This is a genomic window from Pseudomonas asgharzadehiana (assembly GCF_019139815.1).
GTDB lineage: Bacteria > Pseudomonadota > Gammaproteobacteria > Pseudomonadales > Pseudomonadaceae > Aquipseudomonas > Aquipseudomonas asgharzadehiana.
Genome location: NZ_CP077079.1, coordinates 113,325 through 344,010, shown reverse-complemented (window position 1 = coordinate 344,010; position 230,686 = coordinate 113,325). Strand labels below are relative to the sequence as shown.

At 60.5% G+C, this 230,686-nt stretch carries 207 protein-coding genes, 4 rRNA genes and 2 pseudogenes (1 of these 213 running past the window's edge); 109 read left to right on the top strand and 104 right to left on the bottom strand.

Features of this window, described 5'->3' with window-relative positions; all coding sequences use genetic code 11:
• Window positions 1-35: 35 nt before the first annotated feature.
• The 7 genes from KSS96_RS01580 to KSS96_RS01550 all read right to left on the bottom strand — a co-directional run bounded on the left by KSS96_RS01580 (window position 36) and on the right by KSS96_RS01550 (window position 7,132).
• Complete coding sequence (locus KSS96_RS01580; RefSeq protein WP_065876855.1) at window positions 36-1,478, bottom strand: efflux transporter outer membrane subunit; 1,443 nt, start codon at window positions 1,476-1,478, stop codon at window positions 36-38.
• Entirely contained in the window at window positions 1,475-2,365 is an 891-nt protein-coding gene (locus KSS96_RS01575; RefSeq protein ID WP_065876856.1) for an efflux RND transporter periplasmic adaptor subunit, read from the bottom strand. Before KSS96_RS01575 ends, KSS96_RS01580 begins: the two co-directional genes overlap by 4 nt.
• Entirely contained in the window at window positions 2,362-2,571 is a 210-nt protein-coding gene (locus KSS96_RS01570; protein WP_003187469.1) for a DUF1656 domain-containing protein, read from the bottom strand. Before KSS96_RS01570 ends, KSS96_RS01575 begins: the two co-directional genes overlap by 4 nt.
• On the bottom strand, window positions 2,568-4,646 hold the full coding sequence (locus KSS96_RS01565) for an FUSC family protein (protein WP_137220433.1): 2,079 nt from the start codon (window positions 4,644-4,646) through the stop codon (window positions 2,568-2,570). The genes KSS96_RS01570 and KSS96_RS01565 overlap by 4 nt, the downstream gene beginning before the upstream one ends.
• Entirely contained in the window at window positions 4,643-5,053 is a 411-nt protein-coding gene (locus tag KSS96_RS01560) for a MarR family winged helix-turn-helix transcriptional regulator (RefSeq protein ID WP_065876859.1), read from the bottom strand. Before KSS96_RS01560 ends, KSS96_RS01565 begins: the two co-directional genes overlap by 4 nt.
• A 199-nt stretch (window positions 5,054-5,252) precedes the next feature.
• Window positions 5,253-5,501: a DUF2789 domain-containing protein gene (locus KSS96_RS01555; protein ID WP_017528404.1), complete on the bottom strand. Its 249-nt coding sequence runs from the start codon at window positions 5,499-5,501 to the stop codon at window positions 5,253-5,255.
• A gap of 32 nt (window positions 5,502-5,533) precedes the next feature.
• A complete protein-coding gene (locus KSS96_RS01550; RefSeq protein WP_068936864.1) occupies window positions 5,534-7,132 on the bottom strand; it encodes a glycosyltransferase family 39 protein in 1,599 nt (532 codons plus the stop codon).
• Window positions 7,133-7,324: 192 nt separating this feature from the next.
• Here KSS96_RS01550 and KSS96_RS01545 point away from each other — a divergent pair, with 192 nt between their 5' ends.
• The 6 genes from KSS96_RS01545 (at window position 7,325) to KSS96_RS01530 (ending at window position 12,038) form a co-directional block, all read left to right on the top strand.
• The gene (locus KSS96_RS01545) at window positions 7,325-9,493 is read left to right on the top strand and encodes a PA5441 family protein (RefSeq protein WP_017528406.1); all 2,169 of its coding nucleotides are present in this window, start codon (window positions 7,325-7,327) and stop codon (window positions 9,491-9,493) included.
• Entirely contained in the window at window positions 9,490-10,194 is a 705-nt protein-coding gene (locus KSS96_RS01540; RefSeq protein WP_065876861.1) for a DUF3142 domain-containing protein, read from the top strand. Before KSS96_RS01545 ends, KSS96_RS01540 begins: the two co-directional genes overlap by 4 nt.
• Before the next feature lie 78 nt (window positions 10,195-10,272).
• The gene (locus KSS96_RS27900; protein ID WP_225913304.1) at window positions 10,273-10,821 is read left to right on the top strand and encodes a hypothetical protein; all 549 of its coding nucleotides are present in this window, start codon (window positions 10,273-10,275) and stop codon (window positions 10,819-10,821) included.
• Window positions 10,822-10,825: 4 nt separating this feature from the next.
• Entirely contained in the window at window positions 10,826-11,137 is a 312-nt protein-coding gene (locus tag KSS96_RS27895) for a hypothetical protein (protein ID WP_017528409.1), read from the top strand.
• Complete coding sequence (locus tag KSS96_RS27890) at window positions 11,137-11,370, top strand: hypothetical protein (RefSeq protein WP_017528410.1); 234 nt, start codon at window positions 11,137-11,139, stop codon at window positions 11,368-11,370. Before KSS96_RS27895 ends, KSS96_RS27890 begins: the two co-directional genes overlap by 1 nt.
• Window positions 11,367-12,038 (top strand): protein phosphatase 2C domain-containing protein, encoded by a 672-nt coding sequence (locus KSS96_RS01530; protein ID WP_137220432.1) that lies wholly within the window; start codon window positions 11,367-11,369, stop codon window positions 12,036-12,038. The genes KSS96_RS27890 and KSS96_RS01530 overlap by 4 nt, the downstream gene beginning before the upstream one ends.
• Before the next feature lie 156 nt (window positions 12,039-12,194).
• On the opposite strand, the gene KSS96_RS01525 is transcribed toward KSS96_RS01530, so the two are convergent.
• The 8 genes from KSS96_RS01525 to KSS96_RS01490 all read right to left on the bottom strand — a co-directional run bounded on the left by KSS96_RS01525 (window position 12,195) and on the right by KSS96_RS01490 (window position 21,039).
• Window positions 12,195-13,640: an efflux transporter outer membrane subunit gene (locus KSS96_RS01525; RefSeq protein ID WP_017528412.1), complete on the bottom strand. Its 1,446-nt coding sequence runs from the start codon at window positions 13,638-13,640 to the stop codon at window positions 12,195-12,197.
• Complete coding sequence (locus tag KSS96_RS01520) at window positions 13,637-14,695, bottom strand: HlyD family secretion protein (RefSeq protein WP_017528413.1); 1,059 nt, start codon at window positions 14,693-14,695, stop codon at window positions 13,637-13,639. Before KSS96_RS01520 ends, KSS96_RS01525 begins: the two co-directional genes overlap by 4 nt.
• A 15-nt stretch (window positions 14,696-14,710) precedes the next feature.
• Entirely contained in the window at window positions 14,711-16,246 is a 1,536-nt protein-coding gene (locus KSS96_RS01515; protein WP_017528414.1) for an MFS transporter, read from the bottom strand.
• Between the two features lie 170 nt (window positions 16,247-16,416).
• Window positions 16,417-17,337: a LysR family transcriptional regulator gene (locus KSS96_RS01510; protein WP_116079830.1), complete on the bottom strand. Its 921-nt coding sequence runs from the start codon at window positions 17,335-17,337 to the stop codon at window positions 16,417-16,419.
• A gap of 54 nt (window positions 17,338-17,391) precedes the next feature.
• Window positions 17,392-18,240 carry an ABC transporter permease gene (locus tag KSS96_RS01505; RefSeq protein WP_017528416.1) on the bottom strand — a complete coding sequence of 283 codons (849 nt, stop codon included), beginning with the start codon at window positions 18,238-18,240 and terminating at the stop codon, window positions 17,392-17,394.
• Window positions 18,241-18,252: 12 nt separating this feature from the next.
• Window positions 18,253-19,104 carry an ABC transporter ATP-binding protein gene (locus tag KSS96_RS01500; protein ID WP_017528417.1) on the bottom strand — a complete coding sequence of 284 codons (852 nt, stop codon included), beginning with the start codon at window positions 19,102-19,104 and terminating at the stop codon, window positions 18,253-18,255.
• A 1-nt stretch (window position 19,105) separates the two neighbouring features.
• Window positions 19,106-20,131, bottom strand: a complete 1,026-nt coding sequence (locus KSS96_RS01495; protein ID WP_017528418.1) for an ABC transporter substrate-binding protein — start codon at window positions 20,129-20,131, stop codon at window positions 19,106-19,108.
• Between the two features lie 14 nt (window positions 20,132-20,145).
• Window positions 20,146-21,039: a TauD/TfdA dioxygenase family protein gene (locus KSS96_RS01490; RefSeq protein WP_135196972.1), complete on the bottom strand. Its 894-nt coding sequence runs from the start codon at window positions 21,037-21,039 to the stop codon at window positions 20,146-20,148.
• Between the two features lie 265 nt (window positions 21,040-21,304).
• Between KSS96_RS01490 and KSS96_RS01485 the strand changes: the two genes are divergently transcribed.
• The 5 genes from KSS96_RS01485 to KSS96_RS01465 all read left to right on the top strand — a co-directional run bounded on the left by KSS96_RS01485 (window position 21,305) and on the right by KSS96_RS01465 (window position 27,891).
• A complete protein-coding gene (locus KSS96_RS01485) occupies window positions 21,305-22,012 on the top strand; it encodes a GntR family transcriptional regulator (RefSeq protein ID WP_017528420.1) in 708 nt (235 codons plus the stop codon).
• A gap of 330 nt (window positions 22,013-22,342) precedes the next feature.
• The gene (locus tag KSS96_RS01480; RefSeq protein ID WP_065876867.1) at window positions 22,343-23,101 is read left to right on the top strand and encodes a DUF3050 domain-containing protein; all 759 of its coding nucleotides are present in this window, start codon (window positions 22,343-22,345) and stop codon (window positions 23,099-23,101) included.
• The gene (locus KSS96_RS01475) at window positions 23,098-24,036 is read left to right on the top strand and encodes a diiron oxygenase (protein ID WP_217855593.1); all 939 of its coding nucleotides are present in this window, start codon (window positions 23,098-23,100) and stop codon (window positions 24,034-24,036) included. Before KSS96_RS01480 ends, KSS96_RS01475 begins: the two co-directional genes overlap by 4 nt.
• Window positions 24,033-27,407 carry an amino acid adenylation domain-containing protein gene (locus KSS96_RS01470; protein ID WP_217855591.1) on the top strand — a complete coding sequence of 1,125 codons (3,375 nt, stop codon included), beginning with the start codon at window positions 24,033-24,035 and terminating at the stop codon, window positions 27,405-27,407. Before KSS96_RS01475 ends, KSS96_RS01470 begins: the two co-directional genes overlap by 4 nt.
• A gap of 19 nt (window positions 27,408-27,426) precedes the next feature.
• Window positions 27,427-27,891: an SRPBCC family protein gene (locus KSS96_RS01465; RefSeq protein WP_017528424.1), complete on the top strand. Its 465-nt coding sequence runs from the start codon at window positions 27,427-27,429 to the stop codon at window positions 27,889-27,891.
• Between the two features lie 39 nt (window positions 27,892-27,930).
• On the opposite strand, the gene KSS96_RS01460 is transcribed toward KSS96_RS01465, so the two are convergent.
• From KSS96_RS01460 to KSS96_RS01430, 7 genes are all read right to left on the bottom strand, one after another.
• A complete protein-coding gene (locus tag KSS96_RS01460) occupies window positions 27,931-29,811 on the bottom strand; it encodes a methyl-accepting chemotaxis protein (RefSeq protein ID WP_017528425.1) in 1,881 nt (626 codons plus the stop codon).
• 298 nt (window positions 29,812-30,109) lie between these two features.
• A 5S ribosomal RNA gene (gene rrf / locus KSS96_RS01455) occupies window positions 30,110-30,225 on the bottom strand.
• 109 nt (window positions 30,226-30,334) lie between these two features.
• A 5S ribosomal RNA gene (gene rrf, locus KSS96_RS01450) occupies window positions 30,335-30,450 on the bottom strand.
• Between the two features lie 157 nt (window positions 30,451-30,607).
• Window positions 30,608-33,499: ribosomal RNA gene (locus KSS96_RS01445) — 23S ribosomal RNA — on the bottom strand.
• Between the two features lie 307 nt (window positions 33,500-33,806).
• A 16S ribosomal RNA gene (locus KSS96_RS01440) occupies window positions 33,807-35,343 on the bottom strand.
• The 16S, 23S and 5S rRNA genes sit together here, the layout of an rRNA operon.
• A gap of 553 nt (window positions 35,344-35,896) precedes the next feature.
• Window positions 35,897-37,117 carry a CaiB/BaiF CoA transferase family protein gene (locus KSS96_RS01435; RefSeq protein ID WP_017530610.1) on the bottom strand — a complete coding sequence of 407 codons (1,221 nt, stop codon included), beginning with the start codon at window positions 37,115-37,117 and terminating at the stop codon, window positions 35,897-35,899.
• Window positions 37,118-37,129: 12 nt separating this feature from the next.
• The gene (locus KSS96_RS01430) at window positions 37,130-38,311 is read right to left on the bottom strand and encodes an acyl-CoA dehydrogenase (protein ID WP_003170842.1); all 1,182 of its coding nucleotides are present in this window, start codon (window positions 38,309-38,311) and stop codon (window positions 37,130-37,132) included.
• Between the two features lie 157 nt (window positions 38,312-38,468).
• Here KSS96_RS01430 and KSS96_RS01425 point away from each other — a divergent pair, with 157 nt between their 5' ends.
• The 19 genes from KSS96_RS01425 to KSS96_RS01335 all read left to right on the top strand — a co-directional run bounded on the left by KSS96_RS01425 (window position 38,469) and on the right by KSS96_RS01335 (window position 58,726).
• Window positions 38,469-39,368 (top strand): LysR family transcriptional regulator, encoded by a 900-nt coding sequence (locus KSS96_RS01425; RefSeq protein ID WP_177412862.1) that lies wholly within the window; start codon window positions 38,469-38,471, stop codon window positions 39,366-39,368.
• A 452-nt stretch (window positions 39,369-39,820) separates the two neighbouring features.
• Window positions 39,821-40,942, top strand: a complete 1,122-nt coding sequence (locus tag KSS96_RS01420) for a Re/Si-specific NAD(P)(+) transhydrogenase subunit alpha (protein WP_010207879.1) — start codon at window positions 39,821-39,823, stop codon at window positions 40,940-40,942.
• Window positions 40,943-40,957: 15 nt separating this feature from the next.
• Complete coding sequence (locus tag KSS96_RS01415; RefSeq protein WP_017530608.1) at window positions 40,958-41,281, top strand: NAD(P) transhydrogenase subunit alpha part 2; 324 nt, start codon at window positions 40,958-40,960, stop codon at window positions 41,279-41,281.
• Window positions 41,278-42,714 carry an NAD(P)(+) transhydrogenase (Re/Si-specific) subunit beta gene (locus KSS96_RS01410; protein ID WP_017530607.1) on the top strand — a complete coding sequence of 479 codons (1,437 nt, stop codon included), beginning with the start codon at window positions 41,278-41,280 and terminating at the stop codon, window positions 42,712-42,714. Before KSS96_RS01415 ends, KSS96_RS01410 begins: the two co-directional genes overlap by 4 nt.
• A gap of 179 nt (window positions 42,715-42,893) precedes the next feature.
• A complete protein-coding gene (scpC, locus tag KSS96_RS01405) occupies window positions 42,894-44,387 on the top strand; it encodes a succinyl-CoA:acetate CoA-transferase ScpC (protein WP_017530606.1) in 1,494 nt (497 codons plus the stop codon).
• A gap of 318 nt (window positions 44,388-44,705) precedes the next feature.
• Window positions 44,706-44,921 (top strand): DUF1127 domain-containing protein, encoded by a 216-nt coding sequence (locus KSS96_RS01400; protein ID WP_008081135.1) that lies wholly within the window; start codon window positions 44,706-44,708, stop codon window positions 44,919-44,921.
• A 285-nt stretch (window positions 44,922-45,206) separates the two neighbouring features.
• Window positions 45,207-45,527: a DUF2388 domain-containing protein gene (locus KSS96_RS01395; protein WP_017530605.1), complete on the top strand. Its 321-nt coding sequence runs from the start codon at window positions 45,207-45,209 to the stop codon at window positions 45,525-45,527.
• 106 nt (window positions 45,528-45,633) lie between these two features.
• Window positions 45,634-45,942, top strand: a complete 309-nt coding sequence (locus KSS96_RS01390; RefSeq protein ID WP_065879174.1) for a DUF2388 domain-containing protein — start codon at window positions 45,634-45,636, stop codon at window positions 45,940-45,942.
• Window positions 45,943-45,981: 39 nt separating this feature from the next.
• Window positions 45,982-46,302 carry a DUF2388 domain-containing protein gene (locus KSS96_RS01385; RefSeq protein ID WP_065879175.1) on the top strand — a complete coding sequence of 107 codons (321 nt, stop codon included), beginning with the start codon at window positions 45,982-45,984 and terminating at the stop codon, window positions 46,300-46,302.
• A complete protein-coding gene (locus KSS96_RS01380) occupies window positions 46,299-48,260 on the top strand; it encodes a DUF7844 domain-containing protein (protein ID WP_017530602.1) in 1,962 nt (653 codons plus the stop codon). The genes KSS96_RS01385 and KSS96_RS01380 overlap by 4 nt, the downstream gene beginning before the upstream one ends.
• A gap of 314 nt (window positions 48,261-48,574) precedes the next feature.
• Entirely contained in the window at window positions 48,575-49,882 is a 1,308-nt protein-coding gene (locus KSS96_RS01375) for a CitMHS family transporter (RefSeq protein ID WP_017530601.1), read from the top strand.
• Between the two features lie 64 nt (window positions 49,883-49,946).
• The gene (locus KSS96_RS01370) at window positions 49,947-50,714 is read left to right on the top strand and encodes a TerC family protein (protein WP_017530600.1); all 768 of its coding nucleotides are present in this window, start codon (window positions 49,947-49,949) and stop codon (window positions 50,712-50,714) included.
• 256 nt (window positions 50,715-50,970) lie between these two features.
• Entirely contained in the window at window positions 50,971-52,629 is a 1,659-nt protein-coding gene (locus KSS96_RS01365; RefSeq protein ID WP_017530599.1) for a Na/Pi cotransporter family protein, read from the top strand.
• Window positions 52,630-52,686: 57 nt separating this feature from the next.
• Window positions 52,687-54,069 (top strand): M16 family metallopeptidase, encoded by a 1,383-nt coding sequence (locus KSS96_RS01360; RefSeq protein ID WP_217855590.1) that lies wholly within the window; start codon window positions 52,687-52,689, stop codon window positions 54,067-54,069.
• A gap of 73 nt (window positions 54,070-54,142) precedes the next feature.
• A complete protein-coding gene (locus KSS96_RS01355) occupies window positions 54,143-55,174 on the top strand; it encodes a DUF5924 family protein (protein WP_017530597.1) in 1,032 nt (343 codons plus the stop codon).
• Window positions 55,175-55,229: 55 nt separating this feature from the next.
• Window positions 55,230-56,378, top strand: coding sequence for an ABC transporter permease (locus KSS96_RS01350; protein WP_217855588.1), 1,149 nt, complete (start codon window positions 55,230-55,232; stop codon window positions 56,376-56,378).
• Window positions 56,375-57,178, top strand: coding sequence for an ABC transporter ATP-binding protein (locus KSS96_RS01345; protein ID WP_017530595.1), 804 nt, complete (start codon window positions 56,375-56,377; stop codon window positions 57,176-57,178). Before KSS96_RS01350 ends, KSS96_RS01345 begins: the two co-directional genes overlap by 4 nt.
• Window position 57,179: 1 nt before the next feature.
• Window positions 57,180-58,118 (top strand): MlaD family protein, encoded by a 939-nt coding sequence (locus KSS96_RS01340; RefSeq protein ID WP_017530594.1) that lies wholly within the window; start codon window positions 57,180-57,182, stop codon window positions 58,116-58,118.
• A complete protein-coding gene (locus tag KSS96_RS01335) occupies window positions 58,115-58,726 on the top strand; it encodes an ABC-type transport auxiliary lipoprotein family protein (RefSeq protein WP_217855587.1) in 612 nt (203 codons plus the stop codon). The genes KSS96_RS01340 and KSS96_RS01335 overlap by 4 nt, the downstream gene beginning before the upstream one ends.
• 94 nt (window positions 58,727-58,820) lie before the next feature.
• Here KSS96_RS01335 and KSS96_RS01330 read toward each other — a convergent pair whose 3' ends face one another.
• From KSS96_RS01330 to KSS96_RS01310, 5 genes are all read right to left on the bottom strand, one after another.
• Window positions 58,821-60,050: a nucleoside recognition domain-containing protein gene (locus KSS96_RS01330; protein WP_065879179.1), complete on the bottom strand. Its 1,230-nt coding sequence runs from the start codon at window positions 60,048-60,050 to the stop codon at window positions 58,821-58,823.
• Between the two features lie 98 nt (window positions 60,051-60,148).
• Entirely contained in the window at window positions 60,149-61,480 is a 1,332-nt protein-coding gene (gene gltP, locus KSS96_RS01325) for a glutamate/aspartate:proton symporter GltP (RefSeq protein ID WP_017530591.1), read from the bottom strand.
• Window positions 61,481-62,212: 732 nt separating this feature from the next.
• Window positions 62,213-62,680: an inhibitor of vertebrate lysozyme family protein gene (locus tag KSS96_RS01320; RefSeq protein WP_017528758.1), complete on the bottom strand. Its 468-nt coding sequence runs from the start codon at window positions 62,678-62,680 to the stop codon at window positions 62,213-62,215.
• A gap of 2 nt (window positions 62,681-62,682) precedes the next feature.
• The gene (locus tag KSS96_RS01315) at window positions 62,683-62,847 is read right to left on the bottom strand and encodes a DUF1328 domain-containing protein (protein WP_003170804.1); all 165 of its coding nucleotides are present in this window, start codon (window positions 62,845-62,847) and stop codon (window positions 62,683-62,685) included.
• A gap of 80 nt (window positions 62,848-62,927) precedes the next feature.
• Entirely contained in the window at window positions 62,928-63,227 is a 300-nt protein-coding gene (locus tag KSS96_RS01310; protein WP_065879392.1) for a hypothetical protein, read from the bottom strand.
• A 378-nt stretch (window positions 63,228-63,605) separates the two neighbouring features.
• Between KSS96_RS01310 and algB the strand changes: the two genes are divergently transcribed.
• Together algB and KSS96_RS01300 are read left to right on the top strand one after the other, a co-directional pair.
• A complete protein-coding gene (gene algB / locus KSS96_RS01305) occupies window positions 63,606-64,952 on the top strand; it encodes a sigma-54-dependent response regulator transcription factor AlgB (RefSeq protein ID WP_017528756.1) in 1,347 nt (448 codons plus the stop codon).
• Between the two features lie 10 nt (window positions 64,953-64,962).
• Window positions 64,963-66,750, top strand: a complete 1,788-nt coding sequence (locus tag KSS96_RS01300; protein WP_017528755.1) for an ATP-binding protein — start codon at window positions 64,963-64,965, stop codon at window positions 66,748-66,750.
• On the opposite strand, the gene KSS96_RS01295 is transcribed toward KSS96_RS01300, so the two are convergent.
• From KSS96_RS01295 to KSS96_RS27885, 6 genes and pseudogenes are all read right to left on the bottom strand, one after another.
• The gene (locus KSS96_RS01295) at window positions 66,747-67,523 is read right to left on the bottom strand and encodes an N-acetylmuramoyl-L-alanine amidase (RefSeq protein ID WP_217855586.1); all 777 of its coding nucleotides are present in this window, start codon (window positions 67,521-67,523) and stop codon (window positions 66,747-66,749) included. The two genes, KSS96_RS01300 and KSS96_RS01295, sit on opposite strands and share 4 nt — an antisense overlap.
• A gap of 88 nt (window positions 67,524-67,611) precedes the next feature.
• Window positions 67,612-69,687, bottom strand: coding sequence for a diguanylate cyclase (locus KSS96_RS01290; protein WP_217855585.1), 2,076 nt, complete (start codon window positions 69,685-69,687; stop codon window positions 67,612-67,614).
• Entirely contained in the window at window positions 69,684-70,562 is an 879-nt protein-coding gene (locus tag KSS96_RS01285; protein ID WP_017528752.1) for an endonuclease/exonuclease/phosphatase family protein, read from the bottom strand. Before KSS96_RS01285 ends, KSS96_RS01290 begins: the two co-directional genes overlap by 4 nt.
• A gap of 10 nt (window positions 70,563-70,572) precedes the next feature.
• On the bottom strand, window positions 70,573-71,208 hold the full coding sequence (gene dsbA / locus KSS96_RS01280) for a thiol:disulfide interchange protein DsbA (RefSeq protein WP_065879183.1): 636 nt from the start codon (window positions 71,206-71,208) through the stop codon (window positions 70,573-70,575).
• Between the two features lie 168 nt (window positions 71,209-71,376).
• Window positions 71,377-71,988: a c-type cytochrome gene (locus KSS96_RS01275; RefSeq protein WP_017528750.1), complete on the bottom strand. Its 612-nt coding sequence runs from the start codon at window positions 71,986-71,988 to the stop codon at window positions 71,377-71,379.
• Between the two features lie 33 nt (window positions 71,989-72,021).
• Window positions 72,022-72,231 (bottom strand): annotated as a pseudogene (locus KSS96_RS27885) (cytochrome).
• 204 nt (window positions 72,232-72,435) lie between these two features.
• Between KSS96_RS27885 and yihA the strand changes: the two are divergent.
• Entirely contained in the window at window positions 72,436-73,077 is a 642-nt protein-coding gene (gene yihA / locus KSS96_RS01270; protein ID WP_017528749.1) for a ribosome biogenesis GTP-binding protein YihA/YsxC, read from the top strand.
• Window positions 73,078-73,346: 269 nt separating this feature from the next.
• On the opposite strand, the gene polA is transcribed toward yihA, so the two are convergent.
• Window positions 73,347-76,142 (bottom strand): DNA polymerase I, encoded by a 2,796-nt coding sequence (polA, locus tag KSS96_RS01265; RefSeq protein WP_217855584.1) that lies wholly within the window; start codon window positions 76,140-76,142, stop codon window positions 73,347-73,349.
• A 74-nt stretch (window positions 76,143-76,216) separates the two neighbouring features.
• Between polA and KSS96_RS01260 the strand changes: the two genes are divergently transcribed.
• Both KSS96_RS01260 and KSS96_RS01255 read left to right on the top strand, forming a co-directional pair.
• Window positions 76,217-76,507, top strand: a complete 291-nt coding sequence (locus KSS96_RS01260; protein ID WP_017528747.1) for a DUF2782 domain-containing protein — start codon at window positions 76,217-76,219, stop codon at window positions 76,505-76,507.
• Between the two features lie 56 nt (window positions 76,508-76,563).
• A complete protein-coding gene (locus KSS96_RS01255) occupies window positions 76,564-77,517 on the top strand; it encodes a homoserine kinase (RefSeq protein WP_068937950.1) in 954 nt (317 codons plus the stop codon).
• A gap of 130 nt (window positions 77,518-77,647) precedes the next feature.
• Here KSS96_RS01255 and KSS96_RS01250 read toward each other — a convergent pair whose 3' ends face one another.
• Window positions 77,648-78,577 (bottom strand): zinc ABC transporter substrate-binding protein, encoded by a 930-nt coding sequence (locus tag KSS96_RS01250; protein WP_017528745.1) that lies wholly within the window; start codon window positions 78,575-78,577, stop codon window positions 77,648-77,650.
• A 58-nt stretch (window positions 78,578-78,635) separates the two neighbouring features.
• Between KSS96_RS01250 and zur the strand changes: the two genes are divergently transcribed.
• Genes zur through KSS96_RS01230 form a run of 4 tightly spaced genes read left to right on the top strand, consistent with a single transcriptional unit; the run spans window position 78,636 to window position 81,441 of the window.
• Window positions 78,636-79,118, top strand: coding sequence for a zinc uptake transcriptional repressor Zur (gene zur / locus KSS96_RS01245; RefSeq protein WP_017528744.1), 483 nt, complete (start codon window positions 78,636-78,638; stop codon window positions 79,116-79,118).
• A complete protein-coding gene (gene znuC, locus KSS96_RS01240) occupies window positions 79,118-79,903 on the top strand; it encodes a zinc ABC transporter ATP-binding protein ZnuC (protein ID WP_068937951.1) in 786 nt (261 codons plus the stop codon). The genes zur and znuC overlap by 1 nt, the downstream gene beginning before the upstream one ends.
• Complete coding sequence (gene znuB / locus KSS96_RS01235; protein WP_017528742.1) at window positions 79,896-80,684, top strand: zinc ABC transporter permease subunit ZnuB; 789 nt, start codon at window positions 79,896-79,898, stop codon at window positions 80,682-80,684. The genes znuC and znuB overlap by 8 nt, the downstream gene beginning before the upstream one ends.
• 37 nt (window positions 80,685-80,721) lie before the next feature.
• The gene (locus KSS96_RS01230; RefSeq protein WP_017528741.1) at window positions 80,722-81,441 is read left to right on the top strand and encodes a PA5502 family lipoprotein; all 720 of its coding nucleotides are present in this window, start codon (window positions 80,722-80,724) and stop codon (window positions 81,439-81,441) included.
• Between the two features lie 100 nt (window positions 81,442-81,541).
• Here KSS96_RS01230 and katE read toward each other — a convergent pair whose 3' ends face one another.
• Window positions 81,542-83,683 carry a catalase HPII gene (gene katE / locus KSS96_RS01225; RefSeq protein WP_065879188.1) on the bottom strand — a complete coding sequence of 714 codons (2,142 nt, stop codon included), beginning with the start codon at window positions 83,681-83,683 and terminating at the stop codon, window positions 81,542-81,544.
• A 264-nt stretch (window positions 83,684-83,947) separates the two neighbouring features.
• Here katE and KSS96_RS01220 point away from each other — a divergent pair, with 264 nt between their 5' ends.
• Genes KSS96_RS01220 through KSS96_RS01210 form a run of 3 tightly spaced genes read left to right on the top strand, consistent with a single transcriptional unit; the run spans window position 83,948 to window position 86,469 of the window.
• Entirely contained in the window at window positions 83,948-84,955 is a 1,008-nt protein-coding gene (locus KSS96_RS01220) for a methionine ABC transporter ATP-binding protein (protein ID WP_135196237.1), read from the top strand.
• Window positions 84,955-85,647, top strand: a complete 693-nt coding sequence (locus KSS96_RS01215) for a methionine ABC transporter permease (RefSeq protein ID WP_065879190.1) — start codon at window positions 84,955-84,957, stop codon at window positions 85,645-85,647. Before KSS96_RS01220 ends, KSS96_RS01215 begins: the two co-directional genes overlap by 1 nt.
• A 51-nt stretch (window positions 85,648-85,698) precedes the next feature.
• A complete protein-coding gene (locus KSS96_RS01210; RefSeq protein WP_068937954.1) occupies window positions 85,699-86,469 on the top strand; it encodes a MetQ/NlpA family ABC transporter substrate-binding protein in 771 nt (256 codons plus the stop codon).
• 71 nt (window positions 86,470-86,540) lie between these two features.
• Here KSS96_RS01210 and KSS96_RS01205 read toward each other — a convergent pair whose 3' ends face one another.
• The 5 genes from KSS96_RS01205 to KSS96_RS01185 are packed head-to-tail and all read right to left on the bottom strand — an operon-like array spanning window position 86,541 to window position 90,464.
• A complete protein-coding gene (locus KSS96_RS01205; protein ID WP_017528736.1) occupies window positions 86,541-87,176 on the bottom strand; it encodes an SCO family protein in 636 nt (211 codons plus the stop codon).
• The gene (cyoE, locus tag KSS96_RS01200; RefSeq protein ID WP_017528735.1) at window positions 87,173-88,072 is read right to left on the bottom strand and encodes a heme o synthase; all 900 of its coding nucleotides are present in this window, start codon (window positions 88,070-88,072) and stop codon (window positions 87,173-87,175) included. Before cyoE ends, KSS96_RS01205 begins: the two co-directional genes overlap by 4 nt.
• Window positions 88,060-89,139 carry a COX15/CtaA family protein gene (locus KSS96_RS01195; RefSeq protein WP_068937955.1) on the bottom strand — a complete coding sequence of 360 codons (1,080 nt, stop codon included), beginning with the start codon at window positions 89,137-89,139 and terminating at the stop codon, window positions 88,060-88,062. Before KSS96_RS01195 ends, cyoE begins: the two co-directional genes overlap by 13 nt.
• A gap of 10 nt (window positions 89,140-89,149) precedes the next feature.
• The gene (locus tag KSS96_RS01190) at window positions 89,150-89,734 is read right to left on the bottom strand and encodes a PA_0111/PP_0108 family redox-active disulfide protein (RefSeq protein ID WP_017528733.1); all 585 of its coding nucleotides are present in this window, start codon (window positions 89,732-89,734) and stop codon (window positions 89,150-89,152) included.
• Window positions 89,700-90,464 (bottom strand): SURF1 family protein, encoded by a 765-nt coding sequence (locus KSS96_RS01185; RefSeq protein ID WP_032883470.1) that lies wholly within the window; start codon window positions 90,462-90,464, stop codon window positions 89,700-89,702. The genes KSS96_RS01190 and KSS96_RS01185 overlap by 35 nt, the downstream gene beginning before the upstream one ends.
• A 36-nt stretch (window positions 90,465-90,500) precedes the next feature.
• Here KSS96_RS01185 and KSS96_RS01180 point away from each other — a divergent pair, with 36 nt between their 5' ends.
• Entirely contained in the window at window positions 90,501-90,704 is a 204-nt protein-coding gene (locus tag KSS96_RS01180) for a twin transmembrane helix small protein (RefSeq protein WP_017528731.1), read from the top strand.
• Window positions 90,705-90,710: 6 nt separating this feature from the next.
• Here the strand turns inward: KSS96_RS01180 and KSS96_RS01175 are convergent, their stop codons facing one another.
• From KSS96_RS01175 to coxB, 4 genes are all read right to left on the bottom strand, one after another.
• A complete protein-coding gene (locus KSS96_RS01175) occupies window positions 90,711-91,598 on the bottom strand; it encodes a cytochrome c oxidase subunit 3 (protein WP_017528730.1) in 888 nt (295 codons plus the stop codon).
• A gap of 35 nt (window positions 91,599-91,633) precedes the next feature.
• Window positions 91,634-92,185 (bottom strand): cytochrome c oxidase assembly protein, encoded by a 552-nt coding sequence (locus KSS96_RS01170; protein ID WP_026067327.1) that lies wholly within the window; start codon window positions 92,183-92,185, stop codon window positions 91,634-91,636.
• A gap of 153 nt (window positions 92,186-92,338) precedes the next feature.
• Window positions 92,339-93,928 carry a cytochrome c oxidase subunit I gene (gene ctaD, locus KSS96_RS01165; RefSeq protein ID WP_017528728.1) on the bottom strand — a complete coding sequence of 530 codons (1,590 nt, stop codon included), beginning with the start codon at window positions 93,926-93,928 and terminating at the stop codon, window positions 92,339-92,341.
• Window positions 93,929-93,986: 58 nt separating this feature from the next.
• Window positions 93,987-95,114 carry a cytochrome c oxidase subunit II gene (gene coxB, locus KSS96_RS01160; RefSeq protein ID WP_065879194.1) on the bottom strand — a complete coding sequence of 376 codons (1,128 nt, stop codon included), beginning with the start codon at window positions 95,112-95,114 and terminating at the stop codon, window positions 93,987-93,989.
• Between the two features lie 367 nt (window positions 95,115-95,481).
• Here coxB and KSS96_RS01155 point away from each other — a divergent pair, with 367 nt between their 5' ends.
• Window positions 95,482-96,129, top strand: coding sequence for a hypothetical protein (locus KSS96_RS01155; protein WP_017528726.1), 648 nt, complete (start codon window positions 95,482-95,484; stop codon window positions 96,127-96,129).
• Between the two features lie 71 nt (window positions 96,130-96,200).
• Here the strand turns inward: KSS96_RS01155 and KSS96_RS01150 are convergent, their stop codons facing one another.
• From KSS96_RS01150 to prlC, 8 genes are all read right to left on the bottom strand, one after another.
• The gene (locus KSS96_RS01150) at window positions 96,201-97,748 is read right to left on the bottom strand and encodes a SulP family inorganic anion transporter (protein ID WP_217855583.1); all 1,548 of its coding nucleotides are present in this window, start codon (window positions 97,746-97,748) and stop codon (window positions 96,201-96,203) included.
• Between the two features lie 85 nt (window positions 97,749-97,833).
• Window positions 97,834-98,565 carry a carbonic anhydrase gene (locus KSS96_RS01145; protein WP_017528724.1) on the bottom strand — a complete coding sequence of 244 codons (732 nt, stop codon included), beginning with the start codon at window positions 98,563-98,565 and terminating at the stop codon, window positions 97,834-97,836.
• A gap of 228 nt (window positions 98,566-98,793) precedes the next feature.
• Window positions 98,794-99,852, bottom strand: a complete 1,059-nt coding sequence (locus tag KSS96_RS01140; RefSeq protein ID WP_017528723.1) for a PA0069 family radical SAM protein — start codon at window positions 99,850-99,852, stop codon at window positions 98,794-98,796.
• Between the two features lie 69 nt (window positions 99,853-99,921).
• Entirely contained in the window at window positions 99,922-101,220 is a 1,299-nt protein-coding gene (locus KSS96_RS01135; RefSeq protein ID WP_026067326.1) for a cytochrome c, read from the bottom strand.
• Window positions 101,221-101,232: 12 nt separating this feature from the next.
• Entirely contained in the window at window positions 101,233-103,017 is a 1,785-nt protein-coding gene (locus KSS96_RS01130; RefSeq protein WP_217855582.1) for a GMC family oxidoreductase, read from the bottom strand.
• A gap of 2 nt (window positions 103,018-103,019) precedes the next feature.
• A complete protein-coding gene (locus KSS96_RS01125; protein WP_017528720.1) occupies window positions 103,020-103,772 on the bottom strand; it encodes a gluconate 2-dehydrogenase subunit 3 family protein in 753 nt (250 codons plus the stop codon).
• A gap of 237 nt (window positions 103,773-104,009) precedes the next feature.
• Window positions 104,010-104,285: a YheV family putative zinc ribbon protein gene (locus tag KSS96_RS01120; protein WP_017528719.1), complete on the bottom strand. Its 276-nt coding sequence runs from the start codon at window positions 104,283-104,285 to the stop codon at window positions 104,010-104,012.
• On the bottom strand, window positions 104,282-106,333 hold the full coding sequence (prlC, locus tag KSS96_RS01115; protein ID WP_217855581.1) for an oligopeptidase A: 2,052 nt from the start codon (window positions 106,331-106,333) through the stop codon (window positions 104,282-104,284). Before prlC ends, KSS96_RS01120 begins: the two co-directional genes overlap by 4 nt.
• 101 nt (window positions 106,334-106,434) lie before the next feature.
• On the opposite strand from prlC, the gene KSS96_RS01110 reads away from it, so the two are divergent.
• Together KSS96_RS01110 and KSS96_RS01105 are read left to right on the top strand one after the other, a co-directional pair.
• The gene (locus tag KSS96_RS01110; RefSeq protein ID WP_017528717.1) at window positions 106,435-106,977 is read left to right on the top strand and encodes a gamma carbonic anhydrase family protein; all 543 of its coding nucleotides are present in this window, start codon (window positions 106,435-106,437) and stop codon (window positions 106,975-106,977) included.
• Window positions 106,974-107,633, top strand: coding sequence for an HAD family hydrolase (locus tag KSS96_RS01105; RefSeq protein ID WP_068937956.1), 660 nt, complete (start codon window positions 106,974-106,976; stop codon window positions 107,631-107,633). The genes KSS96_RS01110 and KSS96_RS01105 overlap by 4 nt, the downstream gene beginning before the upstream one ends.
• 57 nt (window positions 107,634-107,690) lie before the next feature.
• On the opposite strand, the gene KSS96_RS01100 is transcribed toward KSS96_RS01105, so the two are convergent.
• The gene (locus KSS96_RS01100) at window positions 107,691-108,734 is read right to left on the bottom strand and encodes an aminopeptidase (RefSeq protein ID WP_217855580.1); all 1,044 of its coding nucleotides are present in this window, start codon (window positions 108,732-108,734) and stop codon (window positions 107,691-107,693) included.
• Between the two features lie 74 nt (window positions 108,735-108,808).
• Here KSS96_RS01100 and KSS96_RS01095 point away from each other — a divergent pair, with 74 nt between their 5' ends.
• Window positions 108,809-109,231 carry a PA0061/PA0062 family lipoprotein gene (locus KSS96_RS01095; protein WP_116078023.1) on the top strand — a complete coding sequence of 141 codons (423 nt, stop codon included), beginning with the start codon at window positions 108,809-108,811 and terminating at the stop codon, window positions 109,229-109,231.
• Here the strand turns inward: KSS96_RS01095 and KSS96_RS01090 are convergent, their stop codons facing one another.
• Both KSS96_RS01090 and KSS96_RS01085 read right to left on the bottom strand, forming a co-directional pair.
• Entirely contained in the window at window positions 109,232-109,471 is a 240-nt protein-coding gene (locus tag KSS96_RS01090) for a DUF1161 domain-containing protein (RefSeq protein ID WP_017528713.1), read from the bottom strand.
• Between the two features lie 144 nt (window positions 109,472-109,615).
• Window positions 109,616-110,047 carry an OsmC family protein gene (locus KSS96_RS01085; protein ID WP_003170750.1) on the bottom strand — a complete coding sequence of 144 codons (432 nt, stop codon included), beginning with the start codon at window positions 110,045-110,047 and terminating at the stop codon, window positions 109,616-109,618.
• 218 nt (window positions 110,048-110,265) lie between these two features.
• Here KSS96_RS01085 and KSS96_RS01080 point away from each other — a divergent pair, with 218 nt between their 5' ends.
• Window positions 110,266-111,267: an LLM class flavin-dependent oxidoreductase gene (locus KSS96_RS01080; RefSeq protein ID WP_017528712.1), complete on the top strand. Its 1,002-nt coding sequence runs from the start codon at window positions 110,266-110,268 to the stop codon at window positions 111,265-111,267.
• A 65-nt stretch (window positions 111,268-111,332) separates the two neighbouring features.
• Here KSS96_RS01080 and KSS96_RS01075 read toward each other — a convergent pair whose 3' ends face one another.
• Both KSS96_RS01075 and KSS96_RS01070 read right to left on the bottom strand, forming a co-directional pair.
• Window positions 111,333-111,557, bottom strand: coding sequence for a DUF1161 domain-containing protein (locus tag KSS96_RS01075; RefSeq protein WP_017528711.1), 225 nt, complete (start codon window positions 111,555-111,557; stop codon window positions 111,333-111,335).
• 115 nt (window positions 111,558-111,672) lie between these two features.
• Window positions 111,673-111,888, bottom strand: coding sequence for a dodecin (locus KSS96_RS01070; RefSeq protein ID WP_003170747.1), 216 nt, complete (start codon window positions 111,886-111,888; stop codon window positions 111,673-111,675).
• 155 nt (window positions 111,889-112,043) lie between these two features.
• On the opposite strand from KSS96_RS01070, the gene KSS96_RS01065 reads away from it, so the two are divergent.
• Complete coding sequence (locus KSS96_RS01065) at window positions 112,044-112,370, top strand: ElaB/YgaM/YqjD family protein (RefSeq protein ID WP_003170746.1); 327 nt, start codon at window positions 112,044-112,046, stop codon at window positions 112,368-112,370.
• On the opposite strand, the gene KSS96_RS01060 is transcribed toward KSS96_RS01065, so the two are convergent.
• Window positions 112,367-113,263 (bottom strand): LysR family transcriptional regulator, encoded by an 897-nt coding sequence (locus KSS96_RS01060; RefSeq protein WP_065879201.1) that lies wholly within the window; start codon window positions 113,261-113,263, stop codon window positions 112,367-112,369. The two genes, KSS96_RS01065 and KSS96_RS01060, sit on opposite strands and share 4 nt — an antisense overlap.
• Window positions 113,264-113,373: 110 nt before the next feature.
• Here KSS96_RS01060 and trpB point away from each other — a divergent pair, with 110 nt between their 5' ends.
• On the top strand, window positions 113,374-114,600 hold the full coding sequence (gene trpB / locus KSS96_RS01055) for a tryptophan synthase subunit beta (RefSeq protein WP_017528709.1): 1,227 nt from the start codon (window positions 113,374-113,376) through the stop codon (window positions 114,598-114,600).
• The gene (gene trpA / locus KSS96_RS01050) at window positions 114,600-115,409 is read left to right on the top strand and encodes a tryptophan synthase subunit alpha (RefSeq protein ID WP_065879202.1); all 810 of its coding nucleotides are present in this window, start codon (window positions 114,600-114,602) and stop codon (window positions 115,407-115,409) included. The genes trpB and trpA overlap by 1 nt, the downstream gene beginning before the upstream one ends.
• Before the next feature lie 39 nt (window positions 115,410-115,448).
• Here the strand turns inward: trpA and KSS96_RS01045 are convergent, their stop codons facing one another.
• The 6 genes from KSS96_RS01045 to KSS96_RS01020 form a co-directional block, all read right to left on the bottom strand.
• Complete coding sequence (locus tag KSS96_RS01045; RefSeq protein ID WP_116078025.1) at window positions 115,449-116,759, bottom strand: MFS transporter; 1,311 nt, start codon at window positions 116,757-116,759, stop codon at window positions 115,449-115,451.
• A 115-nt stretch (window positions 116,760-116,874) separates the two neighbouring features.
• Window positions 116,875-118,023, bottom strand: coding sequence for a galactonate dehydratase (dgoD, locus tag KSS96_RS01040; protein WP_003170741.1), 1,149 nt, complete (start codon window positions 118,021-118,023; stop codon window positions 116,875-116,877).
• A gap of 42 nt (window positions 118,024-118,065) precedes the next feature.
• A complete protein-coding gene (locus tag KSS96_RS01035) occupies window positions 118,066-118,692 on the bottom strand; it encodes a 2-dehydro-3-deoxy-6-phosphogalactonate aldolase (protein ID WP_017528706.1) in 627 nt (208 codons plus the stop codon).
• 1 nt (window position 118,693) lies between these two features.
• On the bottom strand, window positions 118,694-119,653 hold the full coding sequence (locus KSS96_RS01030) for a 2-dehydro-3-deoxygalactonokinase (protein WP_137220074.1): 960 nt from the start codon (window positions 119,651-119,653) through the stop codon (window positions 118,694-118,696).
• 164 nt (window positions 119,654-119,817) lie between these two features.
• Complete coding sequence (locus KSS96_RS01025) at window positions 119,818-120,144, bottom strand: DOPA 4,5-dioxygenase family protein (RefSeq protein WP_017528704.1); 327 nt, start codon at window positions 120,142-120,144, stop codon at window positions 119,818-119,820.
• 31 nt (window positions 120,145-120,175) lie between these two features.
• Complete coding sequence (locus KSS96_RS01020; RefSeq protein ID WP_217855579.1) at window positions 120,176-121,126, bottom strand: choline sulfate utilization transcriptional regulator; 951 nt, start codon at window positions 121,124-121,126, stop codon at window positions 120,176-120,178.
• A 103-nt stretch (window positions 121,127-121,229) separates the two neighbouring features.
• Here KSS96_RS01020 and betC point away from each other — a divergent pair, with 103 nt between their 5' ends.
• The 3 genes from betC (at window position 121,230) to KSS96_RS01005 (ending at window position 125,343) form a co-directional block, all read left to right on the top strand.
• Window positions 121,230-122,744 (top strand): choline-sulfatase, encoded by a 1,515-nt coding sequence (gene betC / locus KSS96_RS01015; RefSeq protein ID WP_068937958.1) that lies wholly within the window; start codon window positions 121,230-121,232, stop codon window positions 122,742-122,744.
• Window positions 122,745-122,760: 16 nt separating this feature from the next.
• Window positions 122,761-123,675 carry a choline ABC transporter substrate-binding protein gene (gene choX / locus KSS96_RS01010; protein ID WP_065879207.1) on the top strand — a complete coding sequence of 305 codons (915 nt, stop codon included), beginning with the start codon at window positions 122,761-122,763 and terminating at the stop codon, window positions 123,673-123,675.
• A gap of 99 nt (window positions 123,676-123,774) precedes the next feature.
• The gene (locus KSS96_RS01005) at window positions 123,775-125,343 is read left to right on the top strand and encodes a SulP family inorganic anion transporter (RefSeq protein WP_017528700.1); all 1,569 of its coding nucleotides are present in this window, start codon (window positions 123,775-123,777) and stop codon (window positions 125,341-125,343) included.
• Between the two features lie 108 nt (window positions 125,344-125,451).
• Here the strand turns inward: KSS96_RS01005 and aroE are convergent, their stop codons facing one another.
• Window positions 125,452-126,270: a shikimate dehydrogenase gene (gene aroE / locus KSS96_RS01000; protein WP_065879209.1), complete on the bottom strand. Its 819-nt coding sequence runs from the start codon at window positions 126,268-126,270 to the stop codon at window positions 125,452-125,454.
• Window positions 126,270-127,202, bottom strand: coding sequence for an oxygen-dependent coproporphyrinogen oxidase (hemF, locus tag KSS96_RS00995; RefSeq protein WP_017528698.1), 933 nt, complete (start codon window positions 127,200-127,202; stop codon window positions 126,270-126,272). The genes aroE and hemF overlap by 1 nt, the downstream gene beginning before the upstream one ends.
• A gap of 158 nt (window positions 127,203-127,360) precedes the next feature.
• Here hemF and KSS96_RS00990 point away from each other — a divergent pair, with 158 nt between their 5' ends.
• Window positions 127,361-128,338 (top strand): quinone oxidoreductase family protein, encoded by a 978-nt coding sequence (locus KSS96_RS00990; protein WP_065879210.1) that lies wholly within the window; start codon window positions 127,361-127,363, stop codon window positions 128,336-128,338.
• A gap of 44 nt (window positions 128,339-128,382) precedes the next feature.
• Here the strand turns inward: KSS96_RS00990 and tsaC are convergent, their stop codons facing one another.
• The 3 genes from tsaC to KSS96_RS00975 all read right to left on the bottom strand — a co-directional run bounded on the left by tsaC (window position 128,383) and on the right by KSS96_RS00975 (window position 130,960).
• Window positions 128,383-128,940, bottom strand: coding sequence for an L-threonylcarbamoyladenylate synthase type 1 TsaC (gene tsaC / locus KSS96_RS00985; RefSeq protein WP_017528696.1), 558 nt, complete (start codon window positions 128,938-128,940; stop codon window positions 128,383-128,385).
• 76 nt (window positions 128,941-129,016) lie between these two features.
• The gene (dprA, locus tag KSS96_RS00980) at window positions 129,017-130,120 is read right to left on the bottom strand and encodes a DNA-processing protein DprA (RefSeq protein WP_017528695.1); all 1,104 of its coding nucleotides are present in this window, start codon (window positions 130,118-130,120) and stop codon (window positions 129,017-129,019) included.
• Between the two features lie 63 nt (window positions 130,121-130,183).
• Window positions 130,184-130,960, bottom strand: coding sequence for a hypothetical protein (locus tag KSS96_RS00975; RefSeq protein WP_017528694.1), 777 nt, complete (start codon window positions 130,958-130,960; stop codon window positions 130,184-130,186).
• A 135-nt stretch (window positions 130,961-131,095) separates the two neighbouring features.
• Here KSS96_RS00975 and def point away from each other — a divergent pair, with 135 nt between their 5' ends.
• The 5 genes from def (at window position 131,096) to KSS96_RS00950 (ending at window position 135,658) form a co-directional block, all read left to right on the top strand.
• Entirely contained in the window at window positions 131,096-131,602 is a 507-nt protein-coding gene (gene def, locus KSS96_RS00970; RefSeq protein WP_003187273.1) for a peptide deformylase, read from the top strand.
• A 69-nt stretch (window positions 131,603-131,671) separates the two neighbouring features.
• Window positions 131,672-132,625 carry a methionyl-tRNA formyltransferase gene (gene fmt / locus KSS96_RS00965; RefSeq protein ID WP_065879212.1) on the top strand — a complete coding sequence of 318 codons (954 nt, stop codon included), beginning with the start codon at window positions 131,672-131,674 and terminating at the stop codon, window positions 132,623-132,625.
• A complete protein-coding gene (gene rsmB, locus KSS96_RS00960) occupies window positions 132,622-133,932 on the top strand; it encodes a 16S rRNA (cytosine(967)-C(5))-methyltransferase RsmB (protein WP_065879213.1) in 1,311 nt (436 codons plus the stop codon). Before fmt ends, rsmB begins: the two co-directional genes overlap by 4 nt.
• A 22-nt stretch (window positions 133,933-133,954) precedes the next feature.
• Window positions 133,955-135,328, top strand: coding sequence for a Trk system potassium transporter TrkA (trkA, locus tag KSS96_RS00955; protein ID WP_017528691.1), 1,374 nt, complete (start codon window positions 133,955-133,957; stop codon window positions 135,326-135,328).
• An 18-nt stretch (window positions 135,329-135,346) separates the two neighbouring features.
• Window positions 135,347-135,658, top strand: coding sequence for a tetratricopeptide repeat protein (locus tag KSS96_RS00950; RefSeq protein WP_017528690.1), 312 nt, complete (start codon window positions 135,347-135,349; stop codon window positions 135,656-135,658).
• 75 nt (window positions 135,659-135,733) lie between these two features.
• On the opposite strand, the gene KSS96_RS00945 is transcribed toward KSS96_RS00950, so the two are convergent.
• A complete protein-coding gene (locus KSS96_RS00945) occupies window positions 135,734-136,621 on the bottom strand; it encodes a lysophospholipid acyltransferase (protein WP_017528689.1) in 888 nt (295 codons plus the stop codon).
• A gap of 40 nt (window positions 136,622-136,661) precedes the next feature.
• Window positions 136,662-137,219: a DNA-3-methyladenine glycosylase I gene (locus KSS96_RS00940; protein WP_017528688.1), complete on the bottom strand. Its 558-nt coding sequence runs from the start codon at window positions 137,217-137,219 to the stop codon at window positions 136,662-136,664.
• 81 nt (window positions 137,220-137,300) lie between these two features.
• Here KSS96_RS00940 and glyQ point away from each other — a divergent pair, with 81 nt between their 5' ends.
• The 4 genes from glyQ (at window position 137,301) to KSS96_RS00920 (ending at window position 141,699) form a co-directional block, all read left to right on the top strand.
• Window positions 137,301-138,254, top strand: a complete 954-nt coding sequence (gene glyQ / locus KSS96_RS00935) for a glycine--tRNA ligase subunit alpha (RefSeq protein ID WP_217855578.1) — start codon at window positions 137,301-137,303, stop codon at window positions 138,252-138,254.
• Complete coding sequence (gene glyS / locus KSS96_RS00930; protein ID WP_217855576.1) at window positions 138,251-140,305, top strand: glycine--tRNA ligase subunit beta; 2,055 nt, start codon at window positions 138,251-138,253, stop codon at window positions 140,303-140,305. Before glyQ ends, glyS begins: the two co-directional genes overlap by 4 nt.
• A 3-nt stretch (window positions 140,306-140,308) precedes the next feature.
• The gene (gene gmhB / locus KSS96_RS00925) at window positions 140,309-140,845 is read left to right on the top strand and encodes a D-glycero-beta-D-manno-heptose 1,7-bisphosphate 7-phosphatase (protein ID WP_017528686.1); all 537 of its coding nucleotides are present in this window, start codon (window positions 140,309-140,311) and stop codon (window positions 140,843-140,845) included.
• Between the two features lie 83 nt (window positions 140,846-140,928).
• Window positions 140,929-141,699 carry a lysophospholipid acyltransferase family protein gene (locus KSS96_RS00920; RefSeq protein ID WP_065879214.1) on the top strand — a complete coding sequence of 257 codons (771 nt, stop codon included), beginning with the start codon at window positions 140,929-140,931 and terminating at the stop codon, window positions 141,697-141,699.
• A 179-nt stretch (window positions 141,700-141,878) separates the two neighbouring features.
• Here KSS96_RS00920 and KSS96_RS00915 read toward each other — a convergent pair whose 3' ends face one another.
• Window positions 141,879-144,161, bottom strand: a complete 2,283-nt coding sequence (locus KSS96_RS00915) for a CHASE2 domain-containing protein (RefSeq protein ID WP_017528684.1) — start codon at window positions 144,159-144,161, stop codon at window positions 141,879-141,881.
• A gap of 455 nt (window positions 144,162-144,616) precedes the next feature.
• On the opposite strand from KSS96_RS00915, the gene KSS96_RS00910 reads away from it, so the two are divergent.
• Window positions 144,617-145,339, top strand: coding sequence for a response regulator transcription factor (locus tag KSS96_RS00910; protein WP_017528683.1), 723 nt, complete (start codon window positions 144,617-144,619; stop codon window positions 145,337-145,339).
• Window positions 145,340-145,447: 108 nt separating this feature from the next.
• Here KSS96_RS00910 and gyrB read toward each other — a convergent pair whose 3' ends face one another.
• From gyrB to dnaA, 4 genes are read right to left on the bottom strand one after another with little or no spacing between them, the layout of a single operon-like run.
• Window positions 145,448-147,865 carry a DNA topoisomerase (ATP-hydrolyzing) subunit B gene (gene gyrB, locus KSS96_RS00905; protein ID WP_017528682.1) on the bottom strand — a complete coding sequence of 806 codons (2,418 nt, stop codon included), beginning with the start codon at window positions 147,863-147,865 and terminating at the stop codon, window positions 145,448-145,450.
• 4 nt (window positions 147,866-147,869) lie between these two features.
• Window positions 147,870-148,973 (bottom strand): DNA replication/repair protein RecF, encoded by a 1,104-nt coding sequence (gene recF, locus KSS96_RS00900; RefSeq protein ID WP_017528681.1) that lies wholly within the window; start codon window positions 148,971-148,973, stop codon window positions 147,870-147,872.
• 20 nt (window positions 148,974-148,993) lie between these two features.
• A complete protein-coding gene (gene dnaN, locus KSS96_RS00895) occupies window positions 148,994-150,097 on the bottom strand; it encodes a DNA polymerase III subunit beta (RefSeq protein WP_034139939.1) in 1,104 nt (367 codons plus the stop codon).
• A 38-nt stretch (window positions 150,098-150,135) separates the two neighbouring features.
• Window positions 150,136-151,653, bottom strand: a complete 1,518-nt coding sequence (dnaA, locus tag KSS96_RS00890; protein WP_217855574.1) for a chromosomal replication initiator protein DnaA — start codon at window positions 151,651-151,653, stop codon at window positions 150,136-150,138.
• A gap of 586 nt (window positions 151,654-152,239) precedes the next feature.
• Between dnaA and rpmH the strand changes: the two genes are divergently transcribed.
• The 22 genes from rpmH (at window position 152,240) to KSS96_RS00780 (ending at window position 172,959) form a co-directional block, all read left to right on the top strand.
• Entirely contained in the window at window positions 152,240-152,374 is a 135-nt protein-coding gene (rpmH, locus tag KSS96_RS00885; RefSeq protein ID WP_003213577.1) for a 50S ribosomal protein L34, read from the top strand.
• Window positions 152,375-152,387: 13 nt separating this feature from the next.
• A complete protein-coding gene (gene rnpA / locus KSS96_RS00880) occupies window positions 152,388-152,795 on the top strand; it encodes a ribonuclease P protein component (RefSeq protein ID WP_020302575.1) in 408 nt (135 codons plus the stop codon).
• Complete coding sequence (gene yidD / locus KSS96_RS00875) at window positions 152,788-153,033, top strand: membrane protein insertion efficiency factor YidD (protein ID WP_019816912.1); 246 nt, start codon at window positions 152,788-152,790, stop codon at window positions 153,031-153,033. Before rnpA ends, yidD begins: the two co-directional genes overlap by 8 nt.
• 2 nt (window positions 153,034-153,035) lie before the next feature.
• Window positions 153,036-154,718, top strand: coding sequence for a membrane protein insertase YidC (gene yidC / locus KSS96_RS00870; RefSeq protein WP_017528677.1), 1,683 nt, complete (start codon window positions 153,036-153,038; stop codon window positions 154,716-154,718).
• A gap of 79 nt (window positions 154,719-154,797) precedes the next feature.
• The gene (mnmE, locus tag KSS96_RS00865; RefSeq protein WP_017528676.1) at window positions 154,798-156,168 is read left to right on the top strand and encodes a tRNA uridine-5-carboxymethylaminomethyl(34) synthesis GTPase MnmE; all 1,371 of its coding nucleotides are present in this window, start codon (window positions 154,798-154,800) and stop codon (window positions 156,166-156,168) included.
• A 552-nt stretch (window positions 156,169-156,720) separates the two neighbouring features.
• Window positions 156,721-158,613 carry a tRNA uridine-5-carboxymethylaminomethyl(34) synthesis enzyme MnmG gene (gene mnmG, locus KSS96_RS00860; protein ID WP_026067322.1) on the top strand — a complete coding sequence of 631 codons (1,893 nt, stop codon included), beginning with the start codon at window positions 156,721-156,723 and terminating at the stop codon, window positions 158,611-158,613.
• The gene (gene rsmG / locus KSS96_RS00855; RefSeq protein WP_217855572.1) at window positions 158,610-159,254 is read left to right on the top strand and encodes a 16S rRNA (guanine(527)-N(7))-methyltransferase RsmG; all 645 of its coding nucleotides are present in this window, start codon (window positions 158,610-158,612) and stop codon (window positions 159,252-159,254) included. The genes mnmG and rsmG overlap by 4 nt, the downstream gene beginning before the upstream one ends.
• Window positions 159,255-159,272: 18 nt before the next feature.
• Window positions 159,273-160,070, top strand: coding sequence for a ParA family protein (locus KSS96_RS00850; protein ID WP_017528673.1), 798 nt, complete (start codon window positions 159,273-159,275; stop codon window positions 160,068-160,070).
• Between the two features lie 9 nt (window positions 160,071-160,079).
• Complete coding sequence (locus KSS96_RS00845; RefSeq protein WP_217855571.1) at window positions 160,080-160,952, top strand: ParB/RepB/Spo0J family partition protein; 873 nt, start codon at window positions 160,080-160,082, stop codon at window positions 160,950-160,952.
• 148 nt (window positions 160,953-161,100) lie between these two features.
• Window positions 161,101-161,508 (top strand): F0F1 ATP synthase subunit I, encoded by a 408-nt coding sequence (locus KSS96_RS00840; protein WP_010565865.1) that lies wholly within the window; start codon window positions 161,101-161,103, stop codon window positions 161,506-161,508.
• 16 nt (window positions 161,509-161,524) lie between these two features.
• Window positions 161,525-162,394, top strand: a complete 870-nt coding sequence (gene atpB, locus KSS96_RS00835; RefSeq protein ID WP_065879216.1) for a F0F1 ATP synthase subunit A — start codon at window positions 161,525-161,527, stop codon at window positions 162,392-162,394.
• Window positions 162,395-162,527: 133 nt separating this feature from the next.
• On the top strand, window positions 162,528-162,785 hold the full coding sequence (gene atpE, locus KSS96_RS00830) for a F0F1 ATP synthase subunit C (protein WP_002555987.1): 258 nt from the start codon (window positions 162,528-162,530) through the stop codon (window positions 162,783-162,785).
• A 56-nt stretch (window positions 162,786-162,841) separates the two neighbouring features.
• A complete protein-coding gene (locus KSS96_RS00825) occupies window positions 162,842-163,312 on the top strand; it encodes a F0F1 ATP synthase subunit B (protein ID WP_008439543.1) in 471 nt (156 codons plus the stop codon).
• 12 nt (window positions 163,313-163,324) lie between these two features.
• Window positions 163,325-163,861, top strand: coding sequence for a F0F1 ATP synthase subunit delta (locus KSS96_RS00820; protein ID WP_017528669.1), 537 nt, complete (start codon window positions 163,325-163,327; stop codon window positions 163,859-163,861).
• A gap of 21 nt (window positions 163,862-163,882) precedes the next feature.
• Window positions 163,883-165,427 (top strand): F0F1 ATP synthase subunit alpha, encoded by a 1,545-nt coding sequence (gene atpA, locus KSS96_RS00815; protein ID WP_003177064.1) that lies wholly within the window; start codon window positions 163,883-163,885, stop codon window positions 165,425-165,427.
• 50 nt (window positions 165,428-165,477) lie between these two features.
• On the top strand, window positions 165,478-166,338 hold the full coding sequence (gene atpG / locus KSS96_RS00810) for a F0F1 ATP synthase subunit gamma (RefSeq protein ID WP_017528668.1): 861 nt from the start codon (window positions 165,478-165,480) through the stop codon (window positions 166,336-166,338).
• A gap of 27 nt (window positions 166,339-166,365) precedes the next feature.
• Complete coding sequence (atpD, locus tag KSS96_RS00805) at window positions 166,366-167,742, top strand: F0F1 ATP synthase subunit beta (RefSeq protein ID WP_003177062.1); 1,377 nt, start codon at window positions 166,366-166,368, stop codon at window positions 167,740-167,742.
• Between the two features lie 44 nt (window positions 167,743-167,786).
• Window positions 167,787-168,203: a F0F1 ATP synthase subunit epsilon gene (locus KSS96_RS00800; protein ID WP_005792601.1), complete on the top strand. Its 417-nt coding sequence runs from the start codon at window positions 167,787-167,789 to the stop codon at window positions 168,201-168,203.
• Between the two features lie 123 nt (window positions 168,204-168,326).
• On the top strand, window positions 168,327-169,694 hold the full coding sequence (gene glmU, locus KSS96_RS00795; RefSeq protein WP_065879217.1) for a bifunctional UDP-N-acetylglucosamine diphosphorylase/glucosamine-1-phosphate N-acetyltransferase GlmU: 1,368 nt from the start codon (window positions 168,327-168,329) through the stop codon (window positions 169,692-169,694).
• A gap of 227 nt (window positions 169,695-169,921) precedes the next feature.
• Window positions 169,922-170,689: a DeoR/GlpR family DNA-binding transcription regulator gene (locus KSS96_RS00790; RefSeq protein ID WP_017528666.1), complete on the top strand. Its 768-nt coding sequence runs from the start codon at window positions 169,922-169,924 to the stop codon at window positions 170,687-170,689.
• 10 nt (window positions 170,690-170,699) lie between these two features.
• Window positions 170,700-172,532, top strand: a complete 1,833-nt coding sequence (glmS, locus tag KSS96_RS00785; RefSeq protein WP_065879218.1) for a glutamine--fructose-6-phosphate transaminase (isomerizing) — start codon at window positions 170,700-170,702, stop codon at window positions 172,530-172,532.
• A 61-nt stretch (window positions 172,533-172,593) separates the two neighbouring features.
• Complete coding sequence (locus tag KSS96_RS00780; protein WP_017528664.1) at window positions 172,594-172,959, top strand: avidin-fold protein; 366 nt, start codon at window positions 172,594-172,596, stop codon at window positions 172,957-172,959.
• Window positions 172,960-172,998: 39 nt separating this feature from the next.
• Here the strand turns inward: KSS96_RS00780 and pbpC are convergent, their stop codons facing one another.
• Window positions 172,999-175,296, bottom strand: coding sequence for a penicillin-binding protein 1C (gene pbpC / locus KSS96_RS00775; RefSeq protein ID WP_217855570.1), 2,298 nt, complete (start codon window positions 175,294-175,296; stop codon window positions 172,999-173,001).
• Window positions 175,277-181,087: an alpha-2-macroglobulin gene (locus KSS96_RS00770; protein WP_217855569.1), complete on the bottom strand. Its 5,811-nt coding sequence runs from the start codon at window positions 181,085-181,087 to the stop codon at window positions 175,277-175,279. The genes pbpC and KSS96_RS00770 overlap by 20 nt, the downstream gene beginning before the upstream one ends.
• A 71-nt stretch (window positions 181,088-181,158) precedes the next feature.
• On the opposite strand from KSS96_RS00770, the pseudogene KSS96_RS00765 reads away from it, so the two are divergent.
• A pseudogene (locus KSS96_RS00765) lies at window positions 181,159-181,349 on the top strand (Lrp/AsnC ligand binding domain-containing protein); the annotation flags it as partial.
• A 68-nt stretch (window positions 181,350-181,417) separates the two neighbouring features.
• Here KSS96_RS00765 and KSS96_RS00760 read toward each other — a convergent pair.
• The 6 genes from KSS96_RS00760 to KSS96_RS00735 are packed head-to-tail and all read right to left on the bottom strand — an operon-like array spanning window position 181,418 to window position 187,105.
• A complete protein-coding gene (locus KSS96_RS00760) occupies window positions 181,418-182,350 on the bottom strand; it encodes a phosphatidate cytidylyltransferase (protein ID WP_017528659.1) in 933 nt (310 codons plus the stop codon).
• Between the two features lies 1 nt (window position 182,351).
• Complete coding sequence (locus tag KSS96_RS00755; protein ID WP_017528658.1) at window positions 182,352-182,972, bottom strand: lysophospholipid acyltransferase family protein; 621 nt, start codon at window positions 182,970-182,972, stop codon at window positions 182,352-182,354.
• A 10-nt stretch (window positions 182,973-182,982) separates the two neighbouring features.
• Window positions 182,983-183,426: a hypothetical protein gene (locus tag KSS96_RS00750; RefSeq protein ID WP_065879221.1), complete on the bottom strand. Its 444-nt coding sequence runs from the start codon at window positions 183,424-183,426 to the stop codon at window positions 182,983-182,985.
• Window positions 183,416-184,714 carry a phosphatase PAP2/dual specificity phosphatase family protein gene (locus tag KSS96_RS00745; RefSeq protein ID WP_065879222.1) on the bottom strand — a complete coding sequence of 433 codons (1,299 nt, stop codon included), beginning with the start codon at window positions 184,712-184,714 and terminating at the stop codon, window positions 183,416-183,418. The genes KSS96_RS00750 and KSS96_RS00745 overlap by 11 nt, the downstream gene beginning before the upstream one ends.
• A gap of 2 nt (window positions 184,715-184,716) precedes the next feature.
• Complete coding sequence (locus tag KSS96_RS00740) at window positions 184,717-186,471, bottom strand: bifunctional alpha/beta hydrolase/class I SAM-dependent methyltransferase (protein ID WP_017528655.1); 1,755 nt, start codon at window positions 186,469-186,471, stop codon at window positions 184,717-184,719.
• Window positions 186,472-186,481: 10 nt separating this feature from the next.
• A complete protein-coding gene (locus KSS96_RS00735; RefSeq protein ID WP_017528654.1) occupies window positions 186,482-187,105 on the bottom strand; it encodes a CDP-alcohol phosphatidyltransferase family protein in 624 nt (207 codons plus the stop codon).
• A gap of 308 nt (window positions 187,106-187,413) precedes the next feature.
• Between KSS96_RS00735 and hflK (KSS96_RS00730) the strand changes: the two genes are divergently transcribed.
• The 8 genes from hflK (KSS96_RS00730) to cfaB all read left to right on the top strand — a co-directional run bounded on the left by hflK (KSS96_RS00730) (window position 187,414) and on the right by cfaB (window position 196,588).
• The gene (gene hflK, locus KSS96_RS00730; protein WP_065879223.1) at window positions 187,414-189,339 is read left to right on the top strand and encodes a protease modulator HflK; all 1,926 of its coding nucleotides are present in this window, start codon (window positions 187,414-187,416) and stop codon (window positions 189,337-189,339) included.
• A gap of 9 nt (window positions 189,340-189,348) precedes the next feature.
• Window positions 189,349-190,344, top strand: a complete 996-nt coding sequence (gene hflC, locus KSS96_RS00725) for a protease modulator HflC (RefSeq protein ID WP_370737716.1) — start codon at window positions 189,349-189,351, stop codon at window positions 190,342-190,344.
• Window positions 190,341-191,375 carry a protease modulator HflK gene (gene hflK, locus KSS96_RS00720; RefSeq protein WP_017528651.1) on the top strand — a complete coding sequence of 345 codons (1,035 nt, stop codon included), beginning with the start codon at window positions 190,341-190,343 and terminating at the stop codon, window positions 191,373-191,375. The genes hflC and hflK (KSS96_RS00720) overlap by 4 nt, the downstream gene beginning before the upstream one ends.
• Window positions 191,372-193,258: a cation-translocating P-type ATPase gene (locus KSS96_RS00715; protein ID WP_065879224.1), complete on the top strand. Its 1,887-nt coding sequence runs from the start codon at window positions 191,372-191,374 to the stop codon at window positions 193,256-193,258. The genes hflK (KSS96_RS00720) and KSS96_RS00715 overlap by 4 nt, the downstream gene beginning before the upstream one ends.
• Window positions 193,259-193,375: 117 nt before the next feature.
• Complete coding sequence (gene bufA2 / locus KSS96_RS00710; protein ID WP_017528649.1) at window positions 193,376-193,627, top strand: BufA2 family periplasmic bufferin-type metallophore; 252 nt, start codon at window positions 193,376-193,378, stop codon at window positions 193,625-193,627.
• Between the two features lie 64 nt (window positions 193,628-193,691).
• Window positions 193,692-194,537, top strand: coding sequence for an MNIO family bufferin maturase (gene bufB, locus KSS96_RS00705; protein WP_017528648.1), 846 nt, complete (start codon window positions 193,692-193,694; stop codon window positions 194,535-194,537).
• Entirely contained in the window at window positions 194,528-195,316 is a 789-nt protein-coding gene (locus KSS96_RS00700; RefSeq protein WP_017528647.1) for an HvfC/BufC N-terminal domain-containing protein, read from the top strand. Before bufB ends, KSS96_RS00700 begins: the two co-directional genes overlap by 10 nt.
• An 87-nt stretch (window positions 195,317-195,403) precedes the next feature.
• Window positions 195,404-196,588 (top strand): C17 cyclopropane fatty acid synthase CfaB, encoded by a 1,185-nt coding sequence (cfaB, locus tag KSS96_RS00695; RefSeq protein ID WP_017528646.1) that lies wholly within the window; start codon window positions 195,404-195,406, stop codon window positions 196,586-196,588.
• Between the two features lie 131 nt (window positions 196,589-196,719).
• On the opposite strand, the gene cls is transcribed toward cfaB, so the two are convergent.
• Window positions 196,720-198,159, bottom strand: coding sequence for a cardiolipin synthase (cls, locus tag KSS96_RS00690; RefSeq protein WP_026067318.1), 1,440 nt, complete (start codon window positions 198,157-198,159; stop codon window positions 196,720-196,722).
• A gap of 130 nt (window positions 198,160-198,289) precedes the next feature.
• Here cls and KSS96_RS00685 point away from each other — a divergent pair, with 130 nt between their 5' ends.
• The gene (locus KSS96_RS00685) at window positions 198,290-198,811 is read left to right on the top strand and encodes a DUF3617 domain-containing protein (protein WP_065879225.1); all 522 of its coding nucleotides are present in this window, start codon (window positions 198,290-198,292) and stop codon (window positions 198,809-198,811) included.
• On the opposite strand, the gene KSS96_RS00680 is transcribed toward KSS96_RS00685, so the two are convergent.
• Genes KSS96_RS00680 through folE2 form a run of 7 tightly spaced genes read right to left on the bottom strand, consistent with a single transcriptional unit; the run spans window position 198,808 to window position 204,427 of the window.
• Window positions 198,808-200,145: a dihydroorotase gene (locus KSS96_RS00680; RefSeq protein WP_217855568.1), complete on the bottom strand. Its 1,338-nt coding sequence runs from the start codon at window positions 200,143-200,145 to the stop codon at window positions 198,808-198,810. The genes KSS96_RS00685 and KSS96_RS00680 overlap by 4 nt on opposite strands.
• A gap of 3 nt (window positions 200,146-200,148) precedes the next feature.
• Window positions 200,149-200,709 (bottom strand): gamma carbonic anhydrase family protein, encoded by a 561-nt coding sequence (locus tag KSS96_RS00675; protein ID WP_003231797.1) that lies wholly within the window; start codon window positions 200,707-200,709, stop codon window positions 200,149-200,151.
• Window positions 200,706-201,119, bottom strand: a complete 414-nt coding sequence (gene hisI / locus KSS96_RS00670) for a phosphoribosyl-AMP cyclohydrolase (RefSeq protein ID WP_017528642.1) — start codon at window positions 201,117-201,119, stop codon at window positions 200,706-200,708. Before hisI ends, KSS96_RS00675 begins: the two co-directional genes overlap by 4 nt.
• A complete protein-coding gene (locus tag KSS96_RS00665; RefSeq protein WP_217855567.1) occupies window positions 201,116-201,994 on the bottom strand; it encodes a metal ABC transporter substrate-binding protein in 879 nt (292 codons plus the stop codon). Before KSS96_RS00665 ends, hisI begins: the two co-directional genes overlap by 4 nt.
• An 11-nt stretch (window positions 201,995-202,005) precedes the next feature.
• A complete protein-coding gene (locus tag KSS96_RS00660) occupies window positions 202,006-202,872 on the bottom strand; it encodes a metal ABC transporter permease (RefSeq protein ID WP_017528640.1) in 867 nt (288 codons plus the stop codon).
• A complete protein-coding gene (locus tag KSS96_RS00655; RefSeq protein WP_065879227.1) occupies window positions 202,872-203,540 on the bottom strand; it encodes a metal ABC transporter ATP-binding protein in 669 nt (222 codons plus the stop codon). The genes KSS96_RS00660 and KSS96_RS00655 overlap by 1 nt, the downstream gene beginning before the upstream one ends.
• The gene (folE2, locus tag KSS96_RS00650; protein WP_017528638.1) at window positions 203,537-204,427 is read right to left on the bottom strand and encodes a GTP cyclohydrolase FolE2; all 891 of its coding nucleotides are present in this window, start codon (window positions 204,425-204,427) and stop codon (window positions 203,537-203,539) included. Before folE2 ends, KSS96_RS00655 begins: the two co-directional genes overlap by 4 nt.
• Before the next feature lie 129 nt (window positions 204,428-204,556).
• Here folE2 and KSS96_RS00645 point away from each other — a divergent pair, with 129 nt between their 5' ends.
• A complete protein-coding gene (locus KSS96_RS00645) occupies window positions 204,557-205,759 on the top strand; it encodes an N-acetylmuramoyl-L-alanine amidase (protein WP_017528637.1) in 1,203 nt (400 codons plus the stop codon).
• Here KSS96_RS00645 and KSS96_RS00640 read toward each other — a convergent pair.
• A complete protein-coding gene (locus tag KSS96_RS00640; protein WP_017528636.1) occupies window positions 205,756-206,124 on the bottom strand; it encodes a hypothetical protein in 369 nt (122 codons plus the stop codon). The two genes, KSS96_RS00645 and KSS96_RS00640, sit on opposite strands and share 4 nt — an antisense overlap.
• A 203-nt stretch (window positions 206,125-206,327) precedes the next feature.
• Between KSS96_RS00640 and zigA the strand changes: the two genes are divergently transcribed.
• Genes zigA through KSS96_RS00625 form a run of 3 tightly spaced genes read left to right on the top strand, consistent with a single transcriptional unit; the run spans window position 206,328 to window position 209,184 of the window.
• A complete protein-coding gene (zigA, locus tag KSS96_RS00635; RefSeq protein ID WP_017528635.1) occupies window positions 206,328-207,533 on the top strand; it encodes a zinc metallochaperone GTPase ZigA in 1,206 nt (401 codons plus the stop codon).
• Window positions 207,533-208,177: a DUF1826 domain-containing protein gene (locus tag KSS96_RS00630; RefSeq protein ID WP_135196228.1), complete on the top strand. Its 645-nt coding sequence runs from the start codon at window positions 207,533-207,535 to the stop codon at window positions 208,175-208,177. Before zigA ends, KSS96_RS00630 begins: the two co-directional genes overlap by 1 nt.
• Window positions 208,178-208,221: 44 nt before the next feature.
• A complete protein-coding gene (locus tag KSS96_RS00625) occupies window positions 208,222-209,184 on the top strand; it encodes a CobW family GTP-binding protein (RefSeq protein ID WP_017528633.1) in 963 nt (320 codons plus the stop codon).
• Here KSS96_RS00625 and KSS96_RS00620 read toward each other — a convergent pair.
• Window positions 209,178-209,573, bottom strand: a complete 396-nt coding sequence (locus tag KSS96_RS00620) for a DUF3301 domain-containing protein (RefSeq protein ID WP_017528632.1) — start codon at window positions 209,571-209,573, stop codon at window positions 209,178-209,180. The two genes, KSS96_RS00625 and KSS96_RS00620, sit on opposite strands and share 7 nt — an antisense overlap.
• Before the next feature lie 116 nt (window positions 209,574-209,689).
• Between KSS96_RS00620 and pdxY the strand changes: the two genes are divergently transcribed.
• Entirely contained in the window at window positions 209,690-210,562 is an 873-nt protein-coding gene (gene pdxY / locus KSS96_RS00615) for a pyridoxal kinase PdxY (protein WP_065879229.1), read from the top strand.
• A gap of 131 nt (window positions 210,563-210,693) precedes the next feature.
• Here the strand turns inward: pdxY and KSS96_RS00610 are convergent, their stop codons facing one another.
• The gene (locus KSS96_RS00610) at window positions 210,694-211,179 is read right to left on the bottom strand and encodes an acyl-CoA thioesterase (protein WP_017528630.1); all 486 of its coding nucleotides are present in this window, start codon (window positions 211,177-211,179) and stop codon (window positions 210,694-210,696) included.
• A 289-nt stretch (window positions 211,180-211,468) separates the two neighbouring features.
• Between KSS96_RS00610 and KSS96_RS00605 the strand changes: the two genes are divergently transcribed.
• Window positions 211,469-213,232, top strand: a complete 1,764-nt coding sequence (locus KSS96_RS00605) for a cation:proton antiporter (RefSeq protein ID WP_017528629.1) — start codon at window positions 211,469-211,471, stop codon at window positions 213,230-213,232.
• Window positions 213,233-213,254: 22 nt separating this feature from the next.
• Here the strand turns inward: KSS96_RS00605 and KSS96_RS00600 are convergent, their stop codons facing one another.
• The 3 genes from KSS96_RS00600 to uvrD form a co-directional block, all read right to left on the bottom strand.
• Window positions 213,255-213,662 carry an SMI1/KNR4 family protein gene (locus tag KSS96_RS00600; RefSeq protein ID WP_017528628.1) on the bottom strand — a complete coding sequence of 136 codons (408 nt, stop codon included), beginning with the start codon at window positions 213,660-213,662 and terminating at the stop codon, window positions 213,255-213,257.
• Between the two features lie 132 nt (window positions 213,663-213,794).
• Complete coding sequence (locus KSS96_RS00595; protein WP_017528627.1) at window positions 213,795-214,664, bottom strand: Tim44 domain-containing protein; 870 nt, start codon at window positions 214,662-214,664, stop codon at window positions 213,795-213,797.
• Window positions 214,665-214,889: 225 nt separating this feature from the next.
• Window positions 214,890-217,073, bottom strand: a complete 2,184-nt coding sequence (gene uvrD / locus KSS96_RS00590; RefSeq protein ID WP_017528626.1) for a DNA helicase II — start codon at window positions 217,071-217,073, stop codon at window positions 214,890-214,892.
• Between the two features lie 277 nt (window positions 217,074-217,350).
• Between uvrD and KSS96_RS00585 the strand changes: the two genes are divergently transcribed.
• From KSS96_RS00585 to KSS96_RS27880, 3 genes are all read left to right on the top strand, one after another.
• Window positions 217,351-220,224, top strand: a complete 2,874-nt coding sequence (locus KSS96_RS00585) for an EAL domain-containing protein (RefSeq protein WP_017528625.1) — start codon at window positions 217,351-217,353, stop codon at window positions 220,222-220,224.
• Window positions 220,225-220,386: 162 nt separating this feature from the next.
• A complete protein-coding gene (gene hexR / locus KSS96_RS00580) occupies window positions 220,387-221,253 on the top strand; it encodes a transcriptional regulator HexR (RefSeq protein WP_003177007.1) in 867 nt (288 codons plus the stop codon).
• Window positions 221,254-221,448: 195 nt separating this feature from the next.
• Window positions 221,449-221,646: a PA3496 family putative envelope integrity protein gene (locus KSS96_RS27880; RefSeq protein ID WP_080598153.1), complete on the top strand. Its 198-nt coding sequence runs from the start codon at window positions 221,449-221,451 to the stop codon at window positions 221,644-221,646.
• Here KSS96_RS27880 and KSS96_RS00575 read toward each other — a convergent pair.
• A complete protein-coding gene (locus KSS96_RS00575) occupies window positions 221,576-222,550 on the bottom strand; it encodes a LysR family transcriptional regulator (protein WP_017528623.1) in 975 nt (324 codons plus the stop codon). The genes KSS96_RS27880 and KSS96_RS00575 overlap by 71 nt on opposite strands.
• A gap of 195 nt (window positions 222,551-222,745) precedes the next feature.
• Between KSS96_RS00575 and KSS96_RS00570 the strand changes: the two genes are divergently transcribed.
• Window positions 222,746-224,161, top strand: coding sequence for an acetyl-CoA carboxylase biotin carboxylase subunit (locus KSS96_RS00570; RefSeq protein ID WP_010565910.1), 1,416 nt, complete (start codon window positions 222,746-222,748; stop codon window positions 224,159-224,161).
• 11 nt (window positions 224,162-224,172) lie between these two features.
• Window positions 224,173-225,981: a sodium-extruding oxaloacetate decarboxylase subunit alpha gene (oadA, locus tag KSS96_RS00565; RefSeq protein ID WP_017528621.1), complete on the top strand. Its 1,809-nt coding sequence runs from the start codon at window positions 224,173-224,175 to the stop codon at window positions 225,979-225,981.
• Window positions 225,982-226,062: 81 nt separating this feature from the next.
• On the opposite strand, the gene KSS96_RS00560 is transcribed toward oadA, so the two are convergent.
• The 3 genes from KSS96_RS00560 to KSS96_RS00550 all read right to left on the bottom strand — a co-directional run bounded on the left by KSS96_RS00560 (window position 226,063) and on the right by KSS96_RS00550 (window position 229,121).
• Entirely contained in the window at window positions 226,063-227,373 is a 1,311-nt protein-coding gene (locus KSS96_RS00560) for an autotransporter outer membrane beta-barrel domain-containing protein (protein ID WP_068936554.1), read from the bottom strand.
• A gap of 159 nt (window positions 227,374-227,532) precedes the next feature.
• The gene (locus KSS96_RS00555) at window positions 227,533-228,303 is read right to left on the bottom strand and encodes an amino acid ABC transporter permease (protein ID WP_017528619.1); all 771 of its coding nucleotides are present in this window, start codon (window positions 228,301-228,303) and stop codon (window positions 227,533-227,535) included.
• Window positions 228,300-229,121 carry an ABC transporter substrate-binding protein gene (locus tag KSS96_RS00550; protein ID WP_017528618.1) on the bottom strand — a complete coding sequence of 274 codons (822 nt, stop codon included), beginning with the start codon at window positions 229,119-229,121 and terminating at the stop codon, window positions 228,300-228,302. The genes KSS96_RS00555 and KSS96_RS00550 overlap by 4 nt, the downstream gene beginning before the upstream one ends.
• A 111-nt stretch (window positions 229,122-229,232) precedes the next feature.
• Here KSS96_RS00550 and KSS96_RS00545 point away from each other — a divergent pair, with 111 nt between their 5' ends.
• Complete coding sequence (locus tag KSS96_RS00545) at window positions 229,233-230,132, top strand: homocysteine S-methyltransferase family protein (RefSeq protein ID WP_017528617.1); 900 nt, start codon at window positions 229,233-229,235, stop codon at window positions 230,130-230,132.
• 58 nt (window positions 230,133-230,190) lie between these two features.
• Here the strand turns inward: KSS96_RS00545 and KSS96_RS00540 are convergent, their stop codons facing one another.
• A protein-coding gene (locus KSS96_RS00540; protein ID WP_017528616.1) for a GNAT family N-acetyltransferase crosses the window boundary here: on the bottom strand, window positions 230,191-230,686 show its 3' portion. The gene runs 182 nt beyond the window's last position; 496 of the gene's 678 nt are visible here — the last part of the coding sequence; its start codon lies off the right edge, out of view; it ends in the stop codon at window positions 230,191-230,193.

The following is a 230,686-nucleotide window of genomic DNA, read 5'->3' as shown; positions in this document are numbered from 1 at the left end:
TCACGGGGCCTGCCTGTCAAAGCATAGCTATTGGCTCAGGGTTTGCTGGCTGGCGAAGCGTGCGTTCGTCCGCTTTCCCAACCGCCGCCCAGGGCCAGGAACAGATCGATCTGGCTCATGGCGACCTGAGTATTGGCCGCCGCCAATTGCGCGCGCATCGCGGTGTAGGTGCGGGTGGCTTGCAGGTCGGCGAGGAACGACTCGCGCCCGGCCTGGAAGAACCGGTGGGTCTGGTCCGCGGCTTGGCGGGCTGATTGCTCGGCATCGGCGAGCGCGTCGCGGCGCTGCAACACGGCGGTGTATTGCGCAAGGCCGGTCTGGGTTTCGCGGATGGCGTTGAGCACCACCCCATCGAAATGCGCCAGGGCGCCCTGGGTGGCGGCTTCGGCTTCATGGATGCGCGCGCGCGCGCCGTTGGTCGGCACGGTCCAACTGATCATCGGGCCGAAGCCCCAGCGGTTGGTGGCCGGCTGGCCGAGGTTGTCGAGCAGGCCAACGGTACCGACGGTGGCACCAATGGCGATGTCCGGGTACAGCGCGCCGGTGGCTACGCCGATACGCGCCGTGGCAGCCGCCAATTGGCGTTCGGCCTGGCGCACGTCGGGGCGACGCTTGAGCAGCGCGGCACCGTCGCCCACCGGCAACAGCTGGGCGATGTGCGGCAGCTCGGCGCAACCGCCGGTGCCCGCCGGCAACTGGTCGACCGGCTTGGCCAGCAGCATCGACAGGCGGAACAGCCCGGCCTGGCGCGCCGCTTCGTAGCGCGGCATGTCGGCGCGCAGCGATTTGTACTGGGTTTGCGAGCGCGTGACTTGGGTCTCGTCGCCCCGGCCGGCGTCGCGCAGCCGTTGGGTCAGGCGGGTGCTCTGGGCTTGCAGGGCCAGGGATTGGTTGGCAATCGCCAACTCTTCGTTGGCCGCGCAGACCTGGGTGTAGGAGCGCACCACATCGGCGACCAGCGTGATGCGCGCAATATCGGCGGCGGCCTGGGCCGCGTCGGCACTGGCCTGGGCGCTTTCGATGCCGCGCTGCAAGGTGCCGAACAGGTCAAATTGATAAGAGGTGGTGATGCCCACGCTGCCGATGTTGTCCACCGGGACCTTGTCCGCCAGCAAAAACGCCTCGCCGGATTCCTGCAGGCGCTGCGCTTCAGCCTTGGCCCCGGCGCTCCAGCCACCGGCGGATTGCGCCTGTTGCGTCTGAAAACGCGCGCGCTGCAAGTTGGCGGCGGCCACACGCAGGTCGGTGTTGGAGGCCATGGCCTGGCGCACCAGCTCATCCAGGCGCGGGTCTTTGTACAGTTTCCACCAGTCGTCGGGGACCGGCGCCGACACCACGTGTTTACCGTCCAATGGCAGTTGCCCTTGCAGGTCGGCACGGTTGACGGCGGCCTTGTCCGGTAGCTGGTAATCCGGCCCTACCACCTGGCAGGCCGACAACAGCAAACCCAGCGCGGCGGCGGCCAACAGCTGCTTCATGGCTGGGCTCCGGCAGGGGGTTTGTCGCCGATGATCGATACGGTGGCTGTACGCCCGGCGATCATGCGAAAGTCCGCCGGCACTTCGTCAAAGGCGATGCGCACCGGAATCCGCTGGGCCAGGCGCACCCAACTGAACGCCGGGTTGACGTTGGGCAGCAGGTTGGAGCCACTGCTGCGGTCGCGGTCTTCGATACCGGCGACGATGCTCTGCACGTGGCCGCGCAGGCGCGCGTTATCGCCGATCACGCGGATATCCACGCCCATGCCGACCTGGATGCCGTCGAGCTTGGTCTCTTCGAAATAGCCGTCAATGTGGAACGAGTTGCTGTCCACCACCGACAGCACCGGGCGCCCGGCGGTGACGAACTCCTGGGTGCGCGGCGCGCGGTCGTTGACGTAGCCGTCCACCGGGCTGCGGATCACCGAGCGGTCGAGGTTCAGTTGGGCGGAGTCCACCGTCACCTGCGCTTCGGCCAGGGCCGATTGGGCACGGGCCACGCGGGACTGGCTTTCTTCCAGTTGCTCGCTGGGCACCAGGTTGCCCAGGCCACGGTTACGCTTGTACTCGCGCTGGGCCTGGGCCAGGGTTTCCTGGCGGTCGGCCACGGCGGCCTGGGCCTGGCGCAGGGCCAGCTTGAAGCGGTCCTGGTCGACGGCAAACAGCACCTGGCCCTTGCTCACCAATTGGTTGTCATGCACGTCCACGCGCTGGATCAACCCGGACACGTCGGGGGCGATCTGCACGATGTCGGCACGGATGTGCCCGTCGCGGGTCCAGGGCGCAAACATGTAGTACATGACCATGCGCCACACCACGACGACCGCGAAGCTCACGATCAACAGCGTCAGGACTACACGGCCGATGGTCAAAAAAGGTTTTTTCATGTCATCAGGTATCGACTGAGTGAGTCCACCGCGCCCAGTAACAGCGCGTAGAGCCCCACATTGAACAATGCCCGGTGCCAGACCAGGCGATAGAAGTGCATGCGCGTCAACAACCCGTGCACCACCAGAAACAACACATACGTAATGCCCATGAGCACCAGCAACGTGGGCAGGAACACCCCGCTTATATCCAGATCACCGATCATAAAGGCGCTCCATCGGGCAGCGGCGCTTGCATCTGTGTGCCATCAATGAATTCGACGCCAGGCAACAGCGCCAGGCGCAGGCCGGCCAACGCGTGCAGCAGGTGCAGGCGGGTGTCGTCTTCGTCTTGCAGGCCCTGGCCGTTGAGCGCGCGGCGCGTGCGGTCGAGTGTCATCAGCAGACCGCTGGGCGCGGGCAGGCGTTCACCCGCCTTGAGGCACGCCTTGAAGTAAGCGCCAACCCCCTCGACCACTTGGTTGAGCAGCACCCGTGGCACGCCGAGGATGCGCGGCGAGTACGCCAGCAGGTCGAGCAGGTTCAGCGCCACCCGCAAATCGCGCAGGGCAATGCCGGTGTCCTGGCCGGTAAGGGCCAGGCGCGGCAGGTGCTGCATCAACCGGTCGAGCATTTGCACGGCCATATGCCGGTGTTCGGCCAGGGTCGCGGGTTCGGTGAGGCCAACGATGTCGCGCCAGCTGAAACGGGTCAGGCGCTTGGCCGCCAGTTCGGCGCCGAAGGGCCGCGCGACCAGGGTCCACACAAACGCAAACAGCAGGCCTACCGGGCCAGCCAGGTTGACGTTGGCAAAGTTGAGGAAGTCGGCGTCATAGGCGCCCTGGATGCTGATAAATGAGGAGGTGTTCACCAGCGTCAACAACATGCCCAGGTAAAAGCGCGGCTGCACGGTCAGTGTGCCGATGCAAATGAACGGCACCGCGAACGCCAGCACCAGCATCGGGAAGTCATGCAGATTGGGCAGTACCAGAAACAGGTAGAGGCTGGCGAACAACACCGACATCGCGGTCCAGAAAAAGAACCGATAGATCTGCGGCGCCGGGTCGTCCATCGAGGCGAAGAAGCTGCACGCCACCGCCGCCAGGATCACGGCGCTGCCGCCGTCGGTCCAGCCCAACAAAATCCACAGTACCGAGGCGACGATGATCGCGCTGACGGTGGAAAACGCCGAATAGAACATCAGGCCACGGTCGAGGAACGGCGTGAGCCGGCCCAGCCGCCAGTGACGGTAAACGGCGCGCCAGGTGTCCTGGCTCTCGCATCGGATGGCGGCTTGCAGGCTGCGGCAGTCTTGCCACAGGTCGATCCACTCGCCCAGGCGGTACAGCGCATTGGAGAACAACAAGGTGTGGCGGTCGTCCAGCGCATCGCCTTGGGGCTGTTGGGCGTCGACCTGGTCGCGCAGGGCGCGCCAGCGGTCCAGGGGCGCGCTTTGCTGGGAGTCTTCCAACCATTGGCGGGTGGCGTCCAGGAGCGGCGTGAGGCGCTCAAGAAACTGCGGCGCGCGGTGTTCGATGGCGTACAGCGCATCGTCGAGGGCATCCACCACCGGCAGCAGATGGATCATGCGCCCGCGCAGTTCCTTGGTGTTACGCACCGTCTGCGGCCGCGCGCCTTCGTGCGGCAACTGGCCGATCATCAATTCGAGGGTGTTGAAGGTGGCGACCATGCCGCTGCGTAAAGCGCTGACTTCTTCAGGCTCCACGTTGCGCGTCAGAAAACGTTGGCTGTAGACCTGCGCATCGGCAAACCACTTGGCCACCGAGCCATCGAACACCGGCATCAGGCGCCGTGGCCAGAACATCGCGCCCACCACGGCGGCGACGGCGATGCCGAGGAAGATTTCTTCGGTGCGCGCTTCGGCCACGTCCCACACCGCCAGGGGGTTATCCACCACCGGCAGGGCGATCAGCGGCAAGGTGTAGCCGGCCAGCATCAACGCGTAGTTATTCGCAGTGCGCAGGTGCATGGACAGAAACAGCAACGTGCCCGTCCACAACGCAATCACCACCACCAGAATGTATGGCGATTGCACGAACATCGGCACAAAAAATACCGCCGCCGCCGCGCCCATCAAGGTGCCGATGGCGCGGTACAACGCCTTGGAACTGGTCGGCCCCACAAACGGGCTGGAGACGATATACACGGTGGCCATCGCCCAATACGGACGCGGCATTTGCATGAGCATGGCGATGTACAACGCAATCATCGACGCGGCGAAGGTCCGCACCCCATAGAACCAGTCGCGGGCCGGCGGAAAACCACTGAAGAATCCGCTCACAGCGTCGCCGCCTCAAAAGCACGCAGCACACGCAGCGCGGCTTCCATATCGGCGAGCGCAATGTCCGCCAGCACTTCACGGCGCAGGCGCACCAATTGCGCTTCCACCGCTTGCACCAGCTCACGGCCGCGCTCGGTGAGGCTCAAGGCCTTGGCGCGACGGTCGTGGATGTCTTCGGTGCGGCACACGTAACCGCCACTGCACAACTGGTCGAGCAGGCGCACCAGCGACGGGCTTTCCAGGCCGGAGGCCTGGGCCACTTTCACCTGGTGCACACCGTCGCCCAAGCGGCCGATCATCAACAGCGGCACGGCGCAGGCTTCGGAGATGCCATAGCTGACCAGCGTGGTCTGGCAGATTTTGCGCCAGTGACGGGCGCCCACCACCATGCTGCTGCTGAGGTGCATCTGAAGCTGTTCGAGGGATTGAGGCATTGGATAGCTTGCATACAGTTAGTTTGCTAACTATCAATATGGCGAAGGGATCCAAATACGTCAAGTTTTGAAACAATTTAGCGATGGGTGGAGCGGTTCGGTGGCAACAGCGCTGGGCTGCGAAGCAGCCCTAAAATCTGCACTTCGGTGCTCCCCTGACACGGCGGTGACCTTATTGGGCCCCCCGCCCACCGCGCAACATCAAATTCAACTCATCCACCACCACCGCCCAATCCGCATCCTCCAAGATCTCATCACGCAAAAACGCCTGCTGGGCCTGGGTCCAAAAAAACGCATCCGCCAGTTTCAATTCCGGCTTGAGCGGCGAATGAGAAGCGACAAATTGCTCGATACTGACCGGATCATCCGGCAAGCCAAGCTGTTTGAACAACGCCGGCAAGCTGTGCAGTGGCGATTCCATAGCGGGTTCCTCGTGAGGACGTTCAAGAGAGTCTAGCGGCAGCCTTCGGGCTGCGGCGCCGGTGCGTTGCACAACACAAACAACCGCGCCCTGGCACCGCCGCCGTCCTGGCGGCTGAGTTCGCGCCAGCCCTGGGGCAAGGGCGCGAAATCGTCAGGCGCTTCGTTGCTGCTGATCAACCACACGCGGCGGGTGTCGACGGGCAATGCAGAAAGGCGGTCGAGGTAGATGCGCCCACCATCCTGGTCGACCAGGGTGCCGAAGCCGTAAGCGTTCGGCCGGGTGGGCGTGCCGTCAGGTTTGGGTGGGGTGTAGAGCTGCAGTTGCGCATCGGTCTGGTCGTAATACACGTAGCTGAGGTACCACATCATGTCGCTGAGCACGATGCGGTCATCTTCTTGGTAGTTGCGATTGACGAACTCCACCGGCACGTTGAATTGATCGTGTTCGTCCACCGCGAAGTTGTTCTTCAACCCCACCAGTTCAACGCCGACAAACAACACAAACAAAGCCGCCCCCAGCCATGAAGCACGGTCGATGACCAGCGCCAGGAGGATCGGCAGCGCCAAGGCGTACACCGTGAGATAGCGTTCGATAAACACCGGCGAAATAAACGATACCGCGTACACCAGCAACAACGGCAGCAGGAAAAACAGCGCCAGCAGGCTGGCAGGGCGCAAACGCTCGCGGTCACGCCAGCCAGCAAAAAAGACTACAGCGACCAGCAACAGCGCAAAACCCCAGAACAGCGGCGGCCAGAAGCCCACCCCTTCGTCCTGTAAGACGAACTGCCAGATCATCGATGGCAGGGACAACAGGTTGACCGGTTCTTCCCAGCCAATATCCCCGCCCACTTTGAGCTGTTCGACGTGTTGCACCAGGTCCAGCAGGTTCGGCAACCATGGCAGGTACAGCAACACAATCACCCCGTTGGCCACCCACCACGCCGGGCGCGCGATCAAACGCAGGCCAGGCGCGCGCGACGTACTCAACAGCCCTATGTACGCCCAATGCACCAGCACACACAACGCCGTGAAGTAGTGGGTATAAAACCCGGCGCTCATCAGCAGTACATACGCCGCCAGATACCGTGTGCGCTCGGGCTGGCGCGCCCAGTACACCAGCGCCAGCGTGGCGCCCAGCAACCAGACGCCGAGCAGCGAATACATGCGCACTTCCTGGCTGTAGCGCACCGCCGTCGGCAACAGCGCCAGCATGACACCCGCCAACACGGCGGCGCGTCGGGTGGACAGCTGCCGCGCGAGCCAGGCGCCCAAGCCCACCACCACCACACCAGGGAGCGCACTCATGCTGCGTATCGACCAGATGCTGTCACCAAAGCATTCGATCCAACTGCGCAACATGAAGAAGTACAGCGGCGGATGCACGTCATGGGCCGCGTGAAACCACAGGTCGTCCAAGGCGTACTCGCTAAGCAGCAGGCTTGAACCTTCGTCGCCCCAGATCGCCGCTGACGTGAGGTGGTAAAGACGCAGGGCCATGGCCAGCGCCAGGATGGGCACCCACCACAAACGACCGAGCACGGCTACGCCCTGCCAGCTGCACATTTGCTGAGCGAACGAGGCCAATGCGCTTGTTTTTTCGTGTTGCCGTAACACCGACCGACGCATACCAACTCCGCTATTACCACCCCTGTGTTGGCAAACACTGCGCATGCACAACCAACCGCCACTCTAGGACAAACGCGTCTGTATCGCCTCACTAATCAGACAAATCGCCAATTTGTGTAGGCCTTCACCGAAGCACTCATCAGTTCAGGCTATGATTGCCGCCCTCCATGGACTCAGGATCAAGGACACGTCATGCGCATCGGTTTTCTGTCACCCCTGGCACTGGCATTGCTGGCCGCTATCTCATTACCGGCCCAGGCCAGTTCCGACGATACCTGCTACCCCGACTGGCGGGTTTCGCGCGACCGCCTCGATACCTGCAGCAACCAGCCGTTCCTCAGTCCAGGCAACGACAGCCGGGTGAACCTGCGCCTGTTGCTGGCCGACAAACAAGTCGCGCCACTGGCCCCCGACGCTTTGAACGACGATGACCTGTCCCAGGGTTTTGGCCCGGTGCCGTTTCCGGTGTATCGCCTCAACCGCGCCGCCAACGGAGAGACCGAACCCGACTCGGACGGCGCCGACGACTCCTCAACCGCAGAACTCGATACCCTGCTGACCCCCCTGGGCATCAAGCGCACGGAGTACACAACCGCTGGTCAGGCCTACCTTGATGGCGAAGGCAGCCGCTGCCGCAGTAACGACGATGACAGCGCCACCGCCTTCATCCGCCAGGTGGTGAAGGCAGACATGCCCACCGCAGAGCGCCAGTTGCTGGCAAAGGCGCGCCTGCAACTGCTGGTCACCTGCACCTGGGACGGCCCAGTGGTCGCCGAGCCTATCGAGTCGTCCAATGGCCGCATGCTGCGGACCTACCTGCAAGCCGCGGCCGACTTTTACAGCGGACGTTTCAGCGAGGCCGAGCGCGGTTTTGCCGCCGCCAGCGGCAGCGAGTTGTCCTGGTTGAAGGAAACCGCGCAGTACATGAGCGCGCGTACCTTGCTGAACCAGGCGCAGGCCGAAGCGTTCGACCAATACGACATGCCGCAACTCGAGCATGTGGATAAGCCCGCCCTGAGCGCTGCCGAAAAAGGCTTCATGGGCTACCTGGAAACTTATCCACAGGGCGACTATGCAATGTCTGCCCGTGGCCTGCTGCGCCGCGTGCATTGGCTGGCGGACGATTTCGACAAGCTCTCCGAAGACTTCGCCTGGCAAATGACCGAAGCCACCGACGCCCAGCGCAACGTGTCGCTGGACGCACTGGTGGAAGAAGCCGACCTCAAGTTGCTGATGGTCTGGGGCGGCAGCATCAAGGACCCGATGATGCAAGTGGTGACCGACCTGCGCTCGATGCGCGCCAGCACCCCACCGCGCCTGACCCGCGAAGACCTCGACGCGCAAAAAGCCACGTTTGCCGACAGGCCCGAGGTGTTCGAGTACCTGCAGGCCGCCTTCGCCCTGTACGTCGAGCATCAACCGGACAACGCCTTGAAACACCTGCCCCAGGAGGTGCCGTCGAGCCTGGACTATTTCGCCTTCAGCCAACAAACCCTGCGCGCCTTGGCGATGGAGGCCAAAAACGACTGGAAAAACGCCGAAGCTCTGTGGCTGCAGCTGTTGCCCCTGGCCAAGCTGCCCCTGCAACGCGATCAGCTGGAACTGGCCCTGGCCATGAACTACGAGCGCAGCGGCCAGGTGGCCAAGGTCTTCGCCAGCGACTCGCCGATCAGCGCCAAGCAAGTGCGTTACATCCTGCTGCGCAACATCGCCGGGCCTGAACTGCTGCGCCAGCAGATCGCCCAGGCCGGCGACCCGCTGGAGCGCCAGACCGCGCAGTTCGTGCTGCTCTACAAAGACCTGCTGCACAGCCAGTTCGCCACCTTCGCCGACGATTTCAAACACCTGCCGGCCCAGGTCTCTGAAGACAAACTGGGCACCAGCCTGGGCTACGTCTACAGCAGCGGCCAGGCCTTGACGTTGTTCCAGTGGAACGGCGACAAAGCCGAATCCGGCTATGCCTGCCCCACCATCGCGCAAACCGCCGCCACGTTGCAAAACGATGCGAAGAACCCTCAGGGCCTTAACTGCCTGGGCGAATTCATCCTGCGCAACAGCCTGGACGGCATGCCGTTGGAACAGGCTCGCGCCGCCGGCAGCCTGGGCAGCACCGCGTCACAGTTCCAGGGCGAAACCTTCTCGCGCCTCGACGGTTACAAACAGGTGATCGGCGACGCCAAGGCGCCGAAGAACGACAAGGCCTATGCACTGTTCCGCGCCATCAACTGCTACGCACCGGCAGGCTACAACAGCTGCGGTGGCAAGGACGTCGAGCCCGCCGTGCGCAAGGCCTGGTTCCGCCAGCTCAAGACCGGCTTCGCCGACACCGAGTGGGGCAAGTCGCTGCAGTACTACTGGTGAAACACCTGTGGCTAGGCTTGCTGTTGCTGGCAAGCCCGGCCTTCGCCGCCGTCGATGCCCGTGACTACGACGCTTTCTGGTTGTGGAGCGGCGTCACGCCCCAGCCGGTACTCAAACAGGCCAAGACCCTGTACATCCTCCAGGGCCAGATCAACTCCACCCGCCGCGCACCGCAACGTGGCGTGCGGATGATCGCCCAGGGCATCAGCGTGCCGCGCCTCACCGAAGGCGAAGTCTGGGTGGTGTACCGCGCCCATACCCTGCACTGGCCGGAAGCGGTCTACACCCAACTGCTCGGCCAGGTACAACGCTGGCGCGACGCGGGCAACCCGGTGGTCGGCATCCAGATCGACTTCGACGCCCGCACCCAATACCTGCACGACTACGCCGACTTCCTGCGCGACCTGCGCCAACGCCTGCCCTTTGAGCTGCGCCTGAGCATCACCGGCCTGATGGACTGGAGCAGCAACGCCGACCCCGCCGCCATTGCCCAGCTCAAGGGTGTGGTGGATGAAGTGGTGGTGCAGACGTATCAAGGGCGCCACAGCATCCCGGACTACGCCGCGTATCTGCCGCGGATGAACCGGCTGGGGCTGCCGTTCAAGATCGGTTTGATTCAGGGCGGGGAATGGCAGGAGCCGGGGTATTTGAAGGGGAGTGAGTGGTTTAGGGGGTATGTGGTGTTTTTGCAGAATCCTTGAGGTTCTTGACATTGGTGTTGAACCTACGCAAAACGCGTCCTCTGTCCGCGGACAGAGGACACTCAGGTTTGGAGACTCATGAAAAGTCAAGACGTGCTGATCTTGTTCAAACTCATAAGCCTGGAGCTGCAGGCCAGGGGAAAGCGCGTGAAAAAGCGCGAGTTCGCAGTGATGCAAGATTCGGAAGGTTCGGTCATTTCGACCGTCAATCAATGGCTAAACAGTGACGGTGATACCCAGGCCGTAAGGCTTGCTGATCTAGAAGACTGGCGCGGCTGGCACGATAACGAGCCGGTCGAGCAGGACAACCAGCAAAGCTACTCTGTAAGAGCCCTGGCATCGGCGCTGGGTCTGAGCAAAACAGAGGTTTCTTCATCTCTAAGCCGTTGCCGCGAGATCGGCCTGGTCTTTACGGACAATACCGACGGTTCGCCCCTCGTCAGAAAAAAAGCACTGCTTGATCTCGACACTTACAGCATTCGTTATATTTTCCCGGCAAAGCCAGGCCCCATCGTGCGCGGAGGCGCTGGGAGCCGAGCTGCGCCAGCAAGTAGCCTTTGTGGGCGGATGCACAACCGTCCTGCTGATCACCGACGAATACACTCAGGAGTCCATTCGCGGCACTGATGACGTGGACTTGGTCATCCACTTAACCAGTACCGCGGCCTGGTATCGACTGGAAGAGACCCTCAAGACCAAGGGGTTCAAAAACACCGGTCAAGACACGGTGACTTGTCGCCTGCGTTTGGGGACATTGAAAGTTGATTTCATGCCCACCGATGAGAAGGTGCCGGGGTTTTCCAATACCTGGTTTATCGGAGGATTGGAAAATGCTGTTGATTACACATTGCCCAACGGCACTGGCATCAAAGTCTTTGCAGCGCCGTGGTTTCTTGCTGCGAAACTGCAGGCCTATCAAGGAAGGGGCATGGCGACGTACTGATGTCCAACGATATTGAAGACATCATTGCTCTGTTGGACGGTCGAGAAGAGCTGATCGCGGAAGTGAAACGAGCACCTGAAGCGCTACGTCGTTTCGTGAGCGATCAACTGTCCGCGCTGCTCAAGCTGACCGCGTTTCAAGACGTGATCCAAAGCACCGCCCAAGACCCTGATCGCGAGGCCTTCATTCACAAGCGCCTCACCGCGCTGATTGATTTCGGAGCCCCCGTTTGATCCTGCACCTGAGCCTGAGCCGGCAAGGAACCCATCGTGCAGAAAACCGCGATTTCAGCGGTTCGGCGCACAATTCAGGCGCCCAGCTTTATGTCATCACCGACGGAGCGTCTAAATCCGGAAGTGGTGAACTGGCAAAAGCCATGACTCAGTATTTGCTCGAGTCCTTCACCCAAGCAGCTGCGACTGAAGTGTCTTGCCTTGAGAAGGCGCTGCGGCTGACGCTTACGCTGCTCAACCGGGTGCATTCGACTCTGTGCCCCGATTTTCCAGTCGCCGCCACCAGCTACCTGGTCCTGCTGGTTTTCGACCAGACGGCCGTCACCCTTCACGCCGGTGATTGCTGCCTGGGGTATCTGGAATCAAATCAACCGGTGAACTGGCTTAGCTCGCCACACTGCGGGCCCAATTGGAAAGGCAACCTGAGCCACGCGCTTATCGCGAGCAGCCCCGCCCGTAAAAAGCTGCTCAACTGCATGAGTTACCGTCGCTCCCACGAGCCAGCGTTTCAAGTCATACAAGTACTGCCAGACACCACATGGATTTTGGCGACCGATGGATTCTGGGCAGAACTCCCGGCAGAACATCAACTCGACGCCATCACACAGCGGAGTTTTGAAGGCTATTCGACCGAAGACGATGCCACCTTTATGCTTTTAAAGACGTAAGTCCCAGCGCTCACCACAGGGAGTTTTTCAACTTTTAAAAACTGTGGAGCCCCCTATGCCGTGACGGCAAATTGTCAGTCAGCCCATTCGGTACTGACCCACCGCTTTCGCGAGCAAGCCCGCTCCCACAGTTCGATCGTGTTCTGCTTCAGGACCTCAGCGCCTGGCCGCCTGCAATGGATACACCGATTCCCACCCTCCCCCCAATGCCTTGTACAACCCCACCATTGCCAACGACACACCGGTGGAACTCTCCACCCACTGTTCCTGCGTCGCCAGCAACGCGCTTTGCACGGTGAGCACATTGACGAAATCCGCCACGCCTTCGACGTACTGGTGTTGTGCGGTGGTCAGGGCGATCTGGTTCTGGCGCACGGCTTCGGCCAGGCTGTCGCGGCGCAGTTGGCTGGCGTTGTAGCGGGTCAGTTGGTCGTCGATCTCATGCCAGGCGCGCAGCACCGTGTGTTGGTAGGCCAGGGCCGCTTCCTGTTGCTGGGCTTGGCGCAGATGCACCATGCCTTGCAGGCGCCCGCCGTTGAACAGCGGCAGGCTCACTTGCGGGCCGATGGCGAACGCGCGCGAGCCCCACGAGCCGAAATCGGACAATTGCATCGCCTGCGAACCCAGGTTGCCGGACAGGGTGATGCGCGGGTAGAAATCGCCCTTGGCCACGCCGATGCTGGCGGTCGCCGCGTGCAGGCGGGCTTCGGCCTGGCGGATATCCGGGCGGCGTTCGGCAAGCTGCGACGGCAGGCCGATGGCGACCTGGCGCTGGGCTTGCGGCACGGCGGCGTCTTTGGACAGTTGCGCGTGCAGCGCTTGTGGCGGCTCGCCCATCAGCAGGCTCAGGGCGTTGATCAATTGATCCTGGCGCTGCTGCAGGTCCGGCAGGCGCGCTTCAATGGCTGCGACTTGGGCGGCGGCTTCGGCCACGTCCAGATCCGTTGCCACGCCGTCGGCCAGGCGCAGTTGCGAGAGCTTGAGGCTGTGGCGCGCGACGTCAAGGTTTTGCTCGGTAACGGCGCGGGTGTTCTGCACGCCGCGCAGTTGGATGTAGTCCTGGGCGGTTTCGGCCAGCACCGATAACAGCACGGCGCGGCGGTCATTTTCGGCGACTTGCAGGGTGGCGTTGGCGGCTTCGGTTTCGCGTTTTACACGGCCCCAGAAGTCCAGCTCCCAGGCGGCCGAGAAGCCCATGTCCCATTGGTTGAAGGCGGCGTGGCCGTTTTCACCGGAGGGGTCGCTCAAGCCTTTGCCGCTGTTGCGTTTGCGCTGGTAAGCGCCTGTGGCATCGACGTTGGGGTAACGCTCGGCGGTGGTCACCTGGCGCACGGCACGGCTTTGCGCCAGGCGACTGCCGGCCAGTTTCAGGTCGAGGTTGTCGGTAAGGGCACGGCGTGTGAGGGCCGAGAGTTGTTCGTCGTGGAACACATCCCACCAGCGCTCCTGCAACGGGTCGCTGACGGCGCGGCTGTCGGCCCGGCGACCCTGGGGCTCGCTCCATTGCGTGACCTGTGGGGTTTGCGGGCGTTGAAAGTCCGGCCCGACGGTGCAGGCGTTCAGGCTGATCAGGCTTAAGGTGAGCCAGGCAACTCGTTTCATTGCTGGGCCACCTCACGCTGACGTGCAACCGGTTGGGTATCGACGCTGGCCTCCACCGACATGCCCACGCGCAGGCGCTCGGTCAGCGGTTGGTTGGGCTCCAGCACGATTTTCACCGGAATACGCTGCACCACCTTGGTGAAATTACCCGTGGCGTTGTCGGGCTTGACGGCGGCGAACGTTACGCCGGTCGCGGGGGCCAGACTTTCCAGGTGACCGTTGAGCAACTCGCCGTCAAGGCTGTCGACACGCACCTGCACGGCTTGCCCGGCGTGCATATGGGAAAGCTGGGTTTCCTGGAAGTTGGCCACCACGTAGGCCTCAGCCAACGGCACCACGGCAAGGAGCTTGCTGCCGGGCGTGACGTAGGCGCCCACGCGCACCGCACGTTCGCCAACCATGCCGTCCACCGGCGCGACAATGCGCGTGTAGGAGAGCTGATAGCTGGCCATTTCCAGTGCGGCCTGGGCACGCTTGAGCCCACCGTCGGCCGCGTCGCGCTGGGCGGTGAGGATTTCTACCTGTTTGCGCTCGGCCGCCAGCACCGCCGTGGACTTGGCCAGGCGTGCGGTGGCCTGGTCGATACGGGTCTTGGCTTGCTGCGCATTCTGCACCGTGCCCGCGCCCACCCCGGCGAGGTGGTTGTAGCGGTTCAGTTCATGTTCGGCGAAGGCCACTTCGGCGCGGTCGGCGGCGACGGTGGCTTGCGCCTGGGCGATGACCGAGCTTTGGCGCTCCAGGGTGGCGGTGGCATTTTTCAGTTGGGCGTGGGCGACCAGCGTGTCGGCATCGGCGGCCTGGGCTGCGGCGCGAAAATCACGGTCGTCGATCAGCGCCAGCAGTTGCCCGGCCTTGACCTGCTGGTTGTCTTCTACCAGCACTTGCTTGATAAACCCGGCCACGCGCGGGGCGACCAGGGTGAAGTCGGCGGCGACGAAGGCATCGTTGGTGCTCTGGCGCGGGTTGCCCAGCAAGCCCGGCGCAGCCAGGTAAACCAGCACACCGACGGTAAATACTGCGATGACGCAGACGGCAATTTTATCTTTGCGTTTCATGAGAGGTCCTTGGGGCTAGGTCGGTGCGCGAGGCGGAAAGATCCGCGTGGGCATCCAGAAAATCAGCAGGATCAGCACCACGGCGACACCGCCCATGACGTAATAGAGATCGGAAGAGGTGAGCACCACGGCCTGTTCGTGCAGCCGATGGGCCAGGCCCACCGCGTCGCCGTCGGCCAGAGGCGAATTGCCCAGGCGGTCCACCAGCAGGGTCGAATGGAAGTGCAGGCGCTGGGTGGTCAGCGTATCCAGCACGCCGGTGGCGATCACGGCAGCCAGGCCTTTGACGGTATTGAACCAGGCCGAGGCGAATGGCCCATCGGAGGGTTGGATGCTGCCGGTGGAGAGCATCAACAGCGGCAGCACGGCCATGGGTTGCCCGAAGATTTGCAGCAGATATAGGCCGTAAAAGTCGTTGCGAACCCACGCCGAGGTCAGGTGCGCACTGCCGACGCAGCACAGCACCAGCATGCCCAGGCCGATGCCCAGCACCCAGCGGCAATCGACCCAGCGCAGGTTGCACAGCGCCGCCACCAGCGGCAGCGCAATCAACTGCGGCAGCGCCATCAGCAGCATCACCGGTGCGGTCTGCAGCGGCCGGTAGCCCTGGACCTGCGCAAGGAAACTCGACGGGATGATGATCACCGAGGTCAGCACCATCAGCACGCCCGCCAGCACGATCAACGCAAACGACAGGTTGCGCAGGCCGAGCATCTGCAACTTGAAGAACGGTATCGGGTGCGACCACTCATTGAGCATGAACAACACCAGCAGCACGCTGCCGCCAGTGAGCAAAAAGGTGATCAGGCCGGATTCGAACCAGTCCAGCCGATTGCCTTGCAGCAGGCCGATCACCAGCATGCAGATCGCCGGGAAACCCAGCAGCAGGCCGCGCCAGTTGAACTGCTTGAAGCGCTCCAGGCGCAGCGGGTCTTGCGGCAAGCCGTAGGCCACGGCGGCCATCGCTAGCAGACACGGCGCGACGATCTGCCAGAACGCCCATTGCCAGCCGACGTATTCGGTCCACAGCGCCGCCAACGGGGTGCCGAGGCTCGGGCCGAAGGTGGCGGTAAGTGCGTAGCCGGCCAGGCCGTACAGCTTGACGTTGGCCGGCAGGAAACGCAGGGCTACGGTCATCAACATCGGCGGCAACGCACCACCGGCCAAGCCTTGCACGGTGCGCAGCAGCAACAGGCTTTCGTAGTTCGGCGCGAACGGGCACAGGATGCCCAGCACGGTGAACAGGCCAATGGCGTACAGGGTGAAGCGGCGCAGGGAAAACGTCACCGAACACCAGGGCGCAAACGCCATGGCCGCGACCGACGTGGCGGTATAGGCCGCGACCAGCCAGGTGCCTTCGTCAAAGCCGATGTACAGCGCACCACGAATGTCGGCGAGGGCCACCTTGGTGACCATCTCGTTGAGGCCCGATACCAGCACCGCCAGCAACACACCGACCAGGCCGATGATGATGCGCGGGCCGAACACGGGCGGGGCCAGGGTGGCGGGCTTGGCTGCGGCCGCAAGGGTGGGGGCAGCGAGAGACGTCATGAACAGGTAACTCGGAATGGGAAATACCCGAGCAGTTTATTCAGGCATACGCATGACAAAAAGTTACTTATCGACAGCTTATAAGTGCGCCAGACGCAATCCTGGGTTGCCTGATACACCGCCATCGGGGGCAAGCCCCCTCCTACATTTGCCCTGTGTACGCTTGAAATTCAGTTCGGTTGGGCTTCCAGCCAGGTGGCGTGGCAACTTTCGCGCATCGTCTCGCGCAGCCATTTGTGAGCCGGGTCTTTGTCGAAGCGCGGGTGCCAGGACTGGGCGAGTACCAGGGTCGGCAAGGAGATCGGCAGCGAGAAGGCACGCAGCGGCAGCTTCAGGCGATTGGCGCTGTAGAGCGCTTCCTTGGGCACCGGCAGGATCAGGTCGGAGTCGGGCAGCATGAACATCGCGCCATGAAAACCCGGAGCGATCATCGCCACGCGCCGCTCCAGGCCCTGGGCGTTCAGCGCGGTGTCGATCGGCCCGCGGGCGAGGCCGCGCCGCGAGATGCTGATATGGGAATAGCTGGCGAAACGTGCGGCGGTGATTTCTTCGTCGAATAAGGGGTGATCCTGCCGCGCCAGGCCAACAAAGGTGGTGGAGAACAGGTTCTGCACCTTGACCTCGGGGCTCGCCGGCAGGGTGTTGCTCACGCGTAGATCCAGCCGCCCTTCGCGCAGGGCTTCGTCATCGGTATCGCCTTCGGGCACGAAACACAGCTCGCACAGGGGGGCCATGCGCTCCATGGTGTCGAACAGTCGGCCACCATACACGCCGATAAAAAAGTCATTGGCGCGCACGCTGAAGCGGCGGCGCAGGGTGCTCAGGTCCACTTGCTCGGACGAGCGAAACAGTAACGCCGCCTGTTCCACCACGGTGCGTACCTGGCCTTGCAACTCCAGGGCCTTGGGCGTGGGCACCAGCCCTCGACCGGCACGCACCAGGATCGGGTCGCCCACCGCTTCGCGAATACGCGTGAGCGTGCGGCTCATGGCCGCCGGGCTGAGGTTCATCCGCCGCGCGGCGCCGACCACACTGCCCTCGTCGAGCAAGGCGTCGAGGGCGACCAGCAGGTTCATGTCCGGTAGTTGCATGCCAAGCACTCGTGAGCGTAAGGGAGTGAACGGGATGCAATCGTAGCAGGTGTATCAGCGCTGCATGCCCCAACGCTTTACGGTGAGCCGCTCGAAGGTGTCAAACACCAGGTTTTCCACCAACAGGCCGATCAGGATCACCACCGCCAGCCCGGCAAATACCTTGTCGGTGTACAGCTCGTTGCGGTTCTGGAAGATGTACCAGCCCAAACCGCCCTTGCCACTGGTGGCGCCGAACACCAGTTCGGCGGCGATCAGCGTGCGCCAGGCAAACGCCCAGCCGATCTTGAGGCCGGCAAGAATCGACGGCAGCGCCGCCGGGATCAGGATGAACAGCACAAAGCGCATCCCCTTGAGACCATAGTTGCGGCCCGCCATGCGCAGGGTTTCGGACACGCCTAAAAACCCCGAGTAAGTATTGAGCGCCAGCGCCCACAGCACCGAATGCACCAGCACGAAAATCAGGCTGTTCTGGCCCAGGCCGAACCACAGCAGCGCCAGCGGCAGCAATGCGATGGCCGGCAGCGGGTTGAACATCGAGGTCAGGGTACTGAGCAGGTCGCGGCCCAATTGGGTCGACACGGCCAAGGTGGTGAGGGCGAACGCCAGCACAATGCCGATCAGGTAACCCTTGAGCAATACCACCAGCGAGATGCTCACCTTGCTCAGCAGTTCGCCGCTGAGCAGCCCGTCGTATAGCGCGTTGAAGGTTTGCAGAAAGCTCGGCAGCAGCAGGTCGTTGTTCTGGTAGCGCGCGACGGCTTCCCAGAGGATCGCCAGCACGATCAGGATCAGGCCCTTGCGCAGCCAGCCTTGTTGCCACAAGCGCTGGCGCAGTGGCAGTTCGCGTTCCACCGGGACGCTGAGCAAAGGTTCGAGGGTGATTTCGTATTCCTGGCGCATGGGTCGCCCTCCTTAGTAAGCGATGCGGATATCGGCAAAACCCAACTCGGGTTCGGCAGCCGTGGTTTCATCGAACAACAAGCGATGAATGCGCCGCGCCGACGCCTGGAAGTCCACACCGCCAAGGCTGTGCAGGTTGTATTGATGGCTGTGGATTTCCGCGCGCACGCGCCCAGGGTGCGGCGACAGCAGCAGGATGCGATTGCCCACCACCAGCGCTTCTTCGATGGAGTGCGTGACAAACAACAGGGTGAAGCGCACCTCTTCCCAGAGCAGCAGCAACTCCTCTTGCATCTTGCGCCGGGTCAGGGCGTCGAGGGCGGCGAAGGGTTCGTCCATCAGCAGGATTTTCGGCTGCATGGCCAAGGCACGGGCGATGGCTACGCGGGCTTTCATGCCGCCGGAGAGCGTATGCGGGTACGCCTCGGCAAAGGCACTGAGGCCCACTTTATCGAGGTAGTGCAGCGCGCGCTCTTCGGCTTCGCGACGCTTGAGGGTGTTGGATGCCAGCAGTGGAAACATCACGTTCTGCTTGACGGTTTTCCACGGTGGCAACTGGTCGAATTCCTGGAACACCACGATGCGGTCCGGGCCCGGTTGCTCGACCTTTTGGCCCAACAGGCGAATCTGGCCTTCGCAGGGCTTGATAAACCCGGCGATGGATTTGAGCAAGGTGGACTTGCCGCAGCCCGAAGGGCCAAGCAACACGTAGCGGTCGGCCGGGTCGATTTCGAAACTGACCTGGTGGGTGGCCCGCACCACGCGCTCGGGGGTGCGGTATTCAAGGCTGACGTTATCCACCGCCAGCAGCGGCTCGGCGGTGTGCAGGTTGCTGGCCGCGTGGCCTTGCAAGGGCGCGTTCATTTCAACTTCCTTGCAGGGGCTTGGCGTCCTGGAAGAAGTAGTCCTTCCACGATTCAGGCTTGTTTTTGATGGCGCCGACACGGTAGAGGAACTCCGCCAGCGGGTAGGTGTTTTTTGGGGTGACGCTGAATTCGAACTGCGGGTTGTCGATGATTTTGAGCAACTCGGCGCGGTCGATCTTGGCGTTGGTCACACGGATATAAGTATCGGCGGCGGCGCCTTTGTCGTTCTGGGCGAACTGCGCGGCTTCGGTCAGTGCCTCGACGAACGCTTTATAGGTCTTGGGGTTGTCGTTGCGGAATTTTTCAGTGGCAAACAGCACGGTTGGCGAGTTGGGGCCGAGCAGGTCGTAGGTGTTCAACACTACGTGCACGTTAGGGTTGGCCAGGGCCTGGTCCTGGAACGGCGGGTTGGAAAAATGCCCGGTCAACTCGGTACCGCCGGCGATCAGTGCGGCGGTGGCGTCGGGGTGCGGAACGGCGACGGTGTATTTGTCGAGGCGATTGAATTCCTGGTCGCCCCACTGCTTGGCGGCGGCGTATTGCAGGAAGCGCGACTGCACGGACACGCCCACTGCGGGGACGGCGATGCGGTCCTTGTCGGTGAAGTCGGCGATGGTCTTGACCTTGGGGTTGTTGCTGACCAGGTAGTACGGGAAATTGCCCAGGGACGCCACGGCCTTGACGTTCTGTTTGCCGTGGGTGCGGTCCCAGATGGTCAGCAGCGGGCCGACGCCGGCCCCGGCTATATCGATGGAGCCGGAGAGCAGCGCATCATTGACCGCCGCGCCACCGGAGAGCTGGGTCCAGTCGACCTTGATGTCGATGCCTTCCTGCTTGCCGTACTTCTCGATCAAGTGCTGATCGCGCACCACGTTGAGCAACAGGTAAACGATGCCGAATTGTTCGGCGATGCGGATCTCACCTTCGGCCTGGGCCGCCGCAGGCGCCACCAGGCTACCGGCCAGCAGGCTCACGCCCAGCCCGAGGGTGGCGGCCAAGCGCGCAAATGGAATGTTCCTGGACATGGTCATGCTCCGAATCAGAAAGGCGCGTCGCCCTGGATGGTGGTGCGAAACAGCTTGCGGCGCAGGTGGCTCGGGCAACCGGCGGCCAGGTGGATCAGCGAGCGGTTATCCCAGAACACCAGGTCGTGAGGCTGCCATTGATGGCGATAGATGTTGTGCGCCAGCACGCTGTGGGCATAAAGCTGGGCCAGCAGGTCACGGCTCTCATCCTCGGGCAGGCCGACGATGCGGGTGGTGAAGCCTTCACTGACGAACAGCGCCTTGCGGCCGTTTTCCGGATGCGTGCGCACGATGGGGTGCACCACTTCGGCCACTTGCGCCAACTGTTCCGGGGTGAGCGTTGGGCGCCAGTTGCCTTCGAATTTGGTTTCGCTGTAACGCGCCGTGTAGGAATGCGCGGCGCTGCGGCCCTCGACGGCTTTGCGCAAGTGCTCGGGCAACTGATCCCAGGCCTTGTGCATGTCGGCGAACAAGGTGTCGCCGCCTTCGCTAGGCAGCTCTTGTGCGTGCAGCATCGAACCAAGGCTGGGCAGTTCTTTATAGGACAGGTCTGAATGCCAGAACTTGCCGGCATCGCCCAGGCCGATGGATTGGCCGTTTTCAATAATGTTGGAGACGATCAGGATTTCGGGATGGTTGGCCAGCAGGAACTGTTTGAGCACATGAATCTGCAGCACGCCAAAACGGCGGCTGAAGGCGATGTGCTGTTCGGGGGTGATGCGCTGGTCGCGAAACACCACCACGTGATGGTCCAGGTGCGCGCGGTGGATGCGCGCAAAATCCTGCTGATTGATTGGCCGGGACAGGTCCAGGCCAATGATCTCGGCCCCCACGCTGCCGGGCAGTGGGCGCACCTCGAAGGCTTGGGCGGCAGGGATCGCTGTTGGAACAGTAGAGGCGGCGGACATGAGTTCACTCCCGGTCGGTCAGGAGATTGACTTTATAGGCATAAGAACTTGATTTTAAATACCGATAATGAATAACGATATGCGGGAAGGGAGCAAGGTGATCGGGCCGTGTAAGATCTGCGAAAAGCCTGGCGTGGGCCGTCGGAATCGCGTGTTGAAACGCTTACAAGCCGAAACCGTGCCTGTTTGACAAGCTTAAGGGCACTCTCTAGTGTGCATTGGATCCAATTAGCCATCACTTTTAGAAAAAGAGCACAACGTAGCCGTGACGCAGAAGCCGACCCCTTTGAACAGCATCAAGATCAGCGGTCCTATTCCCGCCCACCTTGCTCGCTCCGTGATTGAAGAAACCTTGCGCAATGCCATCCTCGACGGCCGGTTGCCCTGTGGTACCGCCATGCGTCAGCAGGAGTTGGCCAGCCTGTTCGGGGTCAGCCGCATGCCGGTGCGTGAAGCCTTGCGCCAGCTGGAGGCCCAGTCGCTGCTGCATGTGGTGACCCACAAAGGCGCCGTGGTGGCCCCCGTGATTGAAGACAATTCGGCGGAGACCTATCAATTGCGGATGTTGCTGGAGTCTGAAGCCTTGCGCTTGTCGATTCCGTTGCTGACCGACGCCGATATCGCCGAAGCGGACGCGTTTATCCGCGCTCTGGAGCAGGAAGAAAATTACGCCGAGATGGGTCGTCTCAATCGCCTGTTTCACATGGCGCTCTACGGCAAGGCGCCTAACCAGCGACTGCTCAAATTGGTGGAACACGGGCTGAATGAGGAAGAACGCTTCCTGCGCTTCAACCTTCAGGCCATGGGGCTGGGCCAGATAACCCAGGACGACCACCGTGAACTGTTGAACCTGGTGGCGCAGAAGAAAGTCGAGGAAAGCGTCCTGACCCTGCGCAATCACCTGATGCGTGGGATGGAAGTTATTACCACCTATCTCAATGGCGTGGACACCACCGGCAAGAAAACCCCGTAACCGGGTTTTCGCCCGCCCTTCTTTACGCTTAACGTTGGGGTACTGTGTCTGCCGGGTAGTGCCCCTGCGCCAAAGAAGCTTCTTATTTAATAAAGCCGCTGCCCACGGCCAATATCATTTAGAAAAACATCCACTACATTCCTATACTCGTTACGTTTTTCAGCCCGCCTATTATCGCTTATCACTAAACCAGACACTTGCGTCGACGGCGCAGCCCATCCGCATGAACAGCGTGCGCGTCGCGCTTGGTTTAGACCTGTTTATCTCTTTGCCGCGTATAAAAGCCCGCTGCTGTTTCACGGCAAAAGCAACAACTTATAGGCCTACACCATGTATCAATCATTACTTGAAAAAAGAAAACTACAGTTATGTAGCCACCCGCTATTAACGGAAATAACCTCGCAAAAAAAGTTACAACTTTTCATGGAGAGCCATGTATTCGCCGTTTGGGATTTCATGACACTTACCAAACGCCTGCAACAGGACCTGAGCTGCACTCGCTTGCCCTGGCTGCCACCGGCCGACCCACTCGCCGCGCGCCTGATCAATGAGATTGTGCTGGGCGAAGAATCAGACGAACACCCCCGGCAAGGCTATTGCAGTCACTTCGAGTGGTACCGGGAGGCCATGCTCGAAGTCGGCGCCAGCCCTTGCGCGATCGACCGCTTCGTCGCACTGCAACGCGAAGGCGTCGAAGCGGGCAGCGCCTTGCATATGATCGATGCACCCGCCGGCGTACGCCGGTTTGTCAGCGACACATTGCACATTGCGCTGCAAGCTCCCATCCACTGTGTGGCAGCCGCTTTTTTTCACGCTCGCGAGCAGGTTATTCCGAACATGTTCGAGCGTTTCCTGCGGTCTGATACGCTCCTGCGTTGCCAGGCGCCTACCTTGCGGGGCTACCTTGAACGCCACATCGAACTGGATGCCGGCCATCACGGGCCGGCGGCTGAGCAGTTGCTCGAACGTCTGGTGCGCGTAGCCCCGGCGTACCGCCAACAAGCCAACGACGCAGCCCTTGCCGCAGTGCAAAGCCGTATCGCGCTCTGGGACGAGATGCGGGCGGCGCTGCAAGAAGTGCAGCCATGAACATCGCCAACTACACCTCGACTGTCGACGACTGGGAGCGCCGCGCGACCATCCGCACACGCCCCCGCCGCCTGCTGGAAAACGATGACAAGTTGATCTATCCGCTATGCCGCCAACCCTTGGTACTCACTGCCACTTTTGTGGAGCAGTGCCCCCAATGGCGCGACTTCGTGCTGGTGCAGAGCTTCTACAAATTTATCAACGATGTGGTGATCTTCGAGACTGAGATCGTCGACAAGACCGCGCGTAACATCGCCAAGAACCGCTTCTCGGTGCCCTTCCCATTCGCCTGCCGCGTGGATGCCATGACGGTAGTGGTGGATGAGGATTACCACGCCCTCGTCGCGTTGGACTTCTTGCAACAAACCCTGGACATGACAGGCGTACAACCGCTGGATCTACCCGCACACATCGAACTGAGCCGCGCTCTGCCGGCGGCACAGGCTCAGGCGCCGGCCCACCTGCGCGACGCTGTGGAGCTGATTGGCGTGGCCATCGCCGAAAATAGCGTCACCCACGATGTGGCGGCGTTTTCCAAGGACAACAGTGTCAAAGCGTCCATTCGTGGCTTGATGGCCGACCACCTGTTTGACGAAGGTCGCCACGCGCAATTCTGGACTCGCCTGGTGCAACACTATTGGCAAACCGCGAGCCCGGCTGACCGTGACAGCATCGCGCACGTGTTGCCGATATTCCTGAGCCATTACCTGACCAATGACCTGCAGAAGAACTTCGACCTGCAGTTGATCGAGCACCTGGATATAAGCAGCAGTGTGCGCGGTGCGCTGCGTGATGAAGTGATCACGCTGGCGTTTCCCATCACCGGCCAGCACCCCTTGATGGGCAATATCATCAACTTCCTGCAACACAGCGGCTTACTGCACACACCCAGTGTGACGCAGGCGCTGAACGACTATCTGCCGGTGCCCGCATGAGGCGCCTGACCATCGGATGGCGCGGCACCAGCAAGGCACTGGGTGCCATCAGGCCGGTACTGGAGCAGTACGGGCATGTGTCTGCTGACGAGGCCATCGACCTGTGGCTTGAAGACGGTAGCCTGCCGTTGCCGGACGAGGTGGGCGAAGCGGCCTGTATAAGGCTGCGCCTGGGGGTTGGCCCGGAAAGTGGCTGTGGGTTGCCCGCGCTACAATTACGCGCCTATGACCGTGGCCAACGACTGTGTGCCGTGCTGAACATCGCCGAAGAGCCCAGTGGCAATGGCCAGCGACTGCGCCAGCAGGTGACAGGCGCACTGGTGGACTGGGTTGCGCTGCACGTCAGTGGCTTTTCACGGGACCCGGGATATCGGCCTCTGAGTACGGTCGCCACGGACTGGCCCGAGCAGGGTTTGCAAGGACTTGAAGCGTTGGCCTTTATGCATCGGTTCAATCGTACACACGACCGCGCATTGAGGCAGGAAGCCCACGTGCCGGTGATCGAACGAATACAGGCCAGCCTTTTCGCTTTCGCCAATCGGCCGGCACTGTGCATCGCCGGGAGTGAGGTGACCTATCGCCAGCTGCACGTGCAGGCCATGGCAATCCAGCAACGCTTGCGCCCGTTACTGGAGGCGCTCGAGGCGCCGCCAGTGATCGGTGTATGCCTGGCAAAATCCGTCGAGCTGTACGCCAGCATTCTCGCGGTACTTGGCTGTGGCGCGGTGTACTTGCCGCTCGCCCCTGACCAGCCTCCTCAACGTCATCAGATGATGCTCGCCGGGGCTCAGGTGCTGCTGGACACCGGCAAGCATCCGTTGCGGGGACGTTTCCTGGCGTTGGATGTCAGTGCCGTCGACCCTGGCGACACCACCGAAACCCTCTGTGCGCCGACATCCAATCACGCCTGCCCGGACGCGCCGTGCATGCTGCTCTACACATCGGGAACCACGGGCCAGCCCAAGGGTGTGCAACTGAGCCAAGGCAACCTGGCGCATTTCACGGCCTGGTTCAGGACCTGTATGGCACTGGATGAACACAGTCGGGTGTTGCAGTTTTCGCCCTTGAGTTTCGACTCATCGCTCATCGATATCTTTCCCACCTTAATCGCCGGCGCCGCGTTGATCATCCCCAGCGAACAGCAACGGCACGACCCCCGGTTACTGGTGGAATTGCTTCGCCGGCAGCGCGTCAGCCATGCGTTTCTGCCGCCCGCGCTGCTCAACCTCCTACCGCTGGACCGTCCTCTGGGTGTGACGCATCTGCTCACTGGCGGCGATGCCTGCGAACCCCATGTGATCGAGCGCCTGGCGGGGCAGTGTCAGCTCCACAACCTCTATGGCCCCACCGAAACCACGGTGCTGATCACGCACCGGACATTGGCCACCCACGACAACAATCGCAACATTGGCACCCCCATCGCCAACAGCCGGGTGCTGATTCTGGATGACCAGTTGCAACCCGTAGATGAAGCGGTAACCGGCGAGCTTTATATCGTTGGGCCTGGGGTAAGCCTGGGGTATGTGAATGCGCCGCAGGAGACCGCCAGCCGGTTTGTCGAGCTGCTGCTGCCGGGGGGCCAGGCCGTGCAGGCCTTTCGCAGTGGCGACCTTGCGCAGTGGACCGCCGAGGGTATCGTGTTGGGCGGGCGGCGCGATGATCAGGTAAAAATCCGTGGGTTTCGGGTCGAACCCCAGGAAATTGAACAATGCCTGCGCAACAGCCGGTTGTATCGCGGGCTGGCGGTGGTGATCGACCCTGACCGCAGGATCCACGCCTTTTTCGCCCAGCCCGAACCAGGTGCTACGGTCGCCGCGTTGCGCACGCATGCACAGCAGTGGCTACCGGACTACATGCAACCTGGCTTCTGGGTTGAACTGCCAGACATACCGCACACTCACCACGGCAAGGTTGATCGCAGGGCGCTGTTGACGCTACCACCACAGCCCATTTTGCAGGCGACCCCCTGCCTTGCGCGCACCGCGCTGCAAGCACAGCTGAGCGGCCTGTGGGGCGAGCTGTTGGGGTTGCCCGCCGAAAACGTGGGTATTGATGACAGCTTCTTCGACCTCGGCGGCCATTCGATTTTGCTGTCGATGTTGTTGTTGCGTGTTCGCGAGCAATTTGGCCGTGGTTTTGCGCTGAGCCAGTTCATTGAAGTCCCGACGGTTCGTACGCTGGCAGCGCTGATGCAAGACGGGGAGCGCCCCGACGCCTCTTCCGGCCAGGCGATCCGGGATGCCCAACGGCCGTGGATGATCAACTCGTTGCCCGAGGGTGCCTGGGGCGATCCGCGCAAAGTTATAGTCACAGGCGCCAACAGTTTCGTCGGTATACACATCGTCGAAGCCCTGTTGGCCGGTGGCGCCATTGAGGTGGCGTGCTTGGTGCGTGAACGACCGGGGCAGTGCGCGATGATGAGGTTTACCCAGGCGCTGCGCGATTACCGCTTGGACCATATGGACCTGAGCCGAGTACAGGTATTCGCCGCCGACATCAGCCAGCCTCGACTGGGTTTGGCCCGCGACGTCTATGACTCTCTCGTCGAAGGCTTCGGTGTGCTGGTGCATAACGCGGCGCAGGTCAACCACGTCATGGACTACGCCTCGCTAGCCAGGAACAACGTCGAGCCCGTATTCGAATGCTTGCGTCTATGCGAGACGCGCTGCAAGAAAGTATTCAATTTTGTCTCGACGCTGTCCGCCTCCAGCAGTATCGACACGGTGGGACGTATCCTTGAAGCCCCTGCGGCGGCCACATTGCCGCTGTATATCAAGAATGGCTACAACCTCTCCAAATGGGTGGCGGAGCGACTGCTGGGGCGCGCGGTTGAAAACGGGGCCTGGGTCAATATCCATCGCCTCGGAAACATCAGCTTCAACAGCCGCAATGGGGTTTGCCGGCCGCAAAAAAATCGCCTGATGCTGATGCTCAAGGGCTCGCTGCAACTAGGCCTGCTTCCGCGGCTGGATTTGAATTTCGACCTGATGCCAGTGGACTTTCTGGCGCGCTTCATTGCGTTCCACGGCAGTCGTTTTCAAGCCGATAGAAGCGTGTTCAACCTGCATAACCCGCAGCCGTTGAGCTGGGAGAATTATCTGGATGCGTTCAGCCGAGCCGGTCATATGTTTGAGCGGGTAAGCATCACGCAATGGCAGAAGGCGCTACAGACGGTGGACCAGGACAACGCGCTGTTTGGCGTACTCGGTTTTTATCTTGATCGCTTGGATGAAGACATCGGCGATACCGGGATGATCCTTCACGAGAACGCACAGCGTGGCGTTGAGCAAATGGGTGAGCAGTATCCCGATAAAACCCCCGCGCTATTGAGCAGAGGTTGCAATTACCTCAAGGCCATCGGTTTTCTATGAATTGCGTCAGGACAACATTATGAAACGGCTGCAACCGGATACGTTAATCCGCAATCCAACGGGACGGCCGATAGTGGCCTCGCGGGTGATCGACTGCCAGGCCAGGCGTGTGTGGAACATGGTGGGGACGTTTTCAGGTTTTGATGTATTCATCCCCGCTCTGTCACACATCGAAATGACCGGTACCGGTGTGGGTGCTTTACGCACGAAGTTTTTCCGAGATGGCAACCAGGTGGTGGAACAGCTCAATAGCCGGGATGAGCACGCCATGTATATGACTTGGACCACCCTCTACAACACTCTGGGCGTGGCTAGATTGTGGGCAGCAATCAACGTGGACGCACTGGAGACACAGTGCTCCAGGGTAACGTGGACCCTCATTGCCGAACCGGAGGACGCTGCACAGGTGGGATTTGAACAATTTGTACAGGCTTTCGCTGAAAGCGCACTGGACAACGTCAGCCGCTTGTTGGGCCCGCAGTAGGAGCGAACACTGCACGCTCCTACTCACACGCTCAACGGCTCAGATTTTGAAGCTGTCGACCAGTTGCTTCAGCCGATTAGCCTGTTGCGACAGCGCATCGCAATCCTTCAAGGTTTCGTTGAGGTTGGCCACGCCCTGCTGGTTAAGCAGGTTGATCTGGTTGATATCCACATTGAGGGTTTCCACCACGGCCGTCTGCTCCTCGGTGGCCGCTGCGACGGATTGGTTCATACCGTCGATCTCAACGATCCGCTGCGTGACGCTGACCAGGCGTTCGCCGGCCTGGTTGGCCACCCCGACGCTTTGCTCACTGGACGTTTGGCTGGCGTTCATGGTGGTCACCGCCTCGCGCGAACCCACTTGCAGCGAAGTGATCATTTTATGAATCTCTTCAGCCGATTCCTGAGTACGGTGAGCCAAGTTGCGCACTTCATCGGCCACCACCGCAAACCCACGTCCCGCCTCGCCGGCACGCGCAGCTTCAATCGCGGCATTCAGTGCCAACAAGTTGGTTTGCTGGGAGATGCCTTTGATCACATCAAGGATGTGGCCGATATTATCGGTGCTGGCGTTCAGTGTTTCGATCTGAGTGCAGGACAAACTGATTTTTTGCGACAGTTCAGACATCGCCAGGATGGTTTGCTCCACCACTTTGCGACCGTCGTCGGCTTGCTCGCTGGCACCGCTGGCGTGCTGTGACGCATCAGCCGCGTTGCGCGCGATTTCCTGAGTGGCGGCACCCAGTTCGTTGATTGCTGCGGCCACACTGTTGGTACGCGCACTTTGCTCATCGGAACCGATGATTGACGCGTTGGAGGATGCCATCACTCGCTGGGACAGGTCGTGCACCTGGCGTGTTGCCGAAGACACTTCGGAAATCGAAGCGTGGATACGTTCCACAAACCGGTTAAACGCACTGCCGACTTCGCCAAACTCATCTTTGCTGGTAACAGCGAGGCGGCGGGTCAGATCACCTTCACCTTGAGCGATGTCTTGCATCGCAACCCCCATAGTGGTCAAGGGCCGCAACAAGACCTGAATCAGCAGGCTCAAGAGCACAGCAATCGCGACCACGGCGATGAGCATAGCGATCAATGCCGACGTGCGGAATTTACCCAACGGTGCGTAGGCTTTGTCTTTATCGATCGACAGACCGATATACCAATCTGCCCCTGGCAAGCCGCTGATCGGAGTGAAGGACAAAATACGATCCTGGCCCTTGAGCACAACCTCCTGATTGACCTTCTCGATGCGTAAGCGGGTGCCGGGATAGATGTCCTTGAGGTTTTTCATCACTTGGTCCTCGTCCGGGCTGACGATGACTTGGCCGTCGCCGCTGACCAGGAACGCATGCCCGATGCCGCCGAAATCCACCGAGTTGATGATTTTCACCAGGGTTTGCAAGCTGAGGTCTCCGCCCACTACACCCAGCAGCTCGCCGTTCTTTTTCACCGGCATGGCGATGGTGACGATCTGCCCGCCTACTGCAGCCATATAAGGCGGCGTGAGCATAGGTTTATCAGCCGCCACGGCTTGTTTGTACCAGGGGCGCTGACGGGGGTCGTAGCCGTCGGGCATTTTTGCATCCGGGCGCTGGGTAAACACACCATTGGTTTGACCCACATAGGTGAACTGGAAGTTCGAGGTGAACGCTGGTTGGTCGACTAGCCCAGGCAAGTCCGCTGCACTGCCTTGGTGAGCTACGTTTTGCGTCAGGCTTTCGAGTACCAGTATTCGACCACTGAGCCAGTTCTGCACACTGCTGGCGGTGAGCTCCCCGGATTGTTCGATGGACGATTCCAGGTTCTGCTTGATGGTGCTGCGCTGCAGGTAGTCGTTGTAAAGGGTGAACAACGCGAAGGCTAAAACCACTACGCCTGACGCGGCCAACAAGATTTTATGACTGAACTTAAGATTCATTTCATCGACTTCTTTTGCCAAAGGGGGATAAGCGTGCCGAGTGGAAATTCCATAAAACGGTAAGCGGAGTGTTCACCCGCTCCATTTCGGTGCACGCATGGCTCATCAAGCTTTCGGCCAAGTCGGAGCAAAACTTAGGGACTTATGGGAGAAATCTGATTTTTAACCCAGGAAAGAGATAGGCGGTAGGCGTTAGCGCTGTTGTGTGTTTTTCACTTGAGGACAACGTGGCGGGATTGCATCCCTCTAAACGACAAAACCCCTGTCTGCGTTAGCAGACAGGGGTTTCGGAATTTAATCTTGACGATGACCTACTCTCACATGGGGAAACCCCACACTACCATCGGCGATGCATCGTTTCACTACTGAGTTCGGGATGGGATCAGGTGGTTCCAATGCTCTATGGTCGTCAAGAAATTCTGTGTACCGGCCCGTCGCAGTATCAACGTGCCGATGAAATTCATGGACTTCTACATAAACAAAACCCCTGTCTGCGTTAGCAAACAGGGGTTTTGGAATTTAATCTTGACGATGACCTACTCTCACATGGGGAAACCCCACACTACCATCGGCGATGCATCGTTTCACTACTGAGTTCGGGATGGGATCAGGTGGTTCCAATGCTCTATGGTCGTCAAGAAATTCGGGTACTGACTCGTGACCAGATGGCCTCGCTTCAGCAAATCGGGTATGTGACAGCAGTCGGTGTTTTGTGAGTTACAAACTTTCGGTTCGTTTCGTCTTCACACACCGCAATCTGATGCTCTTTCGAGTAGTCAAATTGCTTGGGTGTTATATGGTCAAGCCTCACGGGCAATTAGTATTGGTTAGCTCAACGCCTCACAGCGCTTACACACCCAACCTATCAACGTCGTAGTCTTCGACGGCCCTTCAGGGAACTCAAGGTTCCAGTGAGATCTCATCTTGAGGCTAGTTTCCCGCTTAGATGCTTTCAGCGGTTATCTATTCCGAACATAGCTACCCGGCAATGCCACTGGCGTGACAACCGGAACACCAGAGGTTCGTCCACTCCGGTCCTCTCGTACTAGGAGCAGCCCCTCTCAAATCTCAAACGTCCACGGCAGATAGGGACCGAACTGTCTCACGACGTTCTAAACCCAGCTCGCGTACCACTTTAAATGGCGAACAGCCATACCCTTGGGACCGGCTTCAGCCCCAGGATGTGATGAGCCGACATCGAGGTGCCAAACACCGCCGTCGATATGAACTCTTGGGCGGTATCAGCCTGTTATCCCCGGAGTACCTTTTATCCGTTGAGCGATGGCCCTTCCATACAGAACCACCGGATCACTAAGACCTACTTTCGTACCTGCTCGACGTGTCTGTCTCGCAGTCAAGCGCGCTTTTGCCTTTATACTCTACGACCGATTTCCGACCGGTCTGAGCGCACCTTCGTACTCCTCCGTTACTCTTTAGGAGGAGACCGCCCCAGTCAAACTACCCACCATACACTGTCCTCGATCCGGATAACGGACCTGAGTTAGAACCTCAAAGTTGCCAGGGTGGTATTTCAAGGTTGGCTCCACGCAGACTGGCGTCCACGCTTCAAAGCCTCCCACCTATCCTACACAAGCAAATTCAAAGTCCAGTGCAAAGCTATAGTAAAGGTTCACGGGGTCTTTCCGTCTAGCCGCGGATACACTGCATCTTCACAGCGATTTCAATTTCACTGAGTCTCGGGTGGAGACAGCGCCGCCATCGTTACGCCATTCGTGCAGGTCGGAACTTACCCGACAAGGAATTTCGCTACCTTAGGACCGTTATAGTTACGGCCGCCGTTTACCGGGGCTTCGATCAAGAGCTTCGCGTTAGCTAACCCCATCAATTAACCTTCCGGCACCGGGCAGGCGTCACACCCTATACGTCCACTTTCGTGTTTGCAGAGTGCTGTGTTTTTAATAAACAGTCGCAGCGGCCTGGTATCTTCGACCGGCATGGGCTTACGGAGCAAGTCCTTCACCCTCACCGGCGCACCTTCTCCCGAAGTTACGGTGCCATTTTGCCTAGTTCCTTCACCCGAGTTCTCTCAAGCGCCTTGGTATTCTCTACCCAACCACCTGTGTCGGTTTGGGGTACGGTTCCTGGTTACCTGAAGCTTAGAAGCTTTTCTTGGAAGCATGGCATCAACCACTTCGCTAACTAAAAGTTAGCTCGTCATCAGCTCTCGGCCTTAGAATCCCGGATTTACCTAAGATTCCAGCCTACCACCTTAAACTTGGACAACCAACGCCAAGCTGGCCTAGCCTTCTCCGTCCCTCCATCGCAATAACCAGAAGTACAGGAATATTAACCTGTTTTCCATCGACTACGCTTTTCAGCCTCGCCTTAGGGACCGACTAACCCTGCGTCGATTAACGTTGCGCAGGAAACCTTGGTCTTTCGGCGTGGGTGTTTTTCACACCCATTGTCGTTACTCATGTCAGCATTCGCACTTCTGATACCTCCAGCAAGCTTCTCAACTCACCTTCACAGGCTTACAGAACGCTCCTCTACCGCATCACTTACGTGATACCCGTAGCTTCGGTGTATGGTTTGAGCCCCGTTACATCTTCCGCGCAGGCCGACTCGACTAGTGAGCTATTACGCTTTCTTTAAAGGGTGGCTGCTTCTAAGCCAACCTCCTAGCTGTCTAAGCCTTCCCACATCGTTTCCCACTTAACCATAACTTTGGGACCTTAGCTGACGGTCTGGGTTGTTTCCCTTTTCACGACGGACGTTAGCACCCGCCGTGTGTCTCCCATGCTCGGCACTTGTAGGTATTCGGAGTTTGCATCGGTTTGGTAAGTCGGGATGACCCCCTAGCCGAAACAGTGCTCTACCCCCTACAGTGATACATGAGGCGCTACCTAAATAGCTTTCGAGGAGAACCAGCTATCTCCGAGCTTGATTAGCCTTTCACTCCGATCCACAGGTCATCCGCTAACTTTTCAACGGTAGTCGGTTCGGTCCTCCAGTTAGTGTTACCCAACCTTCAACCTGCCCATGGATAGATCGCCCGGTTTCGGGTCTATTCCCAGCGACTAGACGCCCTATTAAGACTCGCTTTCGCTACGCCTCCCCTATTCGGTTAAGCTCGCCACTGAAAATAAGTCGCTGACCCATTATACAAAAGGTACGCAGTCACCCAACAAAGTGGGCTCCCACTGCTTGTACGCATACGGTTTCAGGATCTATTTCACTCCCCTCTCCGGGGTTCTTTTCGCCTTTCCCTCACGGTACTAGTTCACTATCGGTCAGTCAGTAGTATTTAGCCTTGGAGGATGGTCCCCCCATATTCAGACAAAGTTTCTCGTGCTCCGTCCTACTCGATTTCATGACTAAGAGATTTTCGCGTACAGGGCTATCACCCACTATGGCCGCACTTTCCAGAGCGTTCCGCTAATCTCAAAGCCACTTAAGGGCTAGTCCCCGTTCGCTCGCCACTACTAAGGGAATCTCGGTTGATTTCTTTTCCTCAGGGTACTTAGATGTTTCAGTTCCCCTGGTTCGCCTCTTGCACCTATGTATTCAGTACAAGATAACCATCTTATGATGGCTGGGTTCCCCCATTCAGACATCTCCGGATCAAAGTCTGTTTGCCGACTCCCCGAAGCTTTTCGCAGGCTACCACGTCTTTCATCGCCTCTGACTGCCAAGGCATCCACCGTATGCGCTTCTTCACTTGACCATATAACCCCAAGCAATCTGGTTATACTGTGAAGACGACATTCGCCGAAAATCTGTAATCACTCACAAATTTTACCTTAGCCTGATCCGTTACCAGTGAAAGTAACGTTCAGCCTATCTTTCTATCACATACCCAAATTTTTAAAGAACGATCTAATCAAAGACTAGAAATCAACATTCACCATCGCTAGGATGGAATGCTCATTTCTAAGCTCTATATAGAATAATGCATTAATCTAGCATTACCGTCTTCTTCAATGAATCAAGCAATTCGTGTGGGAACTTATGGAGCAGCTGATGTCGTCGATTAAGGAGGTGATCCAGCTGCAGGTTCCCCTACGGCTACCTTGTTACGACTTCACCCCAGTCATGAATCACACCGTGGTAACCGTCCTCCCGAAGGTTAGACTAGCTACTTCTGGTGCAACCCACTCCCATGGTGTGACGGGCGGTGTGTACAAGGCCCGGGAACGTATTCACCGCGACATTCTGATTCGCGATTACTAGCGATTCCGACTTCACGCAGTCGAGTTGCAGACTGCGATCCGGACTACGATCGGTTTTATGGGATTAGCTCCACCTCGCGGCTTGGCAACCCTCTGTACCGACCATTGTAGCACGTGTGTAGCCCAGGCCGTAAGGGCCATGATGACTTGACGTCATCCCCACCTTCCTCCGGTTTGTCACCGGCAGTCTCCTTAGAGTGCCCACCATGACGTGCTGGTAACTAAGGACAAGGGTTGCGCTCGTTACGGGACTTAACCCAACATCTCACGACACGAGCTGACGACAGCCATGCAGCACCTGTCTCAATGTTCCCGAAGGCACCAATCTATCTCTAGAAAGTTCATTGGATGTCAAGGCCTGGTAAGGTTCTTCGCGTTGCTTCGAATTAAACCACATGCTCCACCGCTTGTGCGGGCCCCCGTCAATTCATTTGAGTTTTAACCTTGCGGCCGTACTCCCCAGGCGGTCAACTTAATGCGTTAGCTGCGCCACTAAGAGCTCAAGGCTCCCAACGGCTAGTTGACATCGTTTACGGCGTGGACTACCAGGGTATCTAATCCTGTTTGCTCCCCACGCTTTCGCACCTCAGTGTCAGTATCAGTCCAGGTGGTCGCCTTCGCCACTGGTGTTCCTTCCTATATCTACGCATTTCACCGCTACACAGGAAATTCCACCACCCTCTACCATACTCTAGTCAGTCAGTTTTGAATGCAGTTCCCAGGTTGAGCCCGGGGATTTCACATCCAACTTAACAAACCACCTACGCGCGCTTTACGCCCAGTAATTCCGATTAACGCTTGCACCCTCTGTATTACCGCGGCTGCTGGCACAGAGTTAGCCGGTGCTTATTCTGTCGGTAACGTCAAAACAATCACGTATTAGGTAACTGCCCTTCCTCCCAACTTAAAGTGCTTTACAATCCGAAGACCTTCTTCACACACGCGGCATGGCTGGATCAGGCTTTCGCCCATTGTCCAATATTCCCCACTGCTGCCTCCCGTAGGAGTCTGGACCGTGTCTCAGTTCCAGTGTGACTGATCATCCTCTCAGACCAGTTACGGATCGTCGCCTTGGTGAGCCATTACCTCACCAACTAGCTAATCCGACCTAGGCTCATCTGATAGCGCAAGGCCCGAAGGTCCCCTGCTTTCTCCCGTAGGACGTATGCGGTATTAGCGTCCGTTTCCGAACGTTATCCCCCACTACCAGGCAGATTCCTAGGCATTACTCACCCGTCCGCCGCTCTCAAGAGAAGCAAGCTTCTCTCTACCGCTCGACTTGCATGTGTTAGGCCTGCCGCCAGCGTTCAATCTGAGCCATGATCAAACTCTTCAGTTCAAACATCTTTGGGTTTTTAAGAAACCCTAAACTTGGCTCAGCAATCGTTGGTTACATCTTTGATTTCTCGCGGAGTAACTTGTGATGCTGATAATCTTGTTGACTATCAGTCTGACTCCACAAGCACCCACACGAATTGCTTGATTCAGTTGTTAAAGAGCGGTTGGTTAAGAGCTTTCGTCTCAACCGAGGCGCGCATTCTACAGCAGCCTCACTTGCTGTCAAGCGGTTATTTTCAGAAGCTTTCGAAGATTTCTTCAACAACTTCAACCACTTGCGCTTCCGATCTCTCGTCAGCGGGAGGCGAATTCTACAGCGTTACACGCTGCTGTCAACACCTCTTTTTCAACTTCCTTTTAGCTTCGATGAACTGAAGCAACTTGCTGCCGAAAACTGCGTAACTCATTGTTTACCAAGGAGTTTTCCGTTTCGACTGCGCCGGAAGTGGGGCGAATTATAGGCTTCCAGAATCTGGCGTCAACAATTAATTTTGCTTTTCCTATCAATCAAGAGAGATTGATTAAAAACCACCCAAATGCGCCCGAAGAAACCGCTAGATGACTCCCGCCTCTTTTAACGCCGCAATATTCAACGGCGCCAGCCCCAACACTCTCTTCAACACCAGCTCCGTATGCTCACCCAATAGAGGAGGTGCGCTGCGATACTCCACAGGTGTCTTGGATAACCGAATCGGACTGGCAACTTGCGGCACCAACCCCGCCAACGCATGAGGCAACTGCATCGCCAGCCCACGCGCCTTCACCTGAGGATCGGCAAACACCTGCGAAAGGTCATTGATCGGACCACAAGGCACCCCAACTTGCTCAAGCTGGGCCACCCACTCCGCCGTCGTCTTGAAGACCGTCGCCTGGCGAATCAACGGAATCAGCACCGCACGGTTAACCACCCGCACTTTATTAGTGGAGAAACGTGGGTCATCCGCCCACTGCGGCTGACCCGCCACTTGCGCAAACTTGCGAAACTGCCCGTCATTACCCACAGTCAGGATGAAATCACCATCGGCCGTGGGGAAATCCTGATAAGGGACAATATTCGGATGAGCGTTACCCAGGCGCTTCGGAGGCACCCCCGTCGTCAGATAATTCATCGCCTGATTAGCCAAGCAGGCCACCTGAACATCGAGCAACGCCATATCGACGTGTTGCCCGCCACCGTCATGATCTCGATGCGCCAGCGCAGCAAGAATGGCCACCGTCGAATAGAGGCCCGTGAGAATGTCAGTCAACGCCACTCCCACCTTTACCGGCCCCGCCCCCTCATCACCTTCCGGCCGACCAGTCAGACTCATCAGCCCGCCCAGCCCCTGGATCATGAAGTCATAACCCGCACGCGCGGCATAAGGTCCGGTTTGGCCGAAGCCCGTGATAGAGCAATAGATCAACTCAGGATTAATCTCCTTGAGCGACTCATAATCCAGCCCATAGGCCGCTAAACCATCCACCTTAAAATTCTCGATGAGGATGTCGGACTTAGCCGCCAGATCCCGTACCAGCTTCTGCCCCTCAGGCCGGGTGAAGTCGATAGTCACCGATTCTTTATTACGATTGGCAGACAAGTAATACGCCGCCTCACTGGTGTTCTCGCCATAAGCATCTTTAAGGAAGGGGGGCCCCCAGGCCCGCGTGTCGTCACCACTACCGGGGCGTTCAACCTTTATTACCTCTGCCCCGAGGTCCGCAAGAATCTGCCCGGCCCAAGGGCCCGCCAACACTCGCGATAAGTCCAATACCCGCAGATGCGATAGCGCGCCCATACCGTTCTCCTATTAATAGAACGCCTGAAGACCGGTTTGCGCACGCCCCAGAATCAAGGCGTGCACGTCGTGGGTACCTTCATAGGTGTTAACCACCTCCAGATTCACCAGATGACGCGCCACCCCGAATTCGTCGGAAATGCCGTTGCCGCCCAACATGTCCCGTGCCATACGCGCGATATCCAGAGACTTGCCGCACGAGTTGCGCTTCATGATCGAAGTAATCTCTACCGCAGCCGTGCCTTCATCCTTCATGCGCCCCAGGCGCAGGCAGCCTTGCAGGGCCAGAGTGATCTCAGTCTGCATATCGGCCAGCTTCTTCTGGATCAACTGAGTCGCCGCCAAAGGCCGACCGAACTGGTGACGGTCCAAGGTGTATTGGCGAGCGGTGTGCCAGCAGAACTCGGCGGCGCCCAACGCCCCCCAGGAAATGCCATAGCGCGCCGAGTTCAGACAGGTGAAAGGCCCCTTCAAGCCTCGCACATCAGGGAAGATGTTCTCTTCCGGGACGAATACGTTATCCATCACGATCTCACCGGTGATGGAGGCCCGCAGCCCGACCTTGCCGTGAATCGCCGGCGCACTCAGCCCCTTCCAGCCTTTTTCCAGAACAAACCCGCGGATATCACCCGCGTCGTCCTTGCCCCACACCACGAACACATCCGCGATCGGACTGTTGGTGATCCACATCTTCGCGCCTGTCAGGCTGTATCCGCCCTCCACTTTGCGCGCACGCGTGATCATCGCGCCCGGATCAGAGCCATGGTTTGGCTCGGTCAGGCCGAAACAGCCAATCCACTCTCCAGAGGCCAATTTCGGCAAGTACTTCTGTTTTTGCGCCTCGGTGCCAAATTCATTGATAGGCACCATGACCAATGACGACTGCACGCTCATCATCGAACGGTAACCAGAGTCGACACGCTCAACCTCACGCGCAATCAGCCCGTAGCTGACGTAGTTCAAGCCACTGCCACCGTACTGTTCGGGAATCATCGCGCCCAACAACCCGGTTTCACCCATTTCTCGAAAGATTGCAGGGTCGGTCTTCTCATGACGGAAAGCTTCGAGCACACGCGGCGCTAGTTTGTCCTGGGCGAATTGCTCAGCACTGTCGCGCACCATGCGCTCTTCTTCGGTGAGCTGTTGATCCAGCAGCAGTGGATCGATCCAGTTGAAGCTTGCCTTGCCAGCCATGAATAAGTCCTCGCAAAGAAAATCAGAAGTCGTGGAAGGAGCCTAGGCCGGGCAAGCAAAGAGAGCAAACGAGGTTTCTGCATAGGCTTGTGCTAATTTCTCACTTCGAAACACTAAAAATGGCGTATTGACGCCTTATCAAGTGAGAACAAGGTACATGCGTAGGAAAATTCCCAGCACTACCGCCCTTGTCAGCTTTGAGGCGGCGGCCCGCCACGAGAGCTTTACCAAGGCGGCGCACGAGCTCTCCATCACACAAGGCGCGATCTGCCGACAGATCGCCAGCCTGGAGGAATTTTTAAGTGTCGAGCTGTTTCGGCGTTCGCGGCGCGGGGTAAAGCTGACGGAGGCGGGGCTGTCCTACAGCCGCAGAGTCGCAACGCAACTGGATGCCGTGGAGCGCGACACCCTGTCAGTGATGGGTCAGCAGGGCGCAAATACGATTGAGCTAGCGGTGGTACCCACGTTTGGTACGCAATGGTTAATTCCTCGTCTCAAGGATTTTCAACGCCAGCACCCAGAGGTAACGGTGAACCTCACCAACCGCACCCGCCCCTTCCTGTTTGCAGATACCGAGTTCGATGCCGCGATTTACTTCGGTGATGCCGACTGGCCCGGCACCGAGTCCCACCGACTGATGGGAGAAAATCCTGTTCCCGTTTGCAGCCCCCGGCTGCTGGGCAAGCGCAAGCGCTTCACCTCCTCAGAGATCGCGCAACTGCCACTGCTGCAACAGACCACCCGCCCCTATGCCTGGCGCCAATGGTTCAACGCCCAACAGCTGAATATCCCACGCGACATGACAGGCCCACGTTACGAGCTATTCTCGATGCTGTCCCAGGCCGCCATGCATGACATGGGCATTGCGCTGATCCCGCCCTTCCTCATCCAGCGAGAACTGGACGAGCACCGACTGGTATTCGCAAGTCCCGAGGCACTGACCAGTTCGAAAGCTTATTACCTGATGATTCCTGACAGAAAAGTGGAATCAGCTTCGCTGCATGCGTTCAGGGACTGGCTTATCGATCAATCGAAGCGGTACAGCCCCTGCAATTAAAGGGCAAAGCCTTAATGCTGACCTTGTAGTCAATAAAATCTTGGCGCTACAGATATACGTATATGTCGCATTTAAGCAGACTGTACTTGTCTATCTAAAATACGGCTTAAAGCCATGAATCGCGTGGCTTGTAGCGACGCTCAATGGCCAATGCGCGACCATTCACATCAACAATGTAAAAAGTCGCTCTAAACCTTTGCGCGCCTTTAAAGGCCTGTATTTGAAGAGATTATTCCAAGGCGTTGCGACAATCGGTCACAGGGTGACTTGTAGTTAATTTTTCGTCACCCGTCATAATCCCTTGAAGGCCGTAAAGTTCGCCTGCAAAATGCCGCGCCCCGCTGTCATTTCAGCGGGATCGTGCTGATCGGCCGCCCCAGTTGTGCCACTCGCGGCGCACTGGCCTTTTTACAAAAAGATCAAAAGCAAAAAGATCATGCAGGAGATTTGACGTGCACATTGGTGTTCCTCTCGAAACCCAGACCGGTGAAACGCGGGTGGCTGCCACCCCGGAAACCATCAAGAAGCTGATCGGCCAGGGCCATAAGGTCACTGTACAAAGCGGAGCAGGCATTAAGGCCAGCGTCGTCGACAGTGCCTATGAAACAGCAGGCGCAACCATTGGCAGCGCCAACGATGCATTTGGCGCCGAGCTGATTCTCAAAGTGGTTGCTCCCAGCGACAGCGAATTGGCGCTGATCAAAAGCGGCACCGTGTTGGTGGGCATGCTCAATCCGTTCAGCAACGAAACCATTGCCAAGCTGGCCGAGCGCGGCATTACCGCCTTCGCTCTTGAAGCAGCCCCACGCACCTCGCGTGCCCAGAGCCTCGACGTGCTGTCCTCGCAAGCCAACATCGCCGGCTATAAAGCCGTGTTGCTCGCCGCTCATCACTATCCGCGCTTCATGCCGATGCTGATGACCGCCGCAGGTACCGTCAAAGCCGCTCGGGTGCTGATTCTAGGTGCGGGCGTCGCAGGCTTGCAGGCCATTGCCACGGCCAAACGCCTCGGTGCAGTGATCGAAGCGTCTGACGTACGCCCGGCGGTAAAAGAGCAGATCGAATCCCTCGGCGCCAAGTTTGTCGACGTACCTTACGAAACCGACGAAGAGCGCGAATGCGCCGTCGGCGTCGGCGGTTATGCACGCCCGATGCCCACAAGCTGGATGCAACGCCAGGCCCTTGCCGTGCACGAGCGCGCCAAGCAAGCCGATATCGTCATTACCACCGCCCTGATCCCAGGCCGCAAGGCACCCACCTTGCTCAGCGCCGAGACAGTTGCGCAGATGAAACCCGGCTCGGTGGTCATTGACCTCGCGGCAGCCCAGGGCGGCAACTGCCCGCTGACCGTTGCCGACCAGGTGGTGGTGGAAAACGGCGTGATCATTTGTGGCCCGACCAACCTCGCCGGCGCTGTTGCCGCCGATGCGTCGGCCTTGTATGCGCGCAACCTGCTGGACTTCCTGAAGCTGGTCTTCACCAAGGAAGGGCAGTTTGAAATCAACCTCGAAGACGACATCGTCGCTGCGTGCCTGATGTGCCGCGACGGCCAAGTCATCCGCAAAAACGCCTAAGCAAGGATTCAGACGATGGAAGAGCTTATCTCCCCCGGTATCTACAACCTGATCATCTTTGTGCTGGCGATCTATGTCGGTTACCACGTGGTCTGGAACGTTACCCCCGCGCTGCACACGCCGCTGATGGCGGTAACCAACGCCATTTCGGCGATCGTAATCGTCGGCGCCATGCTCGCGGCCGCGCTTACAGTCACACCACTGGGCAAGACCATGGGCACCCTCGCCGTGGCACTGGCGGCGGTCAACGTGTTCGGCGGCTTCCTGGTCACGCGCCGCATGCTTGAGATGTTCAAGAAGAAAGCCCCGAAAGTAAAAGAAGAGGCGCCATCGGCATGAGCATGAATCTGGTAACGACGCTCTACCTGATCGCGTCGATCTGTTTCATTCAGGCCCTTAAAGGCCTGTCGCACCCGACCACCTCGCGACGCGGCAACCTGTTCGGCATGCTCGGCATGGCGCTGGCAGTGCTCACCACCGTGGGCCTCATCTATAAGCTGGGCGCCGAGCTTGCGACGGCCGGCATCGGCTATGTGATCGTCGGCCTGCTGGTCGGCGGCACCGCTGGTTCGATCATGGCCAAGCGCGTTGAGATGACCAAGATGCCGGAGCTGGTGGCGTTCATGCACAGCATGATCGGCCTGGCCGCGGTGTTCATTGCAATTGCCGCCGTGGTTGAGCCGCAATCGCTGGGCATCGTCAAGCACCTGGGCGATGCGATTCCGGCGGGCAACCGTCTGGAGCTGTTCCTCGGTGCCGCCATCGGCGCCATAACCTTCTCCGGCTCGGTGATCGCCTTCGGCAAGCTGTCGGGCAAGTACAAATTCCGCCTGTTCCAGGGCGCACCGGTACAGTTCGGCGGCCAGCACAAGCTGAACCTGGTATTGGGCCTCGCTACGCTGGGCCTGGGTTTGGCGTTCATGTTCACCGGCAACCTCACCGCCTTCGCGCTGATGCTGGCCCTGGCCTTCGTGCTGGGCGTACTCATCATCATCCCCATTGGCGGCGCCGATATGCCCGTGGTGGTGTCGATGCTTAACAGCTACTCCGGCTGGGCGGCGGCGGGTATCGGCTTCTCGCTGAACAACTCGATGCTAATCATCGCCGGTTCGCTCGTCGGCTCAAGCGGCGCGATCCTGTCGTACATCATGTGTAAGGCGATGAATCGTTCCTTCTTTAATGTACTGCTCGGCGGCTTCGGCAACGCGCCGGATACCAGTGCCGCTGCGGGTTCTAAAGAAGCGCGCCCGGTGAAGTCCGGCTCGGCCGACGACGCGACCTTTCTGCTGACCAACGCCGACACCGTGATCATCGTGCCAGGCTACGGCTTGGCGGTGGCGCGGGCGCAACACGCGCTGAAGGAATTGACCGAGAAACTGACCCACCACGGCGTCACCGTGAAATATGCGATCCACCCGGTGGCGGGCCGTATGCCTGGGCATATGAACGTGCTGCTCGCCGAGGCTGAAGTGCCTTACGACCAAGTGTTCGAGATGGAAGACATCAACTCTGAGTTCGGCCAGGCCGACGTGGTGCTGGTGCTGGGCGCGAACGACGTGGTCAACCCGGCCGCGAAGAACGATCCGAACTCACCGATCGCCGGTATGCCGATCCTGGAAGCGTTCAAAGCCAAGACCATCATCGTCAACAAGCGCTCAATGGCCAGTGGTTACGCCGGCTTGGATAACGAGTTGTTCTACCTGGACAAGACCATGATGGTTTTCGGCGACGCCAAGAAGGTCATTGAAGACATGGTTAAAGCCGTCGACTAACACTGCTTCAGCGCAATACTCCAAACCCCGGCCTCACGTAGGCTGGGGTTTTTTATTGCTGCATGAAACCCGACCAAAGGCTCTAAATCGCTGCCTTGCATTCGACCATGGTAGCGGGCCGAATTTTTTTGAAATCACTACACTGCCCACCTTGCTTCCGTAGCCTGAGATAACCATTCATGTACCGTGATCGTATCCGCTTGCCTTCGCTGTTGAACAAGGTCATGAGCGCGGCAGACGCCGCCGCACTGATCGAGGACGGCATGACCGTCGGCATGAGCGGCTTCACCCGTGCCGGTGAAGCCAAGGCCGTTCCCCATGCCCTCGCCGAGCGCGCCAAGACCTCGCCACTGAAAATCACCTTGATGACCGGCGCCAGCCTGGGCAATGACCTGGATAAGCAACTGACCGAAGCCGGCGTGCTGTCCCGACGCATGCCGTTCCAGGTCGACAGCACATTGCGCAAGGCTATCAACGCCGGCGAGGTGATGTTTATCGACCAGCATTTGTCGGAAACCGTCGAACAACTGCGCAACAACCAGCTCAAGCTACCGGATATTGCCGTGATCGAAGCCGTGGCGATCACCGAGCAAGGGCATATCGTGCCAACCACCTCCGTCGGTAACTCGGCCAGCTTCGCGATCTTTGCCAAACAGGTGATCGTCGAGATCAACCTGGCGCACAACCCGAACCTGGAAGGGCTGCACGACATTTATATCCCGACCTATCGCCCAACCCGTACGCCGATCCCGCTGGTAAAGGTCGACGACCGCATCGGCAGCACCGCAATCCCAATCCCGCCGGAAAAGATCGTCGCCATCGTCATCACCAACCAGGCGGACTCCGCCTCGACCGTGACGCCCCCCGACAGTGACACCCAAGGAATCGCCAATCACCTGATCAACTTCCTCAAGCAGGAAGTCGACGCCGGGCGCATGACCAACAAGCTCGGGCCGCTGCAGGCCGGTATCGGCAACATTGCCAACGCGGTGATGTGCGGCTTGATCGACTCCCCCTTCCAAGACCTGACCATGTACTCGGAAGTACTGCAGGACTCCACGTTCGACCTGATCGACGCCGGCAAGCTGAGCTTCGCCTCGGGCAGTTCGATCACACTGTCGGAGCGGCGCAATGCCGACGTGTTCGGCAACCTGGAGCATTACAAGGACAAACTGGTACTGCGCCCGCAGGAGATCTCCAACCACCCTGAAGTGGTGCGTCGCTTGGGCATTATCGGCATCAATACCGCGTTGGAGTTCGACATCTACGGCAACGTCAATTCCACCCATGTCTGCGGCACGCGGATGATGAACGGCATTGGCGGCTCCGGTGACTTCGCGCGTAACGCGCACTTGGCGATTTTCGTCACCAAGTCGATTGCCAAGAGCGGCGCGATTTCCAGCGTGGTGCCGATGGTCAGTCATGTGGACCACACCGAACACGATGTAGACATCCTCGTCACCGAAGTAGGCCTGGCAGACTTGCGCGGCCTGGCGCCAAGGGAAAGGGCTCGGGTAATCATCGACAACTGCGTGCATCCCGCATACCGCGATGCGCTGAACAATTACTTCGAGGGCGCCTGCGCATTAGGCGGGCATACGCCGCACATCCTGCGCGAAGCGCTGAGTTGGCACATTAACCTGGAAGAAACCGGGCATATGCTCAAGGCTTGATTGATACAGAGCCGAGCTGATGCAAATACATTTTCATCAGCTCGGCTGCAACAGCCCCAACTCCTGAAAAAACTGTACTGCTGTACCGGTCATTTCCTACCGAATTATCCTACTCGCCTCGTTAAAAATGCCTATTTCGCACTATTTCAGTGCGGACAGGTACAGTTGCCCCATTTTCGTACAGTACAGCCCCTATAAACAGTTAACTGGCCCCTCACAATACAGGTGAACTGTATCTAGAGAGTCTTGCGCCGGAAGAGGATCATTGGCATCAGTTAAACCACTACCTAATCCCGCCACAAGCGGAAGGATGTCATCATGGAACGTACACTCAGTTCCGAACTGTTCTTCGAAGATAAAGCTGTAAACACCCAGGCTTCCCTGCCTCTGCGCGTTCTTGCCAACCTGATGCTGTGGCAGCGCCGCATCTCCAGCCGCCATCAGTTGGCTCGCCTGGATTCGCGTCTGCTGGCTGACGCCGGTATCAGCGAAGCTCAACGCTACGAAGAGCTGAGCAAGCCGTTCTGGCGCTAATTGGCGCCCGCTGGCCCTGACCCACCGGGTCCACTGCCAGCACTGATTTGTCAAAACAAAGCCCGCCCCGGGTAACCGGAGGCGGGCTTTGTTGTTCTCGGCGCGTGCAATTTCGAGCCAATAAATCAGCGCAACAGGTACAGTTATATGCCTATTAAATACCATAGGTACAGTTATTAAGGCTGCATAACAACCTATCCGAACCGATAAACCACAGCCTAATATCCAACCAGCACGTGGCGAGCCTTTGCGCCACCTTCACTGCTCATCTATAGGAGTCACCCCATGCCCGTTCTTCGCCTGCTCAGCGCTGCTGCCTTGTTGGCCCTGGCTTTCAATGCCAACGCGACCAGCTTCATCGTGACCACCGATTCCATCGTCGGCGCACTGAAGGCTACGTCCGACGCCACTTCCGATGCGACTTCCTCCCTGCGTGACAACAAAGTCGTGCGCGCCGCGCGTGACGACGCGGCCAGCTTTGTCGCCAGTGAAGGCGCCATTCGTGGCGTGAAGCTGGAAAGCGCCCTTGCGCAAATCCGTCAACAAGCGCCACAACTGAACACCGCGACCGACGCACAATTGGCCCAGGCCATTCTGGCCATCTGAGCCCCAGCGCGTAAAAGGGAGCGCCAACGGCTCCCGAATGCCTTGGCGCTGGCTCTCGCCCGGGCATTGCGCTAGCCTTGGCGCTCGTTTTCAGTTGTCGAGTCCCATGGCTTTTTCATACCGACTGTTCATTGTTCCTGTGTTGTTTTCTGCCTGCTGGTCACCTTGGGTTTCGGCCTTTGACGTGACCCTCCAGAGCACCGTCGCGAGCGCGTATGCCACCAGCAAGGTGACCTCCGCGCCCTTCGACAAAAAAGTAATCGTTGCCGCAAGGGATGACGCTGCCGCATTCATTGCTACCGACGGCCAATGGCGAGGAGCACGGCTGGAGTCGGCGCTGGATTACCTGCGCCGAACCCAACCAAAACTTCATGTCAGCGACCTTGAACTGGCGCAGGCAATTCTCGTCCAATAACCATCTCTGTATTTCCCTCTTTGTAACTGGAGTAATTCCATGCGTAGCCCGCTGATCGCCGCCGCCCTCGGCCTGCTGTTGTTGGCCGACGTTGCCCAGGCACAGACCCTGGTGGCCACCAGTAACATCATTGTTCGCGCGTCTGGCCGCACCATTGATTTCACCTCGGACACCACCACGTCCATCCGCGATTCCAAAGTCGTGCGTGAAGCTCACGATGATGCGGCCAGCTTCGTCGCCAGCAATGGTGAAATCCGTGGCGCTCAGTTGGAAGCCGCCTTTGACACCTTGCGCACCCGCCTGCCGGAAGCCCGTGACGCCAGTGACCAGACCCTCGCCGAAGCTATTCTCGCTCTGTGAGGCGCCTTGTCGCCTGGCTCCTGGCCGGGATTGTGCTGCTGTGTGCCGGCGCAGCCCAGGCCAGCCTGCAACTGCGGCTCAAGACAGAAGGCTTGAGCCCGGCCCAACAACAGGCCAGCCAGGCATTGCTCGATGAAGCGATGCGCTCATTGCCGCCGCGCTTTGTCGAGCAGTTGGACCGCCGTATCGATGTCGGCTGGACCGACAAAATGCCCGAAAACGCCTACGGCCAGGCTTCGCTGGTGTCCGAACTGGACCTGAACCGCAACCTGCTCGACAGCTTGACCGATGGCAGCGCCGCCACCCAGAAGACCAATCGCCCCCACGGCACCGTGCGCCGGGAAATGCTCGCCACCGTGCTGCATGAACTGACCCACATCTATGACCGTGCGCGCCTGTGGTCTCCCGACGAACGCAGACTGATCCAGCGTTGCGCTCGACAAAACAACATCACCGGCCTGATTGGCCTGCCCGATCAATGCCGTGGCCAGAACGACCGCCGCTTTACCCTCAGCGATGACCCGCGCCTGCTGGACCTCGCGGGCTGGCCACAATATGTCGGCCGTCGCGGCGAGCGCGAGCAGCACAACCGCCAGGTCGTGCGCAGCCCGGATATCTACGAAACCACCAGCCCGCTGGAGTTCGTCGCGGTCAACATGGAGTACTTCCTCCTCGACGCGAGCTACGCCTGTCGGCGTCCGGCGCTGTTCCGCTATTACCAGCAGCACTTCGGCTGGGCCCCGCCGACGCAGGACGCCTGCGCCAAGGCCTACCCATTCCTCAATGCCGGCAACGATTTCGCCAAGACACCGCTGGGCCACGTGGACCCGGAGCGGGTCTACGAGATCGACTACCTGCTGGCCGAAGCCAACCAGAATCTGGTCAGCCGCTGGGGCCACAGCATGTTGCGCCTGGTGATCTGCGCCCCAGGCCGCCCGCGCGGGCCGGATTGCCGGCTCGACCTGGACCAGCATTTGGTATTGTCCTACCGCGCATTTGTCGGTGACGTACAACTGTCGAGTTGGGACGGCCTGGTGGGCAAGTACCCGTCACGCCTGTTCGTGTTGCCGTTGGCCCAGGTGATCGACGAATACACCAAGACTGAACTGCGCGGCCTGGCCTCCGTACCGCTGAAACTGTCGCGCCAGGAAATCACCGACACCGTCGAGCACGCCGCCGAAATGCACTGGAGCTACGACGGTAATTACTACTTCCTGTCCAACAACTGCGCGGTCGAAAGCCTGAAACTGTTACGCAGCGGCAGCGCCAATCCGCAACTGACCGGCTTGGACAACATCACCCCCAACGGCCTGCTCGAAGTCCTGCAAGCCCGTGGCCTGGCCGATACCAGCGTGCTGAATGACAAACGTGAAGCGCTGCGCCTGGGTTATCACTTCGACTCCTTCCGCGAGCGCTACCAGGCGATGTTCGAAGTACTGCGCAAGCATTTGCCGATCGAACAGGCCCAGGTTGAAGACTGGTTAGCCTTGAGCGCGGCGCAACGCCGCCAATGGTTCGACCAGGCAGACCTGCGCACCAGCGCCGCGTTGCTGCTGCTGGAACAAGCCAGCTTTCGTAAACAGTTGATGCTGGCCCAGGACGAAGTCAAACAACGCTACCTCGGCGCCCGCGAGCTGAAAAACGGCGGCATGGAGAAGGCCAATGCCACCCTGCAACAGATCCTCGCCAACAGCGGCTTTCTCAGCCGCCCAGCGGAATTGCTGGGCAGCGGCGGCTATGGCCTGCCGCAGCCATCGGAAGCCAAGCGCCTGGAATCGGAAAGCGCCGAACGCCAGAAGCAGCTGCAATCGCTGACCGGCGAGCTGGATAAAGAGGTGAGGGCGCTGCTGGACCCTTCCCGCGCCGCCGAGATTGCCGCGTGCGAGGCCAACCTCAGGCAGCTCGGTGAACACCTGCGGTCGCTGCACAAAGCGGCCGGCGGCCTCGAACTGCCCTGAAATACCCGAGATAGATACACTCCAAATGTGGGAGGGTGCTTGCCCCCACATTTGACCGATGTATTCCTGTAGACCGTGCATCCGCCTCCCCTCACCTGTTTGGCCAGCGAAAGCTGGCTGAAAGCTTTCGCGTCTAGGATCACCCCCACTGTCGGCAACAAGACCGGCTGTTAACAACAACAATGGTGATTCCCGATGTCCGCCCGTAACCGCCTGCTCGCCCCGACTCCACCCGTACGTCTAGAGCCTTTCGTTCTGCGCTGAACCTGAACCGGTTCGCCATTCCCTAGCCGCACTACGCCTGGAGTACTCCTATGCTGACTTTCCTTGGCTTCGCCATGGTCATCACGTTCATGTTCCTGATCATGACCAAGCGCCTGTCCGCGCTGATCGCCCTGATCATCGTGCCGATCCTGTTCGCGCTGTTCGGTGGTTTCGCGCCGAAGATCGGCCCGATGATGCTCGAAGGCATCACCAAGCTCGCGCCAACCGGCGTGATGCTGATGTTCGCCATCCTCTACTTTGCCCTGATGATCGACTCCGGCCTGTTCGACCCGGCCGTGCGCAAGATCCTCAAGATGGTCAAGGGCGACCCGCTGAAGGTATCGGTCGGTACCGCCGTACTGGCCCTGGTGGTGTCCCTCGACGGTGACGGCGCCACCACCTACATGATCTGCGTAGCCGCCATGTTGCCGCTGTATCAGCGCATCGGCATGAGCCCGCGAATCATGGCCGGCCTGATCATTCTCGCCGGTGGCGTGATGAACATGACCCCCTGGGGCGGCCCGACCGCCCGTGCCGCCAGTGCGCTGCATGTGGACCCTTCGGATATTTTCGTACCGATGATCCCGGCCATGGCCGCGGGCGTCGTGGCAATCCTGGTGATCGCCTATATGTACGGCAAACGTGAACGGGCGCGTCTGGGTGAGTTGCACCTGCAGGGCGACGAGATCGATCACAGCGAAATCAGCGTGTCGCAATTCCCTGACGCGCGCCGTCCGAAGCTGATCTGGTTCAACGGCGCCCTGACCCTCGCCCTGATGTGCACCCTGATCGCCGGCCTGTTGCCGCTGCCGGTGCTGTTCATGGTGGCGTTCAGTATCGCGATGATCGTCAACTACCCATGCCTGCAACAGCAGAAAGACCGCGTCGCCGCCCATGCCGGCAGCGTTTTGGCGGTGGTGGGGCTGATCTTCGCCGCCGGTATCTTCACCGGCATTTTGTCGGGCACCGGCATGGTCGATGCCATGTCCAAGAGCCTGCTGGCGGTCATCCCTGAAGCCCTGGGCCCGTACCTCGCGGTGATCACAGCGCTGGTGAGCATGCCGTTCACCTTCTTCATGTCCAACGACGCGTTCTACTACGGTGTGTTGCCGGTGCTCGCCGAGGCCGCCAGCCACTACGGTATCACCGCTGTAGAAATGGCCCGCGCCTCCATCGTTGGCCAGCCTGTGCACTTGCTCAGCCCGCTGGTACCGTCGACCTACCTGCTGGTGGCCCTGGCCGGTATCGAATTTGGCGATCACCAGCGCTTCACCTTGAAGTGGGCAGTACTGGTATGCCTGTGCATAATGTTCGCCGCATTGCTGATGGGGATTTTTCCGCTGTTCAGCACTCTATAATCGTACAACCCAACTGCGCCGGCCCTACGCCGGTGCGGTCTAACACACGCTCAAAGGAATACACATGGAATGGCTGACCAATCCGGAAATCTGGATTGCCTTCTTCACCCTGACGGCTCTCGAGATCGTCCTGGGCATCGATAACATCATCATGATTTCGATCCTGGTCAGCCGCATGCCCAAGCATATGCAGGCGCGCACCCGGATCTTCGGCCTGGCACTGGCCATGGTCACGCGCATTCTGTTGCTGCTGTCGATCACCTGGGTCATGCGACTGACCGCCGACCTGTTTGTGGTGTTTGGCCAAGGCATTTCCGGGCGCGACCTGATCCTGTTCTTCGGTGGTCTGTTCCTGCTGTGGAAGAGCTCACAAGAGATGTACCACGCGCTGGAAGGTGAAGATGAAACCCACGACGAGCCTAAAGGCGCCGGTGGCAAGTTCATCTACACCATCATCCAGATCGCGATCATTGACATCGTGTTCTCCCTGGACTCGGTGATTACTGCCGTGGGTATGGTTTCCCACGTACCGGTCATGGTTGCCGCGATCGTCGTCGCCGTACTGGTGATGATGCTGGCCGCCGGCACCATCAGCGAATTCATCGATAAACACCCGTCGTTGAAGATGCTGGCGCTGTCGTTCCTGCTGGTGGTGGGTACCGTGCTGATCGCTGAATCGTTCGATGTGCACGTGCCAAAAGGCTACGTCTACTTCGCCATGGCGTTCTCGCTGGCGGTCGAAGCGGTGAACATCAAAATGCGTACCGCCATCGCGAAAAAGAAGAAGCAGCAGGATCCAGTGAAACTGCGCAAGGACATTCCGGGTCAATAAATTTGACCCGCTGTTGAAAAAGGGGCTTAAAAGCCCCTTTTTTTCTGCGCATTCGGGACACGAAGCATCCCTGGCGGCATCCCCAGGCAGAGCGTGAGGCATCGGCCTTCATGACAGTTTTGTTTCAATCCCCACTTTAGCTATGCGATGCTGGCGCAGCGCCCATTCGCCAACTACAGCTTAAGTACAAGACGTAGAGCGGCACGCGGCAATTCTCATTTGCTCCTTTGGAGCACACCCACACGGGGGGCCGAGCATGCTGACCTTGCTCAATCTGCTTTCCGCCGTGACCCTGCTGATCTGGGGCACGCATATCGTCCGCACCGGCATCCTGCGGGTCTACGGCTCCAACTTGCGCCAAGTCATCGGGCAGAACATGTCCAAGCGCTGGCTGGCGTTTATCGCCGGCATCCTCGTCACGGCCATGGTGCAGAGCAGCAACGCCACGGCAATGCTGGTGACGTCTTTTGTCGGCCAGGGCCTCATGGGCCTGATGCCTGCCCTGGCGACCATGCTTGGCGCCGACGTCGGTACCGCGTTGATGGCGCGAGTGTTGACCTTTGACTTGTCGTGGTTGTCACCACTGCTGATTTTTCTCGGGGTGATTTTCTTCCTGTCGCGCAAACAGACGCGGGCCGGGCAGCTCGGGCGGGTGGGCATCGGCCTCGGGTTGATCATCCTCGCGTTGCAATTGATCGTTGAAGCCGCCGGGCCGATTACCCATGCCCAGGGGGTCAAGGTGATTTTCGCCTCGCTGACCGGCGACATCCTGCTCGACGCCCTGGTCGGCGCCTTGTTCGCGATGATTTCCTACTCCAGCCTGGCCGCCGTGCTGCTGACCGCTACCCTGGCCGGCGCCGGTGTGATCGGTTTGCACGTAGCCATCGGCCTGGTGATCGGCGCCAACATCGGCAGCGGCGTACTGGCATTTCTCAGCACCAGCATGCAGAACTCCGCCGGTCGCCAAGTGGCCTTGGGCAGCCTGTTATACAAACTGATCGGCTTGCTCTTGATCATCCCGGTACTCGACCCCCTCGTACGCTGGATGGATGATTTGGACTACAGCGCCCAAGGCATGGTCATCACCTTCCATCTGCTCTACAACGTCAGCCGCTGCCTGATCCTGTTGCCGACAATTGGCCCGATGGCCCGCCTGTGCGCGTGGTTGCTGCCCGAGCGTGAAGAGGTCAACGGCAAGGCCAAGCCCCGGCATCTTGACCCCACCGCCCTCACCACGCCCAGCCTGGCGCTGGCCAACGCCGCCCGCGAGACCCTGCGCCTGGGCGATCTGATCGACAACATGCTCAGCGCGATGCAGGAAGTGCTGCTCGGCAAGCAAACCGCCATCACTCAGGAAATGCGCAGCCTCAGTGATGACGTCGAAGCGCTCTACAGCGCAATCAAACTCTACCTGGCGCAAATGCCCCGCGAAGACCTCAGCGAACACGACAGTCGGCGCTGGGCCGAGATCATCGAACTGTCGATCAACCTAAAGCTGGCCGGTGACCTGATCGAACGCATGCTGCGTAAAGTCCAGCAGCAAAAGACCTCACAGCGCCGCCAGTTCTCCGAAGTGGGGCTGGAAGAACTCACCGACCTGCACAGCCAGTTGATCGCCAACCTGCGCCTGGGCCTGTCGGTGTTCCTCAGCGCCGATCCGGAAAGCGCCCGTCAGTTGCTGCGGGAGAAACGCCGCTTCCGCGCCCAGGAACGCCGCCTGGCCCATGCCCACGTCAGCCGCCTGCAACGCAAGATCGTGCAAAGCCTGGAAACCAGTTCCCTGCATCTTGAACTGATTGCCGACATGAAACGCCTGAACTCGTTGTTTTGCAGCAGTGCGTATGTAGTGTTGGAAACCTCCGACACCGGCGCGCTCTCGGCTGAAGATATTGCCGACATCACGCATTCGCCCTGAACGTACGATGGCCCGTGAAGTCAGTTAGAGCTGACCTCACTCGCCAGGAAGCCAGTTATGCGTCGCCTGTTATTCGCCTGCCTGCTCATGGGTTCTGCCCACGCCTTTGCCTTTGATCGCTTGCAAGTCGAGGGCTACACCCTGCCCAACGGTTTGCAACTGCTGCTCAAACCGGGCACCGAACGCGGGCATGTCGCCATCCGCCTGGTGGTGGGCGTCGGCCTGGATGACTTCAGTTGCGAGGAAAAGGAACTGCCGCACCTGCTCGAGCATGTGTTGTTCAGCGGCATTGACGGCGCGGACGAAGGCGACCTCGAAGAGCGCATGCAAGCCCTGGGCGGCGAGTGGAACGCCTACACCAGCAATGCCGACACCACCTTCGTGATCGAAGCCCCCGCGCACAACCAACGCAAAGTGCTCGACTTATTGCTGGCGATCATCACCCGCACCGAACTGACCGACGCCAACATTGACGCCGCCAAAAAAGTGGTTGAGCGCGAAGACGGCGGCCATTACTCGCACCTGCAACGCCTCCTGGACCGTCAAGACCTCGGCCACACCGCCAGCAATCAGTTGGCGGTCGAGTTGGGCCTCAAATGCGCCGAGCGCGCCGAAGTCGGTCACCTGACCCGCGAGCAGTTGCAGGCGCTGCGCACGCATTGGTACGCCCCCAATAACATGACGCTAATCGTCGTCGGCGATCTCGACAAACTGCTGCCGGCCTATCTGGAGCGCACCTACGGCGAACTTGACCCGGTCGACCCCACCGAACACCGGCCCTTGCCCGAGATCCGGCACACCGCGCTCGGCCACCGCGAGCTAATCCACGGTTGGGTCGGCGACAGCGCAAAACTGCACTGGCTGTTCCCCGAACCCGTGCTGGACGACCAGCATGATGAGACCTACGACCTGCTCAAGGACTACCTCGACTGGGCGCTGTACCGCCAACTGCGCCTCCAGCACGGTTTGTCCTACGGCCCCCGAAGCGAACGCGAAGTGCTCGGCGGCGTCGGTTTCCTAAGCCTGAATGCCGACCTTGAACGGGACAAGCTCCCCGCAGCCGAACATGGCATGCAGGACCTCACCGCCCAACTGCTCAAGGACGGCCTTGATCCGGCCGTCTTCGCGCGCCTGCAGCAGGCCGCCATCGCGCGGCAAGCCTGGGCCGTGCAGGGCAACAGCGCATTGGCGGACTACTACTGGGCTGCGGCAGCCGACTACGACAACGGCCGCTTCAGCGACCCGGCCAAACGCATCAAGGCCGTCCATCTGGACCAGGCCAACCAGGCCATGCGCCAATTGCTCAAGCAGCCAGGTTACTGGCGTGTGGAAAAACCCCTGCTCAGTTACGACATGCTGAGTTGGATCGGCGCCGGTGCACTCGGCCTGATCGCCATTGTGTTGATCGGCATACGGGTTTATCGCAAACGGATCGCGTAATGAGGCACCGAACACCAGGTTAAGACGTTATTCTGTTTGGGTTTTTCTCCTACAAAAGACTGCGAACCGCCGAATGCCGAACCTGACCCACTACATCCAGCGCATCCTCGAACTGATGAAGCGCTACCCAGGGGTGATTGCCCTGGGCGGTTTCATTTCGGGTGTGAGCAGCTTCATCCTGGTAGACCGCCAGCAGGGCATGGCCAGCTGGATCGCGGTGATCATGCTGGTGAGCTGGCTGTGGCTGATGCTGGAGAACAGCTTTACCCAACTGTTTACCAAAGTCTTCAAGCGGGAAATCCCCGAGCCCCTGCTGCGCTACGCCACCCAGATGATCCACCAGGAAAGTCTGTTTTTTGTGCTGCCGTTCTTTTTCATCACCACCGCCTGGAACAGCGGCCAATCGATTTTCACCGGCCTGCTCGGCGCGGCGGCGCTGGTATCAATCATCGACCCGCTGTACTACAAGTGGCTGGCCCCCAAACGCTCTCTGTTCCTGGCGCTGCACACCCTGACCCTGTTCGCCGCGTTGCTCACGGCGCTGCCGATTATCCTGCACCTGACCACCGCCGAGAGTTACAAACTCGCCCTCGGGGTGGCCATGGCCTTGTCGATCCCAAGCCTGGCGGTGAGCCTGCCACTGCGCAGCTTCAAAGGCTGGGCGATGTTGCTGGGGGTGACGGCCGTCATCGGTTGCGCGGGTTGGTTCCTGCGCAGCTGGGTTCCCCCGGCCACGCTGTGGTTGACCGAAGTGGCCATCAGCACCCAACTGCAAGACCGCACGCCGGGCGATGACCTCAAGGAAGTCAGCGCCGCACAATTGCGCAGCGCCGGGCTGTACGCCTATACCGCGATCAACGCACCGCGCGGGCTGGATGAGCGGATCTACCACGTGTGGAAATTCAACGGCAAAGAAGTCGACCGCATTGCCCTGGATATTCACGGTGGGCGCAAAGAGGGCTACCGCGCCTGGACCCACAAGCAGAATTTCCCGGGCGACGCAGCGGGCCGCTGGCAGGTTCAGGTGCTGACCGAAGACGGGCAAGTGATCGGCGTACTGCGTTTTAAAGTCACCGACGCAGCACAAACGGACAACCCAAAGTAGGCTGTATCGTGCTATTACGTAGCAATTGTGGATAGCCAATACAAGCTCGGAGCTTATGACCAGTAGCACCACGGCCGGCGCAGCCCAACTCGATACGTCCTCCGTTCCTCCTTTACTGCGGATTACCGGAGACTGGACGCTTGCCCACTACGCAAACCTGAAGAAGCTGTCGGACAAACTCGACGGCCAATACGACGCCGGCGCGCGCATCGACCTCAATGGCCTCGGCGCGCTGGACACCGCCGGCGCCTCGCTGCTGGTGGAGCTGCTGGGGCCAACCCGCATCGAACAATCGGCCGAGCAGACCGATTGCAGCCTGTCTGCCGCCGACCGCGCACTGCTCAAGACCGTCTACCGCTCCCTGAACGACTTCTGCGTTCCCGAAAAAGCCCCCGAAGAAGCCACCGGCATCCAGCTGCTGGCGCGTATCGGCCGGGCGGTGGACACGGTGTGGCAGGACAGCAAGCAGTTGCTGGGCTTCATCGGCCTGATCCTCGAGACTTTCGCGCGTGGCATTTTCCGGCCCAAGCGCTGGCGTATCACGCCGATGGTTGCGCACTTGGAACAAGTCGGCCTCGACGCCGCGCCCATCGTGGCCTTGCTGACCTTTCTGGTAGGCGCCGTAGTGGCATTTCTCGGTGCGACAGTGCTCAAGAGCTTCGGCGCGACGATTTTTACCGTGGACTTGGTGGCCTTCTCCTTCCTGCGCGAATTCGGCGTGCTGCTTACAGCCATCCTGATTGCCGGTCGCACAGCCAGTGCGTTTACCGCACAAATCGGCTCGATGAAGGCCAACGAAGAAATCGACGCTATCCGCACCTTGGGTCTGGATCCGATGGAGCTGCTGGTATTGCCCCGCGTGCTGGCCTTGCTCGTGGCGCTGCCGATGCTGACCTTCCTGGCGATGCTCTCGGGCATCATCGGCGGGGGCGTCGTATGCGCAGTGGCCTTGGATATTTCGCCGGCGATGTTTCTCTCGTTGCTGCAATCGGACATTGGCGTTCAGCATTTCCTGGTGGGCATGGCGAAAGCGCCGATCTTTGCCTTCCTGATCGCGGCCATCGGCTGCCTGGAAGGCTTTAAGGTCAGCGGCAGTGCCGAATCGGTCGGCGCGCACACCACCTCCAGCGTGGTGCAGTCGATCTTTGTGGTGATCGTGCTGGATGCCGTCGCGGCGCTGTTTTTCATGGAGATGAGTTGGTGAGTCGTTTACACCGGGCGCCGACCGAGGCGGTGATCCAGGTACGCGGCCTGTGCAATCGCTTTGGCAGCCAGAGCGTGCACGAAAACCTCGATCTGGATTTGTATAAGGGCGAGATCCTCGCGGTAGTCGGCGGTTCCGGCAGCGGTAAATCGGTGTTACTGCGCAGCATCGTCGGCCTGCGCCGGCCCAGTGAAGGCGAAGTGCGAGTGTTCGGCAAGAACCTGCCAAGCCTGCCGGAACATGAGCGCTCCCTGGTGGAACGGCGCTTTGGCGTGTTGTTCCAGAAGGGCGCGCTGTTTTCCTCGCTGACCGTGACTGAAAACGTCGCGCTGCCGCTGATCGAACATGCCGGCCTCAGCCGTGCCGACGCGGAGCACTTGGCCGCGGTCAAACTGGCGCTGGCCGGGTTGCCGCTGTCGGCCGCCGACAAGTACCCGGCGTCGTTGTCCGGCGGCATGATCAAGCGTGCGGCACTGGCCCGGGCGCTGGCGCTGGACCCGGACATCCTGTTCCTTGACGAACCCACCGCCGGCCTCGACCCGATTGGCGCGGCGCAATTCGACCAACTGATCCTGACCTTGCGTGATGCGCTGGGCCTGAGCGTGTTCCTGGTCACCCATGACCTCGACACGCTGTACACCATCACCGACCGCGTTGCCGTGCTGGCACAGAAAAAAGTGCTGGTGGCCGACGCCATCGATGTCGTCTCGGAAACCGACGACGCCTGGATTCACGAATATTTCCACGGCCCCCGGGGCCGCGCGGCATTGGATGCCGCTCAACCGCTCAACGAGGTATGACATGGAAACCCGAGCCCATCATGTGATGATCGGTCTGTTCAGCGTGATCGTGGTCGTCGGCGCGATGCTGTTTGGCCTGTGGCTGGCCAAGTCCAGCGTCGACAGCGCCTTTCAGGATTACGAAGTGATTTTCAACGAGGCGGTCAGCGGCCTGTCCCAGGGCAGTTCGGTGCAATACAGCGGGATCAAGGTGGGCGACGTGATCAGCCTGAGCCTGGACCCCAAGGACCCACGCCGCGTACTGGCGCGTATTCGCCTGGCCGGGCAGACGCCGGTCAAGGAAGACACCCAGGCTAAGCTCGCGCTGACCGGCATTACCGGCACTTCGATTATCCAGCTCAGCGGCGGCACCCCGCAAAGCCCGGAACTCAAGGGCAAGGACGGCAACCTGCCGCAGATCATCGCTTCGCCGTCGCCTATCGCGCGGCTGCTGAACAACAGCAACGACCTGATGACCAGCATCAACCTGCTGCTGCACAACGCCAACCGTATGCTGTCGTCGGAGAACGTCGACCGCATCAGTAGAACGCTGGACAACTTGCAACAAACCACCGGCGCCATTGCCGAGCAGCGCGGTGATATCAAGGTGGTGATGCAGCAACTGATGCAAGTGAGCAAGCAGGCCAGCGCTACCCTGGAGCAGACCACGGTGCTGATGCGTAACGCCAACGGCTTGCTCAACGATCAGGGCAAGCAAGCCTTCAGCAGCGCCGAACAGGCAATGAAATCCCTTGAGCAAAGCACCGCGACCATCAATACCCTGCTCAGCGACAACAAAAGCTCGGTGAACAGTGGCATGCAGGGCCTCAACGAACTGGCGCCGGCCGTGCGCGAACTGCGCGAAACCCTCGGGTCGTTGCGGGCCATCTCCCGCCGCCTGGAAGCCAACCCCAGCGGGTACCTGCTGGGCAGCGACAAGAACAAGGAGTTCACGCCATGAAGCGTGCTTACCAACTGATCGCCCCCGTGGCCCTGGTGCTGATAGGCGCGTGCTCGATCCTGCCCAAGGCCGACCCTTCGGACGTGTACCGCCTGGCCGCCGCACAAAGCGCCACACAAGGCGCGCCGGTAAGCTGGTCGCTGCGCGTGACCAAGCCGCAGACCAGCGAGTTTCTCGACAGCCCGCGCATTGCCGTGGTGCCCAATGGCGATTTGATCAGCAGTTATGCGAACTCACGCTGGAGCGATCCAGCGCCGGTGCTGTTACGTAACCGCTTGCTGGATGGGTTCCAGCGTGATGGGCGGGTGACGCTGCTGAGTACGGATGACACCAATCTGCAAGCCGATTACGAGCTGGGCGGGCAATTGCAGGCTTTCCAAAGTGAATACCGCAGCAGTGCGGTAGAGGTGGTGATTCGACTCGACGCACGCTTGGTGCGTGGAAGTGACCAACGGATTATTGCCAGTCGGCGGTTTGAAGTGCGACAGCCGGTGGGAGATACCAAGGTGCCGGCGGTGGTGGCGGCTTTTGGGCAAGCGGGGGATCAACTGAATAAGCAGGTAGTGGAGTGGGTCGTGGGGCAGGGCAACGGTGCGGTGAAACGCTGAGGGCCTCATCGGGAGCAAGCCCCCTCCCACGGGTTGATCTGTGAACACATTCAACCTGTGGGAGGGGGCTTGCTCCCGATAGCAATCTCCAGCCTTAAGCAAAAAACCAATAGCACACCGCAATCGCTGCCACGACGCCGGCAAACTCCGCCAGCAACGCACACCCTACCGCGTGCCGCGCCCGCTGGATCCCCACCGAACCGAAGTACACCGCCAACACATAAAAAGTGGTCTCGGTACTGCCTTGGATCGTCGCCGCCACCAGCGCCGGGAAGCTGTCAACGCCTTGGGTCTGCATGGTTTCGATCAACATCGCCCGCGCCGCACTGCCAGAGAACGGCTTGACCATGGCGGTCGGCAACGCATCGACGAAACGCGTGTCCATCCCTGTCCAGGCCACCACATGGCGAATGCCTTCCAGGCCGAAATCCAGCGCGCCGGATGCGCGCAGCACGCCCACCGCGCACAGCATCGCCACCAAGTACGGCAGCAGATTCCTGGCGACGTCAAAGCCCTCCTTGGCCCCTTCGACAAACGCCTCGTAGACCTTCACCTTGCGCAAGGCACCGATCAGCAGGAACAGCATGATCAAGCCAAACAGCGTCAAGTTGCCGAGGATCGACGACAAACCGGCCAGCGCCGTGGCGGACAAGGTTGCCAGCAGTGCCATGAAGCCACCCAACATCAACGCGCCGGGAATCAGGTAGGCCAGCACGACCGGGTCCCACAGTCGCAGGCGCTGCATCACCGCCACCGAGAACAGGCCCACCAGGGTCGAGGCGCTGGTGGCCAGCAGGATCGGCAGGAATACCAGCGTCGGGTCGGCGGCGCCTTGCTGGGCGCGGTACATGAAGATGGTCACCGGCAGCAGCGTCAATGAGGACGCGTTAAGCACCAGGAACAGGATTTGCGCGTTACTGGCGGTGTTGGGAATGGGGTTGAGTTCCTGCAACGCCTTCATGGCCTTGAGGCCGATGGGCGTGGCGGCGTTGTCCAGGCCCAGGCCGTTGGCGGCGAAGTTGAGGGTGATCAAGCCGATGGCAGGGTGGCCGGCGGGCACTTCCGGCATCAAGCGGCGGAACAGCGGGCCGAGGGCCTTGGCCAGCCAATCGACGATGCCGGCTTTTTCGGCGATGCGCAAAAAGCCCAGCCACAACGTCAGCGTGCCAAACAGCAGCACCATCACTTCCACCGACAATTTGGCCATGGCGAAAATGCTTTCCACCATCGCGGCAAAAATTCCGGCGTTACCGCCTACCAGCCATTGCGCCAGCGCTGACACCATTGCCACGACGAAGAAGCCAAGCCATAGGCCATTGAGCATCAGTTAAATCCCCCGAAAGATGGGGCGAATGATAGCGGGGCTGGCAGAAACGACAAACCCCGGAATGCTCCGGGGTTTGTGTCAGCGCCAGCGTGCTGTCAGCTGCGGGTGGCTTGGGCCGTTGGCAAGGCTTGCTTGCTGCGCCAGTGCGGCAGTGAATTCCAGTAGCGCTCGCCCTTGGCGTCGTCGTACATACCTTCCCAACGGGAGATCACCAGCACCGCCAACGCGTTGCCGATCACGTTGAGGGCGGTACGCGCCATGTCCATGATGCGATCGACACCGGCGATGAACGCCAGGCCTTCCAGCGGGATGCCCACGCTGCCCAGGGTGGCCAGCAGCACCACGAAGGACACGCCCGGCACGCCGGCGATACCTTTGGAGGTGACCATCAGCGTCAGCACCAGCATCAATTGCTGGCCGATCGACAGGTCGATGCCGTACAGCTGGGCGATAAAGATCGCCGCGATGCTCTGGTACAGGGTCGAACCATCGAGGTTGAACGAGTAACCGGTCGGTACCACAAAGCTGCAGATCGCCTTCGGCGCGCCGTAGCTTTCCATCTTCTCGATCACGCGCGGCAGCACGGTTTCAGAACTGGCGGTGGAGTAGGCCAGTACCAACTCATCCTTGAAGATGCGCATCAGCTTGAGGATCGAGAAGCCAAACAGGCGTGCGATCAGGCCCAGTACGGCAAAGGCGAAGAACAGGATGGCGACGTAAACCAGAATCACCAGCTTGGCCAACGGCAGCAGCGAGGCGAAGCCGAAGTTGGCCACGGTCACCGCGATCAGTGCGAAGACGCCGATCGGGGCGTACTTCATGATCATGTGGGTGACTTTGAACATGCTCTCGGACACGCCCTGGAACAGGGTGACCAGCGGCTCGCGCAGTTCAGGCTTGAGGCTCGACAGGCCCAGGCCGAACAGTACGGAGAAGAAGATGATCGGCAACATTTCGCCACGGGCAACAGCGGCAAAAATGTTCGATGGGATCAGGTTGAGGATGGTCTGGATGAACGCATGCTCATGCTGCACCTCGGCGGCGGTCGCCTGGTACTTGGAGATATCCACCGTCCCCAGGGTACTCATGTCGATGCCCGCGCCAGGGTGGAACAGGTTGGCCAGCAACAGGCCGACCACGATGGCGATGGTGGTGACGATTTCGAAGTAAAGGATGGTTTTGACGCCGATGCGACCCAGTTTTTTCGCATCACCCACACCGGCAATGCCGACGATCAGCGAGGAAATCACAATCGGGATCACGATCATCTTGATCAGGCGGATAAAGATATCGCCCGCCGGCTGCAGCACGTTGCTGATCCACCAGGCCTTTTCAGCACTGAAATGGTTGAGCACTGCACCGATTGCAATCCCCAGCACCAAACCGATGAGGATCTGCCAGGCGAGGCTTAGCTTTGCCTTCTTCATGTCATTACCCTTACTTCAAGTGAACTTAAGGCAAATGCGCCAGCTGCAACGCTCGAAAGCGAAAAAGTGTGTGCATCTGCCTCCCTGGAAGGTCACCGCAGCGTGGCCGAAATGGCTTACTGGCAGGCGAAAAAAGGCGCAACTATTCCCATGCAAGGGAGCGCCGTCTAATGCCGTAAACGCCTACCCTATGCCGAATCGGCATGACTTTTTTCGATAATAGCTGTCTGATCGGTCAGTTCAAATGCGACATTTTGTCCGCTGAATATGCCGTGAACCGGCCAATACTGGCTCGCTCAGAGTTTCTGCACAGCTTTGGGGCACTGGCTGAGACGCCAGTGAATTCGGCGGGCTCACGTCAAGAATGCCTTGCGCCTTGCACAAAACTTTCTCGATAGATGGTCATCCCGACATACCAAGTAATGGTTGGGATTGAGCAAAAAGGAATTTTGCGGCTAAAGGCGGCATAAGCGGAGAACGACACAAACGGCAGAGGAGAATCACAAGCCCGCCGCAAGTTCAGCAAGCCATCGGCTTGTGAACCTGCGTCGCAGCTTTCGCCTGACCCGGCCCTTGCGCAGGCACTCCCTGTACCCGTAGGTCACGCCGATCCCGTTTGATCAGAGCAACCCAGCCCCTTGGTCATGCACCGCACCTGTCGCGCGGTGCAAATAGAAGGAAGCAAAGGTGCTTCTTTCTATGGATGCGAGCCCCGTAAACCACAGACGGAACTCAGTACCAATTCGGATCTTTCTTCAACTGCTCCATCAGCAGCTTCCGCATGCCCTCGTCCGGCTTACCGATAAAGCGGTAATCGGCGTGCCGCGTTGGGGATTTGTCCGCCGGAAGACCGGCCGGGACTTCCACCAACATGGCGTAGGCGTCTTCCTTGTCGAGGCTGAAGGCGACGATCAGGCGCTTGTTCAGGCAGGTGTCTGCGGTTTCGCAGAGCGGCCCGACCAAGTACTTGTCGCCATCCTCTTCCACGGCATTCATTTGCTCGGCCGTGCCCGACAGGTTCATCACCCATTCCGGCAGCCGCTCTTCTTTCTTCACCACGCCTTGCCATGTCTCGCGGTACTGAGGGTCCGCGCTGAGCAATTCATTGGCTCGGGATTGGCCGTCGTTGGCAGCCATCACCAGCCCGCTGCCGCCCAAGAGCAGGGCGGCAGCCATGGTTTTAAAAGACAAAGGGGTCATATTCAGCCTCGGCCGCGACGACCAAAGAAGAACGATGCGATGAACATCACCAGGAAGACCACAAACAGGATCTTGGCGATACCCGTGGCGGTGCCCGCGATACCACCGAAGCCCAGGACTGCAGCCACAATGGCGATGATCAGAAATGTGATTGCCCAACTCAACATGGTGATTCTCCTTACGCTTCTTCTATAGAGGTAACAGCGGTAATGCCTGCGGCCGCTGGATCAGCGTCCGCGTTTTTTGCCTAGAACACCCAACGCTCTTGGGTAGGTAACTGGCCCAGGGTGGAATCCTGGTCGGCCACTCGCAATTGCGGGGCGGTTACATCAGCAGACGCGCTACCGACGGAGCGGCTGCCAATGGAACTGAAATGGGTCTGGGTTATCGCCGGACGTTCAAATGAGGGGGCTTGCTGCTGGCTCTGCTGCCAGTGCTGGAACTGCTGGCCTGCAATCAGCGTGACCATCACCGCCAAGCTCGCAAACAGACCTTGTTGCAAGCGCAGTGGCGATACACGCAATGGGCTGAGGCTTTGGCGAGTCATGCTGCTGTTCTCCCGCATTCTGGTTATTCGTTGGGAGAGATATTGCAGAGCGCATGCCAGCTTTTTTATAAAATAAAAACCTACAAAATCAAGGAGTTATATATTCGTTATTCAACACTCGGGCAGCATCCTGCACGATCCCTCCCAGGCGGCCGTGCGAAATGCACGATGGCTGGCAATCGGATCGGGGTCATGAAAACGTTAATAGCGTCGCGGAAGTGGCAAGACGGCGTGAAAAGGCCATCAGGCATGACTTTGTAGGAAGGCGTGCAGATAGCTGCACGAGGTTGCCTTTAATCAATCAGAATAAACCATGCAACTTGCCCGATTATTCCGGGACTAAACACCATCATTCATAGTTAAAGGAGCGCGGGACAGATGGAATCAGCCAAGGAACTTCAAGGCCGCATTCTTTTAGTGGATGACGAATCCGCGATCCTCCGCACCTTCCGTTATTGCCTGGAAGATGAGGGCTACACCGTCGCCACCGCCAACAGCGCGGCCCAGGCGGATGCCTTGATGCAACGCCAGGTGTTCGACCTGTGCTTTTTGGACCTGCGCCTGGGCGAAGACAACGGCCTGGACGTGCTGGCCCAGATGCGCATTCAGGCGCCGTGGATGCGTGTGGTGATCGTGACTGCTCACTCCGCCGTCGATACGGCGGTGGACGCGATCCAGGCTGGCGCCGCCGACTACCTGGTCAAACCGTGCAGCCCTGATCAACTGCGCCTGGCCACCGCCAAGCAACTGGAAGTGCGCCAACTCTCGGCTCGCCTGGAGGCATTGGAAGGTGCAGTGCGCCAACCCAAGGACGGTCTGGACTCCCACAGCCCATCGATGATGGTGGTGCTGGAAACCGCGCGCCAGGTGGCCGGGACCGACGCTAACATCCTGATCCTTGGCGAGTCCGGCACGGGTAAAGGCGAACTGGCGCGGGCGATTCACGGTTGGAGCAAGCGCGCCAAGAAGTCCTGCGTGACGATCAACTGCCCTTCGTTAACGGCCGAACTGATGGAAAGCGAGCTGTTCGGTCATAGCCGTGGCGCCTTTACCGGTGCCAGCGAGAGCACCTTGGGCCGGGTGAACCAGGCCGACGGCGGCACGCTGTTTCTCGATGAAATCGGCGATTTTCCGCTCACGTTGCAGCCTAAGTTGCTCCGGTTTATCCAGGACAAGGAATACGAGCGTGTCGGCGACCCGGTCACCCGTCGCGCCGATGTGCGCATCCTCGCCGCCACCAACCTCAACCTGGAAGACATGGTGCGCGACGGCCGCTTCCGCGAAGACTTGCTGTACCGCCTCAACGTCATCACCTTGCACCTGCCGCCACTGCGCGAGCGCAGTGAAGACATCCTGACACTGGCCGATCGCTTCCTGGCGCGCTTCGTCAAGGAATACGCGCGCCCGGCACGGGGCTTCAGCGACCAGGCGCGCGAGGCACTGCTCAACTATCGCTGGCCGGGCAATATCCGTGAGCTGCGCAACGTGGTTGAGCGCGCGAGCATTATCTGCCCGCAGGAAAAGGTCGAAATCAGCCACCTGGGCATGGCCGAGCAACCGACCAACAACGCTCCGCGTATCGGCGCCGCGCTCAGCCTGGACGAGTTGGAAAAAGCCCACATCGGCGCCGTACTGGCCACCAGCGACACCCTCGACCAGGCCGCACGCACGCTCGGCATTGACGCGTCGACCCTGTACCGCAAACGCAAGCAGTACAACTTATGAGCTGTACCCTATGAAGTTAGCGATGAAACTGCGCACTCGGTTGTTCCTGAGTATCTCAGCGCTGATTACCGTCGCCCTGCTGGGGTTGATCCTGGGCCTGGTCAGTGTCATGCAAATGGCCAAGACCCAGGAATCGCTGATCCGCAGCAACTTTGTCACCTTGGACCTGGGGCTCAAACTGCGTCAGAGCCTGGGCGACCAGTGGATCATGATGTTGCAGCGACGCCCTGACGCCAAGGCGCTGCAAACCTCCAAGCTGCATTACCTGGACTTGCTCGACCAAGGCGTCGCCCATGAACAACGCGATGGCAGTGGCACCGGCTTCGCCCAGGCACGCAGCCAATACCAGAACCTGCTCGAGGCGTTCGACCAATCCCAGCAAGCGTCGCCACCACCGGGCAGCAAGGAAAACCTCACCGAAACCTTCAACGTGTTGCGCAATGGGCTGATTGCCGAACACAAGCAAGCCTTGGAAAACATCAGCGCCAGCGAACATAAGTCCCGCGCGCGCGCGTTGCTGATCGCCGGCCTGCTGGGGTTGGTGGGGCTTGCGGTGCTGATCATCGGGTTCGTCACGGCCCATGGTATTGCCAGGCGGTTTGGCGGCCCGATCGAAGCCTTGGCCAAGGCGGCCGACAAGATCGGCCAAGGCGACTTTGAAGTGACGCTGCCGATCTCCGCGGCGGCGGAGATGAACCAGCTGACCCGCCGCTTCGGCATCATGGCCGAAGCGCTGCGTCAGCATCAGGCGACCAATATCGACGAGCTTCTGGCCGGCCAGCAACGCCTGCAAGCGGTACTCGACAGCATCGACGATGGTCTGCTGATGATTGACCGCCAAGGCCGCCTGGAGCATCTCAACCCCGTCGCGCAGCGCCAGTTGGGCTGGGACGAAGAACGCCTCGGCCAGGGCCTGGGCGAGGCGCTGGTGCGTCCGGAGCTGGATGAACAACTGCAACTGGTGCTGCGCGGCGGCAACCTGGAGCGGGCACCGGAGGATCTGGAAGTAGAAGTCGAAGGCGAACTGCGCCTGCTGACCTACAGCCTCACGCCCGTCAGCCATACCCAAGGGCACATTCTCGGCGCCGTGATGGTGCTGCACGACGTGACCGAACAACGGGCTTTCGAACGGGTACGCAGTGAGTTTGTATTGCGCGCGTCCCATGAGTTGCGCACCCCCGTGACCGGCATGCATATGGCGTTCGGGCTGTTTCGCGAGCGTGCGAAGTTCCCGGCCGAATCACGTGAAGCGGACCTGCTGGATACGGTCAACGAAGAGATGCAGCGCCTGATGCAGTTGATCAATGACCTGCTCAACTTCTCGCGCTACCAGAACGGCCTGCAGAAACTCACCCTCGGGCCCTGCGACGTCATTGATCTACTGGAACACGCCCGCGCGCGGTTCGTGGAAACGTCGAATGCACAGCACATAGAACTGTTGGTGGAAGCTCAATCCGACCTGCCCAGGCTGTATGCCGACCAGGCACAGTTGGAGCGGGTCCTCGACAACCTGTTGGGTAATGCCCTGCGCCATACCGCAGACGGCGGGCAGATTCGCCTGCAGGCGCGACGCCACGGCGAGCGGGTGATTATCAGTGTCGAGGACAACGGCGAAGGCATCGCCTACGGGCAGCAAGGGCGTATCTTCGAACCTTTCGTGCAGGTGGGTCGCAAGAAAGGCGGCGCCGGCCTGGGCTTGGCGCTGTGCAAGGAGATCGTGCAACTGCACGGTGGCCGCATGGGGGTATATTCGCGGCCAGGGCAGGGCACTCAGTTCTATATGGCGCTACCGCTTTAACGCCGGTTTAGCGCGCGCAGGATGGCCGCACTTTCGGCATCCGGTGTGCCGTCAAACAGCGACGGCCGGAAACGCATCTGGAACGCCGCGATCACGTGGCGCGTGGCGACATCCAATTCGCCGGTCTGGGGCGTCGAGTAACCCAGAAGAGCCAACTCTTCCTGAAACCAGCTGATGCTCGGCAGCTCGGTGGTGTACTGCACCTGGAACCGCGCCACAGCCTGTGCATCCGGCCACACCCCCAACCCTTCATCAGCCAGGCGCTTCCAGGGAAACAGCGGCCCCGGGTCCAGCTTGCGCAGCGGGGCGATATCGCTGTGACCAATGATGTTCTTGGGGTCGATACCGTTGCGCTTGCTGATGTCCTTGAGCAAGACCACCAGCGACTTCACCTGCGCCTCGGAGTAGGGGTACCAGAGCCGCCCGGTCGGCGTATCGCGGTAGCCAGGGTTTACGATCTCGATGCCGATTGAGCTGGAATTGAGCCAGGTGCGTCCCATCCACTCGCTTTCCCCTGCATGCCAGGCGCGCTGGCTTTCATCCACCAGCTTGTAGATGGTGGCAGAGGCGTCGTCGCCGATCAGGTAATGCGCGCTGACCTGGCCGTGGGTCAGCAGCGCCAGTGAACGCTCAAGGTCGGTTGAGGTGTAGTGGACAACCACGAACTGCACGCGGTTGTCGTGGTTCGCCGAAGGGTGGCTGGTGTCCAGGCGCGGACCACTGGCGCAGCCGGACAGTAAGAGAAACACACAAGCGAAATAAAAGGATTTCATGGCGGAGGACGGTACGCTGAAGACGATAATGCAACAGTGTAACGTACGGTTTGCGGCCAGACGGTCAAATTACAAAATGGAACATCTTTTACGCCGCCTGCACCTGGTTACGCCCCGCGGCCTTGGCCCGATACAACGCCTCGTCGGCCCGCTTGAGCGCCAGCTCACTGCGCTCACCCGGCTGGAACTGGGCCACACCCATGGAGACTGTGATCGTCACCGGCTCACCTTTGAAGTGGAACGGGCAGGCCTCAATCGCATTGCGCAGCACCTCGCCGACCGTCAGAGCATCCGTCAGAGGCGAGTCGGGCATCAGCAGCACAAACTCTTCGCCGCCAAAACGCGCGATAAAGTCGCCTGGGCGCAGACGCTTGCGCAGCACGTTAGCGATGATCTTCAGTACCTTGTCACCGGCCAGGTGGCCGTAGCCATCGTTGATGCGCTTGAAGTGGTCCAGGTCGAGCATCGCTAGCGACAGACTGTTGCCGCGCTGGTGCCAGGCGTTGACCTCATAATCCAGGCGCTCGCTCCAGGCTGCGCGATTGGGCAGCCCAGTGAGCGGATCGATCAGGGCCTTCTGGCGTTGCACTTCCAGGTGCTCACGATAGCCCTGGGCTTCCTGTTCCATGCTGGCGACCCGTTCTGCCAGCCCTTTCAGGCGTGCCGCCACTTCCTGTTCACGCTGGTCACGCTGTTGCTGGTGTTCATCCATGGTGCCCAGCAAACCCTCAAGATGGCTTTCCAGGACATGCTTGAGGCTATCCAGGTCCGCTGCGTCCTGCACGCTGCTTTGCAGACCGTCGACCTGTTCGCGGATCTGCGAGTCCAACGCCTGCGCAGCGGTGCGGCTGTCGGCATGGCCATCACTGGCCACCTGCAGGTGACCCTGGAAGGCTTCGAGACGTTCGTTGAGCTGCTTGAGGTAAGCCTCGAATTCGTGCTGGCCGCTGTCAGTGATCGCCAGCATCAGCACCTTCAGATCATCAAGGATTGGCAGCAGCTCGTACCAGTTCAAACCGTGGGCCAGGCGCTCGCGCATGGCTTCGGCCTGGGGGCGATGACGCTCGGGCAAGGCCATTTCTTCCAGCAGCCCCAGCAGGGTTTCTTCGATATGTTTTGCCACCGAGCTGTAGGAAGGCTCGGGTGAGTCCGGCAGGGAATAGAAACCGTCCGATTGCAATTCGTCGGGGTCGGGCTCTTCGGTCTCCAGCACAGGCGGGAGAGAAAGACTGCCGATGAGCGTCTCGTCCGGCGCCGCGGTCTCAACCACGGGCGCTTCGACGAAGGCGGCAAGGGCGCTTTCGGGAGCAGGTTCTTCAGCTTTCGGCGCAGGCACCTTGGGTTCAACAGGCTCTGCGGCTTTTTTCACCGAGGCCACGACTGCGTCTTCTTGAGCTGGCGCTTCGTACACAAAGGTTTCGCCAATAACCTCGTCGATCTTGCCGGATGCTATGGGTTCAGGCTGGGGAGCCGCCGGTTTCTCGGCCTGTGGCGCAAAGGCCCGCAGGGCTTGTGTGAGTTCCTCGGACTGCTCAGCCTGCTGAGGCTGCTCCGGCTCAGCGGCGGGCTTGGCCGCTACGGGTTGCGGCGTCGGGCCGGGCACCGGCTCACTGGCCGCCGCCTCGTTGACGACCTCCTTGGCCCCAAACAGACGCTGCAACAACCGCGGCCCAGGGCGCGTGGTTTCGCCGTCCGGCTCCAGGTTATTCAATGCTTGCCCTTGCAAGCCGCTCAACTCGCTGAGCAACAGGGGAATTTCGCGGGCCTGGCCGACGCGGCCATCCAGTTGCTTGGCGAAGGTTTTCAGCGGGCGCGCTACCTCGCGGGGCAGCGGCAGCTTTTGCAGCTGCGTGACCAGAGAGGTCAGCGCGGTGCTGATCTGGTCGACCCGGGTTTCGCGACGCTGTTCAGAGTCCAACACGGCCTTTTCCAAGCGCGGCAGCAAGGCGGCGAGGGCGGCGTCCATGTCGTCGGTGCGCACGACGTCGCGCATTTCCTTCATGCATTGGTCCACCGCCCGGTCGGTGCCTTCCGCCGCCAGAGTACTGCGCACCAGCCCCCGGCGCAGCAGGTCGAGGCGGGCGGCCCAGCGGCGCTCGAGCTTTTCTTGTTGCTCGATACTTAACAGGTATTTTTCTTTCCAGCGCTGGGCGTCATCGCTCATGCAAAGGGTCCGCTGGTGCCTGGGCTCAACGCGGGCAATGCGTCGGCCGTGAGCGAACCCGGCAGACGAATCTCTACCGCGACCGGCAGGTGATCGGAGATGGGCTGCGCAAGCACCTGCACACTTTCGAGGGTGAGGGTGGGACTGAGCAGGATATGGTCAAGACAACGTTGCGGGCGCCAGCTGGGGAATGTGGCTTCAACCTGCGGGGCCAGTAGCCCGAGGTCACGCAATGGGGAATTCTGTAGCAGATCGGTGGCGTGGGTGTTCATGTCGCCCATCAACACCTGATGCTTGTAGTTGCCGATCAGATCACGCACATAGGCCAATTGCAGGTTGCGAGTACGCCCACCAAGCGCCAGATGCATCATCACCACCACCAACGCTTCAGGCCCTTCGCCAAAACGTACGAGGATCGCCCCGCGACCCTTGGGGCCCGGCAGTGGGTGATCTTCGATGACCGTTGGCTTCAAGCGACTGAGCACCCCATTACTGTGCTGCGCCAAGCGCCCCAGGTTGCGATTGAGTTGCTGATACCAATAAGGGAAGGCGCCGAGGTGAGCCAGGTGCTCCACTTGATTGATATAACCGGACCGTATGCTGCCGCCGTCGGCTTCCTGCAGGGCGACCAGGTCGAAATCACTCAACAGGTCGCCGATTTTCTGCAGGTTGCCGGCCCGCCCGTTATGGGGCAGCAAATGCTGCCAGCCACGGGTGAGGTAGTGTCGGTACTTCTCGGTACTGTTGCCTACCTGGATATTGAAGCTGAGCAGGCGCAGGCGACTGTCTGCCGCCAAGCCTGTGGACTCCAGGTGATGCTCATTAACCTGCGGGTCGTGCAGGCCTACGACACGTTCGGTACCCCAGCGGCGCATGACGGGCCCCTTACTTGGCTTTGCGCTCTTTGGCAATCAACTGGTCGGCAACGTTGAGGGTCGCTTCAGGACCACCGGTGCTGCCCAGGTCAAAACGGTATTTGCCGTTGACGATCAGGGTGGGTACGCCTTGCACGCCGTATTTCTGCGCCAGTTCCTTGGCCTGCTTGATCTGACCCTGGATGGCGAAGGAGTTGAAGGTGGCCAGGAACTTGTCTTTGTCGACGCCTTGGGTGGCAACAAAGTCCGCCATGTCGTCAGGCTTGGTCAGGCGCTTGCCCTGTTTCTGGATGGCTTCGAATACCGCGTTGTGAACCTTGTGTTCCACACCCATGGCTTCCAGGGTCAGGAACAACTGGCCGTGGGCATCCCATGGGCCGCCGAACATGGCGGGGATGCGCTTGAAGTTCACGTCCTTGGGCAGCTTCTCGACCCATGGGTTGATGGTTGGCTCAAACGCGTAGCAATGCGGGCAGCCGTACCAGAACAGCTCCACCACTTCGATCTTGCCCGGCACCGACACAGGCACTGGGTTAGCCAATTCAACGTAGGTTTTACCGGCTTCAAGCGGCACATCGGCAGCTTGCGCGGTCATGCCGAAGAGGCTGGCAGTGACGAGAGCGGCGCTGAGGATCAGATTACGCATGCTTTACTCCTGGACAAATAAAGTCGCCTCACGCGACCTTTAGTTGTGACAGGTCTACGCGGACATGAGTTCGTTAGTGTAACGGCAGCGGCCACAAAAAAGGGCGGCCTTAGCCACCCTTTTTATGCTTGCATCGCGGGATTAATCGAGCGTTAACGTAGCGAGCCCTCAGTGCAGGCCCTGAATGTAACTGGAGACGGCTGCGATGTCCTCGTCGCTCAGCTTGCGGGCGATGGTGCGCATGGTCATCGCATCCCCATCGTTAGCGCGGCCGGCCTCTTCCTTGCGGAAGTCGGTCAATTGCTTGGCGATGTACTGAGCGTGCTGGCCACCCAGGTGAGGGAAGCCTGCGGCCGCATTGCCTGTGCCATTGGGCGAGTGGCAGCCGGTGCAGGCAGGCAGACCTTTTTCCAGATCACCGCCACGAAACAGCTTCTCTCCACGGGCAACAACTTTAGGATCAGCTGCGCCCACGCTGCCCTTCTGGCTGGCAAAATACGCCGCGATATCCGCCAGGTCCTGATCGTTGAGGTTGGTCAGCAGGCCGGTCATTTCCAGCACCGTGCGCTTGCCGCTCTTGATATCCTGCATCTGCTTGGTCAGGTAACGCTCGCCCTGGCCGGCCAGTTTGGGAAAGTTCGGCGCCGGGCTGTTGCCATCCGGTCCGTGGCAAGCACCACACACGGCGGCTTTCGCCTGGCCCGCTGTAGCGTCGCCTGCAGCATGGGCAACACCGGTGATGCCCAAGGTCAACAGCAGACTCACGATCAGTTTGTTCATCAGCTAATCCAACTACGGCTAAGGGTTTAAGAGTTATCTACCGGGTTTACTCACCATCAACTCAATGATGGCCTGGTAATCCTCAGTACTGCAGTCCATGCACAAACCACGCGGCGGCATTGCCTTGAAACCCCGGGTCACGCGCAGTAGCAGCGCGACCTAAGCAAACTCGGTTGTACACAGCTTCCGGTTCCTGTGTAGCCTGAGCGCCAAAAATGGGTTCAGGAGACCAAAAGCGAGCAACCATCAGGTCATACATCGACCTTTGCAGGGTTTGAGAGCGTTTTGCGTTCTAATGCGCAATAAAGGTCTATCGCTCCCGTGAACCTCATCCTTCGCTGGGACAAAGCACACACAAAATCTGCGGCATTATATACTGGCGCTACTGAAACGGAAACGACACCGCTTGCCGCACCCTTTCTCGGCACCGCCCACATCGGAAATCTCATGCAACTCAAGAATCCCATTCTCGGCCTGTGCCAACAGTCCACCTTCATGCTCAGCGCCGCCAAAGTTGACCAATGCCCCGACGACGAAGGCTTTGAAGTCGCCTTTGCCGGTCGTTCCAACGCCGGCAAGTCCAGCGCGCTGAACACGTTGACCCACGCCAGCCTGGCGCGCACCTCGAAAACTCCGGGCCGCACGCAACTGCTCAATTTCTTCAAGCTAGACGATGATCGGCGTCTGGTCGACCTGCCGGGCTATGGATATGCAAAAGTCCCTATCCCGCTGAAGCTGCACTGGCAGCGTCACCTTGAGGCTTATCTGGGCGGCCGGGAGAGTTTGAAGGGTTTGATTCTGATGATGGACATCCGTCATCCAATGACCGACTTCGACCTGCTGATGCTCGATTGGGCGGTCGCCAGCGGCATGCCGATGCATATCCTGCTGACCAAGGCCGACAAACTGACCTACGGCGCGGCCAAGAACACCTTGCTCAAGGTGCAGTCCGACATCCGTAAAGGTTGGGGTGACGCGATTACCATCCAGTTGTTCTCGGCCCCCAAGCGCATGGGCCTGGAAGACGCTTACACCGTGCTGGCCGGCTGGATGGAATTGGCGGACAAGGGCGCGGAAATCGCGCAATAACTTTTCTACAGGCAAAAAAAACCCCGGACTTCGTATGGGGAGGGGAAGTTCGGGGTTCAAGTTCCGGACCGCTAGGGCGGGGTCCAGATATCTGCCAACACTTAACACAACATAGGAGCATTGAAGGGCTTCACCACCCATTCAGTAACTCTGAGTGGCAGTTCACAGGTTAAGTTCCGGCGAGCTGGAAAAACTATTGGTAATAACTGTCGGCGCTTTCCGACATAAAGCGCTTTGCCACCACGCCAGGTGGTGGCAAACCACCGGAATCAGTGCGCTTCGTCCCAGTTATCACCCACGCCCACTTCCACCAGCAGCGGCACGTCCAACTGCGCCGCAGCGCTCATGTGCTCGCGAATCTTCTCACTGACCTCTACAACCAGATCCTCACGCACCTCAAGCACCAGTTCATCGTGCACCTGCAGGATTACCTTGGCATCCAGGCCCGAATCGGTCAGCCAGTTGTCCACCAGCACCATGGCTTTCTTGATGATGTCGGCCGCTGTGCCCTGCATGGGCGCGTTGATCGCGATACGTTCCGCTGCCGCGCGCTCTTGAGGCTTGTTGGAGTGGATGTCCGGCAGGTACAACCGACGACCGAAGAACGTCTCCACATAACCCTGGTCGGACGCCTGGGCACGGGTACGCTCCATGTACTCGCGAACCCCGGGGTAGCGAGCGAAGTAGACATCGATATACGCCTTGGCGGTCTTGGTATCGACACCAATGTCCTTGCCCAGCTTTTGCGCGCCCATGCCGTAGATCAGGCCGAAGTTGATCGCCTTGGCGCTGCGCCGCTGATCGGACGTGACCTCGTTCAACTCAACCTTGAACACCTCGGCAGCTGTGGCTGTGTGCACATCCAGGTTGTGGCGGAAGGCGTTCATCAAGCCTTCGTCCCTGGACAGGTGCGCCATGATGCGCAACTCGATCTGCGAATAGTCCGCCGCCAGCAGCTTGTAGCCTTTGGGCGCGACAAACGCCTGGCGTATGCGCCGCCCTTCTGCTGTGCGCACCGGGATGTTCTGCAGGTTCGGGTCGCTGGAGGACAGGCGTCCGGTCGCCGCCACGGCTTGATGATAAGACGTATGGATACGCCCGGTACGCGGGTTGATCTGCTCAGGCAGACGGTCGGTGTAGGTGCTCTTCAGCTTGCTCATGCTGCGGTACTGCATCAACACCTTGGGCAACGGGTAGTCATCTTCAGCGAGCTTGGCCAACACTTCTTCCGCGGTAGAAGCCTGCCCCTTGCCAGTCTTCTTGAGCACTGGCATCCCCAGCTTTTCGTAGAGAATTGCCCCCAATTGCTTGGGTGAACCCAGGTTGAACGCTTCACCGGCGATTTCGAACGCCTGACGTTCCAACTCGGCCATCTTGTTCCCCAGCTCGATGCTTTGGATGCCCAACAATTGCGCGTCCACCAGCGCGCCTTGACGCTCGATGCGCGCCAGCACGGGCACCAACGGCATCTCGATGTCGGTGAGCACGCTGGCCAGGCTCGGGATAGCGGCCAGTTGCGCATGCAGTGCCTGATGCAAACGCAAGGTCACATCGGCGTCTTCGGCGGCATACGGGCCCGCTTGTTCAAGCGCAATCTGGTCGAATGTCAGTTGCTTGGCGCCTTTGCCGGCGATGTCCTGGAAACTCACCGTGTCGTAGTCCAGGTACTTCTTGGCCAGGCTGTCCATGTCGTGACGGGTCGCGGTGGCATTGAGCACATAGGATTCGAGCATGGTATCGAACGCGATGCCTTGCACATTGATGCCCTGGGTGGGGTCGCCATCGATGGCGCAGTTGGCCAGGATGTTCATGTCGAACTTGGCGTGCTGGCCGATCTTGAGTTTGGTCGGGTCTTCAAGCAATGGCTTCAACGCCCGCAGCACCGTGTCGCGATCCAACTGGTCCGGCACGCCGATGTAGGCATGGGTCAGCGGAATGTAGGCCGCTTCATGGGGCTGGACGGCAAAGGAAACCCCGACCAATTGCGCCTGATGGGCATCGATTCCGGTGGTTTCGGTGTCGAAGGCGAACAGCTTCGCGTCGTTGAGTTTCTTCAGCCAAAGGTCGAAGGTGGCCTGATCGAGGATGGTCGTATAGATCGCCTCCACCGGCACGGATATCACCGCCTCAACCGACACGTCGGCGACAGGCGCGACCTCGTTTGCCGTCTTGAGCTCAACCCGCTTGGTATCGCGCTGGATCTCGTCGTACCAGCTCTTGAACTCAAGCAGGGTGTACAACTCAAGCAGCTTTTCACGATCAGGCTCGATCAGGTGCAAATCATCCAGGCCCACGTCCAGCGGCACGTCGATCTTGATCGTCGCCAACTGGTACGACAGGAAGGCCATCTCCCTGTGTTCCTCCAGCTTGGCAGGCAGCGTCTTGGCGCCGCGAATCGGCAGGGTCGGCACGATGTCGAGCTGCTCATAAAGCTCTTTGAGCCCGCCATTCACCCCCACCAGCAAGCCGGATGCCGTCTTCGGCCCAATACCCGGAACGCCTGGAATGTTGTCGGACGAATCGCCCATCAACGCCAGATAGTCGATGATCTGCTCCGGAGCGACGCCAAATTTCTCCTTTACGCCGTCCACGTCCATGGCGCTACCGGTCATGGTGTTGACCAAGGTAATGTGCCCATCGACCAGTTGCGCCATGTCCTTGTCACCGGTGGAAATCACCACCGGACGGTCGGCGGCCGCGCTGCTGCGGGCCAGGGTGCCGATCACGTCATCGGCCTCGACGCCTTCGACGCACAGCAGTGGGAAGCCCAGCGCGATCACGCTCTGGTGCAGCGGCTCGATCTGCAGGCGCATGTCATCGGGCATGCTTGGGCGATTGGCTTTGTACTCGGCGTACATATCGTCGCGAAAAGTCCCACCCTTGGCGTCGAACACCACCGCGAAGGGGCTGTCCGGGTACTGCTTGCGCAGGCTCTTGAGCATGTTCAACACGCCCTTGACCGCACCGGTCGGCAGGCCTTTGGAGGTGGTCAACGGTGGCAGCGCGTGGAAGGCGCGGTACAGGTAAGAAGAACCGTCCACCAGGACGAGGGGCGCTTGGCTCATGAGCAGGATCAACCTTTTCGGCGGGTCAGGCGCTAGAATAGCCGGACCAATGAAAACAAAGGGACAAGGTTATCATGCGTACATTCAATCGCCTGCTGTTGACTGGCTTGATTGCACTCGCTCCGATGGCTGCCATGGCGGCAGATGATGCCCCTTCGGGCGATCCGGAAGTTACCATTCGCACGGAAGGCGACAAGACCATCCAGGAATACCGCCAAAACGGCTTCTTGTATGCCATCAAGGTCACTCCGAAGGGGGCTCCACCGTACTTTCTGGTACGCGCGGACGGCACCGATGCAAACTTCATCCGCTCTGACCAGCCGGATATGCTGATCCCGTCATGGAAGATTTTCGAATGGAAATGATTTCTTAACTTCAATTGGCGCCGTGCAGTGCGGCGCCCGTACTGGCAGTTTTAACCATGTCTGTGTTCACCCCCCTGGCTCGGCCCGAGCTGGAAACCTTTCTCGCCCCTTACGGGCTCGGCCGTCTGCTCGACTTCCAGGGGATTGCCGCCGGTAGTGAAAACACCAATTTCTTTATCAGCCTGGAACAGGGCGAATTCGTCCTGACCCTGGTTGAGCGCGGCCCCGTGGCAGAAATGCCGTTCTTCATCGAACTGCTTGACGTGCTTCACGACGCCGACCTGCCAGTGCCTTACGCGCTTCGTACCACCGACGGCATCGCTTTGCGCGAACTCAAGGGCAAACCCGCCTTGCTGCAACCACGCCTGGCCGGCAAGCACATCAAGGACGCCAACGCCCAACATTGCGCCCAGGTCGGCGACCTGCTCGGCCACCTGCACCTGGCGACTCAAGGCGAGAAGGTACTGGAACGCAAGACCGACCGCGGGCTGGATTGGATGCTCAGCGAAGGTGCGCAGCTTATTTCGCACCTGAGCGATGCACAGCAGCGCCTGTTGCGAGGCGCGCTGGAAGAGATCGAGGCGCACAAAATGCAGATCCTCGCCCTGCCACGCGCCAACGTGCATGCCGACCTGTTTCGTGACAACGCGATGTTCGAAGGCACGCACCTGACGGGCTTGATCGATTTCTACAACGCCTGCTCGGGCCCGATGCTATACGACGTGGCCATCGCCTTGAATGACTGGTGTTCGGACGCCGAAGGCTTGATCGACAGTCAGCGCGCCCGTGCCTTGCTGGGGGCTTATGCCGGGCTGCGGCCGTTTACGGCGAAAGAAGCGCAGTTGTGGCCGACTATGCTGCGCGTTGCGTGCGTGCGCTTCTGGCTGTCCCGCCTGATCGCAGCCCAAGCGTTTGCCGGGCAGGATGTGTTGATTCACGACCCGGCGGAGTTCGAACACCGCTTGGCGCAACGCCAGCAGGTCACGCTCCAGCTGCCGTTCGCGCTCTAACTGCCTCACCAGAGCAAAAACTGTGGGAGGGGGCTTGCTCCCGATAGCGGTGGTGCAGCTACTTATTCACTGGCTGACACACCGTTATCGGGAGCAAGCCCCCTCCCACAGTTTTGATTTTCGCTGAGTCTTACAACGCCTCCAGGCACCCAGCCAGGTCGCTCCCCAACTTATCCAGAACCTGCTCATAGCCCTGAGCAGTGGCCGGCGTATAACCGCCCAGCGCATCCAGCTCCGCCAATTTCACCGGCAACCCCGCCACCAGCGTCTCGGCCAGACGCGGGCGCAGCGGCGGCTCACTGAACACACAAGTCTTGCCCACTTCCTGCAACCGCGTACGCATCGCCGCCACATGCTGGGCGCCCGGTTGTACTTCGGCGGCGACACTGAAGACACCGGCGTGCTTCAAGCCGTAAGCGTCTTCGAAATAGTCAAAGGCTTCGTGGAATACAAAGTAGGGTTTGCCATCAACGCTAGCCAGACGCTTCTTCAGCCGCGCATCCAACGCATCCAGGCGCCCGGCAAAGGCCTTCGCATTGCTCTGATAGCGCTCGGCATTCGCCGGGTCAGCCGCGCTGAGGTCCGCCGCCATGCGCGCCGCGATCACCCGCGCATTCACCGTGGACAACCACAAATGGGCATCGACGCTGCCTGGACGGTGATCATGGTCATGTTCGTCGGCTTCGTCAGCGTGAGAATGGCTATCTTCGCCGAAACGGCGCAGTTTCATACCCGGCAGGTCCTGCACCGCAACCGTCGGTGCTGTACGACCTTTCAGTACGCGAGGCAGGAAAGTCTCCATGTCCGGCCCGATCCAGTACAACAGCTCCACCGACTGCACGCGCCGTACGTCGGATGGGCGCAAGGCGAAGTTATGCGGCGACGCACCCGGTGGCAACAACACCTCCGGCACCGACACACCGTCCTGCACCGCGGCGGCAATCAGTTGCAGTGGCTTGATGCTGGTGAGCACCTTGACCTCGGCCTGCGCCAGGCCTGCGAAGAACAAACTGGTGACAAAAACGACAAAAACGGGAAAAAGTCGGGACACGATGACCACTCAATGGCGTAGGAACGGGTAACATAATAACGTCTCTATCAAATATCTGTCGCCGCTCATGCCTAAAACACCGCTTGCCAGCCGTCCCCATGACCACTCTCACTGCGTGCATACCGCGCTGTCGGAAGCCGACACCCTGTGCGCACAGAAAGGTCTGCGCCTGACCGCTTTGCGTCGCCGCGTGCTGGAACTGGTGTGGCAGAGCCACAAGCCGCTGGGCGCCTACGACATTCTAGGTGTCCTCAGCGAGCAGGACGGTCGCCGCGCCGCGCCACCCACCGTGTACCGAGCGCTGGATTTCCTGCTCGAAAACGGCCTGGTGCACCGCATCGCCTCGCTCAACGCCTTTGTTGGCTGCAACCACCCGGAACATGCGCACCAGGGCCAGTTCCTGATCTGCCGCGAGTGCCATGCGGCCATCGAACTTGAACAAAAAAGCATCAGCGACGCCATTATCAAGAGCTCTGCCGACGTGGGCTTCAAGGTCGAAGGGCAGACCGTCGAGGTGGTCGGCCTGTGCTCGGGTTGCCAGGGGGCTTGATGAGCAATGCGTTAATCCGCCTGGAGCAGGTTGGCGTCACGTTCGCCGGGCAAAACGTGCTGGATAACATCGCGCTCAGCGTCGAGCCGGGGCAGATCGTGACCTTGATCGGCCCCAATGGCGCCGGCAAGACCACCCTGGTGCGTGCCGTGCTCGGCCTGCTCAAGCCCGACACCGGCAGCGTGTGGCGCAAGCCCAGGCTGCGCGTCGGTTATATGCCGCAAAAGCTGCACGTCGACCCGACCCTGCCGCTGTCCGTGCTGCGCTTCCTGCGGCTGGTGCCGGGCGTGGACCGCGCCCGTGCGCAGGCGGCGCTCAAGGAAGTCGGCGCCGAGCAGGTGATCGACAGCCCGGTGCAAAGCATCTCCGGCGGTGAAATGCAGCGCGTGCTGCTGGCCCGCGCCTTGTTGCGCGAGCCGCAACTGCTGGTGCTCGATGAGCCCGTGCAAGGCGTCGATGTCGCCGGCCAGGCCGAGCTGTACAGCCTGATCACCCGCCTGCGCGACCGTCATGGCTGCGGCGTGCTGATGGTCTCCCACGATTTGCACCTGGTCATGAGCACCACCGATCAGGTGGTGTGCCTTAATCGCCATGTGTGCTGTTCCGGTCACCCGGAACAGGTCAGCGGCGACCCGGCATTCGTCGAGCTGTTCGGCAAGAACGCCCAGAGCCTGGCGATTTATCACCACCATCACGACCACGCTCACGACCTGCATGGCGCCGTGGTTGACGATCCGACCGCACCTCACACCCACGTTCATGGAGATGGCTGCAAGCATGGCTGATTTTCTGCTCTACGCCCTGCTGGCAGGCTTGGCTTTGGCACTGGTCGCGGGCCCGCTGGGCTCGTTCGTGGTCTGGCGGCGCATGGCGTACTTTGGCGATACGTTATCCCATGCGGCGCTGCTCGGCGTGGCCATGGGCTTTTTGCTGGACGTGAGCCCAACCATCGCCGTGACCGTGGGCTGCCTGCTGCTGGCGGTGCTGCTGGTGACCCTGCAACAACGCCAGCCGCTGGCCTCGGACACACTGCTGGGCATTCTGGCGCCGAGCACCTTGTCCCTGGGCCTGGTGGTGCTGAGCTTTATGCATGAAGTGCGCATCGACCTGATGGCCTACCTGTTCGGCGACCTGCTGGCGATCAGCCCCACCGACCTTGCATGGATCCTCGGCGGCAGCGCCGCTGTACTGGTGCTGCTGGTCGCCTTGTGGCGGCCACTGCTGGCGATCACCGTGCATGAAGAGCTGGCCAAGGTGGAAGGTTTGCCGGTATCGGCCCTGCGCATGGCCCTGATGTTGTTGATCGCCGTGGTGATCGCTGTCGCGATGAAGATTGTCGGCGTATTGTTGATCACATCGCTGTTGATCATTCCCGCCGCCGCCGCCCAGCGTCACGCCCGCTCACCGGAGCAGATGGCAATCGGCGCCAGCCTGCTGGGAATGCTGGCGGTATGTGGGGGCCTGGCGTTGTCGTGGTTCAAGGACACGCCGGCCGGGCCATCGATTGTGGTCACGGCCGCCGCCCTGTTTCTGCTGAGTTTTGTCCTGCCCCGTCGAGGGGTGTAGACTTGCTCGCTTTTTGCGCAAATAGAGAGTCGCAGGAATGAAGCTGTTCACCTCCCGTTATCTGCTCCTTGCCGCATTTTCCCTGCTGCTGGGCGCCTGTCAAAGCACACCGCCCGTCGCCCCCGAGGCCACGGACCCGCGTGCTGCGGCCATCGCACAGCTGGAGCAAAACCTGGCCAGCAGCGAGCTGGCCACCGCCGAAGACCAGCTTGCGGCACTGCAGGCCCAGTCGCCTAACGACCCCACGCTGGAGCCTTACCAACGTCAATTGGCCGAAGCCTACCTGCAGCGCAGTCAGATCGTGCTGCAAAAGGGCGACGTCAACGCCGCCGCCACCGCCCTGAGCCGCGCCCGCGCGCTGATGCCCAAGGCTCCGGCGCTGACCGGCGGCGTCAACAGCGCCATCACGCACGCCCGCAAGGTCGAGCTGGACAAAGCCGAGGAGGCCCTCAAAGCCGCCGAAGCCAAGCCGGCCGCCAAAGTCATCGACCCGGCGGCGCCCAGCACCACTGTGGCGTTGAACCTCACCGATATTGAAGAACTTCGCCATCAACTGGATGCAATCGCCACCGATGTGGTGAATTACCAGTGCGACGTGAGCATCCAGGCGCCACGCACCGAGGATTACCCCTGGCTGGCCACGCTGCTGACCAAGCGGGTGAAGAAGATTGATTCAGGGTACGACCTGAAGATTCACCGGCAGATCCTCAAGAAGATCCCGGCGCAGATCGTGCTGATCCCGCGCAAGGCGGACTAAAAGCATCGGGAGCAAGCCCCTCTCACATTTTGAACGGTGAACATATTCAAATGTGGGAGGGGGCTTGCTCCCGATGGCGATCTAACAAACAACCAATAGCTTACGCCGGAATCGCTTTAGCCTTCGGCTCACGATCCCAAACCCGATGCTGTGCAATCGCGGCAAAAAATGCCTTGATTGCTTTCGCATCCGAGCCAACGATCAGCCCCGCATCCGCCTCCAGTTTCAGCAGATCCAGCAATGGCTTCACGTCACTGGCCACGGCAATCGCCTTCAGGTGCTTGTACGCTTCCAGCACATAGTGCAGCGCCACACCATCACCGCTCAACGCTTGCACCGACGCCTTACCGCCCGGGATAAACACCGCGTCAAACGCAATGGACGGCATGCCTTCCATCGACGCATCCACCGGCAGCGTCTTGCCTTGCGCCGTGGTCACGGGTGCCGAGGTCGGCCCCAGCAACTTGGCATGCGCCCCCTCGACCTCCAGCGCCTTTTTCAGCGCATCAATCGCCACGCCGTCCACGCCATTGGCAGCCAGAATCGCCACTTTGCGTGTCTTGATATCGCCCGACAGCAGGTTGACCTGGCTCAAGGCTGGTGATTTTTTCACCGATGACTCACGCGCTGGCACCGTGCCCTTGGTCGGTGTCGGCAGGCCCAGGTTCTGCGCCACGCGCTTGGCCAGCTCCAAGTCAATATTGGCCAGGATCTCATTCACCTGACGGGCACGGATATGCTCGCGCTCCACCTTGCCAAGCTCGAAGCTGTAGGCGGCAATGATGTGCTCTTTCTCATGCTGGCTCATGCTGTTGAAAAACAAGGTGGCCTGAGAGAAGTGATCACCGAACGACTCACTGCGCTCACGCACCTTGTTGGCGTCGACGCGCTCGTAATAGCTTTCGAAGCCGCCATCCGTCGGCCCTGCCGGCGTTTCCTTGGGCCAGCCGCCGTCGATGGAGTTGGGCTCGTAAGCCGCACGGCCCTTGTCGATCACCGTACGGTGCTGCGCATCACGCTGGCCATTATGGAACGGCGCGACCGGGCGGTTGATCGGGATCTCATGGAAGTTCGGCCCACCGAGTCGGCTGATCTGCGTATCGGTGTAGGAAAACAGACGGCCCTGCAGCAAAGGGTCATTGGTGAAGTCGATACCGGGCACGATATGCCCGGGGCAGAACGCAACCTGCTCGACTTCGGCGAAAAAGTTGTCCGGGTTGCGGTTGAGCACCATCTTGCCCAGCGGGGTAATGGGCACCAGTTCTTCAGGAATGATCTTGGTGGGGTCCAGCAAGTCGAAGTCGAACTTATGCTCATCTTCTTCTGCAACGACCTGAACACCCAATTCCCACTCGGGGTAATCGCCCATTTCAATCGATTCCCACAGATCCCGGCGATGGTAGTCGGTGTCTTTACCCGCGAGCTTTTGCGCTTCGTCCCACACCAGAGAGCAGGTGCCTACCTTGGGTCGCCAGTGAAATTTCACGAAGCTGGATTTGCCTTCGGTGTTGATCAGGCGAAAGGTATGCACGCCAAAACCCTGCATGGCGCGCAGGCTTTTTGGAATCGCCCGGTCAGACATCGCCCAGATCACCATGTGCGCCGATTCCGGCTGCAGCGAGACGAAATCCCAGAACGTGTCATGGGCCGAGCCGCCGGTAGGAATCTCGTTGTGTGGTTCAGGTTTTACCGCGTGCACAAAGTCAGGAAACTTGATCGCGTCCTGTATGAAAAACACCGGCATATTGTTGCCCACCAAGTCGAAGTTGCCTTCGTCAGTGAAGAACTTCACCGCAAAACCGCGCACGTCACGCACCGTGTCACCGGAGCCGCGCGGCCCCTGCACGGTAGAGAAGCGCACGAATACGGGCGTCTTATGTTCAGGCGTGCGCAGGAACCCGGCCTTGGTCAGTGCCGAATGGTCCTCATAGCTCTGGAAATAGCCGTGGGCCCCGGTGCCGCGGGCATGCACGATGCGCTCCGGGATACGCTCATGGTCAAAGTGCGTGATCTTTTCACGCATGATGAAATCTTCGAGCAGCGACGGGCCGCGGGCGCCCACCTTCAAGCTGTTCTGGTTATCGGAGATTTTCACGCCTTGGTTAGTGCGCAGGGCTTGGCCGGTCGCATCGGAACGGAACTCATCCAGGGCCTGCAGCTTGGCGTTGGTGTTGCCACGGTCCAGGGTGTCGGTACCGGCGAGTTCACTCTTCGGCGGGGCGACTGGCTTCTTGGTACTCATCAGACAAAACTCCTTAATCAAGTGGCCAGAGCGGTCCCCGGCTCGTTTGAGCAAAACCCCAGGCACGGCACCCGGGGAATCGCATTGCCTATGTAGTGACTGATGAGGTTTTTGGCCGTTCCTTTTTTATGACCTTTGATCGCGTTATCGCCAAATCGCTGGATGAATGCGAAATAAATGCTAAGAAACGCTATACGGACAGGCTAAAATGCGCGCCCGGCTAACCGCTGATCCCTTTTCCATGCGCCCCACAAGGTTCGCTACGTGATCGAGTTTCAAAACGTCCATAAAACCTACCGCGTCGCCGGTAAGGATATTCCCGCCCTGCACCCCACCAGCCTGCGCGTCGAGAACGGCCAGGTGTTTGGCCTGATTGGCCATTCGGGCGCGGGTAAAAGTACCCTGCTGCGCCTGATCAACCGCCTCGAAGAACCGACCGGCGGCCAGATCACGGTCGACGGCGAAGAAGTCACCGCCCTGGACGCCAACGGCCTGCGCCGTTTCCGCCAACAGGTCGGCATGATCTTCCAGCACTTCAACCTGCTGGCATCCAAGACCGTCGCCGACAATGTGGCGTTGCCGCTGACCCTGGCCGGCGAATTGTCGCGCAAGGACATCAACCTGCGCGTGGCTGAACTGCTGGCCCGCGTCGGCCTGTCGGACCACGCCAAAAAGTACCCGGCGCAATTATCCGGCGGCCAGAAGCAGCGCGTCGGCATCGCCCGCGCCCTGGCGACCAAGCCGAAGATTTTGCTGTGCGACGAAGCCACCAGCGCCCTCGACCCGCAGACCACCGCCTCGGTGCTGCAACTGCTGGCCGAGATCAACCGTGAGCTGAAACTGACCATCGTGCTGATCACCCATGAAATGGACGTGATCCGCCGCGTATGCGACCAGGTGGCCGTGATGGACGCCGGCGTGATCGTCGAGCAAGGCTCGGTGGCCGACGTGTTCCTGCACCCGCAGCACCCGACCACCAAACGTTTCGTACAAGAAGCCGAGCAGGTCGACGAAGGCGAACAGCGCGATGACTTCGCCCACGTACCCGGCCGTATCGTGCGCCTGACGTTCCAAGGCGACGCAACCTACGCGCCATTGCTGGGTACCGTCGCCCGCGAAACGGGGGTGGACTACAGCATCCTCGCCGGTCGCATCGACCGCATCAAAGACATCCCCTACGGGCAACTGACCCTGGCCGTCACCGGCGGTGACATGGAAGCGGCGTTTGCCCGCTTCACCGCCGCAGACGTTCACATGGAGGTGCTGCGCTAATGGACCTGTTCCTGAATTTTTTCGCCGATATCGACTGGTCCGAAATCTGGCTCGCCACCGGCGATACCATGACCATGCTGTTCGGCTCGCTGTTCTTCACGGTCGTGCTGGGCCTGCCCCTGGGCGTGCTGCTGTTCTTGACCAGCCCTCGTCAGCTGTTCGAGCAGAAAGGCTTGTACGCCTTTCTGTCGCTGGTCGTGAACATGCTGCGTTCGCTGCCGTTCATCATCCTGCTGATCGTGATGCTCCCATTAACCAAACTGATCACTGGCATATACATGGACGAGGCCACCACGCTGGGCGTTGCGGGCGCGATTCCGCCGCTCGTTATCGGCGCCACACCATTCTTTGCGCGCCTGGTGGAAACCGCCCTGCGTGAAGTGGACCGCGGCATCATCGAGGCCACTCAGTCGATGGGTGCCAGCACGCGCCAGATCATCACCAGCGCCTTGCTGCCCGAAGCACGCCCCGGCATTTTCGCGGCAATTACCGTGACCGCGATTACACTGGTTTCCTACACGGCGATGGCCGGCGTGGTCGGTGCCGGTGGGCTGGGCGACTTGGCGATCCGTTTCGGTTACCAGCGTTTCCAGGACAATGTAATGGTGGTTACCGTGGTGATGCTGATGATCCTGGTACAAATTCTGCAAACCGTCGGCGACAAGCTGGTGGTGCACTTTTCTCGAAAATAACGGCCATTGCCGGCCCAACGCCGGCACATGCCCGAACAAGGAGCTTGTTGGATGAAAAAACTACTGGTTGCTTTCGCCGCCGTTGCCGCGTTTTCCGCCCACGCCGAGACCCTCAAGGTCGCTGCTTCGCCAGTACCGCATGCGCAAATCCTGGAGTTCGTGAAACCTGCCCTGGCCAAGGAAGGCGTGGACCTGCAGATCAAAGTCTTCACCGATTACGTACAGCCCAACGTCCAAGTGGCCGAAAAACGCCTGGACGCCAACTTCTTCCAGCACCAGCCATACCTGGATGAATTCAACAAAGCGAAGGGCACTCACCTGGTGAGCGTCGGCGCTGTGCATCTGGAACCCCTGGGCGCCTACTCCAGCAAGTACAAAAAACTGGACGAGCTGCCAAGCGGCGCCAACGTGGTGATCCCGAACGACGCCACCAACGGCGGCCGCGCCCTGCTGCTTCTGGCCAACAACGGTCTGATCACCCTGAAGGACCCGACCAACATCCTGTCGACCATCAAGGACATCACCGGTAACAGCAAAAACCTGAAGTTCCGTGAACTGGAAGCCGCCACCCTGCCGCGCGTGCTCACACAGGTCGACCTGGCACTGATCAACACCAACTACGCCCTGGAAGCCAAGCTGGACCCGTCCAAGGACGCCCTGGTGATCGAAGGCAGCGACTCGCCTTACGTGAATATCCTGGTCACCCGCGAAGACAACAAGGATTCGGACGCGGTGAAGAAGCTGGTTGCAGCGCTGCACACACCAGAAGTGAAGGCATTTATCGAAGAGAAGTACAAAGGCGCGATCAAGCCGGCGTTCTGATCCCAAACACACCAAAGATCAAAAAATGTGGGAGGGGGCTTGCTCCCTCCCACATTTGCTTTGTGTTGTCTTTACTTGCGCTGTAGCAACCCTGGCAACTGCGCCACCAGCTTCTGGTTGTTCAACGGCGCCCGAATAAACCCACGCTGCGTCCCATCCGGCCCGATCAGCGCGAGGTTGCCGCTGTGGTCGACGGTGTAGTTCGGCTTGCTGGTATCGGCCGGGATGAACGGGATGCTCACCGCATTCGAGACCTTCTGTACGTCGCCTACATTCGCGCCGGTGAGGCCTGCAAATTGCGGGTCGAAGTAGCCCAGGTACTGCTTGAGCTGGGCAGGGGTGTCGCGGTTCGGGTCGACGCTGACCAGGATCACTTGCAAGTTATCCACCGCCTCTTTGGGCAGTTCGCTCTTGATCTGGCGCAGTTGCGCAAGGGTGGTGGGGCAGATGTCCGGGCAGAAGGTGTAGCCGAAGAACAGCAGGCTCCACTTGCCTTTCAATTCGTTGACCACCACCGGCTGGCCGTCCTGGTTGGCCATGGTCACCGGCGGCAACTGACGGCTTTGCGGCAGCAGGATAATGCCGGCGTCGATTAGCGCAGTGGGGTCGCCCTGGCCTTTGCCCGACAGCACTTTGTTAACGGTCAGGCCCATGATCAAGGCCACCAGGGCCACCAGGATGAAGACAGTTTTTTGAGTTCGAGTCATAGGTTCAACAATAGGTAGTGGTCTACGAGCAGGGCGATAAACAGTAAGAACAGGTACCAGATAGAGTACTTGAACGTGTTGATCGCCGCGTGCGGCCGACCGCCACGGTACAACACCCAGGCCCATTGCAGAAAGCGCCCGCCCAATACCAATGCGCACACCAGATACAGCGCGCCGCTCATATGGATGACATAGGGCATCAGGCTCACCGCCAGCAGGGCAAAGGTGTACAGCAGGATATGCACCTTGGTGTAGTGCTCGCCATGGGTGACCGGCAGCATCGGGATATCGGCCTTGGCGTATTCCTCCTTGCGGTGGATGGCCAGGGCCCAGAAGTGCGGCGGGGTCCAGGCAAAGATGATCAGCACCAGCAACAGCGGTTCGGCGCTGATGTGTCCGGTGACCGCGACCCAGCCCAGCAGCGGTGGCGCAGCGCCGGCCAACCCGCCGATGACGATATTCTGCGGCGTCGCGCGCTTGAGAAAACCGGTGTAGATCACTGCATAGCCGAGCAGCGAAGCCAGCGTCAGCCAGGCCGCCAGCGGGTTGGTGAATGCCAGCAGCAACGCCAGCCCCGCAATAGCCAGAAACAACGCAAATGCCAGCGCCGCGACCGGCGATACGCGGCCTTCCGCCAGCGGCCGCTTGTGGGTGCGCGCCATCACGGCATCGATCCGGCGGTCCACCACGTGGTTGACCGCCGCCGCGCCGCCCGCGCACAGGGCGATCCCCATGTTGCCGAACACCAGCACCGTCCACGGCACCCCGGCACGGGTGGCGAGGAACATGCCCACCAGCGAGGTGATGAGCATCAGCACTACCACTTTTGGCTTGGTCAGCTCCAAATAGTCGCGCCAGATTGCCTGGCCGTGACGCGTGCCGATCAAGGTCGCCATGGCATCTCTCCTTTAAGGGTGACAAGGCCCGCTACGTGTTTGCGCGGGCTGAAACGCCAGCCGAACGGCAACTGATGACGCACCCGAACCAGGCTGGTGCGGGCGTGGTAATTGACCAGCACCAGCGTCAGCAATAAGGCTGCACCGCCAGCGTTATGCCCGACCGCCACCGGCAACGGCAGACCGAACGCCACATTGCTCAGGCCCAGGCCGATTTGCGCGGCCAGGGCGATCAGCAGCAGCCCCGCGAGCCGGGTCATGCCCACCGCGCGCAATTGCCAGGCCAGGCCCAGCAGCACCAGGGTGACCAGCACCGCGCCGATGCGATGGGTCAGGTGGATGGCCGTGCGCGCCTCGCTGTCGAGTTGGCCGCCCAGGTAGTTGGGGCCAATGTGTTGGGTCAGGTGAAAGCCATTGGCAAAGTCCGCCGTAGGCCACCATTGACCATGGCAGGTGGGCAAGTCCACACACGCCACGGCCGCGTAATTGGAGCTGACCCAACCGCCAAGCGCGATCTGACCGATCACCAGCGCCAGCCCGGCGGTGGCCCAATATTGCAGGCGCTTGGGCACGATCAGTGCGGGCAGTACGCCGGACAATCGCAACGTCAGCAAAAACAACAGGCTCAAGGTCGCAAAGCCGCCCAACAGATGGCCGGTCACCACCTGTGGCCAGAGTTTCAAGGTCACCGTCCACATGCCGAACGCCGCTTGGGCGAACACCACCGCCAACACAAACAGCGGCAACTTCACCGGCTGGCCAGGGTCACGCCGGTGACTCCACGAACGCGCCGCCAACAGCGCAATCAGCAAACCCAGGCTGCCGGCGAAGTAGCGATGGGTCATCTCGGCCCAGCCCTTGTCGGCCTCCACCGGCGTGTCGGGAAAATGCAATTGGGCATGGGCCAATTGGGCTTCGCTTTGCGGCACGCCGATAAAACCATAGCAGCCGGGCCAGTCCGGGCAGCCAAGGCCTGCGTGACTCAGGCGGGTATAGGCGCCCAGCAGCACGACGATCAATGCGAGCAAGGTGGCAAACAACGCGAGGCGAAATCCAGGTTTGGCCATGACGATGCCCTTATCCGATGTTCGATAGTTTCAGCAGGTGGCGCAGGTCGTTAAGCAAGTCCTTGCCCTTGACCTTGGCGTCGTAGCGCAGCACCAGGTTGCCGTGAGGGTCGACAATCCACAGCTGCGCCTCACCCGGCGCGGCGGCGTTCTTGGTGAAGGTCGAGAGGTCCAGCGCGTAACGCTGCAATTGCGGGTACTCGGCCTTGAGCTTGGCGTCGTAGTCGGCGCCCACCGGTTGCGCACTGGCCAGGGCATGGCTGGCACGAGAGGCATCGCGGCCCAGGCCGATCTGCAACTGCCGTGCGAGGTACACCAGTTGCTGGCAGTCCGCGGCGCAGGCCGCGGGCGCGGTGACCAACAGTTGCCAGCGCGTTTCCTCGGCCTGCACGCCGATGTCGGCGCGGGTCTGGCCGTTGCCGATCATTTCGCCGTGATAGCTGCGGCTGTCCGGCACCCAAAACTGCAGCTTGTACATAAAGGTGGCGAGCACCATCGGGCCGATCACCATCAGCAGGATCAGCAACAGTTGCCAGCGGCCTTTGCGTCGATCAGGCAGCTCAGACATGTTGAGTCGATTCGTGGCCGCTCTCATGGGGCTTCTCCTTTGTGTTGTGCCGTCCGAGATAGACATAAAGCGCCAGCAACGCCAGCGCCATGGCAAACCATTGCACGGCATAGGCCTGGTGTTTTTCCGGACCCATGGCGACCACCGGCCAGGTGGTTTCGTACGTACCAGGCCCAGCTTCGGCGCGCAGCTCGTAAGCGAAGCCGCTGCGGCCCAGCTCGGCCCATAACGCGGCGGGGTGCAGCGCGGTCAGCAGGCGCGGCCATGGCGCACCGGCGGGGTCGGCATGCAGTTGGAAGGTTTCGCCGGGGGCGACGTACACCCAGGCATCGAGGTTCACCGGTTGTTCAGGGGTGGTGAAGGCGGGCGCGGCGCGGCGGTCCGGCCACGGCAACCAGCCGCGATTGAGCCACAGCCACAGGCCGCTGGCCTGGTCATGAAAGGGCTGTAGCAACTCGACGCCGGCCTTGCCGTCGCGCATGCGGTTGTCGAGCAATACGCTGTGCTCGGCATCGAATTGACCACGCAGACGTACACGGCGAAAGGCCGGGTCCATGGAACCATTGAGTTGCTCGCTGCTCATTGGCGCCGACGCACGGCGCTCGGCATAGGTGTCGAGCAATACCTGTTTTTCATGCCCCCGCGACAACTGCCAGAACCCCAACCCCACCATCAACGGCAGCAGTATCAACACCACCAGGGTCGGCGCGATGCCGGGACGAAACTGTTTCATGGCGCTGGCTATACTTGTTTTCATTGCCCGCCCCCTCCGTAAAAGCCCAGGAGCCAGACCATGCTCAAAGCAGCCATTGCCCTGATGCTGATCGCGACTGTCGTGAGCCTGTTCAGTGGCCTGTTCTTTCTGGTCAAGGACGAAGGCCACTCCAATCGCCTCGTCACAGCCTTGACCGTGCGTGTCGTGCTGGCCGTGATCACCCTGGCGTTGATCACCTGGGGGTTCTTCAGCGGCCAGCTGGTATCGCATGCACCTTGGTGAGGCGCATCACAGTACGTAGACGAAGAAAAACAAGCCGATCCACACCACATCCACAAAGTGCCAATACCAACTGGCCGCCTCGAAGCCGAATTGGTGCTCGGCATTGAAATGCCCACGCAGGATGCGCATCAACATCACAAACAAGATGATCGTGCCGATGGTCACGTGGGCGCCGTGGAAACCCGTGAGCATAAAGAACGTCGCACCGTACACGCCCGAGCCCAAGGTCAGGCCCAGCTCTTTATAGGCGTGGATGTATTCCTCGGCCTGGAAGCCGAGGAACGCCAGGCCCAGCAACACGGTGATCGCCAGCCAGATTTTCAGCGCGCCGCGATGGCCTTTGCGCAAGGCATGGTGGGCAATGGTGATGGTCACGCTGGAACTCACCAGCAGGATGGTGTTGACCAACGGCAAGCCCCACGGGCTGATGGTGCCCTTGGGTGCGGGGTAGAGCTTGGGGTCCGGGTTGTTGAGCAAGGGCCAGGCAAACTCGAAATTGGGCCACAGCATATGTGCGATGCCCTTGGGCCCTTCGCCCGCCAACCAGGGGCCAGACCACGTCCGCACATAAAACAGCGCACCGAAGAACGCGATAAAGAACATCACTTCGGAAAAAATGAACCACGTCATGCCCCAACGAAACGAGCGGTCCATCTGCGAGCTGTACAAACCGGCACGGCTTTCTTTGATCACGGCACCGAACCAGCCAAACATCATGTAGGCCAGCAACAGCCCGCCGACGAAAAAGATCCACGGGCCGTGGGATTCCGGGCGTGCGGCCTTGAGATCGTTGAACCACACACCCAGGCCATACACAGTGATCAGCAGGCCAAACGTGGCAATTATTGGCCATTTGCTTTGCGCTGGTACGTAGTACGTATCATGAGTCGACATGTATTCGCTCTCCTGATTGAGCGGGCAAACAGTAGCTAGCCGCCGGTATGGGCAGCCACGGGCGGTTGGCGCGCAGTGATGTCAAACAGCGTGTACGCCAGGGTCAAATGCTTCACATCCCTGGGCATGTCGCGGTCGACGATAAAGCGCACCGGCATCTCGATACGCTCGCCTGGCTGCAGTACTTGCTGGGTGAAGCAGAAGCACTCGGTTTTGTGGAAGTACATGGCCGCTTCCGCCGGGGAGATGCTGGGCACTGCCTGGGCAGTCATCGGCTTGTCGGTAGGGTTGTGCGCCACAAACAGCATCTCGGTCACCGCGCCGGGGTTGACCACCACCTCGTCAGCCTTGGCGTAAAAGTCCCAGACCATGTCGATGGCATTGGTAGACAGGAACTGCACCCGCACCTGACGCGACGGGTCGACCACTTGCGAGCCTTCGTACTGCCCGGCGGTCTTGCCGTTGATGCCGAACGCCTTGCACATCACGTCGTAGATCGGCACCAGGGCAAAGCCAAAGGCGAACATCGCCAGCACCAGAATCAACAGCCGGGTGACCAGGCGCTTGAGGGGCACGGATTCAGCCATGGCGATCACCCAAGACGAGCACAATCAGCGTGGGAGGGGCGGTGCGACGATTCGACTTGCTCCCGATCGCGGTGTGCCAGTCCGCATCATCATTGCCTGTGAGATAGCTATCGGGAGCAAGCCCCCTCCCACGGGAGGTCAGCGCGGGCCTGTTCATTTGACCTCCGGCGGCGTAGTGAACGTGTGATACGGCGCTGGCGACGGGATGCTCCACTCCAACCCTTCGGCGCCGTCCCACGGTTTGGCCGGCGCCGGCGTGCCGCCCCGGATGCACTTGATCACGATGAACAGGAAGAAGATCTGCGTGGCGCCAAACATGAATGCGCCAATCGACGACACCATGTTGAAATCGGCGAACTGCAGGTTGTAGTCCGGCACCCGCCGCGGCATACCGGCCAACCCAACGAAGTGCATGGGGAAAAACGCCATGTTCATGCCCACGAAAGACAGCCAGAAGTGCAGCTTGCCCAGGGTTTCGTCGTACATGTGGCCGGTCCATTTCGGCAGCCAGTAGTAGGCCGAGGCGAAGATCCCGAAAATCGCGCCGGGCACCAGTACGTAATGGAAGTGCGCCACCACGAAGTAGGTGTCGTGGTACTGGAAGTCCGCCGGCGCGATCGCCAGCATCAGCCCGGAGAACCCGCCGATGGTGAACAGGATCACGAACGCCACCGCGAACAGCATCGGCGTCTCGAACGTCAGCGAGCCTTGCCACATGGTGCTGACCCAATTGAATACCTTCACCCCGGTGGGCACGGCGATCAGCAGCGTGGCGTACATGAAGAACAACTCGCCCACCAGCGGGATGCCGACCACGAACATGTGGTGCGCCCACACGATAAACGACAGGAACGCGATGCTCGCCGTGGCGTACACCATCGACGTGTAGCCAAACAGCGGCTTGCGCGAGAAGGTCGGAATGATCGAGCTGACGGCACCGAAGGCCGGCAGGATCATGATGTACACCTCGGGGTGGCCGAAGAACCAGAACACGTGCTGGAACAGTACCGGGTCACCGCCGCCGGCCGCACTGAAGAAGCTGGTGCCGAAGTGGATGTCCATCAGCATCATGGTCACGCAACCGGCCAGCACCGGCATCACCGCGATCAGCAGGAAGGCGGTGATCAGCCACGTCCACACAAACAGCGGCATCTTCATCAAGGTCATGCCGGGGGCACGCAGGTTGAGGATGGTGGCGACCACATTGATCGCCCCCATGATCGAACTGATGCCCATCAAGTGAATGGCGAAGATGAAGAACGTCACGCTTTCCGGCGCATAGGTGGTGGAAAGCGGGGCGTAGAAGGTCCAGCCGAAGTTCGGCCCGCCGCCGGGGGTGAACAGCGTTGAAACCAATAACAGGAATGCCGCCGGCAGCAGCCAGAAGCTGAAGTTGTTCATGCGCGGCAGGGCCATGTCGGGCGCGCCGATCATCAACGGGATCATCCAGTTGGCCAGGCCGACGAATGCCGGCATCACCGCGCCGAACACCATGATCAGGCCATGCATGGTGGTCATCTGGTTGAAGAACGCCGGCTCGACGATCTGCAGGCCGGGCTGGAACAGCTCGGCGCGGATCACCATCGCAAACGAGCCGCCGAGCAGGAACATGGCGAAGGCGAACCACAGGTACATCGTGCCGATGTCTTTATGGTTGGTGGTCAGCACCCAGCGCATCAAACCCTTGGCGGGGCCGTGGGCATGGTCACTGGCGTGGCCATGGTCATCGATCACAGCGCTCATGGCCGTTCTCCTGCAAACAAATGGGCGGGGCGGGTCAGCGCAATCGCAATGAAGTACGTCATTTGCTTTCCGCCTGCTTGATGGCCAACACGTCTTTAGGCGTGACCATGTCGCCTTTGTTGTTGCCCCAGGCGTTGCGCTCGTAGGTCACCACGGCGGCGATATCCACTTCCGAGAGCTGCTTGCCGAATGCCGCCATCGCGGTGCCAGGCTTGCCGTGATAGACAATGCTCAGGTGGTCGGCGGCGGGCCCGGTGGCGATTTTCGAGCCCTTGAGCGCCGGGAACATCGGCGGCAAGCCCTGGCCCTCGGCCTGGTGACAGGCCACGCAAGTGGTGTGATAGACCTTGTCACCACGCGCCACCAACTCTTGGAGCGTCCACTCTTTGGAGGTCAGCTCCTTGAGCTTGGCCGCTTCTTCCTTGCGCTGGCCAAGCCAGGTTTCGTAGTCGGCCTTGGACTTGACCTCGACCACGATCGGCATGAAGCCGTGGTCCTTGCCGCACAGCTCCGCACACTGGCCACGGTAAATGCCGGGCTTTTCGACACGGGTCCAGGCTTCGTTGACGAACCCAGGGATAGCGTCGCGCTTGACCGCAAACGCCGGCACCCACCAGGAGTGGATCACGTCGGCGGCGGTGACCAGGAACCGCACCTTGGCACCCACCGGCAGCACCAGCGGCTGGTCGACTTCCAGCAGGTAGTGCTCACCTTTGGTGGCCTGGTTATGGATCTGCTCGGCGGGCGTGGCCAGGTTGCTGAAGAACTCAACGTCCTGGCCCAGGTATTTGTAATGCCACTTCCACTGGTAGCCGGTGACCTGGATATCGATATCCGACTCACTGCTGTCGTAGATGTTGATCAGGGTCCTGGTCGCCGGAATAGCCATCGCGATCAGGATCAGCAAGGGCACGACGGTCCAAAGAATTTCCACGGTAGTGCTCTCGTGGAACTTGGCGGCCACCTGGCCCGTGGAGCGCCGGTGCACCATCATCGACCAGAACATAGCGCCAAACACGATGATGCCGATCACCACACAGATCCAGAAAATGGTCATGTGCAGATCGAACACAGCGTGACTGACTTCTGTCGCCCCTGGCGCCATATTCGTTGTCCAGGCGGCATGTGCCTGGCCGAATACTGACCACAACAGGAGGCCCATCCAAACGTGTGGATGTCGCATCATTGCGGGTTCCCCTTATCGTTCTTGTTATCCCGCCGGTTTGCACCTGCGTCGAAGGGAGCGGCTTCCATACTGCTTACAACCGCTTAGCCTCACCTGCTTATGCAGTCTGGCGTCATCAGCGAATCGCGTACAAACCCGAGTATAGACACGCTCTGCAACCCCGCAATGTGTAGGGGCAAATGAGCGAAAATGATCGGTAAAACTCAATAAAACCGGGTGCGGAATCGATTTTCCGACGAACGATGGCAATTCGATATAACGGCTGCGCATAACCATGAAATAATTATGACAAATGCGTCTTAGGCGCTCGTATAAACGAGCTACCTTGTCTTCTCCCTATTCCTACAGCTGCAACACTGGAGCCTCCATGAACACCGCCGCATTGCGCGAGCAGATTTCCCGTGCCCATCAACACGAAGCCACAACGGGCCAGCTTGCCCTGCAACTGAAAGAACAATTGCCGCACCTGCATGCAGCCATTTCCCTGGCTGAGGGTGATCGCAACGTGGTCATGACTCGCTTTGTCACTGCCTACATCGACCTCGTCCCCGAGTTGCTCGATGCCGCCAATGACGTGGCTCGCGAGGCCGGGATCGAAAGCCAGATCAAGCCGGTGCTGAAAATTGCCGAGCATTTCTTCCTGCAGCCACCAGCGATTCTGGCAGGTCATGAAGGGTTGGACGGCCTGCTGGACGAGGCCTACCTGGCCCATCGCCTGGTGGAGGAAGTCAACGATGTGTATATCAAGCATTTCGGCCAGCCGCTGATTCCGGCGGATACCACCGTGGCCAACGTGATAGCCCATCAGTTGATCGGTGAAGCCTTCGCCAACCAATTGGACGAAGCTGTGCATCTGGCGGTGGATGAGATGCTTAACGACGAGAGTTTTGCGCTGGAGTCGGTGGAAGCGTATCGCGAGCAATTGAAAAGCCCGAACACCGAGGCCGCCTGGAAGCGCTGGCCGTGCCTGTCGCGGCAGTTGGGGGTTGAGTTGACGCTGGATCAACCGGCTTAAATCTTCCGCCGTACACAGGTCAAATGTGGGAGGGGTGTAGCCCCCTCCCACATTTTTTTGTGCCGGTTTTGTCAGGTGACGGACGGTGCCGAGCCGATCCCCGTCGTCGTGCGAATCCGCCCTTCGAGCCTGCGCTTCAACCCCCGCGCCTCAATCACCAACTTCGAGCCTTTCGCCGCATTGGCCCGCCCCCATTCCTCCAGCAATTCCAGGCAGGAATGGTCGATGTAGCTCAGGTTGTTGAGTGGTACATGCACGGTGGCACCCGCAGGCACTGTCGACAGCACCTGGGTCAACGCCGGCACTTTGAGGAAGGTCGCGGCACCGGTCAGGCGCAGCTCCATCTCACCGCCCTGGGGCAAGTCGATGAGGCTGATTTTCAGGCGTGAAGCCTTGAACGCCAACTTGACCAACGTAAGACCAAAGCCCACCAGCACGCCCGTCAGCAGGTCGGTAAAGATGATTGCCAGCGCCGTGGCCGCATAGGTGAACATCGGCATCCGCCCGTAGCGTCCCAAGGCTTTGAACGCCTTGATATCGACCAGCTTGATCCCGGTGTACACCAGCACGCCGGCCAGGCTCGCCACCGGAATGCTTTGCAGCACGCTGGACAGCAACAACACAAAGCCCAACAACCACACGCCGTGGAACATCGCCGACAAACGCGTCGTGGCGCCCGCCTGGACGTTGGCCGAGCTGCGCACGATCACGCCGGTCATCGGCAGGGCGCCGACCAGGCCACAGAGCATATTGCCGACACCTTGCGCGGACAATTCCTTATCGAAATCGGAACGCTGGCCGCTGTGCATGCGGTCAACAGCGGCGGCGGAGAGCAGGGTTTCGGCGCTGGCGATAAACGCCACGGCGAACGCGGCGATCAACAGCTGCGGGTCGGCCAGGTTCAACAAGTCGCTGGGACGTAGCCAGTCGATGGCATCCGCGAGGTTTTCCGGCACGTCCACACGCTTGACCTGCAACGCCAGCACCAGGCTGGTGACGGTTGCAAGGCCAACGCCCAGCAGGGCACCCGGTACGAAGCGCAACCGCGGTGGGCGCAATTTATCCCACAGGTACATCACCAGCATCGTCGACAAACCCAACAAGCCCGCCTGCCAGCCGAGCCCGCCGCCAAGGGTGGGAACGGCCTCGGCCAATGCCGCCGGGAAGCCCGTCAGGTTATCCAGCCCGGACGGCTTGGGCGCGCCGTCGAGCATCACATGCACCTGCGAGAGCACAATCAGTACGCCGATCCCCGCCAGCATGCCGTACACCACCGCCGGCGCCGTTACGCGGAACCAGCAACCCAGGCGCAGACGCCCTGCCACCAATTGCAGGAAACCCGCCAGCAGCAGGATCGGCCCGAGCATCGACATGCCGTGCTGGCGCACCAACTCGAACACCAACACCGCAAGGCCAGCCGCCGGCCCACTGACCTGCAAAGGCGAACCCGCCAGCCAGCCCACCACCAGGCCACCGATAATCCCGGTTATCAAGCCTTTGGCAGGCGGCATGCCGGATGCGATGGCGATTCCCATGCACAGCGGCAGGGCGACCAGAAACACAACCACCGAGGCGAGCAGCTCCCGTGGCAGTACAGCTTTCAATTGAGCAGCACGCATGATGACTCTCCCGAGGCATTCGCCGGGCGCGGTAAAGCCTGGCTGCATCCATGGCAGCCACCGCATTACCCGGCAGGGAAGTGTTTTAGAAGCGCGCTTTAGGCGTCGCTGAAGGAATCGGCTCGGTGCCGTTCAGCGGTCGGAACGCCGCCTTGTCAGCATCGTAGGCCCGGATTTCACTGGTCTCGATGTTGTAGATCCAGCCATGGATAAACAAATGACCATTGGCCATGCGTGACGCCACGGAAGGGTGGGTGCGCAAGTGTTGCAGCTGGGCGATGACGTTTTCTTCGGTCAGCACCTTCATGCTCTCGCCTTCGTTGGCGCAGTCACAGTTGTCATGAACCATGGCCTTGGCGACCTCGGCATGACGCAACCAGGCTTTGACCGTCGGCATCTTTTCCAGGCTGTCGGGGTTGAGTACCGCGCGCATGGCGCCGCAATCGGAGTGCCCGCAGACGATGATGTGCTGCACACCCAGGGCGAGTACCGCGTACTCGATGGCGGTGGAAACACCCCCGTTCATCTGGCCGTAGGGCGGCACCACATTGCCGACGTTACGGGTCACGAACAGGTCGCCAGGGGAGCTTTGGGTGATCAGCTCGGGCACGATGCGCGAGTCGGCGCAGGTGATGAACATCGCCCGCGGGCTCTGCGCCGTGGCGAGTTTCTTGAAGAGTTCTTCCTGCTGAGGGAAGACGTCGTGATGGAAATGCAAAAAGCCGTCAACAATGTGTTGCAGCGCTGCATCGGCAGTTTCCGCCACCTGAGGGGCTGAAGCCGACGCAGCCAACGGCTGTTTATCCTGGTCACTCATGATTCATCCTCTTGATTAATGCAGGGGGAGTGTTCAGGACAGTTCGACGCTCAGCCAGTGGAATAGTTGTAAAACTCCAAAGACCCGAATGCCGACTCATCAGTCACTCGCGGAACAAGGTAACCGTCGAAACTTAACTCAAACTGAATGAACCGCTCTAGATCGAGGGTTTCAGTGATATCAAAACGCGACCATCGCGACAGGAACGGTGCGTTCCCGCGCAGCAGTCTACAACAATGCCATCTGCCTGCCCGGCGGGCAGAACGCCGTACAGTCCAGGTTGAAACCCTCCCGACGATTGAGCCCCAGGCGCTTGATCGCCTTGCTGAAGCGCTGCGCCAACAGATCGGCAAAGGGCCCTTCGCCACGCATGCGCACGCCGAAGCGGCTGTCGTATACCTCGCCACCGCGTACCTGCCGCACCAGGCTCATCACATGGGCCGCACGCTGCGGATAATGCGCCGCCAGCCACTCCTCGAACAGCGGCGCCACCTCCAGCGGCAGGCGCAGCATCATGTAGGCCGCGCTTTGCGCACCGGCGGCATGGGCTTCAGTCAGCAGGCTTTCCAGCTCGCTGTCGTTGATCATCGGAATCATCGGAGAGCACAGCACACCCACCGGGATACCCGCCTCGCGCATTACCCGGATCGCGCGCAACCTTGCCTTTGGCGCCGCCGTACGCGGCTCCAGGATGCGCTTGAGCTCATCATCCAGGCTGGTAAGGCTGATCATCACCGCCACCAGCCGTTGCCGCGCCAGCTCAGTGAGCAGGTCGAGGTCGCGCAGGATCAGCGAGCCCTTGGTGATGATGGTCACCGGGTGCCGGTAACGCAGCAGCACTTCGAGGGTTTGCCGGGTGATCCTGTATTCACGCTCGATAGGCTGGTACGGATCGGTGTTGGAACCCAGGTTGATCGGCGCGCATACGTAGCCCGGCTTGGACAGCTGCTGTTCCAGCACATCGGCGGCGTTGCTCTTGGCGATCAGTTTGGTTTCGAAATCCAGCCCTGGCGACATGTCCCAATAGGCATGGCTGGGCCGTGCATAACAGTAGATACAGCCATGCTCGCAACCGCGATAAGGGTTGATCGAACGGTCGAACGGCAAATCCGGCGAGTTGTTGCGGGTGATGATGGTCTTGGCCGTTTCGATGCGCACTTCGGTGCCCTGGGTGGGTGGCACTTCCTGGTACCAGCCGTCGTCCTCGGCCACGCTGACCGTGGGCGCAAAGCGATTGTGCAGGTTAGTGGCGGTGCCCCGGCCACGGGGCGGCAGCGGAGTAGACATAAAGCGCCTCGATACTGTTTTTATATACAGTATCGAGGCGCACGATTTCTGACCAGTGCCGTTTGGCGGTCAGTGCTTTTGTGTGACCTGGCCCAGGTCATCGCCCGAGGTAGTCTGCATGTCGTGCTTGCGCAGGTCGGCCACCTCGCTTGCGCTGACCGGCGCGCCTTTATTGCCCCAACTGCCACGGATAAAACTGACTACATCCGCTACTTCCTGGTCCGACAGACGCCAGGCGAACGCCGGCATGGTGAACGTGGACGGCGCCGTGTGGGTGGCAGGCAAGGTGCCGCCGTTCAACACGATGTTGATCAACGAGGTCGCATCCGCCGTCTGCAACACCGGGTTGCCCGCCAGCGCCGGGAATACGCGGGTGTAGCCATGGCCATCGGTGCGATGGCAAGCCGCGCAGTTGTCGATATACACCGACGCGCCCGGCTTGCTGTCGTCGCCCTTCCACAGGGCCTCGGCCACCTGTTTGTCGTACTGATGCGGTTGATCGTCGGGATCCACTGCCGGCAGGCTCTTGAGGTAACGGGCGACAGCGGTCAGGTCTTCTTCCGACATGTATTGCAAGCTGTGGACAACCACGTCACTCATGCCGCCAAACACCGCGCTGCGATCACTGCGACCGGTCTTGAGAAATTGCACCAACTGGTCTTCGTTCCAGCTGCCGAGGCCGTCCTTATGGTCGCCACGCAGGTTTTTGGCGATCCAGCCTTCCAGCGGCGCGCTGCCGGACAAGAATGCACTGCCGTCCGTGGCGCTCAGAGCTTTTTCCTGCATGGTCAGGGCGCGCGGTGTGTGGCACGCGCCGCAATGGCCCAGGCCTTCCACGAGGTAAGCGCCACGACTGATCACCGGGTCGACGTCCGCCGCCGCCGGTTTTTCCGCTACCTCAGGCGCAAACATCCAGCGCCACGCCGCCAATGGCCAACGCATGCTCAGGGGCCAAGGGATGTCACTGCTCTTGTTCTCCTGCGCAACCGGTTCCACGCCCTTCATGAAGTACGCATACAACGCCTGCATATCGCTGTCGCTGACACGCGCGTAAGACGGGTAGGGCATCGCCGGGTAAAGCGTACTACCGCTCTTGGCGACGCCATGGCGCACGGCCTTATCGAAGTCTTCGAAGCTGTAGTCGCCCAGGCCGCTCTTGTCCGGGGTGATGTTGGTGGAATAGATCACGCCGATCGGGGTTTCCATCGGCAGGCCACCGGCAAAGGGCTTGCCGCCCTTGGCGGTGTGGCAAGCCACGCAGTCACCCGCGCGGGCCAGGTATTCGCCCTGCTTGATCAGGTCGGCCTCGGCCGCGCTTACCGAACAGCTGCTGAACAGTGCCAAAGAGGCGATAACGAATGCTTTCATGGTCATCGCTCCTTATGCCTGAACCAGTGGGCCGGGGTTCTTCAGGTACTGCTCGCGAATCGCCCGCGCCGACCAGTAGGTCAGCGCCGCCACCAGGCCAGTAGGGTTATAGCCAAGGCCCTGTGGGAAAGCGGACGCACCTGGGACAAACACGTTGTGTACATCCCAGCTCTGCAGGTAGCGGTTCAACGCGCTGGTCTTCGGGTCGGTGCCCATGATCGCGCCGCCGTTGAGGTGGGTGGTCTGGTACGACGCGGTGTTGAAGTGCTCACCGACCTTTTTGCCGATCACGGCGATGGCCTTGGGGTTCATCGCTTGCGCAACCTTGCCCATCTTCTCGACCATGAAGCGGTTCATCTTGATGTCGTTTTCTTGCCAGTCGAACGTCATCCGCAACAACGGCAGGCCGTAGGCATCGCGGTAGACCGGGTCCAGATCCAGGTAATTACCCCGGTAGGATTGATGCGCACCGTGGGCATCCATCGACACCTGATGGGTGTAGTAATCGGCGGTGGCGCGCTTCCACGCACTGCCCCAGGCTGGGGTGCCCGGCGGGTTTGACGTACCGGCGATCGGTCGGCTGCCGGCCTGGTTGACCCACATCGGCGAGCCGCCCACGAAGCCATGGGGCCCGTGGTCGAAGTTATCCGCGTTGAAGTCATCGATGGCCACGCCATTGCCGCCGGCACCGATGAAATTGTTGGTGTGGGTGTCCTTGTCGAAGAACGCCTTGATGGTCGCCATATTCTGGTAAGCGAAGTTCCTACCCACCACGCCCTCATTGGTGATCGGGTCGTACGGCTTGCCGATGCCCGACAGCAGCATGAGGCGCACATTGTGGAACTGGAACGCGCCGAGGATCACCAAGTCAGCCGGTTGCTCGACTTCACGGCCCTGGGCGTCTACATAGGTCACGCCGGTGGCTTTTTTGCCGGTGCTGTCGAGGTTGACCTTGAGCACGTGGCTATTGGGCCGCAGTTCAAAATTGGGCACCTGGCGCAACGCCGGCAAAATGTTCACGTTCGGCGACGCCTTGGAATACATGTAGCACACGTAGCCACTGCAAAAACCGCAGAAGTTGCACGGCCCCATCTGCGCGCCGTAGGGGTTGGTGTACGGCCTTGAAGTATTGGCGGACGGCAGGTTGTAGGGTTTGTAGCCAACCTCGGCCGCCGCTTTCTGAAACAGCTGCGCGGAGACGGTGTTTTTCTGCGATGCCAGTGGAAACGGGTTGGAACGGTCCGGCGCGTAGGGGTTGCCGCCACGGCCTTCACCCACCAGTTGCCCTTTCACCGTCCAGGCCTGGCCGGAGGTGCCGAAGACCTTTTCTGCATAGTCGAAGAACGGCTCCAGCTCCTCATAACTGACACCGAAATCCTGGATGGTCATGTCCTTGGGAATAAAATTTTTCCCGTAGCGCTCTTCGTAATGGCTGCGCATGCGCAGCTCCATCGGATCGACACGAAAATGCACCCCGGACCAATGCAGGCCCGCGCCACCGACGCCATTGCCCGGTAAAAACGCGCCAAGCTGACGATTGGGCAGGGCAACGTCATTCACGCTATGGCGAATAGTCACGGTCTCTTTGGAAATGTCCTGGAAGAGTTTCTTGCGCACGCTGTAGGTCAATTCGTCGATGACCTGCGGGTAGTTGCCGTCAGGGTAGGTGTCCTGCATCGGCCCGCGCTCCAGCGCCAGCACGTTGAGGCCTGCTTCTGTCAGTTCCTTGGCCATGATCGCGCCGGTCCAGCCAAAACCGACGATCACCGCGTCTACTTTTTTCATGATGGTCGCCACGTTTATGCCCTCTCGCCGCGCATGGAAACGGCCGGGAAAGGGTATTGCTCGTTGCGCTCTACCCAATCCATAAAGTCGGCGCGGGCGCCGGGGAAGCCGATCATGGTCCAGCCGACCATGCCCTTGTTGCCACCGTGGATCGGGTCGCAAAAGAACCCTTCCTTGGTGTTTTGCAGCAACAGGTTGAAGAACATTTTCGGCGGCACCGCGTCAAAATGCGCGGTCAGTTCGTTGCCGCCCGCCTCCAGGCGACGCAACATATCGTCTCGGGTAGCGCTGTCTTGCTCAGCGAAAGCTTTACCGTTGAACGCTTTGGACCAAGCATCCGTAGCGGCAATGCCCAGGCGGTAGATCTCTTTGGGTACCAATTTGCTCTGCCAGCCCATCTCCGGCGCCGCGTCGGCGTTGAACGGGCCTTGCATGAACCACAACGCACCACTGGCATACGGCGTGTTCATCTGGCGGTCGATGTACTCCGGCGCGCCCGCTTCCAGCGCACCAGGGCCTTGGGCATCGGCCGGGATCAGGCGCTCGACGGCGGCGTTGATAAACGCCCATTCCTCGGCCGTGAAATAGGTCGGTTCGTAGGCCTTGTCACTCGCAGCAGGCTGGGCTGGCGCGGCCTGCGCAGGTTCAGGTGCCGCCATCAGCATGGAGCCGCCAAGGCCAGTGCTGGCAACCGTGACCACCGGGATCAAGGTCAAGGATTTGCGCAAAAAGTCACGCCGGGGGTTGTCTTGATCTTGATCAGACATGGGGGCACCTCATCATGGGGTCACGGGTTTATTCGGCCGTTTCTGGAGAACGGCTCGTCTATTTTTGGCAATCAATGGTTACAAAGGATAGCAGGCTAAGCATTGGGAAATGGTTTCAACGCGCAAAAAAGTGGGAGGGGGCTTGCTCCCGATGGCGGTGGGTCAGCCTATACCGAGGCTGGCTGACCTTGCGCCATCGGGGGCAAGCCCCCTCCCACATTGGCCTGCGTAAGGCCTTTAGTCTTTTTTAAGCTTCGGGTTCGGGAAGAATTGCACCGCCTGAACCTTAGGGTCGGCCGGCGCTTTCAGTGCCGAGGTATTGACCCGCGTACCCAGCTCCTTGGGCACCGACAACCCTTGGTCATTCAAGGTATCGGTATACCCGCAGGCCACACACTCGCGGTGCGGCACGCTGTCTTCGGTCCACATCTTCAGCTTGTCCGGTTCGCTGCACGCCGGGCATACCGCCCCGGCGATAAATTGCTTCTTGGTGATCACAGGCCCTTCGCTCATGCTGCCGCGTCCTCACTCAGGCCGCTATGGCGCAAGAGTGCGTCAATCGACGGCTCGCGTCCGCGGAAGTCGACGAACAGCACCATCGGCGCCTGGGAACCGCCGCGCGCCAGGATCGCTTCGCGAAAGGCGCGACCGGTGTCTGCATTGAGCACGCCGTCTTCCTCGAATTTGGAAAAGGCATCCGCCGAGAGTACTTCGGCCCACTTGTAGCTGTAGTACCCCGCCGCGTAACCACCGGCAAAGATGTGCGCAAAGCTGTTGGGGAAACGGTTGTAGGCCGGCGGACGCATCACCGACACCTCGTCACGCACGCCTTCGAGCACCTGCGCCACACTGCGGCCATCGCCATGGGTGGCGTGCATTTCAAAGTCGAACAGCGAAAACTCCAGCTGGCGCACCATCATCAGGCCGGACTGGAAATTCTTCGCCGCGAGCATTTTTTGCAGCAGGTCCTGAGGCAGAGGCTCACCGGTTTCATAGTGGCCGGAGATCAACGCCAGACCTTCCGGCTCCCAGCACCAGTTCTCCATGAACTGGCTCGGCAACTCCACCGCATCCCACGCCACGCCGTTGATGCCGGACACGCCGGCGTGTTCGACGCGGGTCAGCAGGTGATGCAGGCCGTGGCCGAATTCGTGGAACAGGGTGGTGACTTCGTCGTGGGTCAGCAGGGCAGGTTTGCCGCTGTCGGCCGGCGTGAAGTTGGACACCAGGTTGGCCACCGGGCTTTGCAGCACGCCGTCGACGGTGCGGCGACGGTCACGGGCGCCGTCCATCCAGGCGCCACCGCGCTTGTTGGCGCGGGCGTACAGATCGAAGAAGAAGCGCCCGACGTGCTCGCCGTTTTCCTTGATTTCAAACAGACGAACATCCGGGTGCCAGGTGTCGAAGCCTTTTTGCTCGGCGATCTCGATGCCGTACAGGCGCTGCACAACGGCAAACAGGCCGCCCAGCACCTTGTCGATCGGGAAGTAGGCGCGCAACGCTTCCTGGGACACGCTGTAGCGCTGCTCACGCAGTTTTTCACCGTAAAAACCGCTATCCCAGCTTTGCAGGTCGGCACAGCCTTGTTCAGCGGCGTAAGCCTTGAGCTGTTGCAGATCCTGAGCGGCAAACGGCTTGCTGCGCTTGGCCAGGTCACGTAGGAAACTCAGCACCTGATCGCTGGATTCGGCCATCTTGGTGGCCAGGCTCAGCTCGGCGAAGGAAGCGAAACCGAGCAGTTGGGCCAACTCCTGACGCAGGTCGAGGATCTGCTCCATCACAGGGCCGTTATCGTTCTGACCGGCATTCGGGCCTTGGTCCGACGCTCGAGTGCAGTAGGCGGCGTAGATTTCTTCACGCAGGGCGCGGTCCTGGGCGTAGGTCATCACCGCGTAGTAGCTGGGGAATTCCAGGGTGATCAGCCAGCCATCGAGGCCCTTGGCCTGTGCAGCGGCGGCCATTTGCGCCTTGGCCGAGTCGGTCAGGCCGGCGAGGGTGGCTTCATCGGTGACGTGCTTGGTCCAGGCTTGGGTGGCGTCCAACAGTTGGTTGGAAAACTTGCTGCCCAGCTCGGAGAGTTTGCTCTGCACTTCGGCGTAGCGCTTCTGTTGCTCCGGCGGCAGGTCGATACCCGACAGGCGGAAATCACGCAGGGAGTGCTCAAGGATGGTTTTTTGCGCCACATCGAAACCGGCGGCTTCCGGGCTGTTGGCCAGGGCTTCGAAGGCCTGGAACAACTGGCGGTTCTGGCCCATCTCGGTGGAGTAGGCGCTCAATGCAGGCAGACACGCCTCGTAGGCTTCACGCAGTTCGGCACTGTTACACACGGCGTTGAGGTGGCTGACCGGGCTCCAGGCGGCGCCCAGGCGGTCATTGAGTTCGTCCATGGCCAGCACCAGGCCGGCCCAGGTAGGATTTTTACCCTGGCGTTGCAGGATGCCTTCGATGGCCACGCGGTTTTCGGCGAGGATCTGTTCGATGGCCGGTTGGACGTGCTCGGCACGGATCGCCGAGAACGGCGGCAGGTCGTAGGACTGCAGAAGAGGGTTGTTCGCGCTCACGGTTGGCACCTTGGCTGAAGAAACAGGTAAGACAAAGATGGGGCCATCTTAATTACAATCAACGCCCACCGCAGCTATCAGCAGAAGAGAGAGAGCCTATCGTGACCCTTCGCACCTATCAGAACCACACGCCAACCCTGGGCGCCGGGGCGTTTGTCGATGCTTCGGCGGTGGTGATCGGCGATGTCGAAATCGGCACCGACAGCTCCGTTTGGCCATTGACCGTGATTCGCGGCGACATGCACCGCATCCGCATCGGTGAGCGCACCAGCGTCCAGGACGGCTGCGTGCTGCACATTACTCACGCCGGGCCGTTCAATCCTGATGGTTTCCCCCTGCTGATCGGCGACGACGTGACCATCGCCCACAAGGTCATGCTGCATGGCTGCACCGTGGGCAACCGCATCCTGATCGGCATGGGCAGCATCGTGATGGACGGCGCGGTGGTGCAAGACGACGTGATCATTGGCGCCGGCAGCCTGGTGCCACCGGGCAAGAAACTCGACAGCGGCTTTTTGTATGTGGGCAGCCCGGTTAAACAAGTCCGCGCGCTGACTGACAAAGAGCGCGCCTTTTTCACCTACAGCGCCGCGAACTACGTGAAGCTCAAAGACCTGCACCTGGCCCAAGGGTTCGACCAATGAGCCTGCCTTACCAAACCGTCCTGTTCGACCTGGACGGCACCCTCACCGATCCTCGCGAGGGCATCACCCGCTCGATCCAGTACGCCCTCGGCAAACTGGGCATCGATGAACCGGACCTGGGCAAGCTCGAACACTTCATCGGCCCGCCGTTGCTGCAGGCCTTCATGCAGTTCTACGGCTTCGATGAAACCAAGGCCTGGGAAGCGGTGAATTTCTACCGCGAGCGCTTCAAGGTCACCGGGCTGTATGAAAACCGCGTGTTCGATGGCGTGCTGCCGCTGCTGGAAGAACTCAACGGCCAGGGCCGCCACTTGTACGTGGCGACCTCCAAGCCGTGGGAGTTTGCCCGCGAGATCGCCAGGCATTTCGACTTTGCCAGGCACTTCAAGCTGATTTACGGCAGCGAGTTGGATGGCACGCGCACCAACAAGGTCGAGCTGATTGCGCATTTGATCAGCGAAGAAGGCCTGGACCCCACCACCACCTTGATGATCGGTGATCGCAAGCATGACCTGATCGGTGCGCGCAGCAATGGGCTCGATTGCGCGGCGGTGGGGTATGGGTTTGGCAGCTATGAGGAATTGAATGCTGAGGCGCCGACGTGGCATTTTGAGACGTTGGCTGAGATGCATCAGGCTTTTTTGCGGCGGCCTTGAGGTCGTCATCGGGGGCAAGCCCCCTCCCACTGTGGGAGGCTTGCCCCCGATGAGGCCCTATAAATCAATACCTTCCAACTGTTTCAACGCCGCTTTGCGCTGCGCGATCGGCAATCCGCCCAGCTTCTCAACCGCGGCATAGAACTTCACCCAATCCCCTCCTTCGCGCCTGAACAACGCCGCAAACGCCGGCACCCACTGGTCATAGAGCCCGAACGGCAACAACCGCGCGTTGTTCATCGGCTGGTTGATCCAGGCGTCATAACGTTTATCGCCACCCCATTGGCTATCGCGCACTTGGCGATAGTCACTGCGCAACCGCTCAAATTCGGCGGCCTTGGCCTGGCGCATCACACCCGCTGCCAAGGGCTGGGCGTAGAGTTTTTCCAGGCGTTTGCGAGTGTCGAGGATCAGCTGGATAAACTGGTCGCGCTGTTTCAACATCGTGTCGCTTTGAGGCGCCAAACCACGGGCGGCGCGCCATTGGCGAGTGCCTTCCTGCTCGACGAAAGTGGCGAATGACTCGTTGAACTCCGTGTCGTCCTTCACGTAGAAGCGCTGGTGGGCCAACTCATGAAAGATCAGTGTGGCCAGGCGTTCATCGCCCCAATTCATCATCGAGCTCATGATCGGGTCGTTGAACCAACCTAACGTGGAATAGGCCTCGACACCGCCAATTGATACATCCATGCCCTGCTGGCGCAATAACGCCGCCTCGCCCCGTGCCGCGCCCTGGTTGTAGTAGCCGCGATAGGCCACGCATCCGGCGATGGGGAAGCAATGGTTCTCGGCAGACAGGGAAAATTCCTGCGTGGCGAAGACATTCCACACCACGTAGGGCCGACCAATATCGGCATACAGCCGGTAACTCTGGTTGTCGGGCAGGTGCAGATGTTCGCTGGCGAAGGTACGTGCTTTCTGGGATTGAGCGAGATGATCACGCAACGGCTGCGCGCGCGAGGGGTCGGCGATCACCTTCGTAACCGGCTCCCGCGCCCGCAAAAGCTGCCATTGGCCGCCCGCCAGTTGGCCGTAGTAACTGACGCTGGAGCAACCGCTGAGCAGCACAACCATCGACCCTGCAAGAAAACGCCTGACCATGCCCTGACGGCTCCTAGGTAATAGGTTCGTGGTTATACTCACAAAAATACTCTTCCTATCGCCGAGTGCCTGTCATGCGCCAGCTCTTGCTTTGCCTCGCCGCCCTGCTCATCAGCGCCTGTACGTCCACCTCTGTGCCGCCCGCTGACCCGCAACAGGCCTGGGTCGATTTCATCACGCCGACACCGGGCGCCAAGATGGTGATGGCGCAGCGTCTGGATGGCAAAAATCTCGATGATGGGCGTTATTTCCAAATGCCGCCCGGGGCCCACGAACTGATGGTGCGCTTTGACTTTGAGGTGCCCACTGGCGGAGGCCTTGGCGGTCTTAGCTCGCTCCAATACCGTACCTGCTTCATGACCTTGCAATACGACCACTTCCAGGCCGGCCGGCGCTATGTGCTGGAGGGCCGCTCGCTGGCGTTCACGCCCAATATCCGGCTGTATGGCTCAGCCCGTCAGTTGTTGGCCGAAGAACGCAGCGTGAACTGCCTCTGATCAGTCGTTGTTTTTTTGGTAGATGATGCGCTTGGTGCCGTTTTCACACGAGCCGACGATCATGGCGCTGTCGTGGTTCTTGGCTTCTTCGGCGGTGATGATTTCCAGGGTGTAGGACGGAATCGCCTTGGCCTGGATCTTCACTTCAATCTCTTTCCTGAGTTCTTCACAGTCTTTTGGAGCGGCCACGGCCGAAGTGGCCAACACAGCGCAGATGATAGCCAAGGTAAAACGTTTCATGTGTGAAGCTCCCTGAATGCACTGCGCACGGGTGTGCGCCTAGGCTGCATATGGCTATTCGACCACAGTTTGGAAACGCGAGTTCTGATTTAACGCAGCATTAAAATGCGGGAGGGGGCTTGCTCCCTCCCACATTAAAGCGTGTCAGTTAACCAGCGTGCCATCCAGGGTGATGGTCGCATTCAGCACCTTGGATACCGGGCACCCTTCCTTGGCCTTTTTGCTCAGTTCATCGAACTGCGCCTGGCTGGCGCCGGGGATCTTGGCCTTGAGAATCAAATGCACGGCGGTAATCGCGAAGCCGCCATCCACTTGGTCCAGCGTTACTTCAGCCTGGGTGTCGATGCTGTCAGCTTTAAGCCCTGCATCACCCAGAATCATGGAAAAAGCCATGGAGAAGCAGCCCGCGTGGGCCGCACCGATCAATTCTTCAGGGTTGGTGCCCTTGCCACCTTCAAAACGCGCCTTGAACCCGTAAGGCGCTTCGCGCAGTACGCCGGTTTCGGTGGAGATGGAACCCAGGCCAGTCTTCAGGTCGCCTTCCCAGTGCGCAGATGCTTTTTTAACGATGCTCATAGCGGTCTCCTCGAACGGTGGTTTTGCGTCAGTAGAGTTCTGAGGATAGAAGCGCTGGCAAAGTTCACCCTGTAGGAGAGACCTAGCAATTCAGTAGGAAATTTTCCTGCCGGCTCTTGAATCTCGGGTATATGCCCTCATTGCATAGAACATGCACATGCAGCGGCAGGTCTTGGTTCGTCTTAAAAGCCTGCGCGCCCCCTTGGAGAAGCAGGCTTATGAAATCGCTGTCCGACGTGAAGTTCTCGACCCTCGACCTGGTGCCCGTGCGGGCCAACGGCAGTCCGGCGCAATCGTTGCGCAATTCTCTGGACCTGGCCCAGCATGTGGAAAAGTTCGGCTACAACCGTTTCTGGGTAGCCGAGCACCACAACATGGATGGCATCGCCAGCTCGGCCACCTCGGTGTTGCTGGGCTATCTGGCCGGCGGCACATCCACGATTCGCGTCGGCTCGGGCGGTGTGATGTTGCCCAACCATGCGCCGTTGGTCATCGCCGAGCAGTTTGGCACCCTGGAAAGCCTGTACCCCGGACGCATCGACCTGGGCCTGGGCCGCGCCCCCGGTTCCGACCAGATGACCGCGCGCGCGCTGCGCCGCGAGCGCTCCGGCAGCGCCGATGATTTCCCCGAAGATGTCGCCGAGCTAATGGCTTACCTGGGCCCGCGCACACCGGACCAACGCGTGATCGCCGTGCCCGGCACCGGCACCAATGTGCCGGTGTGGCTGCTGGGCTCCAGCCTGTTCAGTGCGCAACTGGCCGGCGAGCGCGGTTTGCCCTACGCCTTTGCCTCGCATTTCGCACCGCGCTTGATGCACGAGGCGATTCGCGTGTATCGCAACCACTTCAAGCCTTCGGCTGTGTTGGATAAACCCTACGTGATGCTCGGTATTCCGCTGGTGGCCGCCGACACCGACGAGCAGGCCGACTACCTGGCTACATCGGTGTACCAGCGCATCCTCGCGCTGATGCGCGGCCAAAGCCTGGTGCAGCGCCCGCCGGTCAACACCATGGACGGCTTATGGTTGCCTCATGAAAAGGACGCGGTCGGTAGCTTCCTCGGCCTGGCGATGGTCGGCAGCCCGGCAAAGATCCGCGCCAAACTGGAGGTGCTGATCGAACAAACCGGCGCCGATGAGCTGATTTTTACCTGCGACCTGTATGAACACGCCGACCGGATTCATTCCTACGAACTGCTGGCGCAGTTGATGAAGGGCTGAACCCCAGGCGAAAAAAATCGACGCACCTGTGGGCAAGTGCGTCGATTTTATGTCTGCATCACGGATCAACCGCGCTTGTAGACGATTTCCTTGGTGCCGCCTTCGCAGGTACCGACCACTTTTGCGTCGGCAGCAGCGCCTTTGTCCACGGCTTCCAGCGAATACCCCGAAACGCCCTTGGCGTCGAGTTTCGCTGCAATCTCGCTTTTCAGCTCTTCACAAGGCTTGCCCGCCGCCAGGGCCGTGCCCGCAACGCTCAACAAACCTACCGCTAGCAGAAACTTTTTCATCCGTTACTTTCCTTGCGCTGATAGAAAACAACATGCCGACACACTGAGTGTCGGCGCCCCATCGTTGTAGCGCAGGTTATGGCAATCGGCCAGCCAGCAAGTTCAACTCAGCGGATCAACTGCTGGCAATTCGGAATCCCACCTTGAGCGTGACTTGGTAGTGGGCGACCTTGCCGTTTTCGATATGGCCACGGGTTTCGGTCACTTCGAACCATTCCAGATGCTTGAGGCTCTTGTTGGCCTCGGCAATCGCATTGTTGATCGCATCTTCGATGCTGGTGGTCGAGGAACCGACCAATTCGACTTTCTTGTAGGTGTGATGATCAGACATAGCGTTTCTCCTGAGGGTCGTCAATAAAGCCTAGCAGTCAAAGCTCATACTGCCTCTGGCGACCGTTCCTACGTGAAAGTTCAGATTTACTGCACTTTCTGAGACCGCTGGAGTCGGTATCTACACACGCCACTCAATCACTTCAGGAGATCCACATGGCCAATACTTCTTTACGCAAAGCATCGCTGGAAAGCATGGAAGCCGAGATTTCGAGCCTGCTCAAGTCCCTTGAGAGCCTCAAGGACGATGCGTCCGATGAGTCGCGCAAGACCCTGAAGGCCTTGAAAAGCAACGCCGAGAATGCCCTCAAGCACTCGCGCCACCTGATCAGCGACGCCTACGAAGAAAGCAAAGTCAAAATCCGCGAAACCGGCGTTGCCACTCGCGACTACGCCCAGGAGCACCCATGGACTACAGCCGGTGTCGCTGTTGGCGCGCTGGGCCTGCTGGCGGCTTACCTGCTGTGCAAACGCGGTGACTAAGTCGGTTGGCGCATCAACTCAGCCTTGAGCCACTGCGCCAACTGCCGAGCGCGCCCGTCCGCGGCGCGCTTGGGCAGCCACAGCGCCAGGTGCGCCGGGGTTTCACTGAAACCCCACGGCGCCACCAGGCGACCCGCACGCAGGTCCTCTGCCACCAGCGGCTGCGGTGCAATTGCTACGCCCAAGCCCGCGACAGCTGCCTCCAGCAAATAATACAAATGCTCAAAACCCTGGCCGTGTTTCAACGCATCGGGCGCCATATCGTGTTGCCGCGCCCAAATAGGCCAGGCCTGCGGGCGCGAGGTGGTGTGCAACAACGCTTCGCCGCACAAGGCTGATGCCGGCGCCCGGCGCAGGCGCTCATAACCGGCAAAACGCGGGCTCATCACCGGGCCGATACGCTCGCTGGCCAGTTCATACACGTGCATATCCGTCGGCCAGGGCGGCTCGGCGAAGACCAGCAAAGCGTCCAGCCCAGGGCGGCGCGGGTCCAGGTCGCCATCGCCCGCCGACAGGTGCAGGCGCAAGTCAGGCAGGTCGGCGTTCAAGCGGCCCAAGCGCGGGATCAGCCAGCGCGCCAGCAAACTGCCCGAGCAACCCAGCACAAACGGCGCATCCGCGCTGCGTTGGGTGAGTTCAACGCACACGTCCCTTAAACGCTCAAACGCTTCGAAGCTGGCATCACGCAGCCGAGCGCCGGCATCTGTGAGTTTAATGCCTCGCCCATCCTTGCTGAACAGACTGACACCCAGGTGTTCTTCCAGCACTTTAAGCTGGCGGCTCACTGCCCCGTGGGTCACGTGCAGTTGCTCGGCAGCCTGGCTGACGCTGTTGAGCCGCGCGGTGGCTTCAAACGCACGCAGGGCATTAAGGGGGGGAAGGTCGCGGCTCATCTGTGAGTTTTCCTGACGGGTTGCGGCGATCTTATCGGTTTTCACCCTTGCGCGTCAGGGGTAGAGTGGCCCTCATTGTTTCCTACACCCCTTCTTCCCTGGAGCGTCCCATGACTCAGTCCCAGACCGATCTACGCAACGGCCCCGACGCCAACGGCCTGTTTGGCGCGTTTGGCGGCCGTTATGTCGCTGAAACCCTGATGCCGTTGATCCTCGACCTGGCCCGCGAATACGAAGCGGCCAAGATCGATCCGGCGTTCAACGAGGAGCTGGCCTACTTCCAGCGCGACTACGTAGGTCGCCCGAGCCCGCTGTACTTCGCCGAGCGCCTGACCGAGTTCTGTGGTGGCGCCAAAATCTACCTCAAGCGCGAAGAGCTCAACCACACCGGCGCGCACAAGATCAACAACTGCATCGGCCAGATCCTGCTGGCGCGGCGCATGGGCAAAAAACGCATCATCGCCGAGACCGGCGCCGGCATGCACGGCGTAGCCACCGCCACCGTGGCGGCGCGCTTTGGCCTGCAATGCGTGATCTACATGGGCACCACCGACATTGAGCGCCAACAGGCCAACGTATTCCGCATGAAGCTGCTGGGCGCCGAAGTGATCCCCGTGGTCGCCGGCACCGGCACCCTCAAGGACGCAATGAACGAAGCCCTGCGTGACTGGGTGACCAACGTCGACAGCACGTTCTACCTGATCGGCACCGTGGCCGGCCCGCACCCGTACCCGGCGATGGTGCGCGACTTCCAGGCGGTGATCGGCAAAGAAACCCGTACTCAGTTGCAAGCCCAGGAAGGCCGCCTGCCGGACAGCCTGGTGGCGTGCATCGGTGGCGGTTCCAACGCAATGGGCCTGTTCCACCCGTTCCTGGACGACACCAGCGTAGAGATCATCGGCGTTGAAGCCGCCGGCCACGGCATCGAAACCGGCAAGCACGCCGCCAGCCTCAACGGCGGCGTACCGGGCGTGCTGCACGGCAACCGCACCTTCCTGCTGCAAGACGACGATGGCCAGATCATCGACGCCCACTCGATTTCCGCCGGCCTCGATTACCCAGGTATCGGCCCGGAACACGCCTGGTTGCATGATATCGGCCGCGTCCAATACACCTCGGTGACCGATGACGAAGCCCTGGAAGCCTTCCATAAATGCTGCCGCCTGGAAGGGATTATTCCTGCACTGGAAAGCGCCCATGCCCTGGCCGAAGTGTTCAAACGCGCACCCAACCTGCCCAAGGATCACCTGATGGTGGTCAACCTGTCCGGCCGTGGCGACAAAGATATGCAGACCGTGATGCACCACATGGAACAGTCCAAGCAGGAGAAACACTGATGAGCCGCCTGCAAACGCGCTTTGCCCAGCTTAAAGAACAAAACCGCGCCGCCCTGGTGACCTTCGTTACCGCCGGCGACCCGGGGTACGACGCCTCCCTGGCGATCCTCAAGGGTTTGCCGGCCGCCGGCGCCGACGTGATCGAGTTGGGCATGCCCTTCACCGACCCGATGGCCGACGGCCCAGCCATCCAGCTCGCCAACATCCGCGCGCTGGAAGCCAAGCAAAACCTGGCGAAAACCCTGCAGATGGTCCGCGAGTTCCGCAAAGACAACAACGACACCCCGCTGGTGTTGATGGGCTACTTCAACCCGATCCACAAATACGGCGTACCGGCGTTTATCGCTGACGCCAAAGCGGCCGGCGTCGACGGCCTGATCGTGGTCGACATGCCGCCCGAGCACAACGGCGAGCTGTGCGACCCGGCCCAGGCCGCCGGCATCGACTTTATCCGCCTGACCACCCCGACCACCGACGACGTGCGTCTGCCGACCGTCCTCAACGGCAGCTCCGGCTTTGTGTACTACGTGTCGGTCGCCGGTGTGACCGGCGCCGGTGCCGCCACCCTGGAACACGTCGAAGAAGCCGTGACCCGCCTGCGCCGCCATACCGACCTGCCGATCAGCATCGGCTTTGGTATCCGCACGCCGGAACAAGCGGCGGCCATCGCGCGCCTGGCCGACGGCGTGGTGGTGGGCTCGGCGCTGATCGATCACATCGCCAACGCCGGCAACGAACAGCAGGCGATTGATGGCGTGTTGAGCCATTGCGCGGCGCTGGCCGAAGGCGTGCGCAACGCACGCAAGTAAGGCTTGCCGTGGCGAGGGAGCCTGCTCCCTCGCCGCCGTTTATTGGTCCAGCTTGATCCGCTCGACCTTGCCCACCAGCAATATGTAGGACAGCGCCCCCAACAACGCCAGCACGGCGATGTAGGTGATCGCCGGCGCAAACGAATCGCCGCTGGCCAGAAAGCCGATCACGATCGGCGTGGCAATCGCCGACAGGTTACCGATGAAGTTGAACACGCCGCCGGTCAGGCCCAGCAACCGTGCCGGTGCCAGGGTCGATACCAGCGACCAGGTAATCGACGCCAGCCCGTTCCCGAAGAACGCCACCGCCAGGAACGCAATCACCCACGCCGTCGAGTCCACGTAGTTGGCGCCGATGATCGCCGTGGAAATCAACAGCCCGCCAATGATCGGCAACTTGCGCGCAAAGCCCACCGAGGCGCCCCGGCGAATCAGCCAGTCGGAAAAAACCCCGGAACACAGCACACCGACAAACGCCGCCAGGAACGGCAACGACGCCAGCAGGCCGGACTTGATGAAGTCCATGCCGCGATACTTCACCAGGTAGGTCGGAAACCACGTCAGGAAAAACCACAGCGTGGAGTTCAGGCAGAACTGCCCAAGGTAGATACCCCAGAGTTTGCGCTTGCTCAGCACGATACCCAGGTCCACCCAACTGAACGGCGCCTTGGCGGTTTGCGCCTGCATGTCCACCAGGCCGCCGCCGTCGCGGATCAACTGGATTTCAGCCTGGTTGGCGCCTTTAAAGTCCTTCGGCTCGCGGTACACCGCGTACCAGATCACCGCCCACAGGATGCCGACGCCGCCGGTGGTGACAAACACCATGTGCCAACCGAACTCATGTTGCAGCCACGCCAGCACCGGCGTGAGAAACGCCAGCCCGACGAATTGCCCGGAGGTATAAAAGCCAATCGCCGTTGCGCGCTCGCGCTCGGGAAACCAGGTGGTGACCACACGGCTGTTGATCGGGTAAGCCGGCGCTTCCAACGCACCGACGGCCATGCGCAGCACGAACAGCGCGATGAAACTGGCGGCAAAGCCCAGCATCACGGTGGCGATGGACCACAGCAGCAGGGCGGCGGTGTAGAGAATACGCGGCGGCACCCGGTCGACCAGCCAGCCGCCGGGGATCTGCATGGCAGCGTAGGTCCAGCCGAATGCCGAGAAAATCAGGCCGACATGCACCGGGTCGATGCCCAACTCGCTGGTGAGCGCCGGGGCGGCAATCGACAGGTTGCTGCGGTCGAGGTAGTTGATGACCACGGTGATGAACAGCAGCACCATGATGAAAAAGCGCTTTCGGCTAGGCGTGACTAAAGAAGCCTGTCCGGTGAGGGATTCAGGGTGCATGGGAAGTGCCTCTTTTTATGTTTATTGAGGACGGACTTACTGATGAAACCGAATCAAAATGTGGAAGAGAGCAAGCCCCCTGCCACATGTTTAACCGTGTTCCTTCAGGAGGGAATCACCACTCGGCAAAGCTGCCGTCGGCATGGCGCCAGATCGGGTTGCGCCAGCGGTGGCCGATGGCGGCGCGCTCGATCACGTATTCCTCGTTGATCTCGATGCCCAGGCCCGGCCCGTTGGGGATCTTCACAAAGCCCTGGTCGTAGTCGAACACACCGGGGTCACGTACGTAGTCGAGCAGGTCGTTGCTCTCGTTGTAGTGAATGCCCAGGCTTTGCTCCTGGATAAACGCGTTGTAGCAAACCGCATCCAGTTGCAGGCAAGCGGCCAAGGCAATCGGGCCCAGTGGGCAGTGCAGGGCCAGGGCCACATCGTAGGCTTCGGCCATGTTGGCGATCTTGCGGGTTTCGGTGATGCCGCCGGCGTGGGAAGCATCCGGCTGGATGATGTCAACATAGCCTTCGCTGAGCACACGCTTGAAGTCCCAACGCGAGAACAGGCGCTCGCCCAGGGCGATCGGAGTACTGGTCAGCGGCGCCAGTTCCTTGAGGGCTTCGTAGTTTTCGCTGAGCACGGGCTCTTCGATAAACATCAGCTTGTACGGGTCCAGCTCCTTCATCAGCACCTTGGCCATGGGCTTGTGCACGCGGCCATGGAAGTCGACGCCGATGCCGACGTTAGGGCCGACCGCATCACGCACGGCCGCCACGTTGGCCAGGGCCAGGTCGACTTTTTCGAAGCTGTCGACGAACTGCAATTCTTCGGTGCCGTTCATTTTCACGGCGGTAAAGCCACGGGCCACCGCCTCTTTGGCCGCGCGGGCGGTGTCGGCCGGGCGGTCGCCACCGATCCACGAATACACGCGGATCTTGTCGCGTACCTGGCCACCGAGCAGGTCGCTGACGGAAACGCCGAGGGCCTTGCCCTTGATGTCCCACAGCGCCTGGTCGATACCGGCCAGCGCGCTCATGTGCACGGCGCCGCCGCGGTAGAAACCGCCCCGGTAGAGCACGGTCCAGATGTCTTCGATATTGCGTGGGTCTTTGCCGATCAGGTAGTCGGACAGTTCCTCAACAGCAGCGGCCACGGTGTGAGCGCGGCCTTCGACCACGGGCTCACCCCAACCGGTCACGCCCTGGTCGGTTTCGACCTTGAGGAAGCACCAGCGCGGCGGGACGATAAAGGTCGTCAGTTTGGTGATTTTCATCTGTTATCTCTCTTATCGATGCGGCGCCTGTGGGCGCGGAATTTAATCTCGGCTCAGGGCTTTCCAGGCGGCGACGTACGCCTGGGCGCGGCTCGCGACCTGATCCACGGTCATGCCCGGCTTGAACAACCCGGACCCCAGTCCGAACCCTTTGGCGCCGGCGTCGGTGAACACCTGCATGTTGTCCGGGTTAATGCCGCCCACCGGGAGCAGCAACGTGCCCTGCGGCAGTACCGCCAGCCACGCCTTGATCACCGCCGGCCCCATTTGCTCGGCCGGGAACAGCTTCAACACATCGGCCCCTTCGGCCAATGCGGCGAAGGCTTCGGTGGGCGTGGCCACACCCGGCGACAGGTACAGGCCCGCCGCCTTGGCCGCGCGCAGTACCTTGGCATCGCTGTGGGGCATGACGATCACCTGGCCGCCAGCGGCTTTCACCTGCTCAACCTGTTCAGGCGTCAACACCGTACCGGCCCCGATCAGGCAATCGGCGGGCAGGCTGTCACGCAGGGTGCGGATGCTGGTGTAAGGGTCCGGCGAATTGAGCGGGACTTCGATCACGCGAAAACCGGCGTCGTACAGCACCTGGCCGACAGCCTTGGCTTCGTCCGGGCGTACACCGCGCAGGATCGCGATCAAACCGTTTTGTGCGAGTGCTTGCTTGAGCATGTCAGGCCTCCGATACAGGTTGAATGAGCCCGGCCGCCACGGCCAGTTGCCACAGGCCGCGCTCGGTGGCTTCCTGCGCCAGGCTGACAGGGGCGAAGCCGCACAGGGCGAGGGCGCGTTGATAGCGGGCGCAGAGGGGGGCGGCGCCGACCAGGATGATCGGCATGTGTTTTGCGCGGCCCGGCAGGCCCGCGAGTTCGTGGCCGATCAACAGGCCGGACAGGTAATCGGGCTGCTGTTCCGGCGAGAGGGCGGCGGTCAGGCCGAGGGTGCGCGCACTGAACAGCGTCGACAGCACACCCCGCGCGCCCTCGTCGGACAGCGCCACCTGCACGCCCCGGTCAAAGGCCGCGGCCTGGAATGTCTCGGAAGGCTTTTGGGTACGGCCCAGCAGGCTGTGCTTGCTCAACACCGCGAACACTTCGCCGGTCATAAAGGTGTCGAAGTGGGTGATGCGGCCGCCCACCACCTCGACCCACTTGGAATGGCTGCCCGGCAGGCCAATCAACACTTCGGCCCCCAGCCCCTGCAACACACCCAACACCTGGGTTTCTTCGCCGCGCATCACATTGGGCAAGCCGACCTGCTCGATCACACCGGGCACAATATGCACCTCGACACCGCGCAGGCTGCGCACGTTGTGCAGTGCCTGGCCCAGGCTTGCGACATCGACTGGGGTAGTGCGATACGCCGCCTCGCTCCAGCCCTGGGCACTGCCAACCATGCCGCAGGCGATCACCGGCAAGCCAGGTTCAGCGTCGAGCCAATCCCCGCAGGCCGCATCAAAGGCCAATTCGAAGCCATCGCTGCACAGCACGCCGGCGATCTCCCGGGCTTCTGTGGGCAGATGCATGATGCCTGACGCCAGTGAGCGTTGTTCCAGCACCACGCCTGCGGGGCCGAGTTTGTAAGCACGAAGGGAGCTGGTTCCCCAATCGAGCGCGATCAATTGCGCCTGCATCGCTTCACCTGAAATGAGTGGGTGCTGAAAAAGCAGATGGGCGAATATAAACCTAAGCCTGGCGACATCTCAATATATAAATATCAATCTCATATAGTGGGATACGACCGCAAAAATCCCGCTCTCCTTCACAGAAGTTGAGGGGTTGCACATCGAGAAGAGGGTTAAAAAACAGACAGATCCAGCGTACGCATCGCGCCCAGCCAGATGGCGTGATCGGTGTGGTCCTTGAGCTCATCGCCGGTTTCGGGGTGCAGGAACACCACCAGCCCATCGCGATGCAGCGCCAGCCACGGCAGCACCACGCCGATGTATTCGGCGTCGAACGCCAGCTGGCAGCTCCAGTCCGGGTGCGGGCCGACGGGGCGCTCATGCACGCGCCCCATGCGCAACGGGAACAGTGTTGCGGCGTCTTCACACAGGCTGCGCGCCTGATCGATCGTATTGGCATCGAAGTAGATGTGGGCGTGATAGCCCTTGATACGTTGCATGAGGAACTCCGGATCCACTGTGCGCCAGATGCTAGACCGCAATCGACGGCAGGGCCAGCCCGGTCAATGACTGCGCGCTGCTGGCCTGCTCCGCCACCAGCCAATCGACAAAACGCTCAACCAACTGCCCGCGACGTTTGCGCTGGGGCTGCACCACGTAATAGCCGAAACGCGAGATGACCGTGTTGCTGATCGGTCGGCAGAGCCAGTTCTGCTCCAGCAGGTTATCCACCAAATGCCGCCAGCCGATGGCCACGCCCTGGCCGGCAATCGCCGCCTGGATCAGCAAGGTGTAGTTATCGAAGCGCAGTTGGCCAGGCGTGGGGGCGGCGGTGATACCCAGTTCGCGGAATACGCCGCTCCAATCGAACCATTGGCTGTTGTTTTCCTGGCGCAGGTGCAGCAAAGGAACATCGTGCAAATTGTGCAAGGTCAGCGGTGTGGCCTGGTCCTTGAGCCACTGCGGGCTGCACACCGGGAATACTTCTTCGTTGAACAGCCACAGGCTGTCGCCCTGTTTGAAACGGCCATCGCCAAACAGCACCGCTACGTCGATATCGCTGCGCAAGGTGGCATGGTTGCGCTCGCTGGTGACCAGGCTCACATCCACGTGCGGGTTGGCCTGGTGGAAGCGATGCAGGCGCGGCATCAGCCAATAGGCGGCGAAGGCAAAGTCGGTGGCCACTTGCAGCACTTCGTGCTGGTCCTGCTGAATGATCGCGCTGAGACCTTGGTTGATGGTTTGCAAACCGCCTTGCACATGCTCGAACAGCAAGGCGCCGGCGTCGGTCAGCTCAATGCCGCGGTAGATGCGATCAAACAGGCGAATCGCCAGTTGTTCCTCGAGGCGCTTGATCTGTTGGCTGATCGCCGGCTGGGTGGTGCCCAGCTCCATGGCCGCCGCTGTAAAGCTGCGATGACGGGCTGCGGCTTCAAACGCGCGCAGCAGGTCGAGGGACACATCGCCAAGGGCTTCATACATAAGCTGTGCTTATCCTAGACATTGCTTTTCATGGGCTTTACCCCATTTTCCATGGGCTGCATGCTCACTGGCATAAACACCGCCTATGGAATGCCAAGCCCCCATGAAGCGCAAGAACATTCTTTTCATCATGGCCGATCAAATGGCCGCGCCGCTGCTTCCGTTCTACGGTTCTTCGCCCATCAAGCTGCCGAATCTGAGCCGCCTCGCCGAGCAGGGCGTTGTGTTCGACGCCGCCTATTGCAACAGCCCGTTGTGCGCGCCGTCGCGCTTCACGCTGGTCAGCGGGCAATTACCGAGCAAGATCGGCGCCTATGACAACGCGGCGGATTTTCCCGCCGATGTGCCCACCTATGCGCACTACCTGCGACGCCTCGGCTACCGCACCGCGCTGTCGGGCAAGATGCATTTTTGCGGCCCCGACCAGTTGCACGGTTATGAGGAGCGCCTGACCAGTGACATCTACCCCGCCGACTATGGTTGGGCGGTGAATTGGGATGAGCCGCACGTACGCCCCAGTTGGTACCACAACATGTCCTCGGTGCTGCAAGCCGGGCCATGCCTGCGCACCAACCAGCTGGACTTCGACGAAGAGGTGGTGTTCAAGGCGCAGCAGTATCTGTTCGACCATATTCGCGAGGACGGCGACCAACCGTTCTGCCTGACCGTGTCGATGACCCATCCCCACGACCCGTACACCATTCCCAAGCCGTTCTGGGACCTGTACGACGAGAGCGACATCCCTTTGCCCGCAACCCCGGCACAGTGTGATCTCGACCCCCATTCCCAGCGCCTGCTCAAGGTCTACGACCTGTGGGACAAGCCGCTGCCTGTGGATAAGATCCGCGATGCACGCCGCGCCTACTTCGGTGCCTGCAGCTACATCGACAGCAACGTCGGCAGGCTGTTGCAGACCCTGGAAGACACCGGCCTTGCCGACGACACCATCATTGTGTTCTCCGGCGACCATGGCGACATGCTCGGCGAGCGTGGCCTCTGGTACAAAATGCACTGGTTTGAAATGGCCGCCCGCGTGCCGCTGCTGGTCAGTGCGCCGGGGCAGTTTGCGGCGGGGCGCGTATCAAAAGCCGTGTCCACCGCCGACCTGTTGCCCACGCTGGTGGAGCTGGCCGGCGGCGAGTTGGACCCACGCCTGCCGCTGGACGGGCGCTCGCTGGTGGCGCATTTGCAAGGGCAGGGCGGGCACGACGAAGTGTTCGGCGAATACATGGCCGAAGGCACTATCAGCCCGCTGATGATGATTCGCCGGGGCGCCTACAAATTCATCTACAGCGAAGACGACCCGTGTCTACTGTTCGACGTACACAACGACCCAGGGGAGCAGGAAGAGCTCAGCCAGTCGCCACAGCATCGGGCGCTGTTTGCAGCCTTCCTGAACGAGGCGCGGGCCAAATGGGACATCCCGGCGATCCATCAGCAGGTACTCGCCAGCCAACGCCGCCGTCGCCTGGTATTCGAGGCGCTGACCCTGGGCAAGCTGAAGAGCTGGGACCACCAGCCGCTGGTGGACGCCAGTCAGCAATACATGCGCAACCATATCGACCTCGACGACCTGGAGCGCAAGGCACGTTATCCACAACCCTGCCAAAACCAATAAATACAGAGGGAAGGCCATGCAAAAGTTAACGGTAGTGCTGGGCATTCTGGCGTTAAGCAGCGCCAACGTGTACGCGGACGCCAGCTGCGAAACAGTGAAAATGGCCGATCCCGGCTGGAGCGACATCGCCGCGACCAACGCCATCACCGGTTTTCTGCTGACGGGCATGGGCTACAAGGCCAAGGTCGACACCCTGGCGGTGCCGATTACCTTCGGCGGGCTCAAGGACGGCCAGGTGGATGTGTTCCTCGGCAATTGGATGCCGGCGCAGCAGGGGTTCTACGACAAGTTCGTGGCCAATGGCGATGTCGTGCAATTGGCCAAGAACCTCGACGGCACCGAGTTCACCCTCGCCGTGCCGGACTACGTGTGGGACGCCGGTGTGCATGAGTTTGCCGACCTGAACAAATTCGCCGACAAGTTCGACAAGAGGATCTACGGCATTGGCTCCGGCGCGCCGGCGAACATCTCGTTGCAGGAGATCATCAAGAAGAACGACTTTGACCTGGGCCAGTGGAAGCTGATCGAGTCCAGCGAACAGGCGATGCTCGCCGAAGTGTCCCGGGCAGTGAAGAAACAGCGCTTTGTCACCTTCCTCGGCTGGACGCCGCACCCGATGAACGTGCAGTTGAAAATGCACTACCTCAAGGGCGGCGAGAAATATTTTGGCGCTACCGGTAGCGTGTACACCCTGACCCGCAAAGGGTACGCCCAGGCCTGCCCGAACGTAGGAAAACTGCTGACCAACCTGAGTTTCACCCAGGAGATGGAGAACAGCATCATGGCGCAGGTGGCCAACAATAAGCTCAGCAATGCCGAGGCGGCGAAGGCGTGGATCAAGGCCAACCCGGCGGTGCTGGACAAATGGCTGGAGGGCGTAAAAACCGTGGATGGCCAGGATGCGCTGGCGGCGGTCAAAGCCAAGCTCTAAGGCCTGACACTGTCCCAATGTGGGAGGGAGCAAGCCCCCTCCCACAGGGATTGGCGTGTACTGATACCCTTGAGTCAAACCTTTTCAGCCGAGTTATAAATGCCCCGGCCCAACCGCCACACACTCTTTCCTTTCCTGAGTTGGCTGCCGCGCCAAACCCGCGCCAGCGTCGGCCGGGACGCGATGGTCGGCCTCAGCGGCGCCGTGCTCGCGTTGCCGCAGTCGATTGCCTACGCATTGATCGCCGGCCTCCCACCGGAATATGGCCTGTACGCCGCCATCATCCCGGTGCTGATCGCGTGTCTGTGGGGTTCGTCCTGGCACCTGATCTGCGGCCCCACGGCGGCGATTTCCATCGTGCTCTACGCCAGCGTCAGCCCGCTGGCCGTCCCTGGGTCACAGGACTACATCACGCTCATCCTGTTGCTTACCTTCCTCGCAGGCGTTTTCCAGTGGTTGCTGGGCATGCTGCGCTTCGGTGCGCTGGTGAACTTCGTCTCCCATTCGGTGGTGTTGGGGTTCACCCTCGGCGCCGCCGTGGTGATCGCCCTTGGGCAGTTGCCCAACCTGCTGGGCCTGGTTTTGCCGAGCCAGGCCACGGCGATCAACAGCCTGCTGGCGCTGATCGACCATAGCGGCGAGTGGGACCACGCCTCACTGGCCCTGGGCCTGGGCACGTTGCTGGTGGGTGCATTGCTTAAGTCTCTGGTGCCACGCTGGCCGACGTTATTGATTGCCCTGGCATTGAGCAGCCTGGCCGCATGGCTGTGGCCGGCGGTATTCGGGCACGTGGCGCGGGTCAGTTCGTTTATCGGCAAACTGCCGCCGTTCAGCCCGTTGCCAATGGACCTGGACATGATCCTGCGCCTGCTACCCAGTGCCGTGGCGGTGGGCATGCTGGGGCTGGTGACCAGCCTGTCGATTGCGCGCTCGCTGTCGGCCCGTTCACAGCAATTGCTCGACGCCAATCAAGAAGTACGTGCGCAGGGTTTATCCAACATCGTCGGCGGATTTTTCTCCGGTTACGTGTCGGCTGGTTCCTTTACCCGCTCAGGCCTGAGCTATGAAGCCGGGGCCTGTTCGCCGTTGGCCGGGGTGTTTTCGGCGTTGTGGGTGGCGCTGTTTGCAGTGTTTGGCGCGGCGTTGATCGCGCATATCCCGATTCCGAGCATGGCGGCGAGCATCCTGTTGATTTGCTGGGGCCTGGTGGACCATCGCGGCATCCGCGCGCTGTTCCGGGTCAGCCGCGCCGAGTTTGTGGTGATGAGCCTCACCTGTGTCGCCACCTTGCTGCTGGAACTGCAAACAGCGATCTATGCCGGCGTGTTGGCCTCGCTGTTTTTTTACCTCAAGCGCACCTCGCAGCCGCGGGTTCAACAATGGCGAGATGGAGAAGAAGACGTGCTGCGGGTCGGCGGTTCGATCTTTTTTGGTGCCAGCCACTATCTGCAGGTGCGCCTGCAAAGCCTGCAGGGCGAAAGGGTGGTGATCGAGGCGCAGCAGATCAACTTTATCGACTATTCCGGGGTGGAAATGCTGCACCAGGAGGCACGGCGGTTGCGCGGTCTTGGACGCAGTTTGACATTGCGCCGAGCCAGGCCGCAGGTGGTGGATGAGTTGAAGAAGCTGGAGGGGGCCGATAAGTGCCCCATCCATTTTGAAGACTGAACGCGGTTAAAAAATGTGGGGCTTGCTCCCGATATAGGTGGACCAGTCTAAATCTCTTTGACTGACACACCGCTCCCACATGATGACTGTGCCCACTCTGGATAGGCGTTAGGCCAACTGGCGGCGCATCTGCGCCAATACAGGCGCCGAATCCGGGCGCACACCGCGCCACAGGAAGAAAGCTTCAGCCGCCTGTTCCACCAGCATGCCCAGGCCGTCCATCGCCACCGCTGCCCCCTGCTTGCTGGCCCAGCGGCAAAACGCAGTCGGCTCCTTGGCGTACATCATGTCGTAGCAGAACGTCTTGCCCGGTTCGATCAGGCTGCCGGCAATCGGCGGTACATCGCCTGACAGGCTGGCGGACGTGGCGTTGATGATCACGTCCACCGGCTCACGCAGCCAGTCGAAACCGCTGGCGGACACAGGGCCAAGGTCATCGAACAATTCGGCGAGTCTCTCGGCCTTTTCCACGGTGCGGTTGGCGATGATCAACGAAGAAGGCCGCTCGGCCAGCAACGGCTCCAGCGCCCCGCGTACCGCGCCACCGGCGCCCAGCAACAGGATGCGTTTGCCTTGCAGACTCAACCCGGCGTTTACCGTCAGGTCACGCACCAGGCCCGCGCCGTCGGTGTTATCGCCCAACAAGGTGCCGTCGGCCAACTTGCTCAAGGTATTTACCGCGCCAGCGCGTTGAGCGCGTTCGGTGAGGCTGTCGGCCAGCCGGTAGGCGTCTTCCTTGAACGGTACGGTGACGTTGGCGCCACGGCCTTGCACAAAGAACTCACGAGCGCAGCCGGTGAAATCCTCCAGCGGCGCGAGCAAGGTGCTGTAGTCCAGTTGTTCGCCGGTCTGCTCGGCGAACAGGCGGTGTATCAGCGGCGACTTGCTGTGACCGATGGGGTTGCCGAAGACGACATATTTATCCATCAGACGGCCGCCTTGGGCGCGGCAAGGCCGAGCCAGTCGCGGTCTTGCAGGAAGTAATCGGTGAGGCGTGCTTCTTCGCTGCCGGCTTCGGCCTTCCAGTCGTAGCTCCAGCGCACTTGCGGCGGCAGCGACATAAGGATCGACTCGGTACGCCCGCCCGATTGCAGGCCGAACAGGGTGCCCCGGTCGTAGACCAGGTTGAATTCAACATAGCGGCCACGGCGAAATTCCTGGAATTCGCGTTGCTGCGCGGTATAGGCCATGGCTTTGCGGCGCTGCACGATCGGCAGGTAAGCGTCGATGTAAGCGTCGCCGATGGCGCGGATGAAGGCGAAGCAGGTGTCGAACCCCCACTCGTTCAAATCATCGAAGAACAGGCCGCCGATGCCACGTGGCTCGTTGCGGTGCTTGATATGGAAATACGTGTCGCACCACGCCTTGTAGCGCGCGTACACGTCCGGGCCGAACGGCGCACAGGCCTGCTCGGCTACGCGGTGCCAGTGGATGCAATCTTCTTCGTTGCCGTAGTAGGGCGTGAGGTCGAAGCCGCCACCGAACCACCATACCGGCTCTTCGCCTTCTTTTTCGGCGATGAAAAAGCGTACGTTGGCGTGGGAAGTCGGTACATGGGGGTTGTGCGGGTGGATCACCAGGGACACGCCAAGGGCTTCAAAGCCGCGACCCGCCAGTTCAGGACGATGCGCGCTGGCGGAGGGTGGGAGGCCGCTACCAAAGACGTGGGAAAAGTTAACTCCGCCTTTTTCGATCACCGTGCCGTCTGCGATCACACGGGTGCGACCGCCGCCGCCGGCAGGCCGGGTCCAGGCGTCTTCGATAAAGCGAGTATCCGTCTCGAAGGTTTCCAGGGCGCTGCAAATGCGGTCTTGCAGGTCGAGCAGGTAGGCTTTGACAGCCTCGGTGCGAGTAGTCATGACATCACCTTGAATCGGGCAGCGCTACGCGAGGCCAGGGGCCTCGGCGGCAAATGGGCGCACAGGATAGCACTGCACCCAGGTTCACCGCAGTTGACGAGGATCAAGCTTAGGAGTCCGATAGGGGGCTACGCGAATTCGACCCAAGGAGAAGGAAGATGGCCAAACGTATCCAGTTCAGTGCCCATGGTGGCCCCGACGTACTTGAATATGTGGACTACACGCCGGCAGAGCCTGGCCCGCAACAGGTTCGAGTGCGTAACGAGGCGATTGGCCTGAACTTCATCGACACCTATTTTCGCAGTGGGCTGTACGCACCGCCGGCCTTGCCATCGGGCCTGGGGGCGGAAGGCGCCGGCGTGGTGGATGCCATCGGCAGCGAAGTCAGCCAATTCAAGGTCGGCGACCGCGTGGCCTACGGCAGCGGCCCACTGGGTGCCTACAGCCAATTCCACGTGCTGCCCGCCGCCAACCTGGTGCACCTGCCGGACGACATCAGCTTCGAACAAGCCGCCGGTGCCATGCTCAAGGGCCTCACCGTGCAATACCTGCTGCGCCAGACGTATGAACTGAAGGGTGGCGAAACCATCCTGTTCCATGCCGCAGCGGGTGGCGTGGGTTCCCTGGCCTGCCAATGGGCCAAGGCCCTGGGCGTGAAGTTGATCGGCACCGTCAGCTCGGCGGAAAAAGCCGCCGTGGCCAAATCCCTCGGCGCATGGGAAACCATCGACTACAGCAAGGAAAACGTCGCACAGCGCGTGCTGGAATTGACTGACGGCAAAAAGGTACCGGTGGTGTACGACGGCGTCGGCAAGGACACCTGGCTGACCTCCCTCGACAGCGTCGCGCCACGTGGGCTGGTAGTGAGCTTCGGCAATGCGTCAGGCGCCGTAGATGGGGTGAACCTGGGAATTCTGTCGGCAAAAGGCTCGCTGTACGTCACCCGGCCCACGCTGGCGACGTACGCCAACAATGCGGAAAACCTGCAGATGATGGCGGACGATCTGTTTTCAATGATCAAAAGCGGCAAGGTGCGCATTGATATCAACCAGCGGTATCCGCTGGCAGACGCGGCGAAGGCGCAGACGGAGCTGTCGGCGCGCCGTACCACGGGCTCGACGATTTTGCTGCCTTGACTGCCCGTTGTGGCGAGGGGGCAAGCGCCCTCGCCACAAAAGCACTACGACGGACGCACCACATCGCCCGTCACCAGGTCACGGATCAGGCTGGGGTTCTTGCGCCCGCCCAAGGCGCCACCCAAGACCACGTCCACCTGGCCGCGGAAATACTGCTCCACGCGAATCCGCGTGCGGGCAGCCGGGCGGCCCTGAGGGTTGGCCGAGGTGGAAATCAACGGCCCCACCAGTGAACACAAATCCCGCACCAATGGGTGATCGCTGACCCGCAGCGCCACCGTGTCATGCACGCCGGTCACCCATTCCGGCAACAAATCCTGATGAGGCACCAGCCAGGTATTCGGCCCCGGCCAGGTGCTCGCCATGCGTTCGATCCACGCATCGGGGAAGTCTTCAAACAGAAAATCGAACTGGCGAATATTGTCGGCAACCAGGATCAGGCCCTTGTCCACCGAGCGATTTTTGATCGCCAGCAGCCGGTCCACCGCTTCTTCGTTCCAAGGGTCGCAGCCCAGGCCCCAGACCGCCTCGGTTGGATAGGCAATCACCGCGCCTGCGCGAATTTCTCGTGCGGCTTCTTGCACACGCCACCTGTTGACCATGGTTTAACTCTCCAGACTAAGCTCTGGGCAGTTTACCGATCTTCATTACAAAACCCAGTTCCAATAAAACGAGTCGCTACAAAAGCTGACAGCGCGCAACCCAGCGCCCGCTTTCGCAGATCACCTGGCCTTCCAGCTCCAACTCCGTGAGGTTCGCCAACACCTGAGACAACGGCCGCCCGCTGGCAATCGCCAAGGCTTCACTGGTGTGGGGGGCGGCGTGCAGCAGCGCCACCAGCGGGTGCGTCACCGGCAACGGGGCCGGACGCGACAAGGCCTGCCAGCCGCGTAAACCTTCGAGAATGTGCTCGATGGTCTCCACCAGCGTCGCGCCCTCGCGGATCAACTGGTGACAGCCCTTGGCACCGGGATGATGAATCGAACCTGGGATCGCATACACCTCACGCCCCTGCTCGGCGGCCAGTTTTGCGGTGATCAACGAGCCGCTGGCCATGCTGGCTTCCACCACCAATACGCCCAGGGACAGGCCACTGATGATCCGATTACGCCGGGGAAAGTTACTGGCCTGGGGCGGGGCGTCCAACGGGAACTCGGAAACCACCGCGCTGCCTTGGGCAATCATCGCGGCAGCAAGCCGTCGGTGGCGCTGTGGATAAAAATTTTCCAGCCCCGTGCCCAGTACGCCGATTGTGTGGCCTCCCACATCCAACGCCGCTTGATGCGCCGCGCCATCAATGCCCAGGGCCAAGCCGCTGGTGATGACAAAACCGGCACTCGCCAGGCTGCGGGAAAACGCCGCGGCGGTGTCCATGCCGGGGCGCGAGGCACGGCGACTGCCGACCATCGCCAGTTGCGGTTTTTCCAGGATTGCGGGGTCGCCGGCGACGAACAACAGCGGCGGTGCATCGTCGATCTGCGCCAGCAGCGCGGGGTACTCAGGTTGGTCCCACATCAACAAATGCTGGGCCGGGCGCGCCAGCCAAGCCAATGCCTCGCTGGCACCGTCGCGTATTTCAGGGCTGCGCCGAGCTTCGGCGCTGAGGGTTGGCAAGCCCAGCGCACGCCAGGCACTGGCGGGGGCACTGATGGCTTTTGAAGCGCTGCCGAACGCTTCGATCAATAAGCGAAAACGCTTGGGCCCCAGTTCCGGGAGCCTGTGCAGGCGTAGCCGTGCTTCCAGTTCTGACGGGGAAATTGGGTGGCTGTTTGTCGGATACATCGGATCATCCTTGACCGGAACAAGCTGTGGATAACTCTGTTGGTAACTTATTTAGCAGGCTATTTATTGCGATTGACGAACCGTCTCGAAACGGTCCAACACCGCCAGCGGATGCGATGCGCTGAGCACCAGGCCGTAGCTGAGCTTTTCAAACGTGCGGAACACCAGCAGAGTGCCGGCGCGCTCGTCGGGCAGTGTTACGGGCGCATTCGTGAGCGTGTCGCGCACGGTGGCGCCGGTCTTGATAACGGTCAGCAGCTGGCCTTCGACCAGACCGTCGCGCCGGCCTTTGTTCAGGGTGATGGCGTCGAGCACGCCGATTTGGGTAACGCCTTTGGGAATGTCGATAATCTGCCCCTGGACGAAGGGCGCAGGCTTGAGCGCTTGCACATGTGCCAACTCAATGGGCGCCAGGGCATGGAGCAGACGGTCGCCGGGGCGTATCTCCCGGGTGGCCCGCTGCACGGCCAGGGTGCTCAGATCGCCGGCATTCACAAAGCGTGCGCTGCCGATATCGTCGACGTTGAGGCCCAGCAGCTCCTGGGTCTCCGGGTCGGTATAAACCCTGCCTCGGCGAAAGATCCCATAGCTGGGCTGAGTCGGGTCCAGGTTGCCCCTGGCGTACACACGCTCATCATTGGCGCCCAACACATGACCGGCGCCCGCCGCGACGATGTAGGGCGCGCGGTCCAGGTCCTGCGGTGTATCGAGAATGCGGTTATGCAGTAAAAAGCGCTGGATGGCCTGTTGCGTCGGTTGATCCAGACGCTGGCCGGGCGGCGGCAGCAGGGCCATTGCGAACGGCGCCCACAGCAGCAAGACGAGTAGCGATTTCCTCATGGGGTGAATCTCCTTTATTATGTGCGTTCGCGTGAAATGCCAGAGCCTTCGCGGCTTTGGGGCGTTTCACACCGGCCATGTGGGTCCATCCCACCGCCGATTTGCCTCTACCTCACATGTGCAGCAATTACGCTTATGGCTATTTTGAACATCCTCGAATTCCCCGACTCGCGCCTGCGCACGATCGCCAAACCGGTGGCCGTAGTGGACGACAAGGTTCGTCAGTTGGTCGATGACATGTTTGAAACAATGTATGAAGCGCCGGGCATCGGCCTCGCCGCCACCCAGGTCAACGTGCATTTGCGCGTCGTGGTCATGGACCTGTCCGAGGATCGCAGCGAACCGAGGGTATACATCAACCCCGAGTTCGAACCACTGACCGAAGAGATGGGCGAGTACCAGGAAGGTTGCCTTTCGGTGCCGGAGTTCTACGAGAATGTGGAGCGCCCGTTGCGCGTGAAGATCAAGGCGCTGGACCGCGACGGCAAGCCGTTCGAGCTGATTGCCGAAGGCCTGCTGGCGGTGTGCATCCAGCACGAATGCGACCACCTCAACGGCAAGCTGTTTGTGGATTACCTGTCCACACTCAAGCGCGACCGGATCAAGAAGAAGCTGGAAAAAAAGCATCGCCAGCAAGCTTGATGCCCTCCTTCCAAAGGCTTGCTGCGGCAAGCCTTTTTCTTTTGTGACTGCTTTTAACCGAGACCTCCCATGACCGAGCCACTGCGCATTGTTTTTGCCGGTACACCCGAATTTGCCGCCGAACACCTCAAGGCGCTGCTTGCCAGCCCTTATGACATCGTCGCGGTGTACACCCAGCCGGATCGCCCGGCCGGTCGCGGGCAAAAACTGATGCCGAGCCCGGTCAAGCAACTGGCGCTTGAACACAACATTGCTGTGCTGCAGCCACCGACCTTACGCAACGCCGAGGCCCAGGCCGAGCTGGCCGCGCTCAAGCCCGACCTGCTGGTGGTGGTGGCCTACGGTTTGATCCTGCCGCAGGTGGTGCTGGACATCCCGCGCCTGGGTTGCATCAACAGCCATGCCTCGCTGCTGCCACGCTGGCGCGGTGCGGCGCCGATCCAGCGCGCGGTGGAGGCGGGTGACAGCGAAAGCGGTGTGACCGTGATGCGCATGGAGGCGGGCTTGGACACTGGCCCGATGCTACTCAAAGTCGCCACGGCGATCACCGCCGAAGACACCGGCGGCAGCCTGCATGACCGCCTGGCTGAAATGGGCCCACCTGCCGTGATCCAGGCCATCGCCGGTCTCGCTGCCGGCACCCTGGAAGGCGAAGTGCAGGATGACAGCCTGGCCACCTACGCCCACAAATTGAACAAAGACGAAGCACGCCTCGACTGGAGCCGCCCGGCGGTGGAGCTGGAGCGTTTGGTGCGCGCGTTCAACCCGTGGCCGATCTGCCATAGCACCCTGAACGGCGAAGCCCTGAAAGTACTGACCGCGACCCTGGCCGACGGCAAAGGCGCCCCCGGCGAGATCATTGGCGCCAGCAAGGACGGCCTGTTGGTCGCCTGCGGTGAACAGGCACTGTGCCTGACGCGCCTGCAATTGCCCGGTGGCAAGGCGCTGAATTTCAGCGATTTGTTCAACAGCCGTCGTGAGAAATTTGCCCTTGGCACCGTACTCGGGGTGGCTGCGCAATGAACCCACGTCTGGCTGCCGCCAAGGCTCTCGCCGCTGTACTCAATGGCAAAGCTTCGCTGAACAGTTCGCTGCCCACGCAGTTGGACAAGGTTGAAGACCGTGATCGCGGCTTCACCCAGGACCTGGCCTTTGGTACCGCCCGTTGGCAGCCGCGCTTGTCGGCGCTGGCGGCCAAGCTGCTGCAAAAGCCGTTCAAGGCGGCGGACGCCGATGTGGAAGCGTTGCTGCTGGTGGGTCTGTATCAGTTGCTCTACACCCGCGTGCCGGCTCACGCCGCCATCGGCGAAACCGTCGGTTGCGCCGACAAGCTGAAAAAGCCCTGGGCCAAGGCCCTGCTCAACGCCGTGCTGCGCCGCGCCCAGCGCGAAAGCGAAGCACTGCTGGCCGAGCTGGAGCATGACCCGGTGGTGCGCACCGCCCACCCGCGCTGGCTGCAAAAATCTCTCAAGGCATTCTGGCCTGAGCAGTGGGAAGCGATTTGTGCGGCCAACAATGCGCACCCGCCAATGATTCTGCGGGTCAACCGTCGCCATCACAGCCGCGATGCGTACCTGCAATTGCTGACCGCGGCCGGTATCAACGCCACGCCTTGCGTGTTCAGCACCGACGGCATCGTGCTCGAAGCCGCCGCTGATGTACGCAGCCTGCCGGGCTTTGCCGAAGGCTGGATCAGTGTGCAGGACGAAGCCGCGCAGCTCGCCGCCGACCTGCTCGATCTCGCCCCAGGTCAGCGGGTACTCGATGCCTGCTGCGCCCCGGGCGGTAAGACGTGTCACATCCTGGAGCTCGAAAAAGGCCTGGCCGGCGTAGTCGCCGTCGATCTGGAAGCCAAACGCCTGGTGCGTGTGCGAGAAAACCTCGCACGCCTGGGCCTGGATGCCGAACTAATTGCCGCCGATGGCCGCGACACGGCCACCTGGTGGGACGGCAAACCCTTCCAGCGCATCCTGCTCGACGCACCGTGCTCCGCCACCGGTGTGATCCGCCGCCACCCGGACATCAAACTCACGCGCCAGCCCGACGACATCGCCGCCCTGGCCGTGCTGCAAGGTGAACTGCTCGACGCGCTGTGGCCGACCCTGGAAGTCGGCGGCATTCTGCTTTACGCCACCTGCTCGACCTTGCCCACCGAAAACACCGAGGTGATCGAAGCCTTCCTCGCCCGCACCAGCGGCGCGCGGGAACTGGACCTCGCCACGGCCGCCGGCATCAAGCAGCCCCACGGCCGCCAGTTGCTGGCGCAGGAAGGCGGGCATGATGGCTTCTACTACGCCAAACTGATCAAGATCGCCGCCGCGCGCGGCTGAATGGTTTTAAGGGAGTGACCGGATGAAAATCATCATCCTTGGAGCAGGGCAGGTTGGCGGCACACTGGCTGAACATTTGGCCAGCGAGGCCAATGACATTACCGTGGTCGACACCGACAGCGAGCGCCTGCGAGACCTCGGTGACCGCCTGGATATCCGCACCGTGCAGGGCCGCGCATCGTTCCCGACGGTGCTGCGCCAGGCTGGTGCCGACGACGCCGACATGCTGGTCGCCGTGACCAACAGCGACGAAACCAATATGGTCGCCTGCCAGGTCGCCCACACCCTGTTCCACACCCCCACCAAGATTGCCCGGGTACGCGAAGCGGCCTACCTGACCCGCGCCGGCCTGTTCGACAACGACGCGATTCCGGTGGACGTGCTGATCAGCCCGGAACAAGTGGTGACTCACTACATCAAGCGCCTGATCGAAATCCCCGGCGCCTTGCAGGTGATCGACTTCGCCGGCGGCAAGGCGCAACTGGTGGCGGTGAAGGCCTATTACGGCGGCCCATTGGTGGGCCAGCAACTGCGCCAGCTGCGCGAACACATGCCAAATGTGGAAACCCGCGTCGCGGCAATTTTCCGACGTGACCGGCCGATCCTGCCCCAGGGCGATACCGTGATCGAGGCTGACGACGAAGTATTTTTCATCGCCGCCAAGGCGAATATTCGTGCGGTGATGAGCGAAATGCGCCGCCTCGACGAGAACTACAAACGCATCGTTATCGCCGGTGGCGGGCAGATCGGCGAGCGCCTGGCCGAGGCGATCGAAAGCCGCTACCAGGTGAAGATCATCGAGATGAGCCCTGCGCGCTGCCGGCATTTGTCCGACACCCTCGACAGCACCGTCGTATTGCAGGGCAGTGCCTCGGACCGCGACCTGCTGATGGAAGAAAACATCGCCGACGCCGATATCTTCCTGGCCCTGACCAACGATGACGAAGCCAACATCATGTCGTCATTGCTGGCCAAGCGGATGGGGGCGAAGAAGGTGATGACCATCATCAACAACCCGGCGTACGTCGACTTGATCCAGGGTGGCGACATCGACATCGCCATCAGCCCCCAACTGGCGACTATCGGCACCTTGCTCGCCCACGTACGCCGTGGCGATATCGTCAGCGTGCACTCCCTGCGCCGGGGCGCGGCGGAAGCCATCGAGGCGATCGCCCATGGTGATTCAAAGTCGAGCAAGGTGATCGGCAAGGCCATCCGTGACATTGGCCTGCCACCGGGCACGACCATCGGCGCGATCATTCGTGATGAAGAAGTGATCATTGCCCACGACGATACCGTGATCGCTACCGGTGACCACGTGATCCTTTTCCTTGTGGATAAGAAACATATCCGCGATGTGGAGAAACTGTTCCACGTGGGGTTGAGCTTTTTCTGATCAAACGGAGTGACCGACATGCTCGAATCCCTGGAAAAAATGCTCGCCAAGGGTGTGGATAACTCGCTGCTGCGCTTTGGGCTGGGCAAGGGTTATCTGGACCTGAAGGACAACGCCAAGGCGGCGGCGCATCTAAGCAAATGCGTCGAGTTTGATCCGAAGTATTCGGCGGCGTGGAAGTTGTTGGGCAAGGCGCAGTTGGGGCAGGGTGATAACGCCGCAGCGCGACAGGCGTGGGAGAAGGGTATCGAAGCGGCCCAGGCCCATGGCGACAAACAAGCCGAAAAAGAAATGACGGTGTTCCTGAAGAAACTCGACCGCCAGGCCTAAGCAGATCGAAAAATGTGGGAGGGGGCTTGCCCCCTCCCACATTTGGTTTTGTATTGGCTTTGGGTCAGCAGTGGGTCAGTACCACCGCGCTTCACCCGGCGGGCGTTTCTTGAAGCGTTTCATGCTCCACATGTACTGGCTCGGGTAGGCGCCGACATAACGCTCCACCACCTTGCTCATCGCCGCGCAGGACGTGGCGGTGTCGGTGCTGTACATGTCTTGCGGTGCCGCCTCCAGGATCACTTTGTAGCCGGAACCGTCGGGCAGGCGCAGCGCGTGCAGGAATACGCCTACGGCCTTGTGGCCAGCGAGCATGTTCGGCACGAACTTGCTGGTGAGCGCCTGGGTGGCAAAGAACGGCACGAAGATCCCGGCGGATTCGGCCGGTTCAGGATCCGCTGGAATGCCCACCTGGCCGCCTTTGCGCACTTCCTTGATGACACTGAGGATGCCTTCCTTGGTCGACGCGGCCACGCGGTTACCCAGTTGCACGCGTTGCTTGCGCAGCAATTCATCCACCGCCTTGAGCTTGGGCGGGCGGTAGAAAATGATCGGTTTGCACTGGCTGCAATAGAAGTGGTTCAACACCTCCCAGTTGCCCAGGTGGCTGGTGATGCCGACCACGCCCTTGCCCGAGGCCAGGGCTTCGTGCAGCACCTCCAGGCCTTCAACTTCGCGCACCAGGTCGATGGAACGCTGGGCCGGCCAGATCCAGGCGCAGGCGCTTTCGGTCAGGGACTTGCCGATGTCCATCAGGCTGCGGCCCACCAGACGTTCGCGCTCGGCCGAGTCCATGTTCGGGAAGCATTTGGAAAGGTTGATCCGCACGGTGTCGCGGGAGCGGTTGGGGGTTTTCCACATGACCCAGCCGATGGCCGTGCCGACGGCTTGGACGGCCCGCCAGGGCAGCAGCGCAAACAACCGCAGAGCGCCTACCAGCAAGGCGCCTTTTAACTTTTCCACAGGTCACTCCTGATCGTGTGTGGTGCGCAAAACGCGCATTCTAACCGGCGTTGGCCAAGTCCGCGTAACGGTCGCAGTCCTGAGTGTGGTCCATGACCATGCCCGAAGCCTGCATGAACGCGTAGCAGATGGTGGGCCCAACGAAGGTGAAGCCGGCTTTTTTCAGCGCTTTGCTCATCGCTTCAGCCTCTGGCGTAATCGCCGGGACTTCGCTGCGGTCCTTGAAGTGGTTGACCTTGGGCACCCCGCCGACGAACGACCAGAGCAAGCCCACCGGATCTTCCAACGCCAGCCAGGCGGCGGCGTTGCGCCGGGTGGCGTTGAGCTTGAGACGGTTACGCACGATGCCCGGATCGAGCATCAGAGCTTCGATCTCGGCATCGCTCAAGCGCGCCAGGCGGTGCGCATCGAACCCGAACAAGACCTTTCGATAATGCTCGCGTTTGCGTAAAACGGTGATCCAGGACAGGCCCGCCTGGAACCCTTCGAGTAAAAGCAACTCGAACAAACCCTGCGCATCGCGCAGCGGCGTTCCCCACTCTTGATCGTGATAAGCCATGTACAGCGGATCTTCAGAACACCAAAAGCAGCGTGGCATAAGGCTCCAGGGAGTGGTGGCGGGGCCGAATCGGGTATACTCCCGCTCTTTAAATCGCAGCCCAAGTAACAGGTGAATTTCGTGAGCCAGCCTACGCCAGCCGTGCGTACCTTCCAAGACTTGATCCTCGCCCTCCAGCAATACTGGGCCGAGCAAGGTTGTGTGGTACTTCAGCCCTACGATATGGAAGTAGGCGCCGGCACTTTCCACACCGCTACCTTCCTGCGGGCCATCGGCCCGGAAACCTGGAACGCCGCTTATGTGCAACCCAGTCGCCGCCCGACTGACGGCCGCTACGGCGAAAACCCGAACCGTCTGCAGCACTACTACCAGTTCCAGGTAGTACTGAAGCCGAACCCGGACAACTTCCAGGAACTGTACCTGGGCTCGTTGAAACATGTCGGCCTGGACCCACTGGTCCACGACATCCGTTTCGTCGAAGACAACTGGGAATCGCCAACCCTGGGCGCCTGGGGCCTGGGCTGGGAGGTCTGGCTCAATGGCATGGAAGTGACGCAATTCACTTACTTCCAGCAAGCGGGCGGCATCGAGTGCTACCCGGTGACCGGCGAAATCACCTACGGCCTGGAGCGCCTGGCCATGTACCTGCAAGGCGTGGACTCGGTCTACGACCTGGTGTGGGCTGACGGCCCGTTCGGCAAAGTGACCTACGGCGACGTGTTCCACCAGAACGAAGTGGAGCAATCGACCTATAACTTCGAACACACCAACGTCGACAAGCTGTTCGAACTGTTCGATTTCTATGAAAGCGAAGCCAAGCGCCTGATCGAACTCGACCAGCCGCTGCCGTTGCCGAGCTATGAAATGGTGTTGAAGGCGTCCCATACCTTCAACCTGCTGGATGCTCGCCGTGCCATCTCGGTGACCGCGCGCCAGCAATACATCCTGCGTGTACGCACCCTGGCACGTTCCGTCGCCCAAGCCTACCTGCTGGCTCGCGCCAAGCTGGGCTTCCCGATGGCCACCCCGGACCTGCGTGATGAAGTGTTGGCTAAGCTGGAGGCTGCACAATGAGTGCTCAAGATTTCCTGGTTGAACTGGGCACTGAAGAGCTGCCACCCAAGGCGCTCAATACCTTGGCCGAGGCATTCCTGGCCGGTATCGAAAAAGGCCTGCACACCGCCGGCCTGAAATTTGAAGCCAAGAAGGTCTACGCCGCGCCGCGCCGCCTGGCGGTATTGCTGACCGCGCTGGAAACCCAGCAGCCGGACCGCAGCATCAACCTCGACGGCCCACCGCGCCAGGCCGCGTTCGACGCCGATGGCAACCCAACCCAGGCCGCCCTTGGTTTTGCCAAGAAGTGTGGCGTGGAGCTGAGCGAGATCGACCAAAGCGGTCCGAAACTGCGCTTCAGCCAGGTCATCACCGGCAAGCCCACCGCCAGCCTGTTGCCGACTATCGTCGAAGATTCCCTGAATGACCTGCCTATCCCCAAGCGCATGCGCTGGGGTGCCCGCAAGGAAGAGTTCGTACGCCCAACCCAGTGGCTGGTGATGCTGCTCGGTGACCAGGTCATCGATTGCACCATCCTCGCCCAGAAGGCTGGCCGTGACTCCCGTGGTCACCGCTTCCATCATCCGCAAAGCGTGCGTATTACCTCGCCGGCCAACTACCTCAGCGATTTGCGTGCAGCCTATGTGCTGGCGGACGCCAACGAGCGTCGCGAGCTGATCAGCAAGCGCACCGAAGAGCTGGCCCGTCTGCAGGAAGGCACCGCCATCGTGCCGCCAAGCCTGCTTGACGAAGTGACCGCGCTGGTCGAGTGGCCGGTGCCACTGGTGTGCTCGTTCGAAGAGCGTTTCCTCGACGTGCCGCAGGAAGCCCTGATCACCACCATGCAGGACAACCAGAAGTACTTCTGCCTGTTGGACGTGGACGGCAAGTTGCTGCCGCGCTTTATCACCGTGGCCAACATCGAGAGCAAGGACCCGCAGCAGATCATCGCCGGTAACGAGAAAGTCGTTCGCCCGCGCCTGACCGACGCCGAGTTTTTCTTCAAGCAAGACAAGAAGCAGAAGCTCGAAGACTTCAACCTGCGCCTGCAAAACGTGGTGTTCCAGGAAAAACTCGGCAGCGTCTACGACAAGGCCGTACGTGTTTCCAAGCTGGCGGCCTACATTGCCCCGCGCATTGGTGGTGACGCAGCCTGGGCCGCGCGTGCGGGCTTGCTGTCCAAGTGCGACCTGGCCACCGAGATGGTTGGCGAATTCCCTGAGATGCAAGGGGTTGCCGGCTACTACTACGCCCTCAACGACGGCGAGGCGGAGGATGTCGCCCTGGCGCTTAACGAGCAGTACATGCCGCGCGGTGCCGGCGCCGAACTGCCGACCACCCTCACCGGTGCGGCCGTGGCCATCGCCGACAAACTGGACACCCTGGTCGGCATCTTCGGTATCGGCATGCTGCCTACCGGCAGCAAAGACCCCTATGCCCTGCGTCGCGCGGCCTTGGGCGTGCTGCGTATCCTGATCGACAAAAAACTCGACCTCGACCTGACCCAGGCCGTGGTGTTCGCCGTCGGCCAGTTCGGCGCCAAGGTCAAGCAAGCCGGCCTGGCTGAGCAAGTGCTGGAGTTTGTGTTCGACCGCCTGCGTGCGCGTTATGAAGACGAAGGCGTGGACGTTTCCGTCTACCTGTCGGTACGTGCCCTGCAACCGGCTTCGGCGCTGGATTTCGATCAGCGTGTGCAAGCCGTGCAAGCGTTCCGCAAACTGCCGGAAGCCGATGCGCTGGCCGCCGTGAACAAACGTGTGTCGAACCTGCTGAGCAAGGCCGAAGGCCTGGGCAATGCCGACGTAGACCCAGGCCTGTTTGCCGATGCCAAGGAGTTCTCGCTGAACTCGGCCATCGCCAAGGCAGAAAACGCAGTGAAGCCGCTGATTGCCGAACGCAACTACGCCGAAGCCCTGGCGCGCCTGGCCACCTTGCGTGAGCCGGTGGATGCGTTCTTTGAAGCGGTGATGATCAATGCCGAAGATGCCGGCGTGCGGAAAAACCGCTACGCCATGCTGGCGCGTCTGCGTGGCTTGTTCGTCAACATCGCTGACATCTCGACGCTGAGCTGACCCATGTTGAAACTGCTGATTCTCGATCGGGACGGGGTGATCAATTACGACTCCGACGCTTACATCAAGTCGGTGGCGGAGTGGATTCCACTGCCCGGCTCGATCGAGGCCATCGCGCAGTTGAGCAAGGCCGGCTGGACCGTGGCCATCGCCACCAACCAGTCCGGCATTGCCCGTGGCTACTACGACATTGCCACCCTGGACGCCATGCACGCGCGCTTGCGCACGTTAGTGGCGGAGCAGGGCGGCGAGGTGGGGCTGGTGGTTTACTGCCCCCACGGGCCGGATGAGGGCTGCGATTGCCGCAAGCCCAAACCGGGCATGTTGAAAACCATTGCAGAACATTACAACGTGCCGCTAGCTGGGATATGGTTCGTCGGGGACAGCCTCGGTGACCTGGAGGCGGCCAACGCCGTCGACTCTCAACCCGTTTTGGTAAAAACCGGAAAAGGCGAGAAGACCCAGGCGAAAAACCTGCCGGTAGGCACATTGATTTTTGACGATCTTGCGGCAGTTGCCGCAGAACTTATCAACAACTAGCTGCCCTCGACTTCCTGATCAAGGATTGTTCGGGAGTGCGCTTTTCAACAGGCGGGCCGTGTCCCGCAACGGTAAATGCCGCCATGTCGATCTTGCAGGCCATCAGAACCTTTTTCTTTTACCTGCTGCTGGGCACCAGTTCGCTTCTCTGGTGCACCCTGAGCTTTTTTATTGCGCCGTTTTTGCCGTTCAAGGCGCGCTATCGCTTTATCAACGTTTATTGGTGCCGCTGCGCGTTGTGGCTGACCAAGGTGTTCCTGAACATTCGTTTCGAGATCAAGGGCGCTGAAAACGTCCCGGACCAGCCCTGCGTGATTCTGTCGAACCACCAGAGCACCTGGGAAACATTCTTTCTCTCGGCGTACTTCTCGCCCCTGAGCCAGGTGCTCAAGCGCGAGCTGCTGTATGTGCCGTTCTTCGGCTGGGCCATGGCCATGTTGCGTCCTATCGCCATCGACCGGGACAACCCCAAGGCGGCGCTCAAGCATGTGGCCAAGAAGGGTGACGAGCTGCTCAAGGATGGCGTGTGGGTACTGATCTTCCCGGAAGGTACACGGGTGCCCTTTGGTACCGTGGGCAAATTCTCCCGCGGCGGTACGGCGTTGGCGGTTAACGCTCACCTGCCGGTGTTACCGATTGCGCATAACGCCGGTAAATTCTGGCCGAAAACCGGCTGGGCAAAACGCGAAGGCACCATCACCGTGGTGATTGGCGAACCCATGTACGCAGAAGGCGAGGGCCCACGCGCCATTGCCACGCTGAATGAGCGTGCCCAGGCCTGGAATGAAGCGCAGCAACGGGCCATGGGTTCCCTCCCGCCGGAACCGGTGGTGGTGGATACACCGGTGGTATGAGCAACTGTGGATAACCTGTGTACGCTTTGTTGGCAAATTGGCTTTTTTTGTTCATAACGCGCTGATTTACATACATATTTCTCAAGGTCATAAAATTCCGGAAAACGTGCATAAGTTTTTTCCTCATAAAAAAACCGGTCCTTGTGACCGGTTTTTTATACACAGCCGAACAGCACGTTTCAGCAGTCATCCAGCAACGGCAACTGCAGACTGAACGTGGTGCCTTTGCCCACTGCGCTTTCACACTCCACACGCCCTCCGTGACGTTCCACGACCGCCTTGACCATGGTCAGCCCCAACCCCAGCCCTTCACTGCCCTGGGCCGAATCGAAGCGCTTGTACTGGCTGAACAACTCCGGTAAATCCTTGGCTGCTATCCCTGGCCCCTGATCGCTGATGCGACATTCCAACCAGCCTTGCGCGCTGCCGTGCCGCAACCTCACGGTAGTACCGGATGGGGAATATTTGATGGCATTTTCCAGCACGTTGAACAACGCGCGCGTGAGTAGCGATTGGTCAGCACAGACCATCCCTTCATCAGCCTCATCCAGATCATGAACCAGATGAATGCCCTTGAGCTGGGCGATCAGCGCCACTTGGTCAAAGGCATCCATCACCAGCATGGCGAACAGCGTCGGTTGAAACTGGTAGCCATCGGCTTCGGCTTTAGCCAGTTGGACGAACGACTCAGTCAGGCTCAAGGCACGACGTACCTGCTGCTCGATCAGGGCAAATACCGGCGACTCAGCGTTGTGCACATCCAGCAGCGCAAGGATCGCCGAATGCGGCGCACGCAGGTCGTGGGAAAGAAAGCGCAACATGGTTTCGCGGTGTTGCTGCGCCTCGCGTTCCTTACTCAAGTCAGTGAGGCTCAACAGCCATCCCAGCGCTACATCACCTTCGGCAGGCAATAACGGAGCCAGCTCCATGCGCAGGCTGCGCTGGTGGATATCGCGAAACTCGACGAGCGCCAACGCCGACAGGGCAGGGCGCACGCCGTTGTGCAAGGGTGGATAACCGAGGTCAACCAACTGCTCCAGGAGGTTTTGACTGACCAGCTCATTGCCGAACACGTCGCGCGCAATACGGTTAGCCAGCAGGATATTGCCTTGGGTGTCCGCGATCAGCGTCGCGACAGGCAGGCATTCCAGCCCATCGGCCATAAAGCGTCGGGTGTCTCGCGTACGACTGACCGCTTGCTCAAGGGCAAAGATACGGTCCTGCAATACATCCCCGTTGCTCGCAGGTGCGCGGCGGCGTTCAGGCAAGACCTTGGGCTCGTCATCCAGACGCGCCAATTCCCAGCCGAAGTAGGCGAGGATTACGCTGAGACGGCGCCAATTCCAGATCAAGTAGCTGAGCAGCAAGCCGATCAAGCAGGCCGCGGGCGGCCACCAGTGGCCCAACCGCAACAGCAGGGCGGACACGACCAACGCCGCAATCATGCATCCCATGGTCATCCACAGCGCATAGCGTGCACGGTACAGCAGCAGACCCAGCAACAACGCCACCCATGACGTTGCCATCACGGCCGAGAGCCACCTAGGCAGATCCACGATGCTGCGCCCCTGCAGCAAACCATTGAGTACGTTGGCCTGGATTTCCACCCCCGCCGTAGTACCCGCCAAAGGCGAAAGCGGTGTGACAAAGCGCTCGCCCATCCCCGACGCTGTTGCACCCACCAGAATCAGGCGGTTGCGCAGTTGTTCTGGAGGGATCTCCCCGCTTAATACGCTGACATACGACACACTCGAAAAATGAGTGTCAGGGTCGATAAACGGGATTCGAACGGCATGATCGCGGTGCCAGTCCTGGCCGTTCGGCTGCTCGGACTGCCCCGGCATCTGCGACGGTTGGCCGCTCATGGCAAAGGCCAGCCACGCCAATTGAGGGGCCATGGCGTCCGGTGGACCTTCGCGCAGGTACAGGCTGCGCACCACTCCATCGCTGTCCGCCTCCACATTGATATGCCCGACCCCTTTGGCACATTTGAGCAGCGGCAGCATCTGTGCGTCGGATTGGCCGTAGCTGATGGAATCATCACGGGCCAGAGGCAACAGCACATTACCTGCGTTGCATACCGCGTCGGCCAGGCGTTTGTCACGAGTAGGGTCGCCGGGTTCGCTGAAAATCACATCGAACAAAATTGCAGCTGGCTGCGCGGCGCTCAGGCGGTCAATCAGGTCGGCATGCAGGCTACGGGGCCAGGGCCATTGGCCGAGCTTTTTCAAGCTGGAGTCGTCGATGGTCACCAGCAAGATGCGCGGGTCCATCGGCAGTGGGGCCACACGGCGAAGACTGTTGTATAGCGGGTTGTTCAGGGCAAGGCCGGGGCTCATCGAGAGATAGGCAGTGATCGGCAGCAGCAGCAAACCTATCCACAACCACTCACGTACCAGGCCCCGGAACAAACGCTGGGCGTGGGTAGGTTGACGTTTTTCGGCTTTGCCCCAAAGCATCATCGGTCAGTGCGCCTGTGCTGTTGGCGAATGGTAGTAAATGGCATAGACCCGTTTCCCCCTCAAGGCGGTGACCGCCGTCAGCCGACACCCCATGTCATAGAACGACGCTTTGTGCCCAAGTGAAGCTCATTTTTCAAACGATGGAAAACTATCCGGCTCGATGTTCAGAACAGCGGGAATTCCGATAGACATCCACTCACAGGGCACAGGAGTTTACGACAGCGCACGCGTCGGCTGATCCTTTTCCTTACGGTCCGGAGCCGGTATCTTTCCTTGCGAGGTATCAAGGACTTTTAATGGGTTAATCGCGTATTGATCCAGCGTACCGAGAGATCCGAGGGGTCGACGAATCCGAACACAATTCTTCAGATTCACCGACCGGCATCTATGCAGTAAGCGCCTTCAATCGAAATAGGCCAATGACTGCCGACTCTTCAAAAAGAAAGGACCCTCCCATGCGTGTCGCAATACTGGATGACGAACCCGCGGAATTGCGCCGGGTGGAACAGACACTGCGACAAATCCCCAGCACCGCCGAACAGCCTTGGTCCCTGCATTGCTTCGAACGCGGTGAAGACCTGTTGCGCCAATTACGTCGTGAAACCTTCGACCTGCTGATACTCGATTGGCAACTACCTGATATCACCGGCATTGCACTACTGCGCTGGACCCGTGAACACATGGAATCGCCACCGGCGGTGATCATGCTGACCAGCCGCGATGCCGAGAGCGATATCGTCACCGCACTGAACAGCGGCGCCGACGATTACGTCAGCAAGCCTTTTCGCCCGAATGAACTGAAGGCCCGGGTCACCGCTGTTCTGCGTCGGCACGGCCTGCAGAAATCAGCAACCCATGAGGTGCAGAGCTTCAACGACTTGACCTTCGACGACGCGGAATTGACCGTCACACGTGCTGGTAAACCCATCAACCTTACTGAGCGCGAGTACCGCCTTGCCAGCTGCCTGTTTGCCAACCTGGCTCGGCCGCTGTCCCGCGAATATCTGTACGAGCGGTTCTGGACGCACGAAGAAATGGTGTCGTCCAGGCCGTTGGACACCCACATCTATCGCTTGCGCAACAAGCTTGGCCTCACCGCAGATAGAGGTTGGCAGTTGTTGACGATCTATGGGTACGGGTACCGATTGGAGAGCGTCGCGACGGGAACCAATGGCTAAAAACGGGCAGATGTTCCACGTGGAGCATTCTAATAACCCGCGTTTTTTATGTAATAAAAAAGGCCAACGCTAAGCGTTGGCCTTTTTGTTGTGGCAGGTTGCGACTGATCAGAAGTCCAGGTTAGAAACCGCCAGGGCATTGCTTTCAATGAAGTCACGGCGAGGCTCGACCGCATCACCCATCAGGGTGTTGAAGATCTGGTCTGCGCCAATGGCATCCTCGATAGTCACGCGAAGCATGCGACGCTGCGCGGGATCCATGGTGGTTTCCCACAATTGATCCGGGTTCATTTCACCCAGCCCTTTGTATCGTTGAATGGTATGGCGCTTGGTGCTTTCAGCCATCAGCCAGTCGAGGGCTTCCTTGAATTCCTTGACCTGCTTCTTGCGCTCGCCCCGTTGAATATAAGCGCCGTCGTCCAGCAAGGTGCTCAGTTGGGCGCCCAGGGTTACGACGGTCTTGTAGTCATTACTGCCGAAGAAGTCGCGGTTGAAGGTGACGTAGTTCGACAGGCCGTGGGAGATCAGTTCGACCTCTGGCAGCCACACGTTACGTTCACGGTCTTCACGCAAGCTGGCTTTGTAAACCAGGCCGGATTTTTCGACGGTGCGCAGGCGTACTTCGTACTGGGCCAGCCAATCCTGCATCGCAGCGTGATCGCCCAGTTGCTCCAGGCTTACGGCCGGCAGGTAGATGAAGTGCTCGGTCAGCTCCTGAGGGTATAGACGCGACAGACGCTTGAGGGTCTTCATCACCATGCGGAAATCGTTGACCAGACGCTCCAGCGACTCACCGGAAATGCCGGGGGCTTCATCGTTCAAGTGCAGGCTGGCATCTTCCAGGGCCGACTGCGTCATGTACTCTTCCATGGCGTCGTCGTCTTTGATGTATTGCTCTTGCTTGCCCTTTTTCACTTTGTACAACGGCGGCTGAGCGATGTAGATGTAGCCACGCTCGATCAGCTCCGGCAACTGACGGAAGAAAAAGGTCAGCAGCAGGGTACGGATGTGCGAACCGTCGACGTCAGCATCGGTCATGATGATGATGTTGTGATAGCGCAGCTTATCGATGTTGTACTCGTCACGGCCGATACCGCAGCCCAACGCCGTGATCAAGGTGCCGACTTCCTGGGACGAAATCATCTTGTCGAAGCGTGCCTTCTCGACGTTGAGAATCTTACCCTTCAACGGCAGGATAGCCTGGGTGCGACGGTTACGACCTTGCTTGGCGGAACCGCCTGCAGAGTCACCTTCCACCAGGTACAGTTCGGAGAGGGCAGGGTCCTTCTCCTGGCAGTCGGCCAGTTTGCCCGGCAGGCCAGCGATATCCAAAGCGCCTTTACGTCGGGTCATTTCACGGGCTTTACGCGCTGCTTCACGGGCGCGCGCCGCGTCGATCATCTTGCCGACAACCAGCTTGGCTTCGTTCGGGTTCTCCAGCAGGAAGTCGGAGAAGTACTTGCCCATCTCCTGTTCCACTGCGGTCTTCACTTCGGAGGACACCAGCTTGTCTTTGGTCTGGGAACTGAACTTAGGATCCGGCACTTTCACCGAGATAATCGCGGTGAGGCCTTCGCGTGCATCGTCACCGGTGGTCGCGACTTTGTGCTTCTTGGCCAAGCCTTCAGCTTCGATATAGGTGTTCAGGTTACGCGTCAGTGCGGAACGGAAACCCACTAGGTGAGTACCGCCGTCACGCTGAGGAATGTTGTTGGTGAAGCACAACAGGTTCTCGTTGAAGCTGTCGTTCCACTGCAGGGCGATTTCGACGCCGATGCCGTCTTCACGCTGGATGTTGAAGTGGAACACCTGGTTGACCGCTGTCTTGTTGGTGTTCAGGTATTCAACGAACGCACGCAGGCCACCTTCGTACTTGAACAGTTCCTCCTTGCCGCTGCGCTCGTCCTTGAGGACGATACCCACACCGGAGTTGAGGAACGACAGTTCACGAATGCGCTTGGCCAGGATGTCCCAGCTGAAGTGAATATTCTTGAAGGTTTCAGCCGAGGGCTTGAAGTGGATCTGGGTACCGGTGGTTTCACTGTCACCGACGATCTTCATCGGTTCTTGTGGAACACCGTGAACATAGGTCTGTTCCCAGATTTTGCCGCTACGGCGCACGGTCAGGATCAGCTCTTCCGACAGTGCGTTCACCACCGACACACCCACGCCGTGCAAACCGCCGGAGACTTTATAGGAGTTGTCGTCGAACTTACCGCCGGCGTGGAGCACGGTCATGATGACCTCTGCCGCCGAAACGCCTTCCTCTTTATGCACATCTACCGGGATGCCGCGACCGTTGTCACGAACAGTAATGGATTCGTCCGGGTGGATGATGATGCTGATGTCGTCGCAGTGACCGGCCAGAGCTTCGTCGATGGAGTTGTCGACCACCTCGAACACCATGTGGTGCAGACCGCTACCGTCATCAGTGTCGCCAATGTACATACCGGGACGTTTGCGTACGGCATCCAAACCTTTCAGCACTTTAATGCTGGTCGAGTCGTACGTGTTTTCTTCGCTCATGCCTTCACTCCCGATGGTCGTGGGTCTGGGTGATACGGCCTTGTTCCACGTGGAACAAAGCGACTGGCGTTTCCGTCTGCCAGCCTTCCCTCAATAATTCGTGGTCTACACAGGTGATAAACACCTGGCAGCGTAAGTCTTCCAACAAGCGGCATAACGCGCGGCGGTGTTGCTCGTCGAGTTCGGACGGCAAGTCATCCACCAGATAAATACACTGACCGCGTCGGGCCAGACTCACCAAGTGGCCCTGGGCAATACGCAATGCGCACACCACCAACTTTTGCTGGCCACGGGACAAGATATCCGCGGCGTTATGAGCGCCTAACCTAAGACGCAAATCGGCACGTTGGGGGCCGGCCTGGGTATGCCCAATTTGCTGATCCCGTTGCAAGGAAGTGGCGAGCACTGCACTCAGTTCACGCTCTTTGTCCCAACCACGGTAGTAGCTCAGCGTAAGGCCCTCGAGATCCAGCAACTCACTCAAGGTCTGTTCAAAGACTGGTTTCAAGGCTTTGATGTAGGCGCGGCGGTATTCATCTATTTCGTCGCTGGCCAGGCACAGCTCTCGGTCCCAGGCCGCCTGCGAAGCGGCGTCAAGTGTACCATGCCGCAGCCACGAGTTCCGCTGCCGAAGGGCCTTCTGCAGGCGCTGCCAGGTAGCCATGAAACGTGGTTCCACGTGGAACACACCCCAATCGAGGAATTGCCTGCGGATTTTCGGCGCACCTTCCAACAGACGAAAGCTGTCAGGGTTGATCAGTTGCAGCGGCAGGATTTCTGCCAGTTGCGCAGCACTACGAGCATTTTGCCCATCGATGCGAATTTGGAACTCTCCGCCACGGTCACGGGATATCCCCAAGCTGCTGTGCCCACCCTCAGCCAGCTCAACTTGACCAAATACCGTGCACGCCAATTGCTCGTACTGGATAACCGGTAACAGCCGTGCACTGCGAAAGGAACGAGCGAGCCCCAGCAAATGGATGGCTTCCAGCACGCTGGTTTTGCCACTGCCATTGGCGCCGTGGAGGATATTGATGCGGGGGGAGGGGGAGAAGGTCACCGGGTGCAGATTGCGCACCGCGGTGACCGAGACGCGACTGAGGGACATCTAGCTTCTGCTGAGCATGATTACAGGCGCATCGGCATAACAACGTAAGCCGAGTCGTCGTTATCGGATTCCTGTACCAAGGCACTGCTGTTGGAGTCCGACAGAATCAGGCGAACCTGCTCGGTGGTCATGACTCCCAGTACGTCCAGCAAGTAGCTCACATTGAAGCCGATTTCCAGCGAGCCGCCGTTGTAGTCGACGCCCACTTCTTCTTCCGCCTCTTCCTGCTCCGGGTTATTGGCCTGGATTTTAAGCTGACCGTTGGCCAGTTGCAGACGAATGCCACGGTACTTTTCGTTGGAAAGGATCGCCGTACGGCTGAACGCTTCGCGCAAGGCTTGACGATCACCGATCACCAGTTTGTCACCGCCTTTAGGCAACACGCGTTCGTAATCCGGGAACTTGCCGTCAACCAGCTTGGACGTAAAGGTGAACTCGCCAGTGGTGGCGCGAATGTGATGCTGACCCAGCACGATGCTGACGTTGCCGTCGGGCTCGGTCAGCAGGCGCGCCAATTCGAGGATACCCTTGCGCGGCACGATCACCTGGTGGCGATCCGGCTGGCCAATATCGGCACGCATCGAGCACATCGCCAGACGGTGACCGTCGGTTGCAACGGCGCGGATAACGCCTTCGGAGACTTCCAGCAGCATACCGTTGAGGTAGTAACGTACGTCCTGTTGAGCCATGGCGAAACTGGTGCGCTCGATCAAACGGCGCAGCTTGCTTTGCTCCAGGCTGCAGGTCAGCGATCCCGGGCCTTCTTCGACGGTTGGGAAATCATTGGCCGGCAAAGTCGACAGGGTGAACCGACTGCGCCCGGCCTTGACCACCAACTTCTGCTCATCAACCTTGATGTCGATCAGCGCATCGTTCGGCAGGCTTTTGCAGATATCCATCAGCTTGCGCGCCGGCACGGTGATCTCGCCAGGTTCGGCGGGCTCTTCCAGCTGCACACGGCCAACCAGCTCGACTTCAAGGTCGGTACCGGTCAAGGACAATTGCTGGCCTTCTACAACCAGCAATACGTTGGAAAGCACCGGCAAGGTCTGTCGGCGCTCGACGACGCCTGCGACCAGTTGCAGGGGTTTCAACAGGGCTTCGCGTTGAATGGTGAAATGCATGGTCTAGTCCCTTGCCTTAATAAGCTGCGCTGGTGTCATCACGTAGTCAGTGTACGCAGCAGGTTCTTGTAGTCCTCGCGAATATCCGCGTCGGATTCCTTAAGTTCGTTGATCTTGCGGCAGGCGTGCAAGACCGTGGTGTGGTCGCGACCGCCAAACACATCACCGATTTCCGGCAGGCTGTGGTTGGTCAGCTCCTTGGAAAGGGCCATGGCCACCTGCCGTGGACGTGCTACCGAGCGCGAACGGCGCTTGGACAACAGGTCGGAAATCTTGATCTTGTAGTACTCGGCCACGGTGCGCTGGATGTTATCCACACTCACCAGCTTGTCTTGCAGTGCCAGCAGGTCCTTGAGGGACTCACGAATCAACTCGATGGTGATGTCGCGGCCCATGAAGTGCGAGTGTGCGATGACCCGCTTGAGCGCGCCCTCCAGCTCACGCACGTTGGAACGAATGCGTTGGGCGATGAAGAAGGCGGCGTCGTGCGGCAGATCGACCTTGGCCTGGTCGGCCTTTTTCATCAGGATCGCAACTCGGGTTTCCAACTCCGGCGGCTCTACGGCAACGGTGAGTCCCCAGCCGAAACGAGATTTCAAGCGTTCTTCCAGGCCTTCGATTTCCTTCGGATAACGGTCGCTCGTCAAGATGACCTGCTGGCCACCTTCGAGCAGGGCGTTGAAGGTGTGGAAAAACTCTTCCTGGGAACGTTCCTTGCGGGCGAAGAATTGAATGTCATCGATGAGCAAGGCATCCACGGAGCGGTAGAACCGCTTGAACTCGTTGATTGCATTGAGCTGCAAGGCTTTGACCATGTCAGCCACGAAGCGCTCCGAGTGCAGGTACACGACCTTGGCATTCGGGTTCTTCTTTAACAGATGGTTACCCACAGCGTGCATCAAGTGGGTCTTACCCAAACCGACCCCCCCGTAAAGGAAGAGCGGGTTGTAACCATGTTTGGGGTTATCCGCGACTTGCCAGGCAGCGGCGCGAGCCAACTGGTTGGACTTACCTTCGACAAAGTTCTCGAAGGTAAAGGTGCGGTTCAGGTAGCTGGTGTGCTTAAGCGCGCCTTCTACCTGCACGGTGCGCTGTTCGGCGCGTACCGGGGCTTGCTGAGAGCTGGCACCGGCCATCGGATCAAAGCTGTCGCGGGACGGCTCTTCGTGCTCAGGCGCGTTCTTTTGTGTCGACGATGTAGCAGCTGTGGGCGCGGTAACCGGCGTGTTGCTGACCGGTGCCGAAACCGCCTGGGCCTGAGACGCGGCGGCAGCCAACGGAGCATTCGGCGCAGCACGCGGTGCCGAGCTACGTTTGCTGCCTATTAATAAGGAGAGCACGGGCGCGAGGCCGTTGCCGTGTTCATCGAGCAATTCGAGAACGCGGCTCAGGTACTTCTCGTTGACCCAGTCGAGAACAAAACGATTGGGTGCGTAGACACGCAACTCGTCGCCTTCGGCTTCGACCTGTAGCGGACGGATCCAGGTGTTGAATTGCTGGGCAGGCAGTTCATCGCGCAAAAGCTCCACGCACTGCTGCCAAAGTTCCACTGACACGGATATCCCCTAAGTTGAAAGCCGGTGAGGCAAAAACAGCCGCCATTGTAGCGGCCAGCCGTCCACTTATCCACATGTAGGTTGCTCACAGACCGGCCAAAATCAACGCCTTATGCCTAAAAAAGGCGACCAATGGTCTGTGCATAAGCTCTGTGGATAAGCGCCCCTGAGCTCGTTGTACAAGTGGGGTCGAAAGTCTGTGGGTAACTGGCCTGTGGATAAAACCCTATTCCACACACAGCTTATCCGACAGCGCAGCACAGGCAGAGCACCGTTTCTCCCCCGTGTTGTCATTCTCTGTACAGCAGGTGGAATAAGGCCTAAAGGCAGTTATCCACAGGCGATGGCCTCTCTAGCTTTTATAAGCTTTACAAAAAAGCTTTAAATACCTTCCTTCTTTATTTTTATATCTATGGCTCTGCACTCCAAAGGCGAGCGCATGGAAAAGGCCGCTTTGGCCCTTAGCGATCTAATTGAAGGAAAAGCTGGTTGGAAATTGACCTAGAGGCTTGCTTTCTCTAGAATCGCCGGTCTCTTAAAACGGGGGCCATTCCGGCCCGTTGTGGACGAACCAGGTAACAACGCCATGAAACGTACTTTCCAACCAAGCACCATCAAACGCGCCCGTACTCACGGCTTCCGTGCTCGCATGGCTACCAAGAACGGCCGTGCTGTCCTGTCGCGTCGCCGCGCCAAAGGTCGTGCGCGTCTGGCAGTTTGATAATCCGGTACTGGTGGTGAGTCAGGACTTCAGTCGGGAAAAGCGTCTGCTAACCCCCCGGCATTTCAAGGCAGTCTTTGACTCCCCCACCGGCAAGGTTCCGGGGAAAAATCTCCTGCTCCTTGCGCGTAACAACGATCTTGATCACCCCCGTCTCGGGTTAGTGATCGGCAAGAAGAGCGTAAAGCTCTCCGTTGAGCGCAATCGCCTCAAGCGTCTGATGCGCGAATCGTTTCGCCTCCACCAGGACACTCTGGTTGGTTGGGATATTGTTATCGTCGCGCGCAAAGGCTTGGGTGATGTAGAAAACCCCGAATTGATTCAGCATTTCGGCAAGCTCTGGAAACGTTTGGCGCGTACCCACAAGCCAGCACCAGCAGTCAGCACCGAAACTGTAGGGGTAGACAGCCTTGATGCGTAAACTGGCAATCGTTCCGATCCAGTTTTATCGCTATGCCATTAGTCCCCTGATGGCCAGCCACTGTCGTTTCTACCCCAGTTGTTCCTGCTACGCGTTAGAGGCCATAGAAAATCATGGTCTTCTGCGCGGTGGCTGGCTGACCTTTCGTCGTTTAGGTCGCTGTCATCCGTGGAATCCCGGTGGTTATGACCCGGTTCCACCTATCCCTACCTCCCGTTCTTCTTCGATGGCCGAGTAATCATGGATATTAAACGCACAATCCTGATCGTCGCCCTGGCAATCGTGTCCTATGTCATGGTCCTTAAATGGAACCAGGACTACGGTCAGGCTGCCCTGCCGACTCAGAATGTTGCTACCAATCAGGCTGCGCCGGCAATTGCGGACACCCCGCTGGGTAACAATGCGTCCGCGAGTGCCGATGTTCCCAGCGCGAATGGCGAGACAAGTGCCCCGTTAGAAACGCCAGTGGTCACCAACAAAGACCTCATCCACGTGAAAACGGATGTGCTCGACCTGGCTATCGACCCACAGGGTGGTGATATCGCACAGCTGAAGCTGCCGCTTTATCCACGTCGCCAAGACCATCCGGATGTGCCGTTCCAACTGTTCGATAACGGCGGTGAACGTACTTATCTGGCGCAAAGCGGCCTGACCGGCACCAATGGTCCGGATGCACGTGCTACCGGTCGTCCGGTTTATTCGACCGAACAGAAGACTTATCAACTGGCAGACGGCCAGAACCAGTTGAACGTCGACCTGAAATTCAGCCTCGACGGCGTCAACTACATCAAGCGTTTCAGCTTTACCCGCGGTTTGTACGATTTGAAGGTCACTTACCTGATCGACAACACCAGCGACAAAGCCTGGAGCGGCAACCTGTTTGCCCAGCTCAAGCGTGACGCCAGCTCCGATCCGTCTTCCAGCACCGCCACCGGCACCGCGACTTACCTGGGCGCCGCCCTGTGGACAAGTAACGAGCCGTACAAAAAAGTGTCGATGAAAGATATCGACAAGGGCACGCTGAAAGAAACCGTCCAAGGTGGCTGGGTAGCGTGGCTGCAGCACTATTTCGTGACCGCCTGGATCCCGAACAAGGGTGACGCGAACCTGGTTCAAACCCGCAAGGACAGCCAGGGCAACTACATCATTGGCTTCACTGGCCCGGCGTTGACCGTCGCTCCAGGCGCCAAGGCTGAAACCAGCGCTACCCTGTACGCCGGCCCTAAAAGCCAGGCCGTATTGAAAGAGTTGTCCCCAGGTCTGGAACTGACTGTGGATTATGGCTTCCTGTGGTTCATTGCCCAGCCGATCTTCTGGCTGTTGCAACATATCCACAGCATCGTCGGTAACTGGGGCTGGTCGATCATCTTCCTGACCATGCTGATCAAAGGGCTTTTCTTCCCTCTGTCGGCAGCCAGCTACAAGTCGATGGCGCGTATGCGTGCAGTGGCGCCAAAGTTGGCTGCACTGAAAGAACAGCATGGCGATGATCGGCAGAAAATGTCGCAAGCCATGATGGAGCTGTACAAGAAAGAGAAGATCAACCCGCTGGGTGGATGCTTGCCGATTCTGGTGCAGATGCCGGTGTTCCTGTCGCTGTACTGGGTACTCCTGGAAAGCGTAGAAATGCGTCAGGCTCCGTTCATGCTGTGGATAACCGACCTGTCGATCAAAGACCCGTTCTTTATCCTGCCGATCATCATGGGCGCGACCATGTTTATCCAGCAACGCTTGAACCCGACTCCGCCGGACCCGATGCAGGCCAAAGTGATGAAAATGATGCCGATCATCTTCACCTTCTTCTTCTTGTGGTTCCCAGCTGGTCTGGTGCTGTACTGGGTGGTCAACAACGTATTGTCGATCTCTCAACAGTGGTACATCACACGTAAAATCGAAGCGGCTACCAAAAAAGCCGAGGCGTAATTTACTCTGTGGATAACCACTCAAGACGCCCCCTAGTGGGGCGTTTTGCTTTCCGTCACTTTTGTCCTGGAACCTGCCGATGAGCGCTCCTCGTGAAACCATCGCTGCTGTTGCAACCGCTCAAGGTCGCGGCGGCGTCGGTATTGTGCGTATTTCCGGACCGCTCGCAGGTCCTGCCGCCAAGGCGATCAGCGGTCGGGAGTTGAAGCCGCGTTACGCCCATTACGGCCAATTTCTGGCCGCCGACGAAAGCGTGTTGGACGAAGGCCTGGCGCTCTATTTCCCAGGCCCCAACTCCTTCACCGGTGAAGATGTCCTGGAGCTACAGGGCCACGGCGGCCCCGTGGTCCTGGATATGCTGTTGCAACGCTGTCTGCAATTGGGTTGCCGTCTGGCCCGTCCAGGTGAGTTCAGTGAGCGGGCATTCCTTAACGATAAGCTCGACCTGGCACAGGCCGAAGCCATCGCCGACTTGATTGAGGCCAGTTCTGCACAGGCGGCGCGCAACGCGTTGCGTTCTTTGCAGGGGGCATTTTCGGTGCGTGTGCATAACTTGACCGAGCAATTGATTAGCCTGCGTATCTACGTTGAGGCGGCGATTGATTTTCCTGAGGAAGAAATCGACTTCCTCGCCGATGGCCACGTCTTGGCGATGCTGGATAAAGTCCGTGAGGAGTTATCCACCGTTCTGCACGAAGCCGGGCAGGGCGCTTTACTGCGCGATGGGATGACCGTGGTGATTGCGGGTCGACCCAATGCCGGTAAATCCAGCCTCCTCAACGCATTAGCCGGCCGTGAAGCGGCTATCGTCACCGAAATTGCCGGCACCACCCGGGACATCCTGCGCGAACATATCCACATCGACGGCATGCCACTGCACGTGGTCGACACCGCAGGCTTGCGCGATACCGACGACCAAGTGGAAAAGATCGGCGTGGAGCGCGCCCTCAAGGCCATCAGCGAAGCGGATCGCGTGTTGCTGGTGGTCGATGCCACTGCGCCGGAGGCTGCGGATCCCTTTGCCTTGTGGCCGGAATTTCTAGAGCAGCGACCTGACCCGGCCAACGTTACCCTGATCCGCAACAAGGCCGACCTGACAGGCGAAGCCATCGTTCTGGAAACCAGCGAGGATGGCCATGTCACTATCAGCTTGAGCGCCAAGTCGGCGGGTGATGGGCTTGAATTGCTGCGAGACCATCTCAAAGCCTGCATGGGCTATAAGCAGACGTCCGAAAGCAGTTTCAGTGCGCGTCGCAGGCACCTGGAGGCGCTGCGTCATGCCAGCGCGGCCCTCGAGCATGGACGGGCTCAGCTGACCCTGGCGGGTGCTGGGGAGCTGTTGGCTGAGGACTTGCGTCAGGCACAGCAACTCCTGGGCGAGATCACTGGCGCATTCAGCTCGGATGATTTGCTGGGTCGGATTTTTTCCAGCTTCTGCATCGGTAAATAACCCTTCGTTGTTCACAGGCAGGCCATTCGTGCGTGCCTGTTTTGCCCGTTTCAGGGCAGCTCTTTTGATTTTCTGATTAATCCCTCGCATCGAGGCGGCCTTGCCGTGGGCGAAATGTGCCGCCAACTACGCTTTTGTGTGGATTAAGCCCTGTGAATAACCGCGCCTGTGCCCAGTTGATAACAGGGCGTAAAACCTGAGTAAAAACCCCTCTGTGGATAACCAATACTTTAATCCACAGGCTTAAAGCACTTATCCAAGGGCCTCATTGGCACATGACCACAGACTTTTGAATCTCTGTACACACCGTAAATAAAGGCTTGTAGAGATCTATCCACAGAAAAGGTGCTCAGTAGAAATAAACATAAAAACAAAGATCTTATAAATTTCTTTCTTTTTAATTTCTATTGTCTGTGATTCATCCACAGCTGGTTAAATTTTGTGCAAAGGGTTCTTTAGGAAGGGCTAAGTCCCTATACTTGCCGCCAAAGCTCTAAAACCCTTTCAACAAACAATTCCTGATTACCTACATAAGCAGGCACGAGGTGCGTGGTGGATTTCCCTTCCCGTTTTGAAGTGATCGTCATCGGCGGCGGTCATGCCGGTACCGAGGCAGCACTGGCGTCAGCACGCATGGGCGTAAAAACCCTGCTGCTCACGCATAACGTGGAGACCCTCGGTGCAATGAGTTGCAACCCTGCCATTGGCGGAATTGGCAAAAGCCATCTGGTCAAGGAAATCGACGCCCTTGGCGGCGTCATGGCCATGGCTACCGATAAGGGTGGCATTCAATTTCGCGTGCTCAACAGCCGCAAAGGCCCGGCCGTGCGTGCTACTCGGGCACAAGCTGACCGTATTCTGTACAAGGCGGCAGTACGCGAAACCCTGGAAAACCAGCCGAACCTGTGGATATTTCAACAGGCGGCGGATGACTTGATCGTCGAACAGGACGTGGTGAAGGGCGTTGTCACCCAAATGGGTCTGCGTTTCTTCGCGCAATCCGTGGTGTTGACCACCGGTACCTTCCTCGGCGGACTTATCCACATTGGCATGCAGAACTATTCCGGTGGCCGTGCTGGTGATCCGCCGTCGATTGCCCTGGCAAAGCGCCTGCGTGAGTTGCCCCTGCGTGTCGGCCGTCTGAAAACCGGTACCCCACCACGTATCGACGGGCGTTCGGTGGATTTTTCGGTGATGACCGAACAAGCCGGTGATACCCCGATTCCGGTCATGTCGTTCATGGGTTCCAAAGAACAGCACCCAACACAGGTGAGCTGCTGGATTACCCACACCAATGCGCGTACCCACGAGATCATTGCCGCGAACCTCGACCGTTCGCCGATGTATTCCGGGGTTATCGAAGGCATTGGCCCGCGTTATTGCCCCTCGATCGAAGACAAGATCCACCGCTTTGCCGACAAGGAAAGCCACCAGGTCTTCATCGAGCCCGAAGGCCTGACGACGCACGAGTTGTACCCGAACGGGATTTCCACTTCGCTGCCGTTCGATGTGCAAATCCAGATCGTGCAGTCGATTCGCGGCATGGAAAACGCACACATCGTGCGTCCAGGCTATGCCATCGAGTACGACTACTTCGACCCGCGCGACCTGAAGTACAGCCTCGAAACCAAAGTGATCGGCGGCCTGTTCTTTGCCGGGCAAATCAACGGCACCACCGGTTACGAAGAAGCCGGAGCCCAAGGTTTGTTGGCCGGGACCAACGCGGCGCTGCGTGCACAGGGCAAAGACAGTTGGTGCCCGCGTCGTGATGAAGCGTACATCGGCGTGTTGGTTGACGACCTGATTACCCTGGGTACCCAGGAACCGTACCGGATGTTTACATCCCGGGCCGAATATCGCCTGATCCTGCGCGAAGACAACGCCGACTTGCGCCTGACCGAAAAAGGTCGCGAACTGGGCCTGGTCGATGACGCGCGTTGGGCCGCGTTCTGCAAAAAACGCGAGAGCATTGCACTCGAAGAACAGCGTCTGAAAAGCACGTGGGTTCGTCCGGGTACCGAACAGGGCGACGCGCTCGCCGAAAAATTCGGGACGCCGCTGACCCACGAATACAACCTGCTGAACTTGCTGTCCCGTCCTGAAATCGACTACGCGGGCCTGGTCGAAGTAACGGGCGGTGGCGCAGAAGATCCACAGGTCGCCGAACAGGTTGAAATCAAAACCAAATACGCCGGTTACATTGACCGCCAGCAGGACGAAATCGCCCGTCTGCGTGCCAGTGAAAACACCAAGCTGCCTGTGGATATCGACTACACCGGTATCTCCGGGCTGTCGAAAGAGATTCAAAGCAAGCTGGGGATAACTCGGCCGGAAACCCTGGGCCAGGCGTCACGCATCCCCGGCGTCACCCCGGCAGCCATTTCGCTGTTGATGATTCATTTGAAAAAACGCGGCGCGGGCCGTCAGTTGGAGCAAAGCGCTTGAGTTCGTTGGTTACCTCGCAACACGCCGAAGAGTTATCCACAGGTGCCCGCCAGTTGGGCGTTGACCTGAGCCCCGTCCAGCAGCAATTGCTGCTCGGCTACCTGGCCCTGTTGATCAAATGGAACAAGGCTTACAACCTCACGGCGGTGCGTAATCCCGACGAGATGGTGTCCCGGCATTTGCTCGACAGTCTGAGCGTTATGCCGTTCATCGAAAACGGTCGCTGGCTGGATGTGGGCAGTGGCGGCGGCATGCCGGGCATTCCCTTGGCCATCCTGTTTCCCGAGTCGCAAGTGACCTGCCTGGACAGCAACGGCAAGAAAACCCGCTTCCTGACCCAGGTCAAACTCGAACTCAAGCTGGATAACCTGCAAGTTATCCACAGTCGCGTCGAAGAGCTCATCCCTGAACAGCCTTTCAACGGGATTGTGTCCCGAGCGTTCAGCAGCATGGAGAACTTCAGCAACTGGACCCGTCACTTGGGCGACCTCGATACTCGCTGGCTGGCAATGAAGGGCGTCCATCCAAGCGATGAGCTGTTAGCATTGCCGGCAGACTTCCACCTCGATAGCGAACACGCCCTGGCCGTACCCGGTTGCCAAGGCCAACGCCATCTGCTGATACTGCGCCGCACGGCATGATTGGGAACACAAGCAAGAATGGCTAAGGTATTCGCGATAGCGAACCAAAAAGGTGGCGTGGGTAAAACCACCACCTGCATCAACCTCGCAGCATCCCTGGTCGCGACCAAGCGCCGGGTGCTGTTGATCGATCTCGATCCACAGGGCAACGCCACCATGGGTAGCGGTGTGGATAAACACGGCCTGGAAAACTCGGTCTACGATTTGCTGATCGGCGAGTGCGACCTCGCACAGGCCATGCACTATTCCGAGCACGGTGGTTATCAACTGCTGCCGGCCAACCGCGATTTGACCGCGGCGGAAGTGGTGCTGCTGGAAATGCAGATGAAAGAAAGCCGTCTGCGCAGCGCCCTGGCGCCGATCCGTGATAACTACGACTACATTCTGATCGACTGTCCACCCTCGCTGTCGATGCTCACGCTCAACGCGTTGGTCGCCGCCGATGGGGTGATTATCCCCATGCAGTGCGAGTACTACGCGCTGGAAGGGCTCAGTGACCTTGTGGATAACATCAAGCGCATCGCCGAGTTGCTCAACCCGAACCTGCAGATCGAAGGCCTGTTGCGCACCATGTTCGACCCGCGCCTGAGCCTGATGAACGATGTGTCGGCCCAGCTCAAGGAACACTTTGGCGAGCAGCTATACGACACCGTAATCCCACGTAACATCCGCTTGGCCGAAGCGCCGAGCTATGGCATGCCGGCGTTGGCGTATGACAAGACTTCGCGTGGCGCCATTGCCTACCTGGCTTTGGCTGGCGAGATGGTTCGCCGTCAACGCCGCAACTCCCGCACCGCTGCAGCCCAGCCAACTTAAGGAATCCCCATGGCCGTCAAGAAACGAGGTCTCGGACGTGGACTGGATGCACTGTTGAGTGGTCCGACCGTCACATCGCTTGAAGAACAAGCGGTGCAGGCTGACGAACGTGAGCTGCAGCACCTGCCTCTGGACCTTATCCAGCGCGGCAAGTACCAGCCACGCCGGGACATGGACCCGCAGGCGCTGGAAGAACTGGCCAACTCGATCAAGGCCCAGGGCGTGATGCAGCCGATCGTGGTTCGCCCGATCGGCGCCGGGCGCTTTGAAATCATTGCGGGCGAACGCCGCTGGCGCGCCAGTCAGCAGGCCGGCAAAGAGACCATTCCGGCGATGGTGCGCGATGTGCCGGATGAAACGGCCATTGCCATGGCGTTGATCGAGAACATTCAGCGTGAAGACCTCAACCCGATCGAAGAAGCGATCGCCTTGCAGCGTTTGCAACAGGAATTCCAGCTGACCCAGCAACAAGTGGCCGAGGCGGTGGGTAAATCCCGCGTAACCGTGTCCAACCTGCTGCGCCTGATCGCGTTGCCGGAAGTCATCAAGACCATGTTGTCCCATGGTGACCTGGAAATGGGCCACGCCCGTGCATTGCTCGGATTGCCTGAAAATCAACAGGTTGAGGGGGCGCGACACGTTGTCGCACGGGGGCTCACCGTTCGTCAGACCGAAGCCCTGGTTCGCCAGTGGCTCAGCGGCAAACCTGCACCGGTCGAAACCGCCAAACCTGATCCGGATATCGCGCGTCTTGAGCAGCGCCTGGCCGAGCGCCTGGGCGCTGCGGTGCAAATTCGCCATGGCAAGAAAGGCAAAGGCCAATTGGTCATCGGATATAACTCCCTTGATGAGCTGCAGGGCGTCCTTGCCCACATCCGCTGAAACATTTGCTTATGTAGCGCGTGATCGGAAATCACTACCCGGCAGTTGAATAGGGGCAGAACCGCCCCTATACTCTGCGCGCATTTTGTCGGCACAAATTATGCCAAGTTATTGATTTCCGGCAGCCGACCATTGAGGAGCAAGAGTGATGGAAACCCGCACGCCAAACACGTTGCCGTTCCATCGCTTGGCCGTTTTCCCGGTCCTATTGGCTCAATTTGTCATTTTGCTGATCGCCGCATTGGCGCTTTGGTACTGGCACGGAGTCGTAGCCGGATATTCAGGACTCTGCGGAGGCCTGATAGCCTTGCTGCCCAATATGTATTTTGCTCATAGGGCCTTTCGGTTTTCCGGCGCCCGAGCAGCCCAGGCTATCGTCCGGTCTTTTTATGCCGGCGAGGCAGGGAAACTGATTTTGACGGCAGTGCTGTTTGCACTGACCTTTGCAGGTGTGAAGCCATTGGCGCCGCTGGCTGTATTCGGCGTCTTCGTGTTGACCCAACTGGTCAGCTGGTTCGCTCCCCTGCTAATGAAAACAAGACTTTCGAAACCTTAGGGCGTTTGAGGCAACCATGGCAGAAACAACCGCTTCGGGCTATATCCAGCACCACTTGCAGAACCTGACCTTCGGTCAGCTTCCCAACGGCGGCTGGGGCTTTGCCCACTCCGCAGCAGAAGCCAAAGAAATGGGCTTCTGGGCTTTCCACCTGGACACTCTGGGTTGGTCGGTCGCACTGGGTCTGATCTTCGTCCTGATTTTCCGCATGGCGGCAAAAAAGGCGACTTCCGGTCAACCGGGTGCCCTGCAGAACTTCGTCGAAGTACTGGTCGAATTCGTCGATGGCAGCGTGAGAGACAGCTTCCATGGCCGCAGCGCCGTGATTGCACCGCTGGCACTGACCATCTTCGTCTGGGTGTTCCTGATGAACGCCGTCGACCTGATTCCGGTTGACTGGATTCCTCAACTGGCCATCCTCATCTCCGGCGACCCGCACATTCCATTCCGCGCGGTATCGACCACTGACCCGAACGCTACCCTGGGCATGGCCCTGTCGGTGTTCGCGTTGATCATTTTCTACAGCATCAAGATCAAGGGCATCGGCGGCTTCATCGGCGAACTGACCCTGCACCCGTTCGGCAGCAAGAACGTTTTCGTTCAAGCCCTGCTGATCCCGGTGAACTTCCTGCTGGAATTCGTCACCCTGGTCGCCAAGCCGATTTCCCTGGCGCTGCGACTGTTCGGCAACATGTATGCCGGCGAGCTGGTGTTCATTCTGATCGCTGTGATGTTCGGTAGCGGTCTGCTCTGGCTTAGCGGCCTGGGCATTGTTCTGCAGTGGGCGTGGGCCGTGTTCCACATCCTGATCATCACCCTGCAGGCCTTCATCTTCATGATGCTGACCATCGTCTACCTGTCGATGGCGCACGAAGAGAACCATTAAGGCCAGTCTCGACTAGTCTGATGTCCTTCCCGGTGAAACGGGAAGGTGGCCCACCAGGGCTATGAAACGATTTGTTTTACCGCTTTAAAATCTAAAAAACCTAAACCATACGACGTAAAAGTCGGGAGGAAAGATGGAAACTGTAGTTGGTCTAACCGCTATCGCTGTTGCACTGTTGATCGGCCTGGGCGCTCTGGGTACTGCCATTGGTTTCGGCCTGCTGGGCGGCAAATTCCTGGAAGGCGCAGCGCGTCAGCCAGAAATGGTTCCAATGCTGCAAGTTAAAATGTTCATCGTCGCCGGCCTGCTCGACGCCGTGACCATGATCGGTGTTGGTATCGCTCTGTTCTTCACCTTCGCGAACCCCTTCGTTGGTCAACTCGCCGGTTAATCACTCATTTTTTTGAGTGATTGGTGTGTTGTGCAACGAACGAGCGAGGTATTGGCGTGAACATTAATGCAACCATTATTGGTCAGTCCTTAGCGTTCTTGATTTTTGTAGTTTTCTGCATGAAGTTCGTATGGCCTCCGGTCATCGCGGCTTTGCACGAACGTCAGAAGAAGATCGCGGATGGACTGGACGCTGCCGCCCGAGCAGCTCGCGACCTGGAGTTGGCCCAAGATAAAGCGGGTCAGCAACTGCGCGAAGCGAAAGCCCAGGCAGCCGAAATCATTGAGCAAGCCAAGAAACGCGGTAACCAGATTGTTGAAGAGGCTGTTGAAAAAGCCCGTATCGACGCTGACCGTGTGAAGGTTCAGGCTCAGGCCGAGATCGAGCAGGAACTCAATGGTGTCAAAGATGCGCTGCGTGCCCAACTGGGTGCTCTGGCCGTCGGCGGTGCTGAGAAGATCCTGGGTGCCACAATCGATCAAAACGCGCACGCGGAGCTGGTTAACAAACTGGCTGCTGAAATTTAAGCGAGGGCGATCATGGCAGAATTGACCACGTTGGCCCGACCTTACGCTAAGGCAGCCTTCGAGCACGCCCAGGCCCACCAGCAGCTGGCCTCTTGGTCAGCCATGCTCGGCCTGGCTGCAGCAGTGTCGCAAGACGACACCATGCAGCGCGTGCTCAAGGCCCCGCGACTGACGAGCGCAGACAAGGCCGCCACTTTTATTGAAGTGTGCGGCGACAAGTTTGATGTGAAGGCACAGAACTTCATCAACGTCATTGCCGAAAACGACCGTCTCCTGCTTCTGCCGGAGATTGCCGCTCTGTTCGACCTGTACAAGGCTGAGCAAGAGAAGTCGGTAGACGTTGAAGTCACCAGTGCTTTTGCATTGAACCAAGAACAGCAAGACAAACTCGCCAAGGTTCTCAGTGCACGACTCGACCGGGAAGTGCGCCTGCAAGTTGCGGAAGACCCATCCCTCATTGGGGGTGTTGTCATTCGCGCCGGCGACCTGGTTATCGATGGCTCGATTCGCGGCAAACTCGCGAATCTTGCCGAAGCATTGAAATCTTGAGTTTGAAGGGGCAGCAGAGCAATGCAGCAACTCAATCCTTCCGAAATAAGTGAAATTATCAAGGGCCGCATCGACAAGCTCGATGTGACCTCCCAAGCCCGTAACGAAGGCACTGTCGTCAGCGTATCTGACGGCATCGTGCGGATTCACGGTCTGGCCGACGTTATGTACGGCGAGATGATCGAGTTTCCGGGCGGCGTCTACGGTATGGCCCTCAACCTGGAGCAAGACTCCGTAGGTGCCGTTGTATTGGGCGCATACACCAGTCTGGCTGAAGGCATGAGCGCCAAGTGCACAGGCCGCATCCTCGAAGTTCCGGTTGGTAAGGAACTGCTGGGTCGCGTAGTCGACGCACTGGGTAACCCTGTTGACGGTAAAGGTCCACTGGGCAACACCGAGACCGACGCGGTCGAGAAAGTTGCTCCAGGCGTGATCTGGCGTAAGTCGGTAGACCAGCCTGTACAGACTGGCTACAAGGCTGTCGATGCCATGATTCCTGTCGGCCGTGGCCAGCGTGAGCTGATCATCGGTGACCGTCAGATCGGTAAAACCGCTCTGGCCATCGACGCGATCATCAACCAGAAGAACAGCGGCATTTTCTGCGTCTACGTCGCTATTGGTCAGAAGCAATCGACCATCGCCAACGTGGTTCGCAAGCTGGAAGAAAACGGCGCCCTGGCCAACACGATCATCGTGGCTGCCAGTGCTTCGGAATCTCCTGCGCTGCAATTCCTGGCACCGTACTCCGGTTGCACCATGGGTGAATTCTTCCGCGACCGCGGTGAAGACGCGCTGATCGTTTATGACGATCTGTCCAAGCAGGCAGTGGCTTATCGCCAGATCTCCCTGCTGTTGCGCCGTCCACCAGGCCGTGAAGCTTACCCAGGCGACGTGTTCTATCTCCACTCCCGTCTGCTGGAGCGCGCATCCCGCGTTTCGGAAGAGTATGTAGAGAAGTTCACCAACGGCGCAGTGACCGGAAAAACCGGTTCCCTGACCGCACTGCCGATCATCGAAACCCAGGCTGGCGACGTTTCCGCGTTCGTTCCGACCAACGTGATTTCCATCACCGACGGTCAGATCTTCCTGGAATCGGCCATGTTCAACTCAGGCATCCGTCCTGCAGTGAACGCCGGTGTTTCGGTATCCCGTGTGGGTGGTGCCGCTCAGACCAAGATCATCAAGAAGCTCTCCGGTGGTATCCGTACCGCTCTGGCTCAGTACCGTGAACTGGCGGCATTCGCCCAGTTCGCATCTGACCTGGACGAAGCGACCCGTAAGCAACTTGAGCATGGTCAGCGCGTTACCGAGCTGATGAAGCAGAAGCAATACGCCCCAATGTCGATCGCTGACATGGCGTTGTCGCTGTATGCCGCTGAGCGTGGGTTCCTGACCGACGTTGAAATCGCCAAGGTCGGCAGCTTTGAACAAGCGCTGATTGCTTACTTCAACCGCGATCACGCCGAATTGATGGCGAAGATCAACGTGAAGGGTGACTTCAATGACGATATCGACGCTGGCATGAAAGCCGGTATCGAGAAGTTCAAGGCCACCCAAACCTGGTAAGCCGCAGCGGGAGCCGCAAGGCTCCCGCTTGCTAACCTGATAGGTGTTACATGGCAGGCGCAAAAGAGATTCGCAGTAAGATTGCGAGCATCAAAAGCACGCAAAAAATTACCAGCGCCATGGAAAAAGTGGCGGTCAGCAAAATGCGCAAGGCACAAATGCGCATGGCTGCTAGCCGTCCTTATGCGGAGCGTATCCGCCAGGTAATTGGGCATCTGGCCAACGCCAACCCGGAATACCGCCACCCGTTCATGATCGGCCGCGAAGTTAAGCGTGCGGGTTATGTGGTAGTGAGCAGTGACCGTGGTTTGTGCGGTGGTTTGAATACCAACCTGTTCAAGGCCCTGGTCAAGGACATGGCGGTAAACCGCGAAAACGGCGTCGAGATCGATCTGTGTGTTGTTGGTAGCAAGGGTGCGGCCTTTTTCCGCAACTTCGGCGGTAACGTCGTTGCAGCTATCAGCCACCTGGGTGAAGAGCCGTCGATCAATGATTTGATCGGCAGTGTGAAGGTGATGCTGGATGCGTACCTGGAAGGCCGGATTGACCGCCTGTCCGTGGTATCCAACAAGTTCATCAACACCATGACCCAGCAGCCAACCGTGGAGCAGTTGATTCCACTGGTGGCGACCCCGGATCAGGAACTCAAGCACCACTGGGACTACCTCTACGAACCAGACGCCAAAGAGCTGCTTGACGGCTTGATGGTGCGCTACGTGGAGTCGCAGGTGTACCAGGCGGTGGTCGAGAACAACGCAGCTGAACAAGCGGCGCGGATGATCGCGATGAAAAACGCTACCGATAACGCCGGTGATCTGATCAGCGATTTGCAGCTGATCTACAACAAGGCGCGTCAGGCTGCGATCACCCAAGAGATCTCGGAAATCGTCGGCGGCGCTGCCGCGGTTTAACGGTTCAAATATTCAGAGGATCCAGCTATGAGTAGCGGACGTATCGTTCAAATCATCGGCGCCGTTATCGACGTGGAATTCCCACGCGACAGCGTACCGAGCATCTACAACGCGCTGAAAGTACAAGGCGCGGAAACTACTCTGGAAGTTCAGCAGCAGCTGGGCGACGGCGTAGTTCGTACCATTGCGATGGGTTCCACCGAAGGCTTGAAGCGCGGTCTGGACGTTATCGACTCTGGCGCAGCCATCTCCGTACCGGTCGGTAAAGCGACCCTGGGCCGGATCATGGACGTACTGGGCAACCCGATTGACGAAGCTGGTCCGATCGACACCGAAGAGCGCTGGGGCATTCACCGTCCAGCACCTTCGTTCGCCGAGCAAGCGGGCGGCAACGACCTGCTGGAAACCGGCATCAAGGTTATCGACCTGGTTTGCCCGTTCGCCAAGGGCGGTAAAGTCGGTCTGTTCGGTGGTGCCGGTGTAGGCAAAACCGTAAACATGATGGAACTGATCCGTAACATCGCCATCGAGCACAGCGGTTATTCCGTGTTCGCCGGTGTGGGTGAGCGTACTCGTGAGGGTAACGACTTCTACCACGAGATGAAGGACTCCAACGTTCTGGACAAAGTGGCACTGGTTTACGGTCAGATGAACGAGCCGCCGGGAAACCGTCTGCGCGTAGCACTGACCGGCCTGACCATGGCCGAGAAGTTCCGTGACGAAGGTAACGACGTTCTGCTGTTCGTCGACAACATCTACCGTTACACCCTGGCCGGTACTGAAGTATCCGCACTGCTGGGCCGTATGCCTTCTGCAGTAGGTTACCAGCCGACCCTGGCTGAAGAGATGGGCGTTCTGCAAGAACGTATCACTTCGACCAAGGAAGGTTCGATCACTTCGATCCAAGCGGTATACGTACCTGCGGATGACTTGACCGACCCATCGCCAGCCACCACCTTCGCCCACTTGGACGCCACTGTCGTTCTGTCCCGTGACATCGCTTCCCTGGGTATCTACCCAGCGGTCGATCCACTCGACTCGACTTCGCGCCAGCTGGACCCGAACGTGATCGGCCAGGAGCACTACGACACCGCTCGCGGCGTTCAGTACGTGCTGCAGCGTTACAAAGAACTGAAGGACATCATTGCGATCCTGGGTATGGACGAGCTGTCGGAAGCCGACAAGCAGTTGGTAAACCGTGCTCGTAAGATCCAGCGCTTCTTGTCGCAGCCGTTCTTCGTGGCTGAAGTCTTCACCGGTGCTTCGGGTAAATACGTTTCCCTGAAAGACACCATTGCTGGCTTCAAAGGCATCCTCAACGGTGACTACGACCACCTGCCAGAACAAGCGTTCTACATGGTCGGCGGCATCGAAGAAGCGATCGAGAAAGCCAAGAAACTGTAATCCAAGCGCCCGGAAACGGGCGCTCATCAGGTTGAGGCAATCAGATGGCTATGACAGTCCATTGCGATATCGTCAGCGCGGAAGGAGAAATTTTCTCCGGTCTGGTCGAGTTTGTAACAGCGCACGGCGACCTGGGTGATCTTGGTATCGCCATGGGTCACGCCCCGTTGATTACCAGCTTGAAGCCAGGTCCGATCACGTTGACCAAGCAAGGCGGGGAAAAGGAGGTGTTTTACATCTCCGGTGGTTTCCTCGAAGTTCAGCCGAACATGGTCAAGGTACTTGCCGACACCGTGCAACGTGCTGGCGACCTGGATGAAGCCTCCGCTCAGGAAGCCGTCAAGGCTGCCGAGAAGGCGCTGAACGAAAAAGGCGCAGACTTCGACTACAGCGCTGCTGCAGTCCGTCTGGCCGAGGCCGCAGCCCAGCTGCGTACTCTCCAGCAGATCCGCAAGAAGTAAGCGGCCACGCCGTCATGCTTCATGCGCGATTGATTAAAAAGGGTAGCCTCGGCTACCCTTTTTCTTTTTTTGCAAAACACTTCTCTGGTCTGAAGCCGGACCGCCCAGGATTGGTAGCCATTCATGTCTCTTGAAATCGTCATTCTCGCCGCAGGCCAGGGCACCCGTATGCGTTCGGCCCTGCCCAAGGTGCTGCACCCGGTGGCCGGTAATTCCATGCTTGGCCATGTTATCCACAGCGCCCGGCAGCTGAGTCCGCAACGTATCCACGTGGTCATCGGCCACGGTGCCGATGTGGTACGTGAACGTCTGGCCGCCGATGACCTGAATTTCGTACTGCAAGACAAGCAACTGGGCACCGGCCACGCCACCGCGCAAGCCGTGCCGTTCATCAGCGCCGACACGGTGCTGATCCTCTATGGCGACGTGCCGCTGATTGAAGTGGAAACCTTGCAACGTCTGCTCAAGCACGTAGTGCCTGGTCAGATGGGCCTGCTCACCGTCGAACTGGAAGACCCCACCGGTTACGGACGCATCGTGCGTAATGCCGACGGCAAGGTCGCCGCCATCGTGGAACACAAGGACGCCAGCGAAGCCCAACGCGCCATCACCGAAGGCAATACCGGCATCCTCGCCGTCCCGGCCAACAAGCTCGCCGACTGGATGAGCCGCCTGTCGAACAACAACGCCCAAGGCGAGTACTACCTCACCGACGTCATCGAGATGGCGGTGAGTGACGGCCTGGTGGTCGCCACCGAGCAGCCCCACGACCCGATGGAAGTGCAGGGCGCCAACGACCGCAAGCAGCTTGCAGAGCTGGAGCGCCACTACCAACTGCGCGAAGGCCGCCGCCTGATGGCCCAGGGCGTCACCCTGCGCGACCCGGCTCGCTTCGATGTACGCGGTGAGGTCACGGTAGGCCGCGACGTATTGATCGATATCAACGTGGTCCTCGAAGGCCGCGTGATCATCGAAGACGACGTGGTGATTGGCCCGAACTGCGTGATCAAGGACAGCACCCTGCGCAAGGGCGTGGTGGTGAAAGCCAACAGCCATATCGACGGTGCCGTGATGGGCGAGGGCAGCGATGCCGGCCCGTTCGCACGTTTGCGTCCCGGTAGCATGCTGGGAGCCAAGGCACATGTGGGTAACTTTGTTGAAATGAAAAATGCCCAATTGGGTGACGAGGCTAAAGTCGGCCATTTGACCTATTTGGGTGATGCCACGGTGGGGGCGCGTACCAACATTGGCGCTGGCACTATCACGTGCAATTACGATGGCGCCAATAAGCACCAGACCACCATCGGTGCAGACGTCTTTATTGGCTCCAACAATTCGTTGGTCGCCCCCGTTACTCTCGACGATGGCGCCAGCACCGCAGCAGGCTCAACCATCAACCAGAATGTGGATAAGTCCCAGTTGGCCGTCGCCCGCGCCCGCCAACGCAACATCGACGGTTGGAAACGCCCGGTCAAAATCAAAAAGACCTGAGTTATCCACAGCCTCACCGGCCACATAACTCCAATGTGGGAGGGGGTTTGCTCCCGATAGCAGTGTGTCAGGCACTTATATGCCACTGATACACCGCTATCGGGAGCAAGCCCCCTCCCACATCTGCTCTGCGTCGTTAACAAAAAATGCGGTCCGGCGCTTGACGATCTTTCGCTAATAGGTTTTGATTGCCTTCGTTATCTTTCGAAACGAAACTTATCACTGCCATGTCGAAACGAAATACACCCCAACGACGCCACAACATCCTGACCTTGCTCAACGAACAAGGCGAAGTCAGCGTGGACGAATTGGCCAAGCGTTTCGAAACGTCAGAAGTCACCATCCGCAAGGATTTAGCCGCGCTGGAAAGCAATGGCTTGCTGTTGCGCCGCTACGGTGGCGCGATCACCATGCCCCAGGAACTGGTCGGCGACCCTGCCCAACCCATCTCAACCTACAAACGTGCCATCGCCCGTGCTGCCGTGAAGCGCTTGCGCGAACACGCCCGCATCATCATCGACAGCGGCAGCACCACCGCCGCCATGATCCCCGAACTCGGGCACCAACCCGGCCTGGTGGTGATGACCAATTCCTTGCACGTGGCCAGCGCGTTGAGCGAACTGGAACACGAGCCGGTATTGCTGATGACCGGCGGCACCTGGGACCCGCATTCGGATTCATTCCAGGGTCAGGTCGCCGAGCAGGTACTGCGCTCCTACGACTTTGATCAACTGTTCATTGGCGCCGATGGCATCGATCTGGAGCGCGGTACTACCACCTTCAACGAACTGCTGGGCCTGAGCCGTGTGATGGCCGAGGTCGCCCGTGAAGTGGTGGTGATGGTCGAGTCCGACAAGATCGGCCGCAAGATTCCCAACCTGGAGCTGCCCTGGAGCAGCGTCCATACCCTCATTACCGATGATCGCCTGCCGCTTGAGGCCCGCGACCAGATCCAAGCCCGCGGCATTACGCTGATATGCGCGGCAATCATCTAGGAGAAGCACCATGTGTGGAATTGTTGGCGCAGTTGCCGAACGTAACGTTACCGCCATCCTGATCGAAGGCCTCAAGCGCCTGGAATACCGCGGCTACGACAGCGCGGGCGTGGCGGTTTTCACCAACGCCGGCAAGCTTGAGCGTGTGCGTCGCCCGGGCAAGGTCAGTGAGTTGGACCAGGCCCTGGCCGGCGAGCCGCTGGTTGGCCGCCTGGGCATTGCCCACACCCGCTGGGCAACCCACGGTGCGCCGTGTGAACGTAACGCCCACCCCCACTTCTCCGGCGACCTGGCGGTGGTGCACAACGGCATCATCGAAAACCACGAAGCGCTGCGCGAACAACTCAAAAGCCTGGGCTACGTGTTCACCTCCGACACCGACACCGAAGTCATCGCCCACCTGCTCAACCACAAACTCAAGGACCACAGCGACCTGACCACCGCGCTCAAGGCTACGGTCAAGGAACTGCATGGCGCCTACGGCCTGGCGGTAATCAGCGCCAGCCAGCCTGACCGTGTGGTCGCCGCCCGCAGTGGCAGCCCGCTGGTGATCGGCCTGGGCCTGGGGGAAAACTTCCTTGCCTCCGACCAACTGGCCCTGCGCCAGGTTACTGACCGCTTCATGTACCTGGAAGAAGGCGATATCGCCGACATTCGCCGCGAAAGCGTGCAGATCTGGGACGTGAACGGCAACTCCGTCGAGCGCGAAGCCGTGCAATACCGCGACGGCGCCGAAGCGGCCGACAAAGGCGAATACCGCCACTTCATGCTCAAGGAAATCCACGAGCAACCGGCCGTGGTGCAACGCACCCTGGAAGGTCGTCTGGGTGACAAGCAAGTGCTGGTCAACGCGTTCGGCCCACAAGCCGCCGAGTTGTTCGCCAAAGTGCGCAATGTGCAGATCGTCGCTTGTGGCACCAGCTACCACGCCGGCATGGTTGCCCGTTACTGGCTGGAAGAACTGGCCGGCATCCCGTGCCAGGTCGAAGTGGCCAGCGAGTTCCGCTACCGCAAAGTGGTGGTGCAGCCCGATACCCTGTTCGTGACCATCTCCCAGTCCGGCGAAACCGCCGACACCCTGGCCGCCCTGCGTAATGCCAAAGAGCTGGGCTTCCTCGCCAGCCTGGCGATCTGCAACGTCAGCATCAGCTCATTGGTGCGTGAGTCAGACCTGACCCTGCTGACCCAGGCCGGTCGCGAAATCGGCGTGGCCTCTACCAAAGCCTTCACTACCCAACTGGTGGGCCTGCTGCTGTTGACCCTGTCCCTGGGCCAAGTGCGCGGTACCCTGGCCGACGGCGTCGAAGCCACCCTGGTGGAAGAACTGCGCCGCCTGCCGACCCGCCTGGGCGAAGCCCTGGCCATGGACAGCGTTGTGGAAAAAGTCGCCGAGTTGTTCGCCGACAAAAACCACACCCTGTTCCTCGGCCGTGGCGCGCAATACCCGGTGGCGATGGAAGGTTCCCTCAAGCTCAAGGAAATCTCTTACATTCACGCCGAAGCCTACCCGGCCGGTGAGCTCAAACACGGCCCATTGGCCCTGGTGGATGACGACATGCCGGTGGTCACCGTCGCGCCGAACAACGAACTGCTGGAAAAGCTCAAATCCAACCTGCAGGAAGTGCGCGCACGTGGCGGCCAACTGGTGGTCTTCGCTGACGAGAAGGCCGGCATGACTAATGGCGAAGGTACCCACGTCATCAACATGCCGCATATCAACGACACCCTGTCGCCGATCCTCTACACCATCCCGCTGCAGTTGTTGTCGTACTACGTGGCGGTGTTGAAGGGCACCGACGTCGACCAGCCGCGCAACCTGGCCAAGTCGGTGACCGTGGAATAACCCGCCCTGCGCCTGGAGGCCCCGTTGGATCTCCAGGCGCCCACGCAAGGATGCGACAGTGATGACACCTGTCTTTTCCCAACTCGGCGAGCGTTTGCACAATCGCCGATTTGCGGTCAGCCACAATACCCACGGGCTATCCGGCGCCGGCACGGTGTTTCACTACCGGGTCGAGGGTGACGCTATTTCCAGTACCTACCAGGGCGGTCGAATTCGCTTGGGCACGCAAGTCGGACGCGTAACTGGCGCCGATACCATCGAGCTGCTTTTCCAGTGCCTGACGCTGGACGGTGAACTGCTGTCCGGTTGGTCGCGCGGCACGGTGGCTGTGGATAAGTCTGGGCGCACTACCCTGAGTTTTGTTTGGGGGTGGTTGTCGGGTGCGGTGGGGGGAGGGGAGTCCGATTATCGTGAACTGGTTGAGTAGCCTCCTCGGCTCACCAGCCTTCCAAAGGTATTGAGGCACTCAAGGCACAAACTCCACCCTCAACCCGCGACTCGCAGTGCGCCCCTGATCATCGCTCACCCGCAACCGATACTCCCCGGACTTGCCCGGCCGCCAGTTCAGTGTTGTTTGCGGCGGGCCCTGGCCGATCAAGGTTTGATCAGCAAACCAATACAGCGTCGCCGCATCGCTGGCCGCATTCGCGTTCAACGGGATGCTTTCCTGGGGCTGGGACAGGCGCAACTGATAACTTACTTGAGTCAGCGGTGAGCGGATCTGCGGCGCCTCGCTCTGGTCGCTGATGCGGTTGGGCCGGCAATTTTTCATCACGTTCGGCGGCGTGCGGCGAGGCAGGCCTGCGGCGCGGTACAGGCGTTGCACGTCGCTGGGCCAGAATTCGAAGATTTCTTCGCGGGTGTACTGCGGGTCGAACGGCGGGCAGGCGGCCTTGCCGGTGCGGGTGTCGATTAGCACCGGGCGATGCAGGTTGGACACGCGAATCGGTGAGACGCCAGGGATATACCAGGTCTTGCGGGTTTGCGGGCACCAGCGATTGGGCAGCTCGCCCGACGCCGCGCAGACGTCGATGCGCACCAGACCGGCGGGTGGTTTATCGGCTTTGATCGCCACCGTCGGCAAGGCCAGCGGCAGGGCGTCAGCGATGCGAAAGAACAGCGGCGCGGCGGTCTTGGCGCCGATAAACGCCGGGTTCGGCCGGCCATCGAAGTTGCCCACCCACACCACCAGCACGTAGGGGCCGACCAGGCCGGCGCTCCACGCATCGTGAAAGCCCCACGAGGTGCCGGTTTTCCATGCGGTGCGCCACTGTCGGGCGGGCAGGCCATCCGGGCGCGGGTTGCGGCGCAGCATGTCGCGCACCATAAAGGCTGCCTGGGGCGTGAGCAGTTGCGCACCAGTGGCCTGCGGTTGCTCCTGCAAGTAGCGCAACGGCCGCAGGTGCCCGTCGCCAGCCAGCATCACATACAGCCGCGCCAGCTCCTCGGGGGTCATCTCGCCGCCGCCAAGCGCCAAGGCCAGGCCGTAATGGCTTTCGTCGCGCAGGCCCTTGATACCGGCGCGTTGCAGCAACCCATACAGCGAAGGCGATTTAACCTGGCTGGCCAGCCACACCGCCGGGATATTGCGACTACGGATCAAGGCATCTCGCGCGGTCAGCGGCCCGACAAAACTGCCGTCGAAGTTTTCCGGTTGGAAGTAGCCGAAGTTACTCGGCAAGTCCTTAAGGATACTCATGGGGTGAATCACCCCCTGGTCCAGCGCCAGCCCATAGAGAAACGGCTTGAGCGTCGACCCTGGCGAGCGGCGCGACAGCACGCCATTCACTTGCCCGTGGATGCCTGTGGATAAGTAATCCGCCGAACCCACCAGGGCCTTGACGCTCTGGTCGCGGCTGTCGATCAGGATCGCCGTGGCGTTTTCCACGCCGGTGCTGCGCCGCTCGGCAATAAAGCCGGTGATCAGGCGTTCGAGCAACTGCTGCAAGGGCAGGTTAAGGGTGCTATTCAATTCATTGCCGGCCTGGGACGCCAACAGTTGTTCGCTCAGGTGCGGCGCCAGAAACGGGATCTGCTGGCGGTTGCGCGCCTCCAGCGGCAAGTCCAGCAAACTGTCATTGCGCGGGTCGTGTGGATAAGTTTCGCGCCAGTCATTCATCAGGCGCAGCCGCGCGGTTTGCAGCGAGGGGCCGAAGCGCGCGCGCCGCCCCGGCTGTTGTGGGATAACCGCCAATGCCAAGGCTTCGGACAACGACAACTGCGCCGACGATTTGCCAAAGTAGATGCGGCTCGCCGCCTCGGCGCCTTCGATATTGCCGCCCATGGGGGCCAGGTTCAGGTAGGCCTCAAGAATGTCGTGCTTGCTGTAGCGCGCCTCCAGCCACAGCGCCAACGCCATCTGCTGCACTTTGCCGGGGATCTGGCGGGTGTTCAGGTCCCACAGGCGTCGTGCCAGTTGCATGCTCAAGGTCGAGCCGCCCTGGCGTTGGCCGCCGCTGTAAGTGGCCATGGCCGCACGCAGCAACGCCGCAGGATTGACCCCTGGGTGCCAGTAGAAATTGCGGTCTTCCTTGAGGAGCAACGCCTCGACCAATGTCGGCGAAATCCGCTCCAGCGGTAGCCACAGGCGGTATTGGCCGTCATCCGCGAGGGTCATGCGCAACAGCGAGCCATCGTCAGCCAGCACCACCCTGGAGGAGGTGACGGCTTGTTCCAGCGGCGCATGGGGCCACCACCGCAACCCCGCCAGCACCGCCGCTGCTGCCAGCAGCGGTGTCAGACGTTTAAGGCTTGGTAATTTCAAGCTGGCCTACTTTGCCGCGCCCTTGCAGGGTGGTTTCGTACATGCCTTCGGCGTAGGCCGGTGGCGTATTGAACGTGCCGGCGTTGGTAGCACGTACGCGGTAAACGAAAGTACCTACATCGCGCAGCGCGGTGCCGTACAGCACCACCCGATCATCACGTACATCCACGTAGTCCGGCTGCCAGTTGCTCAGCTCGGTTTCACCGATTGGCGCTTGCCAGGTGTCGGCTTCTTCTTCGCTGGCTTGCACGTACTCGGATTCCTCGCCTTCGCTTTCCTCGCTGCTGTCGGCTTGCGGGTCCGGCTCCGGCGGCAAGTTATACACAGGCTCGACGCCACCGGGCAGCAGGTCGACGACCGCCACTTGCTGCACCTGGTCACGGTCGGTAGCGCGCAGGCGCAGACGTACCAGGAACTCATCGCCCACCGCGACTTTGCTTACCGGCTCGCCTTTGAGGTCGAGGTATTCGTGGATGATTTCCAGGCCGTTGTTGATGGCCTTGAGCTTGGCGCCTTTATCAAAACCGGCTTCGCTGAGCATGTAGAACGCCGCCGGGCCGTCGGATTTTTCCATCACCAGCTTTTGCGTGGTGCCCGGTACGGCGGCTCGCGGCGGCTGGCCGGCCATTTCCAGCAGTTGTTGCTGCTTGTCGCCCAACCAGGCGGTGGCCTTGAGGGTCATGTCGCTTTGCGCGCGCTGGCCGTAGTTGTCCAGGGCACGCAGCAGCAGGGCCGCCGACAGCGAGTTGTAGCGTTGCTCGTTGAGACGTTTGCCAAGCTTGTCCAGCAGCGCCGTGGGCACATCGTCCAGCAACTCAGGGAAGTGGCGCGCCAACAGGTGCAAGTGTTCGGCATCGTGCACCAGCGGGTCGTAGTACAGGCCGTCGCTGTCCCACTTATCCACAAGCGAACGCCACGGGATTTTGCGGAACAAGGAGTCGGCCTGGCGATCCTGCTTGAGCAGCTTGTAGCTGGCGGCCAGGTAAGCGGCGCCCAGGTCGTTCTGCCAGCTGTCTTTGAAGTAGCTTTCGTAGCGTTCGCGGATATCGCTCAAGGCGCCGCTTACCAGAATCCCCTGACGGCTCAGCAGGTAACTGGCGTAGGCACGGTTACGCAATTCCGACAGGCCTTCGCTGGGGCCATTGGCCAGGTCCGTCAGATAGGTATTGGCGCGTACCAACACATCTTCCGGTACCGGCAGCCCGCGTTCCCTGGCTTCGATCAGGAAGTCGGTGGCGTACAGGCTGGCGTAGGGCGCCACGTCCGGGTTGGCGGCCCACAAACCGAAACCGCCGGCCTGGTTCTGGCGTTGGCGCAGCATGCGCACCGCGCCGGCGAAGGCCTGTTCGGCCTCGGGTGCGGTGCCGCCCCAGATCAACGCCGGCATGGCCTTGGACACCAATTGTTCGGTGCACGCGTAGCCATAGTCATCCAGGTAATGCTTGAGGCCGTTGGCCCATACCAGCGGCGAAGCGGCCACGCCCAACTGCACGTCGCGCAGTTGGCTGAACAGCTCACGCGTCGGTTTAAGCTCTTTGCTGGCGCTATCGAAACGGCCCAGGCTCAGGGCCACGCGGTGTTCGCTCAAGGGGCGGATCGAGGTGGTTTCCGCCACCTGGATGCGCTTGCCGCCCGGCAATACCGCGATAAATCGCAGGTCTGCCGAGCCGAGGGTGTCGCCGACCTTGATCTTGAACTCGGCAGTGCCTTCCTTGCGCGGTTGCAGCGACAGGGTGCTGCCCTTGTCGCCCTGCACCACCAGGCCGGCGCTGGTCTGCACTTCGAACTTCACATCCGCCGCCGCGTCGAGGTTACTGAACACCCCGGCGCTGACGTTGAACACGTCCCCCGGCGCGACGAAGGCCGGTACGTTTGGCGTGATCACGATGGGCCCGCGCACGTCGGTCGTGGCATCGCTGACGCCCACGCTGTCGGTATCCACCGCCACCGCAAACAGGCGCAACTTGCCGTTGAAGCTGTCCGGCACCTCGTAATGCAGAGTGGTTTCGCCGGCCGGTAAGTCCACCAGCCCGGACCACCACGCCACTGGCGGCTTATGTTTGCGTTTGAACGGGTTGAGATGATTGGCCAGTGCGCCGTCGGTATCGCCGCCGGGCGCTGCCCCACTGAGCAGGCGGGAAAATTCCGGCAGGATCAGGTCAAGAATCTGGCTGGTGCCTACTTCCAGCGCACGTTTCTGGAAGAAGAAGCCCAACGGGTCCGGCGTCTGGTAGCGCGCCACCTGCAAAATGCCCTCGTCCACGGCATACACCACCGCACGGCCCGGACGGTCGGCATTGACCTTGATATCCAGGGTCTGCCCCGGCTCGACCTTCGCCGGGCCTTCGACCTTCAGCGCCATGCGCCGCGCATCCAGGTTGATGCTGAAGGGCACCACGCCGTAGGACAGCGGGCTCATGTAAACCTCGGACGAGCCGATGTCGCGCACGAATTGCACGTTGACGTAGGCATTGCCCTCAAGCCCTGCCGGCACGCGGATATGCTGCACGCTGTTGGTGCTGTCGGCCTTGAACCACTGCTGGGTGTAGACCTTGTCCCGCTCGATGGTGATCAAGCCCGCGCCGGTGTACGGCGCGCGAATGCTGATGGCGATCTCGTCACCGCTGGCGTAGCTGCGTTTATCCAGGCGCAATTGCAGCTCGGCGTTGCGCTCCAGCGAACGCGAGGTGTTGCCGCGCCCGGCCACGCTGTAATCGATCTGGTTGAGCAGGTTGCCGTTGGCATCCTTCAGTTGCAGGGTGAAATCCCCCGGCGTGCCGGTGTTCAGGCTCTGCCTGGCGCCGTCTTTGGTCATCACCAGCGGCGTAGCCGGTTGGCTGATGTTCTTGATGCGCGACTCGTACTTGTAGGTGCCATTGGACTGTTTCACCAGTACCGACACATAACGGTGCTCGACCACTTCGCTGGTCAGGCCTTCCACCGCCAGCGGTGTCAGGTCCGGCGCTACAGCCAGCCAGTGCACTTGGCGCGGGGCGTCCTTGGCGACGTACGACAGTGAATCCTGACTTTTCACACCCACCAGGTAGGGCGCGGACGACATCAGTAACGCACTTTGCGCGGCCACGTTACGCCCACCTTCGGCCTCGAACACCTGAGTCATCACTTGCAGGCGATAAGTGCTGTTGGCGAAGCGTTGCAGGTTGAGGTCGAGCACGGCCTGGCCGTTATCGTCGACAGTGGTTTCAGCCAAGTCTTCAGTGCTGGCGTCTTCCAGGGAGTCGTTGAGGCGGAAGCGGTAATCGGGGTAGCGCTCGAAGGCCGCGAGGGTCGGGCTCAGGGCCATCTTCGCTGTGACGCGGCGGCCTGTCGCCGGGGCGCCGAACAGGTGCATCGCAGTGACTTTGGCCACCACCTGGTCCGGCGGGATCCAGCCTTGCACCGGTGTGTCGTGCAGGCTCAGGCTGACCTTCATGCGGTCCGGCTCGAAATCGCGGACCTTGAAGCTGACACTGCCCAGGTCGGTACGGGTCTGCTTCTGGCCAATCAACTGCAAGGTCGCGGTGTATTCCCCGGCGGGGCTGACTTCGCTGCTCGGGAAATCAAAGGTCTCAAAACCGCTGGCCGACAATTTCAGCGGTTGGCGAATGACCTCCAGGCCGCGCGGATCAGTGATTTGCAGCTCCACCGGCAGGCCTTGCAAGGCGCCTTTCCAGTTGCCGCTGCGCACGATCATGCCCAAATGCGCGGTTTCGCCGGGCCGGTACAGGCCACGGTCGCTGAACAGGTAGGCACTGAGACGATCAATCGCGCCGTCTTCTTCCAAACCGCCTACATCGAAGCGCGACAAATCCAGCTGTTGGGACTGACGGGCAATCGGCAGGAACGACTGGTCATTACCGCGACTGACCACATACATCAGCGGCGTTTTCTCACGGCGCAGTTCATCCAGTTTGGCGAAATGCACATGGCCTTCGCCGTCAGTGTGCCCACTGCTCACCGGCAAACCGTTACGACCAATGATGTCGACCTGTGCGTCGGCCACCGGCGAACCGTTGCCGATGGACTGCACATACACGTCGTGGCTGCCGTCACTGGAGCGTTTGGCGATGATGCCCAGGTCAGTCACCACGATAAACCGCAGGTCGCTGGTGCTGCTGCGGTTGTAGTCGAATGTGCGTTCGGCCGGTTCATCCTGGGGGCTGAGCTTAAGCACGAAAATACCGCGCCGGCCGCCGTTGGCGGTGAGGTAGTGGCTCAGGTCCACGTTGTCGTAGACAGTTTTGGCTGGGTCGTTGGACGACAGCGGGATGTCCAACGTCTGACGCTCGACCATGCGATCGAAGTATTCGTTACCGAAGTTGGGCCGGGCAAAGCTGCCGCTGCTCTGGTCCACCAGGTGTTGTAACTGGTTGGGCAACAGGCGGGCGATTTCCACATGGGCACCCGGTACGCCACGGGCCATGAAACCCAGGCGTTTTTCGCCATTGAGGCTGAGCAACGCGCCGTCAGACAAGAACTGCAATGTGCGCGGATACGCCGGCATGCTCACCAGCGACGCCGTAGGATTCTTCGCCAGATAGCCACCGATAGCTTCCAGGTTGGCGGGCACACGTACATACAGCGCACGACCGGCCGGAGCCTTGAACTTGAAGGCGTGCAGGGTGTTCAGCGGTTCGACGCTGGGCACGTGGGTCAGCGTGACCTTGGTGCTGCGGGCCAGCAGCGCGTCGTCGATCTCGTTGGTGTTATAGGGGCGGGTGTCGTCCTGGGCTTTTTCCGGCAACAGCCAGGCTTGCACCTTACCGGCGATGGTCTCATCGGCCACGGCGCTGGAGCTGCTGAACATCAGCACCGGCTCGGGCTCGCCGCGCTCGTTGTCCACGAAGCTGACTTCGGCGCCAGTAAAGGTCAGGCGATAGCGGCCGGGCACGGTAACTTCCGCTACCAACGGTGCGGTGCTGGCATTGCCACCGTCACGCGCCTTGATGCCCTCATCGAGCCTGGCGCTGACCGGGGTGCTTTCCAGCGGCGTGGCCAGGGCGGCGGAGCGTACGTAGGCGTTGAGTTTTTTCTCGTCGAAGGTGATTTCCGCACGGTTGGGCAACTGGGCGTCGCGGTAGGCCAAGCCTTTGCCGAGGCTGACCGTTACGCGTTTGCGTAGGTTGTCTTCATCTACCGGGTGGGAAAAATGGAAGGTCGCCACCAGCTGTTTCAGCGTTGGATTGGACGGGTCCTGGTACAGCTCGTTTTGCGCCAGGGTGGCGCGGAACGGCTGGGTGGAAAATTGCGCACTGTATTGGTCGAGCAAGACGCCGTCGGCGAGCAGGTTTTTCTTTGCCAGGTCCAGGGTGTAATGCGCGTCGACAGGCCAGTCTTTGTCCGGCACGAACAACAGGCTGCGGTCATCCGCCCAGCGCCAGGTGCCGGCAACCTCGGGTTTGAGGGTAATGCCCTCGGTCACCGGTTTGCCGATGGCCGCCAGTGGCGCCACGGACTCGCCGAAACGCACCTGCAAGTTATCCACAACCGGCGTTGGCTGGGTGTAGTCGGTCAGGTTCGGTTTGTGCAGCGAATAACTCGCGGTGTGCGGTTGCGGCAGGTTGGAATACCAGTGCCAGCCGTAGAAACCCGCAGCGGCGAGCAGCACCAGGCCGAGCACTCCGGCACCGGTCTGGCGCGGATAAGCGCGGGCTTTGCCCCCCAGGGTCGCCATGCCACGGCCGACGGCGCGCAGCCACTTTGGCGGCTGCCACTGTCCGAAAACGGCCCTCCCCACGGTCAAAAACACACCGACAACACGACGGCTGATGGCTTTGAGCGAATCGAACATGGCGAGCATCCCTGGCTAAGTGCGGCGTATCTTACACGCGTCTTTGCTACAAAAGATGTCGCCGATACTTCCTGGTGTCGGGGGAGTCGGATTTTCTGTTGCAGGTGGTGGTGCCGGATCTGCGCGGGTATGAGCGGTTTGTGACCGGCAGTTTGTTGAAGCTGCCGGGGGGCGCGACATTCGCAGCAATTTTGCGATTCAGACGGTGAAAACCCCAGGTCCGATGCCGCTGGGGCATCTACCGGGACAAATGCTCTTGTAGTGAGCGGGCTTGCCCAGGGCAAGCCCCTCCCACATTTTGATCTTCATTGGGTTTTGGGGCGGTGTGGGTCAGGTCCACCAGTACCGCACCAGATGAAAGAAAATCGGCGCCGCAAAACACACCGAATCCAGGCGATCCAGCATGCCGCCGTGCCCTTCGATCATATGGCCCCAGTCCTTCACGCCCCGGTCGCGCTTGATCGCCGACATCACAATGCCACCGGCAAACCCCAGCAGGTTGATCAACAGCGCAATCAAAAACGACTGCCATGGGTTGAACGGCGTGGTCCACCACAGCGCGGCGCCGATGAGGGATGACAGCAAAATCCCGCCGACAAAGCCTTCCACGGTTTTAGAGGGCGACAGGTTGGGCGCGATCTTGTGTTTGCCGAACAGCTTGCCGCACACGTATTGCAGCACGTCCGACAGCTGCACCACGATCACCAGATAGGCGATCAGCAGCAGGTTGCGCCCTTCGTAGCCGGGAATGTCCAGTGTCAGCAGCGCCGGCACGAACGACACGCAGAACACCGCGATCATCAGGCCCCATTGCACCTTGGAGGCGCGCTCCAGGAAGTGCGTGCTGTCGCCGCCCAGCGAGGCGAGGATGGGCAGCAGCAAAAACACGTACACCGGGATGAAGATCGAGAACAGCCCGTACCAATCGGAATAGATCAGCAAGTATTGCAGCGGCAGGGCCAGATAGAACGCGGCCACCAGTGCCGGGTAGTCGCTGCGGCGCGTGGGGGTGAGGGTGAGAAATTCGCGCAGGGCGTAGAACGACACCGCGTAGAACAACAGGATCACCGCGCCGGTGCCGAGCCAGAAGGCGATGCCGATCACCACCACCATGACCCACCAGGCGTTGATGCGCGCGTTGAGGTTGTCGATCACCGCGTTCGGCGTGCCACGGGTGCGCAGTTTGAGGATCAGGCCGATCAGCGAGGCCAGCACCAGGATCGCGCCGATCCCGCCGAACAACATCAGGGTTTGGCTATCCATGTCAGGAATGCTCCGGGGCAAGGGCGAGCAGGGCGTCGCGGGTGCGGGCGAGAAACAGCGCCTTGTCTTCACCGTCTGTCAGTTGCAGCGGCGCGCCGAAGCTGGTGGTGCATAACAACGGCAGCGGCAGTACGCGGCCCTTGGGCATGACGCGGTTGAGGTTGGCGATCCACACCGGGATCAGCTCCGCCTGTGGGTAACTTTTGGCCAAGTGATACAAACCGCTTTTGAACGGCAGCAAGCCGTCTTCCAGATTGCGCGTGCCTTCGGGAAAGATGATCAGCGAATCGCCCCCTTCCAACGCGGCGAGCATCGGTTGCAGTGGGTTATCCACAGGCTCTTTGCGCTCGCGATCGATCAGCACGCCATTGAACACGCGGTTGATGATGTAGCGGCGCAGCGCGCTTTTGTTCCAGTAATCGCTGCCGGCCACCGGGCGTGTGAATTTGCGCAGGTTTTGCGGCAGCGAGGCCCACAGCAGTACGAAGTCGCCGTGGCTACTGTGGTTGGCGAAGTAGATGCGTTGCACCGGCACTGGCGCGCAACCCAGCCACAGGCTGCGAGCACCCGTGACAGTGCGGGCCATGGAGGTAATGAGCGTGGCAACCACAGGTTCGAACATGGGGGGTTCCTTATCCGGCGAAAGGCAGCCAAGGGCTGGCGAGGATCATGCCCAGGGTCAGCAGCGCTTGTGCACCGAGCAGCCAGGCTTGTTTGCGCAGCAGTTTGAGGGCGCCGCGACGACGCTCGGCCCAAGGCCGGCCGGCACGTTTGGGCGATTGCAGGCCGAGGGTCTGCAGGGCTTGGTCGAGGTCGGCGGTACGCCCGGTGTCACGCGCCAGCAGGGCGAACAGGTCGGCATCGAAAGCCACCCGCAGCGCCCAGTATTTTTGCAGCAGCCCGAGGATGATCATCCACAGGCTGAGCAGCAGGCAAATAGGCGTAATACTCGGCATCAGCAATTGCGCCAGGCCGAATAACACGCCGGCGACGGTGAGGCCTGTGGATAACTGATCCAGCGCGCGACCACGGCGCAGCAGGCTGGCAACCACTTGCAGTTCCATATCAGCGGGCATGGGGCAAACCCTCCAGTGCTTCACGGTGAGCGGGATGCAAGACCACGTTGGCCCGCGCTGTACGAATGATAGCCAGCGCCTGTTCCACCGTCGGGGCACGCCCGCTGTGTAGCAGCCAGGCGGCGACGGCGGTGGCGCTGCGCGAGTAGCCGAGGGCGCAGCACACCAGCAACGGGCCGCTTGCGCGCAAGCGTTCGATGGCCTCGGCCGCGTGCCGGCATTCGGCTGAAGTCGGTGCGATCAAGTCCAGCACGGGAATACATTGATACGCTCGGGCCTGTGGATTAATCGGCAGTTCGGCGCAGAGGTCGACGATAGCGCTGAATGAACCCTGCTCTTTAGAGGTAGGAATTCGCCCAAGCCAAACGTTATCCACAATCAGATCGGGCTGTGGATGCCTGTGCGTCCACAGCCGTGAATTGATCCACGCGGCCGCCAGGTAAGGTGCATATAGCCAGCGCGCGGCGGGCGTGAGCCGGCCATCGGCACGCTTTTGGAAGCCTGCCGCGCCGAGCACACAGTAATTGGCCATGACCAGGCCGAGTGACGTCGCCAGCCACAGTAACCACAACCACCCCCCACGCAGGCTGAGCGCCAGAAGGGCCAACGCCAGCGCGCCTATCCCGTAGCGCATACCCAGCCGCCAGCGCTTCGGGTCGCGGCTGAGTCGCGCATTCAGCAGCGGGCTCGGGTGTTCCACCGGCCACAACCACACGCACAGCCAACCGGCGAGGGCACCTGTGGGCAAGTCGATAAAGTGGTGTTGATAAGTGGTCAGTACCGAAATACCGATCAGCGCGAACCAGCCGTGCACCAGCCAACGCCAGACCCCTTGGCTGTGGCGTTGGAACATGACCCATAGAATCACCAGCAACGCGATATGCAGCGACGGCGCCTGGTTGAACGGCTTATCGAAGCCCGCCAGCACCGCAAACAGCCAGCCAAACACGCCATCGAGCTCCGGCCGTTCGAACGTGAAACGCAGCGGCCAGATCAGGAAGCAGCTCACCGCAATCACCTGCGCGCTGAGCAGGCGCAATGCATGTTGCTTGAGTTCGTGGCGAGTGTTGGGCAGCAGCAGGGAGAAACCGTAGAGCAGGTCAATGGACCAATAGGGCACGATGGTCCACGCCCAGAATGGCATATAGGTTTCCCAGCCGAACACCAGCGTGCCCACGTCGCTGCGCTGGCTGGTAACCCAGGTGGCAAAGCCGTAGGTGCTGAAGAACAGCGGCGCCAACAGCAGCAGCCACAAGACTGCTGGTTTTAATAGACCGGCTTCGCGCATGCTCAGATCTTCTGTGCCAGGGACACGGTAAAGATGCCCCACTCATCCACGCGCTGGGTGATTTTGCGGAAACCGGCGGCTTCTACCAGTTGATCCATTTCCGCCTGGCTGCGTCGGCGCATTACCCAGGCCTGGCCCTGGCGATGGCTGGTAAGGGCGCGCGCGATCAGCTCCAGCTGCGGATGCCACGGTTGGCCGGTGTACACCAGATAGCCACCCGGTTCGACGGCTTCGGCCAGGCCGGCCAGCGAACCGCCAACCATGCCGTTGTCGGCAAACAGTTCATACAGCCCGGACACCACGGCCAGCGTCGGCTTGGGGTCCAGGGCGGCCAAGTCCAGGCGGTCGAACGCATCGCCTTTGACGAACTGCGCGATGTCCCCCAGGCCCTTCTCACGAATCAACGCGCCACCGTCGCGCACGTTGATGTCGCTGTAGTCACGCAACAGAATCGACTCCGGCAGCGGCGACACGCCCTGCAAGGCTTCCAGGATGTAACGCCCGTGGCCGGCGGCGATGTCGACGATACGCACTTCACGCTCATCCGCGCGCAGCTTGGCCATGGCCAGGCGCAGCAGTTCTTCGACGTTCAGCTTGCGCTGGCGAATGCCGCGCCAGCCGATGGAGTTGAGGTAGTTGGTGTCGATCATCCGCCCCAGCCTGCCCTTGCCGGTGGGCGTGTTGCGGTAGACGTAGTCCAGGGTACTGCCGGAGTCGAAGCCGGTGTCGAAGCCCAGTTTCACGCCGTCCGACAGGTTCTTGCCCAGGCCCATGCTGGCGCGGGTCATGCGCCAGTACAGGTCGCGCAGGGAATTGCGCGGCAGCGGCGCGGCGAGGGATTCGGATTCGGCGCAGGTGGCGCCGAGTTTGTCGGCGTCCAGCAGCGAGGCGCGGTCCAGCGGGTGCTCGAAATTCTGCAGGATAAAGCGTCGGGCGCTGCTCACGGCCACCGCACGGTCGCGTTCGCCGAGGGTGTCGTGGAAGAAGCCGGGGAGGACGTGCAGTTCTTTTTTCAGGCTGCCGAGGCGATCGAAAAATTGCTGCTGGGGTTTGCGGTGCACCACAAAATCCGAACCGGAGACGAGCAATTGGGTCGGCACCTGGATCGCCTGGGCATCGGCCACCACTCGGTCGGCGGCTTCGTACAGGCCCAGCAGCACATTTACCGAAATCGCCTTGGTGATCAGCGGGTCGCTGTCGTAGGACGCCACGCGCTCGGGGTCATGGCTGAGGAACTTGGCCTTGACGTAGCTGTTGACGAAAAAATTGCCGCGAAACTTGCGCATCAGCGCCAGGCCCGGGCGAGCGAAGGGCACGTACAGCTTGACCTTGAACGCCGGGGAGGCAAGCACCAGCGCGCGGATCCTGGGGGCATAATCGTGCACCCAGGTGGCCGCGATGACCGCGCCCACGCTTTGCGCGATCACTGCGAAGTTTTCTTCCTCGATGCCATACGTGGCGCCGATATGGTCGCAGAAGGTCTGCACGTCGCGGGCGCTGGTGGCGAAGCTGGGGCTGTCACCGCGCTCGCCGGGGGACTGGCCATGGCCGCGCGCGTCCCAGGCGAAGAAGTCGAATTGCGGCAGGTTCAGTTCATCGACCAGGTGGGCGATACGCCCCGAGTGCTCATGGCCGCGATGGAACAGCACAATGGCTTGGCGTGGCGCGCCGTCCGCTGAGGCGGTGGCTGGCCAGTGCCGATAGAAAAGCTCGACGCCATCATGGGTACTGAAGGTGTGCTGCTGCTGTTCGCGCATCGCAAAATCCTTATGCAGAAGGGGAAATGGAGTGTTCTTCTTTGAGACCCTGACGCACCCGGTTGACCAGGGTGTAGGCGAGCAGGGCCGCGACCAGCCACATCACCGTGTCGACCCAGCCGGCGCCGAGCCAGCCCAGCGCGACGCCGGTGGCCAGCACGCCGAGTACAAAGGCCCGATCACTCTTGCCCATCGGCCCGTCGTAGCGTCGCGAAGCGCCGACCATGGGCCCGAGCACGCCGGCGTATTCGCTGAATACCGCGAGCAGCGCCACCAGCAGCACCGGCGCCAGGCTTACCCCGGGGATCAGCGCAAACGGCAGGATCAGCGCGCTGTCGGCGATCACGTCACACAGTTCATTGAGGTAGGCGCCCAGGCGTGACTGCTGGCCGAACTCCCGGGCGAGCATACCGTCGATGGCGTTGAGGGCCATGCGCAGGATCATCCACAGCGGGATCAGCGCAAACAGCCACACATGCTGGGCGAAGCTGGCGATCAGCAGGCCCACCAGCAGCGAAACCACGCCGGCCAGCACCGTGATCTGGTTGGCGGTGGTGCCGTTGTCATACAGACGCTGCACGAGGGGCCGCAGCAGGTTTTGAAAACGCGGTTTGAGCTGATAGATCGAAATCATGGGGAGGTGACGCTTCCTTGTCCGTGGGCCCGCGAAAAACTGGTTGGGAGTGTGCCGATTAAACGCAGCATGCACCAGTGATGGCTCGTGTTTATGGGGGGTTAATCACGATTTCGAACGCGCACGGGAGCAAATGTGGGAGGGGGCTTGCTCCCGCTCGCGGTGGGTCAGTCACTACAGGCCTGGCCGACATACCGCCATCGGGAGCAAGCCCCCTCCCACAGGGGGTCTGTGGTGTATTCAACGAACAAAAATTTCACGCCCCGTGTTATATCGTAACGAACTGTGTGTGAGCGGGCGTTAAGTCGATGCAAGTGGATTTAGAAGCTGACGGCGCTTCGGTGGAAGGCCTTCCGCGTTTTCAGCAGGGGTTGTTCCATGCCCGTCGATTGCGCCAGGCCGGTGCCAGCCTGACGGTGCTGGCCGTCGGCGGTTGGGTGTTGGCGTTGTTTGTCGCGTTGTTTGCCCCGTTGTCGATCTGGCCGGTGGTGTTGATCAACTGTGCGTCGGCATTGCTGGTGCTGGTGGCGGGGTTGCAGTCGGCCTGGTGGGTGGCGGACTGGCGCGCCCAGGCGTTGGAAGAACCGACGGTTGAGCTGATCCCTGCGCCGGCTGAAGACCCTGGCGTCTATGCACGCCTGGTCGGTCGTCTGGGCAGTGGCTTGCTGGCGCAGATCGGCACGCCGGTGTTGTGGCTCGCGGGTTGGTCGCTGCTGGCGCTGATCAGCATTATCGAATTCTGGAACCTGGCGCTGCCGGCCGCGGTGGTCGGCCAGTCCGCCAGCGTTGGCGCTGCGCTGGCGTTGGCATTGGCGTTTGGCTTGCTGGTATTTGAGCGGCGCCTGGCCCAGGAAACCGCCGCGCAATGGCCGGAAGCTTCGCAACTGGCCCAGTTGAGCCGCGTGGCGATTACCTGTCTGCTGGTCAGCGCGGTTTGCCTGCTGTTTGCCGGTGCCGAATCGGTGTGGCCGTTGCGCCTGGTGGTGCTGATCGGCCTGCTGCCGGCGCTGGTGGCGGTGGAGTTTCTGCTGAGGGGCGCGTTGTCGCTGTTCAGCCCGCGCCAACCGCGCCTCGAACCGCGTCTGATGGCGCAGAGTTTTATCGCCGGGCTGCTGCGCTGGCCGCCACAGCCGCTGCTGGCGTTGCAGCATGAATTGCACAATCGCTTCGGCATCGACCTGCGTCAGATCTGGGCCTTTACCTACATGCGCCGCGCATTTTTGCCGGTGCTGCTGGTAGTGCTCACGGTGGGATGGGCGCTGACCGGCGTGCATGAAGTGCCGCTGCAAGGCCGTGGGATCTATGAGCGCTTTGGCAAACCCGTGCAGGTGTTCGGCCCGGGCTTGCATGCCGGTTTGCCGTGGCCGCTGGGCCGCGTGATCAGCGTGGAAAACGGCGTGGTGCATGAACTGGCTACCAGCGCCAGCGAAGCCGCCGCGCCTGAGCTGGCCCCGGCCGAAGGCCCGCCGCCCGCCATCGCCAACCGCTTGTGGGACGCCAGCCATGTGAATGACAAGTCCCAGGTGATCGCCAGCAGCCGTGGCGACAAGCAGGGCTTCCAGATCGTCAATATGGACGTGCGTTTCGTCTACCGCATCGGCCTGACCGACCAGGCCGCGCTGGCCGCGACCTATCACAGCGCGAATGTGCCGAGCCTGATTCGCAGCACCGCCAGCCGCATCCTGGTGCATGACTTCGCCTCGCGCACCCTCGACGAATTGCTCGGTGAGCAGCGCACCCTCTTGGCTGACGAAATCGGCCGCGCCGTGCAGGCCGACCTGCAAAAGCTCGACAGCGGCGTGGAAATTCTCGCCACCGTGGTGGAGGCCATCCACCCTCCGGCCGGTGCCGCGAATGCCTACCACGGCGTGCAAGCCGCGCAGATCGGCGCCCAGGCGCTGATCGCCCGCGAGCGCGGCGCCGCCAGTGAGCACACCAACCAGGCGCTGCTGCAAGCCAGTACCGCCCGCGACCGGGCCCTGGCCACCGCGCGTGAAGTGAATGCCGGCGCCCAGGCGGCGAATCTGCGCTTTGCCGCCGAACAAAAAGCCTACGCCAGCGCGGGCCAAGCCTTCGTGCTGGAGCAATACCTTGGCCAACTGAGCCAAGGCCTGGCCAATGCCAAGCTGCTGATTCTGGATCACCGCCTGGGCGCCGACGGCGCACCGACGATCGATCTGCGTTCTTTTACCTTGCCGGCCGACCCTTCGGTGCCGCGTAAAGCCGTTCAATAAGGAGTCTGTCTGTTGAGCGCTCATTCTCACGATCACGGTCATCACCATCATCACGGCCACCACCATCACCACCACGGCGATGAACACGCGGCCGGCCCCTTTCCTTGGCGGCGCATGGCCTGGGCCGTGTTGCTGGTGCTGTTTGCGGTCGCGGCGGCCAGCCTGGTGCAGGTGCGCTCCGGCGAAGCCACGGTCATCACGCGCTTCGGCAACCCCTCGCGAGTACTGCTTGAGCCGGGCCTGGGCTGGCGTTGGCCGGCTCCGTTCGAAGCGGCGATCCCGGTGGACCTGCGCCTGCGCACCACCTCCAGCGGCTTGCAGGACGTGGGCACCCGCGATGGCCTGCGTATCATCGTGCAGGCCTATGTGGCGTGGCAGGTGCAGGGCGACGCCGACAACGTGCAGCGCTTTATGCGCGCCGTGCAGAACCAGCCGGATGAAGCGGCGCGGCAGATTCGCACGTTTGTCGGTTCGGCGCTGGAAACCACGGCGGCCAGCTTCGACCTGTCCAGCCTGATCAATACCGACGCCAGCCAAGTACGCATTGCTGATTTTGAAGCGCAGTTGCGCCAGCAGATCGACCAACAATTGCTCACCACCTACGGCGTGCGCGTGGCCCAAGTGGGCGTCGAGCGTCTGACGCTGCCCTCGGTGACTCTCACCGCCACCGTGGATCGCATGCGTGCCGAGCGCGAAACCATCGCCACCGAGCGCACCGCCGTAGGCAAGCGTGAAGCGGCGCAGATCCGTTCCGCCGCCGAGCGCGATGCGCGCATCGTGCAGGCCGACGCCACGGTGAAAGCCGCCGATATCGAAGCGCAATCGCGGGTCGAGGCGGCGCAGATCTATGGGCGCGCCTACGCCGGCAACCCGCAGTTGTATAACCTGCTGCGTTCGCTGGATACCCTGGGCACGGTGGTCACGCCGGGTACCAAAATAATCCTGCGCACCGATGCCGCGCCGTTCCGTGCGCTGGTGGATGGGCCCAAGGACATTCAGCCATGACCGAGCGTGACAGCCCGGACAGCCCCTGGATCCAGGCCGGACGCCTGACGTTCATGGCGCTCTACGCGGTGACGGTGTTGGCGGCGTTGGCCTGGGCGTTTTCCAATGTGCGCCAGATCGACCCGCAAAACCGTGCGGTGGTGTTGCACTTCGGCGCCTTGGACCGCATCCAGAACGCCGGGCTTTTATTGGCTTGGCCGCAACCGTTCGAGCAGGTGGTGCTGTTGCCGGCGGCCGACCGTGTGATCGAGCGGCGAGTGGAGAACCTGCTGCGTTCCGATGCCGCGATCCAGGCCGACCGCGTGGCCAGTTTCGCCACACCCCTGAGCGATGCCCTGGCCGGTTCCGGTTACCTGCTGACCGGCGATGCCGGGGTGGTGCAACTGGATGTGCGGGTGTTCTACAAGGTCACCGAGCCGTATTTCTTTGTATTGCAGGGCGACCACGTTTTGCCGGCCCTGGACCGCTTGGTGACGCGCAGTGCCGTGGCCCTCACGGCGGCGCGGGACCTGGACACCATCCTGGTGGCGCGACCCGAACTGATCGGCAGCGACAACGGCGCCGCCGAACGTCGCGAGCGCTTGCGCGGTGACTTGGTACAAGGCATCAACAAACGCTTGGGGGAGCTGACCTCCAGCGGCCTGGGCCTGGGCATCGAAGTGACGCGTGTGGACGTGCAGTCGAGCTTGCCAAGCCCGGCGGTGAATGCGTTCAACGCGGTGCTCACTGCCAGCCAGCAGGCTGACAAAGCGGTGGCCAACGCCCGCACCGACGCAGAAAAACTCACCCAGACCGCGACCCAGGCGGCCGACCGCCTGGTGCAGGTGGCCCACGCCCAGGCCAGCGAGCGTCTGGCCAATGCTCAGGCGCAAACCGCCACCGTCACCAGCCTCGCCCAGGTCAAAGACCCAGGCCTGCTGTTGCGGTTGTACCGCGAGCGCCTGCCGAAGATTCTCGGCCAGGCCGGCTCTGTGACCACGGTCGACCCTAAAGACGACTCCCGCTTGATCATCCAGGGAGCCGAGCAATGAGCGCACCCATGCTGACCTCCGTCGAGCAGCGCAGCGCCGCCCGGCAATTGACCCTGGCGATGTTGGCGCTGGGCTTGCTGATGCTGGGCCTGGTGTGGCGCTGGCTGGCGCCGGATCAGAGCGGTGTGAGCCAATTGCTGCTGGGCGTCGCCTCGTTGCTGGTGGCCGTGCCGGTGATGCGCTCGGCCTGGTTCAGCCTGCGCTTCCCCAGCCTGCATGGCATTACCGACCAACTGATCGCCCTGGCCATGCTCGGTGCCTGGGCCACGGGCGATCTGCTGACCGCTGCGTTGTTGCCGATCATCATGATCTTCGGCCATGTGCTGGAGGAGCGCAGCGTGATCGGCTCCCAGGAGGCGATCCATGCCCTGGGCAAGCTGACCCGCAGCCACGCACGCTTGGTGCAGGCCGACGGCAGCATTGTCGAAGTGGACAACGGCACGTTGAACACCGGCGATATCGTCGAAGTGCGCGCCGGTGACCGCGTGCCGGCCGATGGCGTGGTGCTGTCCGGCCAGGCGAGCCTGGACACGGCGCCGATCACCGGGGAATCGGTACCGTTGGAAGCCAGCGCCGGTATGCAGGTATTTGGCGGGGCGATCAACCTCGACGGGCTGTTGCGCCTGCAAGTGACGCGCACCGGCGATGAGTCGACCCTGGGCAAAGTCATCGCATTGATGCAGAACGCTGAACGTTCCAAGCCGCCGATCACGCGGCTGTTGGAGCGCTATGCGGGCAGTTACATGGTGTTGGTGTTGTTGCTGGCGGCGGTGACCTGGTTTGTGACTAACGATGCCCAGGCAATGCTCGCCGTGCTGGTAGCGGCGTGCCCCTGTGCGTTGGTGTTGTCGGCGCCGGCCACGGCAATTGCCGGGATCGCCGTAGCGGCGCGCCACGGGATCCTGATCCGCAGCTCGGCGTTCCTTGAAGAGCTGGCGGACTTGACCTCGTTGGTGGTCGACAAGACCGGCACCCTCACCTTCGGCACCCTGCGTTTACAGTCCATTCAAACCTCGTTTCCGGATCGCCAGGCGCTGCTCAACCTGGCGGCCAGCCTGGGTTCGGCCAGCAGCCACCCCGTCAGCCGCGCGTTGGCCGGGTTGGCGGTTCAGGAACACCTGCTGGCGTTGACCGACATTCGCGAACGCCAGGGTCTGGGCGTGGTGGCGCAGACCGGGCAGGGCGAAGCGGCGCTCGGACGGCCGGAATTGTTCGACCAGTTGGGCATTGTCACCACCACGGTCCCCACCCATGACGGCCCGATTGCCGGGCTGGCGCTCGACGGGCAATTCCTTGCCTGGCTGCTGCTGGCCGACAGCGTCAAGCCGGAAGCGCGTCAGGCCTTGCAGGAACTGCGCGACCTGGGCCTGGGCCGCCAACTGTTGCTGACCGGCGACCGTCAAAGCGTGGCCGACAGCCTGGCGCTGGACGTGGGCATCAGCGATGTCGAAGCCCAGGCGTTGCCCGAGGACAAACTCAATCGTGTGCTGGGGGAAATCGGCAGCGGTTTCCGGCCGATGGTGGTGGGGGATGGGATCAACGATTCCCTGGCGCTCAAGGCCGGTGTGGTCGGCATCGCCATGGGCGCGGGCGGTGCGGATATCGCGCTGGCATCGGCGGATGTGGTGTTGATCGGCAGCGACCTGCGCCGATTGGGCACGTGTGTGCGCTTGAGTCGTCAGTGTCGGCATACCTTGCAGGTCAATGTGATCATTGGCCTGGGTTGGACGTTGGCGATCGTGGTGTTTGCCGCATTCGGGTGGTTGGGGGCGGCGGGGGCGATGATCGCGGCGGTGTTGCACAACCTCAGTACGTTGCTGGTACTGGGCAACGCCGGGCGTTTGCTGCGGTTTCAAGAGCCGCTGTTGAAGCTCGACGAATAAATTCCAGAAATTTTTGCCCAGGGCTGTAACGCCGGTGAGGCGCCTCACTCTAGGGGTGTGTCGAGACTGAACAATCCGTTCAGTCCGACACCCCTACCGATCATGAGGAAGACAACCATGAAGATTAAATCCGCTGCTGCTGGTGCCGCGCTCGCGATGGCCGCCGCTACCCTGTTTGCCGGTGTTGCCACTCAGGTACAAGCGGCAGATGCGCCAGTGCATTGCTACGGCGTGACTTCGTGCAAAGGCATGAACGATTGCAAGACCGCTGAAAACGCCTGCAAAGGCCAGGCAGTCTGCAAAGGCCACGGCTTCAAGGCCATGACCAAGGCTGAGTGCGCCAAGGCGGGCGGCAAAGTCGGCGAGTAATCGGCCAACGCGTGTAACCGCAGCGCAGCCCCAGCGCTGCGGGCACGTTTCAAAGGAGCGAGTCATGTCCGCTTGCCTTCCAAGCCTGGGTTACGGCCTGGGCTTACGCAGTGAGTATTACCAGCAGATCCTTGAACAGTCGCCGGCCGTGGATTGGTTCGAAGTGATCTCCGAGAATTACCTGGTGCAGGGCGGTAAGGCCTTGTACTTCCTGGATGCCATCGCCGAGCGCTACCCGCTGGTGATGCACGGGGTGTCCTTGTCCATCGGCGGGCCCCATGCCCTCGATACCGACTACCTGAAACAGATCAAACAGCTCGCCGAGCGTATCCAGCCGGCGTGGGTTTCCGATCACCTGTGCTGGAGCCGTGGCAGCGCGCACCAGTTGCATGACCTGCTGCCGCTGCCGTACACCGAAGAAAGCCTGTACCACGTGGCCGGCCGCGTTCGCCAAGTGCAGGATGTGTTGCAGCGCCCGCTGGTGCTGGAAAACGTCTCCAGTTATGTGCGCGCCAGGGCGGATGAGTTCACCGAGTGGGAGTTCCTCAACGCCCTGACCCACCTCACGGGGTGCCAGTTGTTGCTGGACGTGAACAACGTATATGTCAGCTCGCGCAACCACGGGTTCGACGCCTGGACCTTCATTCGCAATGTGCCGCCCCAGAGCATTCGTCAATTGCACCTGGCAGGGCATATGGACTACGGCGACTACGTGGTCGATACCCATGACCATCCGGTGTGCGATCCGGTGTGGGCTCTGTATCAACAGACCCTGGAGTATGTGGGGCCGGTCTCGACGCTGCTGGAGCGCGATGACCATTTTCCGCCGTTCCAGGAGTTGCTCGGTGAACTGAGCAAGGCCCGCGAATTGGGCGCCGGCGCCCTGGCCAGGAGGGCTTTATGCGCCTGATCGATTGGCAGTTGGCTTTCGAACAGCATCTATTAACGCAAGCGCCTGAGGCCAACAGTGGCTTTGCCGCCACCTTGCTCGGTGGGCCGACGCTGGATGTGGACACGGGCCTGGCGATCTACCACAACGCTTACATGGCGCGGTTGCAGGAAGTGTTGCGCCATGACTTCGGCGCCGTGCTGTATTGGCTGGGTGATGAGGAATTTGCCGCGCTGGCCGAAGCCTATGTGCGTCGCTACCCGTCGGCCCATTACAGCCTGCGCTGGCTGGGTGAGCGGTTGCCGGCGTTTATCCTCGAGCATTTTGTGGCCGAGCACAGCGCGCCGCTGGCGGAGCTGGCGCGGTTGGAATGGGCCTTTACCCTGGCATTCGATGCGCCGCAGGGCTTGCCACTGGCCCTGGACGATATGGCGCTGCTGCCACCTGAGGATTGGCCGGGTTTGCAGGTTGAGCTGACGCCGTCGGTGCAGACGCTGCTGTGCCGTTTCAACTCGCTGGCGATCTGGCGCGCGAGTAAAGATCAAGCGGATTTCCCTGGCAGCCACGCCCTGGACCCCGCGCAGATCTGCCTGGTGTGGCGCCATCAGCATGTGTGCAACTACCGCAGCCTTGAGCCCGCCGAGGCATGCGCCATCGCGGGCATGGTGACGACTGGTTGGACCTTCGCAGAACTGTGCGAGCAACTGGCAGTCACTTATTCAGAGGGTGCGCCATTGCAGGCGGTTACGTGGCTCAAGCAATGGATCCAGGAGGGCTTGCTGCAGCGGCGAGTCTTATAGAAGAGCGCTATCAAATCGATAGCCTCCTACTTTTTCTGGGGATGGTCTACCCTCTCAGCAGACGTCTGAAACAAGGGGGGACTACTCATGCTCGCGCAACTTCCACCGGCCTTACAGAATCTACAGCTACCGCTGCGTCTTCGACTCTGGGATGGCCATGAATTCAACTTGGGCCCCGAGCCCAGTGTGACCATCGTGGTGAAGGACCCCACGGTTGTGACGCAACTGACCCATCCGACGCTCGATACATTGGGCGAGGCTTTCGTCGAGGGCAAACTGGAGCTGGAAGGCTCCATCAGCGAAGTGATCCGGGTGTGTGACGAGCTGAGTCACGCCCTGGTCGAGGACGACGAGGGCAGTCGACCGGTGCGCTCGATCCACGACAAGGCAACTGACGCAGCGGCGATTTCCTACCATTACGACCTGTCCAACGAGTTCTACCAGCTGTGGCTGGACCAGGACATGGCGTACTCCTGCGGTTATTTCGAAACCGGCAGCGAGTCCATCGACCAAGCCCAACAAGACAAATTTCGCCACCTGTGCCGCAAGCTGCGCTTGCAGCCGGGGGAGTATTTGCTTGATGTGGGCTGCGGCTGGGGCGGGCTGGCGCGTTACGCGGCGCGGGAGTTTGGGGTGAAAGTATTTGGCATCACCCTAAGTAAAGAACAGCTGGCACTGGCTCGGGAGCGGGTGAAAGCCGAGGGCCTGGACGGCCAGGTCGACCTGCAATTGCTCGACTACCGCGACCTGCCCCAGGACGGCCGCTTCGACAAAGTGGTGAGCGTGGGCATGTTCGAACACGTCGGCCACGCCAACCTGGCGCAGTACTGCCAGACGTTATTCGGCGCGGTGCGCGAGGGCGGCCTGGTGATGAACCATGGCATTACCGCCAAGCATACCGACGGCCGCCCGGTGGGCCGTGGCGCCGGCGAGTTTATCGAACGTTATGTCTTTCCCAACGGCGAGTTGCCGCACCTGGCAATGATGACCGCCGAAATCAGCGAAGTAGGGCTTGAAGTGGTCGATGTCGAAAGCCTGCGCCTGCATTACGCGCGCACACTGGACCACTGGAGCGAGCGCCTGGAAGACAACCTGGAAGCGGCGGCGAACATGGTGCCGGAGCAGGCGCTGCGTATCTGGCGGCTGTACCTGGCCGGCTGCGCTTACGCGTTTGCGCGGGGTTGGATCAACCTGCACCAGATCCTGGCGGTGAAGCCGCATGCCGATGGCAGCCATGAACTGCCGTGGACACGGGAAGACATCTACCGATAACCGAAGAACGGTGGTGTTTCAAATGTGGGAGGGGGCTTGCTCCCGATAGCAGGGTGTCAGGCACTGCATCTGTGACTGAGCCACTGCTATCGGGAGCAAGCCCCCTTCCACATGTTGTCCCGTGTTGTTTGTTAGAGAATCGGTGAGATCAAGCGCGCCACGCGCATGCCCAGTTGTTGCAAACGCCGCGTCTCACGGCTTTCTTCCTGGCTGACTTCATGGGCGTGGGCGAAGTCATCCAGCAGCATGTGCTCGACCTCTTTGGCGAAGGCTTCATCGACGGTCAGCAGCATCACTTCGAAATTCAATCGGAACGAACGGTTGTCCATGTTCGCACTGCCGATGGCGCTGATTTCGCTGTCCACCAGCACCACCTTCTGATGCAGGAACCCTGGCATGTAGCGGAACACCCGCACCCCGGCGCGCACGGCTTCGATCGCATACAGACTGGAGGCGGCATACACGATGCGGTGGTCGGGCCGCGACGGCAGTAGCAGGCGCACATCGACACCGCGCAGCACCGCCAGGCGCAGGGCGGCAAACACCGCCTCATCGGGGACGAAATACGGGCTGGTGATCCACACGCGCTCGGTCGCCGCGTGGATGGCCTCGACAAAAAACAGCGAGCAGGTTTCATAGGAGTCCGCCGGGCCGCTGGCGAGCAATTGGCAGAGCACGCCGTCTTCGGGGTAGGCGTCGGGCAGGATCAGCGGCGGCAGTTCCCGGGCCGCCCAGAACCAGTCTTCGGCAAATGACTCCTGCAGGCACGCCACCACCGGGCCGGTGACTTGCACATGCGTATCGCGCCAGGGCGCCAGCGGCGGTTTTTTGCCCAGGTATTCATCGCCCACGTTATGCCCGCCGACAAAACCGGTGATGCCATCCACTACCACGATTTTTCGGTGGTTGCGGAAGTTGACCTGGAAGCGGTTCAGCCAGCCGCTGCGGGTGGCGAATGCCTTGACGCGGACCCCGGCGTCGCGCAGCGACTGCACATAGCGATGGGGCAGGGCGTGGCTGCCGATACGGTCATACAGCACGTAGATGCTGACGCCTTGCTCGGCTTTTTCCTTGAGCAGGGCATGCAAACGGCGGCCGAGGTCATCGTCATGAATGATGAAAAACTGAAACAGCACTGCCGTTTTGGCAGTGCGGATGGCTTCGAAAATCGCGCTGAAGGTGGCATCGCCATTCACCAGCAGGCGTACTTGATTGTTTGCCAGGCACGGCATGCGCCCCAATTTTGGCATGGCGCGCAGCGAGGCGTAGGCGCTGGAGTTGCGTGCGGCCAGGGCTTCTTCGACCCAGGGGCGCCAGTTCAGCTCGGTGATAGCGGTGTGCATTTCCTGGTTGGCCTGACGGCGGGCCTGGATATACGCGTCGAACGTGCTGCGGCCGAAAATCAGATAGGGGATCAGCGTGAGATAGGGCATGAACATCAGTGACAAGGCCCAGGCGATCGAGCCTTGAGCGGTCCTGACGGTCAGCACCGCATGGATCGCGGCAAGGGTCCCGAAAAAGTGCAGCGTGGCGATGAAGTAGGCGAGCAGGTGCGGGCCGAAGAAATCCATGAACAACATCACTCCAGGCAGTCCATTGCCTAACAGACCATGTTCGGCCTTGAATGTCGCTATTTTATTTGCCATGCAACGCTGGCCCGTTTGCAGCGTCTAACGCCCACAATTACCCAGGAGTTACCCGATGAATGCTCGTCTGCTTGGTTTAGCCATGGTTGTTGGTTTGTCGCTGCCGGTGGCAGCACAGGCGCAGATGTTGGCGCCGGGCTTGTGGGAATTGACCACCAGCAATATGAAGGTCGATAACCAGGACCTGCCGGACTTGTCCCTGATCCTCGGTCAGCTCAAGCAACAGATGACCCCCGAACAGCGCGCCATGCTGGAAAAACAAGGCATCACCATGGCCGGCAAAGGCGTGCAGGTGTGCCTCACGCCGGCGCAGGTGGCTTCGGACTCGATCCCCCTGACCGACCCGCAATCGGGTTGCAAACAGCAAGTGACCGACAAGACCGGCAACCAGTGGAAATTCCGCTTCAGTTGCCCGAAAGCCCAGGGCACCGGCGTCGCCACTTTCCAAAGCCAGAAGGAGTTCACCACCACTGTGAACGGCACCTTCAATGCCACTGGCATTCAGCAGAAGGGCAGCCTGGATACCCACGCCCAGTGGCTGGGCAACGACTGCGGTACAGTCAAACCGCGCGCTTAACGCGCAAACTGCAGCGGCAGGCCCTGGCAGCTTTCGACCACCTGGCCGTTGTGCCACGCCAGGTGGCCCGACACCAGGGTGGTGCTGACGCTGTGGCGAAAGCGGCGTTCGGCGAACGGCGTCCAACCGCAGCGGGCCAGGACCGGTTCATCGCACACCGGCTTGCCTTCAGGCTCGGGGTTGATCAGCACAAGATCGGCCCAATAGCCTTCGCGCAGGTAACCGCGGTCCGCGATCGCAAACAGGTCGGCGACACGGTGGCTGGTTTTGGCCGCCAGCGTGGTCAGCGGTAAATGCCCGTCCGCCACCAGTTCCAACAGTGCCGGCAGCGCGTGTTGCACCAGCGGTAAACCGGACGGTGCTTCGCGATAGGCCAGCTGTTTTTGCGCCCAGGTATGCGGCGCATGGTCAGTGCCGATCACGTCCAGACGATCACTCAATAACGCCAGGCGCAGCGCGTCGCGGTCGGCGCGTGTCTTGATCGCCGGGTTGCATTTGATCTGGTGGCCCAGGCGGTGATAGTCGCGGTCATCGAACAGCAGGTGGTGCACGCAGACCTCGGCGGTGATGCGTTTTTCGGCCAGGGGTTTGTCGTCGAACAGCGCCAGCTCGCGGGCGCTGGTGAGGTGCAGCACATGCAGGCGCGTGCCGTGACGCTTGGCCAATTCCACCGCGAAAGACGATGAGCGATAGCACGCTTCGGCGTCACGGATCAGCGGATGGGCGACGGCGGGGATCTGGTCGCCAAAGCGCTCGCGCAGACGCGCTTCGTTGGCCTGGATGCTTGGCGTGTGCTCGCAGTGGGCCAGCAGGATGGTCGGCACTTGCGCGAACAGGCGCTCCAGGATGCGTGGGTCGTCCACCAGCATGTTGCCGGTGGAGGCGCCCATGAACACTTTGACTCCGGCCACCTCCCGAGGGTCGAGCGCGGCGACGGTGTCGAGGTTGTCGTTGCTCACCCCGAAGTGAAAACCATAATTGGCCACCGAATGCAGGGCCGCGCGGCGCTTTTTGTCGGCCAGCTCTTGCAGGTTCAGCGTGGCCGGGTGGGTGTTGGGCATGTCCATGAAACTGGTGATCCCGCCCGCCACCGCCGCCCGGGACTCACTGTAGAAGCTGCCTTTTTCCGGTGCGCCGGGCTCGCGAAAGTGCACTTGGTCATCGATCATGCCCGGTAACAGCCACTGGCCTTTGGCATCGATGGACAGCGGGGCGTTACAGCCCTGGATGCTGCTCGCGATCTTCTCGATACGGCCATTGGCGATCAGGACGTCGGCGTCGAACATCCGGCCTTCGTTGACCAGGCGGGCATTGCGGATCAGCAGGCGACTCATGGCTCAGAACTCGTTTTGCAGGGCTTTGTAACCGCGCACCAGGTCGACATTGGTGCGCGCTACGTCTTCGGAAAACTCCGAAGCGCTGACGCTCACTGGCGGGAATTGCGACAGGTCGGTGTTGGGGCCGATGCGGGTGGTGGAGGGCACGTAGAACGCATCCGGCAAGTCGCGGCCGTCGACCACTGAGTTGTGGCGCACCACGCAGCCGTCGCCCACCACGCAGTTGAACAGCACGCTGTTGAACCCGATGAACACACGGTCACCCACGGTGCAGGGGCCGTGGACGATGGAACGGTGGGCGATGGAGGTGAATTCGCCGATCGTCACCGCCGCGCCGGATTTGGAGTGGATGACCACGCCGTCCTGGATATTGGAGTTGGCGCCGATGGTGATGGGGTCCATGGCGCCGCTGGCGTCGACTTCGTCGGCACGGATCACGGCGTAGGGCCCGACGAAAACGTTCTCGCCGATGATGACTTTGCCGCAGATGATGGCGGTCTTGTCGACATAGGCCGATTCGGCAATCACCGGCAGATCGCCGGAAGGGTTCTTGCGGATCATTCAGCAGGCTCCGTAATGATGTGTACGTGGTCGCCGTCGATGGCGTTGTAGAAACAGGTCGGGCGGCCGGTATGACAGGCAGGGCCCAATTGGTTGACGATCAGCAGCACCGCATCGCCGTCGCAATCCAGGCGTGCTTCGACCAATTGTTGCCAGTGGCCGGAAGTCTCGCCTTTGCGCCACAGCTGCCGGCGCGAGCGTGACCAATAGCAGACGTGCCCGGTGGCCAGGGTCTCGTTGAGGGCCTGGCGGTTCATCCAGGCCAGCATCAACACCTGGCCGTTACCATGTTGCTGGGCGATGGCGGCGATCAGGCCATCGCTGTTCCACGGCAGGGCGTCGAGCACGGCGTCGAGTGGAAAGCGGCTGCCGAGGGCAGCGCTTTCCAGGTCGAGCATGCTCAGGTTCATGGCTTGCTCAGCGCGGCGCACAGGGTGTTGAGGTTGTATTCGAACAGGCCGGTAAAGGTGCTGGCCGGGCCTTCGGCGGCGAGGGCATCGGAGTACAGCGTGCCGCCGATCTGCGCGCCGCTTTCATCAGCGATCTGCTTGAGCAGGCGCGAGTCTTTGATGTTTTCCATGAACACGGCCTTGACCTTGTCTTTGCGGATCTGGGTGATCAGCGCGGCGACTTCGGCAGCCGAAGGCTCGCGTTCGGTGGACAGGCCCTGGGGCGCCAGGAACTGAATGCCATAGGCCTGGCCGAGGTAGCCGAAGGCATCATGGGAAGTGACGATGCGACGGTTGCCCGCCGGCAGGGCGCCGAACTTGGCCTTGGCTTCAGCCAGCAGGCGGTAGATTTCTTCGAGGTAGGCCTGGCTGTTGCGCTGGTAGTCGGCGGTGTTGGACGGGTCGGCGGCGATCAGCGCTTTGGTGATGTTGTTCACATAGATTTCGGCATTGGCCAGGTTATGCCAGGCGTGTGGGTCTGGGATGGTTTCGCCGTCTTCGTCCATGGTGTGCGAGATCACGCCCTTGCTGGCGGTGACGACCGTGGCCTTGGTTTCGGTGCTGGTCACCAGGCGGTCCAGCCAGGGCTCGAAGCCCAGGCCGTTTTTGATGATGACGTTTGCCTTGAGCAGCGCCTTGGCGTCGTCCGGTGAAGGTTCGTAGGTGTGGGCATCGGCGTCGGGGCCGACCATGTTGCTGATCTGGATGTGATCGCCACCAATCTGGTGGGTCATGTCATCGAGAATACTGAAGCTGGTAACCACCTGGAGTTTGTCGGCGGCCTGGGCCATCGACAGCGGCAGCAGCAGACTGAACAGCACGAGTAGAGCGCGCATCGGGAAACACCTCATTGGGATGACAGCAAGGGCGGGCGGCGCAGCAAACCGTGCACCGGCCCGAAGACCACGGACAGCAGGTACCCACCGCCGGCCACCAGCACAATCGCCGGGCCGCTGGGCAGTGAGTAGTAAAACGAGAGCAACAAGCCAAGCCACACCGACAGGCATCCCAGCACCGCCGATACGGCGATCAACACCGGCAGGCGCCGGCTCCAGAAACGTGAAGCGATGGCCGGCAACATCATCAAACCCACCACCATCAATGCGCCGATGGCCTGGAAGCCGATCACCAGGTTCAGCACCACCAGCGTCAGAAACAGCCCGTGGGCCAGCGGGCCCAGGCGGCTGACGGTTTGCAGGAACAGCGGGTCGAGGGTGTCCAGCAACAGCGGTTTGTAGATCAGCCCCATGGCGATCAGGCTGAACCCCGAGACCCAGAGCATGCCGGTGAGGGTGGTTTCATCCACCGCCAGGGCCGAGCCGAACAGCAGGTGCAGAAGGTCCAGGCGTTTGCCGGCGATGCCAAGGATGAGCACGCCGGCGGCGAGGGAGATGGGATAGATGGCGGCGAGGCTGGCGTCCTCGCGCAGGCCGGTGCGACGGGTGATCCACGCCGACAGCCCAGCCATGCTCAGGCCGGCGCCGAGGCCGCCGATGGTCAGCGCGGGCAGGCTGAGCCCGGCGAACCAGAAGCCCAGGGCGGCGCCGGGCAGGATGCCGTGGGCCACAGCGTCACCGATCAGGCTCATGCGCCGCAGGATGAGGAATACGCCCAGCGGCGCGGTGCTGCATGCCAGCACCAGCCCGCCGATCAGGGCGCGGCGCATAAAGACGAAGTCGGCGAAGGGCATCCACAGGTGGGCGGCGAAGTGCATCAGGCCACCTGCATCTGGGGCTGTGGGCGGATCAGTTCTTTACTGGCGCCGAATATGCAGCCCGTGTTTTTGATTTGCAGCACTTGGTGGGTGTGTTGGCGCACGGATGCCAGGTCGTGGCAGACGATGACCAGCGTGCGGCCTTGGTCATGCCAGGCGTGAATGTGTTTCCAGCACAGCGCCTGGCCGTCCTCGTCGAGGGCGGCATGGGGCTCATCCAGCAGCAACACCGGCGAATCTGCCAGGCTCATGCGGGCGAGCAGGGCGCGTTGCAACTGCCCGCCGGACAAGGCCATCAACGGGCGCTGTTCCAGGCCGCCGAGGCACCAGTCTTCCAGCACCGCCTCCAGGCGTTCGCGGCGTTGCGGCGGGGCGAGTTGGGTGCCCCAGAAGCCTGCGGCAACCAACTCTTGCAGGCTGATCGGAAACTGACGGTCGAGGTGTTGTTGCTGGGGCAGGAACGCCAAGCCACCACGGCGTGGAACATTCACGGCGACTTTACCCGCCAATGGCTTTTGCAGGCCGGCGATGACTTTGAGCAGGCTGCTTTTGCCACAGCCATTGGGGCCGATCACGCCGGTGAGGCTGCCTTGTTGCAGGGTGAAATCCACAGCGGGTGTAAGCGGTTGGCCGGGGGCGCCCCAGCGTAAAGCGGTGCAGGTGATCATGCAGGGTCTCTCGTCCAGCGGCTTTCAGCCACGGCATCGTGCGCGTGCAGGCTTTCGGCGTGGACCACTTTGAGGTGGAAGGCTTTGACCGCATCCGAGCGCTTCAAGGCGAGGTTCAGACGGCGGGCGGCGTCTTCGCAGAACATCAGGTTCTGCCCGTTGGCCAGGGCGAAGGCTTGTTCGTCCGCACGTTTCACTGCGGTTTGTACGGCAGTGCCGAGGGCGGCTTCGGCGTCGTTGATCAGGTCGGTCAGGGCCAGGTGCTCGCCTTGCAGGTACACATGCAATTGCGCGCTGCTGCGCTGGCTGTGGGGTGTGGCGACGATACCGTTGGCGCTGCCAAGCCACGTGAGGACGTCTTCATGCTGCAACGGCGTGTTGGCGAAGTCGTCGAGAAATTGTTGTTGAATCAGTTGCCTGGCAAGCGCAGCGGAGCAGGGGCACGTCGAGGAATACGTCACGTCAATTTTTTGTTCCACGTGGAACATCTGGTTTTCCAGGCGCGCTTCGATGCTCACCGGGTAGCGCTTCCAGCCGGCCAAAGGGCTCACCAGCGCAGGCCGCTTCAATAGCAAATGGGTATGGAGACGCAGGTAGGCGTTCTTAGATAAATCTTCATGACTGTCGAGAAAGCGCTGCAGTACATTGCGCAGAAGTGCCGGTGTGAGGGGTTGCTCGTCGAGCATCTCCAGCGCCAGGTACAGGCGTGACATATGAATGCCACGGGCGCTGCCATCGTCCAGGCTGACGCCCGCGTCGGCGGTGGCGGTCAGGCGCTGACCGTCGATCAGGATTGGCAGGGCAACGCCGCACATGCCCACCCAGTCGAGTGGCAAGGCTTGGCGTAAAGCCTGCCCGGCGATATCCGGCAGAGTCAGCGCATTCATAAGCAGGTCCATCGTTGGAAATAATTCGACATGTTATAGTATAACAATAGAGTCGACGATGAATTTTCTGCCCCGGCTCTTTTTCGGTCATGTCGAGTACGGACGCTCCTTATATTTGCGGTATTTGTCATGCACAGACGTCAGCTTCTTAATCTGCTCCTGGTCAGCCCTTTGTTTGCTTTGCCGTTCGCAGCCCACGCCACGCAGATTCGCAACGCTCGTTTGTGGCGCTCGGACGACAGGCTGCGGTTGGTGTTCGACCTCAGTGGCCCGGTGCACTACAAGACCTTCTCCTTGACCGCACCGGAACGACTGATCATCGATCTGAGCGGTGCAGGCCTCAGTGGCGATTTTTCTCAACTGGAACTGAAAAACAGCGGCATCACTTCGATCCGATCGGGACATTTCGGCACGGCGGACACGCGCATCGTGCTCGACCTGGCCGCGCCGATGCAGCTCAACAGCTTTGTATTGCCACCTCAGGACGGGCAGGGGCACCGCCTGGTGCTCGACCTCACCAGCGCCACCCAGGCGCCGCGTCAGATTGCGTCTGCACCCAGCCCATTGGTGGAGAAAGCCCACCCCAAGCGCGACATCATTGTGGTGGTCGACCCCGGGCACGGCGGTAAAGACCCGGGCGCCGTCGGCTCCAAGGGCCAGCGTGAAAAAGACGTGGTGCTGTCCATCGCCCAATTGCTGGCCAAACGCTTGAAACGCGAGAAGGGTTTTGACGTGAAACTGGTGCGCAACGATGATTTCTTCGTGCCGCTGCGCAAACGCGTGGACATTGCGCGCCAGCACAAGGCCGACATGTTCATCTCGGTGCACGCCGATGCGGCGCCACGGCTTACGGCCTCGGGGGCGTCGGTGTATGCATTGTCCGAAGGCGGCGCAACGTCGGCCACCGCACGCTTCATGGCACAACGTGAAAACGGCGCGGATTTGCTGGGGGCTACCACGTTGCTCAATCTCAAAGACAAGGACCCGATGTTGGCCGGGGTGATTCTCGACATGTCGATGAACGCCACCATTGCCTCCAGCCTGCAATTGGGCAGTTCAGTGTTGGGTAGCCTGCAAAACATCACCAGCCTGCACCAGAAACGCGTGGAGCAGGCCGGGTTTGCGGTGCTCAAGTCGCCGGATGTGCCGTCGATCCTGGTGGAGACCGGTTTTATTTCCAATGCCCAAGACGCCCAGCGACTGGTTACCGCACGTCACCAACAGGCGGTGGCGGATGGCTTGTTCGACGGCCTGAAAAACTACTTCCAGAAGAATCCGCCGATGAACAGCTATATGGCCTGGGTTCAGGAGCAGAAGAACAGTCAGGTCTAACAGCCGGTGATGCGGCTGCAGGTGAATTTGGCGCTGGCCCCGCCCGAGCTGGAAAACCGGTTGATCGTGGTCCAGCCCACACGCCGGGTATAACCCACCCACGCCTCGCCATCCGATGCCAACCCGGTAAAGAACGTCAGCTGGCCATAGCGGCTGTTGGTCTGGGCCCAGTAGCGTTTGCCGATCACCTCAACACCGCGCAAATACGTGGTGGTACCCACCGTCGCCACGCTGTAGGCATTGCCTTGCGGGTCTACACAGGCGAGCAGGTTGGCGCTGCGCGTGCAGTTGGCCAGCGGGCTCGGCACTTGAGCGCAGACAGGCCAGGCTGCTGTCAGTAATACGACGCACAACAGGCGTTTCATAGTGTTTCTCGGGGTAGGGAAGCGTTCAAGCATTGCGCCCTTCGTCGTAAGGAGCAAGCGGATTGGCTTATTTGTGTTGTTATACTATAACATTAAAGGCCAGCCTGACCCGTGAACCGTTTATCAAAGCCAAAGAACGTGAAGAGCTGCGCGAACGCCATAAACGGGCGGTTTGACCGGCCAACCCTGATGAGGACCACCTGATGCCCAATCGTCTCCCCGTTACCGTGTTGTCCGGCTTTCTCGGCGCCGGTAAAAGCACGCTGCTCAACTATATTTTGCGCAACCGCGAAAACCTGCGCGTGGCGGTGATCGTCAACGACATGAGCGAAATCAACATCGACGGCAGCGAGGTGCAGCGCGACGTCACGCTCAATCGTTCGGAAGAAAAACTGGTGGAAATGAGCAACGGCTGCATCTGCTGCACCTTGCGCGAAGACTTACTCGAAGAGGTCGGAAAACTCGCCAAGGAAGGTCGATTCGATTACTTATTGATCGAATCCACCGGCATTTCCGAACCCTTGCCGGTGGCCGAAACCTTCACCTTTCGCGATGAAAACGAGCAAAGCCTGGCCGATATCGCCCGCCTGGACACCATGGTCACCGTGGTCGACGGCCTGCATTTCCTGCTCGACTACCAGGCCGCCGAAAGCCTGGCGTCACGGGGCGAAACCCTGGGCGAAGAGGATGAGCGCTCCATCACTGATCTGTTGATCGAGCAGATCGAATTCGCCGACGTCATCCTGATCAGCAAGATCGACTTGATCAGCAGCCACGAGCGCGAAGAGTTGATGGCGATTCTCGAACGCCTCAATGCCCAGGCGGAAATCATCCCGATGGTCATGGGCGAAGTGCCACTGAACAAGATCCTCAACACCGGCCGCTTCGACTTCGAGCGCGCCGCGCAAGCGCCGGGTTGGTTGCAGCAATTGCGCGGTGAACATGTGCCGGAAACCGAGGAATACGGTATTGCCTCCACCGCCTATCGCGCCCGTCGACCCTTCCACCCGCAACGCTTCTTCGACTTTATCGACCGCCCCTGGGTCAACGGTAAGTTGTTGCGCTCCAAGGGTTTTTTCTGGTTGGCCAGCAAGCATCAGGATGCTGGCAGTTGGTCCCAGGCCGGTGGCCTGATGCGTCATGGGTTTGCGGGACGTTGGTGGCGTTTCGTGCCGAAAAGCCAATGGCCGCAGGATGAAGAAAGCGTCGCGGCGATCATGGGCAATTGGCAACTGAGCACTGGCGACTGCCGCCAGGAACTGGTGTTTATCGGACAGAACATTGATTTTGCCCACATGCGCGAGGAGTTGGACGCCTGCTTGCTCACCGATGAAGAAATGGCCCAGGGTGTTGAAGGTTGGCGCCTGTTGGCTGACCCATTTGGCCCCTGGTATGAAGAGGCAGCCTGATGCTTGCGCCCGTTTTCCCCTTGCGCCCGGTGGTGCGACAGACCCGCGGTGACAGCCCACTGGCGCTGTCAGACATCCTCGAAGACGGCGTAAACCTGGCGTTGTGGCAGCGCCAGTTGCCGCTGCATATCGCCGAATTCGGCGCCTTGCTGGTGGCACTTAACGAGCCGTTGGCCGATTCGATGGTTATCGAACTCAATAGCGAGGACGCCGCGCCGAACTTGCAGGGTTTAGCGTCCAGCTGCCGCGATCTTGACGGTTACGAAGGGTTCATCGCCGATGTTGCCTGGCTGGTCAGTGCCTTTGCCTGTCTGCTCGGTGCCAAACGTATCGGCGTGCGCCTGCGCTTGCTGGATAAAGCCATGTGCCCGCGCTTTCATGTCGACCATGTGCCGGTGCGGCTGATCACCACCTATGCCGGCATCGGCAGCCAATGGTTGCGTGAAGGCGTCATGGACCGCCGCACGCTCAGCCAACCGGACGCCGAACCCAGTGAGCGCATCGAGCAGATCCAGTGTGGTGAAGTGGCCCTGCTCAAGGGCACCAAATGGCACGGCAACGAAAACCACGGCCTGATCCACCGCTCGCCCGCCTTGAAAGCCGATGAGCGCCGATTGATTCTGACGCTGGATTGGTTGGCGTAACCGCGTAGGATCAAACGCTCTACACGATCTGAATGATGTCCCTGATGCTGCAGAATATTCCCACCCATGTGATTGCCGGGCCCTTGGGCGCCGGCAAGACCAGCCTGATCAAGCACTTGCTGGCCCAGCGCCCGGCCAACGAGCGCTGGGCGGTGCTGATCAACGAGTTCGGCCAAATTGGCCTGGACGCCGCACTGCTGACGCAGGACGACGACGGCATCGCCATGGGTGAAGTCGCGGGTGGCTGCCTGTGCTGTGTGAATGGTGCACCGTTCCAGGTAGGTCTGGGCCGCCTGTTGCGTAAGGCCAAGCCGGATCGGCTGTTTATCGAACCGTCGGGCCTGGGCCATCCCGCGCAATTGCTCAAGCAATTACGCCAAGCGCCTTGGCAGAAAGTGCTAGCGATTCAGCCGTGTGTGCTGGTGTTGGATGCCCAAGCGCTGGCGGCGGGCAAACCCTTGCCGCCGGCACAGCAGCAGGCGCTGGAAAGCGCCGGGTTGCTGGTATTGAACAAGGATGAAGCGCTGGATGCCGCGCAGCGCCAGGCGATCGAACGGCAGTTACCCGATCGCCCACATTACTGGACCCGCCAGGCGCAGCTGCCGTTGGCCCGGCTCCCAGGCCTGGATGTGAAAGCGGGCGCCGCTGTGGATAACCTTGACGTGCCCATCGGTCTGGCGCAGATGCCGGCCGTGTGGAGCGATCCCGCGTTGCCGATTTGTTTGAGCCAGGCTCAGGAAGGAGGCTGGAGTATTGGCTGGCGCTGGCACCCAAGCCAGTCATTCGATCCGCAGCGTATAACGTCGTGGCTCAAGACCCTTGCGTGGTGCCGCGCCAAGCTGGTTATCCACAGCCGTGGCGTGTGGCTCTGCGCCAACGCTGTGGATAACCGCTCGCTCGCCTGGCAGCCCAGCGAGTGGCGTCGCGATTCCCGTATCGAACTGATCTTCAATGCGCCACAGGATGTGGTGGCGTTGCAGGCCGCGCTGGTCGCCTGCCGTTACTGACGGTTCTTGGTGGCGTGATCCTGACGCCACTGGCTCAGCTCGATCACTTCGGCGCTGGGCAGCGCTTCCTTGGCTTCGAACGGGTAGGGCGCCAGCTCGATCTGCGCGCTGTGGGCGCCGAATTGAGTGATAGTGCCACTGTGACGGGACTCGCCCGTGACGGTGAACTCAAAGTTATAGACGCGCGCCAGGCGCCGCCGACCGTTGGCGTCCTTCACAAAGCCAATGCGCTTGAGCGCCACCGCGCCGTCGAGCAACTCGATATCGAGCTTGCTGCAATGTTGCTTGACCCGCGCCAGCGCTCGCTCGCGCAAACCGTGGTTATGCCACACCCAGGCGGCGCCGGTTGCCAGCAGCATCAACACGAAGATGTTTCCCAGGGTCAGCATGTGAAAAACTCCAACAAAGTGAGCGCAGCTTAACTGTGTCGTCGGTCTGTCGTACAGGCTGCGTTTAGTCGCATACTGCGCGGCCAGAATTTCAATGGTTTTACGGAATATCCTGCATGAAACGCACACCTCATCTGCTTGCGATCCAGTCTCATGTGGTTTTTGGCCATGCCGGAAACAGCGCCGCCGTGTTCCCCATGCAGCGGATCGGGGTGAACGTCTGGCCGCTGAACACGGTGCAGTTCTCCAACCACACCCAGTATGGCCAGTGGGCGGGCGAAGTGCTGGCACCGCAGCAAATTCCCGCGCTGGTGGAAGGCATTGCCGCCATTGGTGAACTGGGTAACTGTGATGCGGTGCTGTCGGGCTACCTGGGCAGCGCAGACCAGGGGCGGGCGATTCTCACGGGTGTGGCACGGATCAAAGCCATCAACCCCAGGGCCCTGTACCTGTGTGACCCGGTGATGGGCCATCCGGAAAAAGGCTGCATCGTGCCCCAGGAAGTCAGTGACTTCCTACTCGACGAAGCGGCTGCCATGGCCGACTTCCTATGCCCCAACCAGCTGGAACTGGACAGCTTTGCCGGGCGCAAGCCGCAGTCGCTGTTCGATTGCCTGGCCATGGCCAAGGCGCTGCTGGCGCGCGGGCCCAAGGCGGTACTGGTCAAGCACTTGGATTACCCCGGCAAGCTGCCGGATGGCTTTGAGATGCTGCTGGTGACCGCCGATGGCAGTTGGCACCTGCGTCGGCCGCTGCTGGCATTTGCGCGCCAGCCGGTGGGGGTGGGCGACCTGACCTCGGGGCTGTTCCTGGCGCGGGTGTTACTGGGCGACAGCCTGCTGGCCGCTTTTGAGTTCACCGCCGCGGCCGTGCACGAAGTGCTGCTGGAAACCCAGGCCTGCGCCAGTTACGAGCTGGAACTGGTGCGGGCCCAGGATCGCATCGCCCATCCGCGCGTTCGTTTTGAAGCCACGCCGATCGGCCTGTAAGTACACAGAAACCAATGTGGGAGGCGGCTTGCTCCCGATAGCGATGGGTCAGACACCAGATGCAGTGACTGACACTCAGCAATCGGGAGCAAGCCCCCTCCCACATTTTGATGCGGTTTACAGATTGAGCCTTACAGCGCGTCTGCCTTGATTTCCTGGTAGCGCTTTTCCAGCTCCTGGCGGATCTGCCGACGCTGTTGGGCCTGTACGAACCGGCGCTTGTCTTCGCTGTGCTGGGGTTGCAGCGGCGGCACGGCGGCCGGTTTGCGCTGGTCGTCCACGGCGACCATGGTGAAAAAACAGCTGTTGGTATGGCGTACCGAGCGCTCGCGGATGTTCTCGGTCACCACCTTGATACCCACTTCCATCGAGGTATTGCCGGTGTAGTTGACCGATGCCAGGAACGTCACCAGCTCGCCGACGTGGATAGGCTCGCGAAAAATCACCTGGTCCACCGACAACGTCACTACATAACGACCGGCATAACGGCTCGCGCAGGCGTAGGCCACTTCGTCGAGGTACTTGAGCAAGGTGCCGCCGTGGACATTGCCTGAGAAGTTGGCCATATCAGGGGTCATCAATACCGTCATCGACAGCTGGGCGTTTCCGGGTTCCATAGCACACTCACGGGTTGTAGGCATTGGTTGGGGGCGCACCTCTGCGGATGCTGGAATCTTTGCGGCGCCATCCCTTACGGGACGCCAGTGGGCGGCTTGCCGTCACGCCTGGGCCGATCTGTTTCCATATATTGCACTGGCTTTTCGGTAGAAGTCGCGGTGTTAACCTTCAAAAGCCCATCGCAGGGTATTTCTTACGATCAAGGCAGACTTTTCCTTCCGCTCTTTGCGACTGTTCATGCGCGGGTGGACTTGGCAAAAGCGCCAGTACCAGCAAGGAGCCCTCGCCATGCACGCCATCAGCTTTATCCAGGACTTGGCCGTGATCATGCTGGTGGCAGGGGTGGTCACCGTCCTGTTTCACCGTCTCAAGCAGCCGGTGGTGCTGGGTTACATCGTCGCGGGCTTCATCATTGGCCCCCATACCCCGCCGTTCGGCCTGATCCACGACGAAGACACCATCAAGACCCTGGCCGAGTTGGGGGTGATCTTCCTGATGTTCTGCCTGGGCCTGGAGTTCAGCCTGCGCAAGTTGTTCAAGGTGGGTGCCACGGCATTTATCGCAGCCTTCCTGGAAATCATTCTGATGATCTGGATCGGTTACGAGATCGGCCAGTGGTTCGACTGGAACACCATGGACTCGCTGTTCCTGGGCGCCATCCTGGCAATCTCTTCGACCACCATCATCGTCAAGGCACTCAATGACCTGAAGATGAAAAACCAGCGCTTCGCCCAACTGATTTTCGGCGTGCTGATCGTCGAGGACATCCTGGGCATCGGCATCATCGCCTTGCTGTCGAGCATCGCCGTCAGCGGTACGGTGAGTTCCGGCGAGGTGTTCTCCACCGTCGGCAAGCTGTCGCTGTTCATGATCGTTGCCCTGGTCATCGGTATTTTGCTGGTGCCACGTTTGCTGGCCTATGTGGCCAAGTTCGACAGCAACGAGATGCTGCTGATCACTGTACTGGGCCTGTGCTTCGGTTTTTGCCTGCTGGTGGTCAAGCTGGAATACAGCATGGTGCTGGGGGCGTTCCTGATCGGCGCGATCATGGCCGAGTCCCGTCAGTTGATTAAGATCGAGCGCCTGATCGAGCCGGTTCGCGACATGTTCAGTGCCATCTTTTTTGTGGCGATCGGCTTGATGATCGACCCGCAGATCCTGCTGCAATACGCCTGGCCAATCGCGGTCATCACCGTGGCCGTGGTGTTGGGCAAGATGCTGTCCTGCGGCCTGGGGGCGTTTATCGCCGGCAATGACGGGCGCACCTCACTGCGCGTAGGCATGGGGCTGTCGCAGATTGGCGAATTTTCTTTCATCATCGCCGCGCTGGGGATGACCTTGCAGGTCACCAGCGATTTTCTATATCCGGTGGCGGTCGCGGTTTCGGCGATTACGACGCTGCTCACACCGTACCTGATTCGCGGTGCCGACCCGTTGTCATTGAAGATTGCCGCCGTGATGCCCCAGCGAATGAGCCGGGTGTTCGGCCTGTATGGCGAATGGCTGCGCAGTATTCAGCCGCAAGGCGAGGGCGCAATGCTGGCGTCGATGATCCGCAAGATCATCCTGCAGGTGGGGGTCAACTTGGCGCTGGTGATTGCGATCTTCTTCACCGGCAGCTTTTTCGCGGCGCGTATCGGCGGCTATCTGCAGGGCTGGATCAGCGATCCAAGCTGGCAGAAGGCATTGATCTGGGGTGGGGCATTGCTGTTGTCGCTGCCGTTTTTGATCGCCGCGTACCGCAAGCTCAAGGCTCTGTCGATGTTACTGGCGGAGTTGAGCGTGAAGCCGGAAATGGCCGGGCGGCATACCCAGCGTGTGCGCCGAGTGATCGCGGAGCTGATCCCCATTTTGTCGTTGCTGGTGATCTTCCTGCTATTGGCGGCCTTGTCGGCCAGTATTCTGCCGACCAACAAGTTACTGATGCTGATTACGGTGGTCGCGGCAGCAGTAGCGGCCGTGCTCTGGCGCTGGTTCATCCGCGTGCATACGCGGATGCAGGTCGCCTTGTTGGAAACATTGGATAACCACAAGGACACGCCGGAGCACTAATGGGAGCGGATGGGGGCCGTTATCAGCTTTCCAGCCAGACGTCCCGCGCCCAGTGCCACACCGATTCCCAGGTTTCTTCGGTAACGAGTTCTTCCTCGCCGGACCACAACACCACGGTGCCGTCTTCTTCTACGCAGTAGTAGTCGTCGCCGTCCTGGCAGATCGGGATCATGCTGCGATCAACGCCGGCATCCCAGGCATTGGCGGCCACATCCGGCAGGTAGGTGTGGGATTGCGGGTCGGTGATGGTCACCGGCTCCAGGCTGCCGTAGACCACGTCACTGACGGTCAGCAGGAATTCGCGGAAGACAAACGGGATATCGATGAACAGCTGTTCTTCGATTTCTACCAGTTGATCTTCGTCAGGTAGCTCCAGGGGAACCGGGACCGGTTCGTTGGCTTCACGCAGTTGTTCGATGATTTCTTCCACGGCCGGGATCCTCTTGCTAGATGGCGCGGTTAATAGGGGCGTTTTATACAGTAGCTCGCTATAAGTGCAACCGTGAAATAGAAAACCCCGGAACAGGTCCGGGGTTTTGTCAGCACTTGCTCAAGCGACGCATCAGCCGTTCTGGCGGATACCTGCGACCAGCCATGGCTGGTTGTCGCCTTGGGCGCGTTCCATATTCCAGCTCTCGCTGAACACTTCGCCCTGGTCGAAGCGCGAAGTCTTCGACACGCCGCTGAAGGTCAGGGTGGCGATAGTCTTGTCGGCGCGATCATCCACGCCTTCCAGCTGTACGCGCAGGTCGTCGATGTAGGTCGACTGGAAGCCGTCGCCCAGGTCGGCGCGTTCGCGCTTGAGGAACTCCAGCAGTTGTGGAGTCACGAACTCGGAGATCTTGTCCATTTCGTTGGCGTCCCAGTGCTGCTGCAGGGACTGGAAGTGGCTGCGGGCCGCTTCGACGAAACGCTCTTCGTTGAACCAGGCCGGTGCGTTGATCACCGGGCGGGCTGCGGCAGGCGCTGACGAACCACCGAAGATCGAACCCATGGCCGGTTTTTGCTCGAACACTTCACGCTGCATCGGCGCGCCGGCTGGAGCCATGTGCTCCTGCTGCTTGCGACGACGGGCGGCGATAAAGCGGAAGACCAGGAAGGCAATGACGGCCATGATCAGGATGTCGAAGATTTGCATACCCTGGAAGCCGCCGCCCATGAACATGGACGCGAGCAGGCCACCGGCTGCGATACCGGCCAGAGGGCCCAACCAGCGCGAAGCCCCGCCGGCCTTGGCCGCGGCGCCAGCAGCACCGGCTGCGCCTGCGGTAGCGGCAGCACCGCCGGCAGCGGTGGATGGAGCCATTTGGCTGGTCTGGTGAGTCGGTGCCGCGCCCGAGCTTTTGCCGCCACCGAAGCGTTTGGCGTTGGCGTCAAGGCTCATCGTCAGGCCGATGCACAACGCCATGGCGATGCTAAGAAAACGTTTCATAAAGGGAATTCCCATTTGTGGATTGCACGCGCGCCATGTTGCACAGGTGTAATGACAGTGGCTAGCGACATAATGTTTCGGGCTTTTGCGTAAGACCAAATCCGAAGGGTCTGTAGGACGAATTACAGATATAGGCCCACGCTGCTCTAAAACAAGGGTGGGCCGATAATCTTCATGTTACGCAGTGTTTCATGATGGCGAGCGAGCGTGCACCCTCACCACAGGTCAGACAGCCTCAAGTTTGGCGTAACCCATCATCAGCCACTTGCTGCCTTCGGCGAAGTTCACCTGCACGCGAGCCTGGGCGCCGGCACCTTCGAAGTTAAGGATCACGCCCTCGCCAAACACCGAATGCTTGACCTGCTGGCCGAGGCTGAACGGGGTTTGCGGAATCTCGGAACCGGCGAACAGGTGGCTGGAGTGCTGCTGCTGGCCCCCGCCGAACGGGCGGCTGACGCTGTTGGAGAGGCGCACTTCCTGGATCAGGCCTTTAGGCACTTCACGTACGAAACGCGAAACCTTGTTGTAGGTCTCGCTGCCGTAAAGGCGTCGGGTTTCGGCGTAGGTCATCACCAGGTTCTGCATTGCGCGGGTGATGCCAACGTAGGCCAGGCGACGTTCCTCCTCAAGGCGGCCGGGCTCTTCCAGGCTCATCTTGTGCGGGAACAGGCCTTCTTCCATGCCCACCAAGAACACATACGGAAACTCCAGGCCCTTGGCGCTGTGCAAGGTCATCAGCTGGATGCTGTCTTCATGCTCATCGGCCTGGGTATCACCGGCTTCCAGCGACGCGTGGCCCAGGAACGCCGCAAGCGGGGTCAGCTCTTCGTCTTCCTCGGTGTTTTCGAACGCGCGCGCGGCGCTGACCAGTTCCTCAAGGTTTTCTACCCGGGCCTGGCCTTTTTCGCCTTTTTCCGCTTCGTGGTAGGCAATCAGCCCGGATTGCTCAATCACCGTCTGGGTCATCAAGTGCAGCGGCATGTCCGCACATTTGGCGGCGAGGTTCTCGATCAACTCGACAAACACACCCAGCGCCCCGGCGGCACGGCCGGTCAGGCCTTTGTTGGCGATCAGCAGGCGCATGGCTTCCCACATCGACACATCGGCATGGCGCGCGTGGTCGCGGATCGCTTCAACGGTTTTCTCACCGATGCCGCGCGCGGGGATGTTGATGACCCGCTCCAGTGCCGCATCGTTGCCGCGGCCTTCCAGCAAGCGCAGGTAGGCCATGGCGTTCTTGATTTCGGCACGCTCGAAGAAGCGCTGACCGCCATAGATGCGGTAGGGGATGCGCTCGCGCAGCAAGGCTTCTTCCAACACCCGCGATTGGGCGTTGGAACGGTACAAAATGGCGATATCGCTGCGCGCGAGGCCGGTCTTCAGCGCGCTTTCAATGGTTTCCACCACATAGCGCGCCTCGTCGTGCTCGTTGAACGCGGCGTAGAGGTTGATCGCTTCGCCTTCGCCGCCGTCGGTCCACAGCTCTTTGCCCAGGCGCCCGGTGTTGTTGGCGATCAAGGCGTTGGCGGCCTTGAGGATACCGGCGGTTGAACGGTAGTTCTGCTCCAGGCGGATGGTCACCGCGTCCGGGAAGTCTTCGGAGTACTGGTAGATGTTCTCGATTTTCGCGCCACGCCAGCCGTAAATCGACTGGTCGTCGTCACCCACCACCATCAGGCTGTCGCCGCCCTTGGCCAGCAGGCGCAACCAGGCGTACTGCACGGCGTTGGTGTCCTGGAATTCGTCCACCAGAATGTGGCGGAAGCGCTTCTGGTAATGGGCCAGCAAACCGGGGTTGTCGCGCCACAGGTCGAGGGCGCGCAACAGCAGTTCGGAGAAGTCGATCACACCGGCGCGTACGCAGGCAGCCTCGTAGGCTTCATAAATGCTGCGCATGGTGGCCAGGAACAGGTCGCCGCTGGCCTGGATATGTTGCGGGCGCAGGCCCTCGTCCTTCTGGCCGTTGATAAACCACTGCGCCTGGCGCGCCGGCCAGCGCTGTTCATCCAGCCCCAGCTCACGGATCACCCGCTTGACCAGGCGTTGCTGGTCATCGCTGTCAAGGATCTGGAACGTCTGGGCCAGGCCTGCTTCCTGCCAATGCGCCCGCAACAGGCGGTGCGCCAGGCCGTGGAAGGTGCCCACCCACATGCCGGCCGGGCTGATGCCCATCAACTGCTCGATGCGGTGGCGCATCTCGGCGGCGGCCTTGTTGGTGAAGGTTACCGACAGGATGGAATGCGGGGACGCGTTCTCGACCTGGATCAACCAGGCGATACGGTGCACCAGCACTCGGGTTTTACCGGAGCCAGCACCGGCCAGGACCAACTGACGGCCAACGGGGGCCGCTACGGCCTGGCGTTGGGCATCGTTGAGGGAGTTCAGCAAAAGAGAGAGATCATCGCGCATCGGCGCATTCTAGGGTGCCGGGGGGTGTCGGGCAAATCCCAATGCCGGGTGGTAGGCGCAAAATATCCGGCGCGCTCTGTGCCGGTCGACATTCTGCTTCGGGTGATGACCGGTCGGTCAAGGGACGCAGCCCGCGCCGGGTCTCGCTCAAGCGGTCTGGCCCCAAGCTTTGCGCGGTGTGACCGGGTAGTTTTTATGATGTGGAGCAGTTTGGCCCGGGCACTTGCTTGTGTATGCTCCGTCGACGTTCGGGCTCACCATTATAAGAACACTGCCTATGACCCTTAACACCGACCTGCACGGCCCCTCCATGGCGCCCGCGCAGGTTATTCGTAAACACTACGCCACTGAGATGGCGGTCGAGCGTACACGCCTGCTGTATCAAGGCTCGCTGCTGCCCACCTTATTAATGCTGGTAAACGGCCTGGTCTGCGCCTGGCTGCTCTGGACCCCCCAGCAATACGTGTTGGACAGCATCTGGCTGGTGTGGCTGCTGGCCTTGGTGGCGATGCGCGTCATTCAGGTGGCGGCCTTCGATTCAGCCATGCCCAGCCGCCAGGCCCAGCCGGTCTGGCGGCGTATGTTCATGCTCGGCTCGGCGGTCAGCGGGCTGACCCTGGCCACCGCCGCGATAGCCCTGGCCCCGGTGAACAGCTTCATGCAGCAAGCCTGGGTGTTCGGCCTGATCGGCGCGGCGACGTTGTCGGCCAGTGTGGCCTACGCGGTGAGCCTGCCGGCCTTTCTGTCCTTTGCCGTGCCGTGCCTGGTGCCGTCCATTGTCTACCTGTTATGGAATGGCGACCCGCAGCAACAAGGCTGGGGCGTGCTTGGCCTGATCCTGTTGGTGTCGCTGAACCTGGTGGCCTGGCAGGTCAACCGCCTGATCCAGCGTGAACTGTTACGGCGTTTCCAGAACCAGGCGCTGATTGAAAACCTGCAACAGGCGCAACAGCGTAGCGAGCAGTTGAATCAGGACCTGGTGCGTGAGGTCGAGCAGCGCCGTCAGGTCGAGCAAGAGCTGCGCAATGCACAAATCGGCTTGCAGGACCGTGTTGCGCAACGCAGCCAAGAGCTGGACGCCGCCAGCCTGGCCCTGAATAAAAGCGAAGCGCGCCTGGCCATGGCCCTGCAAGCCAGCGAACTCGGGCTGTGGGACTGGAACCTGCAAACCGACGAAGTCCACCACACTCAACTCAAAGAGCTGTTCGGCCTGGAGCCGGAATACGTCACCGCCATGCTCGGCCACCTCAAGCCGCGCCTGCACCCCGACGACTTGCCGCTGCTCAAGCGCGCGTTGGTGGAGCACCTTAAGGGGCGTACCGAGGATTACCTGGTGGAATACCGCGTGCGCCATGGCGACGGGCACTGGGTATGGATCGAAGATCGCGGGCGCGCCGTGGAGCGCGCGCCGAGCGGGCGTGTGATCCGCATGCTTGGCACCCGCCGTGACATCAGCGCGGGTAAAGCGCTGGAAGAACAGCAGCGGTTGGCGTCGACGGTATTCGAGGCCGCCAGTGAAGGCATCGTGATACTTGACCCGGATTACGCGCTGATCGCGGTCAACCAGGCCTTCAGTCGCGTCACCGGCTTTGAAATCGACGACATGCTGGGACGCAACGTGGTGGAACTGCCCAGCAGTCGCGACGCTCGGCGCCATTTTCCGGTGATCCGCCAAGCGTTGCTCAGCCATGGCACGTGGCAGGGCGAGTTGGTGGAAACACGCAAGAACGGCGAGCTGTACCCACAGTGGCTTCAGTTGAATGTGGTGCGCGATTTTCGCGGAAACGTCAGCCATATAGTGGGCTTTTTCGCTGATCTGTCGGCGCGGCGCGAATCCGAGGAGCGCATGCGCTACCTCACCCACTACGACGAATTGACCGGCCTGGCCAACCGCTCGCTGTTCCGCGAACGGCTGCGCGAGGCTCACCAGCGCGTCCGGCTGGGCGGGCGCAGCCTGGCGCTGCTGCATATCAACCTCGATCGTTTCAAATTGCTCAACGACAGCCTGGGCCATGAAGTGGCCGACCAATTGCTGCAAAAAATGGCCCGCCGCTTGATCAATGCCTTGCCGGAGGCGGACACCATTGCGCGCTTGTCCGCTGATGAATTCGCCGTACTGTTCGACGCCTATGGCAACCTGTCGAGTCTGGCGCGGGTGGCCACGCGCCTGCTGGCCAAGCTGCGGGTGCCGGTCACCGTGGAGGGGCATGAATTGGTGGTCAGCGCTTCAATGGGCGTAAGTCTGTTGCCGGATAACGCACGGGAAATTTCCGCGCTGGTCAGCCAATCGAACATGGCCATGCAACACGCCAAGCACCTTGGCGGCAATAATTTCCAGTTCTACACCGACAGTTTGCAAGCCAGCACCCTGGAGCGACTGCAGCTGGAAAACCACCTGCGCAAGGCTATCGACGAGCGTCAGTTGGCGGTGTTCTACCAGCCGAAACTGTGCCTGGCCACCGGCAAACTCAATGCGGCCGAAGCGCTGATCCGGTGGGAGCATCCGCAGTGGGGCATGGTGCCGCCGGCAGACTTTATCGGCCTGGCCGAAGAAACCGGCCTGATCGTACCGCTGGGCGAATTCGTGCTGCGGGAGGCCTGCTGGCAGGCCTGTGAATGGCAGCGCCAGGGCTTGGCGCCCATTCGGGTGTCGGTGAACCTGTCGGTGCATCAATTGCGCCAGGGCAAGCTGGTCAGCCTGGTGCGCCAAGTGCTGGAAGAAACCGGCCTGGACCCGCAGTACCTCGAACTTGAACTGACCGAAAGCCAATTGCTCGACAGCGTCGAACATATCATCGCGACCTTCCAGCAATTGCGCGACCTGGGGGTAAAGCTGGCCATCGATGATTTCGGCACCGGCTATTCGTCCCTCAGCTACCTCAAGCGCATTCCCGTGGACTACGTGAAGATCGACCAGACCTTTATTCGTGGGTTGGGGCAGGGGCGCGAAGACGCGGCCATCACCCGGGCGATTATTGCCATGGCCCACGGTTTGGCGCTCAAGGTCGTGGCTGAAGGTGTGGAGGATCTGCAGCAGTTGGATTTCCTGCGGGTGGAGCGCTGTGACGAAGTGCAGGGCTACCTGATCAGCCGGCCGATGCAGGCGGATGGGTTGGCGGATTTGTTACGTAAAAATGCAGATTTTCCCTAGTGGTGCCACGGCCGCCTTTGTGGCTACAAAGCGCCTGCCCTTTGAATCAGAGGGCAGCAGGGCGATTTAGTGATGCGTCGCACGGGCAAAACGGCAATTCTTGTAGTATAACTACAAGCTTGCTACATCCCCTGGCCCTGCCAATAACAAGAGTCCTGCCCTTTGAACCTGTTGCAACATATCGCCCAGTCGCGCCACCTGTTACGCAAATCGGAGCTCAAGGTTGCCGATCACGTGCTGCTTGACCCCGCGGCTGTGATGCACAGTTCCATGGCCGACCTGGCTCACAGCGTGGGCATCAGCGAGCCGACCATCGTGCGCTTTTGTCGCGCCATCGGCTGCTCCGGTTTCCAGGACCTCAAACTCAAACTGGCCCAGAGCCTGGCCGCCGGCGCCAGCTTCGGCCAGTTTGCGATTCACGAAGATGATTCCGTCGCCGATTACAGCCTGAAAATTTTCGACACCACCTTGCACACCCTGATGGAAGTGCGCGAGAAGCTCGATCCGGTGGAGTTGCAAAAGGCTGTGACGGCCATGTCCCAGGCCCAGCGCGTCGAGTTCTATGGGTTTGGTGCCTCCGGCGCGGTGGCGGCGGATGCGCAGCACAAATTCTTCCGCCTGCTGCTCACGGCGGCGGCTTACAGCGACCCACATATGCAGGCCATGTCGGCGGTGACGCTCAAGCCCACCGACGTGGCCATCTGCATTTCCCAGTCGGGCCGCTCCAAAGACCTGCTGATCACCGCCAACCTGGTGCGCGAAAGCGGCGCGTCGCTGATCACCTTGTGCCCGAGCCAGACGCCGCTGGCGGAACTGTCCACGGTCAACCTGGCGATCGATGTGCACGAAGACACTGAGATCTACACGCCGTTGACCTCGCGAATCGCCCATCTGGTGGTGATCGACGTGCTGGCGATGGGCGTGGCCATGGCGCGCGGGCCGAGCCTGGTCAACCACCTCAAGAGCGTGAAGCGCAGTTTGCGCAGCCTGCGGTTGTCGCCAAAATCGGTCAAAGCCCTGGACGACTGATACGGTCAAAATGTGGGGGCTTGCTCCCGATAGCGGTGGATCAGTCGACTACCCGATACTGGCACACCGTAATCGGGAGCAAGCCCCCTCCCACACTGGGTTCTCCAGCGTGCCCAGAATCTTCATCAGGCTGTCATCGCCGCGTCATCCCCCCAGGCCATCCTGAACTCCCGTAATCGCATTGGGAGACTCCAAATGGCCCGGCCCTACGAAGACAGCAACAGCTGCGTCAAAACCCGTCGTCAGCAGGAAGACCAGCGCCGCATGGCGTTCCGTCGCGCAATCGAAGACCGCTGCGATCAGCGCCAATTGCTCCAAAGCATCAGTGACTATCCGGAACTGCACTGGCAGGCACCCGCGGCTGCCCAGCGAAGCGCTCAGCCAACGCGCTGATCTGCACGCGTTCGCTGCGGATAAAGCCCAGGAACGCATGGGCCACCGGTGACAGACGCTTGGCCTTGGCCTGCACCAGGCACCAACTGCGGTACAGCGGCAGCTCTTCCACCGGCAGCTCCTTGAGCCCGCCGGTGGCCAATTCCATGTTGACCGCGTGGCGTGTCAACAACGCCACGCCCAGGCCGGCGCATACGCATTCGCGCTGCGCCTCGGCCGAGGCCACTTCCACCGTCTGGGTGAAGTGCACACGTTTTTCCTTGAAATACTCCTCGCACGCCAGCCGCGTGCCGGAGCCCGGTTCGCGGATGAGCAGGGTGTAGGGCTCCAGGTCCTGCAGGCGCAGCGGGCCTTGCAGGCTCAAGGGATGATCGAGTGGCGCCACGGCGACGATGGGGTTGTTGAGAAATGGCAGGAACTCCAGGCCCATGTCCTGGGGCACCATGGACATAATCACCAGATCATCTCGGTTGTCGGAAAGCCTGCGAATCACCTGGGCGCGGTTCACCACCGTCAGTTGCAACTGCACCTCCGGATGTTGGCGCTTGAAGGCGGCAAATAGGTGCGGCACGAAGTACTTGGCGCTGGATTCAATGGCCAGTTTCAACTGGCCTTGCAGCGAGCCCTGCATGTCCGAGAGCTGCATATCGAGGTTTTCCAGGCGCCCGAAAATATCGCGGCTGGCTCGCTGCAAGGCTTCGGCGGCCTCAGTCATGTAGAGTTTTTTGCCGACGTAATCGAACAGCGGCTGGCCGATCAGCTCTTCCAGCTGGCGAATCTGCAGGCTCACGGCGGGTTGTGTCAGGGACATTTCCTCGGCCGCCCGGCTGTAGGAGCGCAAATCGCACACTTCATTGAAGATCTGCAATTGACGCAATGTCATGCGCATCAATGACTTACGCATTATTTGAATCCTCTCTCCCGGCCCATTCGGCCAACTATAAGTCTTTACTTATACACAGCCCAATAATTATTGATTTTTGTTAATCCCTGCTGGGGCTTAGTGTGTGTCTCGCGACTGTCATGAAACATTTGGTCACGCGCCGACCCGGCTTCAGCGGGTCGAAGAACGCAGCAATTGGCTCAAGGGAATTTCCAAGTGATAAAAAAGATCCTGATCGCCAACCGTGGTGAGATTGCCGTACGAATCGTGCGTGCTTGCGCCGAGATGGGCATTCGCTCGGTCGCGGTGTATTCCGATGCCGACCGCCACGCGTTGCACGTCAAACGTGCCGACGAAGCCCACAGCATTGGTGCCGAGCCGTTGGCCGGCTACCTGAACCCGCGCAAGCTGGTGAACCTGGCCGTGGAAACCGGTTGTGATGCGTTGCACCCCGGCTACGGTTTCCTGTCGGAAAACGCCGAGCTGGCGGACATCTGCGCCGAACGCGGGATCAAATTCATCGGCCCGGCCGCTGAAGTGATCCGCCGCATGGGCGACAAGACCGAAGCCCGTCGCAGCATGATCAAGGCCGGTGTACCGGTGACCCCAGGCACCGAAGGCAACGTCGCCGACATCGCCGAGGCTCTCACCGAGGGCGACCGTATCGGTTACCCGGTGATGCTCAAGGCGACCTCCGGTGGCGGCGGTCGCGGTATTCGCCGGTGCAACAGCCGCGAAGAACTCGAGCAAGCCTTCCCTCGCGTGATTTCCGAAGCCACCAAGGCCTTCGGTTCGGCGGAAGTGTTCCTGGAAAAATGCATCGTCAATCCCAAGCACATCGAGGCGCAGATTCTCGGTGACAGCTTTGGCAACGTGGTGCACCTGTTCGAACGCGATTGTTCGATTCAGCGCCGCAACCAGAAGCTCATCGAAATCGCCCCCAGCCCGCAGCTGACCCCGGAACAGCGCGCCTACATCGGCGACCTGTCGGTGCGCGCCGCCAAGGCCGTGGGCTACGAGAACGCCGGCACCGTGGAGTTCCTGCTCGCCGAGGGCGAGGTGTACTTCATGGAGATGAACACCCGGGTGCAGGTGGAACACACCATCACCGAAGAAATCACCGGGATCGACATCGTCCGCGAGCAGATCCGCATCGCTTCCGGCCTGCCGCTGTCGGTGAAACAGGAAGACATCCAGCACCGTGGTTTTGCGTTGCAGTTCCGTATCAACGCCGAAGACCCGAAGAACAACTTCCTGCCCAGCTTCGGCAAAATTACCCGTTATTACGCGCCCGGCGGCCCCGGCGTGCGTACCGACACGGCGATCTACACCGGCTACACCATCCCACCGTTCTATGACTCCATGTGCCTGAAACTGGTGGTGTGGGCGTTGACCTGGGAAGAGGCCATGGACCGTGGCCTACGTGCCCTGGACGACATGCGCCTGCAAGGCGTGAAGACCACCGCCGCCTACTACCAGGAAATCCTGCGCAACCCGGAATTCCGTAGCGGCCAGTTCAATACAAGCTTTGTGGAAAGCCACCCTGAGCTGACCAACTACTCGATCAAGCGCAAACCCGAAGAGCTGGCCCTGGCCATCGCCGCCGCCATCGCCGCCCACGCAGGCCTGTGAGGACTATAAGAATGAGCAAGAAGATTTTTGTCACCGACACCATCCTGCGCGACGCTCACCAATCGTTGCTGGCCACCCGCATGCGCACCGATGACATGCTGCCGATCTGCGACAAGCTCGACAAAGTCGGCTACTGGTCCCTGGAAGTCTGGGGCGGCGCGACCTTCGACGCCTGCGTGCGCTTTTTGAAAGAAGACCCATGGGAGCGCCTGCGCCAATTGCGCGCCGCGTTGCCCAATACTCGCCTGCAAATGCTGCTGCGCGGCCAGAACCTGTTGGGCTACCGCCACTACAGCGACGACGTGGTCAAAGCCTTCGTCGCCAAGGCCGCCGTGAACGGCATCGATGTGTTCCGCATCTTCGACGCCATGAACGATGTGCGTAACCTGCGCGTGGCTATCGAAGCGGTGAAGGCAGCGGGCAAACATGCCCAGGGCACCATCGCCTACACCACCAGCCCGGTGCACACCGTCGAGGCCTTCGTGGCCCAGGCCAAGCAACTGGAATCCATGGGTTGCGACTCGATCGCGATCAAGGACATGGCCGGCCTGCTGACCCCGTACGCCACCGGTGAGCTGGTCAAGGCGCTGAAAGCCGAGCAGAACCTGCCGATCTTTATTCACTCCCACGACACCGCCGGCCTGGCCGCGATGTGCCAACTCAAGGCCATCGAAAACGGTGCCGACCATATCGACACCGCTATCTCCAGCTTCGCCTGGGGCACCAGCCACCCCGGTACCGAGTCGATGGTCGCCGCCCTCAAAGGCAGCGAGTTCGACACTGGCCTGGACCTGGAACTGCTGCAAGAGATCGGCCTGTACTTCTACGCCGTGCGCAAGAAGTACCACCAGTTCGAAAGCGAATTCACCGCGGTCGACACCCGCGTGCAAGTCAACCAGGTACCGGGCGGGATGATTTCCAACCTGGCCAACCAGCTCAAGGAGCAGGGCGCGCTCAACCGCATGAGCGAAGTGCTGGCTGAAATTCCGCGCGTGCGTGAAGACCTCGGCTTCCCGCCGCTGGTCACCCCAACCTCGCAGATCGTCGGCACCCAGGCGTTTTTCAACGTGCTGGCCGGCGAGCGCTACAAGACCATCACCAACGAAGTGAAGCTCTACTTGCAAGGCGGCTACGGCAAGGCGCCGGGCACTGTGAACGAAAAACTGCGTCGCCAGGCCATCGGCAGCGAAGACGTGATCGATGTACGCCCTGCTGACCTGCTCAAGCCGGAAATGACCAAGCTGCGCGGCGAAATCGGCGCGTTGGCCAAGTCTGAAGAAGACGTGCTGACCTACGCCATGTTCCCGGACATCGGGCGCAAATTCCTCGAAGAGCGTGACGCCGGCACCCTGGCGCCGGAAGTGCTGCTGCCTATCCCGGAAGCGGGCGGTGTGGCGCGCGCCGGCGGCGAGGGTGTGCCGACCGAGTTCGTGATCGACGTGCACGGCGAAAGCTACCGCGTGGATATCACCGGTGTCGGCGTGAAAGCCGAAGGCAAGCGTCACTTCTATCTGTCCATCGACGGCATGCCGGAAGAAGTGGTGTTCGAGCCACTCAACGAGTTTGTCGGCGGCGGCGGTAGCAAGCGCAAGCAGGCCACCGAGCCGGGCCATGTGAGCACCGCGATGCCGGGCAATATCGTCGACGTGCTGGTCAAGGAAGGCGACGTGGTCAAGGCCGGCCAGGCTGTGCTGATTACCGAAGCCATGAAGATGGAAACCGAAGTCCAGGCCTCGATTGCCGGCAAGGTGGTCGCTGTGCACGTGGCCAAGGGCGACCGGGTCAACCCTGGCGAAATCCTGATCGAAATCGAAGGCTGATTACCCAGCCTTCGACACTACCGTTTAAACCTCGGGGGGCATGTGCCCCCTTTTTTTGTCTGTTGTTCAGGCAATGCCGCCTTAGAACGCCATCGCCCATTGCCCCATCAACCCCTGGTTACGACTATGGCTGCCGAACTCGGCGGTGTAGGCCAGGCCCACACGGTGTTCAGCCGACAGCGCCATGTCCAGGCCGGTACGCAGCGCCAGACTGTCGCGGTCCAGAGCGGTGCCGTCGATGGTGAACTCACTGTTGAAGTCCTGACGTTTGTTCCAGGCAAATGACTGGCGAACGCGACTGTTGACGTCGCCATACAGGTGTTTCCATTGGGTGCTCAGGTGCGGTTTGAGGGTCATTTGGTTGCCCAGTGCAAAACCGTGGCTCAAGCGAAGGCCCAAGGTAGTGCTGAGGTTTTGCTGGGTTTGTGCACCCACGTCCAGTGCGCTGTAGCCGCCTTTTTCCCGAAAACGGTCACGCTGATAGCGCTGAAAACCAGCGCCGGCAAAGGGCTCGGCGTGCAAACCGCCCAGGTCCAATTGATAGCCCAACTCTGCGAATACGTTTTGGCTCTGGGCGTTGTACTGGCCCGTGAGATTTTCGCGGCGGTTAATAAAATCGAAATCGACCGTACGCTTGTTTTTCCCGGTATGGGCGCTGTAAAGCGCCCCCAGGCGCAAGGCCAGTGGTCCGTCCTGGCGCACGGCGTAAGCCCCCAGGTGCCAACTGTCCAGATCACCTTTGAAACGCGTGGCGTTCAGTTCGCTGCCGGACTTGCCGGCCACCACGCCGAGTCGCCATGCAGGGTCGATTGACCAGTCGGCACCCAGCAGCAGGCCCTGGCTGCGTTGTTTCAAGCCGGCACTGCCGTGCTGGGCATCGAGCTTGCCGCTATGGCCCAGGCCTTGGACCCATACGCGTCCTGTCTCGCTGGCGTGGTTGTCCAGCAGGCGCAGGGCCGACAACAGGCTGGCGTTCAATTGATTCATGCTGTTTTGAGTGGCGGTGCCCAGGTTGGCGTTCTGGGTGCCTGCCAGTTGCTCAAGCACGGCACCTATCCGACCTGGCTCCAAGGTGCCCAGGTACAGGCCGTAATTCTCAAGGCGGTTTTTTTCCCATTCATGCAGTTCGTCCGAGGCCAGCAGGGTTTGCACCGCGGAGTCCACCACTTTGGCGACGCTCAAACCGTTCCGGCTGGTGGCGGTGTTGGCGAAGTAGAAGTCTTCGGGTGTCGGCAAAGCCGGTTCGAAATGGTGCCTTCCACTGCTCACCGCAGCCGGCTCAAGCCATTCGCTGTCTGGCTCGATGTCGCCTCGTGCCTGCGCGTGTTGAGCGCTGAGCGCGCCGAGCGTCAGGGTGATGGCCATTGCGAGTTGTTTCTTTATGAGCGGCATGTAAACCCACCTCTTGATATATGAGGCGGGGAATTTAGCGGCGTACCGGGGGGATAAATGTCAGCCTGCGAGCCGCTCGTTTGCGGGAGATGTCTCTGGTCTGGCGCGATTAAAAACAATCAGCGATAGGGCGGGTCACGCTCGTTGTTTGGCGGCCGGTCACCCGCGCTTTACATAGCCCTTGCCATAATGACGCTCCATGCGCGCCTGGATCAGTTCCAACCCGAGCGACATCACCCAGTAGATGATCGCGGCCGTGGTGAGCATTTCAATGTAGCGGTAGCTGGAGCGGCCATAGGACTGCGCCAGGAACATCACTTCCCACACGCCCATCACCGAGATCAGGGACGAGTCCTTGAGCATGGAGATGAACTGGTTGGTCGCGGGCGGAATGATGGTGCGCATGGCCTGGGGCAGGGTGACGTGCCAGAAGATCGCACTGTCGCGCATGCCCAGGGCCAGGGCGGCTTCGCGTTGGCCGTGGGGAACGCCCAGGATACCGGCGCGGAAAATTTCGCTCAGGTAAGCGCCATAGTTCAGCGACAGCGCGATGATCCCCGCGACGATGGCGCCCGGCACCAGGCCCAGTTGCGGCAGGCCCAGGTAGATCAACAGGATCTGGATCAGCAGCGGCGTGCCGCGAAAGAACGAGGCGTAGAAACTGGCGATACCGAACGCCACGGCACTTTTCGACAGGCGCCCCAGGGCGGTGATAAAGCCCAGCACCGACGACGCGGCAATCGAGCACAGGCACAAAAACACCGTCAGTGCCGCGCCTTGCAGAAAACCGTTGGGCGCCAAGTGCAGGCCGACCAGGTTGGGCAGCTTGTCGAGGATGATCGAGAACTTCAGGTCAAAGCTCAGGAAGAAACCGGCAAACAGGGCGAACAGCGTCGCCCAGGTCAGGTACAGCCGTATGCGAAAGCTCATCGGCTGATATCGGCGCCGATCCATTTTTGCGACAGCTTGCTCAACGTGCCGTCCTGTTTCAGCTGGGCGAAGACTTCACGCACCTTGCTGTCCCACTGCGGGTCGCCTTTTTCGATGGCCACCGAGTTGGGCTCGGAGTACAGCGGTTCGCCGGCCAGCTTGAAGCGTTTGTCCTGGTTCAGGCGCGGTTGGGCGGTGACCAGGTTGGTGAGGATTGCATCCAGGCGCACGCCGGCGCCCAGGCCCAAGTCCTGGAACGCTACGTTGTCGGTATCGTACGGGGCGATTTGCACGTCCTCGAACGGGTACTGCAACTGCGTGTCTTCGGCGCCCTCGATCACCAGGTTCTTGTTCAGGTAGCTTTCATAGCTGGAGGCGCTGGTAAGGCCGACTTTCTTGCCGCTCAGGTCCTTGGCGCTGTGGATGCGATCGTCCTTGGCATTGACCACGATCACCGCCGGGGAAGCGTAATACTCCACCGGGAAATCAAACACCTCGGCGCGTGCCTTGCTTGGGGTCATCGAGCAGATACAAATATCGTAGCGCCCGCTCCAGCGGCCAGCGGCGATCACGTCCCACGAGGGCGTTTCCAGGCGCAGCTTAACGCCCAGCTTCTGCGCAACGGCCTTGGCCACATCAACGTCGAAGCCGTCGAGTTGGTTCTGCTCATTGAGAAACGAGAACGGTGGGTAGCTTTCCATCAGCACGCCCACCAGCTCTTTTTTCTGTTCGATGCGGTCCAGGGTCGCGCCGGCGAAGGCCTGGGTAGAGGCCGCCAGTGTCATCAGGCCCAGGGCCAACAGGGATTTAAGTTTCACGGTGACACCTTTAGAAAAAAGAGTTGGTATGAAGCGGATCGAACGTATTAAATAGTTATAAGAACGACTCTCATAGTGAGTTATTTTCATAAGCTTATGAGTAAAAGGCATATGGACGAAAAAACCGTAATTCTCGATGGCGGCATGGGCCGTGAACTGCAACGCCGTGGCGCGCCGTTCCGTCAGCCGGAATGGTCGGCGTTGGCCTTGAGCGAGGCGCCGCAGGCGGTGGAGGCGGTGCACGCGGCCTATATCGACAGCGGTGCCGATGTGATCACCAGCAACAGTTACGCGGTGGTGCCGTTTCATATCGGTGAGGCGCGGTTTGCCGCCGAAGGCCAAGCGCTGGCTGCGTTGGCGGGTGAGTTGGCGCGTCGTGCGGTGACTGCCTCAGGCAAAAGCGTGCGGGTGGCCGGCTCATTACCGCCGTTGTTTGGCTCTTATCGTCCGGATTTGTTTGAAGCGCAGCGTGTGTCTGAGTTGCTCACGCCCCTGGTGCGGGGCCTGGCGCCGCATGTCGACCTGTGGCTGGCCGAAACCCAGAGTTCAATCGTCGAGGCGCGAGCGATCAAGGCCGGTTTACCAGAGGATGGCAAGCCGTTCTGGCTGTCGTTTACCTTGAAAGACGAAGACACCGACGAGGTCCCGCGCCTGCGCTCCGGCGAGCCGGTGGCGGACGCGGCCGAGGCGGCAGCGCAGTTGGGCGTGCACGTGCTGCTGTTCAACTGCAGCCAGCCGGAAGTGATCGGCGCTGCCATCGATGCCGCGCGCGAAACCTTCGAACGCCTGGGCGTGGCGATCCAGATCGGCGCCTACGCCAATGCTTTCCCGCCGCAACCCAAGGAAGCCACGGCCAACGATGGTCTGGACCCGCTGCGCGACGACCTCGACCCGCCCGGCTACCTGCACTGGGCCGCCGACTGGAAAGCCCGCGGCGCCAGTCATTTGGGCGGCTGCTGCGGCATCGGGCCAGAGCACATTGCGGTGCTGGCCCAGCATCTGAGCCAATGATTCACCGCCGATCATATGGGAGAGGGCTTGCTCCCTCCCACAATGGTTTGGTGGGGTGTTAAATCGGGGTACGGCACTCGGCCAGCGTTTTCAGCTGCCCTGAGCCTGCCTGGTTCGCCTCCGACAGCCACTTCTCAAACCCCGCCCCCACCGCTGGCCATTCCGAATCCAGAATCGAATACCAAGCGGTGTCGCGGTTCTGCCCCTTGACCACCATGTGCTGGCGGAACACCCCCTCAAAACTGAACCCCAAGCGCTCGGCCGCATATTTGGAGCGGGCGTTGCCGTTGTTGCATTTCCATTCCAGGCGGCGGTAGCCCTGATCGAATGCGTACTTGGCCAGCAGGTACACCGCTTCGGTGCTTTTGGGCGAGCGCTGCATCGGCGCGCCGAAGGTGACGTGGCCGATTTCGATCCGACCCTGGGCCGCAACAATGGACATCAGGCTGAGGATGCCCTGCACCTCGCCGCTGGCGCGGTCGACCACGCTGAAGAAATACGGATCGCTGTTGGCGGCATGGTTATTGAGCCACGCATCGAACGCGGCACGCTCG

Coding starts and splice junctions, on each gene's coding strand:
- KSS96_RS01580 (WP_065876855.1), bottom strand. CDS start 1,478: ATGAAGCAGCTGTTGGCCGCCGCCGCGCTGGGTTTGCTGTTGTCGGCC.
- KSS96_RS01575 (WP_065876856.1), bottom strand. CDS start 2,365: ATGAAAAAACCTTTTTTGACCATCGGCCGTGTAGTCCTGACGCTGTTG.
- KSS96_RS01570 (WP_003187469.1), bottom strand. CDS start 2,571: ATGATCGGTGATCTGGATATAAGCGGGGTGTTCCTGCCCACGTTGCTG.
- KSS96_RS01560 (WP_065876859.1), bottom strand. CDS start 5,053: ATGCACCTCAGCAGCAGCATGGTGGTGGGCGCCCGTCACTGGCGCAAA.
- KSS96_RS01555 (WP_017528404.1), bottom strand. CDS start 5,501: ATGGAATCGCCACTGCACAGCTTGCCGGCGTTGTTCAAACAGCTTGGC.
- KSS96_RS01550 (WP_068936864.1), bottom strand. CDS start 7,132: ATGCGTCGGTCGGTGTTACGGCAACACGAAAAAACAAGCGCATTGGCC.
- KSS96_RS01545 (WP_017528406.1), top strand. CDS start 7,325: ATGCGCATCGGTTTTCTGTCACCCCTGGCACTGGCATTGCTGGCCGCT.
- KSS96_RS27900 (WP_225913304.1), top strand. CDS start 10,273: ATGAAAAGTCAAGACGTGCTGATCTTGTTCAAACTCATAAGCCTGGAG.
- KSS96_RS27890 (WP_017528410.1), top strand. CDS start 11,137: ATGTCCAACGATATTGAAGACATCATTGCTCTGTTGGACGGTCGAGAA.
- KSS96_RS01525 (WP_017528412.1), bottom strand. CDS start 13,640: ATGAAACGAGTTGCCTGGCTCACCTTAAGCCTGATCAGCCTGAACGCC.
- KSS96_RS01520 (WP_017528413.1), bottom strand. CDS start 14,695: ATGAAACGCAAAGATAAAATTGCCGTCTGCGTCATCGCAGTATTTACC.
- KSS96_RS01515 (WP_017528414.1), bottom strand. CDS start 16,246: ATGACGTCTCTCGCTGCCCCCACCCTTGCGGCCGCAGCCAAGCCCGCC.
- KSS96_RS01510 (WP_116079830.1), bottom strand. CDS start 17,337: ATGCAACTACCGGACATGAACCTGCTGGTCGCCCTCGACGCCTTGCTC.
- KSS96_RS01505 (WP_017528416.1), bottom strand. CDS start 18,240: ATGCGCCAGGAATACGAAATCACCCTCGAACCTTTGCTCAGCGTCCCG.
- KSS96_RS01500 (WP_017528417.1), bottom strand. CDS start 19,104: ATGAACGCGCCCTTGCAAGGCCACGCGGCCAGCAACCTGCACACCGCC.
- KSS96_RS01495 (WP_017528418.1), bottom strand. CDS start 20,131: ATGTCCAGGAACATTCCATTTGCGCGCTTGGCCGCCACCCTCGGGCTG.
- KSS96_RS01490 (WP_135196972.1), bottom strand. CDS start 21,039: ATGTCCGCCGCCTCTACTGTTCCAACAGCGATCCCTGCCGCCCAAGCC.
- KSS96_RS01480 (WP_065876867.1), top strand. CDS start 22,343: ATGTATCAATCATTACTTGAAAAAAGAAAACTACAGTTATGTAGCCAC.
- KSS96_RS01475 (WP_217855593.1), top strand. CDS start 23,098: ATGAACATCGCCAACTACACCTCGACTGTCGACGACTGGGAGCGCCGC.
- KSS96_RS01470 (WP_217855591.1), top strand. CDS start 24,033: ATGAGGCGCCTGACCATCGGATGGCGCGGCACCAGCAAGGCACTGGGT.
- KSS96_RS01465 (WP_017528424.1), top strand. CDS start 27,427: ATGAAACGGCTGCAACCGGATACGTTAATCCGCAATCCAACGGGACGG.
- KSS96_RS01460 (WP_017528425.1), bottom strand. CDS start 29,811: ATGAATCTTAAGTTCAGTCATAAAATCTTGTTGGCCGCGTCAGGCGTA.
- KSS96_RS01435 (WP_017530610.1), bottom strand. CDS start 37,117: ATGGGCGCGCTATCGCATCTGCGGGTATTGGACTTATCGCGAGTGTTG.
- KSS96_RS01430 (WP_003170842.1), bottom strand. CDS start 38,311: ATGGCTGGCAAGGCAAGCTTCAACTGGATCGATCCACTGCTGCTGGAT.
- KSS96_RS01425 (WP_177412862.1), top strand. CDS start 38,469: ATGCGTAGGAAAATTCCCAGCACTACCGCCCTTGTCAGCTTTGAGGCG.
- KSS96_RS01415 (WP_017530608.1), top strand. CDS start 40,958: ATGGAAGAGCTTATCTCCCCCGGTATCTACAACCTGATCATCTTTGTG.
- KSS96_RS01410 (WP_017530607.1), top strand. CDS start 41,278: ATGAGCATGAATCTGGTAACGACGCTCTACCTGATCGCGTCGATCTGT.
- scpC (WP_017530606.1), top strand. CDS start 42,894: ATGTACCGTGATCGTATCCGCTTGCCTTCGCTGTTGAACAAGGTCATG.
- KSS96_RS01400 (WP_008081135.1), top strand. CDS start 44,706: ATGGAACGTACACTCAGTTCCGAACTGTTCTTCGAAGATAAAGCTGTA.
- KSS96_RS01395 (WP_017530605.1), top strand. CDS start 45,207: ATGCCCGTTCTTCGCCTGCTCAGCGCTGCTGCCTTGTTGGCCCTGGCT.
- KSS96_RS01390 (WP_065879174.1), top strand. CDS start 45,634: ATGGCTTTTTCATACCGACTGTTCATTGTTCCTGTGTTGTTTTCTGCC.
- KSS96_RS01385 (WP_065879175.1), top strand. CDS start 45,982: ATGCGTAGCCCGCTGATCGCCGCCGCCCTCGGCCTGCTGTTGTTGGCC.
- KSS96_RS01375 (WP_017530601.1), top strand. CDS start 48,575: ATGCTGACTTTCCTTGGCTTCGCCATGGTCATCACGTTCATGTTCCTG.
- KSS96_RS01370 (WP_017530600.1), top strand. CDS start 49,947: ATGGAATGGCTGACCAATCCGGAAATCTGGATTGCCTTCTTCACCCTG.
- KSS96_RS01365 (WP_017530599.1), top strand. CDS start 50,971: ATGCTGACCTTGCTCAATCTGCTTTCCGCCGTGACCCTGCTGATCTGG.
- KSS96_RS01360 (WP_217855590.1), top strand. CDS start 52,687: ATGCGTCGCCTGTTATTCGCCTGCCTGCTCATGGGTTCTGCCCACGCC.
- KSS96_RS01355 (WP_017530597.1), top strand. CDS start 54,143: ATGCCGAACCTGACCCACTACATCCAGCGCATCCTCGAACTGATGAAG.
- KSS96_RS01350 (WP_217855588.1), top strand. CDS start 55,230: ATGACCAGTAGCACCACGGCCGGCGCAGCCCAACTCGATACGTCCTCC.
- KSS96_RS01340 (WP_017530594.1), top strand. CDS start 57,180: ATGGAAACCCGAGCCCATCATGTGATGATCGGTCTGTTCAGCGTGATC.
- KSS96_RS01335 (WP_217855587.1), top strand. CDS start 58,115: ATGAAGCGTGCTTACCAACTGATCGCCCCCGTGGCCCTGGTGCTGATA.
- KSS96_RS01330 (WP_065879179.1), bottom strand. CDS start 60,050: ATGCTCAATGGCCTATGGCTTGGCTTCTTCGTCGTGGCAATGGTGTCA.
- gltP (WP_017530591.1), bottom strand. CDS start 61,480: ATGAAGAAGGCAAAGCTAAGCCTCGCCTGGCAGATCCTCATCGGTTTG.
- KSS96_RS01320 (WP_017528758.1), bottom strand. CDS start 62,680: ATGACCCCTTTGTCTTTTAAAACCATGGCTGCCGCCCTGCTCTTGGGC.
- KSS96_RS01315 (WP_003170804.1), bottom strand. CDS start 62,847: ATGTTGAGTTGGGCAATCACATTTCTGATCATCGCCATTGTGGCTGCA.
- KSS96_RS01310 (WP_065879392.1), bottom strand. CDS start 63,227: ATGACTCGCCAAAGCCTCAGCCCATTGCGTGTATCGCCACTGCGCTTG.
- algB (WP_017528756.1), top strand. CDS start 63,606: ATGGAATCAGCCAAGGAACTTCAAGGCCGCATTCTTTTAGTGGATGAC.
- KSS96_RS01300 (WP_017528755.1), top strand. CDS start 64,963: ATGAAGTTAGCGATGAAACTGCGCACTCGGTTGTTCCTGAGTATCTCA.
- KSS96_RS01295 (WP_217855586.1), bottom strand. CDS start 67,523: ATGAAATCCTTTTATTTCGCTTGTGTGTTTCTCTTACTGTCCGGCTGC.
- KSS96_RS01290 (WP_217855585.1), bottom strand. CDS start 69,687: ATGAGCGATGACGCCCAGCGCTGGAAAGAAAAATACCTGTTAAGTATC.
- KSS96_RS01285 (WP_017528752.1), bottom strand. CDS start 70,562: ATGCGCCGCTGGGGTACCGAACGTGTCGTAGGCCTGCACGACCCGCAG.
- dsbA (WP_065879183.1), bottom strand. CDS start 71,208: ATGCGTAATCTGATCCTCAGCGCCGCTCTCGTCACTGCCAGCCTCTTC.
- KSS96_RS01275 (WP_017528750.1), bottom strand. CDS start 71,988: ATGAACAAACTGATCGTGAGTCTGCTGTTGACCTTGGGCATCACCGGT.
- yihA (WP_017528749.1), top strand. CDS start 72,436: ATGCAACTCAAGAATCCCATTCTCGGCCTGTGCCAACAGTCCACCTTC.
- polA (WP_217855584.1), bottom strand. CDS start 76,142: ATGAGCCAAGCGCCCCTCGTCCTGGTGGACGGTTCTTCTTACCTGTAC.
- KSS96_RS01260 (WP_017528747.1), top strand. CDS start 76,217: ATGCGTACATTCAATCGCCTGCTGTTGACTGGCTTGATTGCACTCGCT.
- KSS96_RS01255 (WP_068937950.1), top strand. CDS start 76,564: ATGTCTGTGTTCACCCCCCTGGCTCGGCCCGAGCTGGAAACCTTTCTC.
- zur (WP_017528744.1), top strand. CDS start 78,636: ATGCCTAAAACACCGCTTGCCAGCCGTCCCCATGACCACTCTCACTGC.
- znuC (WP_068937951.1), top strand. CDS start 79,118: ATGAGCAATGCGTTAATCCGCCTGGAGCAGGTTGGCGTCACGTTCGCC.
- znuB (WP_017528742.1), top strand. CDS start 79,896: ATGGCTGATTTTCTGCTCTACGCCCTGCTGGCAGGCTTGGCTTTGGCA.
- KSS96_RS01230 (WP_017528741.1), top strand. CDS start 80,722: ATGAAGCTGTTCACCTCCCGTTATCTGCTCCTTGCCGCATTTTCCCTG.
- katE (WP_065879188.1), bottom strand. CDS start 83,683: ATGAGTACCAAGAAGCCAGTCGCCCCGCCGAAGAGTGAACTCGCCGGT.
- KSS96_RS01215 (WP_065879190.1), top strand. CDS start 84,955: ATGGACCTGTTCCTGAATTTTTTCGCCGATATCGACTGGTCCGAAATC.
- KSS96_RS01210 (WP_068937954.1), top strand. CDS start 85,699: ATGAAAAAACTACTGGTTGCTTTCGCCGCCGTTGCCGCGTTTTCCGCC.
- KSS96_RS01205 (WP_017528736.1), bottom strand. CDS start 87,176: ATGACTCGAACTCAAAAAACTGTCTTCATCCTGGTGGCCCTGGTGGCC.
- cyoE (WP_017528735.1), bottom strand. CDS start 88,072: ATGGCGACCTTGATCGGCACGCGTCACGGCCAGGCAATCTGGCGCGAC.
- KSS96_RS01195 (WP_068937955.1), bottom strand. CDS start 89,139: ATGGCCAAACCTGGATTTCGCCTCGCGTTGTTTGCCACCTTGCTCGCA.
- KSS96_RS01190 (WP_017528733.1), bottom strand. CDS start 89,734: ATGAGAGCGGCCACGAATCGACTCAACATGTCTGAGCTGCCTGATCGA.
- KSS96_RS01185 (WP_032883470.1), bottom strand. CDS start 90,464: ATGAAAACAAGTATAGCCAGCGCCATGAAACAGTTTCGTCCCGGCATC.
- KSS96_RS01180 (WP_017528731.1), top strand. CDS start 90,501: ATGCTCAAAGCAGCCATTGCCCTGATGCTGATCGCGACTGTCGTGAGC.
- KSS96_RS01175 (WP_017528730.1), bottom strand. CDS start 91,598: ATGTCGACTCATGATACGTACTACGTACCAGCGCAAAGCAAATGGCCA.
- KSS96_RS01170 (WP_026067327.1), bottom strand. CDS start 92,185: ATGGCTGAATCCGTGCCCCTCAAGCGCCTGGTCACCCGGCTGTTGATT.
- ctaD (WP_017528728.1), bottom strand. CDS start 93,928: ATGAGCGCTGTGATCGATGACCATGGCCACGCCAGTGACCATGCCCAC.
- coxB (WP_065879194.1), bottom strand. CDS start 95,114: ATGATGCGACATCCACACGTTTGGATGGGCCTCCTGTTGTGGTCAGTA.
- KSS96_RS01155 (WP_017528726.1), top strand. CDS start 95,482: ATGAACACCGCCGCATTGCGCGAGCAGATTTCCCGTGCCCATCAACAC.
- KSS96_RS01150 (WP_217855583.1), bottom strand. CDS start 97,748: ATGCGTGCTGCTCAATTGAAAGCTGTACTGCCACGGGAGCTGCTCGCC.
- KSS96_RS01145 (WP_017528724.1), bottom strand. CDS start 98,565: ATGAGTGACCAGGATAAACAGCCGTTGGCTGCGTCGGCTTCAGCCCCT.
- KSS96_RS01140 (WP_017528723.1), bottom strand. CDS start 99,852: ATGTCTACTCCGCTGCCGCCCCGTGGCCGGGGCACCGCCACTAACCTG.
- KSS96_RS01135 (WP_026067326.1), bottom strand. CDS start 101,220: ATGAAAGCATTCGTTATCGCCTCTTTGGCACTGTTCAGCAGCTGTTCG.
- KSS96_RS01125 (WP_017528720.1), bottom strand. CDS start 103,772: ATGTCTGATCAAGATCAAGACAACCCCCGGCGTGACTTTTTGCGCAAA.
- KSS96_RS01120 (WP_017528719.1), bottom strand. CDS start 104,285: ATGAGCGAAGGGCCTGTGATCACCAAGAAGCAATTTATCGCCGGGGCG.
- KSS96_RS01105 (WP_068937956.1), top strand. CDS start 106,974: ATGAGCCTGCCTTACCAAACCGTCCTGTTCGACCTGGACGGCACCCTC.
- KSS96_RS01100 (WP_217855580.1), bottom strand. CDS start 108,734: ATGGTCAGGCGTTTTCTTGCAGGGTCGATGGTTGTGCTGCTCAGCGGT.
- KSS96_RS01095 (WP_116078023.1), top strand. CDS start 108,809: ATGCGCCAGCTCTTGCTTTGCCTCGCCGCCCTGCTCATCAGCGCCTGT.
- KSS96_RS01090 (WP_017528713.1), bottom strand. CDS start 109,471: ATGAAACGTTTTACCTTGGCTATCATCTGCGCTGTGTTGGCCACTTCG.
- KSS96_RS01085 (WP_003170750.1), bottom strand. CDS start 110,047: ATGAGCATCGTTAAAAAAGCATCTGCGCACTGGGAAGGCGACCTGAAG.
- KSS96_RS01080 (WP_017528712.1), top strand. CDS start 110,266: ATGAAATCGCTGTCCGACGTGAAGTTCTCGACCCTCGACCTGGTGCCC.
- KSS96_RS01075 (WP_017528711.1), bottom strand. CDS start 111,557: ATGAAAAAGTTTCTGCTAGCGGTAGGTTTGTTGAGCGTTGCGGGCACG.
- KSS96_RS01070 (WP_003170747.1), bottom strand. CDS start 111,888: ATGTCTGATCATCACACCTACAAGAAAGTCGAATTGGTCGGTTCCTCG.
- KSS96_RS01065 (WP_003170746.1), top strand. CDS start 112,044: ATGGCCAATACTTCTTTACGCAAAGCATCGCTGGAAAGCATGGAAGCC.
- KSS96_RS01060 (WP_065879201.1), bottom strand. CDS start 113,263: ATGAGCCGCGACCTTCCCCCCCTTAATGCCCTGCGTGCGTTTGAAGCC.
- trpB (WP_017528709.1), top strand. CDS start 113,374: ATGACTCAGTCCCAGACCGATCTACGCAACGGCCCCGACGCCAACGGC.
- trpA (WP_065879202.1), top strand. CDS start 114,600: ATGAGCCGCCTGCAAACGCGCTTTGCCCAGCTTAAAGAACAAAACCGC.
- KSS96_RS01045 (WP_116078025.1), bottom strand. CDS start 116,759: ATGCACCCTGAATCCCTCACCGGACAGGCTTCTTTAGTCACGCCTAGC.
- dgoD (WP_003170741.1), bottom strand. CDS start 118,023: ATGAAAATCACCAAACTGACGACCTTTATCGTCCCGCCGCGCTGGTGC.
- KSS96_RS01035 (WP_017528706.1), bottom strand. CDS start 118,692: ATGCTCAAGCAAGCACTCGCACAAAACGGTTTGATCGCGATCCTGCGC.
- KSS96_RS01030 (WP_137220074.1), bottom strand. CDS start 119,653: ATGCAGGCGCAATTGATCGCGCTCGATTGGGGAACCAGCTCCCTTCGT.
- KSS96_RS01025 (WP_017528704.1), bottom strand. CDS start 120,144: ATGCAACGTATCAAGGGCTATCACGCCCACATCTACTTCGATGCCAAT.
- KSS96_RS01020 (WP_217855579.1), bottom strand. CDS start 121,126: ATGTATGAAGCCCTTGGCGATGTGTCCCTCGACCTGCTGCGCGCGTTT.
- betC (WP_068937958.1), top strand. CDS start 121,230: ATGAAGCGCAAGAACATTCTTTTCATCATGGCCGATCAAATGGCCGCG.
- choX (WP_065879207.1), top strand. CDS start 122,761: ATGCAAAAGTTAACGGTAGTGCTGGGCATTCTGGCGTTAAGCAGCGCC.
- KSS96_RS01005 (WP_017528700.1), top strand. CDS start 123,775: ATGCCCCGGCCCAACCGCCACACACTCTTTCCTTTCCTGAGTTGGCTG.
- aroE (WP_065879209.1), bottom strand. CDS start 126,270: ATGGATAAATATGTCGTCTTCGGCAACCCCATCGGTCACAGCAAGTCG.
- hemF (WP_017528698.1), bottom strand. CDS start 127,202: ATGACTACTCGCACCGAGGCTGTCAAAGCCTACCTGCTCGACCTGCAA.
- KSS96_RS00990 (WP_065879210.1), top strand. CDS start 127,361: ATGGCCAAACGTATCCAGTTCAGTGCCCATGGTGGCCCCGACGTACTT.
- tsaC (WP_017528696.1), bottom strand. CDS start 128,940: ATGGTCAACAGGTGGCGTGTGCAAGAAGCCGCACGAGAAATTCGCGCA.
- dprA (WP_017528695.1), bottom strand. CDS start 130,120: ATGTATCCGACAAACAGCCACCCAATTTCCCCGTCAGAACTGGAAGCA.
- KSS96_RS00975 (WP_017528694.1), bottom strand. CDS start 130,960: ATGAGGAAATCGCTACTCGTCTTGCTGCTGTGGGCGCCGTTCGCAATG.
- def (WP_003187273.1), top strand. CDS start 131,096: ATGGCTATTTTGAACATCCTCGAATTCCCCGACTCGCGCCTGCGCACG.
- fmt (WP_065879212.1), top strand. CDS start 131,672: ATGACCGAGCCACTGCGCATTGTTTTTGCCGGTACACCCGAATTTGCC.
- rsmB (WP_065879213.1), top strand. CDS start 132,622: ATGAACCCACGTCTGGCTGCCGCCAAGGCTCTCGCCGCTGTACTCAAT.
- trkA (WP_017528691.1), top strand. CDS start 133,955: ATGAAAATCATCATCCTTGGAGCAGGGCAGGTTGGCGGCACACTGGCT.
- KSS96_RS00950 (WP_017528690.1), top strand. CDS start 135,347: ATGCTCGAATCCCTGGAAAAAATGCTCGCCAAGGGTGTGGATAACTCG.
- KSS96_RS00940 (WP_017528688.1), bottom strand. CDS start 137,219: ATGCCACGCTGCTTTTGGTGTTCTGAAGATCCGCTGTACATGGCTTAT.
- glyS (WP_217855576.1), top strand. CDS start 138,251: ATGAGTGCTCAAGATTTCCTGGTTGAACTGGGCACTGAAGAGCTGCCA.
- gmhB (WP_017528686.1), top strand. CDS start 140,309: ATGTTGAAACTGCTGATTCTCGATCGGGACGGGGTGATCAATTACGAC.
- KSS96_RS00920 (WP_065879214.1), top strand. CDS start 140,929: ATGTCGATCTTGCAGGCCATCAGAACCTTTTTCTTTTACCTGCTGCTG.
- KSS96_RS00915 (WP_017528684.1), bottom strand. CDS start 144,161: ATGATGCTTTGGGGCAAAGCCGAAAAACGTCAACCTACCCACGCCCAG.
- KSS96_RS00910 (WP_017528683.1), top strand. CDS start 144,617: ATGCGTGTCGCAATACTGGATGACGAACCCGCGGAATTGCGCCGGGTG.
- gyrB (WP_017528682.1), bottom strand. CDS start 147,865: ATGAGCGAAGAAAACACGTACGACTCGACCAGCATTAAAGTGCTGAAA.
- recF (WP_017528681.1), bottom strand. CDS start 148,973: ATGTCCCTCAGTCGCGTCTCGGTCACCGCGGTGCGCAATCTGCACCCG.
- dnaN (WP_034139939.1), bottom strand. CDS start 150,097: ATGCATTTCACCATTCAACGCGAAGCCCTGTTGAAACCCCTGCAACTG.
- rpmH (WP_003213577.1), top strand. CDS start 152,240: ATGAAACGTACTTTCCAACCAAGCACCATCAAACGCGCCCGTACTCAC.
- yidD (WP_019816912.1), top strand. CDS start 152,788: ATGCGTAAACTGGCAATCGTTCCGATCCAGTTTTATCGCTATGCCATT.
- yidC (WP_017528677.1), top strand. CDS start 153,036: ATGGATATTAAACGCACAATCCTGATCGTCGCCCTGGCAATCGTGTCC.
- mnmE (WP_017528676.1), top strand. CDS start 154,798: ATGAGCGCTCCTCGTGAAACCATCGCTGCTGTTGCAACCGCTCAAGGT.
- KSS96_RS00850 (WP_017528673.1), top strand. CDS start 159,273: ATGGCTAAGGTATTCGCGATAGCGAACCAAAAAGGTGGCGTGGGTAAA.
- KSS96_RS00845 (WP_217855571.1), top strand. CDS start 160,080: ATGGCCGTCAAGAAACGAGGTCTCGGACGTGGACTGGATGCACTGTTG.
- KSS96_RS00840 (WP_010565865.1), top strand. CDS start 161,101: ATGGAAACCCGCACGCCAAACACGTTGCCGTTCCATCGCTTGGCCGTT.
- atpB (WP_065879216.1), top strand. CDS start 161,525: ATGGCAGAAACAACCGCTTCGGGCTATATCCAGCACCACTTGCAGAAC.
- atpE (WP_002555987.1), top strand. CDS start 162,528: ATGGAAACTGTAGTTGGTCTAACCGCTATCGCTGTTGCACTGTTGATC.
- KSS96_RS00820 (WP_017528669.1), top strand. CDS start 163,325: ATGGCAGAATTGACCACGTTGGCCCGACCTTACGCTAAGGCAGCCTTC.
- atpA (WP_003177064.1), top strand. CDS start 163,883: ATGCAGCAACTCAATCCTTCCGAAATAAGTGAAATTATCAAGGGCCGC.
- atpG (WP_017528668.1), top strand. CDS start 165,478: ATGGCAGGCGCAAAAGAGATTCGCAGTAAGATTGCGAGCATCAAAAGC.
- atpD (WP_003177062.1), top strand. CDS start 166,366: ATGAGTAGCGGACGTATCGTTCAAATCATCGGCGCCGTTATCGACGTG.
- KSS96_RS00800 (WP_005792601.1), top strand. CDS start 167,787: ATGGCTATGACAGTCCATTGCGATATCGTCAGCGCGGAAGGAGAAATT.
- glmU (WP_065879217.1), top strand. CDS start 168,327: ATGTCTCTTGAAATCGTCATTCTCGCCGCAGGCCAGGGCACCCGTATG.
- KSS96_RS00790 (WP_017528666.1), top strand. CDS start 169,922: ATGTCGAAACGAAATACACCCCAACGACGCCACAACATCCTGACCTTG.
- glmS (WP_065879218.1), top strand. CDS start 170,700: ATGTGTGGAATTGTTGGCGCAGTTGCCGAACGTAACGTTACCGCCATC.
- KSS96_RS00780 (WP_017528664.1), top strand. CDS start 172,594: ATGACACCTGTCTTTTCCCAACTCGGCGAGCGTTTGCACAATCGCCGA.
- KSS96_RS00770 (WP_217855569.1), bottom strand. CDS start 181,087: ATGTTCGATTCGCTCAAAGCCATCAGCCGTCGTGTTGTCGGTGTGTTT.
- KSS96_RS00760 (WP_017528659.1), bottom strand. CDS start 182,350: ATGGATAGCCAAACCCTGATGTTGTTCGGCGGGATCGGCGCGATCCTG.
- KSS96_RS00755 (WP_017528658.1), bottom strand. CDS start 182,972: ATGTTCGAACCTGTGGTTGCCACGCTCATTACCTCCATGGCCCGCACT.
- KSS96_RS00750 (WP_065879221.1), bottom strand. CDS start 183,426: ATGCCCGCTGATATGGAACTGCAAGTGGTTGCCAGCCTGCTGCGCCGT.
- KSS96_RS00745 (WP_065879222.1), bottom strand. CDS start 184,714: ATGCGCGAAGCCGGTCTATTAAAACCAGCAGTCTTGTGGCTGCTGCTG.
- KSS96_RS00740 (WP_017528655.1), bottom strand. CDS start 186,471: ATGCGCGAACAGCAGCAGCACACCTTCAGTACCCATGATGGCGTCGAG.
- KSS96_RS00735 (WP_017528654.1), bottom strand. CDS start 187,105: ATGATTTCGATCTATCAGCTCAAACCGCGTTTTCAAAACCTGCTGCGG.
- hflK (WP_065879223.1), top strand. CDS start 187,414: ATGCAAGTGGATTTAGAAGCTGACGGCGCTTCGGTGGAAGGCCTTCCG.
- hflK (WP_017528651.1), top strand. CDS start 190,341: ATGACCGAGCGTGACAGCCCGGACAGCCCCTGGATCCAGGCCGGACGC.
- KSS96_RS00715 (WP_065879224.1), top strand. CDS start 191,372: ATGAGCGCACCCATGCTGACCTCCGTCGAGCAGCGCAGCGCCGCCCGG.
- bufA2 (WP_017528649.1), top strand. CDS start 193,376: ATGAAGATTAAATCCGCTGCTGCTGGTGCCGCGCTCGCGATGGCCGCC.
- bufB (WP_017528648.1), top strand. CDS start 193,692: ATGTCCGCTTGCCTTCCAAGCCTGGGTTACGGCCTGGGCTTACGCAGT.
- KSS96_RS00700 (WP_017528647.1), top strand. CDS start 194,528: ATGCGCCTGATCGATTGGCAGTTGGCTTTCGAACAGCATCTATTAACG.
- cfaB (WP_017528646.1), top strand. CDS start 195,404: ATGCTCGCGCAACTTCCACCGGCCTTACAGAATCTACAGCTACCGCTG.
- cls (WP_026067318.1), bottom strand. CDS start 198,159: ATGGATTTCTTCGGCCCGCACCTGCTCGCCTACTTCATCGCCACGCTG.
- KSS96_RS00685 (WP_065879225.1), top strand. CDS start 198,290: ATGAATGCTCGTCTGCTTGGTTTAGCCATGGTTGTTGGTTTGTCGCTG.
- KSS96_RS00680 (WP_217855568.1), bottom strand. CDS start 200,145: ATGAGTCGCCTGCTGATCCGCAATGCCCGCCTGGTCAACGAAGGCCGG.
- KSS96_RS00675 (WP_003231797.1), bottom strand. CDS start 200,709: ATGATCCGCAAGAACCCTTCCGGCGATCTGCCGGTGATTGCCGAATCG.
- hisI (WP_017528642.1), bottom strand. CDS start 201,119: ATGAACCTGAGCATGCTCGACCTGGAAAGCGCTGCCCTCGGCAGCCGC.
- KSS96_RS00665 (WP_217855567.1), bottom strand. CDS start 201,994: ATGCGCGCTCTACTCGTGCTGTTCAGTCTGCTGCTGCCGCTGTCGATG.
- KSS96_RS00660 (WP_017528640.1), bottom strand. CDS start 202,872: ATGCACTTCGCCGCCCACCTGTGGATGCCCTTCGCCGACTTCGTCTTT.
- KSS96_RS00655 (WP_065879227.1), bottom strand. CDS start 203,540: ATGATCACCTGCACCGCTTTACGCTGGGGCGCCCCCGGCCAACCGCTT.
- folE2 (WP_017528638.1), bottom strand. CDS start 204,427: ATGAATGCGCTGACTCTGCCGGATATCGCCGGGCAGGCTTTACGCCAA.
- KSS96_RS00645 (WP_017528637.1), top strand. CDS start 204,557: ATGCACAGACGTCAGCTTCTTAATCTGCTCCTGGTCAGCCCTTTGTTT.
- KSS96_RS00640 (WP_017528636.1), bottom strand. CDS start 206,124: ATGAAACGCCTGTTGTGCGTCGTATTACTGACAGCAGCCTGGCCTGTC.
- zigA (WP_017528635.1), top strand. CDS start 206,328: ATGCCCAATCGTCTCCCCGTTACCGTGTTGTCCGGCTTTCTCGGCGCC.
- KSS96_RS00630 (WP_135196228.1), top strand. CDS start 207,533: ATGCTTGCGCCCGTTTTCCCCTTGCGCCCGGTGGTGCGACAGACCCGC.
- KSS96_RS00625 (WP_017528633.1), top strand. CDS start 208,222: ATGCTGCAGAATATTCCCACCCATGTGATTGCCGGGCCCTTGGGCGCC.
- KSS96_RS00620 (WP_017528632.1), bottom strand. CDS start 209,573: ATGCTGACCCTGGGAAACATCTTCGTGTTGATGCTGCTGGCAACCGGC.
- pdxY (WP_065879229.1), top strand. CDS start 209,690: ATGAAACGCACACCTCATCTGCTTGCGATCCAGTCTCATGTGGTTTTT.
- KSS96_RS00610 (WP_017528630.1), bottom strand. CDS start 211,179: ATGGAACCCGGAAACGCCCAGCTGTCGATGACGGTATTGATGACCCCT.
- KSS96_RS00605 (WP_017528629.1), top strand. CDS start 211,469: ATGCACGCCATCAGCTTTATCCAGGACTTGGCCGTGATCATGCTGGTG.
- KSS96_RS00595 (WP_017528627.1), bottom strand. CDS start 214,664: ATGAAACGTTTTCTTAGCATCGCCATGGCGTTGTGCATCGGCCTGACG.
- uvrD (WP_017528626.1), bottom strand. CDS start 217,073: ATGCGCGATGATCTCTCTCTTTTGCTGAACTCCCTCAACGATGCCCAA.
- KSS96_RS00585 (WP_017528625.1), top strand. CDS start 217,351: ATGACCCTTAACACCGACCTGCACGGCCCCTCCATGGCGCCCGCGCAG.
- KSS96_RS27880 (WP_080598153.1), top strand. CDS start 221,449: ATGGCCCGGCCCTACGAAGACAGCAACAGCTGCGTCAAAACCCGTCGT.
- KSS96_RS00575 (WP_017528623.1), bottom strand. CDS start 222,550: ATGCGTAAGTCATTGATGCGCATGACATTGCGTCAATTGCAGATCTTC.
- oadA (WP_017528621.1), top strand. CDS start 224,173: ATGAGCAAGAAGATTTTTGTCACCGACACCATCCTGCGCGACGCTCAC.
- KSS96_RS00560 (WP_068936554.1), bottom strand. CDS start 227,373: ATGCCGCTCATAAAGAAACAACTCGCAATGGCCATCACCCTGACGCTC.
- KSS96_RS00555 (WP_017528619.1), bottom strand. CDS start 228,303: ATGAGCTTTCGCATACGGCTGTACCTGACCTGGGCGACGCTGTTCGCC.
- KSS96_RS00545 (WP_017528617.1), top strand. CDS start 229,233: ATGGACGAAAAAACCGTAATTCTCGATGGCGGCATGGGCCGTGAACTG.